The following is a 180,726-nucleotide window of genomic DNA, read 5'->3' on the forward strand; positions in this document are numbered from 1 at the left end:
GCCTCGCGGAAGATCGACTCGGCTTCTTCCTGGGAGGCTGCGCTGCGCAACACGTCCATCAATTCCTGGATGACGGCGATCGGCATGCCGGTTTCGCGGCAGACGGTGATGACCGCCATGCGCATGACATCATCCTGATCGTAAACGCGCATCAGGCCGATGCGGTTTGCGGAAATCAGGCCCTTCTCTTCGTAGAAATGCAGTGTCCTGTGCGTGACGCCGAAAGCGTTCGCCATGTCGGCGATCGGAACGGGACCTTGTGGGATATCCGGCGGCAAAGCGGCCGAAGGCAGGAACCGGTATTTTGACCGGGCCTCCGAAGCAATACCGGCGGCAGCAAACAAACGTTTGGAACCGTCTGGCATGAACCCTCCTGGGGCAGATAGTTGCACCTCATGCGGCTTTGCCATTTGCTTCCGGAGCGCGGCGAGCGGGGTTTTCCTCTAGCGTTCTTATCGTTGGAAGAAGCAGTACTCGGCGTACTTACTCGTTACGTAGCGCCCACATTATGCGCGGACGGGTTCTTTTGTAAGTGCTAAAAATAACCGTTTTTAAATGGGATAGCAATGTTGCGACATCTCAATCCACCTCTTGCTTGGTGTGTGGTGTAATTGTACCACACTGTTCGCCATCGCTGACGAATGATCTTCGAAGGGAACGGGAATTACTGTTTTCGGTACGCCCCTGATGTCGATCGTCATGGTGCGCGCGACCATCAAGGCCAGGCATGAATGCATGCGCGAATCTCATTGGCGTTCGCGGGCGGCTTGCCTTAAAAGCAGGACCAGTCGCCATCCCAGACGGATATTGCCATGCCCGCCAAACTCTCCGTGAACCTCAATGCCATCGCCATGCTGCGCAACCGGCGCGATCTGCCCTGGCCAAGCGTGGAAGGGCTCGGTCGCATCGCGCTTGCCGCCGGTGCCTCAGGGCTGACCGTGCATCCGCGGCCGGACCAGCGGCATATCCGCTTTTCCGATCTGCCCGTGATCCGCAATCTGATCGACGACGAGTTTCCGGAAGCCGAATTCAATATCGAGGGCTATCCAACCGAGGAGTTCCTGGAGCTTTGCGCCCAGGCCCAGCCGGAGCAGGTGACGCTGGTGCCTGATGATCCCTCACAGGCGACCTCCGATCACGGCTGGGATTTCAGCAAGCATCAGGCGTTCCTGACCGATGTCGTGGCGCGGCTGAAGAAGACGGGATTCCGTGTTTCGCTGTTTGCCGATGGAGATGGCGATGCGGAGGCGGTGAAGGCTGCGAAAGCGACGGGCGCCGACCGGATCGAGCTTTACACCGGCCCCTATGGCGGCTGCTATGATGCGCCTGAAAGGGTGGGGCCGATCCTCGAAGGGCTCGGCAAGACGGCGGATGCCGCACTCGCGCTCGGCCTTGCCGTCAATGGCGGCCATGATCTGACGGTGGAAAATCTTCCCGCGCTGGTGAAGCGCATTCCCGCTCTCGCGGAAGTCTCGATCGGCCACGGGCTGACGGCGGATGCGCTGGAACATGGCATGGCGGAAACGGTGCGCCGCTTCTGCCGGGCCTGCGGCCAGAAGATCTGAAAGAAGAGGCCCGCCCTCGGTGGATGCGGGGGCGAGCCTTAGAGCGCCATGCGTCGATTCGGACGCACAAAGGACGCTCTAACTCTTTGAATCTACGCATCGGGCTTTCCGAAAATCGATTCCGATTTTAGGGCCGATGCTGTAGGCCGGATCAGGCGGTGAGCGTGGCCTTGTTGGCGACGAAGTAATCCTTCAGCGACTGCGGCTGCTTGCCTGTCAGCTTGGTGAAATCGTCGGTGACGATATCGAACTTGCCGGCGCGCGTATTGGCATCGGCGGAAACCAGCATGTCGGCAACGAAGCCCGGCAGGCCGGCGCCGCGGATGCCCTGGCCGAGTTGCTCGTCGGTGACATCAACGACGTCCAGCGGCTTACCGGTGGCTTCGGTGGCGATCGCGGCAATTTCCTTCGGCGTCAGCGACTGCTTGCCGGTCACCGTGTAGGTGGCGCTGGCAGAGATGCCGGCTGCCAGCACCGAGGCGATGGCGAGCGCGCAATCGTCACGCGAGATGGTCGAGATCTTGCCGTCACCGGCCGAAGTGAACCATTTTCCGGTCTGCAGATTGTGCGGCATGCTGTGCATGTAGTTGTCGTGATACCAGGCGTCGCGCACGATCGTGTAGGGGATACCGCTGTCCTTGATGGCGTTTTCAGTGCCGAGATGGTCGGGCGCGAAGGTGACAAGCGAATCATCCGGAGCCGGCATGGAGGTGTAGGTGATATGCTTCACCTTGGCCTTGATGGCAGCGGCGACTGCGGCCTTGTGCTGAACCAGGCGCTTGCCGGGTGTGTCGAGCGCATCGGTGCTGATGATCAGCAGGCGATCGACGCCGGCAAAAGCGGCTTCGAGGCCGGCGGCGTCATCGAAATCCGCCTTGCGGGTGACAACACCCTTGGCGGCGAGGCTTGCGAGCTTTTCCGGGCTGCGGGTCGCGGCGATGATGTTTGCCGGGGCGACCTTGTAGCTTTCGATCAGGTGATAGACGACAAGCTGGCCGAGCTGGCCTGCAGCGCCGGTGACGAGAATGGTTTCGCTCATGATATCCTCTAGTGGTTGACAGGTGGTCTCAAAAAGAGAGTAACACTAGAATAGGAATTGACCGAGGGCTGTAAAGAAGGCAGTTTTTCGGGACTTCGTTACCAAAAGGGAACCACCTCATGGCAGGAACAATCGTCAATCTGAAAGCCAGAGCGCGCCAATCAAAAGGACCGGCCGATGGGCCGGGCGGCGCGCGGCGCGAGATCGACCTTGCCAGCCTGGATTTCACCAATTGCCCGGTCAGGGACATGATGCAGCAGATCGGCGGCAAATGGTCGACGCTGCTTCTGGAGGCGCTTGCCAAGCAGCCCTATCGCTTCGGCGAGCTGCGCCGCATGATCCCGGATATTTCCCAGCGCATGCTGACCCAGTCGCTGCGCGACCTGCAGCGGGACGGCTATATCGAGCGGGAGGTTTTTCCGACGAAGCCGCCAAGCGTGGAATACCGGATGACCGATCTCGGCCGCTCGCTCTACACGGTGCTGTCGCAGCTTCTAAACTGGGCTGAGGCGAACCATGACGATGTTCGCGCGGCACGACTGCGGTTCGACGCAGACGCTGTATAGAGCGCAATTCCGGACGCAAAACTGCTGCACACTTTTGCTGGAATTGCTTTAGGGAATCAGGCGGTCGAGCCGCCTGACCTAGACTTGATTACTTCCCGCGGCCTTCCGTCAGGAAGAACAGGAAGGCGACTGCGGGGAAGCAGAAGCCGATCCAGGCCGCCATCGACCAGCCGCCCGTTGCATAAGCCCAGCCGCCGAGTGCCGAGCCGATAGCGCCGCCGGTGAAGAAGGTCGCCATGAAGAGGCCGTTCAGGCGGCCGCGATGTTCCGGGCTCAGCCCGTAGATCGCACGCTGACCGCAGACGAGATTGGTCGTCACACCGAAATCCAGCAGGATAGCCGCAGCTGTCAGCAGGACGAGCGCCGTCAGCGAGCCATCGGTGGCGAAATGGCTGATGAGGAAAGAGCCCATGCCGAGCAGCATGGCGAGCGTCGAGGCGACCTTCGTCATGCCGCGGTCGGCAAGGCGGCCGGCGATCGGCGAGGCGATGGCGCCGGCGGCACCGGCAAGTGCAAACAGCGCGATGCCTTTCTGCGAGATGCCGAAGGCAGGGCTTGCGAGCAGCAGTGGCGCCGTCGTCCAGAACAGGCTGAAGGCGCCGAACATGCCGGCCTGATAAAGGGCACGGCGCTGCAGCACGCGGGAATGCACCGCAAGGTGGGCCATCGAGGCCAGCAGTTCGCCATAACGCAGCTTCGTGTGGGGGACGCGGACCGGCAGATTGGCGCGCAGCACGATGCCGAGCGCGATCATCACGGCGGCGGTGACGTAATAGACCATATGCCAGGAGGAAGCTTCGGCGACGAGGCTTGCGAAGGGGCGGGCGAGCATGATGCCGCAAAGCAGTCCGCTCATGACATTGCCGACGACCTGGCCGCGCGTCGCGTCCGGCGCCATGCTGGCGGCGAAGGGGACGAGGACCTGGGCTGCGACCGAGGCCAGACCGATACAGAGCGACGCTGTCAGGAACATGCCCGGCGTGGAAGAGAAGGCCGCACCAACAAGTGCAAGTGCCGAGGCGGCGATCAATGTCAGGATGAGGCGGCGGTTTTCAAAGAGGTCGGCAAGCGGCACGATCAGGAGCAGACCGAGGCCATAGCCGATCTGCGTGAGCGTGACGATGAGGCCGGTTGCTGCTGGCGAGAAGCCGAGATTGGCGCTGATCGGGCCTGCCAGCGGCTGGCCGTAATAGAGGTTGGCGGCGACGAAGCCGCAGGAGGCTGCAAAAAGGAAGGTTAGCCAGGGGGATAGGGCGCGGGGCGCGACCTTATCCGGCGTGGTGGCTGAAACGCTCATCAGAAACTCCAAAAGGCAATGATCGGGAGGATTGAATGCAATTTAATCGTCTGCCGCCACCCGATCCCTGATCGGATGACGATATTTCGGTCGTCAAGTCACGAGCCGCATCGCGGCCTCGACTGTAGCCATCATCTCTTTCTCGCCGCGTCCCGTCCTCCCGATGACACGCAAGCCCTTGGTCAGGCAGAGAAAGGTGAGGGCCGTGGCATCAGCATCCACGGTCGACGGAATGGTGCCATCGGCCTGGCCGATGCGGATGAGATCGGCCATCAGCTTTTCGTCAGCGGAAAAGGCGGCGGCCACATGCTCCGCAGCTTCTTCGTCCAGCAGAGAAAGATCGTTTGCGCCGCCGACGACGAGGCAGCCCTTGAGGCCCGCTTCGCCATGGGAAAGCTCGGCGTAATACGTGACCATCTGGCAGACCTTTTCGCGGCCGGTCTTAACTGATGCGATCTTTGCCTCCAGCCGACCGCGGCCGAGCTGACGATAGCGCTTGAAGGCGGCAAGGAAGATGCCGCGCTTGTCCTTGAAGGCCTTGTAGACGCTGCCGGAGGCAAGGCCCATGGCTTCGGTCAGTTCGCTGATGGAGGCGGCGTGGTAGCCGCGCTCGGAGAAGACGCGCAACGCAGCATCGAGTGCTGCGTCCATATCGAATTCGCGCGGGCGGCCGCGGCTGCGGGTTTTTACATCAGGTGTCAGGGTGTCAACGGTCATGCGCCTAATTAGGGAATGACCGTTTCCAAATCAAGTGAAATTTCTGCGACGCAGCAAGATCAGAGATCGAGCACCCAGGTCTGGCCGTTGGCTTCCGGGCCGAACATGCGATGTCTCTCCTCGGAGACAAGCCGGAAACCGGCCTTTTGATAGATGGCGCGGGCGGTGTGGAGGAAGTCGTTGGTCCAGAGCGAGATCTGCCGGTATCGCTTACGGCGCGAGAAGGCGATGCACTCATCGACAAGCCGGTTGCCGAGGCCGAGACCGCGCGCGGCCTTGTCGACATAGAGCAGCCGGAGCTTCGCAATGCCGTCGCCGCCATTGGTGATCAGCACGGAGCCGAGATTGATGCCGCCGCGCTCGGCGATCCAGCAATATTCCATCTCGGGGTCGAAATTGGCGAGGAACTTGCCGGCGACATCTGCGACCAGCCCTTCGAAGCGCAGATCCCAGCCATATTCCTCGGCATAGAAGCGCCCCTGGCTCTGGACGATCCAGCCGATATCACCGGCGCGATGCGGGCGGACGATGGCGGAAGCCGGTCTTGCCTGTGGATCGAGGATCGAACGGATCGTGCGCATGGCGGCAACGGCGGCCTGCGGCTCGCCATCGGCCAGCGTGTCGAAGCGGGCGGCGATCTGGGCATTCGAGCGGCGGCCAAGCTCCTCGAACTGGCTGCGTCCCTTGCCGGTGACAGTGAGGATCTGGCTGCGCTGGTCGGCTGGATCGGGCGTCGCCTCGATGAAGTCTTCTTCGCGGAAGCGTTTGAGAATGCGGCTGAGATAGGCCGGGTCGAGCTGCAGGTCGCGGGCGAGAGCGCCGGCATTGACGCCATCATGGGCGCCGATCTCGAAGAGCACGCGCGCATCCGTCAGCGTGAAGGGCGTGTCGAGATAGGCCTTGTTCAGCAGGCCGAGGAAGTTCGTGTAGAAGCGGTTGAATTCGCGGGCGGATTCGATGAGGGAAAGGTCGGTCATAGCAGGGTCTCCTGATAGAGACCCTGCTGACTTTGTTTGACTGAGTCAACTAAATTGATGGCTCAGGCTGCGTCTTCTTCTTCGTTTGCGATTTCTCCCTCGAGCGCGAAATCGACGGCGGCGCGGGCATGGATTGCCGTCGTGTCGAATCCAGCAAGGGGAAGGTGATCCGGGTTGAGGATCAGGCAGATCTCCGTGCAGCCGAGGATGATGCTGTCGGCACCATTGGCGCGTGCTCGTTCGATCACCGCCATCAGCTTCTGGCGAGAGCTGTCGAGCACCTTGCCGGCGCAGAGCTCGTTGAAGATGATGTCGTGCACGGTGGTGCGGTCGGCGGCCTCGGGCACCATGATGTCGAGGCCGAGGCCCTTCATGCGGTCGGTATAGAAGCCGTGCTCCATCGTGTAGCGCGTGGCAAGCAGCAGCGGTCGCTTGCAGCCGGCTTCGTGGATCGTCTTGGCGGTCTCGTCGATGATATGGATCAGCGGGACGGAGATGTGCGAGGAAACCTCGGGTGCGATCAGATGCATGGTGTTGGTGCAGATCAGCACGCAATGGGCGCCGGCAATCTGCAGGCGCAGTGCGATATCGCCGAGGCGCGAGGCAGCCATATCCCAGGCGCCGGCCTTCTGCAGGGCAACGATCTCCTCGAAATTCACCGAATGCAAAGTGAGTTCGGCAGAGGCCAGGCCGCCCAGGCGCTCGCGCACCATTTCGTTGATGAGACGGTAATAGACCGCAGAACTTTCGAAGCTCATGCCGCCGATCAGGCCGATGTTTTTCATGGATTCTCGCTCCCTATAGTGTTTTCGAATGCGGGAATGATGCAGCAGATCAGGCGCGACGTGTTTGCATTGTTTGTGCTTTTGCATCGATATGTGCTAAGGTTTTGCGGCATTTCTCAGTTTCTTGCAAAATTTCAGCGTGGACCATCATGATCGACGATCGCGACAGGCGGATTCTCGATATCCTGCAGGACGATGCAGGCATCTCCGTGACCGACCTTGCGGAGCGCGTGGCCTTATCGGTCTCGGCCTGTTCGCGGCGCATCCAGCGACTGGAGGAGAGCGGCTACATCGCGCGTCGCATCGTCGTGCTGAATCGCGAGCGGATGGGCGTGCCGACCACGCTCTTTGCGCTCATCAAGACGGCGCATCATTCCGACGAATGGACGGAGGCCTTCCGCCGCGCGATCAGCGATATCCCCGAGATCGTCGAAGCGCACCGGCTGACCGGCACCTATGATTATATCCTGAAGATCGTGCTGCCGCGCGTCGAGCATTACGACGTCATCTACAAGCGCATCGTCCGGCGGATCGAACTGTTTGATGTCTCCGCCTCGATCTCCATGGAGATCATGAAGAGCGGTACGACGATTCCTGTCTCCTATGCCTGATGGGCGCGGCAGACATGCCGAAACAGCGGTTGAATACTTCCGGCGAAAGGCGACATTTGCTGCAGCAGAATGACAAAAAGGGGTAGGTCATGAGCGAACATCACGTCGTCGTTGTCGGCGGCGGTTTCGGCGGGCTGCAGCTCGTCAATGGATTGAAAGGCCTGGGATCAAGGGGAGGGGGCGTGAAGATCACGCTTATAGACCGGCGCAACCACCATCTCTTCCAGCCCCTGCTTTATCAAGTGGCAACGACCATCCTCTCCACTTCAGAGATCGCTTGGCCGATCCGCCATCTCTATGCCGACCGGCCCGAGGTGACCACGCTGCTCGGCGAGGTCAACGGCGTCGATGCCAAGGCAAAGACCGTTTCCCTACGCAGCGGCATGGTGCTGAACTACGATACGCTGGTGCTGGCGACTGGTGCTACGCACGCTTATTTCGGCCATGACGAATGGGAGCCTGTCGCTCCGGGCCTGAAGACGCTGGAGGATGCGACGACGATCCGCCGCCGCGTGCTGCTCGCCTTCGAGCGGGCGGAAGTGGAAAGCGATCCGGCGGTGCGTGACGCGTTTTTGACTTTCTCCATCGTCGGGGCTGGCCCGACGGGCTGCGAGCTTGCCGGCATCATCGCCGAGTTGGCGCATTTCACGCTTCCCAAGGAATTCCGCAACATCGATACGCGCAAGACCCGCGTCGTGCTGATCGAAGCTGGGCCGCGTGTGCTGCCGGCCTTTGCCGAGGATCTCTCGGCCTATGCGCAAAAGGCACTGGAGAAGCTAGGCGTCGAGGTGCTGACGGGAACGCCGGTGACACAGTGCACGGCTGATGGCGTGACTGTCGGCGAAAACTTCATTCCGAGCCGCACCATTGTCTGGGCTGCCGGCGTGCAGGCTTCGCATGCGGCGCGCTGGCTGGGCGTGCCGGCCGACCGGGCGGGGCGCACCATCGTCGAAAAGGACCTGACGGCGCCGGGCCTGCCCGATGTCTTCGTGATCGGCGATACGGCCTCTGTGATGCGTGAGAATGGCAAGCCGGTGCCGGGCATTGCGCCGGCGGCCAAGCAGCAGGGCGGCTATGTGGCGAAGGTCATCCGCGCCCGCATATCCGGCAAGCCCGCGCCAGGGCCGTTCAAATATTGGCATCAGGGAAGTCTGGCGACCATCGGCAAGAGTGCGGCGATCATTGATTTCGGTCGCTTCAAGCTCAAGGGCTGGCTCGCCTGGTGGATCTGGGGCCTTGCCCATATCTACTTCCTGATCGGCACGCGCTCGCGCTTTGCCGTCGCCTGGAACTGGTTCTGGATCTATATGAGCGGCCAGCACAGTGCCCGACTGATCACCCAGCGCGAGACCATGCGCGACGACGGGTAGGACGAAACAGACTACAAAGAAAAAGGGCGGCTCCCGGAGTCGCCCTTTCTGTTTCATCAGGCTGCCAGCGAGGCGATGTCGATGACGAAGCGGTAGCGGACGTCGCTCTTCAGCACCCGCTCATAGGCTTCGTTGACCTGCTGGATGTTGATCTTCTCGATCTCGGAAACGATGTTGTGCTCGCCGCAGAAGTCGAGCATTTCCTGGGTTTCCTTGATCGAGCCGATCATCGAGCCGGAAATGCTCTTGCGGCCGGGGACCAGCGAGAAGGCGTGAACCGGGATCGGGTTTTCGGGAACGCCGACCACCACGAAGGCGCCATCCACCTTCACCAGGCCGAGATAGGCGTTCCAGTCGATCTCGGCGCTGACGGTGCAGATGACGAGGTCGAAGGCGCCGGCGAGCTTCTTGAACGTCTCCGGGTCATTGGTGGCGTAATATTCCTTGGCGCCGAGCTTCAGGCCATCTTCCTTCTTGGAGAGGCTCTGGGAGAGCACGGTGATATCGGCACCCATGGCAGCACCGAGCTTTACGCCCATATGGCCGAGGCCGCCCATGCCGACGATTGCGACCTTCTTGCCGGGGCCGGCCTTCCAGTGGCGCAGCGGCGAATAGAGCGTGATGCCGGCGCAGAGAAGCGGCGCGGAGGCATCGAGCGGAAGGTTGTCCGGGATGGACATGACATAGCCTTCCTTGACAACGATCGAGTCGGAATAACCGCCCTGGGTGCGCGTCTTGCCGTCGGCTTCGAAATCATTGTAGGTGCCGCTGAGACCCGGCATGTACTGTTCACGGTCGAGGTCGCGTTCGGCGCAGCCGATGCAGGAATCGACAAAGCAGCCGACGCCGACGCGGTCGCCGACCTTGAACTTGGTCACGGCGGAACCGACGGCCGTCACGATGCCGGCGATCTCATGGCCGGGCACGATCGGGTATACGGCGTTCTTCCACTCGTTGCGGACGGTATGGATGTCGGAATGGCAGATGCCGGCAAACTTGATGTCGATGACGACGTCATCCGGGTTCGGGTTGCGGCGCTCGAAGGTGAAAGGGGTGAGCGGCTTGGAAGCGTCGGTGGCGGCGTAGCCTCTTGCAATAGGCATGGGAGCCTTCCTTTTCGATATCAGAGGGGCGGGGTGAGAGGATGACCGGACTATTGCCCGGAACCGCGCAGCAGCGTTAGAGCGATACTCTCAGCTTTTTGCACGATCCTGCAAAAGTGAGCCGGCCACCTGTTTGCGAAATGGAAAAGGAGCTTTAGATAAGACCGGTATCGCTGGCGTGAGACAGAAAGAGTTGCCCATGACCTTGCCCTTCAATCCCTATCGGGAAATCGTCGATATCGCGATGCGCTTTGCGCCCGGCGATGGTGAGTTCCGCACGTCGATCGGCAATCTTCACATCAGTCGCCGCTCCAATCCCAGCGATCCGCTGCATAGCAGCTACAAGCCATGCTTTGCCTTCGTGCTGCAGGGCGCCAAGAGCCTTCGCCTCGGCGATGAGTTCATCAGCTACGGAACCGGGGATTATCTGCTGACCTCGCTCGATCTGCCGGTCGCCTGGCGCATCGCCGAGGCTAGCCCCGAGGTGCCGCATCTTTGTCTCGGGCTCGCGATCGACTCCGAAAAGCTGCTGGAGCTTTTGAGCCGCATCGATATTCCGCGGCCAGCCGCCCATACCGACGGGCAGCGCGGCATGGCCGTCAACGTCGCGCCGCCGGAACTTCTTGACGCTGCCGTGCGGCTGCTGCGCTTGCTCGATCGTCCAGACGACATTCCGGCCATGGCGCCGCTGATCGAGCAGGAAATCCTCTACCGGATACTGACAGGCCCCGATGGCGAGCGGCTGATCAACATCGCCACGGCCGACAGCCACAGCAACCGGATCGCGCGGGCCGTCGCCTGGCTGAAGGAGAATTTTGCCCGGCCGCTGCGCATTGAGGAGCTGGCCGATCATGTCAGCATGAGCGCGTCTTCGTTCCATCACCACTTCAAGTCGGTGACGGCGATGACGCCGATGCAGTATCAGAAGCAGCTTCGCCTGCACGAGGCGCGCCGGCTGATGCTGGTGGAGCGGCTCGATGCGGGGACTGCCGGCCATCAGGTCGGTTATCAGAGCCCGTCGCAGTTCAGCCGCGAATATAGCCGTCTCTATGGCGCGTCACCGGCGCGCGATGTCGATGGCGCGCGCGACGCGGTTGCGGCGGAATAAGGTCAGCCCGGGAATTTCAGCGCCTTGTCGTTCTGGCACTTGGCGAGCTTCAACTGGCGGAAGGAGAGGATGCGCGTGATATGTGCCTCGCCATCGGTCTCGACGCTCATGCAGGCGCAGGCATAGCCGTAATTGCCGTTGCTCTTCACATAATCATGCTCTGAAATATCGGGAATGATGTCCATGCCCTCGGGCTCGTCATCGCTTCCCTGCGTCATGATCGTCCAGGTATTTTCGGCATCGTCCAGCCACCAATTGCCCGGCGTCGGGTTTTGGAGCCAGCCGCAGCGGGTTTCGGCGGCAAGTGCTGAGGACGCCATCGCAAGAAGTGTTGCTGCGGCACAGGCGAGGGAAATTGTCTTCATAGCGTCGCCGCTCCGGTCGCTTGTTGATGGGGTCAGTTATTGATGGCGGTGATCACCCAGTGGCTGTTCTCGCAGGCATCATCTTCGCAGATCGCCGCCATCCAGACGGCGCCATCCGCCAGCATCACGCCATCGCTGTTGACGAACAGGTCGGCATATTGCTGGTGGCCGACCGCACGGCGCGTTTCCGGCATGACGAGATCGTCGAAATTGTCGATGAAATCCTGCTCGTCCAGCACGTCGTAGGTTTCGCCATTGGCCTGCACCGTCAAGGGATAGTCGGCGAGAGAAGCGATCGTTTCGGCATCGCCGCTGCGCATGGCTTCGACGAGGTTGCGCAGCGGTGCATCCAGGCCGGCGGCGTCTCCGTGCAGCTTTTCGATGCGCTGGTAGACATCGCTTGCCGGATCGGCAAGCGCAGGAGATTGCGCGGCGAGCAGCAACAATAGGGCAAGGGCGGACGGAAGGCGCATCGACGTCTCCAGCGGCAGGTTCCGCGGGAAGGTAGTTGATTCCCCTGTCGTCGTTCTGTCCAATTCTGGTGGTTTGTTTTTTCCTGCAGGCGTAAAATTTCGCTATCTCCATCTTGACGGTGGCAAAGCTTTGCCGCATAAACGCCGCGAACCGTACGGTACGGTACGTAATTGGGGAGTTGAAACCGTGTCAGTCGATGTCGCAGAGCCGAGCGAGTTTTCGCCACGCCAGAACGCTGTTCTGGAGCAGGCGCTGCAGCTTCTCGTCGACGGAGGTGAGAAGGCGCTGACGACATCGGGTGTGGCGCGCGCCGCCAATTGCTCCAAGGAAAGCCTCTATAAGTGGTTCGGCGACCGTGACGGTCTGCTCTCGGCCATGATCGCCTATCAGGCGAGCAAAGTGCGCACCTTCGAGCGCAGCGGCGAGCGGCTGACCTATACGAGCCTGCACGACCATCTCGTCATCTTCGCCCGCGATCTTCTCGAAGTTCTGGCCGGTGACGTATCGCTGGCGCTGAACCGGCTGGCGATCGGCCAGTCGCATCGCGACGGCTCGAAGCTCGGCAAGCTCTTGCTGGAGCGCGGCCGCCGGCAGATCGACCGCCGCGCCATGGCGCTGATCGATGCGGGAAAAAGGGCAGGGTTGTTGCGCTTCCATGATGCCGACGAAGCCTATCATACGCTTTACGGCCTCATCGTTTCCGACCTGCATGTGCGCATGCTGCTCGGCGAGCCGGGCCTCAAGGATACCGCGCGTCAGGCGGAGAAGGCGGTCACCGCCTTCCTGCGCCTGTACGGCACGGAGAAAGTTCTGGCGGAGATGCCGATCCTCGGCTGAACCGCTTTTTGACAGTCAACAAGACAAGCAAAAGGGAAGGAATTTCAATGCGCGTCTATTACGATCGTGATGCCGATCTCAACCTCATCAAGTCGAAGAAGGTCGCCGTCATCGGCTATGGTTCGCAGGGTCGCGCACATGCGCTGAACCTCAAGGATTCCGGCGCCCAGAACGTCGTCATCGCGCTCAAGGCCGGTTCGCCGACCGTCAAGAAGGCCGAAGCCGACGGCTTCAAGGTCATGACGGTTGCCGAGGCTGCCGCCTGGGCCGACCTGATGATGATGGCAACCCCGGACGAACTGCAGGCCGACATCTACAAGGCCGACATCGCCGGCAATATCCGCGACGGCGCTGCTATCGCCTTCGCACATGGCCTCAACGTTCACTTCGGCCTCATCGAGCCGAAGGCGACCGTCGACGTCGTCATGATCGCCCCGAAGGGCCCGGGCCACACGGTTCGCGGCGAATACCAGAAGGGCGGCGGCGTTCCCTGCCTCGTTGCCGTTCACCAGAACGCTTCCGGCAATGCACTTGAACTCGCTCTCTCCTACGCCTGCGGCGTCGGCGGCGGCCGTTCGGGCATCATCGAAACCAACTTCCGCGAAGAGTGCGAAACCGACCTCTTCGGCGAACAGGTCGTTCTCTGCGGCGGTCTCGTCGAGCTCATCCGCGCTGGCTTCGAAACGCTGACCGAAGCCGGTTACGCTCCGGAAATGGCCTATTTCGAGTGCCTGCACGAAGTGAAGCTGATCGTCGACCTGATCTATGAAGGCGGCATCGCCAACATGAACTACTCGATCTCCAACACGGCCGAGTGGGGCGAATACGTCTCCGGTCCGCGCATCATCACTGCCGAGACGAAGGCCGAGATGAAGCGCGTCCTCAAGGACATCCAGACCGGCAAGTTCACCTCCGAGTGGATGCAGGAATACCGCGCCGGCGGCTCGCGCTTCAAGGGTATCCGTCGCCTGAACGACAGCCACCAGATCGAGGAAGTCGGCACGAAGCTGCGCGCCATGATGCCCTGGATCGGCAAGAACAAGCTGGTCGACAAGTCTGTCAACTAAGCTGTTCTGAGATTGTGATTGTGAGAGGCCGGGGCGAAAGCTCCGGCCTTTTCATTTAAGGGCGGTAAGATGCAGCCAGCGGGTCGGCTTGTTGTCATAACCACCGCCGTCCGCTTCATTGATCGCGACGTCTCTCCAGCCGTCAGCCACGAGCAATTTCTGCAGCCATTCCCTTGAAGGGTAGTTGTAATAACGCCCGAAATCATCATGGCCTTCGCCGGTGCCGGCCTTGAAGCTCGCATGGAAAACGCCGTCTTCCTTCAGGGCGTTGCGGATGAGGGAAAGGACGCCGGGAAGGTCGGCGCGGGGCACATGCAGGAGGCTCGCCTCGGCCCAGACGCCGTCAAATTCTTCCCGCGCCGCAAGCTCCTCGAAACGCATGACCTTCACCGGCCTGCCGATCAGTTTCTCGGCCTGCCGGGCAAGCTCCGCCGAGCCATCGGTCGGTGTCACGTCGAAGCCTTTGGAGAGCATGTAGGCGCAATCCTGCCCGCCACCGCAACCGAGTTCGAGAATGCGCGCCTTTTCGGAGAGGGCGGCGAGGAAGGCGTCCAGTCTTGCCGCTGGTGGTTTCCGGTCGCGGGTGGCGTAGGTTTCGGCGGTGTCGTCGTAGAAGGAGGTTGTCATGGGTTCTTCTCAATATAAACGACTCGGTCGAGGCCCTTGAAATGGGCGTCGAGCGTCAGAACGTCGGCGTCGTACAGTTCGGCGGTGGCGTAGATGATGGCGTCGGATAGGGCGAGCTTGCGTTTCGCAGAGACTTCGGCGGCGCGGCGGGCCAACGCCGTGTCGAGGGGGGCCACGATGCAGGTGGCAGTATAAGCGAAGAAGGAATCGACGGCTTCTTCGCCGCGTTCGCGCTCCAGCCATTTGGCGAGTTCAAGCTGGACGATAGTCGGGACGATGCAGTTGGTTCGTTCGGGCATCTCGCCTTGCAGGCGATCAGCGGCAGGGCCCCGCGTCAGCCATTCGATCCAGGCCGAGCTGTCGACGACGCGCATCAGAACCGGTCTTTCCTGTCGCGATAATCGCTCGGGTCGGCGCCTTTGGCCATGCCCCTGAGATCTGCGAGATCGGGGACGGGGATGAGAAGGACACCTTTGCCTTTTGGGATAAAGACGAATTCCTGGCCTGCGGACCAGTGCTGCTGGTCGCGTACCTCCTTGGGAATGGAGATCTGAAATTTGGAAGAGAGGGTTGCGGTTGCCATTCTTACCTTTCCTCTATCGATTGGATGATAGTAAGAATTCGACTGACGTTGGTCAATGGCGGACCGTTTTCGGCGTCTGCCCCGGCCATAAAAAAACCGGGCGGTGCGCCCGGTTTCGAAGTTGTCACTGTCGTTCTACCCGTCAAGAACGCTGCTGCGTTTCGGGTATCTAGCTTTAGGCAGAGATGAGACGCGTCCAGCCGCGCTCATCGTTCGTTACGCCCTTCTGCAGGCTGACGAGCTGCTGGCGCAGTTCTGATGTCAGCTTGCCGGTCTGTCCGTCTCCGACCAGGAACTCGCCGCCGGCGTGCCGAACCAGGCCGATGCCGGCGAGGACCGCGGCCGTGCCGCAGGCGAAGGCTTCGACGAGCTTGCCGCTGGCGGCGTCGGCCTGCCATTCCTCGAAGGAGTAGGGTCGTTCCTCGACGCGCAAGCCCTTTTCCTTGGCGAGTACGATGACCGAGGCGCGGGTGATGCCCGGCAGGATCGTGCCGCCAAGCGGCGGGGTCACGACCGATCCGTCATTCATCACGAAGAAGACGTTCATGCCGCCGAGTTCTTCGACCCAGCGATGCTCTGCTGCATCCAGGAAGACGACCTGGTCGCAATCCTTCTTCGCTGCCTCGGCCTGCGCCACAAGGCTGGCCGCATAGTTGCCGCCGCATTTTGCGGCGCCGGTGCCGCCGGCGGCTGCGCGGGTGTACGCGGTCTCGACCCAGAGGGAGACGGCCTTCGCGCCGCCCTTGAAATAGGCGCCGACCGGGGAGGCGATGATGCAGAAGATATATTCCTGGGCCGGGCGAACGCCGAGGAACGCCTCGTTGGCGAACATGAAGGGGCGAAGGTAGAGGCTGGCGTCTCCGGAGGGGATCCAGTTCTTGTCGACACGAACCAGTTCTTCGACGGCCTTCAGGAAGAGTTCTTCCGGCACTGCGGGCATTGCCATGCGGGCTGCCGACTGCGCGAAGCGGCGGGCGTTCTCTTCCGGCCGGAAGAGCAGGATGCGGCCATCCTCCGCCTTGTAGGCTTTCATGCCTTCGAAGATCTCCTGAGCGTAGTGGAGGACGGCGCTTGCAGGGTCGAGTTCCAGCGGGCGGCGCGGGGTCACTTTTGCATCGTGCCAGCCCTTGTCGGCAGTCCATCGCGCCAGGACCATATGATCCGTGAAGACCTTGCCGAAGCCGGGCGTTTCCAGTGCCCGGATGCGGTCGGCGTCGGAGACGGGAGACTTGTGGAATTCGATTTTGATTTCAGGAGAGGTCGACGTCGCAGTCATTGCTGGCACCTTGATAGTCCATTGAATAATGGCCGGCACACTACTGCCGCCGGGCCGGTTTTGGAAAGGTCTGAATCGGCCGGTTTCTGCTTTTGATCAAAGGAATAATCGCGTGATGTGGCGAACGTTCACGCAACGAGGCAGCCCATTCGGTTCGGCTGCGTGAAATCTCGAACGGCAGCCCAATCGGCACCAAGGCTCTGGAATACAAGACCTCTAAACTTGTCACAGTGACAAGAAAATAGGTCAGCATTATTGACATAAATTCCACTGCATGGTGAGCTGCTGATATTATAAAAAATACGAGGAAACCCCATGCTGAACTGGGATAATATGTTTGCGACGCGCTCTACAAGGATGCGCGCTTCGGAAATCCGCGAGCTTCTGAAACTTCTCGACCGGCCGGACATCATCTCCTTCGCCGGTGGCATTCCGGATCCGGCGCTGTTTCCGGACAAGGAGTTCAAGCAGGCCTATGCTGACATTTTTGACAGCTCGGCCGTCAATTCAGCGCTGCAATATTCCGTTTCCGAAGGCTACAAGCCGCTGCGCGAGTGGCTCATCAAGCAGATGGCAGGCCTCGGCATTCCCTGTGCGCTCGACAATGTCTTCATCGTCTCCGGTTCGCAGCAGGGCCTCGATTATCTCGGCAAGCTGTTCCTGTCGCCCAACGACACCGCGCTCGTCACCTGGCCGACCTATCTCGGCGCTCTGCAGGCTTTCAACGCTTACGAGCCGTCCTACGACCAGCTGACGCCCGGCGGCAACCGCACGCCAGATTCTTACCGCGAGGCTGCAGCGCAGAAGGGCGGCAAGGTGAAATTCGCCTATCTCTCGGCCGATTTCTCCAACCCGACCGGCGAGACTGTCGACCGCGATGGCCGCGAGAAGGTTCTTGATCTTGCCGAAGAGCTCGACATCGCGGTTATCGAAGACGCCGCTTACCAGTCGCTGCGTTATGACGGTGATCCTATCCCGCCGATCCTGGCGCTGGAGATTGCGCAGAAGGGCCATATCAACGATACACGCACGATCTATTGCGGCAGCTTCTCCAAGACACTGGCGCCGGGCCTGCGCGTCGGCTTCATCGTCGCCAACGCGCCGGTCATCCGCAAGCTGGTGCTGATGAAGCAGGCGGCCGACCTGCATTCTTCGACGATCAACCAGATGGCGATTTCGGAAGTCGCCGAGCGCGGTTTCGATGCGCAGGTCGCCAAGGTCAGGGCGGTCTACAGCCAGCGCCGCAACGCCATGCTGGCCGCACTCGAAAAGTATATGCCTGCAGGCACGAGCTGGACGAAGCCGGAAGGCGGCATGTTCATCTGGGTGACGCTGCCAGAGGGTATGGATGGCGCCAAGCTGCTTGCCAAGTCGCTCGAAAGCGCCAAGGTCGCCTTCGTTCCCGGCCAGGCTTTCTTTGCCGATGGTTCGGGCGCCAACACCTTTCGTGTCAGCTTCTCCTGCGCCAACGACAAGATGATCGACGAAGGCATCAGCCGTCTCGGCAGGCTGATCGCCAGCGAGATTGGCTGATGTGACTTCAGGCCCATAAAAATTAGGTTTGGGCGGCGATCAGAAGATCGTCGTCCAGCCTTCGTTTGCGGTTTCGCTCTTGCCGTATCCGACACGATCGGCAACCGCGCCATCGGCATTGATGAGGATGATATCGCCGCCCTTGTTGGCGAGTTGCGGACCGCCATTCTCAGGATCGAGCGTGATGGTGCGGAATTCGCCCGAGGCGAGCGAGCCCGTCAATTTCTGCCGGCGGCCTTCGCCATCTTCCAGCGACCAGCCTTCGATCGACATCACCACATCCGAGCGGTTGATGAGTGTCACCGTCTCGTCCTCGGTGCCGTCGGGGCGGTTCACCGGATTGATCATGGCGGCGACGATGCGCAACGAGGAGGCAACGATCGGCTGCGGGCGACGGGTGCCTTCGCCGCGACCCTGGCCGCCCCTGTTGTCGCCGATGGGGTGGCCGGAGATAGCATCCGTATTCCAGTTCTGCGACTGGAAGCCGAGGAAGATCGCCGCCCAGTGATCCTCATCCGAAAAATGGATGAGCAGCGCGCCGTCCTGATTGGGCGCATTGGTGGCGCGGAAGCTGCCGCTGTCGCCCTGGTTCATGTGGATGTCGTGGATGCCGTTGCCGGGCTCGAAGCCGAAATATTCATCCGGCTTGTTGTTTTCCGGTCCCCAGGCTTCGCCGAAGGCGTAGAAGTGGATGGACTTGTCGGCGATGCCTTCCTGCACGATGGGTTCGATGAAGTCGCGCAGGTCGTTCTTCGGGCCGTCGAGTTGGAAGGGCGCGACATTCATATCCTCGCGCTCGATCATGCCGCCGCGCGCATAGTCGATCGCCAGATCCTGCCGGTCGCCGCGGATATCCGTCAGGCCCATCGGCAGGGCGGTAAGCTCTGCCGTCAGTGTCTCATGCTGGAAATCCATGACATTGGCATAGAGCAAGTCATGCGGTGATTCCTTCGAGCGCACGTTCATGGCAATGCGATAGCTGATGCCGCCGGCCTCGATGCGGATTTCGATATGTGGATCGTTGTCGTCGTCAAGGGCGAGCGCCGAAGCCGTACCCTTTAGCACCTTGTAATTCCGGAGCATGGTGAACCTCGTGGTGGGGGCGGGGGTTCACGATAGCATAGCGGAAATGCATCTTTTGTGACGCTAATTTTCCACCATGCAACGCTTTGGAGAGTTTACTTCTTCACATGCGGGGCGAAGAGTTCCATGTCGGCTTCGCTGAGACGCTCATTGGCGGTGTTGAGCTGGTGCCAGTAGGGATAGATGACCGGCGGCACGCTGACATCGTCGAGGCGCTTGCGCTCGTCGGCGGTCAGTTTCAGGTCGGCGGCGGCGAGGTTGTCCTTGAACTGGGCTTCGGTGCGCCCGCCGATGATCACAGAGGTGACTGCCTTGCGGCCGATCAGCCAGGCAAGGGCGACCTGTGCTGCGGACACGCCACGTTCCTGACCGATCGCCACCAGCGTCTCGACGATATTCCAGAGGCGGTTTTCGTCGCGGATCGGCGGTTCGGTCCAGCCGGCGAACTGGCGGGTGCCTTCAGGGGCGGCGGCATTGCGGCGATGTTTGCCCGAGAGCAGGCCGCCGGCGAGCGGGCTCCAGACGAGCACGCCGAGGCCCTGGTCGATCGAGATCGGCAGCAGCTCATACTCGGCGTCGCGGGCTTCCAGCGTGTAGTGGATCTGCTGGCTGACGAAGCGCTGGTACTTGTGTTCATTGGCAACGCCGAGCGCCTTCATGATGTGCCAGCCGGAATAATTCGAGCAGCCGACGTAACGCACCTTGCCCTGCTTGATGAGCGTATCGAGCGCTTCCATCGTCTCTTCGAGCGGCGTCTCACCGTCCCATTCATGGACCTGGTAGAGGTCGATGACGTCGGTCTTCATGCGCTTGAGGCTTGCCTCGCACTCGCGGATGAGGTGGTAGCGTGACAGGCCGCGATCGTTCGGGCCATCGCCCATGCCGAAGCGGGCCTTGGTGGCGAGCAGCACGCCGTTGGGGCGCTTGCCGCCGAGCACTTCGCCGATGATGCGCTCGGATTCACCCGCGGAATAGACGTTGGCCGTATCGATCAGGTTGACGCCGGAATCGAGGCAGATGTCGACCATGCGGCGGGCTTCCTGCACGCCGAGATCGCCGACCGTCTTTGCCCAGCCGACGCCGCCGAAGGTCATCGTGCCCATGGTCACGGTGGAAACTTTAAGACCGGAACGGCCGAGCAAACGATATTCCATTGAAATTCCTCCTCATGAAAATGGCCTGATTGACGTACCGCAGCAAAGCTCGCGGTCAAACAGCAAGGTGTTCACGCCTGCGTGAGCTTACGCCTGCGGCTATTCCCGCGCGAGGATAATCAGCCGGTCCGTTTCCGCAAAGGCATAGAGGTCGGATTTTCGCGGATTGACGATGACGCCGCCGAGATTGCGGCGATCATGTTCGCCGTCGACCTGCCGGCGGTAGCCGATGGCGACCTCGCCGCGACGCAGTGCGGCCAGGCAGACGGTGTAGAACGTCGCTGGCTTGTTGATGGCGACATAATCGGTGACGGGGCGCATGTAGATTTCCGAGCCGTCCTCATCCAGGAGCTCACTGAAGATCGCCGCCATCTGGGCGTTTTCAGATGCTTGCGCAAGCATCAGGCTCACCAGCTTGTTGCTGACGACGAAATCGTCGGCGCGGGTGACAGCGGCAAGCTCGCGGTTCCGGACATCGATCATCTCGCTGACGATGCCGATATGGCGACCGGCCTTTTCAGCAATCTTGCGCAGCTGCAGCAGGGTAACGAGGGTGCGTGTGTCGGCGGGCTGCGCCGCCATGTGGTCGGAATAGCCGAGCACCAGCACGTGGTCGAAGGAGGGGATGTCGAGCGCGTCGAGTTCCGTGCGGCTGCTCGTATCCGTGACCTTGCAGGAAACACGCATGTTGCCGGTGGCAAGGGCAAGGGCGCGAACCTCTTCTTCCAGCTCCGGTGTATCGGCGGCGACGGTCAGCGTGGAGCCGGCTGCGACATACCGCGAAAGCTCATGGGCGATCATCGGACCGCGGCGATTCCAGCCGAGCATCAGGGTATTTTCGGGTTTCGCCTGCCGGGCCACGGGGGCGAGGATGATATCGCGGTCGACGCGCATTTCTGCCGTGCCACTTTTTATCGCTGCATCGTCCTCTGCGATGATGATGGCGCGTTCGCCGGCCAAGAAGATGCGATTTGCCGGCGGGTTCAGCTGGACCTTGCCTTCGAGATCGCAGAAACCGATCAGCGTGGAGGTCTCGTACATCATGACGGCCGCGCCGAAGCTTTTGCCCGCAAGTTCCGGCTGGTCGATCGTATAGATCTCGCAGCCGTCGAAATCGAGAAGCTCAGAATAGACGCCGCTCAGGCCCGCCTGCCGGCTGGAATGGGCGACGATGCGGGAGATCAGGTCGTCGGCGAGCACGAGCTGCAATTCCCCGCCGCCGACGATTTCAGCCACTTCGGCATTCTTGGCATCGCGGATTTCAGCGGCGATCTGGTAGGGCGCTGCACGGCGCGAGGGATCGTTGACGAGGGCGAGCACCGTCTTGATGACTTCGGAATCGGCGTGATCGCCTTCGGGCGACAGCACGATGATGGAGCGCGAAGTCTGCGGATTGACGATGTTGATATCGTAGAGATCGGTCGGGTCGCCGCTGCGGCAGATGATGCGGGTATTCTTGAGATCACCGATCTTGGCGGCAAGCTCGTCCTCCATCTCCACCTTGTCCTTGGCGGCCATGATAACGATGCGCGGCCGGCGGCGGCTGGCATTGGCGATGACGAGTTCGGAGATCACGTCGAAGATCGAGGGCGACCAGTTGAAGATGATCGTATGGTCGTGTTCCAGCACATGCGAGCGGCCCTTGCGCAGATCGTCGAGCTTTTCTTCCAGACCGGAGCTCAGAACGCCGATCAGGGCAGAGAAGACGAAGATGCCGGATATGGTGACGACCAGCGAGACGCCGCGGAAGGGCCAGCCGATATCGCCGCCCATCGTGCCGGCATCCATGGTGCGCATCAGGGATTCCCAGGCGCCTTCGATGAAGCTCATATGCTCGCTGCCATCGGGCGCGATGCCGGTCAGCGTCAGCACCAGGCCGGCGATGACGATCACAACAAGTGAAATTACCGCAAGCCAGCCGATCAGCGCGATCGGGCCGGCGGCCATGCTCTTATCGAACTGGTAGCGCAGGCGCGCACGCCAGGGTGTCGATTTCATCTTTCGGGATCCCCTCGAATCGGCCGGCGAAAGGCCGGCACCCAAGGCGATTCCAGAAATTTCCGATGCGATCAACTGGCTTTGGCCAAAGGGCCGGCACGACACCAAGGAAGGTTCTGGATAGCGATGCCAGCCCTGCGGCGGCCTGTCACACCGCTGTCAAGCACCCCGAATAATGAGGGGCATCGCAATTCGAGGATTCCTTCCATGAAAACTCTAGTTTCCGCCGCAGCACTTCTCGCCGCGAGCCTTTTCGCTATCCCGGCCACCGCCGCCAACCTCGTTCTCTACACCAGCCAGCCGAACGAAGATGCGCAGGCGACCGTCGACGGCTTCATGGCCGCCAATCCCGAGATCAAGGTCGATTGGGTGCGCGACGGCACGCCGAAGATCATGGCGAAGCTGCAGGCTGAGATCCAGGCCGGCAACCCGGTTGCCGACGTTCTCCTGATCGCCGATGTCGTGACGCTCGAGCGCCTGAAGGAAGACGGCAAGCTGCTCGCCTACAAGTCGCCGGAAGCTGCCCAGTACGACGCCGCGCTCTATGACGCCGACGGCTATTACTATTCCACCAAGCTGATCACGACCGGCATCATGTACAACACGTCGGCTGCCATGAAGCCGACGAGCTGGAAGGATCTCGCCAAGCCGGAAGCCAAGGGCCTCGTTACCATGCCGAGCCCGCTTGCTTCGGGTGCAGCCCTCATTCACGCCCAGACGCTCGCTGCCGTTCCGGGCCTCGGCTGGGATTTCTACAAGTCGCTTGCCGATAATGCGGCTGTCGCTTCCGGTGGCAACGGCGTCGTCCTGAAGTCTGTCGCCTCTGGCGAGAAGGCTTACGGCGTGGTCGTCGATTACCTGCCGATCCGCGAAAAGGCCAAGGGTGCTCCGGTCGAGTTCGTCTTCCCGAGCGAAGGCGTTTCGGCCGTGACCGAGCCGGTCGGCATTCTCGCCAGCGCCAAGAACGTCGACGCCGCCAAGAAGTTCGTCGACTATGTTCTCTCTGAAAAGGGCCAGGAAGGCTTCCTGAAGCTCGGCTATATCCCGGCTCGCAACGGCATGAAGCTGCCCGCCGGCTTCCCGGCACGCGACACGATCAAGGTTCTGCCGGTCAATGCTGCCGAAGCCCTGAAGAATACCGACAAGGATCTGAAGACCTTTACGGATCTGTTCGGTTCGAAATAATAGACCCATGCAGGGCTATGTACGTCCAGGAAGCAGCCAGCCCGTCTGGCTGTTTCCTTTTATTGTCTCAGTGGTGCTTTTCCTTAGCGTGCTGCCTCTGGCGCGGCTCGCGGTTGTCGGCATTTCCGCCTTTTCCAATGGCGGCGTCATGGTGGTTCTCTCCGATCCCATGGTCTGGTCGGCGGTCTATTACACCATCGTCACGGCGGTTCTCGGCACTGTCATTTCGCTGATCATCGGCTGCGCCTTCGCCTATCTGCTGACGCTGACCGATATTCCGGCCAAGGGGCCGCTCAGCTTCTTCTTCGTGCTGCCGATGATGATCCCGCCGCAGGTGACAGCGCTTGCCTGGGTGCAGATGTCCGGGCCGTCGAGCCCGCTTCTGAAGGCGCTGCATATCGCGCCGCCGCTGGGTTCCCCGCAGCCGCTTTATTCGGTCGGCGGCATTGCGTTGCTCTATGGCGTGCAGCATGCGCCGCTCGTCTATCTGGCCCTGAGGGCAGGGCTGATGACCCTGCCGCGCGACGGGGTGGAGGCGGCGAGGCTTTCGGGCGCCTCAAGCCTGCGCGTCTTTCGCGATATCATCCTGCCGCTGTCGCTGCCGGGCGTCATTGCGGGGGCGGCGATTTCCTTCGTCTCCTGTACCGGCAATTTCGGCATTCCGGCCATTCTCGGCATTCCGGCCTCGATCTTCACGCTGCCGACGTTGATCTTCTCGAAATTCACGGCGTTTACCGGCCGCACCTTCGGCGATGTGGCGCTGCTGTCTGCTATCATCGCGCTGATCTCGGTCGCGGGTCTCGCGATCCAGGACCGGGCGCTACGCGGACGCGATTATCGCGTCATCGGCCTTTCGGGCGCGACCGCTGCCTTCGAGCTCGGCGGGTGGAAGCTCGTTTTCACGCCGCTGCTCTGGATCATCCTGTTCTTCATGCTGGCGGCTCCCTTCCTCGCGCTCGTTGCCGGCGCGCTTGTGCCGGCCTATGGCGTGCCGCTCACCTTCAAGACCATGACCTTCCATGCCTTCGAGGAAATTCTCTTCCGGCAGGCGGTGACGCGCACGGCCTTTATCAATTCGCTGTCGCTGGCCAGCGGGGCGGCGGTCGGCCTGCTCTTCGTGACGGTGCTTGCCGCTTACGCGCTGACGCGGCGCCGGGATACGCTTTCGCGCATCGTTTCCAGCCTCGTCGAAATACCCTATTCGCTGCCGGGCATCGTCATGGCGGTGTGCTTCATTCTGGTCTTTGCCGCACCCATCCCGGTGCTGAACGTGACACTCTACGGCACGGTCTGGATCATTCTTATCGCCTATTTTTCCTCCTTCTTTGCTGTCAGCCTAAAGCCTGTGGTCAGCGCCTTCCATCAGCTCGATCCGGCGCTGGAAGAGGCAGCAAGGCTGTCCGGTGCCGGTTTCTTCCGGCGGCTGAAAGATATCATCGTGCCGCTGATTGCGCCGGCGGCGGGTGCTTCCGTCATCCTTGTCTTTCTCATCGCCTGCAACGAGCTGACGATTTCGGCGCTCCTCTGGTCGGCGGGCACGCAGACGCTGGGTGTCGCCATCTACAATCTCGACGACAGCGGCAGTTCCGATCTTGCCTCGGCTCTGTCAGTGCTCGTCGTCTTCATGGTCGTCGCCATGATGCTGCTTCTGGAGCTTCTGGCGAAACATCTGCCCAAGGGAGTGGTGCCGTGGCGAAGCTGATCCTCAATCAGGTGGCCAAGGATTTCGGCACAGGCAAGGCGGCCGTCAGCGGCTTTTCGCTCGAGGTGCGCGAGGGCGGCTTCCTGGCGCTGCTCGGTCCCTCCGGCTGCGGCAAGACCACGGTGCTGCGGATGATCGCTGGTTTCGAGACGCCGACCGACGGATCCATCCATCTCGGCGAACGGCTGCTTGCGGATGCCTCGCAATCGCTGTCGCCGGAGAAGCGCAACATGGCGATGGTCTTCCAGTCCTATGCGCTCTGGCCGCATATGAGTGTGGCCGACAATGTCGGCTATCCGCTGAAAGTTCGCGGCATATCGGGCGAGGCCTATAAGGCCAAGGTGAGAGAGGCGCTGTCGACCGTGCGTCTCGTCGATTATGCCGAGCGGCGGCCGGCCGATCTCTCCGGCGGCCAGCGACAGCGCGTGGCGCTGGCCCGCTGCCTGGTGACATCGCCCGATGTCGTGCTGCTCGACGAGCCGCTTGCCAATCTCGACCGGCATCTGAAGCAGGAGATGGAGGAGACTTTCCGCGAGTTTCACCAGCGCTCCAGTGCAACGATGATCTATGTGACGCATGACCAGAGCGAGGCGATGGCGCTCGCAACCGATGTTGCCGTCATGTCCGAGGGGCGGCTGTTGCAGGTGGCGCCGCCGGCGGAAATCTATGCGCGGCCGGAAGGGCGCATGGTCGGCGGGCTGATCGGCCGCGGCGCTATCGTCACGCTGCCTGTCATGGGCGGTGAGCGCCAGCTCGAATGGGACGAACTGGAGGGGGTGCTGTATGCCGCCAATATCGATGGCGCCGATATTCTGGTGCGGCCGGAAGATGTCATCATCGGTAGCGAAGGGGCGCCCGCGACGGTCGAATCCGTGCTCTTCGAAGGTGAGCGTTATGCGGTGAAGCTCACGCTCGGCAACGGCCAGGCGTTGCGCGCCTACAGCCGCGTGGCTGTCGTGCCTGATGAGGCGGTGCATGTCGTCATCCGCGCCGGCTGGCGGCTCTGACGGATAAACGGCTTTTCGAAGCGCGTATTCGACTTTAACTGTTTTCAAGCGATTCCGGACGCAAAACCGCTGCACACTTTTGCTGGAATTGCTCTAGTAATTGGCGTCGATCCAACCGGGAATGCCTGATGTCGCTTCGCCTTGCCACTTTCAATGTCGAAAACCTGCTCACCCGTTTCGACTTCACGGGCTATCGCAACCAGCTTCGGCAGGACCGCGTCATCAAGCTCTTCGAGGTCAGCAACGAGGGCACCTACCAGCAGCTCGAGCAGGCRCGGGTAATTGCCTCGACCGATGATACAAGGCAGATGACGGCACTCGCCATCGCAGATGCGGATGCCGATATTCTCTGCCTGCAGGAAATCGACAATATGGCCGCCCTGCAGGCCTTTGAATATGGCTATCTCTACCGCATGGTCGGCAATGGCTACCGGCAGAAATACCTGGTCGAGGGCAATGACAGCCGCGGCATCGATGTGGCCGTTTTGATGCGCGAGGAAACGCGCGACGGGCAGAAGATCGAGCTTAGGGATATCAAGAGCCATGCGATGGTGACCTATCGCGATTTCGATCTCTTCGACGAGGAGATCGGCAAGACCAACCGGCTCGACGACAAGATCTTCAAGCGCGACTGCCTGGAACTGGATTTGAGGATCGGCGGTGTGCCGATGACGCTCTATGTCGTGCATTTCAAGTCGATGGGCAATCCGCGCGAAGGGCTGGACGGGCGGCAATCGACCCTGCCGATCCGCCGGGCGGAGGCGCGCGCCGTTCGCCGCATCATCGAGAACCGGTTCGGCGCAGGCCGTACCGCAAGCAAGAACTTCGTCATCTGCGGCGACATGAACGACTATCAGGAGCGGGTCGACGTCATCGGCCGGCGTGGCACGGGCTATCGGTTCGAGCATCAGGATGAGGCCGAAAGCGCGCTCGATGTCTTCAGTCAGGACGGGTTTGCCGAAAATGTCGTGCGCCGCCGCGAGCCACTCGACCGCTGGACGCTCTATCATTCGCGCGGGCCGGAGGAGCAGTGGCTCTGCCAGCTCGATTATCTCTGGCTGTCGCCGGCACTTGCCGCCACTAACGCCAAGCGCATCCCCGAAATCATCCGCCACGGACAGCCCTACCGCACCATCTTCCCGCCGGGGCAGCAGGTGGAGCGTTACCCGCGCACCGGCTGGGACAGGCCGAAGGCATCCGACCATTGCCCCGTCGTCATTACATTGGATCTCTTATGACACTTCGCTTTTCAGAGACTTTTTCAGAAGACCTTTCGGCCTTTCCGCCGGAACGCACGGTATTTCCCATTGCCGGTGCCGATCTGCGCGTGCTTGAGGGTGATCATCCGCTGGTCGTCGCCAACGGGGCTGATATCCGCGAGAACTGGGAGCGGGAAATCGCCGCCAATCCGGCGCTGTTCGATGGCCGGCTGGTGTTGCAGCATCGGCTGAAACTGTCCGAAGCCGGTATTGCGGGTGAGGCCTATATCGCGCCTTTCTCGGCCTTCATGTGGTGGCGCCGCCAGCCGGACCGGAAGGGCGCCATCCATCTCTTTTCCTATCCGGTGCTCGAATCCTCCGATGGGGCGCTGGTCGCTATCCGCATGGGGGCGCATACGGCCAATCCGGGTCAGGTCTATTTCGCCGCCGGCTCGCTGGAACCGGAAGATGTCGTGGACGGGCGTTGCGATATCGACAGCAATATGCGCCGCGAAGTGATGGAGGAGACAGGCCTGGATCTCGACAAGGCGATCGTGGGCGAGGGGCTCTATGCGGGCCATGTGCGCGGTTCTGTCTCGCTATTCAAGCTCTTCCGTTTCGACATGACAGCAGACGAGATGGTCGATTTCATCGGCGCGCATATGCTGGTCGCCGAGGATAAGGAAATTGCCGGCGCGGTTGCGATCCGCTCGGCCGATCCGAAGGCTCAGCCTTACAATGTCGCGATGCTGCCGATCATCGACTGGTATTTCGCGGGCAAGTAGACCTGAAGCTTGCACTTGCGTGTGCTGTCGGGCAGGTTGGCGGCTCGATGACCGATTCAAGGAGGCCAGTGTGGCGTTAAGCTACAGCGTCTATGACGTGTTCACCGACACCAAACTTGCCGGCAATCCGCTGGCCGTGATCTTTGACGGCGAGGGGCTTGACGACGCGGCGATGCAGGCGGTCGCCCGCGAAACCAATCTATCCGAGACGGTTTTCGTACAGCCGGCCAACAATCCCGCCTATACGGCGCGCATCCGCATCTTCACGCCCGGCCGCGAACTGCCCTTTGCCGGCCATCCGACCGTCGGTACGGCGATTGCGCTGGCGGAGAAGGCGCATGGAGCGGGAACACTCGATCTCGTGTCGGTGCTCGAAGAAAATGTCGGCCCTGTGCGTTGCGCCGTCAGGTTGCGGGACGGCGAGGCAAGCTTCGCCGAATTCGACCTGCCGCGCAAATCCCAACAGATACCATTGCCGCTCGACAAGCTCGGCATCGCCGACGCGCTGTCGCTGAAGACCACGGAGATCGGCTTCGAGAATCACGTGCCGTCGATCTGGAGTGCTGGCGTTCCCTTCCTGATGGTGCCGGTCCACGACGTCGGCGCCGCAGAGCGCCTGGAGTTCGATCCGCAGCTCTGGGAAAAGACGGTACCCTTCGTCGATGGCGCGCTCGCCTCGGCCTATATCTACTGCCGCGGCGGCGTGAACCACGTCGCCAAGTTCCATGCCCGCATGTTTGCGAGCGGCATGGGCGTTTCCGAGGACCCGGCCACCGGCTCGGCAGCCGCCGCTCTCTCGGGTGCGATCAACCATTTCGACCGGCTGACGGACGGGCATCACCCGATCCTCATCGAGCAGGGCCTGGAAATGGGCCGTCCGTCCTTCATCCATCTGCATATGGATATCGAAGGCGGCGCCATTTCGAATGCCCGGATCGGCGGTCAGGCGGTGCGGATTGCGACCGGCACGCTCGACCTTTGATTTCATTGCATTTCCAGCTCCTGACAAAAAAACTTCGCAATTAACCAAAGAATTTTCGACGGGGCGCTAGACAAGCCGGACGATCCTATTTATATGCCCCGTCACACCGCGCAGCCAAGCGCGGACGGGTGATTAGCTCAGTTGGTAGAGCAGCTGACTCTTAATCAGCGGGTCGTAGGTTCGAGCCCTACATCACCCACCAAATTCTCCTTCAAAGAGAATGGAATCCAGAAACAAGGCCTTTGATGTCAAGGGCTTGCTGGATTTTTCTGTTTTTCTGAATCCGCCGCCTCCGTTTGCGGGAATCGGCGGTTTCCGCTTTCCAAATATTCTGCCCTTGCCCGAAGACGCCCCCGGTATTTAACTCGCTGGAGCGAAGTCCTTGCTGCGGCATCTACCGTCGCAAGCCTATCCCTGGAGGAATGGCAATGAGCGATGACAGACAGAACAATCTCGGCGAATATCGGCTGGATGAGAAGGTGCTCAACGTGCTCGGTGTCTATCACCGGCGAATCGACGAGGAGCGTGGCGCACTGCGCCAGGAGGTACCGGGCGGACGCGATGGCGGGCAGGATCAGCGGATGCGGGCGGTCGGCCCGGAGACGGGGCGGTTTCTCAACATTCTCGTCCGGAGCCTGACGGCGCCGACCATTCTCGAGCTCGGCACTTCCTTCGGCTATTCCGGCATCTGGCTTGCTGAAGCTGCGCGGGCGACCGGCGGGCGGCTGATCACCATGGAAGTGCATGGCTATAAATCCGCCCATGCGCAGACGATGGCCGAGAGGGCCGGTCTTGCCGAACATATCGATTTCCGGGTGGGCGATGCGGTCGCGATGATCCGCGAATTACGGGGCAAGGTGGATTTCGTGCTCGTCGATCTCTGGAAGGATCTCTACCTGCCGTGCCTTGAGGCTTTCTATCCGAAGCTCAATGCGGGCGCGATCATCGTTGCCGACAACATGATTTACCCTGTGACTGAAGACGTGAAGATTTATGCCCGGGCCATCCGCACCAAGCCAGGGATCACCAGCGTGCTGCTGCCGGTCGGATCGGGGCTGGAGGTCAGCCGCTACGAGCCCTGAGTCTCAGACGGATTTTCACCAGAGGCCGGGAAACAGCCGGTATTTCACCTTGCGGCAGTAATCCTCATAACCGGGCAGGTCCCGGCGCAGATGGCCTTCCTCGTCCAGGAGGCGCAGGATCAGGCCGATAAAGATCAGCGGCACGATGATCAGGCCCCACAGAGAGGAGAGGGCAAGCGGAATGCCTGATGCCAGCGGCAGGACAGCGGCATACATGGGGTGCCGCACGAGGGCATAGGGGCCGGTGGAGATGACCTTCTGGTCCTCAGAGACTTGGATGGTGGCCGAGGCAAAGGTATTTTCCCTGAGGACGAACACGACGAACAGGAACCCTGCCGAGATCAGCAGGTTGCCGAGAATGATAGCCCATACCGGAGCGGTCGACCAGCCGAAGCGATAATCGAGTGCTGAAACCACGATGAGCGCGACCATCACGATGCCGGTGAAGAGTTGGATGCGCTTCTGCACCGGTTCCGTTTCGGCGGCCGGGCCGGCGCGCATGCGCTTTTCCAGAAGTGCGGGGTCTCGATAATAGAAATAGACCGATGAGCCGGCCGACCAGGCGGCGAAATTGGCGAGGAACAGCCAGCCCTGCCAATAGGCGAGCGTGCCCGCCGCCAGGAAGACAATGACGGCGAGGGCCACGAGAAACTTGGCGTTGGCTTCGGCGGCCCTGCGGCCGAGATTGGGTGCTCTTTCCTGCATCACGCTTCCCTGTGCTCATGCTCCGCAATCCACTTTGCGGCTTCGCCTTTAGAATATGCAAAGCAGACGCGTGATATCAAACCATTGCCGGAGGCGCGGGTTCCGATCATCAGGGCAGGGGTGCTCTGTCTTGTGTGCCTTCAGGTGATTGGTCATGCTGCCCTGCGGGGAGCAAGGAGATTCGGTGGAAATGGGCAAATCCGTTGATGGTGCTGACGTGAAGACGAAGCTTTCCATCGTCGCGCCCTGCTACAACGAAGCCGAAGGCTTGAGCGAATTTTGCCGGCGGGCGAAGGCGGCGGCGGAAGCCGTTGCCGGCGGTTCCTTCGAGATCATCCTCGTCGATGACGGCTCCAGCGACAATACATGGGGCGTGATATCGGGGCTTGCGGCAGACATTCCGCAGGTGCTCGGCGTCAAGCTTCTGCGCAATCACGGCCACCAGCTTGCTGCGACCTCCGGCCTTGCGGTGGCGCGCGGCGAGCGCGTTCTGCTCATCGATGCCGACCTGCAGGATCCGCCGGAACTGCTGGCCGAGATGATGGCGATCATGGATCAGGGCGCCGATGTCGTTTACGGGCAGCGCAGCGAGCGCAAGGGCGAGACGAAGTTCAAGCTCATCACCGCCTCCGTCTTCTATCGGCTTCTGACGCGGCTCACCTCCATCTCGATCCCGCAGGACACCGGCGACTTCCGGCTGATGAAGGCGCGGATCGTCCATATCCTGCTCAATATGCCGGAGCGTCACCGTTTCATCCGTGGCATGGTGAGCTGGATCGGCGGCAGGCAGGTGGCACTGCGTTATACGCGCGATGCCCGCTATGCCGGGGCGACGAAATATCCGCTGCGCAAGATGATCCGTTTCGCGATCGATGCGATCACCAGCTTCTCGATCATTCCGCTACGCGTCAGCGCCTGGATGGGCCTCATCTCTGCCGTCTTTGCGGTGGGGCTTTTGATCTATACGCTCGTGCAATGGTTCGAGGGCAATGTCATTACCGGCTGGTCGAGCATCATGGCTGCCGTATCGGCCTTGAGCGCCATCCAGCTGATTGCACTCGGCACGCTCGGCGAATATGTCGGCCGCCTCGTGCAGGAGCATAAGCGCCGGCCGATGTTCATGATCGACTGCGTGGTGCAGGGCGAGGTCACGTCCGAATTGCCCGACGATTTCTCCGAACTTGATACCGCCAGCCGCAGGTCGGAGCTCGGCAGGCTTTCGGCGGCAAGCGTGAGCGCGAAGCCGATTGAGGCGGCTGTTGGCCGCTGATCTCGGATTGTTGCCGAACATGCTGACAAAAGTCTCGGACCTGGCGGCATTTGACCTTTTCGATCTGGCATAAGGGGCGTATGCAGACTGTATCCCTCCGCGCGGCTTGCCCTGTCGGTTCTCCCGCCTTTTCCCGCGCAATCCGGAATTCGCATTTGGCAGATCGATGACTGCAGTTCAGACGAGTGAGCATACAGATGAGGCGGCAAGCGTCCGCCAGGCGAAGATCGTAGCGCTCGTCGTTGCCGTTTCCTTCTTCATGCAGATCCTCGACGGGACGATCGTGACCACCTCGCTGCCGCAGATGGCGATGAGCTTCGGTGTGCAGCCGGTCGCCATGAGCATCGGCATCACCGTCTATATGCTCACCATGTCAGCCTTCATTCCGCTTTCCGGCTGGCTCGGCGACCGGTTTGGCGCGCGGCGCGTCTTTCTCGTGTCCATTGCCGTCTTCACCGTGGCATCGCTGTTCTGCGGCCTGTCCGGAAACCTCACCGAATTCGTCATCGCCCGTGCGGTACAGGGTGTGGGCAGTGCGCTGATGACGCCGGTCGGGCGTATCATCGTGCTCAAGAACGCCCGCAAATCCGAGCTGGTGCAGGCAATCGCGCTGATCACCTGGCCGGCGCTGACCGCACCCGTGGTCGGCCCGGTGCTCGGCAGCTTCATCACCACCTATGCCAGCTGGCACTGGAACTTTCTGATCAATATCCCGATCGGCCTCGTCGGCATCGCGCTGGTGCTGCGCTTCGTGCCGGAACAGCGGGAGGAACGGGTCGGGCCGCTCGATATCAAGGGTTTTTTCCTCAGTGCGGCGGGGCTGACCCTGCTGCTTGCGGCACTTGAGCTGTCAGTCAAGGCACAGGGCGGCTTCGTGCCCCTCGTCGTGCTGCTTGCGGCCGGCATCGTGCTTTCCGTCATGGCGACGCGGCACTTCCTACGGGTCGACAATCCGCTGCTCGATCTGGCCGCCTTCAAGGTGCAGACCTTCTCGATGACGACGCTTTCGGCGGGTACGGCCTGCCGTGTGGCGATCAATGCGACGCCCTTCCTGCTGCCGCTTCTCTTCCAGCTCGGCTTCGGCCTGAGCTCGATTGCCGCCGGCACCTATCTCCTGGTCTATTTCCTCGGCAATCTCGGCATGAAGGTGGTGACGACGCCGCTGCTGCGGTATTTCGGCTTTCGCAACGTGCTCTTCTTCAACGGCGTCATCGCCGCCGGCTCGATCGTCGCCTGTGGCTTTCTGACACCTGATACCCCCGAGGTCGTCATCTCGGCGCTGCTCCTCATTGCCGGGCTTTCCCGCTCGATGGAGTTTACTGCCCTCAACACGCTGTCCTTTGCCGATATCGGCCCGGCGCAGAGAAGTTCGGCCTCGACGCTGTCGAGCATGCTGCAGCAGATTTCCATGCTGCTTGGCGTTGCCGTTGCGGCCGCCGTGCTCAACATTTCCGCAGGGCTTCGCGGCGCAACCGACCCTGTTCTTGGTGACTTCCGCTGGGCTTTCTTCGTGGTTGGCATGATCGGCTTTTTGTCCTGCCTGCGCTTCCTGCAGCTTTCAGCCGATGCGGGTGCCGAAGTTTCACACCACCGCCGCTTTCAAAAAAGCTGACTCACCCTCGGAACCATTTGCCTTCCCCTGCGTTAACGGCCTGATTTTCAGTATCTGTGTTCGCGATTTTATTAGAGGGGCTTCCGGCCGCAGCCGGCAGAGGTCGACATTCTCGATGGCATTCTCCTTCGATCCGTCTGGCATCAGGCGTCACATCATACCAAAGGACAGGTGCTGTTTACGCGCGCCGACCGATGCAATACGACAGTCTCATGCAGAAAGACTCGGCGGCCTCACAGCCGGTATTGCTGCGGGAAAATGCCCGGAGGCAGAATGAGCGAGTCCAGAGGCGGTACGGGTGAAGCGATCCGTATCCTCTATATCGATGACGACGAAGAGCTTGCGCTGCTGATGCGGAAGAATCTCGGCCGTCGTGGCTTTAAGCTCGAATGGGCGAGCGACGGAGCGACCGGCCTTGCTATGCTTGCCGAAGGCGGTATCGAAGCCGTCGTTCTCGATCATTTCCTGAAGGCCGAAACCGGGCTCGATATCCTGCCGCGCATCACGGCGATGCCCGATCATCCGCCGGTCATCTACGCCACCGGTTCCGGCGATACGAGCATTGCGGTCGCAGCGCTGAAGGCTGGCGCTGACGATTATGTTCTGAAGGGCATCTCGCCCGATTATTTCGATCTTCTGGCCGCGGCCCTCGAACAGGGGCTGGAGCGGGCGCGCTTCCGCCGCGATACGGCGCAGGCGCAGGAGGTGATCCGCCAGCAGCGTGACCATGCGGAAATGCTGCTTGCCGAAGTCAATCACCGCATCGCCAACAGCCTCGGCCTCGTCGGCGCTCTGATCCGCATGCAATCCTCCATGACCAGCGACCAGGTGGCGATCGACGCGCTGCAGGAAACGCAGATGCGCATCAATGCGATCGCCAGCGTCCACCGCCGCCTCTACACCAACCGGCAGGTCGGCACGGTGCAGGTGGATGAGTATCTGAGCAGCCTCCTGACCGAGCTCGAAGCCTCGATGCGCGACGAGAAGCGGCCGCATCGCGTGGTGCTGACCTCCCAGCCGGTCAATCTGGCGACCGACAAGGTCATCACGCTCGGCCTCATCGTCAGCGAACTCGTCACCAATGCCTTCAAATATGCCTATCCGGATGGCAGCCCGGGTGAGATCAATGTTATCGTCGAGCAGGAAAGCGATGTGCTCAGGGTCACCGTCGAAGATGCGGGCCAGGGCTTTGATCCTTCCGGCCCGGCGAAGGGAACCGGCCTTGGCTCGAAGATCTTGACCGCGATGGCCGGCAGCCTGAAATCCGAACTTGTCTACGATCCGGAACATCGCGGCACGAAGGCGATACTGGTCTTTACAGTAAGCTGAACTTTAAGCTGACGCCGGGGAGGGATCATGAACACGGATATCGTCTGCACGCCCGGCGAAGTCTATGATTTCTGGTTCGTCCGCTGCGGCCGTAAAGAATGGTTCGGCTCGAGCGCCGAACTGGACGAGGAAATCCGGGCGCGATTTCGCGCAACCCACCTGTCGCTTGCCCTTGAGGTCACCGAGGAATGGCGCTCCAGTCCTGAAAGCCGGCTTGCCGCCGTGATCGTGCTCGACCAGTTTCCGCGCAACATCTACCGGGCGACACCGCTTGCCTTTTCGACCGATGGACTGGCGCTGCGTGAGGCGAAGATGGCGCTTGCCGCCGGCGCCGATCAGGCCATCGCGGGCATCCGGCGGACCTTCTTCTACATGCCGTTCGAGCATGCGGAAGACCTCGTCGAGCAGGATCGTTCGGTGGCGCTCTTTACCGCGCTCGGCGACGAGGAGTTCCGTGACTATGCGCTTCGCCACCGCGACGTGATCGCCACATATGGGCGTTTTCCGCATCGCAATGCCATTGTCGGACGGGAGTCGAGAGAGGCCGAACTGGCGTATCTGGCGCTTCCCGGCTCCGGTTTCTGAGCCGTTATCTGGAAATTCCGCCTTTCTGTCGCCTTTCTTTCCTATAAGAAGCGGTCAATGACCTGATGAGACGAATCCACGCGGGGGCTTCTTGCGCTTGACACACTGGCTGCTTCGCACCGTTCTTCTGTTGTCGCTGGCTGTTGCCGGCCTGCATCTCGATGGAAAAGCCGCTTTCGCGCAGGCCCCGCAGCCTGCGGCCGAGGCCCAGACGCAGGCTGCCCCGGCTCAAGCAACTGGGACTCAGGCAACTGGGACCCAGGCAACTGGGACCCAAGCAACTGAGACTCAGGCAACCCCGGCCCAGGCAGTGCCGGCCGAGGCGCCCCTTGCCAGCAGCGCGCTCGATCAGGCGCTGAAGGATATCGACAAGGCGAAGAACCAGCTTGCTTCGCTGCAGGACCGCGTCAAGCAGAATGCCGATAATGACGACGCTCTGGTAGAACTTGCCGGCCAGACGGATGAACTCGGCCGCGGCGTTATCGCCACCTCCGTCAGCCTGCGCCCGCGTTTCGATCAGATCAAAAGCCGCCTGGCCGAGCTTGGCGAACCGCCGAAGGACGGGCAGCCGCCGGAAGCGCAGATCGTTGCCGACGAGCGCAATGCGCTGACATCGGAACGCTCGCAGATCAATGCCGTCACGGGTGACGCGGAAAACCTGTCGATCGCAATCACCAAGCTTTCCAACGTGATCACGGCGACGCGGCGACAGCTCTTTGCCGATACGCTGTTCCGCCGTACCGAAATCTCCGTCTCCGTTTTCGACGATGCGACCAGCGCCTTCGTCCAGGAAGTGAGCGAGTTTTCCCAGACGTTATCGAGCTGGATCACCTTCGTCTGGAAGTTCAAGAGCCTGTCGCTCTTTGCGGCGATCTTCCTGTCGCTCGCGACGGCCTTGATCCTGCTCTCCGGCGGCTACCGGCTTTTCGGCCAGTATCTGCGGCGCGACGTCCATGTCGAAGAACCGTCCTATATCAGCCGCCTTGCCTTCGCCTTCTGGTCGACGCTGATCCGCACGGCGGCGCTCGATGTGCTGCTGGTGACATCGCTGATCTTCCTCGACGGCTTCAACGTGCTGCGGAGCGACATCACGCCTGTCATCGGTGCGCTCTTCGGCTCGATCGGCCTTGTCTATTTCGTCGGCCGCTTCGTCAACGCCGTCTTTGCGCCGAATGATCCGTCGTGGCGGCTGGTGCGCCTTTCCAATCTCGGCGCACGCTCGGTCGGCTACTGCCTGATCGCCATGGCCGTCGTCAACGCGCTCGACTATCTCTTCGGTGCCATCGGCGAGGCGATGGGATCGCCGCTGGTCCTGACCGTCGTGCGCAGCCTGCTTGCGGCGCTGATCATCGGCCTCATCCTGATTGCCGTGTCCTTTGGAAAACCGATGCTGGCGAAGAGTGGCGATCCCGATGCACCGGGCCGCCACTGGCCGCGCGGCATGGCGATCCTGCTGCGCGTCTTCGGTGCGGGCCTCATCTTTGCGGCGCTCTCGGGCTACGTGGGTCTGGCGCGTTTCGTCGCCACCCAGCTTATCATCACCAGCGCCATCATCGTGACGACCTATATCGGCCTTCTGCTCGGCAAGGCGATCTCGCGGCAGGACAATTTCGGCGATACGTTCCTCGGGCGTTTCCTGGAAACCCGCTTCAAGCTCGGGCCGGTGGCGATCGATCAGGTGGGGCTGGTGGTCGGCCTGCTGATCTATGCCGTGGCGCTGTTGACGGGCATTCCGCTGATCTTGCTGCTCTGGGGCTTCCACGTGCAGGATCTGCAGCTGCTTGCCTATCGGCTTTTCACCGAGGTGCGGCTCGGCGGCATCAGCATTTCGCTCGTCGGCATCTTCACCGGCATCCTGCTCTTTGCCGGCGGTTATCTCGCAACGCGCTGGGTGCAGAAGTGGCTGGACAGCAATGTCATGGCGCGCAGCCATGTCGATCTCGGCGTGCGCAATTCGGTCAAAACGGGCATCGGTTATCTCGGCGTCGGCGTGGCGGCGATCTTCGGCGTCTCGGCGGCGGGCATCGACCTCTCCAATCTCGCGCTCGTTGCCTCGGCGCTGTCGGTCGGTATCGGTTTCGGCCTGCAGAACATCGTTTCCAACTTCGTCTCCGGCCTGATCCTGCTCGTCGAGCGCCCCTTCAAGGTGGGCGACCATGTCGTTTCGGGAACGGCCGAAGGCATCGTCAAGCGCATCTCGGTGCGCGCGACGGAAATCGAGACCTTCCGTAAGCAGTCGATCATCGTGCCGAATTCGGAGCTCATCAACGGGCTCGTTGGCAACTGGACACATCGCAACAAGCTCGGACGTTCGGAAATCCCTGTTTCCGTCAGCTATGAGGCCGATCCGCGCAAGGTGATGGATATTCTGCTTGAGCTGACGGCGGCCGTGCCGCTAATCCTGCGCAATCCGGAACCGCATGTCGAGTTCCTGCGCTTCGGGCCCTACTCGCTGGACTTCGAGCTGCGCTTCTTCCTGGCTGATATGGGGGATGGCCTGACGGTGCGCAACAATCTGAGGATCGATATCCTCAGGCGCTTCAAGGCGGAGGGCATCGAGATCCCGCTGCCGCAGAGCGATCTGACCATCCATCGGCAGGCGAATGCGGATGCGGAGAAGGTGCTTGTCCAAAAGCCTGATGAGCCCGAGGAGGCCACGGCTGAAGACGAGGTCAAGGAAATAGAGACGGTAGAAGACGAGCGGCCGGTGCGCCAGTTGCGCAGCAAGACGGCGGACGGCAAGCTCAAAGGCTGAACGGGTCATTCAGCGCTCATTCACGGGTCCTGCGCTATAACCTCATGCAATCGATCGCTGCCGGGCAGCGACGAGCGCTCCAGGGGAGGGCGTATAGCCTATGTCGCATACCGTGACACGATCCGCAGTCGCATTTCTTCTTCTCCTTTCCGCAGCACCTCTGGCGTTCGCCGCCTCCGTTACCAACAAGGATGATGCAGCCGTGGTGCTGACCGTCACCGAAGGCGGCAACCGCGTCGAAGTCGTCGTGGATGCCGGCGCATCCGAACGGGTCTGCCCCTCCGGTTGCTTCATGACGACGCCTGATGGCGACCGTATCGGGCTTTCCGGCGACGAGACGATCGAGATCGTCAAGGGTTCCGCCGTCATCAAGTGACGGCGGCTTCGGCCCTGACACAATCGATTTTTATGAATTTTTGAGCCTTGCGGCTTTTGACGCTTGTCTATTTGCGCCTCGTCGCGGCAAGCTTTTCCCATGTCGTAAACAGGCCTCTCATGACGCAGGCCTCGCTGCATAGTCCGCGAAGATGGTTCGTCCGGCTTGAGCCGCCGGATATTGGGAGTTCGTCCGGTATGGGCTGCCGGACATTCGATAAAAGAGGGTATTCTCCATGAAGTCACATGCGCGGGCAGTGGTCATCGGCGGCGGCGTGGTCGGTGTTTCGACGCTCTATCACCTTGCGAAGAAGGGATGGGGCGACAGCGTGCTCATCGAGCGCAAGGAGCTGACATCAGGCTCGACCTGGCATGCAGCCGGCCTGCTGCCGCTCTTCAACATGAGCTATTCGGTCGGCCAGATTCACAAATATTCCGTCCGCTTCTATCAGGAACTGCAGCAGGAAACCGGCATGAATGTCGGTTTCAGCCAGGTCTCCAACATTCGTCTCGCCCGCACCAAGGACCGCTGGGACGAATTCATGTACTATGCCGGTATTGCCGAGACGATCGGCGTGAAGGTCAATATCCTGACGCCGGAGCAAGTGAAGGAAATCTGGCCGCTCTGTGAGACCGATGGCCTGCTCGGCGCCATCCAGCATCCCGATGACGGCTATATCCAGCCGGCGGACCTGACACAGGCGCTTGCCAAGGGCGCGCGCGACTTCGGTGCCACGATCTACCGCAACACGACGGTCACCGCCATCGAGCAGCAGGCTGACGGCCTCTGGAAGGTGACGACCGACAAGGGCGAGATCACCGCCGAACACATCATCTCCTGCACCGGCAACTTCGCCCGCAAGACCGGCGATATGGTCGGCATCAACATTCCCGTCATCCCGGTCGAGCACCAGTATATCGTCACCGAGCCGCATCCCGATATTCTGGCCCGCAAGGCCAAGGGCCTGCCGGAAATGGGCGTGCTGCGTGAAGCCGACAGCGCCTGGTACATGCGTGAGGAAAATGGCGGTCTGCTGCTCGGTCCCTACGAGCAGGGCGCACCGGTCTGTTATGTCAACGGTCCCTCTGATGACAGCGAATACGAGCTCTTCCAGGAAGAACTCGAGCGCCTGATGCCGCATATCGAAACCGCGATCGCCCGCGTGCCGGCCTTCGGCGAAGTGGGCATCAAGAAGGTCTATAACGGCGCCATCGCCTATACGCCTGATGGCAACCCGATCGTCGGCCCCGCACCGGGTCTGAAGAATTTCTGGCTGAACGAAGGCCATTCCTTCGGCATCACCGCGGCCGGCGGCGCAGGCTGGCAGCTTGCCGAATGGATCGTCGACGGCGAGCCGACCGTCGACATGATGGGCGTCGATCCGCGCCGCTTCGGCCCCTATGCCAAGGAAGGTTACCTCATCGCCAAGAACGAGGAAGCCTATGCCAACGTCTTCACCATGCATTATCCGGACGAGGAGCGCGCTGCCGCCCGTCCGCTGAAGACGACGCCCGTTTATGACCGGCTGAAGGCGCTTGGAGCTGTATTCGGCTCCGTCTATGGCTGGGAGCGTGCCAACTGGTTTGCGCCTGAAGGTTATGATCTGCCGAAGGACCAGATCGGCGTTGGCGCCGATGTGCTGACCAACCACAATCATTCGGATCCGACCGAAGACGGCCGTATCCTGGAAAAGTGGTCGTTCCGCCGCTCGAACTATTTCGAGCATGTCGGCAACGAAGTCATGAACGTCAACAAGAATGTCGGCGTGCTCGACATGTCGGCTTTCGCCAAGGCGCTGGTGACTGGCCCCGGCGCGCGCGCATGGCTGGAATCGATCTTCGCCAATGCCATTCCGAAGAAGCGCGGCCGTATCGCGCTCTGCCACATGCTGACCAAGGAAGGCGGCGTACGCGCGGAATTCACCGTCTATGAAAGCGCGCCCGGCACCTTCTACCTCGTCTCGGCCGGTGCCTATGAGGCGCATGACCACGACTATATGCGCAAGCTTCTGCCGTCAGACGGCAGCGTGAAGTTCACGCCGATCACCCAGGCCTATGGCGTCTTGGTGCTTGCAGGTCCGAAGTCGCGCGATGTCCTGAAGAAGCTGACGCACACCAGCCTCGACAACAAGGATTTTCCCTGGCTCTCGGGCAAGGAGATCTCCGTCGGTGCGGCCAACGCCCATGCGCTGCGCGTCAATTTCGTCGGCGAGCTTGGCTGGGAGCTGCATCACCCGATCGAGATGCAGAATTACATCTTCGACAAGCTGATGGAAGCCGGTGCCGAATTCGGCATCAAGCCCTTCGGCATCCGCGCCATGCTCTCCATGTCGGTCGAGAAATCCTACCGGCTGATCCCGCGCGAAATGTCGATCGAGTACAATGCCTATGAATCCGGCCTCGACCGCTTCATCAAGCCGGAGAAGGAATTCCTCGGCCGCGACGGCCTGCTTGCCTACAAGGAAAAGGGCCTGAAGTGGAACTTCGCGACGCTCGTCGTCGAGACCGGCAATGATGTCGATGCGCGCGGCTCGGAGGCGATCTACAACGAGGCGGGCGAGCTCGTCGGCCGTGCCACCAACGGCACCTTCGGCTTCCGCATCAACCGCTCGCTGGCGCTTGCCATGCTGCGGCCCGATTATGCCAAGGAAGGCACGAAGCTGAAGATCAAGATCCTCGGCACGACCTACAACGCCACTGTCGTCGGCGAGAGCCCGTTCGATACGGAGAACGCGGCGCTTCGGACGTGATTTCTTAATCATATCGACAAGAAAAAGGCGGCCGCACCATCGGCCGCCTTTTTCATAGCTGGCTATGGCAAGCCGATTAATAATTATTCAAATGAATTCATGTAACCGTTTCGTTCGGGGACAGAATTTCCACTTTAAAGGTTTGCCATGGCGTTTCTAGGTATTTCGGGGATGCAATATTCCGGAGAAATGTTTGCCGGTGCGCGTATTATCCTCGCTGAAGATTCCAACGTCTTCACTTCGATGATCGGAAAGCGCCTGAAGGAGCTCTTCGATATCGATGTCGAGATCTGCCGCAGCTTCGAAGAGCTGCAGCTTTCGTACGACAAGTCTTCCGATCCGATTACGCTCGCGATCTCCAACATCAACCTGCCGGGCGCCGAAAACGGCGAGGCGCTGGAATATCTGGTCGATCTGTCGATCCCCACGATCGTCTTTACCGGCACCTTCCAGGAAGGCATGCGCGACAAGCTGCTCGCCAAGGATATCGTCGACTATATCCTCAAGGACAATATCTTTGCCGTCGACCTGCTGGCGGAATCGATTTGCCGGTTCCTGACCAACCATCGCCATCACGTGCTGATCGTCGATGATAGCGCCACGGCTCGCGCGCTGCTTTCCAGCCGCCTGAAGCGCTATAATTTCCGCGTGAGCACCGCCGAGAGCGGCGCAAAGGCGCTCGAAATCCTCAAGGCCAACCGCGATATCGGCCTGATGGTCACCGACTATAACATGCCCGATATTGACGGCTTCGAGCTGACGCGCCGCATCCGCGCCTCGATCGGCTCGCACCAGCTGCGCATCATCGGCGTTTCCTCCTCTTCCAACCGCCTGCTTTCAGCGCGGTTCCTGAAGGCCGGCGGCAACGACTTCATGCTGCGCCCGTTCATCGACGAAGAGTTCTACTGCCGCGTCAACCAGAACCTGGATACGCTCCTGCAGATCCAGTCCATGCGCAAGGAACGCGCGGTTGCCTGACCCTGCCGCAAAGATCGGGTGCAGGGAAGCGGCTCCGTGATCGGCTCACACCTGAAAGATATGACGGAGGCTCATATTTCTGCAATCGCAGGTATTGCTGCCGTCATTTGCCCCTTCACGGAAGGGGAGGCCTCGGCTATCGTCCGGCACACTGAGAGGGGGCGAGTCGACCCCCTCGGGCGTGCGGAGGGATAGGCAGCTGTGACATTCCAGGAGGATTTTCAGCGGGAGAATGCAAGTCCTCGTTTTGGAGGAATCCGCATACTTCTGGTTGAGGATTCCCGGATGTTTTCCGCCGTGCTCCGCCATAGGTTCCAGACCGAGCTCAACCTCAGCGTTGTCTGCTGTTCCTCGCTGAAGGCGTTGCGCGAAGCGCTCTCGCAGGACGGCCACGGCTACAGCATGGCCGTCGTCGACCTGAACCTGCCGGATTCGCCCTATGGCGAGGCGCTCGACTGCACGATCGAGCACGATATTCCGGCCATCGTCTTTACCGCGACCTTCGATCTCAATACCCGCGCCCGCATCCTCGAGCGCAATGTCATAGATTATGTGCTGAAGGATAACGAGTTCGCGCTCGACAATCTGGTCGCGACCGTGCGCCGGGCGATCATGAACCGCAAGACGCGGGTGCTCGTCGTCGACGATATTTCATCTGCGCGCCAAGTACTGGTCGATCTCCTGAAGGCCCAGCAATATATGGTCGTCGAAGCCAGTTCCGGGCTTGAGGCGATTGCGGCACTCGAGGCCTACAGCGATATCGAGCTCGTCGTCACAGACCATCACATGCCGGATATGAGCGGCTATGAGCTGACGCGGCGCATCCGCCACCGGTTCGGCTCGGACAAGCTGCGCGTTATCGGCGTTTCCTCGTCGAACGACCGCATGCTGTCGGCAAGCTTCCTGAAGGCCGGCGCCAGCGACTTCGTCTACCGGCCGTTCGTGGCCGAAGAGCTGCAATGCCGCATTGCCAACAATGTCGAGACGCTGACGCAGATGAAGCAACTGCGCGCGGCGGCGGCCTGCGATTACCTGACCGGCCTCTACAACAGGCGCTATTTCTACGATAACGGCCCGAAGCTGGTGAACGAATGCCTGCGGCTGAAAATGTCGAGCGCAGTCGCCATTCTCGATATTGATCATTTCAAGCGCCTCAACGACACCTATGGCCATGAGATCGGCGACAAGGTGCTGAAGGCTGTCGCAGACAGGCTGCAGACGATCTTCGAAGGCAGCGACAATCTCCTCTCGCGCCTCGGCGGCGAGGAATTCGCCATTCTCTTCCCGCAGATGGATTCGCTGGCCGCTACCAAGCTCTGCGATGAGATCCGCTCGGATATTTCCCGCCTCAAGGTGACGGCCGACGATGAGGAACTGTCGGTGACGGTATCGATCGGTATTGCCGAGATCGCCGGTTACGAGACATTCGAGAACTATCTGAACGCGGCAGACCAGTTCCTCTACATGGCCAAACACAAGGGGCGAAACCTTGTCTATTCCGATGCCAAGATGACGGAAGAGGCGGCGCAGTAAGTGCCGCCGGTCGTCATCCTCGGTCCTGTGCCTGATATCACCTACGTCAAAATATCCAGACGGTAGCAGATGCTCGGGACAAGCCTGAGCATGGCGGAGCAGGGGAACGCCCTCGTCAGAATCTCAAAGGCGGCTCCATGAGCCGCCTTTCTAGTTCCATTGGGGTGCCGTCGTCGTGGCTCAGGCCGCAACTGCCTGCTGGCGGGCGGTGGCCATGGTCATCTTGCGATCGGCACGCTCCTGCTGCGGCGAGCGCTGGTAGAGTTCGCGATAACACTTGGAGAAGTGCGAGGCAGAGACGAAGCCGCAGGCGACGGCGACTTCGACCACCGGCATGGAAGACTGCACCAGCAGGTGACGAGCGCGATCGAGACGGATTTCCAGATAGTAACGGGCTGGCGACCGGCCCATTTCCTGGCGGAAGAGGCGTTCGATCTGGCGGCGCGACAGGCCGGCACCCTCGGCGATTTCGAGCAGCGACAGCGGCTCGGCGAGATTGCCTTCCATCAGTTCGATGATCGACAGCACCTTGGCATTCTGGACGCCGAGGCGGGCGCGCAGCGGCAGGCGCTGGCGGTCATGCGGGTTGCGCACGCGGTCAGTCAGGTGCTGCTCGCAGATGCGGTTGACGAGGCTTTCGCCGAAATCCTCGCCGACAAGGTTCAGCATCATGTCGAGCGAGGCCGTGCCGCCGGCGCAGGTGTAGAGATTGTTGTCGATCTCGTAGAGGTCGGCATAGACCTCGGCCTGCGGGAAGGCCTCGGAGAAGCCCGGCAGGTTTTCCCAGTGGATCGCGCAGCGCTTGCCGTTCAGGAGACCTGCCTGGGCAAGCACATGCGCGCCCGTACAGAGCGAACCGACGGCGACGCCGCGATTATAGGATTCGCGCAGCCAGGCATTGACGGATTTATTGTTGAAGGTCTCGACATCGATGCCGGAACAGACGAGCACCATGCCCGGCCGGTTTTCGCCACCGAGATGGCGGCGCTCCTCGGCGAGCGACGAATTGGCCTCCACGCCGATGCCGCAGGAGGAATAGACTTTCTCGCCGTCGACCGAGCTCAGGCGCCAGGTATAGGCCGGATAGCCGAGCATGCGGTTTGCGATCCGCAGAGTATCCACCGCCGCCGCAAAGGGCAGCATGGTGAATTGCGGAACCATGAAGAAGACTACGGAACGTTTCTTGAGCTGCATCTTGTTCATTGGAAAATCCATGCTCGAGGGCGACTGCATATTGGTCGCGTGGAATGCGTCGTTCCGATGTTCCAAAAGCGACACTGGCATGGATAAATGCGGCTAGGAAGAGCAAATCTGCGACATGATCGGTGATTTGCGGCGCGAGCGAAGCAAAAGGCGTCGCTGCGGGGGCGTAGTCCTGCGAAATTCACCGGGGAAAAGGCAGGCGGCGGATATGAAAAAGGCGGTGCTGCTTGGGACAGGCACCGCCTTTAGCTTGGGAGGTATGTCGCATTCATTGCATGGTATTGCATTCATGAGCCCTATGTTTAGTGAGCTCTGTCTTTGCCGGTCTCATCGGCGCTCGGCCAGCCGATATCCTTGCGGATGTCGAGAGGCATGGATTCGATCTGGCGTTCCGTCTGCCACCGGCGCCATGCGCGCACCAGCTTGTCGGCATAGGAGCCGAGCGAGGAATGTCTGCTATAGGACGACAGGCCCTTGCCGCCATCTCTGTAGGTCATCGAGGTCATTGCCGTTTCCTTTCCTTGCGAGATACGGGACTGCCGTATCCTTGAAGTGAAATATGCGCTTGCGGCACTCATCATTCAAACGAATAGATTTCATGGGTACCATAATCGATTTTGAACTATCGCTGCTGCTCGTCCAGGGCGGGCAGGGCGCAGATATCGGCCGCAAGATGCGGCGGATAATGCTTCATTTCCTGCCTGATCCGTTCGCGTACCGCCACCCGAAACATGCGCGCGCGAAACGCGAAGAAAGCCTGGAGGATGTTGAAGCCTAATGTCTGCGACATGATCGGCCTCCTTTTCTTCAGCCTCATCGTCACAACCAAAATATAGGTGCTGAGGCTGGTTCAAACAAATGAAATGAACTGGGTCTTAGGTTCAGCGAAATTGAAAGATGAGGGCACGCGTAGAATGGCTGTGACGGGCTGCCTTCGGCAGCGCTTCGAGCCTGTCTCGCGACATATCAGTGGATGGACGGGCGTGGACGATCCACGCAGAGCGGTCAGATGACCATCTGCTCTCCAAGCTCCACAACGCGGTTGCTGGGGAGCTGGAAATAGTCCGAAGGGTCAATGGCGAAGCCGGCCATGGCGATGAAGAGGCGGTCCTGCCAAGCCGGAAGGCCGGTATTCGGATCGCCGACGAGCTTGCGTCTGCCGACGTAGAACGAGGTCGACATGATCTCGAAATCGAAGCCCGCCTTGCGGCAGAGCGGCAGGGCCTTGGAGACGTCCTGATCCTCCATGAAGCCGAACAGGAGCTGGATCTTGATGAAGCGCTCCGACAGCCTTTCGATCGTCACCCGATCCGTTTCCGGCACATAGGGGCGCGGGGCGGTCTTCACATTGAGGATGACGTTGCGGGCGTGAAGAATGCGATTGTGCTTCAGATTGTGCAGGAGCACGCCGGGCGTCATATCGGGAAGGCTGGTCAGGAAGATCGCTGTGCCAGGGACCTGGGCGGGAGCGTGATCCGACTTCCGTTCGATCGACGCCAGAAACTGCATCAGGGGTATGTCGTTGCTGGCGGACTTCTGGCGTACCAGCAGCGTTCCCTTCTTCCAGGTCCACATCATTATCATCAGCGCGCCGGCGATCAGGACCGGGACATAGCCGCCGTCGTGGATCTTCAGGAGATTCGCGCCGAGGAAGATGCTTTCGAGGACGAGGAGCGGCAGGAGTGCCGCCAGAGCCGTGAGCACGTTCCATCCCCATACGACACGGAGAAACTGGAAGGACAGGATCGTCGTGACGACCATCGCACCCGTGACCGAAATTCCGTAGGCCGTGGCAAGGGCTTCGGAGGAACCGAATGCGAAGATCAGGGCAAGCACACCAATGAGAAGCGCCATGTTGACTGCCGGGACATAGATCTGGCCGGTGTTGGAGGCGGAGGTGAAGCAGATCTCCAGCCGCGGAAGGAATCCGAGATGGATCGCCTGGCGGGCGAGAGAGAACGCCCCGGTAATAACCGCCTGGCTCGCGATGATGGTAGCTGCGGTGGCAAGAATGACTACCGGAAGGATCGCCCATTCCGGAAACATCAGAAAGAACGGATCAGACGCAGCCTGCGGGTTGGCAAGCACAAGCGCGCCCTGGCCGAGATAGTTGAGGAGGAGGGACGGGAAAACCACTGCGAACCAGGCGACCTGGATCGGCTTCCTGCCAAAATGGCCAAGGTCGGCATAGAGCGCTTCCGCGCCGGTCACGGTCAGGAAGACGGCGCCGAGGACCACGAGGCCAATGAGGCCTGCATGGGTGATGAAGTCGAAGGCGTAGAGCGGATTGAGCGCTTCGAAGATCGCCGGATCGTCGGCGATGTGGGCGAGTCCGCCAAGGCCCATCACGAGAAACCACAGCAGCGTTATCGGACCGAAAAGCTTTGACACGGATGCGGTGCCGACTGACTGGACGAAAAACAGGAGCAGCATGATCGCGATGGCGATCGGCAGGATGTAGGGGGTGAAGACCGGTGTCACGAGCTTCAGCCCTTCGAGCGCCGACAGCACCGACAAGGCAGGCGTGATCATCGCGTCGCCGATGAAGAGTGCTGCGCCGATGATGCCTGCGAAGAAGAAGATGGTCGCGTGCCGGCTGGTCTTCTTCATAAGAAGGGCCAGCAGGGAAAGGGTGCCTCCTTCGCCCTCGTTGTCTGCCCTCAGAAGAAACAGCACGTATTTGAACGTGACGATGATCGTCAGCGTCCAGATCATCAGCGAGATCAGCCCGATGACCTCGTTTGGGGTGACGCCGTCATGGGTGAAGGGCCGAAGCGCTTCGCGGAAGGCATAGAGCGGGCTCGTTCCGATATCGCCATACACCACTCCGACCGCCCCGAGCAGGAGAGCCGCAAACTTTTGCTGGCCTGCATGAGACCGGTCTGCGTCGTGGGTGGTGGCGGACATGGACATTCCCTGATTGTCGTTTGGAATGAAGGATATAGGGCGCAAGCCTGAGAATGGCACGTCTGGCAGCGAGGAGAGGGCGCAAGGGCCGTCAGACCGCTTGCATCCCGGCCCTGATCGTACCGATCAGTTCTCCGCCCGTGCCTCGTCCTTCGTCAGCGCGCTGACGAGGAGCTTGTCGACGCGCCGCCCGTCGAGGTCGATCACCTCGAATTTCCAGTCGTTCTTGACGAAGGTCTCCCCAAGCTCGGGCAGATGTTTCAGTTCTTCCAGAACGAGACCGGCGACGGTCTGATATTCGACGTCTTCATCAACGGGGAAGTTCATGAATTCCGAAAATTCGTCGATCGGCGTCCATCCGGAAACCAGGTAGGAGCCATCCTCGCGTCGCTTGATCGCCGGTTCCTCGCCGGAGGCCGCGTCGCCGAAGACACCCATGATCGATTCGAGGATGTCGCCTGACGTGATCACACCCTCGAAGTGGCCGTATTCGTCAAAAACCAGGACCATATGCTGCGACGACTTGCGGATGGATTCGATCACCGAGGAAGCGGGAGCGAGGTCCGAGATGATCGGAACATCGTGTACCAGTGTCATGATGTCGACCGTCCGGTTGGCTTCAAGGGCGTCGTAGTAATCCTTGACGGCGAGAACGCCGAGAACCTCGTCGGAGCTGCCCTTGCGGGCCGGCAGTCGCGTTCGCGAGGTCGTCTGGATGGTCTTGCGGATCTCCTCGGCGGAATCTTCAATATCGACCAGCTCGACGTCGCGCCGCGGCGTCATGAGCGCACGTGCCGTTCTGTCTGCAAGGCGCATGACGCCGGTGATCATGGCGGACTCGCCGATCTCGATCACGCCGGCGCTCTGGGCTTCGGCGAGAACCGTCTTGATCTCCTCGTCGGTGACGCCATCGGCGTTCTTTCCGGACTGGCCGAGCAGGGCGAGAACGAGTTTGCCCGAGCCGTCGAGCAGCCAGACGAGCGGCAGAGCCGCCTTCGACAGGTAGGTCATGGTCGGAGCGACCCTGGCGGCGACGGCTTCCGGCGCGCGAAGGGCCATCTGCTTGGGCACCAGCTCGCCGATGATGAGGGAGAGATAGGTGATCGCCACGACGACTGTACCGACGCCAAGCCCGTCCGCCCAGGCATCGGGAAGTCCCTGCGCCAGCAGCCAGGTGGAGAATCGTGCGCCGAGCGTCGCACCCGAGAAGGCACCTGACAGTACGCCGACAAGGGTGATGCCGATCTGAACCGTCGACAGGAAACGGCCGGGATTCTCCGCGAGCCGCAGAGCCAGTCGCGCTCCTCTGCTTCCCTGATCTGCCATAACCCTGAGGCGTGCCGGGCGGGCGGAGACGATTGCGAGCTCCGACATCGCCAGGACGCCGTTGAGAATGGTGAGGAGGACGACGATGGCTATTTCGGTATACAAACTTTGGCCTGTTTCGATGACAATGATCCGTCGAAACTATGCGATCTCGCCTCGCTTTGCGAGGGTTCCCGTCAAAGATCATGGCGCTTGGCAAGATAATTATGGCGGGACTTCTCGCAGCCACCGCAACTGGAGAGCCGCAGGACGGCATCTCCTTGAAACAGCGCCTCATATAGTCCGTGGCTCATAAACCCACTCTTAAGGATCTGTTGACCATAATGAAGGCTTAACGCCGCCCACGTGTGCGGTGCCTGTGATGTTTTCGTGTCTCGCACCAAGGACGAAGTCTGTGTCCCTTCATCAAGCCATCGCCGCCATTCCGACGACCGCGTCTGCGTGGTTTTTGTCTGTCGTCGCCCATCGCATGGCGATCGCCGCGGCCTTCGTTTTTGCTGTCCTGGCCGGATCGGGTGAGGCGGCGGCTGAGGACAGGGCGCTGAAACTCTACTTCACGCATACGGGCGAGCGGGCGACGATCGTCTTCAAGCGCAACGGCAAGTTCGACCAGCGCGGCCTCAACCAGATCAATCGTTTCCTGCGCGACTGGCGGCGCAACGAGCCGGCGAGGATGGACCCGCGGCTGCTCGACCTCGTCTGGGAGGTCTATCGCAAGAGCGGGGCGAAGGAGGCGATCCACGTCGTTTCGGCCTATCGTTCGCCGGCGACCAACAACATGCTGCGCAACCGTTCGCGCAATACCGGTGTCGCCAAGCGCAGCCAGCACATGCTCGGCAAGGCGATGGATTTCTACATTCCGGGCGTCAAGCTTGCGACGCTGCGCGCGCTTGCCATGCAGATGCAGATCGGCGGCGTCGGTTATTACCCGACATCGGGTTCGCCCTTCGTGCATCTCGATGTCGGCAATGTACGCGCCTGGCCGCGCATGTCGCGCCAGGAGCTGGCGCGGCTTTTCCCTGACGGACGCACGATCCACCTGCCGGCGGACGGACGGCCGCTTCCGGGCTATCAGGTGGCGCTTGCCGAGCGCAAGAAGGGTATCCGCTCCGCACCGATCGAGATTGCCGCAGGTGAAGATGAGGATGACGATGCGCCTGTAACGCCAAAGGCAACGGCACCGGCTCTGCTGACGGCACGCGCAGCAGCACCCGTGAAGGCACCTGATCCCGTCGTGACTGGAAGCCTTGTCACCGCCATGCTGCCGACGCCGCAGAAGCGGGCCGAGATCGGACTGGCGCCGCAGCTTGCCAAGCCCGAGGACAAGGCGGTCGCCGACCGGGCCTTTGCCGATCTTGCCTCACTGACCGTTCCGCTGCCGATGCTGCGGCCTGTTGAAATCGAGGCCGTGGAAAGCGAGACGCCCGCACCTGTGCCCGCGGTTGCGCCGGTGCTGGCATCCGTCCAGCCGGCCCCGGCCGATTTCACGCGGTTCGTCGTCGGTCGCAAGCCTGCCAATACTTCAGGTATCGCCGACCGGCTGACCCATCCCGCACCGACGGCCGAGCAGATAGCGGTGTTGCCGGTCTCCGCGTCGGAGCATGTCTCGGGTGGCGTCGGCGAGATGTCCGCACGAGCGCTGATTGCCTGGGCAGTGCGGTCGCCGGAAACATCAGTTGAACTCACGGCGCCTGCCATGATCGGCAATACCTATCCGAAGGGTGTCGGCGAGGGCAGGGCGGTTGCTTCAGGTGCGGCTGGAACCAGCTTCAAGACCAGCCGTTTCGGTACCGAAGGCTGAACTCAAATAGGCTCGATGGTGGTCGCCCTACAGAAATAGGGGCAGATTGACTTTCAATCAAATGGAATGATAATCCTTGTTCATTCAGAAAAATTGAAAGATGTGACGATGACAATCCCGTTTCGCCGTCCCATTCCTCTGCTCGACAATGACGTGCTGCGCACCTTCGTGGCCATTGCAGAGACCGGTAATTTTTCGACTGCAGCCGAGACCGTGTTCCGCACGCCGTCGGCCGTTTCCATGCAGATCAAGAAGCTTGAAGAGCAGCTTGGCGTGACGCTGTTTCGCCGCGATGCGCGCTCGGTGACGCTGACGCAGCATGGTGAAATGCTGCTGTCTTATGCACGCAACATCCTGGCGCTCTCCAACGAGGCGGTGTCGCGCTTCATCATGCCCGAGCTCAGCGGCGTGGTGCGGCTCGGCGCGCCCGAGGATATCGGCGAGCGGCTGCTGCCGCAGATCCTGAAGAGCTTTGCGCAGATCTATCCGGGCATCATGGTCGATGTGACGATCGACATGAGCATCGGCCTGAAGAAGCGGATGGAGGAACAGCGCCTCGATCTTGCGCTCATCAACTGTGCCACGCGGCCTTTCCCCACCAATGGCGAAGTCGTCTATCGCGAACGGCTCGTCTGGGCCGGCGCCAAATGCGGCTCTGCGCATCGGCGCGAACCGCTGCCGATCTCGATCTGGGAAGACGGTTGCATCTGGCGGCAGGAGGCGATCACCCAGCTTGAGCGCAACAAGCGGCCCTATCGCGTCGCCTATCTCAGCGCCCACACGATGGCGCAGCGCGCCGCCGTGGTCTCCGATCTCGCCATTGCGCCGCTGCCGCTCTCCTATGTCAGCGAGGACATGGGGATACTCGGTATCCAGGAAGGGCTGCCGGAACTGGGCTCTTTCGATATCCAGCTGCTCACGGCATCGCAGATGACGGGGCCGATAGAGACAGTGGCCGACAGCATCCGCGCATCCTTCGCCGAAAGGTCGAAAGCGGCTGCTGCCTGATTGGCTGAGAGCGATACGGAATGATCGCGTAGACGCGGAATGCAGGCTTAGATACCACCTTACAAGGACGGTCAGGCCATGGATCAGCAAATCAGGCTTTTCGGCGCTGTTGCGGTCCGCCCCGCCGTCCTTGCCGTCATCTCCCGGTTCGAAACGATCTCAGGATGCAAGGTCGTGGTCAGGTGGGAGCTCAATCCGACCGTAAGGAAACAGATTGAAGCTGGTGAACCCTTTGATCTCGTCATCACTAATCCTGATCTGATTGAGGAACTCACCGCCCTGGGAAAGGTCAAGGCGGGAAGCCAGGTCGCGTTCGGTCGGATAGCAATGGGAGTGGCGGCAAAAGAAGGCAGCCCGCCGCTCGACATTGGCTCCGTGGAAGCATTCAAACATGCCTTGAAGAACGCCAGATCAATCGCCTATGCCAGTGACGGAACCAGCGGTGGCTACTTCTCCGGTTTGCTGGATCGGTTGGGAATAGCCGAAGAGGTGAAGCCCAAGCTGGTGCCGGTAGCAGGAGGGCAGACGGCGGTAGCCGTCGGCCGCGGGGAGGCCGAGCTGGGTGTCGTTCCCGTGACGTCTATCCTCGCCGCCGCGCCCGAGGTCATACTCGTCGGCAAGTTTCCGGCAGAACTGCAAAGTTACATCGACTTTGCCATTGGCATCAGCGCCGATTCAACGGATGCAGACGCTGCCGGGCAGCTGTCGGAGTTTCTGATGTCGGCAGCCATTGACGATATTCTGGCGGCAAAGGGCGTCGAGCGCAGCTGAATATGTGCTTGATGGGCGCGATCGGCCCGGGCTGTTGCCCCTGGTTGCTGAAGTGCGTTTGACGATGTTGGCCTTCTCCGGAGAAAGGCTCTTAGCCGGTGAACTTTTCGCTCACGAATGCGTTATCCCGCCCGGACGGCATCAGCCGTTCGGGGTTGAATTCACAAAGGGATTTCGCACATGACGACCACGGGTAAAATCGCATCCGCCTTGATGATCCTTCTCGCGCTTTCTTCCTGCGCCAACACGATCCGTGGCGTGGGCAGGGATACGGCAAATGCCGTCAATGCCACGCAGGATGCCGGCCGTAGTGTCGATCGCGCAGCGAAAAGATAATTACTTTCAGATTTTTGAAGTCGGATAGGCTTTTTCGAGGCCGCCGGATCGGGTCAGCCCGGTCCGGAATGCGGCATAGGCCGGGTGCTGGCTGGAGCGTGCCGCTTCCATGAGCCTGATCTGCAGCCGGTCGGGTGCAGCTTCGCCGATCCATTTGCCGAGGGTTTCGAGCTTCAGCGAGTTGAGAAGGCGCGCGGCGGAGGCGAGGTCGAGGTGCCGATAGAGACCCGCGAGCAGGTTATCGTCCTGCGCCGGATTTTCCATGAGCAGCGACAGGTAGGATTTGTCGGTTTCCGAGAGCGCCGCGAGTTTTTCCGCGACGGTATCGCGATCGGGGAAGGGCACCGTGCCAGTCATAACGAATCGTCCAGTCCTTGTTGTCAGCAAGGTTTATAGACTGGCCTTGACCTTCTCGGCTACATCGGCCGGGACCCAGCGGCTCCACAGCTCCTCATAATTCTGCAGGAAATAGAGGGCTGCATTCTCGTTGTCCTCGCCATTTTCATCCTGCCAGGCCAGCACCTGGCTGATGGTCTCGTTATCCCAGCTGCGGGCGTTCAGATAGTTCATGACCGGGCCGGAGCGATCGGCGAAAGCCCTGGTCATCAGTGTGAATGCCTGCGATACCGGATAGGCGTTCACCTTGGGATTGGCGCAATGAGGCACCGAGGTGCAGGCGTTCCATTCGGCCTCGTCGTGCGGCACACCGAAGCCCAGCTGTTTCATGTCGTATTTGCCGATGACTGATGTCGGCGCCCAGTAATAACCGAGCCAGCCGACCTTGTTTTCGAAGGCGCGGGCAATCGAACCGTCGAAATCCTTGGGGGTCCGGCTGTCGACCAGCGCAAAGCCGAGCTTTTCGGCATCGAGCGCCCTGAAGAGATTGCTGGTCGAGATTTCGCAGGCCCAGGCTTCCGGGCAATTATAGACGGCCGCACGCGAGGGATCATAGGTATCGGGAAAAAGCTCCGGGTGCTTCAGCGCATCCTGCACGGAACGAATATCCGGGTTGGCGTCGGCAATGAATTTCGGGATGTACCAGCCTTCGACAGCACCATCCGCAAGAATTTCGGCGCCCTTGACCAGACGGCCGGCGCCGATGGCGGCATCGAGCTGCGGCTTGACCGCCTTCACCCAGAATTCCGAGGCGATATCTGGCGTGCCGCTGCCATTCATGGAGGCGAAGGTCGGCAGCGTGTCGCCATCGACGATGGTGACGGAGCAGCCGTAGCCCTTTTCCAGGATGAATTTATCGAAGCTCGCGGCAATGGCGGCGGAGCCCCATCTCATCTCGGCGATCGAGACCTTGCCGCATCCGGCAGCTTGTGCCTCCGCCAGTCCGGCATAAAAACAGACCGCAAGGATGAATGACGTGAAAAATGTCTTCATTATACGTTCCCCGAAATTTTTATGTGATCGAACGCGCATGCACCGAGGCAATTAGCCGACAAATCTCTCCGCCGCTTCAGGTGCCCACGGCCGGAATATGGCTCCACGGGGCTTTTCCTGTGTGCGGCGCCGTTCGTCTGGTTGTCCGGCGGCTCGTCGCTGGCCATTTCTATCGATGGCTTAATATGAGCAAACCTACGGATTTGCTGCAAGAAATCAACTCTCTTTTCCGTGTTGTATCTGTAACTAAATTATTGAATTCGAAGAATTTATGCCGGCAGATTCATGAAATTGCAGCCTGGGGTGCGATTGGCGGAAATGCACGCTCGTGGCGAGGGGTGAAAGCGGTTCCAAGTGAGAGAAAATCGGAAAAGTTCAAAAAAAGTCGAATTTTGCCTCCGGTCCGGCCTTCAATAACCATCCGGTAAGAATGTGCCGTTATCTGTTGTGACGCGGCGGGGGACAACCGCTGCTTTTCCGGATCAGGTACTGCGTCCCGGAAAAAGCGAGCTTCATTGCGTAATGATGAAGGCGCCTGCGTTTTTTACGGCAAACCGCGTAGGGCTTATGGCCTGATCGCGGTTTTCGCATTTCTGGCCCTCTGTTGACCGGGCGTCTGCTCGCATTGTAGGCCTGCCGGAAATACTTCACGGATAGGCGCCAATGACCAGAGCCATCATGCTGCAGGGAACCGGCTCGGATGTCGGCAAGACGGTGCTGGTGGCGGGGCTTTGCCGGCTGGCGGCCAATCGCGGCCTGAAGGTGCGGCCCTTCAAGCCGCAGAATATGTCGAACAATGCGGCGGTTTCCGACGACGGCGGCGAGATCGGCCGGGCGCAATGGCTGCAGTCGCTCGCAGCACGCACACCGTCATCGGTGCATATGAACCCGGTGCTGCTCAAGCCGCAGTCGGAAAACGGCAGCCAGATCATCGTGCAGGGCAGGGTGTTCGGGCAGGCGAAGGGGCGCGACTATCAACGGCTGAAGCCGCAGCTGCTCTCTTCCGTGCTGGAGAGTTTCGCCAAAGTGTCCGATGGCGCCGACCTCGTCATCGTCGAGGGGGCAGGGTCACCCGCCGAGATCAATCTCAGGGCCGGCGATATCGCCAATATGGGCTTTGCGACGCGGGCGAATGTACCTGTCGTTCTCGTCGGCGATATCGATCGCGGCGGGGTCATCGCCTCGCTCGTCGGCACGCATGCGATTCTCGCCGAGGAGGATCGCAAGATGATCTCGGGTTACATAATCAACAAGTTCCGCGGCGATGTAAGCCTGTTCGGCGACGGTATCCGCGCCATCGAAGGTTTCACCGGCTGGCCCTGCTTCGGCGTCGTGCCCTGGCTGAAGGCGGCGGGGCGGCTGCCCGCCGAGGATTCCGTCGTTCTGGAGCGGCTGGTGAAGGGAGAGCGAGGGGCGCTGAAGATCGCCGTGCCGGTGCTGCCGCGCATTGCCAATTTCGACGATCTCGATCCGCTGCGGGCCGAGCTTGGCGTTGAGCTCGTCTTCGTGCGCGCTGGCGAGCGGCTGCCAGCCGATGCAGCGCTCGTCATCCTGCCGGGCTCGAAATCGACCATATCGGATCTCGCCGATCTGCGAGGGCAGGGATGGGACCGCGACCTTGCCGCCCATGTGCGCCGTGGCGGCCGGGTGATCGGCATTTGCGGCGGCTACCAGATGCTCGGCCGCAAGGTGCATGATCCGCTCGGCATCGAGGGTGCGACGACAGAGATCGAAGGGCTTGGCCTGCTCGATGTCGAGACGGAGATGGCGCCGGAGAAGACGGTGCGCAACAGCTCTGCCCATTCGACGGAGTATGACGTGCCGCTGTCAGGCTATCAGATCCACCTCGGCGTCACGCAAGGGGCTGATTGCGAACGGCCGGCGGCGATCGTGGATGGATTGGCGGATGGCGCGGTTTCGACCGACGGCCGGATCATGGGCACCTATCTGCACGGCCTTTTCGGCAGCGACGCCTACCGCGCCCGGCTGCTTCAAAGCTTTGGCCTCTCAGGCGAAGGCGGTAATTATCGCGAGAGCGTCGACCGGGCGCTCGACGAGGTCGCAGGCGGCCTGGAGCAACATCTCGACCCGCGCTGGCTTGCAGGGCTGCTCGGCTAGGCCGGATGTGGTCTGCGTTCATGATCCCGGTCTGCTATTGCCAAATTAGTTGACTGAGTCCATTAATTATCGCTGCAACGCACCCAGTCGAGAGCGATAAAGATCATGAGCATACTGGATGGATTTTCACTGGCGGGCCAGGTGGCGCTCGTGACTGGTGGCGGCCGTGGCCTGGGCTTCGAGATGGCACGCGCACTTGCCGAGGCCGGTGCGCATGTCATCGTCACCGGGCGCACGGCGGCGACGCTGGAAGATGCCGTAAGGATCATCCGCGCCGCTGGTGGCACGGCGCAAGCCGCCGCGTTCGACATCGCCGACCGAGAGGCTCAGCGCGGGCTGATGGCCGACATCGAAAAGACCCACGGCCGTCTCGATATCCTGATCAACAATGTCGGCGCCCGTGACAGGCGGCCGCTAGCCGAATTCGACGACGATGCCATCATCGAACTGCTGCGCACCGATCTGGCCGCAGCGATAACGCTTTCGCGGGACGCAACCGTGCTGATGAAGCGACGCAATTACGGCCGCCTGATCGCGGTGACCTCGATCAGCGGCCATGTCGTAATGCCCGGCGACTGCGTCTATCCGGCGGCCAAGCAGGGCCTGACCGGCCTGATGCGCGCCATGGCGGTCGAATTCGGGCCGCATGGCATCACCAGCAACGCGATTGCGCCCGGCTGGTTCGCGACCGAGACGAATGCGGCGATGGCTGCAAACGAGGAATTGATGCCCTTTGTGCGCCAGCGCATCCCGGTCCAGCGCTGGGGCCGCCCGGACGAGATCGCCGGCGCGGCGCTGTTTCTTGCAAGCGGTGCCGCTTCCTTTGTCAACGGCCACGTACTGACCGTCGACGGCGGCATGACGGTCAGGATGTGAGCGGAGATGCCTGCCTTCATTCCTGCGGCGTTTTTCTTGGCTTCTCACCGGAGTGGGTGGAGGCCTGCTCGGGATGCGGTTCTTTCAGCGACGGCGGAGAGGTCCGGGCGAAGATATTGCCGAGATCGGTGAGGAAGGTCAGCAGCAGGTTGAATTCCGGCTCGCTGTAGGAGTCCAGGATCGCGGAGACCGGCTCGCTCTGCACCTCGTAGAGCCGGGTGGCGCGTGCCGAGGCCTCGGGACAGGCAACCAGGACAAGGCGGCGTTTGTCGGTCTCATCCCGTTGCCTGACGACGAAGCCGGTCGCCTCCAGCTTGTCGATCAGCCCGCTGACCGTACCGATCTTCAATCCGACCTCGCGCGACAGCGCCGTCATCGACAGCGGTCCGAGTTTTTCCAACAGCCGGAAGCACTTGAATTCGGTGCTGGTCAAGCCCACCTGCTCGGCCACCTTCTGGTGGAACAGCCCGAGCCGGGCCGAAAACAGCTGGACCGTCGGAATGTAGCGCGCGAGGCGGTCAGTTGACTTTTTCGGCAAAACGTTTAGATCTCCGAACTAATTGTTTCGATATTCTAAGGAATCGTCAGCGTCATGTCGATACTCTCGCATGGCTGTTCGGCCCTTGTTAGAGGCAGCGATCCATGAGCGCCTATTTCATTCTCGAAATCCATCCCGATATCAAAGATCAGGCGATCGATGATTATCTTGCATGCATATCGTCGGATATGACGTTCCATGGAGGCCGCGTCCGGTCTCCGGGAGGCAGGGTCCAGCCGGTCCAGGGAAACCGGCAGATGAACAGGCTTCTGATCATCGAATTCCGCACCGCCTCCATTGCCCGGGAATGGTATGAGGAGGCGAGGCAGGCGAATGAAGGTCTTGCCAGGTATCGTTCTCTCTTCGCCTGCCCCGCGGTTATCGTTGCCGGGATGGATGGTTAGAAACATTGGCCTCGCAGCCATTGCCTGAGGTCGCAGGCCGGTTCGGTATTGCCGCCCATTCGCCCTATTTCCCATCATAGAATTGCGCCGGCCCATGTGGAGGTTCCAAAATTAACGATCATATTCAGTGGCTTATAGATGAGGGAATCAGGAGCGAGCATATCGGTGAGCTCATTGCCGGTTTGTGCGACCGGCTGATCGCGGATGGCTTTCCCATCTGGCGGGGCAGTATCGCGATGCCATCCATTCATCCCATGTATGCCGGCATCTCGGCCAATTTCGTGCGCGGCGGCGCGACCACCATCGAGAGGGCCGAATATGGCAGCGCGGCGCAGCTGAGCTTCGAGAAGACGCCGATCTATTATCTGCTGGGCCGAGGCGAAACGTCGGGGCGCTGGATCCTTGCCAAGGGGGAGGGTGTCGACGACTATCCGCAGCTTGCGGAATTCGCGCTTGGCGGCGGCACGGATCATCTGGTCAGCCTGCTGGAGTTCCCGAAGGAGGCCGCGTTGCGCGGGGTCAGCCTGTCCCTGACAAGCGACAGGCCGGGCGGATTTTCCAATGATCAGCTGACCATCATCGCAAAGCTTTTCCCGGCACTGGGGCTGGCCTGCTACCGCATCGCGGCATCGCGAACCGCCTCGGATATCCTTGCTGTCTACACGGGCGCCAAGACGAGTGCGCGCATCCTTGCGGGCGAGGTCCAGAGGGGAACGGGAGGCGCCATCAATGCCGCGATCCTGCTTGCGGACCTCAGAAACTTCACGGCGTTGACCGAGGTCTATCAACCCGGTGAGATCGCCGGGTTTCTGAACGAGCATTTCGAGCTGATCGGCCGGCATGTCGAGGAAAATTCCGGTGAGATCCTCAAGTTCATGGGCGACAGTGTATTGGCGATCTTTCCGACAGGCGGTGAAGATGGCGAGGATACTGAGACGGCCTGCATGGCTGCGCTCGCCTCGGCCCGAAATGTTCTGGAGGCGAACGAGGCGCTTAATCGTCAGCGGGCGCGCGAGGGCGGACCTGATATCGGCGTCGACGTTGTCCTGCATCTCGGCGAGGTGTTCTACGGAAATGTCGGCGCCCGCGGCAGGCTTGATTTCACCGTGATCGGCAGGGCCGTCAACGAGGCCTCGCGGCTCGAGAAACTCTGCGGCGAACTCGGCCAGCCCCTTCTGATGTCGGAAAGCTTCGCGGCCGCCTGCGGTGTCGCCTGCGAACATCTGGGATCGTTCGAATTGCGTGGTGTTTCGAGGAGGGCGGACGTGTTCAAGCTCGCGGTACCGACTACGGCCGTGGCCTGAAATCGGAATCGATTTTCAGAAAGTTTGATGCGTAGCTCTAATGGCGGCGTGTTTCTGACTTCAGCGGCAAATGCCTCAGATCTCGCCTGAGACCTCACGACGGCGGCGGTCGAGTTCTTCGCTGTAGCGGCGCAGCGTGTGGCTTTCGCTGAGCTGGCCGATTACCTTGCGCTCGATGAGGTTGTTGACGACGGCGAGCGCTTCGCTTTCAGTCTTGTCGAAGATCGCGGCCGCCTGTTTGGCGTTCATCTGCGGCTGCAGGAAATCGTTTTTGTAGCGGATGAAATCGGTCAGCTGCTGGGCTTCGTCCTGCGCGCTGGTGGGGTTGGCATAGATTTCCGGCACGAGCACGAGACCGGCATATTTGTCGCCGTCATCGACGAGGATGACGCGCTGTGTCGAGCCGATGGGGAAGGCCTCCTTGAACTCGTCCATCGTCATTCCAAGTTTTGCGGTCTTCACGTCTGATCGCATCAGCTTGTCGACGGTCAGGTTGCGGATCCAGCCGACATCATGGGCGCTGCGGATGCTTTCGCCGCGCAGGTGAAAGCGCCATGTGGCGAAGGAGTAGCCGAAGGTGGTGCGCACCACGAGAGACGAGGTAATGACGGCGGCGAGCACCAGAACGGTAATCGGAAAGTCGCCGGTGATCTCCAGCGCCAGGAAGGTCATGGTCAGCGGCCCGCCGATGACGGCGACGGCGAGCGAACTCATGCCGACCACGGCATAGATCACGGGTGTCAGCGTCGCATCGGCGAAATAGGGGGCGGAATAGGCGAATAGCTTGCCGAGCAGGGCACCCATGAAGAGTGAGGCGAAGAACAGGCCGCCTCTGAAGCCGGACCCGATCGAAATGGCCGATGCCACCGACTTCAGAAGGAAGAGGCCGATCAGCGCGGGAATGGTGATTTCATGGGCGAGGTTGAGATGCAGCGCGCCGTGACCGGCGGCGAGGACCTGTGGCGAGACCAGCGCCAGCAGGCCGACGACGAGGCCGCCGAGCGCCGGGCGGAAGGGCAATGCGATGGAGCTTTTGCGCGCCAGTTCCTCGACGAAGGAGACGCCCTGCATGATGAGGATGCCGATGCCGGCGCAGAAGGCGCCGAGGGCGATCGCCGGCACGTAATCGGCGGGCTGGACAGCGCCGAAGCTGCCGACATCGATGATGAAATCGCTGCCGGAGAGCAGCCGGGCGACCAGTGTGGCGACGAGGGCGGCAACGACGACAGGCGTCAGCGAGACGATGGTGTAGGTGCCGATGATCAGCTCGAAGGCATAGAAGGCGCCCGTCAGCGGTGCATTGAAGGCGGCGGCGATGGCGCCGGCCGCGCCGCAGCCGACGAGGACGCGCATGTCGGAGCGGCGCAGCTGCAGCTTCAGGCCGAATTTCGAGGCGATGCCGGCCGCAAGCTGCGTATAGCCGGCCTCCAGACCGACGGATGCGCCGAAACCGTTGGACACGAGATTCTGGATGGCGACGAGGATGCTGTCCGTCAGCGACAGGCGGCCGCCATGCAGGGCATTGGCCTCGATCGGGTCGACCATCGGCTTCTTGCGCCATCTGGCGAGAATGAAGATCAACAGGCCGAGCAGCATGCCGCCGGCAACCGGGGCGGTCATCAGCAAGAACTTGCTGTCGATTTGCGAGGCACTGAGCCTCGTCGTGCCGTCTATACCGAAGATCAGCCTGTGCATCTCTTCCGAGACATAGCTCATGGCGGTGACCGCAAGCCCCGAGGCGATACCGACGAGCGCGCCGGCAAAGACCATGCCCATTTCGCTGTGGCGGATGAGCGTGCGCAGGCGTCCCGGATCAAAGACGGTGCCGAGAGGGCCGAGGCGGCGAATATCCATTCGGGAGAGCATCATGGGGAAACTAGGCGGCAGGAGTGGGGGTCAAGGGCGGAGCCGGCATCCGCATGAGCGGCAATTGCGGCAAAATACCGACTGGGCCGTAAAGTTTTTGTGACGTAAACCTTTGATTAAAGACGATAATATCGGTAGTGTAAGTCGAGATGAGCTCTGTGTGCGCCCAGTGCGCCGATTGACATGCCCGGGGCGGAAGCCTAACCATGAATTGACATAATGGATGGTTCCGGATCGGCCTTACGCCTTCCGGATGAAAAGGGAATGTGACGGGGCGGACCCAAGCCGGGCGCCTTCATCACAGCCGACCCCGCGACTGTAGAGCAGTCAGGGTCTTCCGTCCGGTATTTCGACTGCTGCGCCGACGGTCTTGCATTATGCAAGCGGGCAAGGCGGAAGAAGTGCCGGAAAAGCCACTGGAATGCATCGTGATCAGCCGGGGCAGGACGCCTCTATTTCTACGAATCGTCCGCCTTTTCACGAGACGCAGCCGGGAAGGCGAGGCAGATCCGCTGGCACGACCAGGGGCGACCGGAAACGGTCTGCCCCTGTCGCGTCCGACAACTGCGAGCCAGGAGACCTGCCATCCGTGCCGGGCATAATGCCCATACTGGGCCGTTTGCCCGCTGCCAGCACGGAGGTTGTCTTGGCTGAAGGATTTGATTCAGCGCTGCCTCTGGTGGTGCGTGTGAAAGGTGTCGGTTCGGTACCTCCTGGTGGGATGCGTCTGGCGCCTGCTGGTGATGTAGTTCCGGCGCGCACTTTCCTCTCCTCCCTCATTCCTGTGCTTGTCACAGGAATCCAGCCACGGCGCGTCCGCGCAGTGAATGAATCTACGCCGTCGTTGAGTGAGCGTTCCGCGCCCCAGGACTGGGGCGCACTGGATTTCTGTGACAAGCACAGGAATGAGGGAGGTAAGGGGCTTCGCGTCCTTCCTCCGAGGGCGGCGTTGTCATGACCGGAGCCACCTTCGTCCTCGGCGGCGCCCGCTCGGGCAAATCCCGCTTCGCCGAAAACCTCGTCACCACAAGCGGCCTTGACCGCCACTACATCGCCACAGGCCGCGCCTGGGACGATGAAATGCAGGCGCGCATCGACCAGCACAAGGCCGACCGCGGCCCCTCCTGGACCACGCATGAAGAGCCGCTCGATCTCACCGAGCGCCTTGCGGCCATCGATGGCGCGGATAGGGCGATCCTCGTCGATTGCCTGACGCTGTGGCTCACCAACCTGATGATGGAGGGCCGCGATATCGCCGCCCAGTCCGCCGCCCTTGCCGCCTTTCTACCGCAGGCAAAGGCGCGGCTCGTCATCGTTTCCAATGAAGTCGGCCTCGGCATCGTGCCTGAGAACCGCATGGCGCGGGAGTTTCGCGACCATGCCGGCCGGCTGCACCAGATGATCGCGGCTTCGGCCGACGACGTGTATTTTATCGCGGCAGGTCTGCCGCTGAAAATGAAGGGTTAAATCCATGCAGCAGAAAATCCCCGCAACCGTCATCACCGGCTTCCTCGGTGCGGGCAAGACGACAATGATCCGCAACCTGCTCACCAATGCCGGCGGCAAGAAGATTGCGCTCATCATCAACGAGTTCGGCGATCTCGGCGTTGATGGCGATGTGCTGAAGGGCTGCGGGGCGGAGAACTGCACCGAGGACGATATTATCGAGCTCACCAACGGCTGCATCTGCTGCACGGTGGCCGACGATTTCATTCCGACCATGACCAAGCTCCTGGAGCGCGAGCAGCGCCCTGATCATATCGTCATCGAAACCTCGGGCCTTGCCTTGCCGCAGCCGTTGGTCGCCGCTTTCAACTGGCAGGACATCAGAAGCGAAGTCACCGTTGACGGCGTGATCACCGTGGTCGATAGCGCCGCTGTTGCCGCAGGTCGTTTTGCCGATGACCATGATGCTGTCCATGCACGCCGCGTCGAGGATGAATCGCTCGATCATGAAAGCCCGATCGAGGAGCTCTTCGAGGACCAGCTGACCTGCGCCGATCTCATCGTGCTCAACAAGACCGATCTCATTGATGCCGACGGCCTCGGTCGCGTGAAGAGCGAAGTCGCCTCGCGCATCGCCCGCAAGCCTGTGATGATCGAGGCCAGGAATGGCGAGGTGCCCGCAAGCGTGCTGCTCGGCCTCGGCATCGGCACGGAAGACGATATCGTCAACCGCAAGTCCCATCACGAGCTGGAGCATGAGGATGGTACTTCGCACGATCACGACGAATTCGACAGTTTCGTCGTCGAGCTCGGCGCTATCGCCGATACATCAGGTTTCGTCGAGAAGCTGAAGGGCATTATCGCCGAGCATGATGTGCTGCGCCTCAAGGGCTTCATCGATGTCTCCGGCAAGCCGATGCGCCTGCAGCTGCAGGCCGTGGGCAGCCGCATCGACCAGTATTTCGACCGCGCCTGGGCATCGGGCGAAGCCCGCAGCACGCGCCTTGTCGTCATCGGCCTGCACGAGATGGATCAGGACGCGGTGCGCAAGGCGATCGTGGCACTGGTCTAAGGGGTTTCGATGCATCTACTTCTGGCCCAACAGGGAACAATCAGCGACGGGGACGAGGCCATCGACCTCGGCCAGTCGCCGGGCGATATCCTGTTCCTCTCGGCCGCCGACACCGAGCTTGCGGCGATCGCTGCGGCTCATTCCGGCGGGGCGGGCGGGCATACGCTCAGGCTTGCGAGCCTGATGAGCCTGAAGCATCCGATGTCGGTCGATACCTACGTCCAGCGCACGGCACGACATGCGAAGCTGATCATCGTGCGGGCGCTGGGTGGGGCGAGCTATTTCAACTATGCGCTGGAGGCGCTGCATGCGGTTGCCGCTCGTAACGGGGCGCTGATTGCGGTCCTGCCGGGGGATGCGCGGCCGGATGCGGGGCTGACGCCGTTTTCCAATGTGTCGCTTGAGGATCTGAATGCGCTGTGGGCCTATCTGATCGAGGGCGGCGACGCCAATGCGCGGGGCTTTCTTGCCTATGCCTCGGCCATGCTCTCGGGGGTGGAGAAGCCGGCGCCAGCCGCGCCGCTGATGAAGGCGGGGATCTGGTGGCCGGGGCGGGGGCTTGTCGGGGTTGAGGAGTGGCGGCGGCTTGCCAAAGCCGAAGTTCGCGTCCGGCAGGGGACGCCACCTACTGTCGCCATCGCCTTCTACCGCGCCCTCGTGCAGAGCGGCGAAACCAAGCCCGTCGAAGCCTTGATCGAAGCCCTCCAGCAGCAAGGCCTGCGCCCGTTGCCGGTGTTCGCCTACAGCCTTAAGGATCCTGTCTCCAAGGGCATTCTCGAATCCATCTTCGCCGAATTGAAGCCCGAGGTCGTCATCAACACGACAGGCTTTGCCGTCTCCGCACCCGGCGCCGATCGCGAGCCGACGGTGCTGGAGGCTAACGACGCGATCGTGCTGCAGGCAATCTTCTCCGCTTCGTCGCGAGAGGCCTGGGCCGCTTCGCCGCAGGGATTGTCGGCGCGTGATCTCGGCATGAATGTCGCGCTGCCGGAGGTGGATGGCCGGGTGCTGTCGCGCGCCGTCTCCTTCAAATCAGCGGCGCGCTACGACGCTGCGGTCGAGGCCAACATCGTTTCCAGCGAGCCGGATGCCGGGCGCATGAACTATGTGGCATCGCTTGCCGCCAACTGGGCGCGGCTGCGGCAGGTGCCGGCGGAGGGCAGGCGGGTTGCGCTCGTCATGGCGAATTATCCGAACCGTGACGGACGGCTCGGCAATGGCGTCGGCCTCGATACGCCAGCAGGCACCATCGAGGTGATGCGGGCGATGGAGAAGGCCGGTTATCCGGTCGCCGATATCCCTGCCGATGGTGATGCGCTGATACGGCACCTGATGGCGGGGCCGACCAATTCCGGCTTTGATGGCAAGGTCGTGCGCGAGCAGCTTTCACTGAGTCGATACAAGGATTTCCTGGAATCTCTTCCTGCTCAGATTCAGGATGAAGTCAGCGCGCGCTGGGGTGCGCCGGAAGCCGATCCCTATGTCCGCGATGGCGCTTTCGCGCTGCCTTTCGCCCGGTTCGGCGACTTGCTGATCGGTATCCAGCCGGCGCGCGGTTATAATATCGATCCGAAGGGAAGTTATCACTCGCCCGATCTCGTGCCGCCGCATGGCTATCTCGCCTTCTATGCTTTCCTGCGCGGGGAATTCGGCGCGCAGGCAGTGATCCACATGGGCAAGCACGGCAATCTGGAATGGCTGCCGGGCAAGGCGTTGGCACTGTCGGAGACCTGCTACCCCGAGGCGATCCTCGGGCCGCTGCCGCATCTTTATCCCTTTATCGTCAACGATCCCGGCGAGGGCACGCAGGCCAAGCGCCGCACTGCCGCTGTTATCATCGACCATCTGACGCCACCGCTGACACGGGCCGAAAGCTATGGGCCGCTGAAGGATCTGGAGGCGCTGGTCGATGAATATTACGAGGCATCGGGCGGCGATCCGCGCCGTATCCGCCTGCTCAGCCGGCAGATCCTCGATCTCGTTGCCGATATCGGGCTGGATCGGGATGCGGGGATTGCCAAGGGTGAGGCCGAAGGCGAGGCGCTGAAGAAGCTCGATGCCTATCTCTGCGACCTCAAGGAAATGCAGATCCGCGATGGGCTGCATGTGTTTGGCGTGTCGCCTGAGGGACGGTTGCTGACGGATCTCACCGTGGCGCTGGCTCGGGTGCCGCGCGGGCTGGGTGAGGGTGGAGATGCGAGTTTGCAGCGGGCGATTGCTGGGGATGCGCTGAAAAACCCCTCCCCAACCCCTCCCCACAAGGGGGAGGGACTTTCCTCGGAACTTGCTTCACTCTCGGCGGCCACAGATGCGGCGGATACGGTGAGCCCAGCTAGCCCCTCCCACCTGTGGGGAGGGGTTGGGGAGGGGTCTTCTTTCGACCCTCTCGACTGCGACATGGCTGCCCCCTGGAGCGGCCCAACACCCAAAATCCTCGCAGACATCCTCGACGCCCCGTGGCGCACGAACGGCGATACGGTCGAACGCATCGAGCTGCTTGCAGCCAAGCTTGTCTCCGGCGAAATCACCTGCCCATCTCTCTGGTCCCAAACCAGAAGCGTGCTCGATGAAATCGACGCTCGTCTCAAACCCTCGATCCTCGCCTGYGGCCCGGCAGAGATCGCCAGTCTGCTGCGCGGCCTCGACGGCCGTTTCGTGCCGCCCGGCCCATCCGGCGCGCCGACGCGCGGGCGGCCGGATGTGCTGCCGACGGGGCGGAATTTCTACTCGGTGGACAGCCGCGCGGTGCCCACACCTGCGGCATACGAACTCGGCAAGAAATCGGCCGAACTGTTGGTCCGCCGCTATGTGCAGGATCATGGCGAGTGGCCCGTCTCCTTCGGGCTAACGGCTTGGGGCACGTCCAACATGCGCACCGGCGGCGACGATATCGCCCAGGCCTTGGCGCTGATCGGCGTCAAGCCGGTCTGGGACATGGCCTCGCGGCGGGTCACCGGCTACGAGATCATTCCGCAGGCCATGCTGCGCCGGCCGCGTGTCGACGTGACGCTGCGCATTTCCGGCTTCTTCCGTGATGCCTTTCCTGAGCAGATCGCGCTCTTCGACAAGGCGATCCGGGCTGTCGGCGCGCTGGAGGAAGATGCGGCTGACAATCCGATTGCTGGGCGCATGTGCGGTGAGGCGGCGCGGCTTGCCGCTGCCGGGCTTGACGAGAAGGCCGCGGCAAAGCGGGCCGGCTATCGCATCTTCGGGTCAAAGCCCGGTGCCTATGGTGCGGGTTTGCAGGCGCTGATCGATGAGAAGGGCTGGGAGCGGCGTGCGGATCTGGCTGAGGCCTATCTCGTCTGGGGCAGTTATGCCTATGGCGCGGGCGAAGAGGGGCAGGCCGAGCGCGGGGTCTTCGAGGAACGGCTGCGCTCCATTCAGGCGGTCGTCCAGAACCAGGACAATCGCGAGCACGACCTGCTCGACAGCGACGATTATTACCAGTTCGAAGGCGGCATGGCGGCGGCGGCCGAAGTGCTCGGCGGTGCGCGGCCGGCGATCTATCACAACGACCATTCGCGGCCGGAAAAGCCTGTTATCCGTTCGCTTGAGGAAGAGATCGGGCGCGTGGTGCGCGGGCGTGTCGTCAATCCGAAATGGATCGATGGCGTCATGCGCCATGGCTATAAGGGCGCCTTCGAGATTGCCGCGACGGTCGATTATCTCTTTGCCTTTGCGGCGACGACGGGGGCTGTCGGCAATCACCATTTCGAGGCGGTCTATCAGGCCTTCGTCGCCGACCCCAAGGTCCGCGACTTCATGGCCGAGAAGAACCCGGCGGCACTTTCCGAGATGAAGGAGCGGCTCATGGAGGCGATCGAGCGCGGGCTCTGGACGCCACGCAGCAACTCGGCGCAATTCAACCTCACTGAATCCAACGAAACCAAGAAAAGAGCAGGCAGCCAGCCATGACCGAAGAGCCAGTCGTACCAGCCGAAAAGGACGATGCCCGTCACGCCGAGAAGATGGCGAAGAAGAAGGCCGCCCGTGACAAGATCATGGCCAGCAAGACGGATGAGAAGGGCCTGATCATCGTCCATACCGGCAAGGGCAAGGGCAAATCATCAGCCGCCTTCGGCATGATTTTCCGCCATATCGCCCATGGCAAGCCGTCTGCCGTCGTGCAGTTCATCAAGGGCGCCATGTGGACGGGCGAGCGGGATCTGATCGAAAAGCATTTCTCCGATGTCTGCCAATTCCACACGATGGGCGAGGGCTTTACCTGGGAGACGCAGGATCGGGCGCGGGATGTGGCGGCGGCCGGTACGGCCTGGGAAAAGGCCAAGGAACTGATCCGCGACGAGCGCAATTCCATGGTGCTGCTCGACGAGATCAATATCGCGCTGCGCTACGACTATCTCGATATCAACGAGGTGGTGGAGTTCCTGAAAAACGAGAAGCCACACATGACGCATGTCGTGCTGACCGGCCGCAACGCCAAGGACGAACTGATCGAGATCGCCGATCTCGTCACCGAGATGGAGCTCGTCAAGCATCCCTTCCGCTCGGGCATCAAGGGGCAGCCGGGCGTGGAGTTCTAAAGCAATTCCAGCAAAAGTGCGTAGCGGTTTTGCGTCCGGAATTGCGTGAAAAGTAGAGCAATTCCAGCAAAAGTGCATAGAGGTTTTGCGTCCGGAATTGTGCGGAACAAACGCGTCAATTGGCGAGATGGCCGCGCAATATCGCGGCCGTTTCTTCATCGGACGGGAAGAGCGTTTCGATCGCCAGTTCCGACAGGGTGATATCGACGGGCGTGCCGAAGACGGTCGTTGTCGAGATGAAGGAAAGCAGGCCGGCTTTGGTCGAAAGTTGCAAGGACACGGCGATGCCGGCAAGGTCGGTGTGGGTTTCGCCAGCATCTTTGGGAGCCGGATAGGTCAGCAGTTCCTTCAGCAGCTTTTCCAGTACCGGATCGCCCGAGACCGAAATCTGCTGACGCAGCCGATCAAGGAGATGGGCGCGCCATTCCGAGAGATTGATGATGTGCGGTGCCAGCCCCTGTGGATGCAGGCTGAGGCGCAGCACGTTGACCGGCGGTTCCAGCAGGGATGGATCAGCAACGGCTTCGAGCAGTGGTGCGATGGCGGCATTGGCGGCAACTAGCGTCCAGTGGCGGTCGATGGCGACCGCCGGGAAGGGCTCGTGGCCTTTCAGCACCCTATCGATGGCGCGGCGCGCGGGCTCAAGGGCGGGATCATCCAGCTTGCGTTCGGCAAAGACGGGGGCAAAACCCGCAGCCAGCAGCAGCGGGTTCCGGTCGCGCAGAGGCACGCCGAGGCGTTCGGCGAGATGCAGCAGCATTTCGCGGCTCGGGGTCGAGCGCCCGCTCTCGATGAAGCTCAGATGCCGTTGCGAGATTTCGGCCTCCAGCGCCAGGTCGAGCTGGCTCATGCGCCGGCGCTGGCGCCATTCGCGCAGGTGATCTCCGAGAGAGCGGGCGGTCGGGGTCATCAGGCGGCTTCCGGCAGGAGATCGATGAAGCCACGTACGGATTTCAGCCTGCCGTCTTCGAGCTCGGCGAAATCCGTGCCCTTGATCAATGCTTCGCCATTTTCCGGGCCGAGGCCCCAGGAGAAGCGCAGGTTGTTTCCATAGCCATCGGCCGTGCCGATCAGCTCGAAGCGGAAGCCGGGGAAGCGGCTCTGCACTGCCTCGACCAGCGAATTGATCTGCTCATGGCCTTCGCCGCGCATCAGCGGATCGATATAGGTGGCGGCTTCCGCCCAGCTCTCGGCGATGAGAGCGCGGCGGCGTGCGGCATCCGTCTCGTTCCAGATGGTGAGGTAGCGCTCGGCGTTGGTGTTTGCGTCGTTTGTCGGGGCATCTGTCATCGGGTCATCTCCTTTTGATCGCCTTTCATATTCAGGCAGGTGGCATGTTCAGGCAGGGCGATCATCGGCGAAAGCGGTGCAGCCTATCAATTACGCGGGAGGTAATGGAAGGCTGATCAACAATCGGTTTTCACACAATTGCGGACGTAAAACCGCGGCATATTTTTGCTGGAATTGTTCATCTCGCGGCTTGGTGATTTGACAGGCGTGGAGGCAGCCCGGAGATTTGCGGCGACCCTTTTGCCCCGGAGGAGACATCGGTGAAAACCCGTTCATACAAAGCCTTAGCCGCATTCGCCATTGCTCTTCTCGGTGCATCCGCGACACAGGCGACTGTTATCGATGATTGGAATACGATCAAGGTGCCGGCAGCACCGGCGCTGAAGCCGGTCAGCGTGAATAGGTCGGATACGGCGCTGCTGCTGCTCGATTTTAACGGCGCGCAGGATCCGTCCAAGGGGCCGTGCAACTCGAAGAACAAGCCGCGCTGCATCGCCTCGCTTCCGAAGGTGGAAAAGCTGATGAACGAGGCGCGCAAGAGCGGCGTTCCCGTCATCTACAGCATCACCGGTGGTGCCACGAAGGGCGATATCGCCAGCGTGCTGGCGCCGAAGGAGGGCGATGCGATCGTACAAGCAGGCGCCAACAAGTTCATCAACACCGATCTCGAAAAGATCCTGACCGAGAAGCACATCAAGACCATTATCGTGACCGGCACGGCATCCGAAGGCGCGGTGCTGAATACGGCAGCCTATGCGGCGCTGAAGGGCATGAACGTCATCCTGCCCGTCGATGGCATGTCATCGACCAATCCTTATGCCGAACAATATGTCGCCTGGCATTTCGCCAATGCGCCGGGTGTTTCTGCCAAGACGACGCTGACCACGATTGATCAGATCACGTTCTAAAGCCCGAGCCAGACACGCAGCGGGTTTACGGGGTCGGAGAGCAGCTTCACCGCGAAAGCGATGCAGACGATGACGAGCAGCGGCTTTATGAGCTTTGCGCCGATGCGCATGGCGAGCCGCGAACCGAGCTGTGCTCCGAGGAACTGGCAGACACCCATCAGAAGGCCGATCTTCCAGAGCGTTGCACCGAAGCTTGCGAAGACGACGAGCGCGCCAAAATTCGAGCCGAGATTGAGAAGCTTGGTATGGGCGGTCGCCTTCAGCATGCCGAAGCCGGCAAGTGTGACGAAGGCCAGCATGAAGAAGGAGCCGGTGCCGGGGCCGAAGACGCCGTCGTAGAAGCCGATGAGTGGCACCAGCGTCAGGCCGAAGAGGAAGGGCGTCATGCGGCGGTGGGTATCGACGTCGTTGAGGTTCGGCTTGACGGCGAAGAAGATGGCGATTGCCACGAGCAGCACCGGCATGACGGCCTGCAGCACCTGGCCGGGGACGAGTGTGGCGAGGGCTGCACCGAGCGCGCCGCCCATGACGGCCATCAGCGCCATCGGCAATTGTTCCGAAAGCTTCACATGGCCCTTGCGGGCATAGGCGATGGTTGCCGAGGCCGCGCCGAAGAGGGATTGCACCTTGTTGGTGCCGAGTGTCTGCAACGGCGGGATGCCTGCGATCAGCATGGCGGGAACGGTGATCAATCCGCCGCCACCGGCAATGGAATCGACGAAACCGGCAAAGAAGGCGGCCGCGCAGAGCAGCAGAAGCAGATGGATGGCAATGTCAGGCAAGATGCTATTCCGGGAGAGGTATGCGGGGGGCGGGGCTTTCGGGCGGCCTTGTTGCATTTCCCGCCTTGAGCTGCAATGGCTCCGGGGACACAGCGGGGCGCAATCGGCTGACGGGAATGAGCGAAATCACCATTGATGAGGCAAGGCGGCATGTGCTCGGGCTCGGCTGCGAGCGCGGGGCGCCTGATGGCGAGGTGATGGCGCTTGCCGTCGAGGCGTTGAGGGCGGCCCGTATCAGCGGGGCTGAGCTTGTTGCTGTTGCCTCGATTGATAGCCGCAGCGAAGAGCCGGCGATCCTCGCCGTTGCGGCGCATTTTTCCGTGCCTGTCGTGTTCTTCGATGCGGTGCGGCTGGAGGAGGAGACGCCGCGGCTCAGGAATCCCTCTGCCATCGTCTTTGCCCGTGTCGGCTGCCATGGGGTGGCGGAAGCGGCGGCCCTTGCGGCTCTTGGCATGGGTGCGGAGCTGGCGCTCGGCAAGATCAAATCTCAGCATGCGACAGCGGCCGTCGCCCGCATCGGGTTGCAGAAAGCCTGACGGGCGTTATGGTGGCGGCACTTCGCGGCGCCGTACGGCTGCCAGCGATTCGAATCCGGAGCATCTTCGTTTTTTGAATCACGAATGTGCTCTATCCCTTTGTTTTCACGCAATTCCGGGCGCAAAACCGCTGCAGATTTTTGCTGGAATTGCTCTGGAGGATACATATGCATAAGGTCATTTATGACACGGATCCGGGCGTCGATGACGCAATGGCGCTGCTTTTCCTGCACCGCCATCCCGAGATCGATCTGATCGGCATCACCACGATTTTCGGCAATGCCTCGATCGAGACGACGACGCGCAATGCGCTGTTCCTGAAGAGGGAATGGAATATCGCAGCACCCGTTGCCAAGGGCGCCAATGTCACCATCGATCCTGCGCGTCATGAGCGTCCGTGGCCGACCATGGTGCATGGCGAGAATGGCCTCGGTGATATGCCGGTGCCAGATACCATCGACCTGCCGGTCGATCCGCGCCCGGCGCATCGCTTCATCATCGAAACCGTGCGCGCCAATCCGGGCGAGGTGAGGCTGGTTGCCGTCGGCCGCATGACCAACCTGGCCCTGGCGCTCAAGGAAGACCCCGAGATTGCAGGCCTCGTGAAGGACGTCGTCATCATGGGCGGCAATTTCTATGTGCCGGGCAATGTCTCGCCGGTTGCTGAAGCCAATATCCATGGCGATCCGGAAGCGGCCGATATCGTCATGACTGCGCCGTGGAAGGTCGTCGTCATCGGCCTCGATGTGACCGCGATCACGACGATGAGCCGCAGCTATCTCGGGGAGATGGCCGCCAGGGGCGACAAGGCGGTCAAGCAGCTCGATACGCTTTCGCAGTCCTATATCGACTTCTACAAGCATGCGGTCGAAGACGGCATGATGGTGCATGACAGCTGCGCCAGCGTCTATGTCGTGGCGCCCGAGCTGTTCACGACGATCACGGGCGCCGTGCGTGTTGTCTGCAGCGGCATTGCCGATGGCCAGACGGTGATCAAGCAGGATGGCCGCCGGTTCCCGCCGGGCGACTGGGATGGCCTGCCGAGCCAGATCGTTGCCACCGGCATCGAGTCGGAAAAAGTGCTCGAGCTGATCCGCGAGACGCTGCTGCGCCTCTGATGGCTTCAACGGGCCGGTCCCGCATGCCTGCGGCCGGCCCGTTTCCATATTCTGGAATCCAATCAAATTGTTATATGCGTTTCTTCTGAAGCTGATTCCGCTTCTTCGAAAATTGAGTCTCGGCCATTTTGTCAACTTCCGGTGCGCCGCCACTGATGGCGTTGACCTCGTCTGCTGCCGGGCCTAGATCAGCGGGATGATAGATCGCGCATTCTCACATCTGCCGGCGCTGGAGCCGGGCAGCGTCTGGCTCGTTGGGGCCGGTCCCGGCGATCCGGGCCTGCTGACGCTGCTTGCCGCCAAGGGGCTTTCCGAGGCCGATGTGATCGTCCATGACGCGCTGGTCAACGAGGAATGTCTGAAGCTCGCGCGGTCAGGGGCGGAGCTGGAGTATGCGGGGAAACGCGGCGGCAAACCCTCGGCCAAGCAGCGGGATATTTCGCTTCGGCTGGTGGAGTTGGCGCGGACCGGCAAACGCGTGCTGCGGCTGAAGGGCGGCGATCCTTTCGTCTTCGGACGCGGCGGGGAAGAGGCGTTGACGCTGGTCGAGCACAATATCCCGTTTCGTATCGTGCCCGGCATTACCGCTGGCATCGGCGGGCTTGCCTATGCCGGGATTCCGGTGACGCATCGGGACATCAACCATGCCGTGACCTTCCTCACCGGCCATGATTCCTCCGGCATCGTGCCTGACGCGATCAACTGGGAGGCGATCGGCAAGGGCTCGCCCGTCATCGTCATGTATATGGCGATGAAACATATCGCCCAGATCAGCGCCAATCTGATTGCTTCGGGCCGTTCGGCTTTCGAGCCCGTGGCCTTCGTCTGCAATGCGGCGACCGGCGACCAGCAGGTGCTGGAGACGACGCTTGGCGAAGCGCCTGAAGCCGTTGCCGCCTCCGGTCTGGAACCGCCGGCGATCGTCGTCGTCGGCGAGGTGGTGCGGCTGCGTGCCTCACTCGACTGGCTTGGCGCGCTTGGCGGTCGGCGGCTGCAGCCCGATCCCTTCAGGCACGCCGGCGGCCAAGGGAAGGAGACAGCATGAGCGGGTTGCTGATCGCTGCACCATCCTCCGGTTCCGGCAAGACCACGGTGACACTTGGGTTGCTTCGTGCGCTGCGCAATCGCGGCGTCGCCGTCGCACCCGGCAAGGCCGGCCCTGATTATATCGATCCGGCCTTTCACGCGGCAGCAAGCGGCACGCTCTGCCTGAATTTCGATCCCTGGGGAATGCGGCCAGAGCTGATTTCCGCCAATGCGACGCTGCACCGCTCCGGCGACCGGGTGCTGCTGATCGAGGGCATGATGGGCCTCTTCGATGGTGCTGCGGACGGGCGCGGCACGGCGGCGGATCTCGCGGCCCAGCTCGGACTTTCGGTCGTGCTCGTCGTCGATGCTTCGCGGCTGTCGCAATCGGTGGCGCCGCTCGTCAGCGGCTTTGCCGGTTTCCGCGCCGATGTGCGCATCGCAGGTGTCATCCTCAACAAGGTCGGCAGCGACCGGCACGAAGCGATGCTGCGCCAGGCGCTGGAAGCGATCCGCATGCCCATCGTTGCCGTCATCCGCAAGGATGCGATGCTGGCCCTGCCGGAGCGGCATCTTGGGCTGGTGCAGGCCGGCGAGCATGGTGCGCTCGAGGAGTTCATCGACTATGCGGCCAATGCCGTTTCCGAAGAGTGCAATTTCGAATTCCTGATGCGCATCGCGCGCCAGGGCATGAACCGGCCGTCGGCTGCCAATATTGCCCGGCTGATGCCTTTCGGCAGGCACATCGCCGTTGCCCGCGATATCGCCTTTGCCTTCTGCTACGAGCATATGCTGCTTGGCTGGCGGCGGCGCGGGGCGGAGATTTCCTTCTTCTCGCCGCTCGCCGACGAAGGCCCGTCCGAGGCTGCCGATGCGATCTATCTTCCGGGTGGTTATCCCGAACTGCATGCGGGCAGGCTCGCGGCTTCGCAGAATTTTGCAGCCGGCATGAAAGCTGCGGCAGATCGCGGCGTGCGCATCTATGGCGAATGCGGCGGCTACATGGTGCTCGGCGACGGGCTGATCGACGGGCAAGGCGCGCGCCATGAAATGCTCGGCCTGCTGCCTGTCGTCACCAGTTATGAGACGCGCAGGCGGCATCTCGGCTATCGCCGCGTCACGCCGCTCGACGGCGCGTTCTTCGACAGGCCGATGACGGCGCATGAATTCCACTATTCGACGATCGTCTCCGAAGGGGAGGCCGACCGGATGTTTGCCACGCAGGATGCGCTCGGCAACGATCTCGGCCTAGCCGGCTTGCGGCGCGGGCAGGTGGCCGGCTCCTACATGCATCTGATCGATCTTGCGGGAGCAGCCGCATGAATGCGCCGATCGTGCATGGCGGCGGCATTACCGCGGCGGCAGCAAGCTTCGGCGGCCGGCTGGAGGATTGGCTGGATCTTTCGACCGGCATCAATCCCAATCCGGTGGCGCTGCCGGAGATACCAGCGCGGGTGTGGCACCGCCTGCCGGACCGGCATCTGGTCGAGACGGCGCGCTTTGCTGCGCGGGATCATTATCGCAGCGGCGCGATCCTGCCGCTTCCGGTTCCCGGCACGCAATCGGTCATTCAGCTTCTGCCGCGATTGATAGAGGTCGGCAGGCTTTCAGCCGCCGGGGGCAAGCGGGTGGCGATCCTGTCGCCGACCTATGGCGAATATGCCCGCGCTTTCAGCTCTGCTGGTTTTGTGGTCGATGCGGTCAGCGATATCGATGACGTCGGCGCGCAGCACGAGCTGGCAGTCGTCGTCAATCCGAACAATCCGGATGGCCGCATACACTCATCCGACAGGCTGGAAGCACTGCATGATCGGCTGAAGGCGGCAGGCGGTTTTCTTGTTATCGATGAGGCTTTCGGGGATACGAGCCCGGAAGCGAGCCTCGTGCCGCGTGCAGCAGGGCTTTCGAACCTGATCATCTTCCGTTCCTTCGGCAAGTTCTTCGGCCTTGCAGGGCTCAGGCTCGGCTTTGCCATTGCACGGGGCGATATCCTCCAGCATTTCGAGGACTGGCTCGGTCCTTGGGCGGTGTCGGGGCCGGCCCTGTTTCTGGCGGGTTCGCTCTTGAATTCGGATGTCTCCGCCATTACCCGCTCGATTGCCGAGCGCCAGGCAGGCCTGCATGCCGTGCTTGCCGGAGCAGGGCTTGCCGTTGCCGGCGGCACGCTGCTTTTCACCCTCGTTGCCGACGCGAAAGCCGGTGACATTTACACGACTCTCTGCCGCCATCATATTCTCGTCCGCCGGTTCGATTATGCACCGGACTGGCTGCGCTTCGGCCTTGCGCCGGATGCTGCGGCGGATGGACGACTTGCCGCGGCCCTTCGGAGCTTTAACCGATGAATCTGGATGAACATTTTCTCGTGCTGGTTCTGGCCCTGCTGCTTGACCGCATCATCGGCGATCCGCAATGGCTGTGGATGCGCGTGCCGCATCCGGTCGCCATTTTCGGCCGGGCGATCGGCTATTTCGACCAGCATTTCAACCGCGAGAGCCTGAGCAAGGCGCAGCGCCGGCAGAATGGCGTGGTGGCGATCCTGGCTCTGTCGGGGCTCGCCGTCGTCACCGGCCTGGTGCTGCATTGGTTCTTGATGCTCTTTGGCCCCGTCGGTATCCTGCTCGAAGTCTTCTGTGTGGCGATTTTCCTGGCGCAGAAGAGCCTGTCGGATCATGTCGCGGCGGTCGCAGCGGCGCTGAAGAGCGACGGCCTCGTGGGCGGGCGCAAGGCGGTGTCGCGTATCGTCGGGCGCGATCCGGAAACGCTGGATGAGCCGGGTGTCTGCCGTGCAGCAATCGAGAGCCTCGCCGAGAATTTTTCCGATGGCGTGGTCGCGCCGGCCCTCTGGTTTGCGATCTTCGGCCTGCCGGGCCTGTTCTTCTACAAGATGCTCAATACAGCGGATTCGATGATCGGCCACCGCTCGGAAAAATACGTCGATTTCGGCTGGGCCTCGGCGCGGCTGGACGATATCGCCAACTGGCCGGCGGCGCGCCTCTCCATCCTGCTGATCGCCGTCGGCGCCGGCATCCGCCGCGGCACAGCGGCCTTCCGCGATTCCTTCCGCGTCGGCATCCGCGACGGCAAGCTGCACCGCTCGCCGAATTCCGGCCGCCCGGAAGCGGCAATGGCCGGCGCGCTCGATCTCCAGCTTGCCGGCCCGCGCGTCTATTCCGGTGTCGTCGTGCGTGAGCCGATGATCAACGGCACGGGCCGGGATGTGGCGACGGCAGGCGATGTGGAGGACGGGATTTCGGTCTTCCAGGCCAGCTGCATGGCGCTGACGCTGCTCACCTTCGTGGCCTTCGTCTGCCTGCTGTGAGCCAGGAATGTCCTATCCGGAAGAACAGCTGTGGGAGAAGATCAATGACGGCTGGACCTGCATGTCCTTCCAGCAGCGGCGTTTCTGGGATGCGATCCGGCGCCCGCCCGAGGAATGGGAATTGCCTGGCTACGACCGTTGCTGGGTCGTGGCGCTGATCGGTTCGACTGCGATCTATTACAATCACTTCGAACATGGCTTCAATCGATCGACATGGACGCAATATGGTGTGATCGATCATTTCCAATCCCTGCAGGATGGGTTGGACGAGGCTGTCCAGCGGCAGCTCGACGTGCTGGATGCCGGTTACGACATCGGCCCCTGGGCGAGTCCGCCAATTCCCGGCGAATATCCTAAGTCCTAGCCTGGCTGGCGGACCATCCTGTAGGGAGATGAGAAACGGTGATCGTCGGAAGCAGCAACGTTTTCGCAATTGAAAGCGAGATCACGGAAGCGGTGCCAAACATAGCGCAACTCGCCTTGGGCTTTTTCGTCATTCACATCAACGGCTGGGTCTTTGGTGTCAAAGAACCTGACGCAACGATGTTGGGATGTTCCTTTGGCGAAGTGAGTAACCGTCTGCGGCGCCGCGGAACACATTCATTTGCCGTTTTGGATGATGTCGATCCTGTGACGATTGCTCAAGCTTACCTTGATGCCATTTACAGGGGCGGGCCGCGAACCGGTTATTTTGGACTTTCGCAACAGGGATTTGCCGATGCTGTCCATTCCAGCGCCGTGAGATGGGCGCCGGATGGAGACGAGGCCTTTGACGATGGAAGTTATGTGCTTCAGTTTGATGTAGGTAACAGAATTCGCCTTGTTGGCTTCGTCAACACCGACTTTGCCAATGATGTTCCCGCCACGGTCAAGGAGATATGGCTGGACGCTGATTTCTTCTATGATGTTCTGTCGCGCTGGAGAAACCTCTTTGCCTCGGAACGGGAAAATCGATTGGCTCGCAGGCATAATACTTAGCCGTGCCTTAGTTGGCTTGCCATCTCCTAGCCAGCAGCCACACCGCCAGCACAGTACTCAGCAGGCCGAGGGACAATGGCAGGCCCTGGTGGCCGATCAGTTGCATCGCCACGCCCGTTGCGGGCGAGCCTGCGATGCCGCCGAGGCCCCAGACGAGGGCGAAGGCGGCGTTGCCGGCGATGAGGGACTGGCCGGTGAAGCGCTCGCCGAGCTGGATCAGCGACAGGGTGTAGATGCCGAAGGAGACGCCGCCCCAGGCGAAGAACAGTGGCCAGATGAGCCAGGTGTCAAAGACAACAGGTAGGAGCAGGCAGCCGGCGAGCGAGGCGAGCACGCAGAAGAGCAGGGTAGGGCGGGAGCCAAATTGTTCGGCGAGCCGGCCGAGGACGATCTGCAGCACGGCATTGCCTGCGATGAAGCAGGTGATCAGCGCGGTGATGCGCGATTCGGGGCTGCCGAGGGCTGCGCCATAGACGGCGAAGAGGGCAAGCAGGATCTGCTCGAAACCGGCGGCAACGAAGACGGCGACGAGCAGGAGCGGCGCCAGCATGAAGAAGCCGCCGACAGATATGGCTTCGCCCTCCTGCGGCATGTCGGGCAGTCGTCTTGTGACGGCAAGCACGATCAGGCCGCAGACGAGGAAGGCGAAAATACCGATCAGGAAGGGCGGCCAGCCCTCCGTACCGGCAAGGCCGAGGGATAGCGGACCGATGGCGAAGCCGCCTGATACGACGGACGAATAGAGGCCCATGATGCGGCCGCGGCGCGCGGCGGGCGTGATGGCGAGCAGCCAGGTTTCGCTGATCACGTAGAGCGGATTGGCGAAGACGCCGAGCAGGAAGCGCAGCGGCATCCAGGCCCAAATCTCCTGCGTCCAGGCGATGGCAATCAGGCTGAGCGCTGCGAGGATCGAGCAGAGGATGGCAAGCCGTCCGGCGCCCACGCGGCGTGACAGGGCAGGAATAAAGGGTGCGGAGACGATGAAGCCTGTTGGCGTCATGGCGGCCGACAGGCCGATCAGGCCTGATGGTGTTTTCTGCCGCTCCAGGATGAAGCTCAGCAGCGGATAGGTCAGGCCCTGCGCCATGGCGAACACCGTGACGGTGGCGATGATGCCTGCCATCGCGGCCCATGGAATGCGATCTTCGCGTGGCGATATCGGGCTGCGCCGGTCGATCGTTACGGCTGGAGGAAACTGGCTATCGTCTGTCATCGGACATTCGCCTCACACGTGCCAGAAAAAGCCGGTGGTCTCAGAGCCTGCCTGTTGTTCCGTCAGGCCGATATCGTCGATCAGAACGGGGCTGATTTTGGACCGTTGCTTCCGTTCGCGGCGGATGCGGATGCGCCAGAACCAGCGCGTGATCGCGCTTCGCAGGATGATCAGGCTATTGTGCCGGCGCGACAACTTTTGACATGGGGCTGATGCAAGGATGCAGCAATCGCTCATGATAAACTCCATGGGTTTGAAGGTCCGGGAACTTGGATTTCACCTCGGACCTTCGATTTCAAAGGATGCTGGAGTCTGGAGGATGCGGCGCGGAGCGTAATTAAGCGCTTCCAAAAAGTTCGCAAAAACTTCCAAAGTGACTAAACAGGTCAAAACAGGATTTCACCCCATCAGGACAATAAGGACATGACCGCCTCATCTTCCTTTCTCGGCCTTCCCGATCACCTGGCCGATGGCCGTTTGCCCCGTGCGGTGATCTTCGCAGCCGCGCACGGCAGCACCTATCCCGGCAAGGACAGCAGCGGTTATGCGCTGGCCGCCGGCGCCATCCGCGCTGCGAGCCAGGAGGATGCCGGGCTCATCGAGCATTGGGATTTCGATCTCGGCGGCCCGCTATTTGCCGGCAAGCCGATCTCCTGTATCGACGCCGGCGACATCGAGACCATCATGCATGACAATGCCGGCAACCGCGCCCGGATCGAGGCGACGACGCGCGAAATCCTGGCGCTATCGGCCGTACCGATCCTGCTCGGGGGCGATTGTTCTGTGACCTTTCCTTTCCTCGCCGGCTTTGCGGATCAGGGGCCGGTCTGGGTCCTGCAGATCGACGCCCATATCGACTGGCGCGACGAGGTGCATGGCGAGCGCTACGGCTATTCAAGTCCGATGCGTCGGGCGAGCGAGATTCCGCATGTCGCCGGTATGGTGCAAGTCGGTCTGCGCAGCGTCGGCAGCGCGAGAATCGCCGAGGTGGAAGCGGCGCAGCACTATGGTAGCCGCTTTGTCACTGCTCGCGAGATCCACACGGCGGGTGTCGAAGCTGCTCTCCGGCATATTCCCGAGGGCGCGCGGGTCGTCGTCACGCTCGATTGCGACAGCATCGATCCCGGCATCATGCCGGGCGTGGCGGCGCGTACCCCTGGCGGCCTTACCTACACGCAGGTGATCGACCTGATCGCCGGCCTTGGCAGGCGGGCGAGAATCGCCGGGTTTGACCTGGTCGAGTTTTATCCTCCGGCTGATATCGACGGCCTGTCGGCGCTGATCGCGTCGCGCGTGCTCGTCAATGCGGTCGGCGCTATCGTCAGGCAGGATTGAAACGCTTCCAGCTCGCGGCAATTGGTATCGGTGCATTTCGATTCTAGGCGACTTTGCCCAGACGTGGCTCGGTCCCAGCCAGCAGCCGCCTGATATTGGCGCGATGGCGCACAATCACGTAGATCCCGCCTGATATTACCAGCAGCCGATAGGGCAACGGTTGCTCCAGACCGCAGACGAGAGCGATGGCCGTCAACGCTGCCAGCATCGAACTCAGGGAAACAATGCGGAAGGCGGCCAGCGCAAGGCAGAAGACCGCCGCAGCACCCAAACCGACGGGCCAGGACATTGCCAGCAACACGCCGAGCCCCGTCGCAGCCGACTTGCCTCCCGTAAAGTTCAGCCAGATCGAACGGCCATGCCCCAACAGCACGCCAAGGCCGGCCAGGCAAACAGCCCAAGGCTGCGCGCTTTGCAGATCAGACGCTGTCGGCGGGATGCCTGATGAGACTGTCGAGAGCCAGAGATAAAACCAGCGGGCAAAGACGACTGCTGCGACACCTTTCAGCACGTCGATCAGGAGAACTGCCAAGGCAGGCCATTTACCGAGCGTTCTGAGTACGTTCGTTGCTCCGGTGGATCTCGAGCCATGCTCGCGGATATCCATGCCCTTGAGCAGTTTGCCCGCCAGATAGCCCGTGGGCAGGGAGCCGAAGAGATAGGCGACCGCCAGTCCCACCAGACTTGCTATCCAGAAAACCATGGGTGTACCTCGACGCTCTATTTCAGCCGGTAATTATCTGATCGAACACGATTAAACCAGTCGCGCTTCGGATGCCACGCGCATGAGCGGACGAAATTGTCCGCGGGAATGCCGAGATCGAATGGCATCAGGCAGGATGGTTCCAACCCGGCATGAAAGCCTCTAGGATGCGCGCCATGCAGGGAGCGCGTTTTGCCTTTGGTCCGTTCGTGCTTGATCCGGAGGCGGGGACGCTTCTTCGGAACGACGATCCCGTTGCCGTCGGGCACCGCGGCGTAATGCTGCTTGCCGCGCTCGTCGGGCGGCCCGGCGAAATTCTGGCCAAGACCGAGCTGATGGATGCGGCCTGGCCGGGCACGGCCGTCGAGGAGGGCAATCTCACCGTCCAGATCGCGCAGCTGCGCAAGCTGCTGGGTCCTGCCGCTGACGGTGGTGAATGGATCTCGACGGTTCCGCGCATCGGCTATCGCTTCACCGGCGCCATAAAGCAGCTCGGCAGCCGGAAGCGAATAGCTTTGGCGCTGCCCGACAAACCATCGATTGCCGTACTGCCCTTCGTCACCGTCAGCGGCGATCCGGAGCAGGAGGGTTTTGCGGATGGCCTGACCGAAGATCTGATCACCGATCTTTCCCGGACCTCGGGCCTCTTCGTCATCGCCCKCAATTCGAGCTTTGCCTATAAGGGAAAGGCGATGGATGTGCGTGATATCGCCGAGGAGCTTGGGGTGCGCTATCTGCTCGATGGCAGCGCAAGACGGGCGGCCGGGCGCGTGCGCATTAATGCGCGGCTCGTCGATGCCGAGAGCGGCGATCATCTCTGGGCGGAGCGTTTCGATCGCGGCCTGGACGATATTTTTGCCGTTCAGGATGAGGTCACCGGCAAGATCGTCGAGGCGCTGCTCGGCCGGCTGCGTCCACCGCCGCCGCGCAACCGCCCCAAGAGCCTCGAAGCGTATGATCTTTGCGTGCGGGCGCGCGCGCTGATGGATGATGCGCCGCAAAGCGCGCGGGAAACGCAGCTGATGCTGAGACGGGCGATTGCGCTCGATCCTGACTATGCCGAGGCCCATCGCTGGCTTGCGCTGAACCATTGGATGGGATGGGTGCATAGCGGCGGTCCAACGGAGGCCGATCGCAGCGTTGCCCTGGAACTGGCGCGCAAGGCCGTCGCGATCGATCCCAACGATGCCGGCTGCCGCTGGGTGCTTGCTTACCTGCTTGCCTATGAGCGCAGCTTCGCTGAAGCCGATGCGGAATTCGAAAAGGCCATCGTGCTCGACCCGAACGAGGCCGATACGTGGGCGGCGCTGTCAGATATTTCGGTTCTCGCCGGAAGGATCGACGAGGGCCTGGAGCATATCGGCAAGGCGTTTCGGCTGAACCCTTTTCCGGCCAGCTGGTATTATCTGACACTCGGCCAGGCGCAATATGCTGATGGGAATTACGAAGCCGTCGTCGAGACGCTGCGCCGGGAGGAAACCTATCGCACGAGCTCACGCCGTTTCCTGGCGGCAGGTCTTGCCCAGCTCGGCCGGCTCGATGAGGCCCGTGCAGAGGCGGAGCTGTTCCTCGTCGCAAACCCGCATTTCACGATCAGCCACTGGGTCGCGATGGAACCGTTCCGCGACGCAGCGACGCTCGCGCATTTTGTCGACGGCTATCGCAAGGCCGGCTTTCCCGAGTGACGCCGCTGCCGCAACCGGCCCTGGCTTGTTAAAAATGTGATTACCATTCGAGTTAAAGCAAAATAACAAGTATTGCCGTAGTCTCTTCTCTCGTTGGGCGAAAATAAGCCTTTAAAGGTTCGATAGAGGGACGACCATGAAGACGTTTTTTGCGGCTGCTACCGCAGTGTTGTTATTGCAATTTTCTCCAGTTGCGGCTCAGGCTGCTACGCTGGTTGCCAATATCAGCCTCAGCAAGCAGACGATGACTGTCACCGAGAACGGTTGGGTGAAGTATCGCTGGAAGGTTTCGACGGCGCGCAAGGGTTATACCACGCCGACCGGTTCCTGGGGCGCCAAGTGGCTGTCTCGCGATCACCGCTCCAAGAAATACGACAATGCGCCGATGCCATTCGCCGTATTCTTCAATGGCGGTTATGCCGTTCATGCCACTTTCGAACGCAAGCGCCTCGGCACGCCGGCTTCGCATGGCTGCGTGCGTCTCGACCCCAACAATGCGGCCCAGTTCTTCTCGATGACGCAGGAAAACGGCCTTGCCAATACTCGCGTGGTGATCACGCGGTAAGCAAATCAGGCGCTAACCAGGCGTTCCAGCTCATCCATATCGGGAACGACGATATGACGGTTGTTCTCGATGCGGATGACGCCCTGCTTGCGCAGCTTCGTCATCTGGCGGCTGACGGTTTCAATCGTCAGCCCCAGGAAATCGGCAATCTCGCCGCGTGAGAGCGGCAGGTCGAAGGCCGCGCTGCTGGTCGTTTCCGGCTCTGCATGCGTGGCGACGAGATAGAGGAGGCTCGCGACCTTTTCCTGGGCCGTGCGACGGCCGAGTGTCAGCATCCATTCCCGTGCAGCATCCAGCTCCTTCAGCGCCTGGGCATGCAGGTTATGCTGCAGTTCCGGCGTATCCGTGATCATGCGGTCGAGCAGGCCGCGGGGGAAGACGCAGATTTCCGTCGGCGTGGCTGCTTCGGCCGACAGCGTGCTTTCCGGCACGAAGGGGCGGCCGATGAAATCGGGGGCGAATTGCAGGCCGACGATCTGCTGGCGCCCATCGGGCATGACCTTGCAGAGCTTCACCACGCCATTCATGATGTTGGAGTAGGAGGAGACTTCTTCGCCCTGGGCGACGATCTCACAGCCGGCATCGAGTTTGCGGCGAGTCGAGTGCTTGCAGAGCTCGCGCAGTTGCGCAGCTGCCAGCGCCCCGCAGACGACGCCGTGGCGCGCCTCGCAGACGCGGCAGGTTGCCGGAATACCTATGTCAGGATCTTCACTGCGCGCGATGTCCATGTTCCGATGCCCCGATCCGACCATGTGCCTGCGTTGTGTTACGCTTCGGCCCCAAAGTCATCTATCCCGATTTCTTGCGTCTGCGTCTTGATCTTTATCAATTCCGACCGGATTCCGATTTGATCCAGATCAAAGTTTCCTTTTTCGGCAGGTTTATTTCCCGCCTTGAAAACCACCCTGCTGCAGAAATATCCGGCTCTGTTTCGCGTTATAAGAGCTATCCGGGAGCGCCGCAATTGAACGCAAGTTTAGGGACACGGAGGTGTCGCTCTGTGTCCACATTCCGCATTGCGGCCATGGATCAGAACGGTCTCTGTGCCGTCGAGATGGACGGTTTTGCCGTCACGGGGGCCGGAATAGTCTTTAGCCGGGTGGTCGCTTTACGCTTCGATATCTATCTCGGACAGGTCAAAAGGCGCCATTCCATTGCTGTTTAGGCAACACCTGCCCGCCAAATTGGCTTGCAACCGGGACGAAAGCATTGGCTTTTGAAATGGATTTGCCTATGAGGAGGGGAATCTTCATTTCCAAGAGGTAGAGCGAGTGACCGCTACATTCGATAAAGTTGCCGACATCATTGCTGAAACCAGCGAGATCGACCGCGCAACGATCACGCCGGAAAGCCACACGATCGACGACCTCGGTATCGACAGCCTCGACTTCCTCGATATCGTTTTCGCCATCGACAAGGAATTCGGCATCAAGATTCCGCTCGAAAAGTGGACGCAGGAAGTCAACGAAGGCAAGGTTTCCACCGAAGAATACTTCGTGCTGAAGAACCTCTGTGCCAAGATCGACGAGCTGCGCGCCGCCAAGGCTTGAAGCAACATCATCATCTTTTTTTCACGCCCTGCCGCCATTGATATGGCGGCCGGGCGGTTTTGTTCCTAAGTAGGCCTTCCGACGGGCTTATTGCGCGTCGCGCCGGAGAAGTCTGATGCTGCTGGAATATTTCCAGATGATTGACCGCGTCGAGGCGGTGGACCTTGAGAAGCGCACGCTCGTTGCGCGCTCGGTCGTGCCGGCCAAGAGCCCCGTTTTCGAGGGGCATTTTCCAGGAATGCCGCTCGTCCCTGGCGTGCTTCTCATCGAAACCATGGCGCAGGCATCAGGCATGCTGGTGCTGGTCGCCACCGATTTTACGTCGATGCCCTTCCTGATGTCGGTCGATGGCGCCAAGATGCGCACCTTCGTCGAGCCGGAAGCGGTGCTCGACATCGAGGCTTTCCTCGAACATGACGGCTCCGGTTTTGCCGTCACCAAGGCAAAGATCACCAGCGGCGGCAAGAAGGTCTGCGATGCGCAGCTGAAACTGCGCACCATGCCGTTCAGCGAAATTCCGCTCGGCGATATCGTGAAGAAACGTGCGGAAGAGGTGGGCCTGATGGACGCCATCGCTGCGCAGCGGGCGAAGGCCCAGGGGGTGAGTGAATGAGCAAGGCCGCCAATGACGTCGTGATATCAGGCGTCGGCATCGTGACCTGTCAGGGTGTCGGCAAGGATGCGCATCTGGCGATCCTGACTGCCGATGCCGCACCTGCGACCGTTATCGAGACCGAGAAGTTCAAGCCCTATCCAGTCCATCCGCTTCCTGAGATCGACTGGTCGCAGCAGATCGCCAAGCGCGGTGACCAGCGCCAGATGGAAAACTGGCAGCGCATCGGCGTCTTCACCGCCGGTCTGGCGCTCGACGATGCCGGTTTCAAGGATGATCTGGAAGCCTGCGGTACGATGGACATGATCGTGGCGGCCGGCGGCGGCGAGCGCGACATCAATGTCGATACGCTGATCGTCGACGAGGGCCTGAAGCGCAACGACCGCGAGCTGCTGCTCAATGAGAAGCTGACGACAGAGCTGCGTCCGACGCTGTTTCTGGCACAGCTTTCCAACCTGCTCGCCGGCAATATTTCCATCGTTCACAAGGTCACCGGCTCCTCGCGCACTTTCATGGGTGAGGAAGCCTCCGGCGTTTCCGCCGTCGAGACGGCCTTCTGGCGCATCAAGTCAGGTGAATCCACCCATGCGCTTGTTGGCGGCGCCTTTGCGGCCGAACGCCCGGATATGATCCTGCTGACGGAAGCAATCGGCGCGCATACGCGCGGTGAGTGGGCGCCGCTTTGGTCGCGCTCCGGCCTCGAGGGCGGCGGCATGATCACGGGGTCTGCCGGTGCCTTCCTGGTGCTGGAATCGCGCAAGCATGCTGAAGAGCGTGGCGCGCATATCTACGCGACAATTGGTGCCGTCGAAGGCGACCGCGGCAATCGCGCTGCAGGCAATTTCGAAGTGCGCATGGAGCGGCTGCTGAAACCCGCTGCCGATCTGGCCCCCGAAACCACGGCGATCTTCTCCGGCTCGACCGGCATGCATGAGCTTGCCGCCCGTGAAAAGGCAGTGCTGGAACATCAGCTTCCGGGTGCCGCGATCCGCGGCTTCAGCGGCGTTTCCGGCCACACGATCGAGGCGCAGTTCACGCTCGGCCTTGCGCTTGCAGCGCTTGCGATCGACGCCAAGGCCAAGGTTCCGCCTTTCGATGCCGCGAACGAAGCGCCGATGAAATCAGGCACCAAGGCTGCCGTCGTAACCACCGTCGGACATCAGCGCGGCGAAGGCGTTGCCGTTCTTTCCGCAGAAGCGTGAGGAGTGACTGAAATGACAGCGTCCGCTTACAGGGATCATCTCGGCCGTCCGATCGTTGCGGTCACCGGCATGGGTATCATCACCTCGCTCGGCCAGGGCCTCAAGGATAACTGGGCAGCCCTTTCCTCAGGCACATCGGGCATTCACGACATCACCCGCTTCCCGACGGACGGCCTTTCGACGCGCATTGCCGGCACGGTCGATTTCATCGACATCCCGGTGCCGAACGCCGTCGAGCGCTCCTATGCCTTTGCGCGCGAGACGACCATCGAAGCGCTTGCCGATGCCGGTATTTCCGGCGATTTCAATGGTCCGCTGTTCCTGGCCGCACCGCCGATCGAGCCGGAATGGAGCGCCCGTTTCGAGCTTGCCGACCGTTCGCCGGCCGCCGACCATCCGGGCGATGCCTATGAGCGGTTCCTCGCTGCCATGCGCCAGCGTCCCGATCCGGCCTTCCATGAGGCGGCCCTCTTCGGCGCGATTTCGGAGCGATTGTCCGACCGGTTCGGCACGCGCGGCCTGCCGGTCACGCTGTCGACGGCCTGTGCATCGGGTGTGACGGCAATCCAGCTCGGCATCGAGGCGATCCGCCAGGGCCGCACCGACCGGGCGCTGACGGTTGCGACCGACGGTTCGCTGAGTGCGGAAGCGCTGATCCGCTTCTCGCTGCTGTCTGCTCTCTCTACCCAGAACGATCCGCCGACCAAGGCTTCCAAGCCGTTCAGCAAGGATCGCGACGGTTTCGTCATCGCCGAAGGCGCGGCGACGCTGGTGCTGGAATCCCTGGAATCGGCAATTGCCCGCGGCGCCAAGGTGCACGGCATCATGAAGGGTGCGGGCGACAAGGCCGACAGCTTCCACCGCACGCGCTCTTCGCCCGATGGCGGCCCGGCGATCGCGACGATCCGCGCAGCCCTTGCCGATGCCGGCATGAGCGAGGACGATATCGGCTATATCAATGCGCACGGCACCTCGACGCCTGAAAACGACAAGATGGAATATGGCTCCATGTCCGCCGTCTTCGGCGAGAAGCTGGTCGGCATTCCGGTGTCGTCCAACAAGTCGATGATCGGCCATACGCTGACGGCAGCCGGTGCGGTCGAGGCGGTCTTCTCGCTGCAGACGATGCTGACTGGCACGCTGCCGCCGACGATCAACTACAACAACCCGGATCCGTCGATCGTTCTTGACGTCGTGCCGAACAGGAAGCGGGAAGCCCAGGTTTCGGCCGTGCTTTCCAACTCTTTCGGCTTCGGCGGACAGAATGCCAGCCTTGTCATGGCGCTCGAACCGGCTTAAGCGGTTCCCGACAAATCTAAAGCGTGTCGCGATCCCCAGGATTCGCTTGACACGCTTTTGGTCTTTGTTTTTACGCATGTCGTCGCCGCAAAACCGCTGCACACTTTTGCGCGACATGCTTTGAGATAATAAAAACGCCTTGAAGGCGAGAGGTTTTGCCATGCGCGCTTTGCAACTGATCGATGACCGCAAGCTTGAGATCACCGACCTGCCGGAACCGGACGCTCCCGGTGCGGGCGAAGTGACACTGCGCGTCAAGGCGGTCGCGCTGAACCATATCGATGTCTGGGGCTGGCGCGGCATGGCATTCGCCAAGCGCAAGATGCCGCTCGTCATCGGTGCGGAAGCCTCCGGCGTCGTCGAAGCGATCGGCCCCGGTGTCGCCAACGTTCTGCCCGGCCAGCTCGTGTCGATCTATGGCGCGCGCACCTGCGGCCTCTGCCGTCCGTGCCGCGAAGGCCGCGACAATCTCTGCGAACATGTCTCGGGCGTACACGGCTTCCATCTCGATGGCTTCGCGCAGGAGAAGGTGAACCTGCCGGCGCGTCTCCTGGTTCCGGCCCCTCCCGGTGTCGATGCCATCGGTGCGGCCCTTGCGCCCGTCACCTTCGGCACGGTCGAGCACATGCTCTTCGACAATGCCAAGCTCGAGCCCGGTGAGACGATCCTTGTCCATGCCGGCGGTTCCGGCATCGGCACGGCGGCGATCCAGCTTGCCAAGAAGATCGGCTGCACCGTGATCACGACTGTCGGCTCCGACGACAAGATCGAGAAGGCCAGGGCGCTCGGCGCCGATCACGTCATCAACTACCGCACCGACCGCTTCGAAGGCGTGGTGCGCAAGCTCACCAAGAAGAAGGGCGTCGACGTCGTCTTCGAACATGTGGGCAAGGATACCTGGGCAGGCTCGATGCTCTGTATGAAGCGTGGCGGTCGTCTCGTCACCTGCGGCTCGACCTCGGGTGTTTCGACCGAGATGAACCTGATGATGCTCTTCCAGCAGCAGCTGAAGCTCTTCGGCTCCTTCGGCTGCCGCATGGAGAACATGGCCGATGCCATGCAGAAGATGGGCCGCGGCCTCGTTCATCCCGTCATCGATACGGAAGTCAGCTTCGACGATATCGACCGCGCACTGGAACGCATGGAAACCCGTCAGATCTTCGGCAAGATCATCCTGAAGATGGACTGACTGAGTGAAGCTTTTCATCACCAGGATCGTTCTGGCGCTCAGGCGTTTCCAGCAATGGCTGGTGGCGCAGCTGATGTTCGGCTTCCTGAACTTCCTGAAGCTTTTTCCGGCCGACGGCGCCATGCGCTTTGCCGACTGGATGACGCGCCAGATCGGCCGGCGGCTGAAGCGCCACAAGCTGATGCTCTACAATCTGCGCCGGGCCTTTCCGGAAAGGAGCGATGCGGAGCTTGAGGAAATCGCGCTCGAAAGCTGGGGCAATATGGGCCGGCTTGCGGCCGAATATGTCTTCCTCGACCAGCTCTTCGATTTCGATCCTGAACGGGCCGAGCCGGGCAGGGTGGAAGTCTCAGGCATTCCGATCTTCCTGGAGCTGCGCGACAATCCGCGCCCCTTCATCGTCTTTACCGGCCATACCGGCAATTTCGAGCTGCTGCCGGTTGCGGGCAATGCCTTCGGTCTCAGCGTGACAGTGCTCTTCCGCCCGCCGAACAATCCTTATGTGGCGCAGAAGGTCTTCGATTTCCGCAGCGGCCGCATGGGCAAGCTCGTGCCTTCGCATGCCGGCTCCTCCTTTGCGCTCGCCCGTCAGCTGGAAGCGGGGCAGGGCGTTGGCGTACTCGTCGACCAGAAGTTCAGCCGCGGGTTGAAGACGACGTTCTTCGACCTGGAAACCAAGACCAATCCGCTGCTGCCGAAGCTGGTGCGCCAGTTCAATTGCGAGGTCTATCCGGCCCGCTGCATCCGTCTGCCCGGCAATCGCTACCGCCTGGAGATCGAGCCGAAGATGGAGATGCCGCGCGACGAGAAGGGCAATCTGGATCTTCCCGCCACGGCACAGATGATGAACGACAAGGTGGAGAGCTGGGTGCGCGAATATCCGGCCCAATGGCTCTGGTATCACGACCGCTGGGATATCAAGCGTTCCGTCAGTCTGTAAGATTCTGCCTGTAAGATTTTGCTCCTGATTTATAATCGGTGAAAAGCGACAGGTCCGGTTCGGTTGAAAATGAGCACGGTTCATGTTACGCGTCTCTACTAGGGCGCGAAAAGCACCTACCGCAGGGCGTAGTCTTTCATTAAGCATAGGCCTCGACCGGTTTCGGAACGTTTCTCAGGAAATGGATATTGGGGGTATCTTGCTTGAGCTGTTCAGGGCCTTTTCCTTGCGCTGCGCGCAGATAGAGGAAGCGATAAGGCTAGGGGATGATGGGCGTGTGGAGGCGCTCGACCGCGATATCCAGCCGCTGGTCGAGGCGATCCTCTCATGCAGGGCGTCCAGCCTCATCGAAGTCTATATGCAACTTCAGTTTGTAAGCTACCTCATCGCGCAGGATGCCGATGACGCGGCTTTCGTGACGCAATATTCCGCAGTGCTCTCCTATCTGCTCGACCGCTATTTCGGCGCCCATGCGCCGGACTGGCGCGTGCCGCTGCCGGTGGACGTGAAGCTCAGGCAACCGCCCGCCTATATTCCCGATACCGATAACGGCCAGTTCCTCAATGCGGCGATCCTGCAGACGCTGCCGGACCGCGTGGCGGTGCTGACGAAGGATTACCGCTACCTCTATTCCAATCCCGTCAATTGCGCCCACCTCGGCAAGAATGCCATGCAGCTCATCGGCCGCCATATCGTCGAGTTCATCGGCGAGGAGCGCTTTGCCAGCGAGGTGAAGGAAAAGCTCGACGCCTGCTTCGACGGCCTGTCGGCGGATTACACCTACGCGCGGGATGAGCGGCACAATCGCTGCCGCATGGTGCCGTTGCATGACGCAGCGAAGAAGGTGATCGGGGCGCTCATCACCATCCAGAATCTCGGCACCACGGCAACGGCGGACGCCTGAACTTCAGTTCTTGCTCCAGACGGCGAGTTCGTAGCCGTCCTTGTCGACGAAATGGAAGCGCCGGCCGCCGGGGAAGGGCGTGATCGGTTTAGCTATGGTGCCGCCGGCCTTTTCGACGCTTGCGAGCACGTCTTCCAGCTTTTCGGCATAGAGGATGACGAGCGGGCCGCCTGCGGCACGCACCGGGCCGAGATTGGTGAAGCCGCCTTTCAGCCTTCCGTCGTCGAACTCGCAGTAGTTCTCCCCGTAATCGGTGAAGCGCCAGCCGAAGGCCGCGCCGTAGAAGGATTTTGCCGCACCAATATCGGCGACGTTAAACTCGACATAGTCGATGCGGCGGTCATTTTCAGCGTCGTTGCTGGCCATCTTATTTCTCCATCATCGATTTCAGAGCCGCCAGATCCTTCTGCACATGGGCAGCATCGGCGGCGAATTGTTCGTCGGTCATGCCGGGCAGGCGCAGCAGCGTGAACATCACCTCGCAGCCATCGCCATTCGGCACGATGCGCAGCGCGTTATAGACGCGCAGGCCGGATTCGATGGTGACGGTATGGTCGATGACGCCGAATTCGTTCGGCGGCACGAAGCTCACGCGGACACTGCCGAGCGGGCCGTGGGCGATCCAGTCCTCGCCATCGGGTTCCAGGCCGCTCGCAAGGCCGGAGGCCCAGAGCGGCATGTTCTCCGGCCGGCCGGCGAAATCATAGACATCGCGCCAGTCTCTTTTGATCGTGATATGGACGATGCGGGCGGGCATTGTGTTCATCGGTCTGTCCTTTTGCGTTGCGTCAGATTAGCAGGCCGGCACGGACCGTCTTGAACAAAACGGTCAGCGGGTCGTCAATTGAGCGAGCATGGCTGAAGGCGTCAGTGTCGTCAGGTCGCCGATTTCGCGCGTCATATGGGCCTGATCGGAAAAACCGGCTTCAAGGGCGAGGGCGGCAAGGGAGAGGGGCTCACTTGCGCGGCACAAGGCCATGAAACGCTGCAGCCGGCGGATGCGTTCCAGCGTCTTGATGCCATAGCCGAAATGGTGGTGGGCGCGGCGGCGCAATTGCCGTTCGCCGATATCGAGCCTCTGCTGCAGGTCGCCGATACGGCCCGATCCATGGTCAGCAGCGGCAAAGATCAGGCGAGCCTCGGGGTCCGGCTCCGCTTCTTTCCTTGCCAGTTCACTCAACAGGGTGGCGAAGAGCGAGAGGGCGGCAGCCTCATCCGGACAGTCGGACAGGCACGGTTCGAGGAGGGCAGACTTCTCAGGCGCGAGATCGCTCAGGGGAATGGAGAGGCCGGTGATCTCTGACAGAGGCAGCTTCAGCCAGGCGGCGCCGGCGCCCGGTGCAAAACGCGCGCCGATAATGCGCATCCCAGGCGTCATCGGCGGGAAGGCGGCCGTGCGGTCCGGCCCGACAACGAAGAGGCGGCCGTCCGCGAAAAGCAGGTCGCAATAGCCATCAGGGACGATGGCGACCGGGCTTGCGGTTCGAATCTCATGCGACCAGAGGCAGCGGAAATGCGGGGCGAGTACAGGCGAGGGCGCGTATTCGCGGTAGCGCCCGGCTCTCTTTGCGAGCAGCGGCCCGATATCGCTTTGCCTCGCTGCGGTGGCAGTCATTCCGGCCTCCCAAACCTATGCATATGGTGCTCCCCCGGCCATTCGAAAAGCCTGTTCCGACAGCCTTTTTTCGACCCGAATCGCGGTCTTCGACCTTGCCGTTTGGCCGAGAGAGTGCCACAACATCGCACCATTTCACTCATCGGAGGTTTGTCGTGGAAAAGGCAGAAATCGGACTGATCGGCCTCGCCGTCATGGGTTCCAACCTGGCTCTCAACATTGCGGAAAAGGGCAACAAGATTGCGGTTTTCAACCGCACGCCTGAAAAAACGGATGAATTCTACGAGAGCGCCGGCGATCTCAAGAAGCAGATCATTCCCTGCAAGACGATCGAGGAGTTCGTCGAGGCGATCCGCCCGCCGCGTCCGATCATCATCATGATCAAGGCTGGTGAGCCGGTCGACCAGCAGATGGAGGCGCTGCGCCCGCATCTGGAAAAGAACGACATCATGATCGATGCCGGCAACGCCAATTTCCGCGACACGGTCGCCCGCTTCGACCGCCTCAAGGATACCGGCCTGACCTTCATCGGCATGGGCGTTTCGGGCGGTGAGGAAGGTGCGCGCCATGGCCCGTCGATCATGGTCGGCGGTAAGGAAGAGTCCTGGAAGCGTGTCGAAAAGGTTCTGACCTCGATCGCCGCCAAGTATGATGGCGATCCGTGCGTTGCCTGGCTCGGCAATGACGGCGCAGGCCACTTCGTCAAGACCATCCATAACGGCATCGAATATGCCGACATGCAGATGATCGCCGAAATCTACGGCATCCTGCGCGACGGTCTCGGCAAGAGCGCTTCGGAAATCTCCGGCATTTTCGGCGAGTGGAACAAGGGCCGGCTGAACTCCTACCTGATCGAAATCTCCGAGAAGGTACTTTCGGCCACCGACCCGATCTCCAAGACGCCGATGGTCGACATGATCCTCGACAAGGCCGGCCAGAAGGGCACCGGCAAGTGGTCGGCGATCGAAGCGCAGAACATGGGCATTCCGGCAACCGGCATCGAAGCCGCCGTTGCTGCCCGCAGCCTGTCGTCGATGAAGGACCAGCGCGTCGCCGCCGAAAAGATCTTCGGCGATCTCGGTGCGGCCTTCCCGATCGCCTACGGCCCCGACTTCAACAAGGATCTGGAACTGGCGCTGTTTGCCGGCAAGATCGGCGCCTATGCGCAGGGCTTTGCCGTCATGGCGGAAGCCTCGAAGGAGTTCAACTGGTCGCTGCCGATGCCGACGATCGCCCGTATCTGGCGCGCCGGCTGCATCATCCGCTCGCAGTTCCTCGACGAGATCACCAAGGCGTTTACCGACGCGCCTGATGCGGCTAACCTCATCGTTACGCCCGCCTTCTCGGGCATGGTCAAGGAATCGATCCCGGCGCTGCGCCGCGTCGTGACCGCAGCCCTTGCCGCCGGCCTGCCGGTTCCGGCGCTGACCTCGGCGCTCAGCTATTTCGACGCTTACCGCCAGGGCCGCGGCACTGCCAACCTCATCCAGGCGCAGCGCGACTTCTTCGGCGCCCACGGCTTCGACCGCCTCGACGGCAAGGACTTCCACCACGGCCCCTGGGGCAGCGGTGCATCGACCTTCTGAGATCGGCGAGAATAGAGTTGAAAAGCCCGGCCATTACGCCGGGCTCTTTGTTATCCTGCCGCAAAGCGGCTGATTGCAATCGGGAGGTCCGATAAATGCTCCACCATGCATCCTTCGGGGTGACCGACATCGAACATTCGGCCCGGTTCTACGATGCCATCTTCCGCCCGCTCGGCTATGTCCGCGTCTGGGAAGATATCCGCCCCGGCGAGGCCGAACAGGCCGTCGGCTATGGTGTGCCCGGCGGTGGCGACAAGCTGGCGATCAAATCGGTCGAGGCGGGGCAGGGTGCGCCGGGTGCAGGCTTCCACCTCGCCTTTGCCGCGCCGGATCGGCAGTCGGTCATTGATTTTCACGCCGCAGCGCTTGCCCACGGTGGCGTCGATAATGGTGCGCCGGGGCTCAGGCCGCATTATGGGCCGAATTACTTTGCTGCCTTTGTGATCGATCCCGATGGGTATCGTATCGAGGCGGTTTTCAATCAGGTGGGGTGAGGGCTGGCGGGTCGTTCGGAGTAGAGCCACGCTGGCGGATATCCGGTGTGTTTCTGCTGACGTCATGCCGTGGAATACAAGATCAACATTAGAGCGATGCCACACAACGAGAAGCCATCATGCGATTCATTTCCAGCTTCCTCATCGCCTTCTGCCTCGGCATCCTCCTTTCCACAGTCGCACAGGCCGCCGGCTTCGACTGCACCCGGGCCTTGAGCACTGACGAGAAGATCGTCTGCGGTGATACCCAGCTCTCATACCTCGACGACGTCTTCAACGCGCGCTATGGCGCGGTACGGAAGACGCATCCGGATGACGATATCATTCACTCGGCCCGCAATTTCCTGGCCGACCGGCATGATTGCGGCAGTGACCGGGCCTGCATCCTCAGCGCCTATCTCGCGGTCCTCTGGGAAATCTCGCCTGATAAGAGCGGCTTCATGCAGGGCATTTCAGCGATGTCCCTGACCGGCGGCCACGCGCCGAAGGCTTCGGAAATCCCCACGAAGGTCGGGGGATGCGCAGCCACCACAATCCTTGAAGTCCATCCGCGTCTCGATACCGGCGACGCGCCTGCCACCGACGAGGATTTCAACGCCGGCACGGGCATCGATTATGCCAATGACGGCTATCAGGTCTCGTATAGCCGCGAGGAGGCGCTGATCCGCTCCAAGCCCGGCGATCCCGTGACCCTATGCCTCGTCGAGATCGATCGCGACTGCAAGTCCGATGAGAATGGCCGGCTCTTCCTCGCCACCAATGGCAGAACGAAGGAAAGCTGGATCCTGCCCGACGCTCAGCACAAATGCGGCGGTTGAGGCGGCCGGCACGCGCGAGCGACACGGATTCTTAAAAGCGCAGGCATGAGGTTCATTGCCGGCGAACTCGGCTGCCACTTTGCGCTGGTGGCATTGTCGCGCTCATTGCCATCGATCTGAACAAGCAGTACCATTGGGCATTAGCCTTCTTTTGAAGTGCATGCAGGCATCGGCAGCAATGTCATCGAGCGTTGATCTGAGTATCAAGCGCTTGCAAATAGTCCTCATCAGGAAATTCCTCTTGCGTCGGCGGGCAACTGTTCAAGAGGCGGTAGCTATTCCCGACGTTTTGACTAGTTCCATCAAGGACTATTTGCGTGGCGTTGTGTCGTTCCGTTGAACCTAGGGGGAGAAATGGGATGTCGGACAGGAAAGGCTTTGACCCTAACGAGATGCCGCCAAGCGCGCAGGATCTGCGCGACCTTCAGGACGCCCTGAAGCAAAAGGCAACGCGAGCGGTGGAGGCGAAGGAGAAAAGTCACTTCGACAAGGTCAATGATTTTCTCTTCAAGCATGTCACCGAGAACGAAATTCAGATCGTTCGACGATTGGTCGATAACGCTCTCAGGGACGGCAAGAACGAAGCGCTGGTCTACCAGTTTTCGTCCGATTTCTGCACCGACAGCGGTCGTGCAATCAACAACGGTGCTGATAACTGGCCGGAAACGCTGCAAGGAAAAGCCAAGGAATTCTACGAGCGCTACGAGAAATACGGGCGCCCGCAGGGCTATAAGCTGAAGGCTGTCGTCGTCAATTTTCCAAGCGGCATGCCGGGCGATGTCGGCTTTTTCCTCAATTGGGAATCCGAGAAGCCCAAGCAGTAAACAGACGGACAATCTACAGCCTCGTCGTGCCGAGAGCACAATTCACCAGCCGTTTCCTGGGCGCTCTGTGCTCCAGGCATATGACCTTGCCTCTCCGGTGCTTTGACACGCTCCGGTCGCCGTTTGCGAGCCTCGACGCAGGGAGCAGCGTCCGGTGATCGCAAACGGCGAGCAGCACAGGCTGACGGTTGTTCGTGAGCAGAATTTGTAAGGGGACGGCAGGATGGCAAACATTCACGTGCCGATACTGAGGGGGCTGAGTGGGTTTCACGCGAACTGGCTGCGGAGCGATATTCCGGCAGGCCTGTCAATCGCCGCTGTCGGCCTGCCGAGCGCAATAGCTTATCCCGCCATCGCAGGCCTGCCGCCGGAAACCGGACTCTATGCCAGTATCGTCGCGCCCATCGCCTATGCCCTGTTTGGACCATCACGGCTGCTAGTGGTCGGGCCGGATGCTGCGACCATGGCGGTTCTCGCAGCTGCCATGGCAGCCGTCATTGCCGCCCAGCCGGCCGCTGCGCCCGTCGATCCCGTGGTAATCGCGTCCGCTCTGGCGCTCGGCGTCGGCGTCTTCTATTTCGCGGCGCGGCTGCTGCGGCTCGGCGTGCTCGCAAGCTTTCTGTCCCGTCCGATTCTCGTCGGCTTCTTTGCCGGCGTGTCGATTTCCATCCTTGTCGGACAGATCGGCCGCTTTACCGGGGTGCGTATCGAGTCCGAAGGTCTGCTGCAGCCCGTTGCCGAGATCCTTCGCAAGAGCGCCTCGATCCATTGGCCATCGCTGCTGCTCGGCCTTGCCATGTTCGCGCTGTTGTGGATCGTCAAAGCCACGCGCCTGCCGATCCCGGGACCTGTCATCGTCGTCGTCGTTTCGGTACTGCTGTCGGCCATTTTCAATTTCGAGGGCGCCGGCATCAACGTCGTCGGTGATATCCCGACCGGCCTGCCGTCATTTTCCCTCCATGCCTTCTCGCAAATGCCGATGGACAGGATCGTGCTCGGCTCGGCGGCCGTCTTCCTGGTCAGTTTCGGGGCGGGCATCGTTGCCGCCCGCAGCTTCGGAGGCCGCACCGGGGAGGAGGTCGACGCGAACCAGGAGCTGATCGGCCTGGGTGCGGCAAATATCGCGCCCGGCCTGTTCGGCTCGTTTCCCGTCAGCGTTTCGGACTCGCGGACCGCGATCAATCTTTCCGCCGGCGGCAAATCGCAGGCAGCAGGGCTCGTTTCTGCCGCCACGCTGATGGCCGCGCTGGTATTCCTGCATAGCGCGCTGCGCATCCTGCCGATCCCGGCGCTGGCGGCGATCCTAGCAGCCGCCGCCATCAGCCTGATCGACATTGCCGAACTCAAGAGGATATGGCGCATCAGCCACATGGAGTTCGTCTTCGCGCTGATAGCCATGTTCGGGGCCATCAGCTTCGGCGTGCTGAACGGCGTCATCGTCGCGATATCGGCAACGCTCGTCTATCTCCTGCACAAGACGATGTTTCCGCGCGACACGCTTCTCGGCCGCATTGCCGGACGCGACGGCTTTTACGATATGCAGCGCTTTGCGCAGGCTCGGGGCGTGCCAGGTGTCGCCATCTGTCTCGTCCAGGGCAATCTGCTCTTTTACAATGCCGATTATGTCCGCACGCGGCTTCGCGCCGTCATCGCGGGCCTGCCTGCTGATACGCGCTGGTTCATCCTGGATGCCAGCGCAATTGCCCATATCGACAGCACCGGTGCCGCCGCGCTCGATGTGCTGCCGGCGGATCTTGCCGCGCGGGGCATGAGCTTCGGCGTCGCTCACCTGAATGCCGAATGTACGGCGCTGCTGGGGCGCGCCGAAGTCGTCGGCCATATCGGTGTGGAGAAACTCTTCGATGATACGGAAGACGCGCTGCGTGCGGCTGGCCGCCAGGGCGGCGAGCAGCCTTTGGCCGAGGTTTCAGATGCAGGATCACTGCGTGGAGCACCCTGACAGGGCAAGGAGGACGTGATGGACAAAATGCACACTGAACCCGCGCAAGCGGGAGGAAAGAAAAACAAGAAACCCTGGAACTACGAGAAGGAGCTCGGCAAGCTTCAGGTCGAACTCGCGCATCTGCAGGCCTGGGTGAAGAAATCGGGCGCGCGCGTTGTCATCATCTTCGAGGGCCGGGATGCAGCCGGCAAGGGCGGGATGATCAAGCGCATTACCGAGCGCGTCAGCCCACGGGTCTTTCGCGTGATCGCGCTGCCGGCGCCGACCGATCGCGAAAAGTCGCAGATCTACATCCAGCGCTATATTGCCCATCTGCCCGCCGCCGGCGAAATCGTCATCTTCGACCGCAGCTGGTACAACCGCCCCGGCGTCGACCGGGTGATGGGATTCTGCTCGGAGAAACAGGCCAGACGCTTTCTCGAATTGGCTCCCGGTTTTGAAGCCTCCATCGTCGAAAGCGGCGTCATCATGCTGAAATACTTCCTGACCGTCAGCGAGGAAGAGCAGGACAAACGCTTCAAGCGGCGGATCGAGGACCCGTTGCGGCAGTGGAAACTCAGCCCCATGGATATAGAGTCGTATCGGCGTTGGTGGGATTACTCGCGCGCCTATGACGAGATGATCCGTGCAACGGATAGCCGTCATGCGCCGTGGTGGATCGTGCCGTCAGACGACAAGAAACGCGCGCGCATCAACTGCATCTCGCACATCCTGGAGTCGATCCCCTACGAGAAGGTGAAGTTCGACGAGCCGGACCTTGGAAAGCGACAGAAGCGGCCAAGCGATTACGTCGAGGACCACGCGGTGCGTCATGTGGTGCCGGATGTGGCTGCCAAGGAGGCGTGATGATCGCAACGCGCAGGGATATCTCGCCACCGCGGTCGTGAACCGCGATCCGAACTGAGATCCTCTTACCGTGAACGGCGACCGCTATCGAACATGTAGCCATGTTGGCCTGTCCGGGATGATGCCGTCAATCAAAAGGAGTGCTGTGATGAGCGATCTGTCGATCGTCCGTGTAATGTGCATCAAATCAGCGGTGATGCGCCCCGGGGCTTGTCTCGCAATCGCCCTCATTCTCCCGTTCGTCGGTCTATGCTTGCCGGGATGGGCCTTGCCGGGCGCTCATGCGGCCGAGCCATTGGAACAATTCCCTGTTGTCATAACCTGCGAATACAAAGGTTTGCATCAGGCCTTCTATTTCGCGAGATCGGATTCCAAGGGCGTGGCCACCTATGTCAACCCAAGCAGGCTTGCCGGAACCATAACCGTGGGCGGTACCGCCAAGGCTCTCGGCGAACCAGTCGGGGGAACTTGCCTCGGCAAAACACTTGAAGAGCTGCGAGCGTCGGGACAGGCGCGCGATCTGGGGCACTAGCAGCCGCCTTTTTTCGTTGAAGTCGATAGCGATGCAGGGGGAGCAGGATGACCACGGAAATCGAGCGAAAATTCCTCGTGTCAAACGATAGCTGGCGCGATCACGCATCGGTGGGCGCCGCATTCCGCCAGGGCTACCTGCTGGCACGAAAAGATTCGTTTGTCCGTGTCAGGATCATCGACGAGGCCCGCGCCCTTCTGACGGTCAAGCTCCGGACAGGGCGCCTGAGGCGCGAAGAGTTCGAATTCGAGATCCCCTATGCCAACGGTCTGGAAATGATCGCTCATGCAAAGAGCGTGCTGCATAAAACCCGCTTTGAGGTAAGCCATCGCGGCTACCTCTGGGAGGTGGACGTCTACACCGGCGCCAATGACGGGCTCGTCGTCGCAGAAATCGAACTTGATGACGAAAGCGATCAACCGCCCTGTCCGCCGTGGCTGGGTGTGGAGGTGACAGGAGATGCCGCATATTCCAATCGAACGCTTGCAACGTCCGTGCGAGGCGGCCAGCAAGACCGATGCGGCCGCGTGCGAAGTTCCTTAGTGAGTGCCCTGCCGTTAACATGATATTCGCGATCGCTGCCATAACCAGCGTCGGATATCTGTAACCTGCCGCCCGGCAAATGTTCGGTGGTCAGGCAGGCTCGGCAATTGCAAGTGACACTGTTGCGGGAATGCGTGGGCATAGGGCATTCCTCTGTGCGAAGCAGCGTCGTGAGCAAGCACTTTCTGAAGGGATAAAAATGATCAAGGCATCCGTCGACCATGCGGCATTGGCCCGGCAAATCTCCGAAATCGCAACGCTGGAAGGCGAATTCGTTCTCCGCTCGGGCCAGGTGTCGCACCGCTATTTCGACAAATACCGCTTCGAAGGCACACCGGCTCTCCTGAAGCCGCTGGCGCAGGCAATGGCCGCCCTTCTGCCCGCCGATATCGAAATCATCGCCGGGCTGGAGCTCGGTGGCGTACCGCTCGTGACCGCGATCTCGCTGGAAACAGGCCTGCCAGCCGCCTTCATCCGCAAGGAAGCCAAGACCTACGGCACCTGCCGCGCGATCGAAGGGCAGGACGTGGCCGGCCGGCGCGTGACCTTCATCGAGGACGTAATCAGCACGGGCGGGGCGGTGGCCGATGCCTATCGGATGGCGGTCGGGGAAGGGGCCGAGGTGCTTGGCGTCGTCTGCGCGATCTGGCGCGGCGAGGGGGCTGCGCGCATCGAGGGCATGCCCGGGCTTCAGGTGTATCCGGTGTTTACGCGGGCGGATCTGGAGAATGCTCGGTAGGCGGATGCCTTTCGGGCTTCCGGCAGGCGCCCGTTGCGGCCGGCGTGATAGCGACTAGACTGCCGACGGCAAAGAAAACCGGATGTTGGCGGCGAGCATGGTGCGTTTGAAGGGTGAGACTATCGCGCTGCGGCCGGCGTCTTTTGACGATGTGGATGCTCGGCTGTCTCTTGGCAACCCGGTCGAGATCGTCGAGATGTTTGGCATTGACCATGATGATGTGACGCCGCTGACGAGAGAGGGTGCCGTTCAGTGGATCCAGGGCCTCGTCGTTCATCCGCATGCCTGGATCATCGAATTTCAGGGGCGGCTGATCGGCGAAATCCGGCTGGACAGGCTCGACGCCATCGATCGCCACGCCTCCATGGCGATCGGCATCTACGATCCGCAATTGCTGGGAAAAGGGCTCGGGAGCGAGGCTATTCGTCTCCTCCTGCACCATGCTTTCAACGAGTTGCGGCTGCACCGGATCGGGATAAGGGTGCTTGCGTACAATACGCGGGCGATCCGGGCCTACGAGAAATGCGGCTTCGTGATCGAAGGCAGAGAGCGGGAGGCCGCTTTCGTTGATGGTGTGTGCCATGACGACGTAATGATGGGGCTGCTGGAGACGGATTTTTCGGCACAGGCACAGACCGATTGATGAGCCTCACCGTGAAAGGCGTGCGACGAGTTCTTCCTTTTTCTTGAAGGCGTCGGGGATGCTGCCGTTTGCAAGCGAGGCGTTGCAGTCGTCCAGCGCCTTCTGCAGCTCGCCGAGTTCCATATAGGCATAGCAGCGATTGTTATAGCTCACTGCGACATTGTTCTTGGCGGTGACGTCGGTATCGTAGAGGTAGGGATATCTGTTGAGAAGGTCGAGTGCGCCTTTGTTGTCCTTTCGGTTGAAATAGATCATCGAAAGCTCGATCGCTGCCTGCGCGCGCCTGTCGTCCTGCGAGTTCGCAACTTCTGTCAGGTCATCTATGGCCTTCTCGTCGTTCTTCATGGCCTGATACACGAGCCCGCGCCAGTAACGTGCTTCGACACCACTTTCGGGATCAGCGGTAATCTGCGAGCACTTGTCGAGCGCTGCATCATATTGCTTGAGCTGATAGTTGCCGAAGCACAGATAGATCCGGTTATAGGCCTTGCCGTTGAGTGCCAGTGCCGCCTTTGCCGCATCGACCATCTCAGACGGCCGGTGGTATTTCGAATACATCCCGGCGAGCGTTTCATAGATATCTGCGACGGCCATGTCCTTCTCTTCCGGTGTCGGAAACGAAGCGGCCCCTATATGCGACAGGGCTTCCTTGTATTTGGTGACGGCATTGTCGTAGAAGCCTTTGTAGTACCAGGATCTCGCGACAAGCTTGTCGATAAGAAAATTCTGATTTCCCCCGCCCGACTGCACGAGGCGCGGATCGGTGCCATAGCTATCGGCCGCAATCTGCAGCAAACGACCGGAGTAGGGCTCTCCGCCTGATTGTGAGATCATATCCGACAGGATGTCGTCGACAGCTGCGTTGGTTTCATACTGATTCATCTGGCCGAACTGCTGCAGAGCCTTTGCCGCGTCGGCCTCCAAGCCCGGCCGAAGGGTCTGCTTCATGAAATCCTGAAAGCAGGAAACATAGGCGTCTCCCCGTTTGCCGTAACAAGTCGTTCCTGCCGTTTCGAACAGATATCGGTACAGCTGCAGGGGCAGCAGTTTCAGCGGCGAACCTTCCGGTGCGTTCGCACCATAGCGGTCGACGAAGGCGTACATCATGTCGATGTCGCCACCCCATTTGGGCTGCAGGGTCGACAAGACGATCTGGTAGAGAGGCATGTAATGCGGGTAGACTGCTATCGCCTGGTCGAGCGCGTCGTTCAGCCGTGATGTCGCGCCATAGCCGCGCAGCATGTTCACCTGCAGATACAGGCCGTAGGCCGAGGTCGGGTCGAGCTTCAGAACCTTGCTGACATCGGCGGCGCCCTTTTGCAGGATGCTGGCAAAAGCGACCTGCGACTGCTTGTCGGTTTTCGCGCTGAACCTGTGGCCGCGCTTATACCATGCGAGGTCGTAGTAATATTGCGCGCGCACGAGGCGCGGAAACGGAGCCAGTGGAGCGTGGTCCACCCAGGCCGAAAGCTTGCGTTCGAAAGATGGGTCGCTGAGATCGGAAACGGCTTTGACGAAGTCGTCGAAAGGATAGAACGTCCATACCTTGGCGCGGCTCGCCGCAAGCGTATCGCTCGAAATTCTGGTCGCGGTGGCAAAATCACCCCGCTTGATGGCATCCTGCACAAGTTTGGCGCGGATGAAGGGCAGCTTGTCCTGTCGACCAGCCGGGCGTGCGGCGCTGACCTGCGCATCCTGACTGCTGTCGGCAATGCCGCGCAGGGACCAGTCCGATACTTCCAACTTCGACAAGGCAGCGGAAGGCATGAACCGCTCTCCCACCCATACGCCGGTCATCAGGATGCTCACGCCGGCGACGGCCAGCAGGAAAAGCATCAACGGATTTCGTCCTGCGCTGATCGTAGCCATATCATCCAGCTCAAAGGAATATGTGCCCGGCAAACTATTGGGGCGCCGAAATCGGGATATTCCGCAAGCGTACGTTGTATCAAGCCGGATATTGCTGCAAGGGACCGGCAGGGGGTTCTGCGGCTATTGTTGCCGGTTAAGCAAACAGTTCGTTTACGTCGGCTTGTCGCGAGTCGAAGATCACGAGCGCCGGTCAGCGAGCAGCGCGCTTGGCCGGGAGGGTGGAAGCAGAATGGTCACACGGTGAGGAGTGCGCACGACAGATCCTCTGACCGCATTGTGGCTTTCTCTACCGCCCGTCCGGCCATTCCGGCTTGCTGATACTCTGCAGCAGCTCCGCATCCACGCCATCGATCCGCGCAATCACCTGCTTGGCCATCTCGCGGCCGGCGTGGCGGACGTCTTCGTAGGCGGTGATGATCTCCGGGCGGATCCAGTTGAGGATCGGGGCGGATTGTTTGGAGACGAGGTCGACGTCGTGGCCGAGGCGTTTGCCGGCGGCTTCGATGCCGGCGTTGACGGCGATAGTGGCGCTGCCGGCGGACGAGACGATGCCATCAGGGGCACCAGGGGAGCGCATCAGCTGCTCCACGGCGTCACGGATTTCGGCGAGCGGGGCGTCGATATTGGCGCGTAGCGGCACTTCCTCGGCGCCATAATCGTGCAGGCCGGTCTGAAAGCCGATGCGGGTATGGGTGTAATAGGTGAGCTTGCTCGGCGGCTGCAGCAGGGCAATGCGCTTGCGGCCGCGGTTGACGAGCTTCTGCACGGCCTGATGGGCGTAAGCCTCGTTGTCAAAATCGTGGTAGGGGTGCACGAGGCCGGCATCGGTGCGGCCGTGGGCGGTAAAGGGCATGCCGCTTTCGGCGAGCAGGCGCACGCGCGGATCGTCAGGCTCGACGCGCGAGATGATGACACCGTCTGCGGAGCCTGTGTCGAGGATATAGCGCACCGGCAGCATGGGGTCCTTGCTGTGCGAATGCGGGGTGACGACGATGTGGTAGGGCGTGCCGGTCAGCACTTCGGAAATGCCGAAGACCATCTGGCTGGAAAAGCCCATGATCTCCTCATCTATACTGAGGACGAGGGCAATTACGTTGGTCTTGCCTGTTCTCAGGCGTACGCCGGCCCGGTTCGGCTGGTAGCCGAGCTGGCGGGCGACCATGCGCACCCGTTCCTTGGTTTCAGCGCCAATATCCGGTGCATCTTTCAGTGCCCGCGATACGGTCGTCACGCCAAGGCCCGTCATGAAGGCGATCGTCTTCAATGTCGGGCGCTCGCGTGGAACGGAACCGGATGCCGCTCCGCCGAAATTTCCGTTGTTTTCCATCCCTTTAGGCCCGCCTCACGCGATTTGCTTAGCCTTATAGAGGCTTTTTGCTGCGCTGTAAGTACGCCGGCGCTGAAAAAGCTCTCCTCCCTGAGCGAGACAATCTGTAACGATACAGTAGAAATGTCGAGCCTTTTTTCTGATCAACGTTGCATAGTGGTCCTCTCTGGTTGAATCGCGTGTCCGGCGCGCGATTTTTTGCACCTGCGAAATAGTGAAAGATCGAAATTGTCAGATTAATCAAAAATTAAATAGTTGAATCAGTAGTATAGATGAGTGCCGCAATTGCGAAATCGCTTGCCTACGCTTTTCTTATAGAGCAAAGACGGAACTGGTGATTGCCCTCATAGGCTGTAATGGCGCCTTTCACAGAAAATTTTACGAGCGGGCGGTTGCGCGGATAAATCGATTGCTCTAAGTTTTTCCGGCAACGTTTCAGTGAGGGAGGAGAACTCATGAAAATCCGTATGATGGCGGCTGTGCTTGCCGCTTCCGTAGCCATTCCGTTTGGTGCCGCCAAGGCAACCGATCTCGAAGTCACCCATTGGTGGACCTCGGGCGGTGAAGCTGCCGCTGTAGCTGAGCTGGCAAAGGCATTCGATGCCACCGGCAACCATTGGGTGGACGGCGCAATCGCCGGTTCCGGCAGCACGGCGCGCCCGATCATGATCAGCCGCATCACCGGCGGTGACCCGATGGGTGCCACCCAGTTCAACCACGGCCGTCAGGCCGAGGAACTCGTTCAGGCCGGCCTCATGAAGGATCTGACCGATGTGGCGACCGCAGGCAAATGGAAGGATATCATCCGTCCGTCGACCCTGCTCGATTCCTGCACGATCGACGGCAAGATCTATTGCGCACCCGTCAACATCCACTCCTGGCAGTGGCTGTGGCTGTCGAATGCCGCCTTCCAGAAGGCCGGCGTTTCGGTTCCGAAGAACTGGGATGAATTCGTCGCTGCCGCTCCGGCTCTGGAAAAGGCCGGGATCGTTCCTCTTGCAGTCGGCGGCCAGGGCTGGCAGGCAAGCGGCGCCTTCAACGTTCTGATGATCGCCATCGGCGGCAAGGACAACTACCTGAAGGTCTTCAAGGACAAGGATGCCAAAGTGGCAGCCGGCCCCGAGATCGCCAAGGTCTTCAAGGCTGCCGATGATGCACGGCGCATGTCCAAGGGCAGCAACGTGCAGGACTGGAACCAGGCCACCAACCTCGTCATCACCGGCAAGGCCGGCGGCCAGATCATGGGTGACTGGGCGCAGGGCGAATTCCAGGTTGCCAAGCAGGTTGCCGGCAAGGACTATACCTGCCTTCCGGGCCTCGGCGTGAACGAGATCATCTCGACCAGCGGCGACGCCTTCTACTTCCCGCTCCAGAAGGATGCCGAGAAGGCCAAGGCTCAGGACGTGCTTGCCGCCACACTTCTCGACCCCAAGACCCAGGTTGCCTTCAATCTGAAGAAGGGCTCGCTTCCGGTTCGCGGCGACGTCGACATCTCGGCCGCAAACGACTGCATGAAGAAGGGTCTCGATATCCTCTCCAAGGGTAATATCGTCACCAGCTCCGATCAGCTCGTTTCGCCCGATACGACAAAACAGATCGAAGACCTCTTCGCCGAGTTCTTCGCCAATAACACGATGACGCCCGACGCAGCGCAGAAGCGCTTCGCCGACATCATCGCCGCCGCCGACTGATCCTCGGTCCTCAAGCCCATCAGGTCCGGTCCTGCATGTCGCAGGGCCGGATCGCGCCGCCGGATCTCTGATCCTTGCGGCGACGGCAGGTCACACCCGGCTGCGGTCGCGCCAAGACCGCATAGCGGTTGCGACAGGGACGGGAAGGGCGGCCGTCTTCGGATGGAGCCCCGATCACCGAAGCGACTGTGCTTCAGGAGGAAACTCAATGACAGGTCAAGCGAAAGCCGGCCGACCGTTTAAATTGTTTCGCAATCTGAATTCGAAGATTGCCTCTATTCCCATGATCCTCACCGCCATGGTCATCTTTCTCGGTGGTACGATCTGGACGGTGGTTTATTCCTTCACCAATTCCAAGCTTCTGCCGCGATTGAACTTCGTAGGCATCGAGCAATATCAGCGTCTCTGGGCCGCTCCGCGTTGGGTCGTGTCCATCGAGAACCTGGCGATCTACGGCATTCTGTCGCTGATCTTCAGTCTGGTCATCGGTTTCATGCTGGCGGCTCTCATGGATCAGAAGATCCGTTTCGAGAACACGTTCCGCACGATCTTCCTCTATCCCTTCGCGCTGTCCTTCATCGTCACCGGTCTCGTGTGGCAGTGGATCCTCAATCCGGAATTCGGCGTCCAGGCGGTCGTGCGGTCGCTGGGGTGGACGAGCTTCAGTTTCGATCCGCTCTATACGTCTGAAATCGTCATTTACGGGGTGCTGATCGCCGCCCTCTGGCAGGGTACCGGCCTCGTGATGTGCCTGATGCTCGCCGGGCTTCGCGGCATTGACGAGGATATCTGGAAGGCTTCCCGCGTCGATGGCATTCCGATGTGGCGGACCTATCTCTTCGTCATCATTCCGATGATGCGGCCGGTCTTCATCACCACGCTCGTCATCATCGCCAGCGGCATCGTCAAGGTCTACGACCTCGTCGTCGCCCAGACCAGCGGCGGTCCGGGCATCTCGTCGGAAGTGCCGGCGAAATACGTCTACGACTACATGTTCCAGGCGCAGAATCTCGGTCAGGGCTTTGCAGCTTCGACCATGATGCTGCTGACAGTGGCGATCATCGTCATTCCCTGGGCATATCTGGAATTTGGCGGAGGGCGCAAACGTGGCTGACAATATCGCTCTCAAGGCCGTCAATGGCGGCGACACTCCTTTCGAGAAGAAGTCGGTTTCCGGTCCGACCGGGCCAAAGCCGCGGCCGGTGGTTTCGGGCCGCAACATCATCGTCTACGGCACGCTTTTCGTGGCCGCCGTCTATTACTTGATTCCGCTCTACGTGATGGTCGTCACCTCGCTCAAGGGGATGCCGGAGATCCGGCTCGGCAACATCTTCGCGCCGCCGATGGAAATCACCTTCGAACCCTGGGTCAAGGCCTGGGCGACGGCCTGCACCGGCCTCAACTGCGACGGTCTTTCGCGCGGTTTCTGGAACTCGGTACGCATCACCGTTCCTTCGGTCATCGTCTCGATCGCGATCGCCTCGGTCAATGGTTATGCGCTGGCGAACTGGCGCTTCAAGGGATCGGAATTCTTCTTCTCGGTCCTCATCATCGGCGCCTTCATTCCCTATCAGGTGATGATCTATCCGATCGTCATCATCCTGCGCGAAATCGGCATCTACGGCTCGCTCACCGGGCTCGTCATCGTGCATTCGATCTTCGGCATGCCGATCCTGACGCTGCTCTTCCGCAACTACTTCGTGTCTCTGCCGGAGGAACTCTTCAAGGCGGCGCGTGTCGACGGGGCGGGCTTCTGGCAGATCTTCCTGAAGATCATGCTGCCGATGTCGCTGCCGATYTTCGTCGTCGCGATGATCCTGCAGGTGACCGGCATCTGGAACGACTTCCTGTTCGGCGTGGTCTTCACCCGGCCGGATACCTATCCGATGACCGTGCAGCTCAACAACATCGTCAATTCCGTCCAAGGCGTGAAGGAATACAACGTCAACATGGCGGCAACAATCCTTACAGGACTTGTTCCGCTCGTCGTCTATTTCGTGTCGGGGCGGCTTTTCGTCCGTGGCATCGCCGCTGGCGCAGTGAAGGGTTGATCCCATGAACATGAATGCAAGTGTTTCCATCAAGGACCTGTCGCTGAACTTCGGTGCGGTCAGCGTGCTCAAGGATCTGAACCTCGACATCAATGACGGCGAATTCCTGGTGCTGCTCGGCTCTTCGGGCTGCGGCAAGTCGACGTTGCTGAACTGCATTGCCGGGCTGCTCGACGCCTCGGAAGGGCAGATCTTCATCAAGGGCAAAAACGTCACCTGGGAAGAGCCGAAGGACCGCGGCATCGGCATGGTCTTCCAGTCCTATGCGCTTTATCCGCAGATGACTGTTGAAAAGAACCTCTCCTTCGGCCTTCGCGTCGCCAAGGTGCCGCAGGTCGAGATCGACAAGCGCGTAGCGCGTGCCTCCGAGATCCTGCAGATCCAGCCGTTGTTGAAGAGGAAGCCCGCCGAGCTTTCCGGCGGCCAGCGCCAGCGTGTGGCGATCGGCCGTGCCCTGGTGCGCGATGTCGATGTCTTCCTCTTCGACGAGCCACTGTCGAACCTCGATGCGAAGTTGCGCTCGGAACTGCGCGTCGAAATCAAGCGTCTGCACCAGTCGCTGAAGAACACGATGATCTACGTCACGCATGACCAGATCGAGGCACTGACGCTGGCTGACCGTATCGCCATCATGAAGAGCGGCATCATCCAGCAGCTCGACGATCCGACGACGATCTACAACAAGCCGCGCAATCTCTTCGTCGCCGGCTTCATCGGCTCGCCGTCTATGAACTTCCTGCATGGCGAACTGATCAAATCGGGTGACGGCATCGCCTTTACCGCCAATGGCGTCAATTTCTCGCTCGCCGCCTATGACGGCTACGATAAGCTGCAGCCCGGCCGCAAGGTGGTGCTTGGCGTTCGCCCCGAACACATCAAGGTCAACGAGAATACCGGTGGCGAAGAGCATGACGCCACCGTCGACATCGAGGAACCGATGGGCGCGGACAATCTTCTGTGGCTGAAACATGCCGGTCACACGATGTCGGTACGCATCAACGGTGCGCGCCGCTTCAATGTCGGAGCCAAGGTGAAGCTCAGCTTCGACATGTCGCTCGCCTCGGTCTTCGACGGCGAAAGCGAACTGCGCCTCTAGAAAGTTCTGCGGGCGGCGCTGGAAACAGTGCCGCCCGATCCTCCAATCGGCCGTCAGGCCAGCCAAATTCGGCCGCAGTCCGGCTTGCCCGGCATTCCCAGGAGCGGCCCGATCAGGATAAGACTATGACATCCTTGCCGAAGAACGGTTTCAACATCGAACTTTCGGGCTCGTGGCAGCTTGCCTCCGCCGATGGCGAGATCCGCAGCGTCATCACGCTGCCGGGCGACGTGCACACCGCGCTTCACCGCGCGGGACTGATCCCGGATCCCTATTTCGGTCGAAACGAGGAAAAGGTGCAGTGGGTCGCCCAGCGCGAATGGGTGGTCGAGCGCAGCTTCACGCTTCCCGATGCCGAGGGCGACTGGTATCTCGACATCGACTATCTCGACACGGTCGCCAGCGTTCACGTCAACGGCTTCCTGGCGCTCGAAGCCGATAACAGCTTCCGCCGCTACAGGCCGGATGTGTCGAGCATGCTGAAGAAGGGCGAGAACACGATCCGCATCGTCTTTGCCTCAAGCATTGCCACCGGCGCCGAACGGCAGAAGAAGCAGCCCTTCTACATTCCCTATAGCACCGGCAATTCGCCGATCCCTGACGGCAACATGCTGCGCAAGCCGCAGTGCCATTTCGGCTGGGACTGGAATATCGCCATTGCCCCTCTCGGCCTCTACGGCACGATCGCGCTGAAGAAGCTGGAGACGGCGCGCATCGAGCATGTGCTGACACGCCAGACGCATAATGCCGATGGTTCGGTGGAGTTGCAGGTCACGGCGACGCTCTATGCCAAGAATGCCGGCATCGCCCAGCTCTATTTCGATCTCGATGGCGAGCGCGTGCGCCTCGATGTCGGCGTCAACCCCGGCGAGGCTGACATCAACCACGTCTTCCAGATCGATAATCCGCGCCTCTGGTGGCCCTCCGGCAGCGGCGAGCAGGTGCTTTATACGCTCACCGTCGAGCTTGGCTCCGACAGCGTGACGAAGCAGATCGGCCTGCGTACGATCGAACTGATCACGACGCCCGATGCCGCCGGCAGCCGTTTCGCCTTCAAGGTCAACGGCCGCGAGATCTTCTGCCGCGGCGCCAACTGGATCCCGGCCGATGCGCTGTTCTCGCTGTCGTCGCAAGAGAATACCGAGGACCTGCTGCAGTCGGCCAAGGCCGCCAACATGAACATGATCCGTGTGTGGGGCGGCGGCTTCTACGAGCACGACTGGTTCTACGATATCTGCGATCGCCTCGGCCTGATGGTCTGGCAGGATTTCATGTTCGCCTGCAACCTCTATCCCTCGACCGAGGACTTCCTGGAAAATGTCGCCGTCGAGGTGGATTATCAGGTCCGCCGGCTTTCCTCGCATGCCTCGATCGCGCTCTGGTGCGGCGATAACGAGCTCGTCGGCGCGCTCACCTGGTTTGAGGAGTCCCGTAGGGATCGTGACCGCTATCTCGTTTCCTACGACCGCCTGAACCGCACCATCGAGCAGTCTGTGAAGAAGGCGATGCCAGGCGCTCTCTGGTGGCCGTCGAGCCCGGCTTCCGGTTATCTCGATTTCGGCGATGCCTGGCATGCCGATGGTTCCGGCGACATGCATTACTGGTCGGTCTGGCACGAGAACAAGTCGTTCGACAATTACCGCTCGGTCAGGCCGCGCTTCTGCTCGGAATTCGGCTTCCAGTCCTATACGTCGCTGCCTGTCATCAAGACCTATGCCGACGCCAAGGACATGAACGTCGCTTCGCCCGTCATGGAGCTGCACCAGAAGAACGCCGGCGGCAACGAGCGCATTGCCGGCACGATGTTCCGCTACTTCCGCTTCCCGAAGGATTTCCCGAATTTCGTCTATCTCAGCCAAATCCAGCAGGGTCTGGCGATCAAGACTGCGGTGGAATATTGGCGCTCGCTGAAACCCCATTGCATGGGCACGATCTACTGGCAGCTCAACGACACCTGGCCGGTCGCTTCCTGGTCGAGCCTCGATTACGGCGGCCGCTGGAAGGCGATGCACTATCTCGTCAAGCGCTTCTTCCAGCCGGTGGCTGTGGCGGCGATCCCTTCGGACGATGGCAAGTCGATCCGTTTCTCGCTGGTCAATGACACGCTTGCCGATGTCAGCGTCGATCTGTCGATATCGATCCTGACGATGAAGGGCGAGCGCAAGCACCTGAAGAATGTGCAGGCCATGTGCGAGCCGGATGCGGCGGTCACGGCCGCGACGCTCGATATCTCTGATATCCCCGAGGGCACGCTGCTGGCCTGGCACTTCACCGCCTCGAACGGCATGGGCGGCGAGGGGCATTTCGTCAACGGCACCTACAAGGCGCTGGAACTGGAGCCGGCGGGCCTTTCCGTCACGCATGAATTCATCGAAGAGAATGGCTCGATCGATATCGCCATCACGGCGAAGGGGCTGGCGCTCTTCGTGATGATCGAAACGGATACGGACGGCAAATATTCCGACAACGCCTTCGACCTTGCAGCCGGCGAAAGCCGCCGCATCACCTTTGCCCCGGCAAAACCGCTCGAAAATGGCAAGCTGCCGGAATTCCGCTTCTACGACCTGCATTCCTGCCAGTCGGCAGATTGATCTTACGTGAGAACGGGCACGAGGCCCGAGGAGGATGACATGACCAAGCTCAGCTATCAGCTCTATAGCGCCCGCAATTTCCCGCCTTTGTCGGCGATCTTTGAAAAGCTCGGCAAGGCCGGCTACGGCGAAGTCGAAGGTTTCGGCGGCATTTATGCCGAACTCGACGAAGCCGGCCTGAAGAACCTGCGTGCCGATCTCGACAAGAACGGTCTCGTGATGGCGACCGGCCATTTCAGCCCCGATTTCCTCGACGGCAATGTCGAGAAGTCCCTGCAGATTGCCAAGATCCTCGGCATGGATTCGATCTATGCGCCGCACCTGATGCCCGACCAGCGCCCGACGGATGCTGCCGGCTGGCTCGCCTTCGGCAAGCGCCTGCAGGAAATGAGCAAGCCCTACAAGGATGCGGGCTATGAATTCGGCTGGCACAATCACGACTTCGAATTCGTGAAGCTTTCCGACGGCTCGCTGCCGATCGAGCGCATCTTCGAAGGCGCGCCCGGCATCACCTGGGAAGCGGATATTGCCTGGGTCGTTCGCGGCGGTGCGGATCCCTATGCCTGGGTCGAGAAGCTTGGGGACCGCATCAGCGCCGTCCACGTCAAGGACATCGCACCGGCTGGCGAAGCCACTGACGAAGGCGGCTGGGCCGATGTCGGCCATGGCACGATCGGCTGGGCGAAGCTGCTTCCGGTCGTCAAGGCAAAGACCAAGGCCAAGCATTTCGTCGTCGAGCATGACAATCCCAATGATATCGACCGCAACATCACGCGCTCGATCGCTTCCTTCAAGACCTACTGAGGCAGACCATGACCAAGGAACTTGGCGTCGGCATCATCGGATGCGGCAATATCTCCACCACTTACTTTTCGCTGGCACCGCTCTTCAAGGGGCTGAAGGTGCTCGCCTGCGCCGATATCAATGTGCAGGCTGCAAAGCATCGCGCCGAGGAATATGGCGTGATCGCGCAGACGATCGAAGAGCTTCTCGCCAATGACGAGATCGACGTCGTCGTCAACCTGACGATCCCGGATGCGCATTATCCGGTGTCGAAGGCAGCACTCGAAGCCGGCAAGCACGTCTATTCGGAAAAGCCGCTCGTGCTCTCGCTGGAGCAGGGCGAAGAGCTTCGCCGCATCGCCAAGGAGAAGGGGCTTTCCGTTGGCTGCGCCCCCGATACTTTCCTCGGCGGCGCGCATCAGCTCGCCCGCAAGTTCGTCGATGACGGCGGTATCGGCCGTATCACGTCGGGCGCCTGCTACGTCATGGGCCCGGGCATGGAAATGTGGCATCCGAACCCGGACTTCTTCTTCCTGCCGGGCGGCGGCCCGATCCTCGACATGGGTCCGTATTACATCGCCAACCTGATCAACCTGATCGGACCGGTGAAGCGTGTTGCCGGCTTGACCTCGATGGCGTCGGAAACCCGCACCATCACCAGCCAGCCGCGCAACGGCGAGTCCATTCCGGTCAAGACGCCGACGACGATCCAGGCGCTGCTCGAATTCGTCTCGGGTGCCACCGTGACGCTGACGGCGAGCTGGGATGTGTGGTCGCACCGCCATGCCAATATGGAGCTCTACGGCACGGACGGATCTCTCTACGTGCCGGATCCGAACTTCTTCGGCGGTGTCGTCGAGGCAAGCGGCCGCGACAAGGACATCAAGCAGCTGAACGGCTGGGATCATCCCTTCGGCAAGTTCAACCAGGAAAGCCCGAACGGCCCGCGCGCCAATTACCGCACGGCCGGCCTTGCCGACATGGCCATGGCGCTGATCGAGGGCCGCGATGCACGCTGCTCGCTCGACCGCACGCTGCATGGCGTCGATATCATGACCTCGATCCTGAAGTCGGGTGCGGAAGGCCGGTTCGTGGACCTCACGACGACCTGCACGCAGCCGGCGGCTCTTGGCATTGAAGAGGCGCAGGCGCTCTTGAAGTAAGGTGAGGGGTGCGCCGTGCGCTTGTCGTGCGGTGCGCTCGGGCAATAATCTCGTCATGTCAGGGACAAGCCCTGACATGACGGTGTCGGCTGACAGGGCTTGCCATCAGGCAGCGTCAGTGAGTGAAGTTGTCGAGAACACGCGCCACGCGCTTGCCGTATCGGCGTGCTTAATCCAATAGTGCCGTCGCGCTTTGCCTGACATGAGGGCGGCGACGTTTTTAGCTTTCGACTGCCGCTTGGTGCGGGATACGAAAGAGAAGCACTTTTACAGGTTGAGGAGACCTCAGATGAGCTGGCAACCGGCCGAAAACCGCTATTCGAAGATGAAGTATAACCGCACGGGCCGTTCCGGCCTGAAGCTGCCGGCCGTTTCCCTCGGCCTCTGGCACAATTTCGGCGGTGACACCCCGCATGACCGCAAGGTCGATATGTGCCGCACGGCCTTCGATCTCGGCATCACCCATTTCGACCTCGCCAACAATTACGGCCCGCCTCCCGGCAGCGCCGAGACCGCGTTCGGCGAAATCCTGCGCACCGATTTTGCCGGCCTGCGCGACGAGCTGATCATCTCTTCCAAGGCCGGTTACGACATGTGGCCGGGTCCCTACGGCGAGTGGGGCAGCCGCAAGTATCTGATCGCCTCCTGCGACCAGAGCCTTGAGCGTATGGGTCTCGACTATGTCGATATCTTCTATTCGCACCGTTTCGATCCGGACACCCCGCTGGAAGAGACCTGCGGCGCGCTTGACTATATCGTGCGTTCCGGCCGCGCACTCTATGTCGGCATTTCCTCCTATAATTCGCAGCGCACCCGCGAGGCGGCCGCGATCTTGAAGGATCTGGGAACGCCTTGCCTCATCCACCAGCCGAGCTATTCCATGCTCAACCGCTGGGTCGAAGATGACAAGCTGCTCGATACGCTCGACGACGTCGGCATGGGCTCGATCGTGTTCTCGCCGCTCGCCCAGGGCATGCTGACGACGAAGTATCTCGGCGGCATTCCTTCCGACAGCCGTGCGGCGCAGAACCACTTCCTCAAGAAGGATTTCATCCGTCCTTCGATCATCGACAATATCAAGAAGCTCAACGAGATCGCCGAAAAGCGCGGCCAGACGTTGGCGCAGATGGCGATCGCCTGGGTGCTGCGCGGCGGGCGCGTGACCTCGGCGCTGATCGGCGCCAGCCGTTCGTCGCAGATCGTCGATTGCGTTGCCGCCCTCGACAATCTCGAGTTCACGGCCGAGGAGCTGAAGCAGATCGATGTCTATGCCAAGGAGGCCGACATCAACCTCTGGGCCAAGTCCGCAGAGCTGGAATAGTTTTGATCGCCCGGGGCAAAACCCCGGGCGTTTTTCTGTTATAATTTGATGTACGTGCAGCAAAAATTGTTGCTCAACGGAGGAGCCGCCATGATCCGCAATCCCATCTTGCCTGGATTCAATCCCGATCCGTCCGTTTGCCGCGTCGGCGACGACTATTACATCGCGACCTCCACCTTCGAATGGTATCCGGGTGTGCAGATCCACCATTCGCGCGATCTGGTGAACTGGAAGCTGGTGCGGCGGCCGCTGGAGCGGGCCTCGCAGCTCGACATGCGCGGCAATCCTGACAGCTGTGGCATCTGGGCGCCATGCCTTTCCTATGCCGATGGACAGTTCTGGCTCGTCTATACCGACGTCAAGCGCTTCGACGGCAACTTCAAGGATGCGCATAACTACATCGTGACTTCGCCCACCATCGAGGGCGAATGGTCCGAGCCCGTCTATGTCAATTCCTCGGGCTTCGATCCGTCGCTCTTCCATGACGAGGACGGCCGCAAGTGGTTCATCAACATGCAGTGGAACCACCGGACTGAAAGCTATGGCGGCTCGCCGAAGTCGCCGGCCTTCGACGGCATCCTGCTGCAGGAATGGGACCCGCAGACGAAGGCGCTGAAAGGCCCGATCAAGAACATCTTTGCCGGCAGCCCGCTCGGCCTCGTCGAAGGGCCGCATCTCTTCCGCAAGAACGGCTGGTACTATCTGACGACGGCTGAGGGCGGCACGGGCTATGACCATGCGGTAACGATGGCGCGCTCGCGCAATATCGACGGCCCGTATGAGCTGCATCCGAACCGGCACCTGATCACCTCCAAGGACAATCCGGAAGCGGTGCTGCAAAGGGCAGGGCACGGGCAATATGTCGAGACGCCCGATGGCCAGGTCTATCACACACATCTCTGCGGCCGGCCGCTGCCGCCGAAGCGCCGCTGCACGCTGGGGCGCGAAACGGCGCTGCAGAAATGCGTCTGGCGTGAGGATGGCTGGCTCTACCTCGAAAACGGCACGGCGGTTCCTGATGTCGAGGTGCCGGGCCTTGGCGGTGCTGTGCGGGCGGAGAAGCCGATGCGCAGCGAATATTCCTTCGATGGCGGCAAACTGCCTGATGATTTCCAGTGGCTGCGCACGCCGCAGCCGGAGCGCATCTTCAACCTGACGGACCGTCCCGGCCATCTGCGCCTCATCGGGCGCGAAAGCGTCGGTTCCTGGTTCGAGCAGGCGCTTGTCGCCCGCCGGCAGGAGCATCACAGTTTCCGCGCCGAGACGGTGGTGGAGTTTGCGCCGGATACCTATCAGCAGGTGGCAGGCCTAACGCACTACTATAACCGACACAAGTTCCATGCCGTCGTCGTGACGTTACATGAGAAGCTTGGTCGTTGCGTGACGATCTTCTCCTGCGATGGCGACTATCCGAACGGCCGCATGACGTTCCCGGCCGATGCGGGAGTGGCGATCCCGGCCGATGGCCGCGTGCAGCTTTCCATGGAGATCCGCGACAACGACCTGCAGTTTTTCTGGCAGACGGAAGGCAAGGGCGCCTGGCAGCCGATCGGCCCGGTTCTCGACGCGGGCGTCGTCTCGGATGAAGGCGGGCGCGGCGAGCATGGCTCGTTTACCGGCGCCTTCGCGGGCATCCTCGCTTTCGATACGTCGGGCCGGGCAAAGACGGCCGATTTCGACTGGTTCAACTACGAGGAACTGTGAGGGCCGCGATGGCAGGCGATATCCGCATCGAGCCGATGAGCGAGGAGCATATCGAGGGCTTTCACCGGGTTCTCGATACGGTGGCGCGCGAGCGGAAATATCTGAGCCTCCTGCAGGCGCTCCCGCTGGAAGAGACGCGCAAATTCGCGTTGGCCTCGATTGCCTCGGGTAATGTGAACCTCGTCGCTGTCGATGGCGGCGAGGTTGTCGGCTGGTGCGATATCCGCCGGCATTTCTTTCCCTCGCATGCCCATCGCGGCTCGCTCGGCATGGGCCTGCTTCCCGCCTATCGCGGGCAGGGGCTCGGCCACCGCCTCATCGAGGCGGCTATAGCGGGCGGGCGTGAGGCGGGCATGATCCGCATCGAATTTGGCGTGCACGCCGATAATGCGCGGGCGATCCGGCTTTACGAGAGGGTTGGCTTCGTGCGGGAAGGGGTGAGCCGCGATGCCTTCTGCGTCGATGACGAGTACACGGATGTCATCAACATGGCGCTGATCTTAAGATAAGCGCGTCCGGCAGGGGCTTGCTCCCTCTTCTCCCCGGCGGGGAGAAGACACGTGTCGCAATGTCTCGCTCCGCCCTCTTGAGCGCAGGCTCACAACGAGCTGGCAGCAGGCCCATGAAAGGCCGGTGCCATCGACGAAAACACCACCTCCAATGCCATTCTCATCACGCCCGATTACATAGTCGTGATCCCCGGCGGCATGATCTCGCCATCACATATTAGTCTGAAATTAGGATATTAGGAATCCGGCATAAACTACCGATTTCATTACAGATCTTTAATTTTATTTTCAGATTTCGTTCATTTTCGAAGACGTAGTTTCGGGGTGTGTTCAACACGAGGAAGCCCYATGAAAAAGTTTTTTGCAGCTCTTCTTTCCGCCTCTTTCCTGCTCTCGCCGATCGTCGCATCGGAAGCGAGTGCGGCCGATCACCGCCGTCCGCCGGTCGTCGGCCACAAGAGGGTCGTCGTCGAGAAAAAGGTCGTCCGTCGGCATCACTGGTCCAAGGGTTACCGCATGTCGGCTGCCGAGCGCGGCCGCTACGGCGAAGTCCGCGACTACCGCCGTTACCGCCTGGCACCGCCGCCGCGCGGCTATCACTGGGTGAGGGCCGATAACGACTACCTTCTCGTCGGCGTCGCCACCGGTGTGATCTCCAGCATCATCGCCGCCAATCGCTGAGCTCACGCAGGACCTGGAAAAAGGGGCGGCTTCGGCCGCCCTTTTTTGTTTTATGAGGCTGGGCGTCCCGCGACGCAGCGCTCAATGCCTAATCCTGCTTTCGCGACGAAATCACACGCTCGGCGATCATGCCAAGCAATCCCTTCGGCTTCTGTGCCTCACTCTCCGCTGCATCGCCATAGGTTAGCGGATGTAGCCCCTCGATCGGCGGCAAGGGTTCGCACTCGATGCACAGGCACCGGTAGGGTTTGATTGCCGTTGCCCTCATGCTGCCTGCCGGCTCCAGCTCGCGAACGGATCCGGCAGATTTCGCCAGCGCTCTGGAGTGAAGCCATCGCTTCCCACCAGACAAGCATCGAGCTCCCGCCTGATCCAGGCCTCATCCATCGGGTCGGCGCCGATGAAGACGATTTCCTGCCGGCGGTCGCCCCAGACGGGGTCGAGGTAGGGGCCGATGGCGCGCAGGAAGGCGGTTTCCTGCGGCCATTGCTCGCGCGGGACTGCCGCCCACCAGAGGCCCATCTTGCCGGTGCGGACGATGGCGCCCGCCTGGCTGACCTCGCCGACATGATGCGGGCGGGTGGCGAGCCAGAAGAAGCCCTTGGCGCGCACCACGCCCGGCCAGGTGCGGTCGAGAAAGGCCTGGAGTTTTGCGGGGTGGAAGGGGCGCCTCTCGCGGTAGACGAAGGAGCGGATGCCGTATTCCTCGGTTTCCGGCACATGGTCCTTGAAGCCGTGCAGCTCCTTGTACCAGAGCGGATGGGTCTCGGCTTTGTCGATATCGAAGCGGCCGGTGCCGAGCACATCCTTCAGCGGTACCTTGCCGAAATCCGTCTCGATGAGGCGGGCATCCGGGTTGAGGCCGGTGATGATCTTCCGGGCAGCATCGCGTTGCTCTTCGCTCGCCGTGCCGATCTTGTTCAGCACGACAATATCGGCGAATTCGATCTGCTCGACGAGCAGGTCGACGATCGTCCTGGTGTCACCGTCGCCGGCGGTTTCGCCGCGGTCGGCGAGGAAATCGGCCGAGGCGTAATCGGCGAGCAGGTTGGCGGCATCGACGACGGTCACCATCGTATCGAGGCGGGCGACATTCGAGAGGCTGAGCCCATTCTCGTCGCGGAATTCGAAGGTGGTGGCGACGGGCAGGGGCTCGGCAATGCCTGTCGATTCGATCAGCAGGTAATCGAAGCGGCCCTGCTCGGCGAGCTGGCGCACTTCCTTCAGGAGATCGTCGCGCAGCGTGCAGCAGATGCAGCCATTGGTCATTTCAACCAGCTGCTCCTCGGTGCGGGAGAGATTGGCGCCGCCATCCCGCACAAGGGCGGCATCGATATTCACCTCGCTCATATCGTTGACGATGACGGCGACGCGCATGCCCTCGCGATTCCCGAGAACATGATTGAGCAGCGTCGTCTTGCCGGCGCCGAGGAAGCCAGAGAGCACGGTGACGGGAAGTCTCTTGTCCATTGTAGTCTCACTTTATGTTATAACGTAACATTCATATTTGACAAAAAAAGGCGGAACGGGGGTGTCGCCGCCTTCTTTCGCCGCAGCGCTCGCGGGGAGAGCTGCAAGTCCGGCAGGGCGCGGAGGCGCACTGTCACTGTTCCCTAGCGTATCCCGGGGGCAAGATCGGCGCCGATCTTCCGCCAGGCCCATGCATTCCGAGTGGCGCATGATCCTTATCGAAAATCGTTTCCGACTTTCGGTTCATGCGCTGGCAAGGCAGTTCCTCATGCTGTCGGCGATGCCGCGCATGAGGGTGAAGTAAAGATCGGGGCCTGCGGGCAGGGTGGCGGCTTCTGGGTCCAGCACGCCTGATTTCGCCTTGGTACCCTCGATGACGACATCGACGAGGCGCGGTTCGAATTGCGGCTCGGCGAAGACGCAGGTAGCGCCGAGATCGCCGACCTTCTTGTGGATCTCCGAGACGCGCTCCGCCCCCGGAATGGTCTCCGGGCTGACGGTGATCGAGCCGGCGACGCGGATATGGTAGCGGTGCTCGAAATACTGATAGGCATCGTGGAAGACGATGAAGGGCTTGTCCTTCACCGTTGACACCGTCGCGGCGATTTCCTTGTCGAGCGCGTCGAGCTTGTCATCCAGCGCCTTGGCATTGGCCTCATAGGTCAGAGCATTGGCGGGGTCGGCGGCAACCAGCGTGGTGGTAATCTCGGTGGCCATCGCCTTGGCATTCATGGGGTCGAGCCAGAGATGGGTGTCGAAGGTGCCGTGGTCGTGGTCATGGTCTGCCTCGGCATGATCGTGATCTGCTTCCGCATGCTGATGCTCGTCGCCATCGTCGTGGGCCTCAAAGGCACCGCCTTCGCGGAAGGGCAGCTTCACGAGACCGGGCGCGTTGTCGAGCCTGGCGACGATGGCGTCGGAACCCAGAGATTCCAGCGGCTTTTCGAGGAAGGCTTCGAGGCCGGGACCGACCCAGAAGATCACCTTGGCTTCCTGCAGGGCGCGGGCATTGGAGGGTTTCAGATTATAGGTGTGCGGGGAGGCGGCGCCATCGACGATCAGCTCCGGCTTGCCGACGCCCTGCATGATGGCCGAAACCAGCGAATGGACCGGCTTGATCGAGGTAACGACGACGGGTGCATCGGCCGCCTGGAGGGACCCGGCGAAGAGGAAGGCCGGGATTGCGAGGGTAAGGCCCACCGCCAGTTTCATCAGCATGCTCCGCTTGAATTGCAATTGTTATGTTATTACATCAATTGCGTTATGCTATAACGTGTGCAATAGCAGGACGCAACAGCACTTTCGGAAAATTTGATGCTCTCTCCCGCAGATAACCCCGCTGGTATCAGGGCCGAACCGCTGGTTTCGCTCGACAATGTCGGCATTCGCCGCAGCGGCCGGTGGCTGGTGCGTGGTGTGGATTTCTCCGTTTCGCGCGGCGAGATCGTCACGCTGATCGGCCCGAACGGTTCCGGCAAATCGACGAGCGCCAAGGCTGCGATCGGCGTGCTGAAGCCGGATGAGGGCAGGGTGACGCGCATTGCCGGCCTCAAGGTCGGCTATGTGCCGCAGAAGCTCGCGGTGGACTGGACGTTGCCGCTTTCCGTGCGCCGGCTGATGACGCTGACCGGACCACTGCCCGAGGCCGATATCATGGCCGCGCTCGAAGCCGCTGGCATGGCACATATGCTGGATGCGCAGGTGCAGCATCTCTCCGGCGGCGAATTCCAGCGGGCGCTGATGGCGCGCGCCATTGCCCGCAAGCCCGATCTTCTGGTGCTCGACGAGCCGGTGCAGGGGGTGGATTTTGCCGGCGAGATCGCCCTTTACGAGCTCATCAAGTCGATCCGCAATACGACCGGCTGCGGAATCCTGCTGATCTCGCATGATCTCCATGTCGTCATGGCGGAGACGGATACGGTCATCTGCCTCAACGGCCATGTCTGCTGCCGCGGCACGCCGCAGGCCGTCAGCCAGAGCCCGGAATATGTGCGTCTCTTCGGCAGCCGGGCAGCGCCGACGCTTGCCGTCTACAGCCATCATCACGACCATACGCACCTGCCTGACGGACGCGTGCTGCATGAGGACGGCTCGGTGACGGATCATTGCCATCCCGAGGATGGGCATCACCATGACCACGGGCACGATCATGCGCATTCGCACGATCACGCGGAAGCTCATGCCCATGCGCACGCTGACGGTGATCATGCCCACGGGCATGCCCATGCGGAGGCTCATGCCCATTCGCAGAGCGGGGCCAAGAACGGGGAGAACCGTCATGCTTGACGATTTCTTCGTGCGCGCCATTCTCGCCGGTGTCGGTCTGGCGCTGACGACGGGGCCGCTCGGCTGCTTCATCATCTGGCGGCGCATGGCCTATTTCGGGGATACGATCGCCCATTCGGCACTGCTCGGCGTCGCACTCTCGCTGCTCTTCGATTTCAACCTGACGCTTGCCGTCTTCGTCGTTGCCGCTGTCGTCTCGATCCTGCTGCTCTTCCTGCAGAAGCGCCAGGCGCTGTCGGCCGATGCGCTGCTCGGCATCCTCTCGCATGCCACCCTTGCCATCGGCCTCGTCATGGTCGCCTTCATGAGCTGGGTGCGCATTGATCTCATTGCCTTCCTGTTCGGCGATATTCTGGCGGTTTCGACTGTTGATATCGCGCTCATCTGGGGCGGCGGCATCTTCGTGCTGGCGGCGATCGCCTGGCTGTGGCGGCCGCTGCTTGCAGCCACCGTCAATCCGGAACTGGCGGAGGCCGAGGGCCTGCAGCCCGAGCGGGCGCGGCTGTTCTTCATGCTCCTGATGGCCGTCGTCATCGCCATTGCCATGAAGATCGTCGGCATCATGCTGATCACTTCGCTGCTGATCATTCCGGCGGCAACGGCGCGGCGCTTCTCCTCGACGCCGGAACTGATGGCCATTCTCGCTTCGCTGATTGGTGCTGTCGCCGTCGTCGGCGGGCTCTTCGGCTCGCTGACCTATGACACGCCATCAGGCCCGTCGATCGTGGTGGCGGCCCTCATTCTCTTCATTCTGAGCCTGCTTCCCGCCTGGCGCGGGCGCAGGGACCTGCAAGGACAAGGCTCATGAACGCACCTCAGCTCACCCGCAACCAGTCACTCGTCTTCGACGTGCTCGAAAAGGCCGAGGGGCCGCTCAGCGCCTATACGATCCTCGACAAGCTGCGCGACCAGGGTTTTCGTGCGCCGCTGCAGGTCTACCGGGCGCTGGAAAAGCTGCTCGAATATGGCGTCGTGCATCGGCTTGAAAGCATCAACTCCTTCGTCGCCTGCGCCCATCCCGGCGAGGATTGCCACAGCCACGGCATCGTCGCCTTCGCAATCTGCGAAAGCTGCGGCCAGGTGATGGAATTTCACGATCATGAGGTGGATCACCGGCTGATGGGCTGGGTGCGCAGCCAAAAATTCAAGCCGGCGAAGACGACGATCGAAATTCGCGGTACTTGCGAGGCCTGTGCTGCGTGATCCGTCCTACGGCTTTGCGGGAGCAAGTGCTGCCAGGTGCAGCAGGTCCTCTTTCTCCTCGGGCACATCCTCAGCCAGACGGGCTGCGGCGATAACCGGCAGCCAGGCGAAGACCTGTTCGGAGCTTATCCTGCCCGCCTTCGCATAGGTGACGACATAGGCTTCGGCGATCGAGGGAAGCGCGCGGCGCAGCAGTAGATAGGTGCGGCAGACATCGGCGGCCGGGCTGCCGCTGCAGGCGTCCAGCCAGTCGATGATCATGACGTCGGGGCCGGAACCAAGAATATTCCAGGGATGGAAATCGCCATGGCAGACCTTGTCCCCATCGGGGAGAGCGGCGAGCGCGAAAAGCAGACGCTCGCGCAAACTGTGCGGCAGATCCTCCGCATGCTCGATATTGGCCGACAGCCTTGCTTTCAGTGAAGGGAGGCCGGTGCCGGGCTCGTGGTGCAGGCGCAGTTGAAGCTCTGCCATCTCCTTGATGGCAGAGAGCGGCGGCTCCGGCGTCATCTCGTCGGCAAGGCTTAAGCCCGGCGCGCGATCCATCAGCAGGCCCCAGCGGCCGTGATAATCGCCGACGACGTGGACCCTGGGTGCGGGCAGCGAGAGCCGCTCGACGACCGCCAGATTGGCGGCCTCACGGAAGGCCGGGGCTTTCGGGCGGCCGGGCCTGTAGAGCTTCAGCGCCAGCGTGCCATGTTCATAGACTTCCGCTTCCTTGCCGGCGCCGAGCAGACGGCCGAATTCGCTCATGTCGGGCTCCCATTTCCCGGGGTGTCTTCCATTGCGATGTGGTGCTGATCTTTGTGACGGGAAGAGGGAGGGCAAAGATGGCTCCGATTGTTCCGGTTGTGGAGACACTGTGTCTGCGCCGGCGGGCTTTATCCCGCGCCCAAGGCGTGGATGATGGCGGCAAAGCGGGGGCCATTGCTGATGTCCATGGCCGGGAATTGGAGTGTCATGACCATCAACAAGAAAAGCTCGGATGCGATCGCCTGCTGCGGCGAGGAAATCCTGTCGCGCGAACTGCTGCTGAGCGGCACTTTCGCTGACCTGATTGCCGGGGAGGCGCCGACGCTCCGGCTTTTGAGCGACGAGGAGCGGCGGGCATCGCTCGCATCAATGCTTGCCGAGCGGCCGGAAGGCGATGTCTGGATTTTCGCCTATGGCTCGCTGATCTGGAATCCGATCATTCTGAGCGTCGAAAGCCGGAAAGCCCGCATCGAGGGCTGGCGCCGGTCCTTCTGCCTTGCCACCGTCTCCGGGCGCGGCTCGCCCGACAATCCGGGCCTCGTGCTCGGGCTGGACGCGGGCGGCGCCTGCGACGGCGTGGCTTTGCGTCTGGAAGAAGACGATGTCGGGCACGAACTGGAGATTTTGTGGCGACGGGAGATGGTGGCCGAGGCCTATATTCCGCGCTGGGTCGATTTGCTTGATGAAGAGGGCGCCCGTTTTGGAAGCGGCATCGCTTTCACCATGGATCCGCTGGCAAACACCTATGCCGGCGGCCTTTCCAGGGAAGCGACCGTTCAGCGGCTTGCGACGGCCGCAGGCAGCATCGGCAGCTCGGCCGACTATCTGTTCCGCACGCGTGACGGGCTGCGGGCGCTCGATATGTGGGACGAGCTTCTGGAAGAGCTCGCCGTCGAGGTGGAAGAGGCGCAACGCAGTCTGCAGCAATTGCCTGCCGCGGACCTTTAATCAGCCGCGACCTAATCCCGGCCTCGTTCTCGACCATATTGCCGATGTGCTGAAGGCCCCGCTGGAATAGCGGAGCCTTCGCAGGTTTGTCAGGCGGCCGAGCGCTCGGAAAGCGGGCGGCGGCGCAGGCTGGCGGTCTTGATGGCCGGGGTCTGGTAATTGGCTTCGAGCGGGCCAGTTTCAGTGCCGGGCGGGACAATGGCGTCGATCGCGTCGAGGATTTCGTCGGTCAGGCGCACTTCGCTGCCGGCCAGGAGATCATCTAGCTGTTCCATGGTGCGCGGGCCGAGGATCGCCGAGGTCACGCCCGGATGGGTGGTGACGAAGGCGAGCGCCATGTGGGTGAGCTTGATGCCTGCCGACTCTGCCAAGGGAATGAGCTGCTCGACGGCATCGAGGCTGTTTTCGTTCGACATCTGCTTGGGGAAATAGGCAGCGCGGGTGCTGTCAGGCTGGGCCGCACCTCGGCGGTAGCGGCCGGTCAGCATGCCCATGGCGAGCGGGCTCCAGACCAGTGCACCCATGCCATAACGTTCCAGGGTCGGCAGGACTTCGCGCTCGATGCCGCGATGGAGGATGGAGTAGGGCGGCTGCTCGGTGCGGAAGCGGGCGAGGCTACGCTTTTCGGCGACCCATTGCGCCTCGATGATATCGGAGGCGGGGAAGGTGGAGGAGCCGATGGCGCGGATCTTGCCTGCGCGCATCAGGTCCGTGAGGGCCGAGAGTGTTTCCTCGATATCGGTATCGGGCGCCGGGCGGTGCATCTGGAAGAGATCGATATAATCGGTCTGCAGGCGGCGGAGCGAATCTTCCACCGCGCGGTAGATCCAGCGGCGCGAACTGCCCTGCTGGTTCGGATCCTGGCCCATCGGGATGAAGCATTTGGTGGCGAGCACGACGTTGTCGCGCCGGCCCTTCAGCGCCTTGCCGACGATCTCTTCGGATTCACCGTGGCTATACATGTCGGCGGTGTCGATGAAGTTGATGCCGGTATCGAGCGCTTTGTGGATGATGCGGGTGGAGTCGTCATGATCGGCATTGCCGATGGCGCCGAACATCATGGCGCCAAGGCAATAGGGGCTGACCTTGATGCCGGTGCGGCCAAGGGGACGGTATTTCATCTTCGTTTCCTTTAATCTGGCCATGCCCTCGCGGGCATGATTGGAATCTGGCAAAGTCCTGTTGAACAGGTTATAACAGCGCATCCGGAACGCGGTTCCGTTTATACGGAACAATGTTCCGTTTTGCAAGAGGTGTTGATGTGACTGACGGGATGGACAGCCCGGGCGAGGCGCGTGAGGCTGATAGCGGCCATGAAAGGCCGGTACGGGCGGATGCGCGGCGCAACCTCGATCTGCTGCTGAAAGCGGCACTGGATGTGTTTGCCACCTCTGGCGTGGATGCGCCGGTGCGCGAAATTGCGGAAAAGGCGGGTGTCGGCGTCGGCACGGTCTATCGCCATTTTCCGCAGCGCTCGGATCTCATCAAGGCGGTCATGCGCAACGAGGTGGATGCCTGTGCCGATGCGGCAGCAAGGCTCGCCGCAGAGCATGAACCTGGCGAGGCGCTGTCGCTCTGGATGCAGCGGTTTGCGGATTTCATCATGGCCAAGCGCGGCCTTGCCGGTGCGCTGCATTCCGGCGACCCCGCCTATCAGGCGCTGCCGGCCTATTTCGACCAGCGCATGATCCCGGCCCTGCAGGGGCTGCTGGACAGGGCTGTTGCAGTGGGGGCGGCACGCGGCGACGTGGAGGCAAGCGAACTCATCCGCGCCGGCGCGCAGCTTTCCAATCTCGGGCAGGGAGATGATCCGGCGGCGACGCGGCGGATGATTGCGCTCTTGGTGGATGGGCTGCGTTATGGGGCAGGTGTGAAGGGCTGAGTGCCTTGATCCTCGCCGCGCGCCTTCAGGCTCCCGCGGTCTTCGCCTTCGACTTCAGCAGGATGATGAGCAGCAACCCGGCGATGATGAGGGCCGCACCTTCGAGGTGGTAGCGCTGCAATTTCTCGCCGAGGATGAAATAGGCGAGCACGGCGATGAAGATCGTCTGGATGTAGAGGAGGACGCCGGCGCGGGCGGCACCGAGCGCCTCGATGCTGCGATTGAAGAGGTAATACATGACCGCGCCGCCAGGGATCGCGATATAGGCGAGCGCGATGAGGCCGCTCATGTTCAGCGTCGAGCGTTCGTCGGAGGCGAGCTCGTAGAGATAGAAGGGCAGCGCCGTCAGCGCGGCGAAGCCCAGCAGCAGGACGAGCAGCGCGAGGCGGTTCAGATCGAATTTCGCCCGGCGCAGCAGCACCGTATAGAGGCTGAAACAGAAGGCGCCGGCGACGATCCAGAGTTCGCCGGGATTGAGATCGAGGCGCAGCAGCGCTTCCGGGCTGCCCTTGACGATGATGACGACGATGCCGAGGAAGGCGAGGACCGAGCCGGCCACCTGCCAGCTTCCCATTGGCTCTGACAGCATCAGACGGGCGAGGATCATGGTGATGATCGGGATCAGCGCGATGATGATGCCGGCGGTGGTGGCGTCGGCATGTTCGAGGCCGACGAAGATGAGGCCCTGGCAGATGGCCAGGCCCACGCCGCCGATGAAAAGCAGTTCCAGGCCGCGCGCCCGCATCAGCGCAAGCATGTCGCCGTAATGGTGGCGCACGATCGGCAGCAGGATCGCAAAGGCGATGAGCACGCGCCAGAAGCAGAGCGCCCAGGGCGGCATTTCGGTGGAGACCCATTTGGCTGCGATGTAGACGCCGGCTGACAAGAGCCAGCAGAGGACCCCTACGGAATAGGCTCCTGCAAGCGAACCGCCTGCGGCCTGTTCCGTCCCGACAGTATCACGATGGACTGCCAAGACATGTATCGCCATCGGCTAGTTATGCCACAGTTTCCAGGCGCCGCACAGGTGAGGGTGTTGTCGGCAATAAGCGGTAAGAGGCAGGCTATCCCTCGACGCCGAAGATGATCGCGAGCGCGGCGGCCGATGATTGTCGGCCGCGACGAGGGGAGTATCGATGGAGGGGAGGCAAGTTGCCGATGGAGGGCGGGGCTGTGATGGCCCCGCCTGACTTACGATTGAGCGCGGCTCGCAGTTGTTGCCGAAATCGCCGTCAAGGTCTCGGCATCACGGCCGTAGATGTCGTCGAAATAGTGGACCACGCCATCATCCGTCGGCCATGCGGTGAAATAGGAGACGTAGACCGGAACCTGTTCGGGAACCGGCATGTCCTTCTTTGCGCCGTCCGCGATCTGCTGATCGACGAACTCGACCGAGGTCTTCAGGACAGCGGCGGCCATCGCCTTCGGGTTTTCCAGACGCACGCAGCCATGGCTGAACATGCGGTCCTGCGAGGCGAATTTACCGCGTGCCGGGGTGTCGTGCATGTAGATGTCGTGCGAATTCGGGAAGAGGATCTTCAGCTGGCCGAGCGCGTTGTCAGCACCCGGCGGCTGGACGACGCCGATATTTTCGAGCGGCTGCGACCAGTCGACCTTGGCGGACGGCATGGTCTTGCCCTTGACCGAAACCACGTAGCCTTCCTTGTCCAGGTAGGCAGGATCGCGCTTCAGGTGCGGCAGCATCTCGTTGCGGATGATCGATTGCGGCACGCCCCAGTCAGGGTTGAATTCCACCGTCTTGATCGAGGCGTCGAAGAAATTCGTCTGGTGGTCCTGCTGGCCGATCACGGCCTTCATCGACAGCGTCAGCGTGCTGTTTTCATAATAGTAGGCCATGTAGGCCGGCTGGTTGATGAAGACGTAGCGCTCGGGGAATTCCTGCGGCAGCCAGCGCATTTCCTCCATGGCCACGATCACCTTGTTGATGTTGGCGGCGCTATCGCCGCCCTGGCCTGACGTGCGCAGGTAGTGCAGTTCGGCCGCGAGCTGGGCGAATTTCGGATTGCTCGGCAGCAGGCGGTCGAAGACCACCATCAGATCAGGCGTGGCCGCGAGCTGGGCGAGCGTGCCCTTCAGATCGACCGGCTTGCGCTTGAAGTCATAGTAGTTCGACAGCTTGTTGGGATCGATGCGACCCCGGAAATTATCCTGCAGGAACATCAGCATCTTGGCTGAGAGGGAGGCTTCGAACTCGGCCAATGCTCTCGCGCGGTCCGATCCTTGGGGAGGAGCAACGGCATAGTCGCCGGCATTCAATCCCCAGTCGTCAGCCTGCTTCAGAAGGCTGAGCGCCTGTGCGGCCTTGGGGGTCGGTCCCTTGCCATCGACCCAGATGAGCTTTGCCTTCGGCTGGGCGTAATAGGCCTCGACCGCATCGGCGATGTCGTTATTCATCGAAACAGTCAGGCCGCCCATTTCATTCAGCACCTTGGCCTGATTTCCGCTGACTGAATCAAAGAGCGCCGACAGCGACGCGCCCGTATCCTGCCGGACGATATGGGCAGGGCGGCGGGCCGGAACCGTATAGTTGGGCTTCGGGCTGGCCTGCGTGACGGGCGGCGCCGGCAGCGGCTCGGCACGCACGGCAATTGCACTTCCCGAGAGCGCCAGCAGACCGGCGAGCGGTGCAATCCAGCGGGAAGATGTTTTCAGCGGCATTCTGGCGTCCTTGAAACCTGATTGAAACACTGTCTCGCCGCGCAGTCTTGGGGCCAGCGCGTGCGGGCAGTCTGTGTGGGGGCATTGGCTGACTAAAGCGCCAACAATCGGGCAGAAGATGGGCATTCCCTGCGTCTGGCAAGCCCACATAAGGCAGAAGTGGTTGGAACGAAATCACTTTTTCGACAGATCAGCCGTGATCCGTCGACACTTCTGCCGGCGATGCCTTGCGCAGCCGCTGCGACAGGAAATCGATGCAGAGGCGGACTTTGGCTGCGGCCAACCGGCTGTGAGGGAAGACGACGTGGATCGGGGCGGCGGGCAGTTTCGCCTCCGGCAAAACGAGTTCCAACGCGCCGCTGTCGATATCGTCCTTCACATCCCAGATCGACTTCAGCACGAGCCCGGCGCCGAGCAGCGCCCAGCGATGCGCGAGCTCGCCATTGTTGGTGGTGAGCCTGGCTGTGACATTGGCACTGCGCCCATCCGCAAAGATCCAGTGCGTGTTGGGCGGGTCTCCGAAGGCGATGACGTCGTGGGTGAGCAGATCGTCGATCGTCTCGGGACGGCCGCGGCGATCGAGATAGGTGGGGGAGGCGCAGATGACACGACGGTTGGGGGCGATCTGTCGGGCGATCAGGCTGGAATCGGACAGCGCGCCGAAACGAACCGCGAGATCGTAGCCGGCCTCGACGATGTTCACCAGGCCATCCTCGGTATCGAGATGGACGGTGAGATCGGGATGGGCCTGCTGGAATTCATGCAGGATCGGCGCCAGCCAGCGGCGGCCGAAGGCATAGGTGGCGGTTACTTTCAAAAGGCCGCTTGCCGTATCCCTGCCGCTCGTCGCCTCGGTTTCGGCATCGTCGATCTCGGTGAGGATTTTTGTGCAGCGTTCGTAGAAGCGCACGCCTTCTTCGGTGAGAGACAGGGAGCGTGTCGTTCTGTTGACGAGACGGACGCCCAGCCTCTCTTCCAGTCGTGACAGCTTGCGGCTGACGACGGTCAGCGAGAAGTTCAGCTCGCGGGCCGCGCCTGAGAGACTGCCGGCCTGAACCACGCGCACGAAGACGAGCATGTCGAGGAAATTGTCGCTCATATTCTTGCTGATATCGCAAGAGATACTCGACAACAATACCCATTCCGGCAAGAGCATTGTCGCGCTAGCTTCTCCTCATCGAAACCACGGCGGGATCGCCGCAAACTGGAGAGAGCAGATGATATCACTGGCCAAACAACGCGTTCTCGTCGTCGGCGGAAGCTCCGGCATCGGCCTTGCCGTCGCGCAACAGGCTGCTACTGCGGGTGCAGAGGTGACGATTGCCTCGCGCTCTGCCGACAAGCTTGCTGAAGCAGCCCGGTCGATCAGTGAGAAGGTCGAGACGGCGGTTCTGGATACGGGCGACAATGCCAGCGTCGAGGCATTCTTTGCCGCTCACGCCGCCTGGGATCATATCGTCGTCTCCGCTGCCCAGACGGCGAGCGGGCCGGTACGCAAGCTTCCGCTCGATGATGCGGCCCGTGCCATGGACAGCAAGTTCTGGGGTGCCTATCGCGTTGCACGCGCTGCCCGCCTTGCCGAGCGCGGCACGCTGACCTTCATTTCCGGCTTCCTCAGCGAGCGCCCGTCTGCTTCGTCGGTGCTGCAGGGGGCGATCAATGCGGCGCTGGAATCGCTGGCGCGGGGGCTGGCGCTGGAATTGTCACCGGTCAGGGTCAATGCGGTTTCGCCTGGAATGATCGACACGCCGCTCTGGTCGAAGATGGATGAGAGCAACCGCAATGCGATGTTCGAGCGCGTCGCGGGCAGCCTGCCGGCAAAGACGGTCGGCCAGCCCTCCGATATTGCCAATGCCGTGCTCTTCCTGATGGTGACGCCCTTTGCCACCGGCTCGACGGTGCGTGTCGATGGCGGTGGGGCGATCGGGTGATGCCATGCAGCTCGACCATGTGACGTTACGCACGGCGGATCTGGAAGGGACAAGGAAGTTCCTGCAGGATCTGCTGGGGCTGACGGTCGGCTACCGTCCGGATTTCGGCTTTGCCGGCTACTGGCTCTACAGTGGTGATGGGCCGGTCGTGCATCTCATCCCGGGCGGCGGCAGAGCCGTCGGCCGGGACGCAGAGACAATCGACCATATCGGCTTCCGCCTCGAAGGCTATGAGGCCTTCCGGCAGAAGCTCGACAGGAACGAAATTCCCTATTCCACCATGGATCTCGTCGAACTCGGCGAACGGCGCCTCTTCGTGCGCACACCTGGCGGCATTCTGCTGGAACTCGTTTTTCGCGAAGGTGGGACGTCTGATTGAACAATTCAGGGCCCATCGAGGACAATGCGTCGCGCGCGAATGACTGTCATCGGCAGAGCGCCTGCTGACGGTCACGACGCTGGTGTGGACCTGACCCCGTCACCTCCAGCGTTTTGTCCTGCCGCTGGCAGCACGGCTACTGCCAGGTCCGGCGGCGTTCGAGCTCGGCCTCAGACGGTTGATCTGACACGAACGAGCCCGTCTGGACTGCGCCGTTTCGCTCATAGGTCGCGACGACGATGCCGGTGCTCGACACCACCGATCTCGTGAGCCTGAGAGCGCCCGGCGCAGCGCCGCCCTCGAACAGCCGCTTTCCCTTGCCGAGGAGCAACGGGAAGGTCAGCACGGTCATTTCGTCGATCAGCTCGTTGGCAAGCAGGGTCTGGATGAGATTGCCCGATCCCTGGATGAGCAGGTCCGGCCCGTCCTCCTGTTTGATCTTGCGTAGTGCCGCGACGATGTCCGGTCCAAGCGATTGCGAATTCTGCCAGGTGAGGGTTTCAGGCCGATGCGTCGCGACATATTTCACAGCGGGATTGAAGGCCTTGGCGATGTCGTCGTCCTGATAGGGCCAGTAGGCGGCGAAGATGTCGTAGGTCCTGCGGCCGAGCAGCAGCGCGAAGGGCTTTGCGAAGAGCTCGCCGATCACGGATCCCATCGTGTCGTCAGCATAGGGGAATACCCAGCCACCAAACCTGAAACCGTTGACGGGGTCCTCGTCAGGGCCGCCGGGTGCCTGCATGACTCCGTCGAGGCTGACGAATGTGGAAGCGATGATCTTTCTCATGGGTGTCTCTCCTCTTGGTGGTCCGCGCCATCAGGGCTGGATCTCGGCCTGAGGACGAAGCAAGCGACAGCATGCCGACAAATCCCGAGGAAATTTATGGGAGACTTGCTGGTCTGCATATGCGAGTTTCGCCGGGCGGAGCGGCCGGCGGCCTCAGTGGTGAGGTCCGCCTCCGGTCTTGTCTCACCATTGGACGTGAATGCGAGGGTGAAAATGCCTGATGTGACACGCCATCTCATCGACAGGGGTGACGGGGCAAGTGTAGAGCTTTTTCAAGCTCAGCCCGAGAGCCAAGCGCCTGCAGGCGCCATCCTGTTTGTCCACGGAAATCAGGGCGGCCGCCTCATCGGCGCGAAAGAGGCCGTCGATACCGGCACGCTGCTTCGCTTCTGTTCCCGTCTGAATATCACCGCGGCGGCGGTCTCGCAGCCGGGCTTCGGGACTTCGGATGGACCGGCCGATTTCTGCGGCCCCAATACCCAGCGGGCGATCATGGCCGCTCTCTCCTTCCTGCGGGAACAGCCTTGCGTCGACCCTGATCGTATCGTTCTCTATGGCAACAGCCGGGGAGCGGTCGCCTCGGCCATGGTCGCAGCCCAGGTTCCTGATCTCAGAGCCGTCATCCTGCGCAGCGGGGTCTATGACCTCAAGGCTGCCTACGAGGCCAGTTCGAAAGGCTTGCGGTGGGCGATCGAGCAGGAATCCGGCCTGTCGAACGAAGCCTTCCTGGCCCGCTCTGCCCTGCATCATGCACCGAAAATCCGGGCAGAAACCTTGTTGCTGCACGGAAGGCTCGATGAGCGTGCTCCCGTTGCCCAAGCCGAACTGTTCTCCGATGCGCTGTCCGACGCAGGCGTGTCGGTCATGCTCCATGTCTTCGAATGCGGGCACGACATTCCCCGGGAATATGCGCAGGAGGCGCAGCGCTCGTTCCTGCAAAGGATGTTCGATCCGGTTGTGACGTATCACTAAGCCGTTGAGCGGCCTCAACAGTTAGCTAAGGCTGCGGAGGTAGGCGCAGAACATGTCGGCCATCGCGTCTGCGAAGGCTGAGATTTCGCTTTCGTCATGCGCTGCCTCGGAAAATTCCTTTCCGACCGTGCTCATTGTCGTCATGATCAGGTCTCCGACCATGGTCCGGATTGCGTCCGAGACATCGGGCAGCGCTTCCCGCATGAACTGCTCGATAATGGCGTCGGCGGCGCCCCGTGCCTGCTGCGCTTCCGGGGCGTCGCGATAAAGGGGTGCGGCATCGTTCAGCGCGACGCGGACGGCGGCTTCCTCGCATTCGGAGCGAATGAAGGCGTGGACGAGCGACCGTAGCCGCTCGAGCGGTGGATGGGCCTCGTCACCAAGGACTTCGCCCAGCAGATGCGAGGTCTGCCGCCATTCGTCGCTCTGCAGCCGGAACAGGATGGCGGCCTTGTTGGGGAAATATTGATAGAGCGAGCCGACGCTGACGCCCGCCCTTTCAGCCACCCGGGCGGTGGTGAAACGCTGCGCACCTTCCTGCGCCAAAACCTGAACGGCGGCTTGCAGAATGGCGTTTACGAGCTCGTTCGAGCGCGCCTGTCTCGGCGATTTTCTTGCATAAATTCCGTGGGTTGGACGATCGGCCATACCGGCCCTCCGCAAATGCGATTAGCGAATGCGACGGATTATTCGTATTTTTCAGTTCGAAAGCAAGCCATCCGAATTGAAGGATTTCTCTGATGAACACCCTCGCAAGCGCACCGCTCGCGCCACTTCTCGATCAGCTGTTTGCCGAGGCCGACAAGGCCACCAGCCCGGCCATGGCCGCGCTCTCCCCCGATGAGCGGGAGCGGCTCATGCATAGCAAGACCGAATATCTCGATTTCTACGAACGCACGAAAGACTTGTGGCTGCCCGTTTCGCGCCAGACCGGAGAGCTGCTCTACATGCTGGCGCGCAGCACCAATGCCAGGACCATCGTCGAATTCGGCACGTCCTTCGGCATTTCGACGCTCTATCTTGCCGCTGCCCTTCGCGACAATGGCGGCGGGCGGCTGATCAGCAGCGAATTCGAGGTTTCGAAGGTCGCGCGGGCTCGCCAGAACCTTACCGAAGGCGGCCTTGCCGATCTCGTCGAGATCCGCGAAGGCGACGCGCTCCAGACATTGAGCACCGATCTTCCAGATAGTATCGACCTGCTTCTGCTTGACGGAGCGAAGTCGCTCTATCCGGAGGTACTGGCGCTGGTCGAAGGCCGGCTTCGGCCCGGCGCGCTCGTCATTGCCGACGATGCCGATTACTGCCCCCAATATCTCGACCATGTCCGTTCGCCCGCAGGCGAATACATGTCCACGTCGTTTGCCGACGACATCGAGCTGTCGATTCGCGTGGCCTGACTTCGACTAGTTCCCGCACAACCACCCCAACTTAAAACAGGGCTGCCCGATGGGCGCCCGGCAATGGAGATCGCAGCAATGCACATATTCGTAACGGGTGCGACCGGCTGGGTCGGCACCGCCATCGTCGAGGAGCTGATCCGCGCCGGTCACAAGGTCAGCGGGCTTGTCCGCTCGATCGCAAAAGCAAAGGCCATTGCGATCATCGGCGCAAAGCTCGTTCCGGGATCGCTCGATGACCTCGACCTTCTTAGCGATACCGCCTCCAAGGCCGATGCCGTGATCCATACCGCCTTCAACCATGACTTCTCGAAATTTCTCGACAATGCGGCGCAGGACGAGCGCGCCATCCATGCGCTCGGAAACGCTCTTGCCGGATCGGATCGTCCGCTCATCGTCACATCCGGCCTGTTGGGCTTTCCGCTGGGTGCAAAGGAAGCGGACCTGCCGAACCCGGCATCGCCTCGCAAATCGGAAGCTGCCGCCCGCGCGCTTGCCGGGCAGGGGATACGCGCGGCCACGATGCGGCTTGCCCCGAGCGTACACGGCATCGGCGACCATGGCTTCATCCCGATACTGGTGCGCATTGCTCGTGAGACCGGCGTGTCCGCCTATCCGGATGATGGAAGGAATTGCTGGTCGGGTGTGCACCGGCTGGATGCGGCCCGCCTCTACCGTCTGGCGTTGGAAAGCGGCGTGACCGAAGCGGCCTATCATGCAGTCGCCGATGAGGCAGTGCCGTTCCGGCAGATCGCCGAGGTGATCGGACGCCAGCTCGGCCTGCCGGTGGAGTCTCGCCCTCACGAACACTTCGGCTGGTTTGCCAATATGGCGGCGACGAACATGGCGGCTTCCAGCGCCCATACACGCTGGTTGCTCGGCTGGCAGCCGACTTATCGCAGCCTCATCGACGATCTCGATCAGCCTGGCTATTATGCGCGGTAGGCACTCGTGAGAAGCGTTCAATGCCCGCCCATCGGCTGTCCCTCGGGCTGGCCGGGTGGGCGGCGCACGTAGAAGGACGCCACCACGGCCGCCAGCGAAATCAGCGCACCGACGAAGAAGGCGGACTGCATGCCGCCGACGGCTGCCGTTGCGGCGTCTGCCTCCCCTTGAGTCAGGATACCTGCGCGCCAGGTCATGATGGCGACGTAGAGCGTGGTGCCGGCGGCGCCGGCGACCTGCTGGGTGGTGCCGATGATGGCGCTGCCATGGGAATAGAGTTTCGGCGGCAGCGAGCCGAGGCTGACGGTGAAGAGCGGCGTGAACATCAGGGCAAGGCCGACGCTGAGCACGATGTGGATAGCAAGCACCACCCAGACCGGAGTCGTCGTGGAGATGAAGGTCAGGCTCCACATCACGCCGCTGAACAGGATGGCGCCGGGGATGACAAGGCGGGCAGGGCCGTAGCGGTCGAAAAGCCTGCCGACGAAGGGGGCGCAGAGGCCCATGATCAGGCCGCCGGGCAGAAGCAGCAGACCGGTCGTGAGCGTCGTCTGGCCGAGCACGGACAGAAGATAGATCGGCAACAGGATGAAGACGCCGAACATCGACATCATCAGGATCGCCATCATGCCCGCTGCGATCGTGAAGGTCTTCGTCTGCAGGGTGCGCAGGTCCAGCAGCGCCCGCTCGTGCTTCTGGAGATGAAGCTGCCGCCAGATGAAGATGGCGATGACGGCGGCACCGGCGACGAGCATGAGGCGGGGATCGAGCGGCGTCGCACCCGCTTCGGGCGCACCGAGCTCGCTGATGCCGAAGACGAAACTGCCGAAGCCGATGGCCGAGAGTACGACCGAGATAACATCGAGCGGCGCCTTCGACGGCACGGTGACGTTTTCGATTTTCGAGGCGCCGAGCGCGAGAGCCGCAAGCGCGATCGGCAGCACCAGCAGGAAGAGCCAGCGCCAGTCGAGCGAGGAGAGGATGAGGCCTGAGATCGTCGGGCCGATAGCGGGCGCCACGGATATGACGATCGAGATATTGCCCATCGTCTTGCCGCGCGAATGCGGCGGCACGAGGTTCATGATCGTCGTCATCAGCAGCGGCATCATGATCGCCGTGCCAGAGGCCTGGACGATGCGGCCGACGACCAGCATGGGGAAGCCGGGGGCAAGGGCAGAGACCAGCGTGCCGGCGGAAAAGAGCGACATGGCGAGGATGAAGACCGGACGCGTGTTCAGCCGCTGCAGGAGATAGCCTGTCACGGGGATGACGGTGGCCATGGTCAGCATGAAGGCCGAGGTCAGCCATTGGGCGGAGCTTGCCGGAATTTTCAGATCGGCCATCAGGTGCGGGATCGCCACGCCCATGATGGTTTCGTTGAGGATGACCACGAAGGCGGAGACGAGCAGCAGGCCGATCACCAGCCTGTTGCGGGCACTATGGTCTTCGACCGGCAGTTCGGCCTGTTCTTCGATCTCTGAAAGCAAGGGTTCACTGGTCATGGTGTTCCTATATCCATGTCTGAAAGAAGGAGTTCTACCTTAAGACGAAAGTGCCGGGCTGATTGCGACACCGGGTATGCATATTTCCTATGTCTTTATGCTGTCGCTCGGATGCAAGGCGATTTTTACGGGGCTTCGCTGTGATGTTAGGGCAGGGCGTATCTTTTTCTCGCTCATTCCTGTGTCCTGGTGTTGGCGCGAGGGATGTCACAGGAGTCCAGCCACCGCGCGTCTGTGCGGTGAATGACTCGTTTTGTTGAAAGAGAAAAGTCTTTCTTGCCCAAGGGCTTGGGCAGAAGCATTTAACATGCGGGAGCGCTATAGGCGCTACCGCACCGCAGGCAATCCCCATTCGTCCAGCGAAAAGGCTTCGGCTGGCAAGCGCATCTCCGAGAGAGCGACAGGGCGACGGCGGAATGATGTGGCGGTGTAGGGGAAGGCCAAATTCATTGCGCTGATGTCCAGCTTGAGCGGCAGCCCGTCGCCTGTGAGGCACTCCCTGTGTCCGACGTCCTGAATTCCAGGCATCAGATCAAACCACTCGCAGCTCTCGCCCTGGATTGTTTCGGCCTTACCGAGCGAAACCCTCCCGGTTGTGTCATTGAATTTGAAAGGGGCAGAGCCATCGTCTGCCGGACGCCCGGCCGTGAGCCTGCGATAGCCGCCTGCCTGCTGGTAGGAGATGCCTTGCGCTTCGAGCTTGTTCCAGATCGTGATGCGAAGGGAGCCGCCACGGTCCCGTTGCTCCCGATAATGCCAGGGATAATGGCGCAACAGGCGGATCGTCGAGCCGCCGACGGTCTCCAGCGTGATGTCGAAATCGGGTTGGGAAGGATCGGCATTCTGGCTGCGGAGCGGCCGCAGCCAGAATTCCGATGTCAGTATTTCCGATGGCGGGTAGATCTCCGCGGGGGCGATGGCGCGGCGGTCGAGGCTGGCGAGGCGGGTGTGATAGATCGGCACGTCATTCGGAGCGAGCAGCCTTGTTTCGATGACGATGCCGTCCTCGGTGACGCAGTTCTGCTCCCGCGCTATGAATGTCCCGGGCGAGGGCGATTTACTCGCCGTTTCGCGCCATGTGCAGTGCTCGCCGGCAATGGTCGAGACCTTCTGGAGCGGTTGAGGCGTTTCTATCTTCGTGGCATCTGGTTTCCGGTCGCGAAGGAGAAGCTCGAGATAGGTGATCTCACCGTCCGCCTGCCTGCTCCAGCGCAGGACCGGCTTCGTCTCATCCGGTCCGAAGCCGATGCTGGCCCGTCCACCTCGCAGCGTCTCGCTCAGAAATATGCCGTCGTGATGAACAATCGTGACGGTCGGATCGACTTTCTTGCCGTCCTTGTCGAGCGCCTGCATGACGGCGACGTAATCCGGTCGTGGCAGGGAGGTAGTAACACTCGACTGCGCAACAGCTGCCCCCGCGAAGGCCATGCAGGCGATTGGGCCGATGATTGCTGCTGTCTTCATTGCTTCTCGGATCGTCGAACCTGCGCGCGTCATTGCCGCGCCGGCAGCAGATGACGGTTTTGCCGAGAAAATCAATGCGGTCTATGTCTTTTGCCTCAATGGACGCCCATCAATGGACGCCGATCAATGAACAATGGTCAGCGCGGCGATGCCCGCTTCGTCTGCGGCGCGCAAAAACGCTTCCCGGAATTGCTCCGGGGCAACGTCTCCACAGATGGCGTCGATGCAGGCTTTGACGGCGATCATATATTCCTCGCCATCATCGAAAGGCCAGTCCCGGATCAGCAGGTATGCGGCGTCGCCGAGCGTACGCACGACGGTGTGCGTTTCCCGACCGCGCAAAACCAGCCCGACCGGCGCGAATGCCGATGACGTGTTCCAGTTCATTGTCCTCGACCCCTCAAGGCACGGAGATTGAGACCCTCCAACACACTATACGCGTGAATTATGAAATTCGGAATTGCGGAATGCGTGAATGTTGAGCACGTGACTTATTTGCCGCGGGCAAAAGAAAGGGCGCTCTACGACCTGATGTCGGAGCGCCCTGTGGCTGCATCGGCGTCAGTTGCGGCGGAGGCCGATGGCAGGCAGGTTCAGAAGACCGCATTTGGAACGAAATGGCAACGCCCGGTGCCGGACTGTGCCCGCATGCGGCCTGCAATCCACAGGGTTTCCACAGCTTATCCACAGGGGCGGCCCGATCTCCTCCAACGCTTTCAACGACATATGCCCGAAAGCAATCGGCCTGCTCCAGTTGGGTGATGTGACTGCCAGACGACACCGGGAATATCTTCGGGGCAAACTGCCCGAAAGGCCACAATGCCGGGCTATGGTGGCCCTCCCTCCTGGAGCGCTGGGCGGCGGACGCTCGGAGGTGGGAGGCGGCAGGCGTGCATGAGGGCCTGCCGCCTTCATCATCAGGCGTTCGAGACAAATCGGCGGATTTCAAGGAGCCTTTCGGGGCTTGCGCCTTCGCAAATAAAAAGGACCCGCTCACTTGGGAGCGGGCCTCAGGGGTGCCCGGAGTCGGACGGGCATCGGCAAAAAACGGTCGATCAGATATAGGCCGCGGCATCGACGCTCCAGGTATCCGGCATCTTCGACGTCGCAAAGCTGCTGTCGTTTGCAGGATGGGCGTGCTGACGGGCGGCAGCGTCGAGCAGGGCCGCAAAGGATGCCAGGCTGATCTTGTCGGCGCGAAGCATCTGGCGGATCAGCGGATCTCTCAGCATTTCCGATGGGGTCATCTCGTGCATGGTATCCTCCAGGAATTGGTTTCCCAACGCTCAAAGCATCTTAAGTCCGTATTGCTATCAATGCATGTCGCGGCGATGGCGAAAAGACGGTAAATGAGGTTCATTCGGGTTAGCTCCAATGTGGGATTGGCCCGCCATTTTGTCGGATGCTACCGTAGCGCCTGCGAAGTGAACCGTAGGGGAGGACGGGCGCATGGAACCAAGACGCATGGAAGCAAGACATGGGGAAGCAAGAATGTTCGACGAGATCATCGTGGGTCTGAACACGCTCGAGGCCGAGATCGCCACGATCAACGCCAAGCCGCTGCCTCTCATGGATTTGAACTATGCTGAGGCCGAATTGAAGGCCAGGCCCGCAAAGGTGCGCAAGCGCCTCGGCAAGACGAGAACGGCGGAACCGAACGCATGACCCACCGGCTTTGGCAACGCAATTTTGACCATGAGCGTATTTTCTGACGTTCACTCACATTTTGCCGATTGCATGTCGCTGGGAAAACCGCTTTCTTGTCATCCACACCCCTAATTTAGAGATATCCTGACCGCAATGAACCGTTACGACATCGAGCGCCGGAACGGCGACGACTGGACTGTGATCGACCGGCTGACGGGCGCACCCGTGCCGCATCTGCCGGAAAAACTCGGAAGCAGGCTTGAAGCCCAGGCGCTTGCCGATTTTCGCAACCGGCTGGCCATCCCGCAACAGGAGCGCATTCGCTCCCGCCTCGATACGCTGCGGCTCGCCTGGCAGGCGCTGACGGGCAAGCGGACGCGTTAGAGCCGTGCGTCGCTACCAGCGGAGGATTTTTCTGCCCAGCAGGAATCCGGCTGCCGTCGCGACCAGGATGCCGATCGAATACCATGTCGCCAGAAACAGCGGGCTGTCGTCGGGGCAGTGCCAGGCATAGATGGCGGCCGCAATGCCGCCGGCGGCAAGACCTGCCACCGCACCCGCCGTGCCCGGATTTTCAGGGGCGCCCTGGCGGACCGAATAGAGGATGGCGGCAAGCGGCGCGATCGAAAGGGTCGGCACGTAGAACAGGCAGAAGGCGGAGAAATGCCCCTCCATGCTGCTTGCCCAGTTCGCTTGCGGCACAACGAGGAGTTCGGTCACGATGCCGGCAATCAGAACCGCCAGCGGCAGGATGAGCGTCAGGGCCGCCGAGCGCAGCGAGACGCCCGGTTTGCCGATCCGGAAGGCGAGGCGGGTGGCTGTCACGGCGATCAGCAGGGTGGTGCCGAGCTTGAAGAGGACCCGCGGCGTCTCGATCATCTCGCCCATGTTTCTGCGGATGCCGATGGTGGAGATGAGAAGTGCGGCTGAAATCACCACGCCGATGACCAGTGCGATCATGAAGACGCGGCCAAAGCGGATGCGGACGCGCGCATCCTTTGCCAGCATGTTGATCAGGTCATCCGTTTTCACGCGTGTTGCTCCGATAGAGGGCGGCCAATCCTTTGAGCGCCCTGTGCAGCGCCACTCGCACGGCGCCTTCCGTCATCTGTAGTCGCTCGGCCGTTTCGCGGATACCGGCGCCGCCAAGCGAGATCGACCGCACGATTTCGCGCTGCGGGTCGCGCAGGCCTTCCAGCATGCGGTCGACGTCGATGCGGTCGGCGCCATCCTCATGGTAGTCGGCTTCCAGCGTCTCCATCACATCCTCGATCGGCACGCTGACATGGCGGCCACGCCGGCGCAGGCTGTCGATCAGCTTGTTGCGTACGATGGTGGACAGCCACGGGCCGATCGGCCGCGAAATATCCCAGGTCCCGCGCTTCAGGTGTACTGCCAGCAGAACTTCCTGCACCACGTCTTCCACCTCGCTCGGCGGGGCACCGAACTGGTCGCAGCGCCTGCGCGCAATCGAACGCAGATAGGGTGTTACGGCCTTCAGGAAACGGTCATAGGCCAGCGCGTCGCCGGCGATTGCCGCGCGCATCCAGGCCGCCCATTCCTCTTCGCGGGCCGAATATTTCATCCGCTACTCACCTCTACGCACGGGGCCACGTGTTTGTTACCGTCATCCTGAAAATTTTGATGACGCGGCACGTGAGGCAGAGCCGGCGTCGGCGCCTATTGAGCGCATCGGCGGGCAAACGGCAAGAGTAGTGCGGCAACAAAGCGCAAAAGCCGCCCGGCGCGATGAGGAGCCGGGCGGGAGTTGGTGTCGATGGCAGATGCGGTGCGTTCTAGCTCTATCCTTTCCAATATCTTTTCCCTCGCATCGAGAGGAGCTGTGTTGAAGAAGAAGCATGGTGCCTCTTCGACCGAGGCGGGGGAAGTGGTAAGACCGTCAAGTGCTACAACTCTCCGTTTGGAGCTCGCGCTCTTCTTCATGGCGCGCGGAGATCGAATGCCTGAGTGCGGGTTTTGTCGGAGGACGATGTGACAAGACGCCTAAACACTATCTGTCTAGTTGCGTTCTTTATGTGCTTTGCAGGGGCATATGTCGTGCAGCTATTAAGCGGCGGGGTAGCAAACCTGCATGGGGTTCTCAGATATCTATATAGCATACTGTGGATCTTTATTATTGCGTTACTTCTTCTCGGCCCAGTTAGCTACATGCAAACCCAGTCATGGCGAGAGATACGCAAGGATAAAGTAAAGAGAGATTTTATACGCAAAAATCCGCTCCTGACGTTACTCATTTGGCGTGAAGTCTGGGACGAGGAGACAGACGATGAGCGACGAACCCCCTAGCTACGATAGAAAATACTACTGTAGTCGATTTGTTCGAGGGCGAGGCCTGCTGATCCAACCATCAGCGGTCTCGGAGTTTGCGTCGGATACAACGCCGGTAGCGGTGTCAGTCTCGGATGTTGTACCCAGGGTGAAAACGCCCTTGGGTTGCCGGATATTATCCGCTCTCGATAAATCACGCTAACTGGACACCGATTCCTGTTTTTGGGCAGCGCCTGAGATCCGCGCGATCAGATAGTCGAGCGACAGGCGGCCCGGGCCGTAGCGCATGACGGCAAGCGCCATCGCCGCCCAGGTGATGTGGATGGGCCAGCCATCGGGAACGGTCAGCTCCACGATGCAAGTCATGAACAGTAGGCCGAGGCCCGCAAAGCGGGTGGCGAGACCGAAGACGAGAAGCGTCGGGAAGATGATCTCGCCGCAGCCGGACAGGAAGGCCATGACTGATGGCATGGGGAAGGGGTAAGGCCCGCCCGGCAGATGCAGCATGAATTCCTGGGTGAAGAGGTCGATTGCCGTATCGTTCAGCTGCAGGAAGCCATCCCATTTCAGGATGCCGGAGCGCCAGAAGGGAACGGCGAGCGCCACGCGGATGACAGCCTGGACGATGTCGGGCTGGGCGACGGCCCGGACAAGTCCGCCAGCCGTCACTACCAACCTCGCCAGCGGGGAGAGAGCGCCGTGGCGAGGCCCATTGCGAGGCATGGAATCAAGCATATCAGACATTGAAAATCTCCATTTCGACATGGGAGAGGGCCCGGATAGTGGAAAAGGCATGGGCTGCGATCATCTCGCCGATCATGCCGGAGAGATCGAAGGCCGGCTCCGCCTCGAGCCCCGCCGCGACGGTTGCCGCAAGGCATTCGCCTGAGAGCAGCGCGCCGAGGAAGGCGGCTCCGCCCGGCGGCAGGTGGCGAACCGTCACCTCGTCGTCGATGCGCGTGATCAAACCTTCCTCGGGCCGGCTCTCGACTCGGCCGATCGGCCCGGCGCCGCGGTTCATGGCGAAGATGGTCACGGCGGGATAGGCCGATGCGATCAGCCGCGTCGACGGATGCGGCTGGAAGGTTACGGCACCCAGTTCTTCCGGCGGTACGGCCGCAAGGGCTTCCGGTTTGAGCGCTGGCGCATCGGCGGCGTGATAGGCATCCAGCCAGGCGCGCTCGATGCGTGCTACATCCGACAGCCAGGGCATGTCCTGCGCGTGTTCGTAGCGGTCGATGAAATCGGGGAAATCCCGGCCGTATTCTGACAGTAGCGGCGAGCTGGGCGGTGTTGCGCGCACATGAAAGCGGGCCATTGCGCGGAAGAAATCCGCCCCGGTGATGCGTTCGACTGCCGGGAAGATCGACGACAATGCGGCAATCAGACTGACGGTCACGTTGTTGCGGTAGACATTGTAGCGCTTCTCCGCCCGCTTGCCGCGCGGACCTGTCACCAGGTCAGGGGCCGGCGCATCGGGGGCAAGCAGGGCTGCGGAAAACTCTCCTGCGAAGTCAGGCGCGGATCGGCGCATGGGCAGGATATCAGCCAAGGGCATGGAAGGTCTCCCGGTCTCTGGCGTGCCGATCAAGGATCGCCTGTGCAGCCAGCGCCTCGGCGCGCAGCACCGGCCAGTCGGGGATCTTGCTATCCCATTCGATCAGGGTCGGGATCGGTCCACAGCTGTTTATGACGATTTCATAGAGCTGCCAGACGGCATCGGCCACCGGCCCGTCATGGCTGTCGATCAGAAGCAGTTCGCCTTCGTCATCCTCCTGTTCGGCATGGCCGGCGAGGTGGATCTCGCCGACACCGGACAGCGGAAAATCGCGCAGGTATTCCAGTGCTGAAAAGCCGTGATTGGTGGCGGAGACAAAGACATTGTTGATGTCGAGCAGCAGGCCGCAGCCGGTGCGCCTGGATATCTCGCGGATGAAATCCGTCTCGCTCATGGAGGATTCCGCAAAGAGCACGTAGGTGGACGGGTTTTCGAGCAGAATCGGCCGGCCGATGGCGTTCTGCATCTGATCGACGTGATCGCAGACATGGGCAAGCGTCGCGGCCGTATAGGGCAGCGGCAGCAGGTCGTTCAGATAGGTATCGGCATGCGTTGACCAGGCGAGATGCTCGGACACCAGCGCCGGCTCGTAACGGTCGACGAGAGTCTTGAAGCGCTGCAGATGGTCCTTGTCGAGCGGCTGCGGGCCGCCGAGCGACATGCAGACGCCATGCAGTGAAATCGGGTGGTCGCGGCGCACCTTTTCGAGTGCGCGATGCGGCGGGCCGCCGGCGCCCATGTAATTTTCGGCATGGACTTCGAAGAAACCCTGCGGGCCTGATACGGCCGAGATTGCTGCAAGATGCTCCGGCTTGAAGCTGGTACCGGCCTGGCCGGTAAGTGAAAGTGTCGGAAAGCGGAGGGTGCTTTCCGTCTCCATGGGAAGGTTGTTCGTCATGCTGACGTTTGCCATGTTCGCCTCCGCTTTCCTGAGCTTTTGGGCTTAGATGTCGCGCGTCAGCGGCTTCAGCGAGCCATGACGGTCGCCCGGAATATCGAGCGAGGCACAGGTACCGCCCTGGACGAATTTCCACGAATTGCCCTGGAAATCCTTGACCGAGGTGCCCTGGCATGTGGTGCCCGGACCGGCAGCGCAATCGTTCTGGCCCTTCAGCGCAACGCCGTAGCACTTCTCCTTGTGAGCTGCGGTTGCAGCAGCGGCCTCAGCCTTTGTCAGCGGGGCTGCACCGGCCATCGTGGCAAGAGCGGACGTGATCGCGCCGGCAAGAAGGGCGGTGCTGATGGAAGTCTTCAACATTGGTAGTCTCCGTTGCTTGAAACGCCCCTGTTTCAGCGGGGCACGTCGGGGTATTCGCAACGGGAGGGTGGGTTGTTACAGGCGAGGTGGTAACGAAGGCGTGATGGGATTCGGGGGCGGAGGCGGCCTTTCTCGCGGTGTCCCGGCAGCGGAATCTGCTTTGCCGGGGGCGAGGATGGTGCTTATGCTGATTGCAATCATCCGTTCGACTCCGCTGCGTGGTAAGGCCCCGAATGTCGATCAAACCTCGAAACGTGCTGTTCGTGTGCAGCCAGAACAAGCTGCGAAGCCCGACCGCGGAGCAGGTGTTTTCCGCGCGCGAGGACATCGAGGTTTCATCGGCAGGGACAAACAACGATGCCTGCAATCCGCTCGATGCCGAACAGGTGGAATGGGCCGACATCATCTTCGTGATGGAGAAGGCGCATCGCAGCAAGCTCACCCGCAAATTCCGCAAATCGCTGAACGGCAAGCGCATTATCTGCCTCGACATTCCCGACGATTACGAGTTCATGGATCCGATGCTGGTCAGCCTGCTGGAACGCAAGATTCCGCGGTATCTATAAGGCGATGCTCAACCTGAATCTTTGAAATATGTTTTGCTGAGACGCCGGGTGGAACTTCTCGTCTGACCCGTGCTGGATATCGATCGATACTATCGGCTGAAGTTCCGAAGGTTTAAGATTTTGCCGGGGGAAGGCTTCGGGATGAGGGCGGCGTATCGCGCGGCCCGTGGATGCCGGTGATCGGCTGCTTCTCCCTGCGACAGGATGGGCAGGGATGGATCGGCTGGATGCCATGCGCGTGTTGCTTGCCGTTGTTGATGCCGGCAGCCTGTCGGCGGGCAGCAAGCGGCTGAATGCGCCGCTGCCGAGCGTCAGCCGCAAGGTGGCCGAACTGGAGCGGTTGCTCGGCGCCAATCTCATCATCCGCACAAGCCGGAACCTGCAGCTCACCGATGCCGGGCGCGACTATGTGGAGGCGGCGCGCAAGATCATTGCAGAACTGGAGGAGGCGGAGCGCCGGGCATCCGGTGAATATCAGCGGCCGCGGGGAACGCTGACAATCACCATGCCGGTGGAATTCGGCAACCGTTATGTGCTGCCGATCGCGCTCGGTTTTCTGGCTGAGCATCCTGAGGTTTCGTTGAACCTCCTGTCGCTCGATCGCACTGTTCATCTCGTCAGCGAGCAGGTGGATATCGCCATCCGGCTGGGGGCGCTGGCGGATAGTTCGCTCTATGCCGTCAAAGTAGCCGAATTTCGGCTGCTGACCTGCGCGAGCCCCGATTATCTCAGGCGTTGCGGATGTCCGCAGCATCCGGGCGAGTTGCCCGATCATGACGGCATTGTCTTCAACAACAGGACCTTCTTCTGGACCTTTGATATCGATGGCCGGCCGTTGGAGGTGGTGCCGCGCCATCGCATCGAGGTCAATACGGCGGCGAACTGCGTTGCCGCCGCTGTCGGCGGAGCCGGTATTGCCAGGCTTTTCGACTACCAGGTCCCCGGCGAACTTGCCTCCGGGGCTCTGGTGCCGATCCTTGATGATTACGCTGGGGCGCCGCAGCCGATCCATATCGTCTATTCGCGCCAGGGCTTTCTTGCGCTCAAGGTGCGCTCCTTCATCGACTGGACGCTGCCGCGGCTGCGGGAGGCCTGCCGGACCTATGGCTCAATCCAGTAGGGCGCGGATTTCGGCGACAACCCGTTCCGGCGCTTGCAGATGCGGATAGTGGCCGACGCCGGGCAGGATATCGAGTGTTGCGCCGGTTCTCTCGGCAAATTCCACGCCCATCCGGCTGTCGATATAGATGTCCTTTTCGCCCCAGATCACACTTACCAGTGTCTTGAGCTTTCCAAGGTTTGTTTCAAGCAGATCCTGATCGCGGGTGAAGGCCGCATAATAATGGTAGAAGGCATCCGCGGAGGTGAGGGCACCATGGCTCCAGCCTTGGACCATGTCTTCCTTGACGCCGGCGGCGAGATCGAACTGCCTGTCGTCAGGCAGACCGCGCCGGTAAGCGTTCTCAAGGATTTCGTCGCTCGTCTGGTTCATCGCGGCGCGGGTCCTGGAAGCCGCCGGCTCGGCCTTCAGGTTCTGCAGGCGCTCATGCATATAGGCCGGCCGGTTGAAGGGGGCGAAGTCGCCGACGATGATGCGCCTTGCGATATCGGGCTCGTCGAGGGCCAGGAGCAGGGCGGGCAGGGCGCCTATATCGGCGGCGTAGATCGTCAGTTTGGATCGGTCGATGCCGGCTTTGTCGATATAGGCCTTCAGCACGCCGGCATAATCACGCGGTGAATAGGAGAAGTTTTCGGCTGCGGGCCGAGATGACAGGCCATATCCCGGCCAGTCGAAGGCATGCACCTCGAATTCGTCGCCGAGCGCGGCTGCAATGTCGCGCCAGACGAGCGAGGTTTCGGGAAAGCCGTGCAGGAAAAGTACGGTGCCTTTCGGCGCCGGATTGCGCACGACGAGCCGCCGCAGGGTGATATCCCCGCCGATGGCAATGGTGCCTATTTCGGGCTTTGCGGCTTCGGTCGTGCCGGCACTTACGGGGGTGAGTGTAGCGCCTGTGATTGCAGCGGCTACGAGCAATGGTCCAAGTGATGATGTTAGCATATCCGTTGTCCTTCCTCTCCGGCGGCCATGCTCGCGCAGAAGCCTCATGGCCGCGATCGGGGTGAATTCTCGATGACAAGGATCGTGCATCATGCCTGCCGTCGGTAGACCGCGGCCATGAGAGTCTGCCTCTCATTTTCCCTCAGTACCGGGCGATCGGCCCGCGCCGTACATCATCGCCATCAGCGACGCCGGGGAACGACCCCGCGTCCCCAAGAAAGGATGATGAGACATGAATGACATGACCGTAAATCTGACAATCGCTCAGCCCGAACGGGTGCGCGGTCTGCCGGGTCACTCGACCGTTGGCACCGACAATCTCGAGGCTGCGGGGGAATTCTACGACAAGCTCATGGCCGTCTTCGGCATCGGCCGTTTTCTGGTCCAGCCGGGCCGGGCCGTCTATTACGGTGAGCGCACGCTGGAATTCGGCGTCGTGAAGCCATTCGACGGCGGGCCGGCACGTGCCGGCAATGGCAGCATGGTGGCCTTCGAGGCGCGTTCCCGCGCAAAGGTGCGCGAGGCTCATGCAACGGCGCTGCAGGCAGGCGGAACGGATGAGGGCGCTCCGGGGCCACGAGGGGAGAATGGCGAGGGGCCTTACTGCGCCTATTTCCGCGACCCCGAAGGCAACAAGTTCCTGGTCTACCGCGCCGGGCCGGACGAAGCCTGAGATCGCTTCCGACGCATTTCGGGCGCATGATGTCAGGCGTCCGAAATGCGGCTGCGAACCTTCCGATGGAATGGAGGCAAGTCATGAAATCAGGGCAATCAATCGCAAGACTCAGGATGTCACGGCGTTCGCTGTTGTTTGCGGGCGCAGCGGCCGGGTTGACGGCGGTGCTGTCGTCGCCTGCGGGCGCGGCCGATCCCGTCGATGCAGAAGCGCTCGCCGGCGAAATCCGGCCGTTCCGGGCCGATATTCCCGAGGCCGCGCTTGCCGATCTCCAGCGTCGGCTTGCCGCCACCCGCTGGCCAGACGGCGAGACCGTGCGCGACCGTTCGCAGGGCGTGCAGCCGGAGAGGCTGAGGGCGCTGGTGGATGAGTGGCAGTCTTCCTACGACTGGCGCAAAGCCGAGGCGAAGCTGAACGGTTTTCCGCAATTCGTGACCGAGATCGACGGCATCGATATCCATTTCATCCATGTCCGCTCCCGCCACGAGAATGCCCTGCCGCTGATCATGACGCATGGCTGGCCGGGATCGGTGTTCGAGCTGCTTAACGTGATCGGCCCGCTGACCGACCCGACCGCCTATGGCGGAAAGGCGGAAGACGCTTTCCATCTGGTGATCCCCTCGATCCCCGGCTTCGGCTTTTCCGGCAAGCCCAAGGAAACGGGCTGGAACCCGCAACGCATCGCGGCCGCCTGGGACACGCTGATGAAACGGCTCGGTTATACCAGCTATGTTTCGCAGGGCGGCGACTGGGGCGCGATCATTAGCGATGCGCTGGGGCGGCAGGCGCCGGAGGGGTTGCTTGGCATCCACGTCAACAGGGTCGAGCGCGCGACCACCTTTCCGCCGGATGCGGCGCAGGCGCTGATGAGCGGGGCGGCCGCGCCCGACAGCTTGTCACCAGAGGAGAAGCTGATCTTCATGGAAGCCCGGGATTTCCTCGCCAATGGCTTCGGCTACGCGGCGATCATGGGAACCCGGCCGGAAACGATCGGCTACGGGCTTGCCGATTCTCCCGTGGGGCTTGCGGCCTGGCTCTATGACAAGATCGCCGACTGGGTGTTTAGCCGCGGAGATCCTGAACAGGCGCTCGGCAGCCAGGCTATTCTCGACAATATCACGCTCTACTGGCTCACCAATACCGGGCCTTCGAGCGGGCGCATCTACTGGGAGAATGTCGCGGCCGGTGCAAAGCTGGAACCGGTCAAGGTTCCGGTCGCGGTCACGGTCTTCCCCGGCGAAGTTTACCGGCCGCCGCGGCACTGGCTCGGCAGAGCCTATCCACAGCTGATCTACTACAATGTGGCTGCAAAAGGCGGGCATTTCGCAGCTTGGGAGGAGCCGGAACTCTTCGCCCAGGAGGTGCGGGCCGGATTCAGGACATTGCGCTCATAGGCAGATCGCATTTCCGCGAGCGCGTGGGAACATCGAGCTTTTTCGCCCGTTTGCGAAGAGGAAAGACCTGGAGGAGGAATCCCAATGAGTAATCTCCATAATGACAGCGCCCCCGAAGTCTCAGGCGTCGGGGGCCGCAGTACGCTGACCGCTTTCTTCGACAGCCGCGATGACGCCGACAGGGCGATCGACCGGCTGAAGAACCTGGGTATCACTGGTGTCAGAATGATGCGGGGATATGAAGCGGATGGCGACAAGGCCGGCGTTGCCGGCGACGACCGCGGCGGTTTCTGGTCGAAGCTGGAGGACTGGCTGTTTCCGGATGAAGACCGGTCGGTCTATGCCGAAGGCCTGCGCCGGGGCGGCTTTCTGATCTCCGTCGAGGTCGATGATGCCACCTACGGTATCGCATACGACATTCTCGATGACGAAGGCTCCATCGACATGGACGAACGTGCGGACCTCTGGCGCGCAGAGGGCTGGAATATCAGCAAGTCGAACGAAGCTTTCGCAGCATCGAAATTTGATGCAAGCCAGGCTCGTGAAGTTGATGATGCCGAGCGTGCCCGGCAAGCAAGTGCTGTGCAGGATGACGTCTTTGCAGCCGGTGCGGCCGGTATGGCCGGCCCGGCCACACCGATGGGACATCATACCCGCCGGCTCGATCCCAATTCCCCGCGCGTCCGCGCCTATGATCTCAATGACGAGGCACCGCTCGATCAGGAGCTGCGTGACGACATCATGCCGACCGGACATCACCGCACGGTGGAGGAATCCACGGAGCGCGCAGAGCGCGAGCTTCGCCAGGCTCAGGACGTGGACGGCATGCGGCAGGAGCAGACGCTGCCGCGCGGTCGATAATGGTCTGAAACATGGGTGCGCCGGATTTCCGGCGCCCCCTTAGAGCGGCGGAAGGAAAACGGAATCATCTCTGCCGCTTTAAGGTTTTTGTTCAAGCATCGGATTATCCCAAGGCCGCTTCCCGCTTTTGCGCGACATGCTTTAATGCGCGGTGCCGTCGACGATGACGTGATCATGATCCCTGGAGCATTTCTCGATGCGGGCATGGATCTTGTAGACTTCGCGCAGCATGTCGACGGTGACGACCTCGCGCGGCTTGCCGCAGGCGCGCATGCGGCCGTTCTGGATGATCAGTACCTTATCTGCGAAGCGCAGCGCCTGGTTCAGGTCGTGGATGGCGATCAGTACGATCATGCCGCGCTTGCGGGCCTGGCGCTGCATGAAATCGAGCACTTCCACCTGACGATGAAGATCGAGCGCGCTGGTCGGCTCGTCCATCAGCATGATCTCCGGCTCGCGCACCAGCGCCTGGGCGATGGAGACGAGCTGGCGCTGGCCGCCTGACAAGGCGCCGAGATCGCGGAAGGCAATCGCCTCGATGTTCAGCGCCTTCATGACGTCGTCGATGAGCCTGAGATCCTGATCGCTGACGCCCCAGGACTGGCCCTGCTTGCGGGCAAGCAGGATCGATTCATAGACCGTCAGTACCGCATTGGCCGAAGTATCCTGCGGCATGTAGCTGATGGCGTTCTTGGTCTTTGCGCCCTCGACCAGCACGTTTCCCGGCCCTTTCAGGAGGCCAGTGATGCGCTTGAAGAGCGTCGACTTGCCGGCGGCATTCGGGCCGATGACGGCAACGAGCTCACCGGCAGTCATTTTGGGCGTCGTCACGTTTTCGACGAAGAGCTTGCGGCCGTGGTAGGCGCCGACCGATTGCAGCTGAAGCGCTACCATGAGCGGCTCCTGTTCGAGAGGATGAGCGAGAAGAAGAAGGGCACGCCGACCAGCGCCGTGATGATGCCGATCGGGAAGACGACGCCCGGAATGATCGACTTCGAGACGACGGAGGTCAGCGAGAGCAGCAGTGCGCCTGAAAGGATCGAGCCTGGCAGGAAGAAGCGCTGGTCTTCGCCGAGGATCATGCGGGCGATATGCGGGCCGACGAGGCCGACGAAGCCGATCGTGCCGACGAAGCTGACGGGCACGGCCGCCAGCAGCGAGACGATGAGCATCGTCTCCAGCCGGATGCGGCGCACATTGACGCCGAAGCTCGCCGCCTTGTCCTCCCCGAGGCGGATTGCCGTCAGCGCCCAGGCATGGCGGGCAAAGAGCGGCAGGGCAAGCAGGAGCACGGCAAGCGTGATCCAGATCTTCGGCCAGGTGGCCTTGGTGAGGCTGCCCATGGTCCAGAAGACGACGGCCGAGAGCGCCTGTTCGGAGGCGAGATATTGCAGGAAGGCGAGAGCCGCATTGAAGGTGAAGACGAGCGCGATGCCGAGCAGCACGACTGTTTGCACGGACACGCCGCGCGCCTGTGAGATGAAATGGATGAAGAGCGTGGCGACCAGCGCCATGATGAAGGCATTGACCGGCACCAGCAGGCCTGCCGCAACCGGCAGGATCGGTACGCTGGTGACGATGGCGAGTGCGGCGCCGAAGCTTGCGGCGGCGGAAATGCCTAGGGTGAACGGGCTTGCCAGCGGATTGGCGAGGATCGTCTGCATCTGCGCGCCGGCAACCGAGAGCGATGCGCCGACGACGATCGCCATGACGGCGACCGGCATGCGGATATCCCAGACGACGGCGCGGATCTGCGCTGAGACGGAGTCGGGATAGAGGAGGGCGGTCACGACCTCATCGAGGCCGTAACGGGCAGGCCCCCAGGCGAGATCGACGGCGAAGGACAGGCAGAGCGCTGCCGTCATGGCAAAGAGGATCACAAGCTTGCGGCGGGCGAGGGCGCGGTAACGCGCCCTGCCTGCTTCGACTTCAATCGGGGCGACGGCGATCTCTGCCATCTCGCCTTACTTTCCGGCCTTGGCGTCGACCCAGTAACCCGGCTGATAGGCGACCGGCAGGAACTTCTCATGGAATTCCTTGAAGGTCGCATCGGGGTCGAGATCGGCGAAGAGGTCCGGATGGAACCACTTGGCCATCTGCTGTACGGCGACGAACTGGTAGGGGCTTGTGTAGAACTGGTGCCAGATCGCATGGACATTGCCATCGGCAACCGCCTTGGAACCGGTGAAGGCCGGGTTCTGCACGAGGGCATCCAGCGCCTTGCGGCTATCGTCGATGGTGGCGGCAGCGGCCGGGCCGACATTGACGTAGTCCTTGGCATCCTTGGTCTGGCTCCAGTTCGAGCCGGTGACGACGACGACGTCAGGATTGGAAGCGACGACCTGTTCGGCATTGATTGAGCCAGTGTAGCCCGGCAGGAAATCCGAACCCAGGTTATGGCCGCCGGCCCAATCCACCATCAGGCCGAAATTGTCGGGGCCGAAGGTGCCGCAGCACTCGACGAGGCCGGCGGCGCGATACATGAAGACATTGGGCTTCTTGGGGTTGGCTTCCTTCAGCTTGTCGGTGACGCGTGCCATCTGCTGCTTCCAGTAGGCGGCGACGGCTTGGGCGCGGTCTTCATGGCCGAAGAGCTTGCCGAGGATCTCCAGGCTCGGCTCGGTATTGGCGAGAATGTGCTCGCGGAAATCGATATAGACGATCTTCACGCCGATCTTGTTCAGCGTGTCCTCGAGCTTCACCTCGTCGGCGGCCTTCTTGTTACCGATCGGCAGCAGCATGACATCGGGGTGAAGCGCCACAACCGTCTCGGTCTGCAGCGTGCCATCCGTCAGGTTGCCAAGGAAGGGCAGGTCCTTACCCCTGGGGAATTTCTCGACATAGGCGTTGAAGCCATCCTTGTCGGTCGTCCAGAGGTCGTTGCGCCAGCCGACGATCTTGGCGAAGGGATCATCCTTCTCGATCGGGGCGACGGCATAGAGCATGCGGCCTTCGCCAAGGATCACGCGCTCGACCGGCTTGTCGAAAGTGACATCGCGGCCCGCCACATCCTTGATGGTGAAGGGATCGGCAAAAGCCGAAAGCGGCAGCAGGCCCGCAACTGCAACTGCGGATACCGCAAGCAATTTCATAAATTTCATCTGGAAACTCTCCCCGTCCTTGGTAATGTCCCGAGGCATAGAAAAATTGACTTTTGGAATCAAGTTTTATGTTTTAGAGCTTTTCCAAAGTAGTGCAGTGCCGGGGTGAAGATGATGAACACGATGAACACAAATTATTCTATTCGCGATGAAATCCGGGACTTCTGGTCGGAAAGGGCGGYGACGTTCGACGAGAGTGTCGGCCACGAAATCTTTTCCGAAGCTGAGCGAAAGGGCTGGCAGCGGCTGATCCGCAAGCATCTCGGCGAGGGGCAGGGGCGTGCGGCGCTCGACCTTGCCTGCGGCACGGCGGTCATTTCCCACCTCATGCATGGGGCGGGCTTCAAGGTGACGGGGCTCGACTGGTCGGATGCGATGCTGGCGCAGGCGCGGGCCAAGGCGAAGAAGCGCGGCACCGATATCCGCTTCGTCTCGGGCGATGCGGAAAACACCATGGAGGCCAAGGAAAGCTACGACGTGATAACCAACCGCCATCTCGTCTGGACGCTGGTCGATCCGCCCTCGGCCTTCCGCGAATGGTTCTCGGTGTTGAAGCCGGGCGGTAAGGTCCTGATCGTCGACGGCAATATGGGCAAGGAGACCTGGGTCAAGGGCCTGCAGAAGGCCTGGACGAAGTTGACCGGCAAGGCGCCGGCGAGCCACATGAAGCCCGAGATGATGGCTCGCCATCAAGCCATCCGCTCGCGCGTCTATTTCTCCAAACAGATGCCGGCCGAAGCGATCGTCGAGTTGCTGCGCCAGGCGGGCTTCGACAATATCGTCGTCGACCGCAAGCTCTCCGACATCCACTGGGCACAGGCGCGCAAGATGCCTTTCCTGCGCGGGCTGGAGCGCATGGTGCAGGACCGCTTCGCGATTTGCGCGACGAAGCCGGACTGAGCTCAGCCGCCCCAGAGGAGTCAATTATTCCGACGTTGTCTCTTCGATTTCCTCCGGAATAAACCCACCGGTCTGGCGTTTCCAGAGGCGCGCGAACAGCCCGTCGCCTTCGATCAGCTGCTCCGGCCGGCCTTCCTCGATGATGCGGCCGTGGTCGAGTACGACGATGCGGTCCATGCTCGATATGGTCGACAGCCGGTGGGCGATGACGATGACGGTTTTGCCTTCCATCACGAGGTTCAGACGCTCCTGAATGGCGGCTTCGGATTCGCTGTCGAGGGCCGAGGTTGCCTCATCGAGCACCAGGATCGGGGCGTTCTTCAAGAGCACGCGGGCGATCGCCACGCGCTGGCGCTGGCCGCCCGAGAGCTTGATGCCGCGGTCGCCGACATAGGCCTCGTAGCCTTTGCGGCCTTCGCTGTCGGCGAGATCGGCGATGAAGATATCGGCGCTCGCCATCTTCGCGACATTCTCGATCTCCTCCTGTGTGGCCTCCGGCCGGCCGTAGCGGATGTTGTCGCCGACCGAGCGGTGCAGCAGCGCCACGTCCTGGGCAATGACTCCGATGGCGCGGCGAAGGCTCGACTGGGTGACTGAACGGATATCCTGGCCGTCGATGCGGATCGCGCCGTCCTTGATGTCGTAGAAGCGCAAGAGCAGGTTGGCGAGCGTCGTCTTGCCGGCGCCTGAGAGGCCGACGAGGCCGACTTTTTCGCCGGGACGGACGGTCAATGACAGGTTGTCGATGACGGGTTTGCCGGATTTGTAGGCGAAACGAACGTCGTCGAAGCGGATTTCGCCGTTCGGGACGACAAGGTCCTGCGCATCCGGCTGGTCGGTGATGGTGGGCGGTGTCGTCATGACCGGCATGGCGTCCTTGATCGTACCGATCGCCTGGAAAATCTGCTGGCCCATCTGCAGGAATGTAAATGTGTGACCGGATAGCCGGTTGAGAACATAAACGGCGGCAGTGAATTCGCCGATCGTGACGAAGCCATCAACGAGCCCGGTAAAGCCGATCGACAGGATGGCCAGCCAATGCATCACGTTGAGGACGACGACGATGACCTCTGCGGTCCGATAGATGCGCTGTTCGCTTTGCTGAGCCTTGATCGCCTTGCCGATGATGCCTCGGATAGCGCCCGCCTCACTGTCTTCGGCGGCGAATTGTTTCACCATCTGCATATTGGCGTAGAGATCGGTAATAGCGCCCGAAATCAGGCTGCGGCGCTTGGCGGAGCGGCGTGCTCGTTCGGTGAAGACAGGCGCCAGCCTGACGGCGAGCAGCACGTTGAGCGTGATCCATACGATGGTCGGCAGCGCAAGCTGCCAGGAGAGTGCGCTCAGAAGGATGACGGAGCCGACCATCTGCATGATGAAGCGCGGGATGGACTGGAAGGCCGATATAACCTGCTGCTGGACGGCGGAGGCTACCTGCTGCAGGCGCGAGGCGACTTGGCCTGCATAGAGATCGTGGAAGAAGGCGAGATCCTGCCGCTCCACCGCTCTGTGGCCCTGCCACTGAATAGCGGCCGGCATGCCGATGCCGAGCGTATGCGAATTCAGCGTATTGACGAGGAAGGAGGCAATAGGGATGCAGGGGAAGAGCATCAGGCCGAGCAAGATCAGCAACGGCCGGTCATTGTGCAGGAAAGCGGCGGCACCCTGCTGCGTGACGCCATCGACGATGATTGACAGGCCCCAGACGATCGTCAGATTCATGGCCTCGATCGCCATGGTGCAAAGGGCGAGCGTGATCAGGATGCCACGAAACATCGAGATGAAGTGCAGGAGCACCGTCACCGGCCCCTTCGACGGCAGCGGCCGGTAGGGGATATCGAGCGGCCGGATCAGGTTTTCGAAGGGGCGGTAGATCGCATCTGAAATCGACATAATCGACTTAGGCCTCTCGGGTGCAACATCGGGAAGAGGGCGGCGTGTCAGGCGACGCGCGGGCCGCATGGAATCATCTTCCGGCTGCAATCTCAATTAGAAATTTTGGAAATCTTTGAGATCACGGGGCGAAGTATCAGCTCGACCGCCGCGCAACGCTGCCTTGCTGGAAGTGCTCGTCGGCAGCGGCGATCTGCACCCAATGGTGTTTCGACTGCTCGAAGATCGATTTGGCAGGCGCCGGGAATTGGCTCAAGTCGGCCATAGCCCCCAGGGCGACACCGATCATGGAGGGCAGGTTGTCGGCCTTCCAGTAGACCGATGAGCCGCAGTTCGGGCAGAAGTAGGTATGCACCTTTCCGCCGCTTGCCGCATCGCGGGTGTATTGCTTACCGAAGCCAGACACGGTGACGGCTTCGGCCGGATAGAAGGCGCCGGCGCCGAAAGGGGCGCCTGTTCGTCTCTGGCATTCGATGCAGTGACAGGCGATCACCACATTTGGTTTATCCGGCAGCGCCAATCTGAGCGCGCCGCAGCTGCATTGGGCATTGGCCATCGAGAGACTCCTGTTTTGCGAGGTTTTGGGGAAGGTGTCGGAGTTTTATGGGGAGATGCCGGGGCACTGAGCTGAATTCGCTCACCTTGAAATGATGGCAGCGCCATCAGCGGCGGCACCTTTCCGGAAGGGCCATAAGCGAGAGATCAAGCCGAACAAGCCGATAGGAAGCCATGCCCGAAGCGATTTCTGCTCGGAAAGCCGATGCCTGTGGAACAGACCCGGCTGTTGTTCGAGAGATCAGACAGTCGGCCGCCCTGGCATCGTGATCGTACTGTTGCAGGGCCTGTTGTCTCAGCCGCGGCGAGCTGCCTCTATTGCCGCGACGTCGATCTTGCGCATGGTCATCATAGCGTCGAAAGCGCGCTTTGCCTCGGCTCCGCCTGCCTGCATCGCTTCCATCAGGGCGCGCGGGGTGATCTGCCAGGAGACGCCCCATTTATCCTTGCACCAGCCGCATTCGCTTTCCTGGCCGCCATTGTTGACGATTGCGTTCCAGTAGCGGTCGGTCTCTTCCTGATTTTCCGTCGAGATCTGAAAGGAAAAGGCTTCGCTATGCTTGATCGAGGGGCCGCCATTCAGGCCGATGCAGGGAATGCCGGCAACCGTGAATTCCACGACCAGCACGTCTCCCTGCTGACCGGCGGGATAATCGCCGGGGGCGCGGTGGATGGCGCCGACTTTGCTGTCCGGAAAGATCCCGGCGTAAAAGCCGGCGGCCTCCTCGGCGTGCTTGTCATACCAGACACAGATTGTGTTCTTGTGCATCGCGCGGTCCTTTGGTGTTTTCCCCTGATGGCAGTGACATAAGGGACAAAGCGGTTTTCTCCAGTCCAAGCGCGCCATTTTAAGAAATTGTGGCTGCTATCCCCAGAACCATGATTTGTTGACCTCCGTCGTCGCCTCTGATGGGGTGAGGCCGATATCGCGGAGCGCATCGTCGGACAGGCCGGAGAGCGTCAGCCTTTCGCGGCGCTTGTTCAGGTAAAGGCGGATGCCCATCAGGCAGCGGCGCATGACGCCACCGGTCGGCGCGCGATCTAGAGTTCTCGATATTTCCACGTCAGTCGTCATCAGGCATCTCCAGCACTCGTCTTGGACGCTCAAGATGGACTGGCGCATGCCTGCAAGGAAGCTTATGGTTCTTATGCAATCCATAAGGAATTCTTCTGATGCTGAATCTCGACCAGCTTTCCGCCTTCGTCAGCGTCATCGATCTCGGCAGCTTTACGGCTGCTGCCGAAAGAGCGGGGCTGACGCAGCCGGCCGTCAGCCTGCAGGTGAAGCTTCTGGAACAGAGGATGGGCGTTCGGCTGATCGAGCGGGTCGGCCGCCGGGCGCAGCCATCTGCAGCGGGTGTCGAACTGCTGGCCCATGCGCGCCGGATCCTCGGCGAATGCGCGGCGGCCGAGGAGGCGATGACGCCTTACAGGCAGGGTGCGGTGGGGCGCGTGCGGATCGGCAGCGGCGGCACCGCCTCGATCCATCTGCTTCCCCACGCAATCGCCGCCGTCAAGAAACGCATGCCCGGTCTGGAAATCGTGGTTCGTGTCGGCAACACCGACGAGATGATCCGCGATCTCGAAACCAATGCGCTCGATATCGCCGTCGTGACGCTGCCGACGTCCGGCCGCTCCATAGAGATCGAACCCTTTTACGAGGATGAGCTTGTCGCCGTGGCGCCGAAGGGGAGCGCCATGCCGGAGGACGGCCCCACGCCTGATTTCTTCACGGACAAGATCATGATGCTCTACGAGGGCGGCAATACGCGCCGCGCCACCGACGAATGGTTCGAGGCCGCCGGCATCAGGAGCCAGCCCACCATGGAGTTCGGCAGCGTCGAGGCGATCAAGGAACTGATCGCGGCGGGACTCGGATGGTCGATACTTCCGGGGCTTGCCCTGAAGCGTGACCGGGGCCGGTTCGTGACGTCACCCGTTCAGCCGCCGCTCGTGCGCCAGCTCGGCATGGTCATCCGGCGCGACAAACATCTGACGCGGGGACTGCGCGAGGTGATGAAGTGCCTTCGCGCATTCGAGGCATAACGGCTTTTGACTAAGCTGTCATGCGGCAGCTCCGAGAGCGCTCTGTTCGGCGCAGATGCGGTCGATCAGGGCATCGAAATCGCCCTTCGGCGGACGGCCCTTCGCGAAACGCTGCTTGAGGTGCATGATCGGCTCGGCAAGGATTTCATCGAGGCTTTCGGCGCAGGTGAAGTCGCCGGCAACACTCTTGACCTTGGAATTATCGAAAATAGCCGTCCAGGCCTTATCGCCGGTCAGCGGTCCGATCCATTCCGGATTATACTTGACGAGCGTGTCTGTCGGCACATGGACGATCTTCGCCTCGACGCCCAGCAACCTTGCGATCGCCTTCTGGATGTGATCCCAGATATGGGCGTGGTCGTTGGTGATGTGGAAGATATCGTGCAGCGCCTTCTGCTTGCCGAACAGGCCGACGAAGGGCACGGCGAAATCGACCGAGCGGGTGAGCGTCCAGGGCGTATGACCGTCGCCAGCCACAATGGTCGGCTCGCCATCCAGCATGCGCCTTGCCATGACATCGCTGTCGCCCATCATGATCGGCAGGCCGGTGCGAACGGTGTGGCTGGGGCGCACGATCGTCCAGGCGAGCTTGTCGGCCTTCTTTAGCAGTTCTTCGCAAGCAATCTTGGCCTGGCTATAGGGCCAGTAGGGGTTGATTGCCGGTGTCCTCTCTTCTGATATCACATAATGGCGGGCCGGCTTTTCATAGACCGAGGCCGACGAGATGAAGATGTACTGGCCGCAATGGCCGGAGAAGATCTCGATATCGCGGGCGATCTGATCCGGCGTGAAGGCGATGAATTGGGCGACGACGTCGTAATTCGCTTTGGCGAGATCGGCATAGGCTGATGATCCAAGTTCGCCGACGATGGAAGTGACGCCCGCGGGCAGGGGGTCGCCCCTCAGGCCGCGGTTGAACACGCTGACCTGGTGGCCCTGGGCTACGGCGCGTTCGACGCAGGGATAGGAAATCTGGCCGGTGCCGCCGATGAAAAGGATATTCAAAGCCATGTGGGAATCTCCGCGTCGGATGGGGCAGGATTATCGATAATCTTCATAGCGCGAAAGCGATGGGCCGTCTTCTGCAAAATGGCCGGCATGGTGACGCAGCGGGCGTTTGCGTGTCAGATTCGTGCTGCAGCGAGGGAAGATATAGGTTTTCGGGCACAGGACGTGGTGACCACGCATAGATGTGCTGCGGCTCGCGGCGTGCCAGAGCGGCTAATGCAGATCCGTGACGGCCTGCCTTTCCCGGGTATCGAAAGCCGCCGGCACGCGAGACGGCATTGTCGCGGGATTTGAGCCGGAGTGGGAAGCAACTAACCTTTTCACACCGTCTTCGCCGCTTTATGAACCTCCTATTCGAATGAAACGCGTCGGAGAAACTATGAGCAATGATGCCCGCAAAACCATAACCACCTGGTATGTCGATCCCGACGCCGAAGACCGGATGGCGGATGGGCATGCGCCGATCTGGCGACACCTCATCGACATCATCACCGAGCGTGACCTTTCGGAAAAAAGCGTTCTCGATTTCGGCTGCAATCAGGGCGGTCTCCTGCGGCACCTCTATGCCATCCGGCCGTTTCGCAAGGCGCTGGGCATCGATATCGCCGAGCAGTCGGTCGCCAAGGCCGAAGCGCTCAAGGGCAACCTTCCTGTGCAGCATGCGGTCGGCGGGACACTTGACGGATGGGCGGAGGAGTTCGATCTGGCAATCAGCCACGAGGTCATCTACCTCGTCGAAGATATCGATGCGCACGCTGCCGATATCTGGAAGTCGCTCAAGCCGGGCGGCGTCTATTATGCGGTGACCGGGTGCCATACCGACAATCCACTTTGGCCGAAATGGCGTGAGCTTGTCGCCAAGCGGACGAACACGGTGGTGCAGGATCGCTCGATCACCGACTACGGACGCGCGTTTGCGAAGGCAGGCTTCCAGGTCTCCGGCAGGAAGCTGGAATATGACGGTTTCATCCCCTTCGTCGAGGATGGCTGGACACCCGATTTTGCCGATGCGCTGGATTATTACACCCAGACCAAGATCGTCTTCCGGCTCGTCAAGCGCCCGGACGGGCGAGCCGCGTAAGTTCGACGTCGAAATGAGGCGGCTTGTCGGGATCAACTTCGACGAACCGCCCTTTGACCCGGAACGTTTTTTCGATCAGGCCGCTTTCTGCGAGCGCTCTCGGCTCACCATCGAAACGCAATTCTCCCCGCTCGAGAAGTGAAATGCGGTCGCTGACGGCGATGGCCTGATTGATGTCGTGGATCGCCATGACGATCGTGACGCCCTTTTCCCGGCTGAGGCGGTGGATGAGATCGAGGATCTCCACCTGATAGCCGATGTCGAGGAAGGAGGTTGGCTCATCGAGGAGCAGGATGCCGGCTTCCTGCGCAAGGGCCGCCGATATCCATGCCCGCTGGCGCTCTCCGCCGGACAGCTCCCGCAGTGCCCTGTCTGCCATGCTCGTAAGACCGGTGCTGTCGAGCGCCCATTCGATGGCTTTTTCGTCCCTGCCGTCATAGGAGCGAAACAGGCCGACATGGGAAAACCGGCCCTGGCGCACGAGCTGTGCAATGGTCATCTCATCAGGGGCCGAAGGCTGCTGCGGCAGGAAGGCAAGCTTCCTGGCGATGGCGCGCCTCGACATCGACGCGACGGACACATCCTCGATCGCGGCAGATCCTTCTGCCGGTTTGATCAGTCCGGCGAGCGATTGCAGCGCGGTGCTCTTGCCTGAGCCATTGGGGCCGATCAGCGCGCGGATTTCGCCTTTTTCCATGGATAGCCGAAACCCGCTGAGCGCCTTTCGGCGGCCATAGAGAACAGATAGTTGCGAACAGCTCAGCGGCATGGGCGATCTCAAGGAACTTTGCGGAGAAGGGCAAGAAGAACAGGCACCCCGAGGATTGCGGTGACCACGCCGATCGGGATTTCTTCGGCGCGCCCGACGAGGCGGCCAACGAGATCACCAAGCGTGACGAGAACTGCGCCGAGAACGATCGTCAGGGGAATGACCCGCTGGAGGTGGCGTCCGGCCAGGAAGCGGGCGAGGTGGGGAACGACAAGCCCGATGAAGATGATGGGGCCGACCGCGCCGACCGCGCTTGCCGCAAGGGCGCAGGACACCAGAAGCACCAGGGAGAATTGCCTGCGGTAAGAAAGACCGAAGGAGGCGGCGACAGAGGCATCCAACTGCAGCAGGACCAGTGGGCGATAGATGAACGGCAGGACGGCAAAGCCCGATATCGTGAACGGCAGGAGAAAGAGCGCGTGATCCCAGGTGCGGGCATAGAGGCTGCCCGAGAGCCATTCGAGAATGATTTCTATCCGCGCCGAACCCCAGCCAGCGATCAATCCAATGGCGAGCGCATGCAGAACCGCTCCGATCGCAATGCCACAGAGGGTGATCCTGAGAGGGCTGAGATCGAGCCGAAAGGCCAGCAGATAAATGATCCCGCCTGCCGCCAGACCGCCTGCCAGGCCGGCCGTCGGCAGCCATGCGATCGGCAGTTCGGCGAGCGTGTTCGAGCCCGGGTTGAAGATATAGACGGTGAACAGCAGGAATAGCGTCACCGTCAGCGTCGCGCCCTGCGAGACACCCATCAGGGAAGGGTCGGCAAGAGGGTTCCGGGTGATGGTTTGCAGCAGAAGGCCTGCGACGGCGAACTGAATGCCCGCCAATATGCCGGTGATGATCCGCGGCAGGCGGATATCGATGATGATCGAACGTGCTTCCGGGGACCCGTGTCCGGTGAGGGCCGCGATGATATCTGCGGCAGGAATATCCACCACGCCCAGAAAGACCGCGGCGACGAGAGACAGGACGACGAGTGCAAGGCTGGCCGGCAGCAGCCAGGCCGTCGATCGCGTCTGTGTCGGGGATGCCATCGTCATGCGGCGTCCCGCTGGAAGTCGAGGCGGCCGCGCTGGATCAGGTAGACGAAGATCGGCCCGCCAAGGAGCGCGGTGATGATGCCGACCGGCAATTCCTTGGGAATGGCGATCGTCCGGGCAACCAGATCCGCGCAGGTCACGATGAATGCTCCTGTTGCCGCCGTGAGCGCGATCTCCCAGACCGTGCCCTGCGGCTTGAGAAGACGAGCGATATGCGGGGCCGCAAGGCCGACGAAGGCGATCGGGCCGGCCACCGGAGCGACGCCGGCCACGGGACAAATTGCGAGAATAAGCAGAACCGGCTTCCAGACGTGGAGCTGCAGACCCATGGCCGCGGCCGCGTGCTCGCTCAGCGCAAACATGGCGATGACCCGGTGCAGCAACAGTGCTCCGACGATGCCGACGCCAGTCCACGGCAGCATATGGACCAGGTGCGACCATGTGCGGCCCTGGAAGCCTCCTGATAACCAGAAGAGAAGAGCGGTCGACTGCGGCCCTGCGAGCAGCAGCACATAGATCGTAATGGCGCCAAGGAAGAGCGAAACGCTGACGCCGCCAAGTGCCAGGTGCAGGGGGCGTCCGTTGCCGCCTCTGGCCACCCAGAAGGTGACCGAAGCAGCAGCGAGCCCGCCTGCAAGGCCAATGAAGGGGTAATAAGCGGACGAGATCCAGGGCAGGAGAACGAAGCATCCGACGATCGGCGCGACAGCGCCGGCGGTGACGCCGGTGATGCCGGGATCGGCGAGCGGATTGCGCGTCAACGACTGCAGAAGGTAGCCCGACACGGCAAGACCTGCGCCCGCGACGGCGGCCGCAAGGCTGCGCGGCAATCTCAAGGTCCAGACGAGGATCGAGTCGATCTTTGCATCCGGGGCAAAGAGCGCGCGCAGCACGGTTTCGAAGGAGAGCATCTTTGCGCCCGGCAGCAAGCCCACCAGGACAATCAGCAGTGTCGCGGCGACGACGAACCCAATGGCAACAGAGGATTTGCGAGCGTTCATCGTCGTCGCGATCAATTCGTTATCTCTGTGCTTCGGCCGGAATGATATTGGCGGCTTCCGCCCGCACGTCGACTGCCGGGAATACCTCCGGATAGAGGTAGTGAGCCGCTTCGCGCAGCACGACCTCGCGGGCGATGGGGCCGTTCGTTTCGACCCACTGGTCGCCGACATAGAGCACCCGCTTGTTCTTCACGGCAGTCAGTTCCTGCCAGATCGGGTTGTTTTCATGCGGCCGGTCGGGGCCTGAATCGTAGATGAAGAGGACTTCCGGGTCCTTCTCCAGCATGGTTTCCAGGCTGAGATCGATGCCGAACTCACCACCTGGCGTCATGTTGCCGGCGATATTGTCGCCTCCGATGGCTGCAAGGATCGAAGCGGAGGTGTTTTCGGTGTGGAATGCGAACGGCGTTTCACCGCCCCACATGATCGCGAAACGAGGATGGACATCCTTGGGGGCTTTGGCGGCATAGTCCGCGAGATGCTCCCGGAATTCCTTGTTCAATTGAACGCCGCGCTCCGGGTTGCCGAGGATTTTCGAAAGTTCGGCGATCTCGCGGTCGCTACCATCAAGCAGTTCCATATTGTAGGCGACATAGGGGGCGATCTTCTCAAGCTGCGGCGCGTTGCCCACTGTGTAGCGGCGGATAGCCACGATCAGGTCGGGCTTTGCTTCGGACAGAAGTTCGAGATTGGGTTTTGCCCGCTGGCCGATCTGCTTCATGCCGGCAGTCAGGCCGAAAAGAAAGTCCGGTTCGCGCCCTTTTGTCATGTAGGTGCTGGCCACGGGCTTGATGCCGAGAGCAAGGGCGACGTCATCCGCGAAATAGGAAATTGCTGCGATCCGTTTGGGCTGGACGGGAACCTCGACCGTGACGCCGCGGTCATCGGTTACGGAGAAGGTCTTGCCATCCTCAGCGAACACGGGGGCGCTCACCATTGCGGACAAGAGGCTGATGAGAGTTGCGAATTTCTGGACGTTGGTCGCCATTGCGTATCCTCCAAAGACTAGGCGAGGTCGCTTTAGGCGTTAAAGAAGAGTTCTGCAATCCACTTTTAGATCCGACGCCGACAATTATTTCCGGTCAGCATGTGAAAGGCGTCGGCGGACGATGCTCGCGTGCAACCTTGCTCCGTGGAGCAGCCCATCATCGTTGAAATCGAAGGTCGGATTGTGAAGGGGCGCGGAGGTCTCGCCATTGCCGAGGAAGACGAAGCAACCGGGGACAACATCGAGGAAGCGGGCGAAATCCTCCGATGCCGTCATCGGTTCCTTTCGGAGCTCGATGTTGCCGGGCTCGAAGATGTCGTGGGCGGCAGCGAAGGCCTCTTCGGTAAGGGCAGGGTCGTTCAGCAGGGGGATGAATTCTCTGGTGTAGGTGACTTCGGCGACGAGGTTATAGGTCGCAGCGGTACCTTCGGCGATGATGCGCATCTGCCTTTCGATTTCGGCGCTGACGTCAGGGTGGAAACTTCTGGCATCACCGAGAATGCGGGCGAGGCCAGGAAGGGCGTTGCGGGTGCCGTCGGTCAGGAGTTCGGTGACGGAGACGACGCTGATATCGGTTGGGTCGAGGCGGCGGGAAACGATGGTCTGCAGGTTCAGGACCAGGGCGCAGGCGGCGACCAGCACCTCGTTCGTCGCATGCGGGCGGGCGGCGTGGCCGCCGGTGCCCTTGAGCACGATCTCGAAATTATCCTCCGCCGACATGAAGGCGCCGGGACGGGTCTGGAAATGACCGACGGGCAGGCCCGGCAGGTTGTGGATGCCGTAAATCTCGTCGAAGGGGAAGCGCTCGAAAATGCCGTCCTCGATCATCGTGAGCGCGCCCTTGCCCCATTCCTCGGCGGGCTGAAAGATGAAGCGCACAGTGCCGTCGAAACCGCCTTCTTCGGCGAGCATTCTGGCCGCACCGAGCAGCATGGCGGTGTGGCCGTCATGGCCGCAGGCATGCATGACGCCCGGGTTGCGCGAGGCATAGGGCCGGTCGGCCTGCTCGGGAATGCGCAGGGCGTCCATATCGGCTCTCAGCGCAATCGAGCGGTTGCCGCTGCCGCGTTTCAGCGTGCCGACGACACCCGTGCCGCCGATGCCTTCTGCGATATCATCGATGCCGAATTTACGGAGCTTTTCGGCGACGAAGGCCGAGGTCTGCTTTTCCTCGAAGCCGAATTCCGGGTGGGCGTGGAGGTGGCGTCTCCAGGCGCGCATGTCAGAGGCCAGTCGGTCGAGATCCATCTTTCTATTCCTCTTGCGCCAGTGTGCTGACGACGTCGAGCAGGATGTTGGCGCCTGCGACGAGATCGTCATGAGAGGTGAATTCCCTCGGATTATGGCTGACGCCGCCCTTGCTCGGCACGAAGATCATGGCTGATGGAGCGATGCAGGCGATCATCTGGGCATCGTGGCCGGCGCCGGAGGTCATGCGCTTGCAGGGCAGGGCGCGTGCCCTGGCGGCCGCCTCAATCGTGGTGACGATCCGCTCGTCGAACTTGACCGGCTCGAAGCGGGCGAGCCGCGCCACCGAGATCGCGACCTGCTCTTCGGAAGCGAGGTTTTCGAGGAAGCGGGCAAGGGCTGCCTCTTCCTCTTTCAGCCGATCCTCATCCGGGTCGCGCAGGTCGACCGTGAAGATCGCCCGCGAGGGGATGACGTTGATGGCGTTCGGCTGGAGTTCCATGCAGCCGACAGTCGCGACCGTCGGCGTGTTCGATGCCATGGCGCGCTCGCGCAGGAAGGTGATGACGCGGGCGCTCGCATGGCCGGCATCGCGGCGCATCGTCATCGGCGTGGTGCCGGCGTGGTTGGCGTCACCCTCGATCGTCACGCGCTGCCAGGAAATGCCCTGCAGGTTTTCGACTGCGCCAAGGGACAAGCCCTCGCGCTCCAGCACCGGACCTTGCTCGATATGGAGTTCGAGATAGGCATGTGGTTTCAGGAAGCCCGGCTCTTTCTCACCGGCATAACCGATGCGTTTCAGCTCGTCACCGAGCAGTGACCCATCGGTTCCTGTTGTCGCAAGCGCCGTCTGCACATCAAGCCCGCCGGCATAGACGAGCGAGCCCATCATATCGGGCGCATAACGCACGCCTTCCTCATTGGTGAAGGCCGCGACGGCGATAGGGCGGGAGGGGATGAAGCCCGACGTCTTCAGCGTCTCGATGACTTCGAGGGCTGAGAGCACGCCGTAGCAGCCGTCATAGATACCGGCGTCGATGACGGTATCGATATGCGAGCCTAGCAGCAGCGGCGGGCGATCCTCCGTGCCAGCGGGCGCCCAGATACCGAAGATATTGCCGATCCGGTCGATGGCGAGTTCCAGTCCGGCAGCTTCGATCCAGGCGACGAGGCGATCGCGGCCGAGCTTGTCCGTGTCGGAGGCGGCAAGGCGCACCAGCCTGCCATCCGCATCGCGGCCGATCGCGCCGAGTTCGGCAAGCCGGCCGAGGAGCCTTGCTGCATCGATGGATGTGTTGCTCATGCTGCACCTCGCGACAGGACCGCGTCAGGCGAGCGCCCGACGATCTCGTGATACCGGCCGGGGTCGGTGGCGCCTTCCGTGTTCACCACGAAGATGCGCGAATCCGCGCCGAGGGAAAGGGCGGCTTTCGCCAGGGGATCGGCGAGCGCCTTCAGGAGGCCGGCAAGGCCGACACCGCCGCTTTCGCCGGAGACGATGGCGGGATCGTTACCCAAGGGATTGGCAAGCTGCCGCATGATGGAGATCGCATCCTCCTCATCGACGGTCATGAAGGCATCGGCGGTGCGCGACAGGATGCGCCAGGCGACGAGGGAGGGCTCATAGCATTCCAGCATCGCCATGACGGTCGGTTCGCCATGGGCAACGGTGACCGGATGGCCGGCGCGCGCGGTTTCGAACAGACAGGCGGCACGGGCGGGATCGACGACGGTGAAGACCGGACGCTGCGCGCCCAGCACAATCGCCAGATAGCCTGCGACGGCAGCGGCGATGCCGCCAACGCCGCACTGGATGAAGACATGGGTGGGCGGCTGCGGCATCTGCTTCAGCGCCTCGCGCACCAGTGCCGTATAACCCTGCATGACGAGGCCGGGGATGCGCTCGTAGCCAGGCCAGGACGTGTCGGACACGATGGTCCAGCCGCGTTCGCCGGCGGTGCGGGCGGCCTCTCTGACGGAGTCGTCATAACTTCCCTCGACGCGGATCATCTCGGCACCAAAGCGGGCAATCGCGGCGACACGTTCGTCGCTGACACCGGCATGGACAAAAATCGCCGCCCGCGCACCAACGAGCGATGCGCCCTGAGCGACCGAGCGGCCATGATTGCCATCGGTGGCGCAGGCGAAGGTCATGGCTTCCGCGAGTTTTCGCACATCCGGAGAGTGCAGTTCGGCCATGTCGACCTTGCGTCCGAGCCTTGCCTCGGCGGCCTCCAGAACGAGGCGGATGACGGCATAGGCGCCGCCGAGCGCCTTGAAGCTGCCGAGCCCCAGGCGTTTTCCCTCATCCTTCACATGGATCGCGGCAACGCCTGACGCGGCTGCCAGCGCCGGCAGGGAGACGAGCGGTGTTTCGGCATTGTCGTCGCGGTAGCGCAGGTGGTCTTCCACGGTTGCGGCGGCGGCAATGCCGAGCGTATCGGCATCTGCCGTTTCGAGCTGATGTCGATAATCGCTTGTCGTGTTGAGGATGAACATGAAGGCCTCGCTGCTCTTTCATGGAAACATATTGCAGAGCGGGCGAAAATTGCGCTGATATTGAGAGCCGTTTTTGCAAGTTTGTTTCATGAGGGCCGCCCATGCCTGTCTCTTCGACATCCGCGCTCGATGCCTTCGACCGCAAGATCCTCGAGATCCTGCAGCGCGACAATACCACGCCGCAAAGGACGATCGGCGAGGCGGTCAACCTGTCGGCGCCATCCGTGCAGCGGCRCATCAGGCGGATGACGGAGGAGGGCGTCATCAAGGCCAATATCGCGGTGATCGATCCGGCCGCCGTCGGCCAGGCGATCACCATCTTTGTCGAGGTCGAGGTCATCAGCGAAACGGCGGAGCAGATCGAGGCGGCCAAACGCGAATTCGCCGCCGCCCCGGAAATACAGCAGTGTTATTACGTGACGGGGGAGGCCGACTTCGTGCTCGTCATCACCGTGCCCGCGATGGCCGATTACGAGGCGCTGACGCGGCGGTTATTCTTCGGCAACAACAATGTGAAGCGGTTTCGGACGTTCGTCGCCATGGACAGGATCAAGGTAGGACTGAGTGTTCCTATCTGAGGAGGCTCCGGGCCAGCGGGTCGCGCCTTAGGCCCGGAGATATTTGTCACACGGCAATTGCCGCCGCGCCTCGCGTGCGCCTCAGCAATTGGCGCAGTGACAGGGCGTGCAGGACGAGAGACGTCGGGACGGTGAAGGCCGGAATGATGGCGGTGGGGTAGGTGCCGGCCGTCAGATTGGGATGATCGAGGGCGAGCTGCTGCAGGGGGCCGGGCGTGGTAAGGGCACCCATCGTGACCGCGACGACCAGATCGGCTATGCCGAAGAGGTTCCAGAACAGAGCCGCCCGGGTGCTGCCTGGCCGGCCACTTGCGAGCACTGCTGCTGTCGGCAAGGCCATCAGCCCGGTGATCACGTCACCCGTGCCGGCAGGAAGGGCGAAAACGCCCGGCGTCGTCCCGGCCAGCCAGTTGGCGAGGAATACACCGCCGATCACCCTGTAGGCCTGGAGGCCGATCAGCCAGTTGGCAGGCATTGCATCGAGCAGCACGCCGATCCGGTCCGAGCGCGACAAAAGCGTGATCACGATTGCCGTCGGCACGACGATCATCAGTGGCAGCAAAGGGATTGAGACTGCTCCCGGCAGAAGAAGGCCATCGGCGACAATAATCCAGGCCGCGCCGTGCCAGAGAGTGAGCGGAACGGCGATCGCCAGCCAGGTCCATGTCCGCTCCGACGTGGTGAGGGAGGTGCGCGACAATCCTGCCCAGGTTCCGCCAAGTACGATGAGATGCACGGCGATACGCGCGACGATGATGGACAGGTCCGAGCGTTGAAGCTCCGGTATTGTGACGAGTGCAGCGAACCAGAGGCCCGTTGCGACTGCGCTGCCGGCGAATGCAAGTGTGGGGCTGGTGAAGTTAGCGGTGATGTTCGGTGCCAATGTGAGATCCTCCCGTTTGGCAAAACCGGTGATGCGTTGCAGCAATCGGTGCCCGATCTGCATCGAGCTTCAGGCCAGCGCTGCATTCATTCGGAGGCGTGTTACGCTCCAAGATATATAACTCTTATTATAAGAGTTACTCATCAGGCAAGCGATTTATCTGCCCAGTTTGTCGCAGGGCGGTTGTTTGCCGAGCTTTCTTGAAACGGCGTCCCCAGCAAACTAATGTGGCTCTCATGATGAGAGGAGCCGGCAATTCTCTGGGCTTCCAGAAAGGGTTCGATGCGTTCGAAGGGTTTCGATGGAATGGTATGCTCGATTGCCGGCGTCATGGCGGCGATCGGCGATCGGTGGGGTTTGCTGATCTTGCGCGATCTTGTCTGCGGCCTCAGCCGCTATGAGGATTTTCGCCAGTCCTCCGGCGTGACCAATGCGACGCTCAGTGACCGGCTGAAGCATCTGGAAGCCAATGGTCTCATCGAGCGGCGGCGCTATCAGGTGAACCCGGAAAGGTTCGAATATCTCCTGACCCGGAAGGGCTGGCAGATCGCGCCCATCATGCCGGTGCTCGCCCAGATCGGCGACAGCCTCGGCATGTCGGGTGCATCGGGACCGCCCATGACCTTCGTCAATCGCAAAACAGGGGCGGAGATACGCTGGGGGTTCATCGATCAGAAGACCGGCGAACCGGTGAGCCCGGTGGATCTCGACATCAAGGAAGGGGATGGCGCGGATGACGCAGTTCGCTGGCGATTGTCTCACGCCGGGGCTCGCCGGAAGGCGCTCGACGATATTCTTGCTGGCTCCGGTGAGGCAACGGATGCGCAACAGGAGAAGCCTGTGGGTTAAGGCTGGCCTCACCCTTCAGAGGTGAGAGGTGCGGCAGGCGGTGAGCGGTCCCCGCCTGGGTTTGCAAATCGATACCCGACGATATGGCCGATGATCATAGCTATCGCGACGATTGTGATGGCCGCGAACATGTTTGTCCATGCGGCGAGCAGGGAAAGAAAACACCAGCACGTAATTGCGAACGGCGTTGCGAGGCTTGAGACCAGCATAACGATCAGCAGCAGCGCTCCATACATGTTGGAATCGGCTTGCAGGGACGGCACTTGTGTAATGGCAAGAGCAGATAGGCCGCCGAGTGACAGAGCGAATGGTATCGCCAATCTGGCTTGAAATGCGCGAGGCCCTATCCGCTGCCGCTTTCGTCCAAGACGGGTCGGAATTGCGGTCATGAGAAACGTCGTCATCCCGAGAAGACAGAGGATGAATGTAGAGAATGAGAGCATCGCATACAGCCCTTTGGAAATGCTGGCGGACTGATATCATCTTTCGCGTGTATAAAATGCTTGTCATCGCGGTCTGGTAAATGCTTTGTCTCTGCGAAAACTCGCATCCGATATTTGCCTGCATAGACGGCCGTCATCATGGCGGAGGGAAGGATGGTTATGGCAAAAAATCAGTCGCATATTCCAGGATCGGGAATCTCCGCTAGGATTCACCGGGTTCATCGGCAAGCGGGAGGTGCCCATTCATGTTGATCATTTTCGGCGGTTTGCCGGGCTCGGGGAAGACGACGATTGCGCGTGCCCTGGCGAGAGAGCTTGGGGCCGTCCATCTGCGTATCGATACGATCGAGCAGAGCATACGAGCTTCGGGCATGTTGAGGTCGGAGGTCGGCCCGGCAGGCTATATGGTCGGATACGGAATTGCCGAAGACAATCTCACGCTCGGTAACATCGTCGTTGCGGACTCCGTGAATTCCCTGAAGGTGACGCGGGATGCCTGGTTGTCGGTTGCAGCGCGATCGGGCGTGCCGGCCGTCGAGATCGAAATCATCTGCTCGGACCGGGATGAGCATCGCCGCCGGGCGGAGACGCGGGTAAGTGATGTTCCGGGGCTGAGAAAGCCGAGCTGGGAAGAGATCGTCGCACGCGATTATGACGACTGGGGGCAGAGGCCTATCGTTGTCGACACTGCCAAGCAAAGCGTGGATCAAGCCGTTGCCGAATTGATGTCAAAGATTGGAGCTGGCCGGCGTCAGTAACAACGGCGGGACGTGAACCTGCCAAGGGTCTGCTGATTGACCTTGGACCGCATCGGGGCGCTAATGGAGCGGTATCGTCGCTGCTTGCAGGCGAGGAGGACGCGATGCTGCTCAAGGGGGAACGAACCTTCGTCGTGCGCGACATGGGAGGGTTTGTCGTGCATATCAACATGCCGGGATGGGTGAAGCCGAAGCCTGGGGATCATGGGCACGGGCCGCTGGCGATGGTGGTCGAATCCATCCTGCATCCGGGCCGGTTCATTGCCATGCACGAGCACCGCAATGACGAGATCATCTCCTGGGTGCCTGAAGGCGTGATGCGCCATGAAGACAGAGCCCGTGGCCGGCTGGTTTGCGACAGCGGGCATCTGATGGTGATGAATGCCGGGCGCAGCTTCTGGCATTCCGAGGAAACGCTGGCCTCCGATCCGCCGCTGCGCATGCTGCAGATCCTCGTGCGGCCCGATGCTGTCGATCTCGAACCTGGCATCCAGTATGGGGCAATGCCCGAAATCATGCCCAATCGCTGGCGGCACCTTGTCGGGCCGGAAGGCGGCGATGCGCCCTTTTTCGTGCGCAACCGGATCGATTTCTTCGATATCCGGCTGGAGGCAGGCGTGCGGGTGGACTTCCCGCATAAGCAGGGGTGTGACCTCTATTTCTATGTGTTTAGCGGCGCGGTTCTGGCCGGCGGGCAGGCGTTTGGCGAAGGCGAGCAAGGTCTGCTGCTGTCGGATGAGATGTTGACCGTGGAGGCAACGAGCGCCTGCGTGATGGTGGCCTTCCTGCTCGATCCCCGGTCTCCCGTCACGAGGCAGGGGACGATGGCCGACACCAGGAAGATTCCGCCGCCTGTCGTGATCCGTCTCGTGAAACGGTGGCAGGGGTTGAAGCGGTTGTGGTGGCGGAAGTGAAGGATAGGGGCGGGCCTCAGCTCCAGTATTTCACCGCATAGACAACCGTCATGACTGAGCCGGTGAGGATGACGAACCAGCGGACGATGGTGGCGGGCAGCACGCGCACGAGGTAACCGCCGAGATAGCCGCCGACCAGGGCGCCTGACAGCATCGTCAACGTTTCGGGCCAGTGGACGGCGCGCTGGACGATGAAGATGAGGACGGCTGCCATGCTGACCGAGGTGGCGAGCAGGTTTTTCAGCGCCTTGACGCGGCGGATGTCATTGGGATCGGCAATCGAGAGAACCGCCGTCAGGATGACGCCGAGGCCGGCGCCGAAGAAGCCGCCATAGATCGACGAGAGGCCGAGGACGGAAAGGCCGAGACCGCGCGAGGGCTCGGCATCGCCGCACCTTGCCTCCGCCCAGGCGGCGATGCGCGGCGAGAAGAGGAAGAGCAGGGTGGCAATGCCGATCAGGGCTGGAACCGGGAGAACGAAGAGCCGCTCGGGCAAGGCGAGCAGCAGCAGCGCGCCGATGGCGCCGCCGATGAGACAGACGAGGACGGAGGACCAGAGTTTTGCATCCAGCGGCAGTACCTTGCGGCGATCGGCGAGGACGGCGAGCAGATGGCCCGGCACGATCGCTACCGCATTCGAGGCATTGGCCGTGACGGGCGGCAGGCCGGCTGCGAGCATGGCGGGGAAGGTAAGCAGCGTGGCGCCGCCGGCGAGCGCATTGATCACGCCACCGGCTATGCCTGATACAAACAGCAATAAAACGATCGCTAGTGTCATTGGCTTGCTCCCCATCTCTCCGATGTGTCTTTCGATGCATCAGGGGGTATCGCGAGGACAAGCCGCCGATAGCTTCGAGCCGTTCGCGTTGCGAAATATTCCCGGAGATGACGCCAAGAGTGACGCGCGGGGCAAAGACCGGTCGCGTCTCACCCGTTTGGGCGACTTGCACACGGCGGATGCTCGCGTTGCCATGCGGAAGCGGTGGCTTGGGTTCGGCATTGTCAATCTTGGGAGGGGAAGATGCATGGTTTTACGGGAAACCCCGGCGTGGCTTGTGGCTGCGGCGGCTGTGATGATCAGGGGCGCCGGCGCTTCCTGTGCAGCGCGTTGGGAGGTGTGGCGGTAGTAGCGGCCGGGGCTGCGATCTTATCCGCGGGGCCGGCATCGGCACAGAGCACCTTGGCGCCCGATGACGCGCTGAAGGCGATGATGGATGGAAACAGGCGCTTCATCGACGGGCGTCTCCAGTCTCTCAATGAAGACCTTTCGATCCTCAAGGCGAAGACGGCAGAAAAGCAGGAGCCTTTCGCGGCGGTGCTCTCCTGCGCCGATTCACGCGTGCCGGTGGAGTTTGTCTTCGACCAGAGCATCGGTCAGCTTTTCGTCGTGCGTGTTGCGGGAAATATCGCTACGCCCGAGATCATCGCCAGCCTCGAATATGGCGTTGCCGTTCTGGGCGCCCGGCTTCTGATGGTTCTCGGCCATACCAACTGCGGTGCGGTGAAGGCGACCATCGACGGCAAGGCCGTGCCCGGCCAGATCGGCGCCCTCTATGCGCCGATCTGGCCGGCGGTGAATGCCGCAGGCAGCGACCTTGGGGCGGCCATCGATGCCAATGCCAGGATGCAGGCGACGCTCATCAGCCGAAGCTCGACCGTCATCGCAGGGGCTGCCAAGGAGGGCAAACTCAAGGTCGTGGCGGCGCGCTACGATATCGCCAGCGGCGTGGTTTCGCTGCTTGGTTAGTGGGTGCGCTTTCTTGCGGAATGGGATAGGTCTACGCCGATCAGCGCGGAGATCGCGATGTCCGACGACACACTTGCCCGTTCATTCGGCCGGCAAGCCTTTGGACTGAGCCCTGAAAACTATCATTTGGCCCGGCCACCTTGTCCGCCGGCAGTGTGGGATGTGTTGCGGCAGCGGGCCGGATTGCGATCCGGTATCTCGATACTGGAGATCGGGGCGGGGACTGGGCTCGCCACGGAACATCTTCTGGACCATGAGCCGCGGCGGCTTCTGGCCGTCGAGCCGGACAGACGGCTTGCGGAATTCCTGCGTGCGCGGCTGCATCGCCCCGAACTCGAGGTAGTCGAGCAAGCCTTCGAAGAACTGGATGAGGCGCCGCAATCCTACGATCTGGTGGTCAGTGCGACGGCATTTCATTGGCTCGATGCCGTTCCGGCGCTGCGGCGTATCCATGCGCTGCTTCGCGATGGCGGCGCGGTTGCTTTGATCTGGAATGTCTTTGGCGACAGTATCAGGCCCGACCCGTTTCATGAGGCGAGTGCGCATCTCTTTGCCGGGCATCGCCCAAGCCCGTCTGGCGGAGGGACGACGCAGACGCCTTACGGGCTCGACAGCGGGGCCCGGCTCAGGGATTTCGAGGAGGCCTCATTCCACTGCGATCCGCCTGTCATGTTCGAGTGGACGCTGACGCTCGATCCGCCCGCGGTGCGGCGGCTCTACGCGACCTATTCGAATGTCGTGGCATTGGAGGCGGGGAAGCGCGAAGGGCTGCTAGACGCGCTGGAAGATCTGGCACGGACCGATTTTGGCGGCGTTGTTACCAGGAATATGACGACGTCGGTTTTCATCGCCAGGCGGAAGTAGGGCTGGAGCGATTTTAGGGTCGCTCAGATCGCCGGGCCTGGCCGCATGCGGCTGCCGTCGCTGAAGCGCGAGAGCCGGAAGCGGTTGAGATTGTGGCCGGGCGCGTTGCCCTGGATCAGGTCTGAGACCACGCGGCCGATGCCGGGGCCGATGCCGAAGCCGTGGCCGCTCATGCCTGACGCGACGAAGAGGCCGGTGATGGCCTCAACGCGGTCGACGATGGGAACGATGTCGGGCATGGCGTCGATCATGCCGGCCCAGGTCGTCTTCAGGCGCACAGTTTCGAATTGCGGGAAGAGGCGCTGGAAATTGCGGCTGATGGCATCGAGGCTGGATTGTTCCGGGGCGGGGTTGAGGACGCGCATCCGTTCGAACGGGCTCTCGGCATCCGCCGTCCAGTTGCGCGGGGTTGACCAGCTGTCCGGGTAACCTTCGGGGGCTGCAGGCGAATAGCGGGTGCCGAAGGGGTGGGCCATGAGCGCCGGCATATATTTCGTGGCGTGGCGGAAGGCGTCGGGGCCGAGATAGAGGCGGTGGCTTCCCAGCGCCAGCGTGTAGCCGCCATCCTGCCTGCGGCGGAAGGCGACATCCGCTCCGCCTGCAGCACCTGCGTGGATTTCTGGCAGGGGCTCGGTTGCGGCGACGGTGGCGCGGACAGCAAGCTGCGGGATGGAGACGCCGTGTTTTCTGAGGAAGAGCGACGACCAGGCGCCGCCTGCAACGAGCACTGTCGAGGTCTCGATGCGGCCGGCCTCGGTCCACACACCGCTCACCTTGCCGGAGGAGATATCAAGGGTTCGTGCCGCGCAGTTTTCGATAATGGTCACACCCAGACGGGCCGCGAGCCGGGCAAGGGCAGGGACGGCGAGCCATGGCTCGGCGCGCAGGTCCGACGGCGTTGTCATCGAGCCGGCAAATTTGCGGGAGATGCCCGTGAAGAGGGAGGCCGTCTGCCCGCTGTCGAGCAGGCGGGTGTCGAGATTGTAGGCGCTCGCGAGCTTCATGAAGGTTTCGAAGCCGGCCATCTGCTTGTCGGAGTTGGCGAGATAGGTGACGCCGGTCTCGGTGAGGCCGATATCCTCGCCGCATTCCGCTGCGAGCTCCTTCCACAGGCGGCAGGCTTCGATGACGATGGGCAGTTCGTCGCCATCGCGGCCCTGCTTGCGGATCCAGCCCCAGTTGCGCGAGGACTGCTCGGCGGCGATGCGCCCCTTCTCGATGAGCGTCACGGAGATCTTGCGCTTGGCCAGAAACAGCGCCGTCGTCACACCGATGACGCCGCCGCCGATGATGACGACGTCGGATGTCTTTGGGAGCGGGCCATGATGCTGGATGGGGTCGTTTAGGGAGAAGGGGAAGGCTGGCAAGCTATGCGTCCTGAAGGGCTGATCGATAGGTACCAGTGCTAGAGGCTACGGGGCGGCAATTCAAGCTGATGTCATCGCGGTTCTGGGCTTGCCCTTAGCCGATCAAGGAGAAATTCGTCACCGACATTGCTGCCATGCCGCGACGGCAGGTTGCACAGCCGGCGGGGGAAGTGCTAGGCGAGTTTTCCGGGAAGCCTGGCCTCAGGGGGAGGCCTGGCTGCTTTGAGCTGCAAACCACGGTTGGACGATGACGACCCGCATTTATGTGATCAATCTCGACCGGTCCACGGATCGGTGGAATGCATTGTCCGATCGGGCCAAGGCCCTGCAGTTCGACCTTATTCGCATTGCCGGCGTCGATGGGCGGGAGGTTGCCGCAGATCAGCGGACGGCCTGTGATGAGCGCGCCTTTCAGCGCAACAATGGCCGGACCATCCTGCCGGGCGAATATGGCTGCTACCGGAGCCACTTGAAGGTGCTCGCAGCTTTTCTGGAAACGGGCGAGGCCGCCTGCATCATCGTCGAGGACGATGTTATTTTGTCTGCCGACCTCATTGCGCGCGCCGAAGCGGCACTTGCGGCGGTGCCCGGTGCTGATGTGATCAAGCTCTTCAATCACCGTATCGTCGGCTTCAGGCCTGTCGCCACCTCGGCTATCGGCGATGAGATCGGGCGGGTAACGCATGGTCCGCAGGGGTCGGCAGCCTGCTATGCGGTGACGCGGATGGGCGCCCTGAAGCTCCTCAAGACGGTCGGCGTCATGCGTTTTCCCTGGGATATCGAACTGGAGCGCGGCTGGGCATCCCGAGCGCGGGTCTACACGACCCGCCAAAACGTGACTGTCGTACAAGAGGGCGGCTCGAATATCGGGACGCGATCCGTCTACAGGGCCACCAAATTTCCCTGGTGGAGGCGATTGCCGACCTATGCGATCCGCATCGCTGAGACGGTTCGCAGAATCAACTATGCATTGAAAAAATAAGACGCCGGGACGGAAAACTCGGTTGTCAGGGCGGCTTTACCGTTGCCCTTAAAGTCCGTCTCAAGACTTTTTTTGGCACTTTAGCAGGCTGTTTTATCGGTGTTACAGTCGTGCATAATACTGCCGCAATTTTTCAAGAGCTACATCAGCAAGTTACCCCAAAAATGGTCGTTCTGTGGCGTAAAACTTTACGATTCTGTATACTTACACAGTCTTGTTTGCGCTGGATCTCCGATGTAGATCATCGCCGAAACCTATCGAGAAGTGTTCCGCCAACATATCAACTCGGTCGGACATCGATCTGAGGTGTATCTTGAGTGCTCGAAATGATTTCGTGGGTGAGTTGCACCCGCGTGCCTATGAGGCTGCCGATCCCGTAGCGTCTCATAAGTTGAAAATCCTGCATGTCTTGTTCTCCTCCAGAGTGGCTGGATCGGAACGATACTGCGCTGACCTCGCCAACGGGCAGGCTGCTCTTGGACATGAGGTTCACGTTGCCGGACGATACGGTTCGCCGATTGCTGGTCTGCTCTCGAAAGAGGTTGTTTTCCACGGCTTCGCGATCCCGTTTCTGCGGGGCCTGAGGCTGCGGCGGCTGATGGACAGGACAGGCATCGAGATCGCGCATGGGCATCTCAGCCATGGCTGCAAGGCGCTTGCCGCAGCGCCTGACAGCGTCGCCAGGATCGCGACCCTGCATGTCGGCTACAAGGCCAAGCAGCACGCCTGCCTCGAGGGTGTGATCTGCGTCAACACCGCCCAGTCGACGCGGCTCGGCACATTTGACGGCCAGTCGACGCTGATTTCCAACTGGCTGCCCGATGTCAGATCCGCCGAGAGCTTCGACCTGCGTGCGCAGCTGAAGTTGCCGCGCGAAACACGGCTCGTCGGCAGCGTCGGGCGTCTGCATATCAGCAAGGGATATGATGTGCTAG

The 180,726-nt window shown here is 61.4% G+C and carries 185 protein-coding genes, 1 tRNA gene and 1 riboswitch (1 of these 187 only partly in view); of the genes, 108 read left to right on the forward strand and 78 right to left on the reverse strand.

Annotation, left to right across the window (positions count from 1 at the left end):
- A protein-coding gene (locus AC1DM5_RS16820; protein WP_007817771.1) for a MerR family transcriptional regulator crosses the window boundary here: on the reverse strand, positions 1-365 show its 5' portion. Its footprint begins 328 nt before the window's first position; 365 of the gene's 693 nt are visible here — the first part of the coding sequence; it begins with the start codon at positions 363-365; the stop codon falls past the left edge of the window.
- A gap of 447 nt (positions 366-812) precedes the next feature.
- On the opposite strand from AC1DM5_RS16820, the gene AC1DM5_RS16825 reads away from it, so the two are divergent.
- On the forward strand, positions 813-1,565 hold the full coding sequence (locus AC1DM5_RS16825; RefSeq protein WP_477822007.1) for a pyridoxine 5'-phosphate synthase: 753 nt from the start codon (positions 813-815) through the stop codon (positions 1,563-1,565).
- 151 nt (positions 1,566-1,716) lie between these two features.
- Here the strand turns inward: AC1DM5_RS16825 and AC1DM5_RS16830 are convergent, their stop codons facing one another.
- A complete protein-coding gene (locus AC1DM5_RS16830; RefSeq protein ID WP_477822006.1) occupies positions 1,717-2,604 on the reverse strand; it encodes an SDR family oxidoreductase in 888 nt (295 codons plus the stop codon).
- 119 nt (positions 2,605-2,723) lie between these two features.
- On the opposite strand from AC1DM5_RS16830, the gene AC1DM5_RS16835 reads away from it, so the two are divergent.
- Complete coding sequence (locus AC1DM5_RS16835; RefSeq protein WP_477822005.1) at positions 2,724-3,170, forward strand: winged helix-turn-helix transcriptional regulator; 447 nt, start codon at positions 2,724-2,726, stop codon at positions 3,168-3,170.
- A gap of 88 nt (positions 3,171-3,258) precedes the next feature.
- Here the strand turns inward: AC1DM5_RS16835 and AC1DM5_RS16840 are convergent, their stop codons facing one another.
- From AC1DM5_RS16840 to AC1DM5_RS16855, 4 genes are all read right to left on the reverse strand, one after another.
- Positions 3,259-4,467, reverse strand: coding sequence for an MFS transporter (locus AC1DM5_RS16840; protein WP_477822004.1), 1,209 nt, complete (start codon positions 4,465-4,467; stop codon positions 3,259-3,261).
- Positions 4,468-4,560: 93 nt separating this feature from the next.
- Positions 4,561-5,184 (reverse strand): TetR/AcrR family transcriptional regulator, encoded by a 624-nt coding sequence (locus tag AC1DM5_RS16845; protein WP_477822003.1) that lies wholly within the window; start codon positions 5,182-5,184, stop codon positions 4,561-4,563.
- Positions 5,185-5,243: 59 nt separating this feature from the next.
- Entirely contained in the window at positions 5,244-6,161 is a 918-nt protein-coding gene (locus AC1DM5_RS16850) for a bifunctional helix-turn-helix transcriptional regulator/GNAT family N-acetyltransferase (RefSeq protein ID WP_477822002.1), read from the reverse strand.
- 62 nt (positions 6,162-6,223) lie between these two features.
- A complete protein-coding gene (locus tag AC1DM5_RS16855; RefSeq protein ID WP_007817758.1) occupies positions 6,224-6,946 on the reverse strand; it encodes an aspartate/glutamate racemase family protein in 723 nt (240 codons plus the stop codon).
- Between the two features lie 149 nt (positions 6,947-7,095).
- On the opposite strand from AC1DM5_RS16855, the gene AC1DM5_RS16860 reads away from it, so the two are divergent.
- Together AC1DM5_RS16860 and AC1DM5_RS16865 are read left to right on the forward strand one after the other, a co-directional pair.
- Positions 7,096-7,557, forward strand: a complete 462-nt coding sequence (locus AC1DM5_RS16860; RefSeq protein ID WP_477822001.1) for an Lrp/AsnC family transcriptional regulator — start codon at positions 7,096-7,098, stop codon at positions 7,555-7,557.
- Between the two features lie 89 nt (positions 7,558-7,646).
- Positions 7,647-8,927: an NAD(P)/FAD-dependent oxidoreductase gene (locus tag AC1DM5_RS16865; RefSeq protein WP_477822000.1), complete on the forward strand. Its 1,281-nt coding sequence runs from the start codon at positions 7,647-7,649 to the stop codon at positions 8,925-8,927.
- A gap of 56 nt (positions 8,928-8,983) precedes the next feature.
- On the opposite strand, the gene AC1DM5_RS16870 is transcribed toward AC1DM5_RS16865, so the two are convergent.
- Complete coding sequence (locus AC1DM5_RS16870) at positions 8,984-10,030, reverse strand: NAD(P)-dependent alcohol dehydrogenase (RefSeq protein WP_113323340.1); 1,047 nt, start codon at positions 10,028-10,030, stop codon at positions 8,984-8,986.
- A gap of 199 nt (positions 10,031-10,229) precedes the next feature.
- Here AC1DM5_RS16870 and AC1DM5_RS16875 point away from each other — a divergent pair, with 199 nt between their 5' ends.
- Positions 10,230-11,138: an AraC family transcriptional regulator gene (locus tag AC1DM5_RS16875; protein ID WP_477821999.1), complete on the forward strand. Its 909-nt coding sequence runs from the start codon at positions 10,230-10,232 to the stop codon at positions 11,136-11,138.
- A gap of 2 nt (positions 11,139-11,140) precedes the next feature.
- Here AC1DM5_RS16875 and AC1DM5_RS16880 read toward each other — a convergent pair whose 3' ends face one another.
- Positions 11,141-11,503, reverse strand: coding sequence for a DUF4087 domain-containing protein (locus AC1DM5_RS16880; RefSeq protein WP_477821998.1), 363 nt, complete (start codon positions 11,501-11,503; stop codon positions 11,141-11,143).
- 32 nt (positions 11,504-11,535) lie between these two features.
- Positions 11,536-11,976, reverse strand: coding sequence for a hypothetical protein (locus AC1DM5_RS16885; protein WP_477821997.1), 441 nt, complete (start codon positions 11,974-11,976; stop codon positions 11,536-11,538).
- A gap of 187 nt (positions 11,977-12,163) precedes the next feature.
- Between AC1DM5_RS16885 and AC1DM5_RS16890 the strand changes: the two genes are divergently transcribed.
- On the forward strand, positions 12,164-12,814 hold the full coding sequence (locus AC1DM5_RS16890) for a TetR/AcrR family transcriptional regulator C-terminal domain-containing protein (protein WP_007817743.1): 651 nt from the start codon (positions 12,164-12,166) through the stop codon (positions 12,812-12,814).
- A gap of 47 nt (positions 12,815-12,861) precedes the next feature.
- The gene (gene ilvC / locus AC1DM5_RS16895) at positions 12,862-13,881 is read left to right on the forward strand and encodes a ketol-acid reductoisomerase (protein ID WP_037099419.1); all 1,020 of its coding nucleotides are present in this window, start codon (positions 12,862-12,864) and stop codon (positions 13,879-13,881) included.
- Between the two features lie 51 nt (positions 13,882-13,932).
- On the opposite strand, the gene AC1DM5_RS16900 is transcribed toward ilvC, so the two are convergent.
- From AC1DM5_RS16900 to AC1DM5_RS16915, 4 genes are all read right to left on the reverse strand, one after another.
- Positions 13,933-14,508, reverse strand: a complete 576-nt coding sequence (locus AC1DM5_RS16900; protein ID WP_477821996.1) for a class I SAM-dependent methyltransferase — start codon at positions 14,506-14,508, stop codon at positions 13,933-13,935.
- A complete protein-coding gene (locus tag AC1DM5_RS16905) occupies positions 14,505-14,882 on the reverse strand; it encodes a PIN domain-containing protein (RefSeq protein WP_477821995.1) in 378 nt (125 codons plus the stop codon). Before AC1DM5_RS16905 ends, AC1DM5_RS16900 begins: the two co-directional genes overlap by 4 nt.
- Complete coding sequence (locus AC1DM5_RS16910; RefSeq protein ID WP_477821994.1) at positions 14,882-15,091, reverse strand: AbrB/MazE/SpoVT family DNA-binding domain-containing protein; 210 nt, start codon at positions 15,089-15,091, stop codon at positions 14,882-14,884. Before AC1DM5_RS16910 ends, AC1DM5_RS16905 begins: the two co-directional genes overlap by 1 nt.
- A 175-nt stretch (positions 15,092-15,266) precedes the next feature.
- Entirely contained in the window at positions 15,267-16,367 is a 1,101-nt protein-coding gene (locus AC1DM5_RS16915) for a branched-chain amino acid aminotransferase (RefSeq protein WP_477821993.1), read from the reverse strand.
- 315 nt (positions 16,368-16,682) lie between these two features.
- Here AC1DM5_RS16915 and AC1DM5_RS16920 point away from each other — a divergent pair, with 315 nt between their 5' ends.
- On the forward strand, positions 16,683-17,900 hold the full coding sequence (locus AC1DM5_RS16920; protein WP_477821992.1) for an aminotransferase-like domain-containing protein: 1,218 nt from the start codon (positions 16,683-16,685) through the stop codon (positions 17,898-17,900).
- A gap of 39 nt (positions 17,901-17,939) precedes the next feature.
- Here the strand turns inward: AC1DM5_RS16920 and AC1DM5_RS16925 are convergent, their stop codons facing one another.
- The 3 genes from AC1DM5_RS16925 to AC1DM5_RS16935 all read right to left on the reverse strand — a co-directional run bounded on the left by AC1DM5_RS16925 (position 17,940) and on the right by AC1DM5_RS16935 (position 22,135).
- Positions 17,940-18,983, reverse strand: coding sequence for a DUF2278 family protein (locus AC1DM5_RS16925; RefSeq protein WP_477821991.1), 1,044 nt, complete (start codon positions 18,981-18,983; stop codon positions 17,940-17,942).
- 95 nt (positions 18,984-19,078) lie between these two features.
- Entirely contained in the window at positions 19,079-20,137 is a 1,059-nt protein-coding gene (locus tag AC1DM5_RS16930) for an aldo/keto reductase (RefSeq protein WP_477821990.1), read from the reverse strand.
- A 99-nt stretch (positions 20,138-20,236) separates the two neighbouring features.
- Positions 20,237-22,135, reverse strand: coding sequence for a CASTOR/POLLUX-related putative ion channel (locus AC1DM5_RS16935; RefSeq protein ID WP_477975303.1), 1,899 nt, complete (start codon positions 22,133-22,135; stop codon positions 20,237-20,239).
- Between the two features lie 207 nt (positions 22,136-22,342).
- Between AC1DM5_RS16935 and AC1DM5_RS16940 the strand changes: the two genes are divergently transcribed.
- The 9 genes from AC1DM5_RS16940 (at position 22,343) to AC1DM5_RS16980 (ending at position 30,077) form a co-directional block, all read left to right on the forward strand.
- Complete coding sequence (locus AC1DM5_RS16940; protein ID WP_477823267.1) at positions 22,343-23,320, forward strand: ABC transporter substrate-binding protein; 978 nt, start codon at positions 22,343-22,345, stop codon at positions 23,318-23,320.
- 7 nt (positions 23,321-23,327) lie between these two features.
- A complete protein-coding gene (locus tag AC1DM5_RS16945) occupies positions 23,328-25,022 on the forward strand; it encodes an ABC transporter permease (RefSeq protein ID WP_477823268.1) in 1,695 nt (564 codons plus the stop codon).
- On the forward strand, positions 25,010-26,029 hold the full coding sequence (locus AC1DM5_RS16950) for an ABC transporter ATP-binding protein (protein ID WP_477823269.1): 1,020 nt from the start codon (positions 25,010-25,012) through the stop codon (positions 26,027-26,029). Before AC1DM5_RS16945 ends, AC1DM5_RS16950 begins: the two co-directional genes overlap by 13 nt.
- A 128-nt stretch (positions 26,030-26,157) precedes the next feature.
- The gene (locus tag AC1DM5_RS16955) at positions 26,158-27,267 is read left to right on the forward strand and encodes an endonuclease/exonuclease/phosphatase family protein (RefSeq protein ID WP_477823270.1); all 1,110 of its coding nucleotides are present in this window, start codon (positions 26,158-26,160) and stop codon (positions 27,265-27,267) included.
- On the forward strand, positions 27,264-28,013 hold the full coding sequence (locus AC1DM5_RS16960) for an NUDIX hydrolase (RefSeq protein WP_477823271.1): 750 nt from the start codon (positions 27,264-27,266) through the stop codon (positions 28,011-28,013). The genes AC1DM5_RS16955 and AC1DM5_RS16960 overlap by 4 nt, the downstream gene beginning before the upstream one ends.
- A 70-nt stretch (positions 28,014-28,083) precedes the next feature.
- Positions 28,084-28,995 (forward strand): PhzF family phenazine biosynthesis protein, encoded by a 912-nt coding sequence (locus AC1DM5_RS16965; RefSeq protein ID WP_477823272.1) that lies wholly within the window; start codon positions 28,084-28,086, stop codon positions 28,993-28,995.
- Positions 28,996-29,121: 126 nt separating this feature from the next.
- Positions 29,122-29,197: transfer RNA gene (locus tag AC1DM5_RS16970), tRNA-Lys, on the forward strand.
- Positions 29,198-29,215: 18 nt separating this feature from the next.
- Entirely contained in the window at positions 29,216-29,359 is a 144-nt protein-coding gene (locus AC1DM5_RS16975; RefSeq protein ID WP_477823273.1) for a hypothetical protein, read from the forward strand.
- 64 nt (positions 29,360-29,423) lie between these two features.
- Positions 29,424-30,077, forward strand: coding sequence for an O-methyltransferase (locus AC1DM5_RS16980; protein WP_477823274.1), 654 nt, complete (start codon positions 29,424-29,426; stop codon positions 30,075-30,077).
- A gap of 15 nt (positions 30,078-30,092) precedes the next feature.
- Here the strand turns inward: AC1DM5_RS16980 and AC1DM5_RS16985 are convergent, their stop codons facing one another.
- Positions 30,093-30,782, reverse strand: a complete 690-nt coding sequence (locus AC1DM5_RS16985; protein ID WP_477975305.1) for a methyltransferase family protein — start codon at positions 30,780-30,782, stop codon at positions 30,093-30,095.
- Between the two features lie 190 nt (positions 30,783-30,972).
- Here AC1DM5_RS16985 and AC1DM5_RS16990 point away from each other — a divergent pair, with 190 nt between their 5' ends.
- The 9 genes from AC1DM5_RS16990 to AC1DM5_RS17030 all read left to right on the forward strand — a co-directional run bounded on the left by AC1DM5_RS16990 (position 30,973) and on the right by AC1DM5_RS17030 (position 43,969).
- Positions 30,973-32,052, forward strand: a complete 1,080-nt coding sequence (locus AC1DM5_RS16990; protein WP_477823276.1) for a glycosyltransferase family 2 protein — start codon at positions 30,973-30,975, stop codon at positions 32,050-32,052.
- Between the two features lie 166 nt (positions 32,053-32,218).
- The gene (locus tag AC1DM5_RS16995; RefSeq protein WP_477823277.1) at positions 32,219-33,664 is read left to right on the forward strand and encodes an MFS transporter; all 1,446 of its coding nucleotides are present in this window, start codon (positions 32,219-32,221) and stop codon (positions 33,662-33,664) included.
- Between the two features lie 273 nt (positions 33,665-33,937).
- Positions 33,938-34,993: a sensor histidine kinase gene (locus AC1DM5_RS17000; RefSeq protein WP_477823278.1), complete on the forward strand. Its 1,056-nt coding sequence runs from the start codon at positions 33,938-33,940 to the stop codon at positions 34,991-34,993.
- A gap of 27 nt (positions 34,994-35,020) precedes the next feature.
- Positions 35,021-35,578, forward strand: a complete 558-nt coding sequence (locus tag AC1DM5_RS17005) for a DUF924 family protein (RefSeq protein WP_477823279.1) — start codon at positions 35,021-35,023, stop codon at positions 35,576-35,578.
- 91 nt (positions 35,579-35,669) lie between these two features.
- Complete coding sequence (locus tag AC1DM5_RS17010) at positions 35,670-38,333, forward strand: mechanosensitive ion channel domain-containing protein (RefSeq protein ID WP_477823280.1); 2,664 nt, start codon at positions 35,670-35,672, stop codon at positions 38,331-38,333.
- A 100-nt stretch (positions 38,334-38,433) separates the two neighbouring features.
- Positions 38,434-38,709 carry a hypothetical protein gene (locus AC1DM5_RS17015; protein WP_113323317.1) on the forward strand — a complete coding sequence of 92 codons (276 nt, stop codon included), beginning with the start codon at positions 38,434-38,436 and terminating at the stop codon, positions 38,707-38,709.
- Between the two features lie 235 nt (positions 38,710-38,944).
- Positions 38,945-41,458 (forward strand): GcvT family protein, encoded by a 2,514-nt coding sequence (locus tag AC1DM5_RS17020; protein ID WP_477823281.1) that lies wholly within the window; start codon positions 38,945-38,947, stop codon positions 41,456-41,458.
- Positions 41,459-41,605: 147 nt separating this feature from the next.
- Positions 41,606-42,436, forward strand: coding sequence for a response regulator (locus AC1DM5_RS17025; RefSeq protein WP_113323315.1), 831 nt, complete (start codon positions 41,606-41,608; stop codon positions 42,434-42,436).
- Positions 42,437-42,637: 201 nt separating this feature from the next.
- Positions 42,638-43,969 (forward strand): diguanylate cyclase, encoded by a 1,332-nt coding sequence (locus AC1DM5_RS17030; protein WP_477823282.1) that lies wholly within the window; start codon positions 42,638-42,640, stop codon positions 43,967-43,969.
- A gap of 180 nt (positions 43,970-44,149) precedes the next feature.
- Here the strand turns inward: AC1DM5_RS17030 and AC1DM5_RS17035 are convergent, their stop codons facing one another.
- The 5 genes from AC1DM5_RS17035 to AC1DM5_RS17055 form a co-directional block, all read right to left on the reverse strand.
- On the reverse strand, positions 44,150-45,172 hold the full coding sequence (locus AC1DM5_RS17035; protein ID WP_007817853.1) for a GlxA family transcriptional regulator: 1,023 nt from the start codon (positions 45,170-45,172) through the stop codon (positions 44,150-44,152).
- A 302-nt stretch (positions 45,173-45,474) separates the two neighbouring features.
- A complete protein-coding gene (locus tag AC1DM5_RS17040) occupies positions 45,475-45,678 on the reverse strand; it encodes a hypothetical protein (RefSeq protein WP_113323313.1) in 204 nt (67 codons plus the stop codon).
- A 116-nt stretch (positions 45,679-45,794) separates the two neighbouring features.
- On the reverse strand, positions 45,795-45,962 hold the full coding sequence (locus AC1DM5_RS17045) for a hypothetical protein (RefSeq protein ID WP_007817848.1): 168 nt from the start codon (positions 45,960-45,962) through the stop codon (positions 45,795-45,797).
- Between the two features lie 215 nt (positions 45,963-46,177).
- Complete coding sequence (locus AC1DM5_RS17050) at positions 46,178-48,079, reverse strand: potassium transporter Kup (RefSeq protein WP_477823283.1); 1,902 nt, start codon at positions 48,077-48,079, stop codon at positions 46,178-46,180.
- A 126-nt stretch (positions 48,080-48,205) separates the two neighbouring features.
- A complete protein-coding gene (locus tag AC1DM5_RS17055) occupies positions 48,206-49,510 on the reverse strand; it encodes a hemolysin family protein (RefSeq protein ID WP_477823284.1) in 1,305 nt (434 codons plus the stop codon).
- Between the two features lie 289 nt (positions 49,511-49,799).
- Here AC1DM5_RS17055 and AC1DM5_RS17060 point away from each other — a divergent pair, with 289 nt between their 5' ends.
- From AC1DM5_RS17060 to AC1DM5_RS17075, 4 genes are all read left to right on the forward strand, one after another.
- Positions 49,800-51,206 (forward strand): peptidoglycan L,D-endopeptidase MepK, encoded by a 1,407-nt coding sequence (locus AC1DM5_RS17060; protein ID WP_477975307.1) that lies wholly within the window; start codon positions 49,800-49,802, stop codon positions 51,204-51,206.
- A gap of 66 nt (positions 51,207-51,272) precedes the next feature.
- Positions 51,273-52,214: a LysR family transcriptional regulator gene (locus AC1DM5_RS17065; protein WP_477823286.1), complete on the forward strand. Its 942-nt coding sequence runs from the start codon at positions 51,273-51,275 to the stop codon at positions 52,212-52,214.
- 78 nt (positions 52,215-52,292) lie between these two features.
- Entirely contained in the window at positions 52,293-52,985 is a 693-nt protein-coding gene (locus AC1DM5_RS17070) for a molybdate ABC transporter substrate-binding protein (protein WP_477823287.1), read from the forward strand.
- 180 nt (positions 52,986-53,165) lie between these two features.
- Positions 53,166-53,321: an entericidin domain-containing protein gene (locus tag AC1DM5_RS17075; protein ID WP_007813980.1), complete on the forward strand. Its 156-nt coding sequence runs from the start codon at positions 53,166-53,168 to the stop codon at positions 53,319-53,321.
- Positions 53,322-53,327: 6 nt separating this feature from the next.
- Here AC1DM5_RS17075 and AC1DM5_RS17080 read toward each other — a convergent pair whose 3' ends face one another.
- A complete protein-coding gene (locus tag AC1DM5_RS17080; protein ID WP_477823288.1) occupies positions 53,328-53,678 on the reverse strand; it encodes a hypothetical protein in 351 nt (116 codons plus the stop codon).
- Positions 53,679-53,711: 33 nt separating this feature from the next.
- Positions 53,712-54,710 (reverse strand): glycine betaine ABC transporter substrate-binding protein, encoded by a 999-nt coding sequence (locus AC1DM5_RS17085; protein ID WP_477975309.1) that lies wholly within the window; start codon positions 54,708-54,710, stop codon positions 53,712-53,714.
- A gap of 663 nt (positions 54,711-55,373) precedes the next feature.
- On the opposite strand from AC1DM5_RS17085, the gene AC1DM5_RS17090 reads away from it, so the two are divergent.
- The gene (locus AC1DM5_RS17090) at positions 55,374-56,828 is read left to right on the forward strand and encodes a cobyric acid synthase (protein ID WP_477823290.1); all 1,455 of its coding nucleotides are present in this window, start codon (positions 55,374-55,376) and stop codon (positions 56,826-56,828) included.
- 105 nt (positions 56,829-56,933) lie between these two features.
- Positions 56,934-57,704: an SDR family oxidoreductase gene (locus AC1DM5_RS17095; RefSeq protein WP_113296733.1), complete on the forward strand. Its 771-nt coding sequence runs from the start codon at positions 56,934-56,936 to the stop codon at positions 57,702-57,704.
- 16 nt (positions 57,705-57,720) lie between these two features.
- Here the strand turns inward: AC1DM5_RS17095 and AC1DM5_RS17100 are convergent, their stop codons facing one another.
- Positions 57,721-58,242 carry a MarR family winged helix-turn-helix transcriptional regulator gene (locus AC1DM5_RS17100; RefSeq protein WP_477823291.1) on the reverse strand — a complete coding sequence of 174 codons (522 nt, stop codon included), beginning with the start codon at positions 58,240-58,242 and terminating at the stop codon, positions 57,721-57,723.
- A gap of 104 nt (positions 58,243-58,346) precedes the next feature.
- On the opposite strand from AC1DM5_RS17100, the gene AC1DM5_RS17105 reads away from it, so the two are divergent.
- Together AC1DM5_RS17105 and AC1DM5_RS17110 are read left to right on the forward strand one after the other, a co-directional pair.
- Positions 58,347-58,646, forward strand: coding sequence for a DUF1330 domain-containing protein (locus AC1DM5_RS17105; RefSeq protein ID WP_477823292.1), 300 nt, complete (start codon positions 58,347-58,349; stop codon positions 58,644-58,646).
- Between the two features lie 236 nt (positions 58,647-58,882).
- Complete coding sequence (locus AC1DM5_RS17110) at positions 58,883-59,950, forward strand: adenylate/guanylate cyclase domain-containing protein (protein WP_477823293.1); 1,068 nt, start codon at positions 58,883-58,885, stop codon at positions 59,948-59,950.
- Between the two features lie 75 nt (positions 59,951-60,025).
- Here the strand turns inward: AC1DM5_RS17110 and AC1DM5_RS17115 are convergent, their stop codons facing one another.
- Positions 60,026-61,816 (reverse strand): chloride channel protein, encoded by a 1,791-nt coding sequence (locus AC1DM5_RS17115; RefSeq protein WP_477823297.1) that lies wholly within the window; start codon positions 61,814-61,816, stop codon positions 60,026-60,028.
- Between the two features lie 207 nt (positions 61,817-62,023).
- Positions 62,024-62,418, forward strand: a riboswitch (cobalamin riboswitch).
- 352 nt (positions 62,419-62,770) lie between these two features.
- Between AC1DM5_RS17115 and cobU the strand changes: the two genes are divergently transcribed.
- From cobU to cobO, 4 genes are read left to right on the forward strand one after another with little or no spacing between them, the layout of a single operon-like run.
- Positions 62,771-63,283 (forward strand): bifunctional adenosylcobinamide kinase/adenosylcobinamide-phosphate guanylyltransferase, encoded by a 513-nt coding sequence (cobU, locus tag AC1DM5_RS17120; protein ID WP_477823294.1) that lies wholly within the window; start codon positions 62,771-62,773, stop codon positions 63,281-63,283.
- 4 nt (positions 63,284-63,287) lie between these two features.
- On the forward strand, positions 63,288-64,334 hold the full coding sequence (gene cobW / locus AC1DM5_RS17125) for a cobalamin biosynthesis protein CobW (RefSeq protein WP_477823295.1): 1,047 nt from the start codon (positions 63,288-63,290) through the stop codon (positions 64,332-64,334).
- Between the two features lie 9 nt (positions 64,335-64,343).
- Positions 64,344-68,252: a cobaltochelatase subunit CobN gene (gene cobN / locus AC1DM5_RS17130; RefSeq protein ID WP_477975311.1), complete on the forward strand. Its 3,909-nt coding sequence runs from the start codon at positions 64,344-64,346 to the stop codon at positions 68,250-68,252.
- The gene (gene cobO, locus AC1DM5_RS17135) at positions 68,249-68,881 is read left to right on the forward strand and encodes a cob(I)yrinic acid a,c-diamide adenosyltransferase (protein WP_477819382.1); all 633 of its coding nucleotides are present in this window, start codon (positions 68,249-68,251) and stop codon (positions 68,879-68,881) included. Before cobN ends, cobO begins: the two co-directional genes overlap by 4 nt.
- A gap of 115 nt (positions 68,882-68,996) precedes the next feature.
- Here cobO and AC1DM5_RS17140 read toward each other — a convergent pair whose 3' ends face one another.
- Together AC1DM5_RS17140 and AC1DM5_RS17145 are read right to left on the reverse strand one after the other, a co-directional pair.
- Positions 68,997-69,791, reverse strand: a complete 795-nt coding sequence (locus tag AC1DM5_RS17140) for a helix-turn-helix domain-containing protein (protein WP_477819381.1) — start codon at positions 69,789-69,791, stop codon at positions 68,997-68,999.
- Positions 69,791-70,171 (reverse strand): nuclear transport factor 2 family protein, encoded by a 381-nt coding sequence (locus AC1DM5_RS17145; RefSeq protein WP_477819380.1) that lies wholly within the window; start codon positions 70,169-70,171, stop codon positions 69,791-69,793. The genes AC1DM5_RS17140 and AC1DM5_RS17145 overlap by 1 nt, the downstream gene beginning before the upstream one ends.
- A 260-nt stretch (positions 70,172-70,431) precedes the next feature.
- Here AC1DM5_RS17145 and AC1DM5_RS17150 point away from each other — a divergent pair, with 260 nt between their 5' ends.
- Positions 70,432-71,079, forward strand: coding sequence for an isochorismatase family protein (locus tag AC1DM5_RS17150; RefSeq protein ID WP_477819379.1), 648 nt, complete (start codon positions 70,432-70,434; stop codon positions 71,077-71,079).
- Here AC1DM5_RS17150 and AC1DM5_RS17155 read toward each other — a convergent pair.
- A complete protein-coding gene (locus tag AC1DM5_RS17155) occupies positions 71,076-71,861 on the reverse strand; it encodes a TSUP family transporter (protein ID WP_477819378.1) in 786 nt (261 codons plus the stop codon). The two genes, AC1DM5_RS17150 and AC1DM5_RS17155, sit on opposite strands and share 4 nt — an antisense overlap.
- Positions 71,862-71,977: 116 nt before the next feature.
- Between AC1DM5_RS17155 and AC1DM5_RS17160 the strand changes: the two genes are divergently transcribed.
- From AC1DM5_RS17160 to AC1DM5_RS17195, 8 genes are all read left to right on the forward strand, one after another.
- Positions 71,978-72,397 carry a cobalamin biosynthesis protein gene (locus tag AC1DM5_RS17160; protein WP_477819377.1) on the forward strand — a complete coding sequence of 140 codons (420 nt, stop codon included), beginning with the start codon at positions 71,978-71,980 and terminating at the stop codon, positions 72,395-72,397.
- Positions 72,398-72,564: 167 nt separating this feature from the next.
- Positions 72,565-73,515 carry a nucleoside hydrolase gene (locus AC1DM5_RS17165; protein ID WP_477819376.1) on the forward strand — a complete coding sequence of 317 codons (951 nt, stop codon included), beginning with the start codon at positions 72,565-72,567 and terminating at the stop codon, positions 73,513-73,515.
- A gap of 196 nt (positions 73,516-73,711) precedes the next feature.
- Positions 73,712-74,560, forward strand: a complete 849-nt coding sequence (gene cobA / locus AC1DM5_RS17170) for a uroporphyrinogen-III C-methyltransferase (RefSeq protein WP_477975313.1) — start codon at positions 73,712-73,714, stop codon at positions 74,558-74,560.
- Positions 74,557-75,864: a cobyrinate a,c-diamide synthase gene (locus tag AC1DM5_RS17175; RefSeq protein WP_477819374.1), complete on the forward strand. Its 1,308-nt coding sequence runs from the start codon at positions 74,557-74,559 to the stop codon at positions 75,862-75,864. Before cobA ends, AC1DM5_RS17175 begins: the two co-directional genes overlap by 4 nt.
- The gene (cobD, locus tag AC1DM5_RS17180; protein ID WP_477819373.1) at positions 75,861-76,883 is read left to right on the forward strand and encodes a threonine-phosphate decarboxylase CobD; all 1,023 of its coding nucleotides are present in this window, start codon (positions 75,861-75,863) and stop codon (positions 76,881-76,883) included. The genes AC1DM5_RS17175 and cobD overlap by 4 nt, the downstream gene beginning before the upstream one ends.
- Positions 76,880-77,860, forward strand: a complete 981-nt coding sequence (gene cbiB / locus AC1DM5_RS17185) for an adenosylcobinamide-phosphate synthase CbiB (protein ID WP_477975315.1) — start codon at positions 76,880-76,882, stop codon at positions 77,858-77,860. The genes cobD and cbiB overlap by 4 nt, the downstream gene beginning before the upstream one ends.
- A 7-nt stretch (positions 77,861-77,867) precedes the next feature.
- Positions 77,868-78,224 (forward strand): hypothetical protein, encoded by a 357-nt coding sequence (locus AC1DM5_RS17190; RefSeq protein ID WP_477819371.1) that lies wholly within the window; start codon positions 77,868-77,870, stop codon positions 78,222-78,224.
- A 38-nt stretch (positions 78,225-78,262) separates the two neighbouring features.
- A complete protein-coding gene (locus AC1DM5_RS17195; RefSeq protein WP_477819370.1) occupies positions 78,263-78,838 on the forward strand; it encodes an Imm42 family immunity protein in 576 nt (191 codons plus the stop codon).
- 7 nt (positions 78,839-78,845) lie between these two features.
- On the opposite strand, the gene AC1DM5_RS17200 is transcribed toward AC1DM5_RS17195, so the two are convergent.
- Positions 78,846-80,051, reverse strand: coding sequence for an MFS transporter (locus AC1DM5_RS17200; RefSeq protein WP_477819369.1), 1,206 nt, complete (start codon positions 80,049-80,051; stop codon positions 78,846-78,848).
- 12 nt (positions 80,052-80,063) lie between these two features.
- A complete protein-coding gene (locus AC1DM5_RS17205) occupies positions 80,064-80,288 on the reverse strand; it encodes a DUF1127 domain-containing protein (protein ID WP_477975317.1) in 225 nt (74 codons plus the stop codon).
- Between the two features lie 186 nt (positions 80,289-80,474).
- Here AC1DM5_RS17205 and AC1DM5_RS17210 point away from each other — a divergent pair, with 186 nt between their 5' ends.
- On the forward strand, positions 80,475-81,386 hold the full coding sequence (locus tag AC1DM5_RS17210) for an agmatinase (protein ID WP_477819367.1): 912 nt from the start codon (positions 80,475-80,477) through the stop codon (positions 81,384-81,386).
- 43 nt (positions 81,387-81,429) lie between these two features.
- Here the strand turns inward: AC1DM5_RS17210 and plsY are convergent, their stop codons facing one another.
- Positions 81,430-82,089 carry a glycerol-3-phosphate 1-O-acyltransferase PlsY gene (gene plsY / locus AC1DM5_RS17215; protein WP_477819366.1) on the reverse strand — a complete coding sequence of 220 codons (660 nt, stop codon included), beginning with the start codon at positions 82,087-82,089 and terminating at the stop codon, positions 81,430-81,432.
- A gap of 176 nt (positions 82,090-82,265) precedes the next feature.
- Between plsY and AC1DM5_RS17220 the strand changes: the two genes are divergently transcribed.
- Complete coding sequence (locus AC1DM5_RS17220; RefSeq protein WP_477975359.1) at positions 82,266-83,774, forward strand: winged helix-turn-helix domain-containing tetratricopeptide repeat protein; 1,509 nt, start codon at positions 82,266-82,268, stop codon at positions 83,772-83,774.
- A 136-nt stretch (positions 83,775-83,910) separates the two neighbouring features.
- A complete protein-coding gene (locus tag AC1DM5_RS17225; protein WP_477819365.1) occupies positions 83,911-84,339 on the forward strand; it encodes a L,D-transpeptidase in 429 nt (142 codons plus the stop codon).
- A gap of 5 nt (positions 84,340-84,344) precedes the next feature.
- Here AC1DM5_RS17225 and AC1DM5_RS17230 read toward each other — a convergent pair whose 3' ends face one another.
- Complete coding sequence (locus AC1DM5_RS17230; RefSeq protein ID WP_477819364.1) at positions 84,345-85,067, reverse strand: Crp/Fnr family transcriptional regulator; 723 nt, start codon at positions 85,065-85,067, stop codon at positions 84,345-84,347.
- A 119-nt stretch (positions 85,068-85,186) separates the two neighbouring features.
- Between AC1DM5_RS17230 and AC1DM5_RS17235 the strand changes: the two genes are divergently transcribed.
- From AC1DM5_RS17235 to AC1DM5_RS17270, 8 genes are all read left to right on the forward strand, one after another.
- The gene (locus tag AC1DM5_RS17235; RefSeq protein ID WP_477819363.1) at positions 85,187-85,504 is read left to right on the forward strand and encodes a hypothetical protein; all 318 of its coding nucleotides are present in this window, start codon (positions 85,187-85,189) and stop codon (positions 85,502-85,504) included.
- 106 nt (positions 85,505-85,610) lie between these two features.
- On the forward strand, positions 85,611-85,889 hold the full coding sequence (locus AC1DM5_RS17240) for an acyl carrier protein (protein ID WP_007814022.1): 279 nt from the start codon (positions 85,611-85,613) through the stop codon (positions 85,887-85,889).
- A gap of 115 nt (positions 85,890-86,004) precedes the next feature.
- Positions 86,005-86,502, forward strand: coding sequence for a 3-hydroxyacyl-ACP dehydratase FabZ family protein (locus AC1DM5_RS17245; protein ID WP_477819362.1), 498 nt, complete (start codon positions 86,005-86,007; stop codon positions 86,500-86,502).
- Complete coding sequence (locus tag AC1DM5_RS17250; RefSeq protein ID WP_477819361.1) at positions 86,499-87,704, forward strand: beta-ketoacyl-ACP synthase; 1,206 nt, start codon at positions 86,499-86,501, stop codon at positions 87,702-87,704. The genes AC1DM5_RS17245 and AC1DM5_RS17250 overlap by 4 nt, the downstream gene beginning before the upstream one ends.
- A gap of 12 nt (positions 87,705-87,716) precedes the next feature.
- Positions 87,717-89,003, forward strand: coding sequence for a beta-ketoacyl-ACP synthase (locus AC1DM5_RS17255; protein ID WP_477975319.1), 1,287 nt, complete (start codon positions 87,717-87,719; stop codon positions 89,001-89,003).
- A gap of 160 nt (positions 89,004-89,163) precedes the next feature.
- Positions 89,164-90,192 (forward strand): zinc-binding dehydrogenase, encoded by a 1,029-nt coding sequence (locus tag AC1DM5_RS17260; RefSeq protein ID WP_477819359.1) that lies wholly within the window; start codon positions 89,164-89,166, stop codon positions 90,190-90,192.
- 4 nt (positions 90,193-90,196) lie between these two features.
- Positions 90,197-91,132 carry a lipid A biosynthesis lauroyl acyltransferase gene (locus tag AC1DM5_RS17265; protein ID WP_477819358.1) on the forward strand — a complete coding sequence of 312 codons (936 nt, stop codon included), beginning with the start codon at positions 90,197-90,199 and terminating at the stop codon, positions 91,130-91,132.
- Between the two features lie 199 nt (positions 91,133-91,331).
- Positions 91,332-92,036: a PAS domain-containing protein gene (locus AC1DM5_RS17270; protein WP_477819357.1), complete on the forward strand. Its 705-nt coding sequence runs from the start codon at positions 91,332-91,334 to the stop codon at positions 92,034-92,036.
- 3 nt (positions 92,037-92,039) lie between these two features.
- Here AC1DM5_RS17270 and AC1DM5_RS17275 read toward each other — a convergent pair whose 3' ends face one another.
- The 3 genes from AC1DM5_RS17275 to AC1DM5_RS17285 all read right to left on the reverse strand — a co-directional run bounded on the left by AC1DM5_RS17275 (position 92,040) and on the right by AC1DM5_RS17285 (position 93,651).
- Positions 92,040-92,402, reverse strand: a complete 363-nt coding sequence (locus tag AC1DM5_RS17275) for a VOC family protein (RefSeq protein WP_477819356.1) — start codon at positions 92,400-92,402, stop codon at positions 92,040-92,042.
- A gap of 1 nt (position 92,403) precedes the next feature.
- Positions 92,404-92,802 (reverse strand): SRPBCC family protein, encoded by a 399-nt coding sequence (locus AC1DM5_RS17280; RefSeq protein ID WP_477975321.1) that lies wholly within the window; start codon positions 92,800-92,802, stop codon positions 92,404-92,406.
- Positions 92,803-92,865: 63 nt separating this feature from the next.
- Positions 92,866-93,651 (reverse strand): DUF6597 domain-containing transcriptional factor, encoded by a 786-nt coding sequence (locus AC1DM5_RS17285; RefSeq protein WP_477819354.1) that lies wholly within the window; start codon positions 93,649-93,651, stop codon positions 92,866-92,868.
- Positions 93,652-93,806: 155 nt separating this feature from the next.
- Here AC1DM5_RS17285 and gndA point away from each other — a divergent pair, with 155 nt between their 5' ends.
- The 10 genes from gndA (at position 93,807) to AC1DM5_RS17335 (ending at position 102,639) form a co-directional block, all read left to right on the forward strand.
- Positions 93,807-95,237, forward strand: a complete 1,431-nt coding sequence (gndA, locus tag AC1DM5_RS17290; protein ID WP_477819353.1) for an NADP-dependent phosphogluconate dehydrogenase — start codon at positions 93,807-93,809, stop codon at positions 95,235-95,237.
- Between the two features lie 95 nt (positions 95,238-95,332).
- Positions 95,333-95,731 carry a VOC family protein gene (locus AC1DM5_RS17295; protein ID WP_477819352.1) on the forward strand — a complete coding sequence of 133 codons (399 nt, stop codon included), beginning with the start codon at positions 95,333-95,335 and terminating at the stop codon, positions 95,729-95,731.
- Positions 95,732-95,850: 119 nt separating this feature from the next.
- Positions 95,851-96,549: a lysozyme inhibitor LprI family protein gene (locus AC1DM5_RS17300; RefSeq protein WP_477819351.1), complete on the forward strand. Its 699-nt coding sequence runs from the start codon at positions 95,851-95,853 to the stop codon at positions 96,547-96,549.
- Positions 96,550-96,908: 359 nt separating this feature from the next.
- Positions 96,909-97,373, forward strand: a complete 465-nt coding sequence (locus tag AC1DM5_RS17305) for a histidine kinase (RefSeq protein ID WP_477819350.1) — start codon at positions 96,909-96,911, stop codon at positions 97,371-97,373.
- A gap of 223 nt (positions 97,374-97,596) precedes the next feature.
- The gene (locus tag AC1DM5_RS17310) at positions 97,597-99,333 is read left to right on the forward strand and encodes a SulP family inorganic anion transporter (protein ID WP_477975323.1); all 1,737 of its coding nucleotides are present in this window, start codon (positions 97,597-97,599) and stop codon (positions 99,331-99,333) included.
- Positions 99,334-99,351: 18 nt separating this feature from the next.
- Complete coding sequence (ppk2, locus tag AC1DM5_RS17315; RefSeq protein WP_477819348.1) at positions 99,352-100,182, forward strand: polyphosphate kinase 2; 831 nt, start codon at positions 99,352-99,354, stop codon at positions 100,180-100,182.
- Between the two features lie 148 nt (positions 100,183-100,330).
- Positions 100,331-100,714, forward strand: coding sequence for a hypothetical protein (locus tag AC1DM5_RS17320; RefSeq protein WP_477819347.1), 384 nt, complete (start codon positions 100,331-100,333; stop codon positions 100,712-100,714).
- Between the two features lie 47 nt (positions 100,715-100,761).
- Positions 100,762-101,280 (forward strand): CYTH domain-containing protein, encoded by a 519-nt coding sequence (locus tag AC1DM5_RS17325; protein ID WP_477819346.1) that lies wholly within the window; start codon positions 100,762-100,764, stop codon positions 101,278-101,280.
- A 176-nt stretch (positions 101,281-101,456) separates the two neighbouring features.
- On the forward strand, positions 101,457-101,996 hold the full coding sequence (gene pyrE / locus AC1DM5_RS17330; RefSeq protein WP_477819345.1) for an orotate phosphoribosyltransferase: 540 nt from the start codon (positions 101,457-101,459) through the stop codon (positions 101,994-101,996).
- A gap of 97 nt (positions 101,997-102,093) precedes the next feature.
- Entirely contained in the window at positions 102,094-102,639 is a 546-nt protein-coding gene (locus AC1DM5_RS17335; protein WP_477975325.1) for a GNAT family N-acetyltransferase, read from the forward strand.
- A gap of 6 nt (positions 102,640-102,645) precedes the next feature.
- Here the strand turns inward: AC1DM5_RS17335 and AC1DM5_RS17340 are convergent, their stop codons facing one another.
- Complete coding sequence (locus AC1DM5_RS17340) at positions 102,646-104,475, reverse strand: tetratricopeptide repeat protein (RefSeq protein WP_477975327.1); 1,830 nt, start codon at positions 104,473-104,475, stop codon at positions 102,646-102,648.
- 322 nt (positions 104,476-104,797) lie between these two features.
- Positions 104,798-105,838, reverse strand: coding sequence for a LacI family transcriptional regulator (locus AC1DM5_RS17345; protein ID WP_439015799.1), 1,041 nt, complete (start codon positions 105,836-105,838; stop codon positions 104,798-104,800).
- 455 nt (positions 105,839-106,293) lie between these two features.
- On the opposite strand from AC1DM5_RS17345, the gene AC1DM5_RS17350 reads away from it, so the two are divergent.
- From AC1DM5_RS17350 to AC1DM5_RS17400, 11 genes are all read left to right on the forward strand, one after another.
- Positions 106,294-107,529, forward strand: coding sequence for an ABC transporter substrate-binding protein (locus tag AC1DM5_RS17350; protein ID WP_113183473.1), 1,236 nt, complete (start codon positions 106,294-106,296; stop codon positions 107,527-107,529).
- Between the two features lie 208 nt (positions 107,530-107,737).
- Positions 107,738-108,643 (forward strand): carbohydrate ABC transporter permease, encoded by a 906-nt coding sequence (locus AC1DM5_RS17355; protein ID WP_037099251.1) that lies wholly within the window; start codon positions 107,738-107,740, stop codon positions 108,641-108,643.
- 4 nt (positions 108,644-108,647) lie between these two features.
- On the forward strand, positions 108,648-109,580 hold the full coding sequence (locus AC1DM5_RS17360; protein WP_051942162.1) for a carbohydrate ABC transporter permease: 933 nt from the start codon (positions 108,648-108,650) through the stop codon (positions 109,578-109,580).
- Between the two features lie 4 nt (positions 109,581-109,584).
- On the forward strand, positions 109,585-110,676 hold the full coding sequence (locus tag AC1DM5_RS17365) for an ABC transporter ATP-binding protein (protein ID WP_477819341.1): 1,092 nt from the start codon (positions 109,585-109,587) through the stop codon (positions 110,674-110,676).
- A 125-nt stretch (positions 110,677-110,801) separates the two neighbouring features.
- A complete protein-coding gene (locus tag AC1DM5_RS17370) occupies positions 110,802-113,267 on the forward strand; it encodes a beta-mannosidase (RefSeq protein WP_477975329.1) in 2,466 nt (821 codons plus the stop codon).
- Positions 113,268-113,306: 39 nt separating this feature from the next.
- On the forward strand, positions 113,307-114,071 hold the full coding sequence (locus tag AC1DM5_RS17375; protein ID WP_477819339.1) for a sugar phosphate isomerase/epimerase family protein: 765 nt from the start codon (positions 113,307-113,309) through the stop codon (positions 114,069-114,071).
- Positions 114,072-114,079: 8 nt separating this feature from the next.
- Complete coding sequence (locus tag AC1DM5_RS17380; RefSeq protein ID WP_477819338.1) at positions 114,080-115,213, forward strand: Gfo/Idh/MocA family protein; 1,134 nt, start codon at positions 114,080-114,082, stop codon at positions 115,211-115,213.
- A 289-nt stretch (positions 115,214-115,502) separates the two neighbouring features.
- Complete coding sequence (mgrA, locus tag AC1DM5_RS17385) at positions 115,503-116,534, forward strand: L-glyceraldehyde 3-phosphate reductase (protein ID WP_477975331.1); 1,032 nt, start codon at positions 115,503-115,505, stop codon at positions 116,532-116,534.
- Between the two features lie 90 nt (positions 116,535-116,624).
- Complete coding sequence (locus AC1DM5_RS17390; RefSeq protein WP_477819336.1) at positions 116,625-118,238, forward strand: glycoside hydrolase family 43 protein; 1,614 nt, start codon at positions 116,625-116,627, stop codon at positions 118,236-118,238.
- Positions 118,239-118,246: 8 nt separating this feature from the next.
- Entirely contained in the window at positions 118,247-118,747 is a 501-nt protein-coding gene (locus AC1DM5_RS17395; protein WP_477819335.1) for an N-acetyltransferase family protein, read from the forward strand.
- 348 nt (positions 118,748-119,095) lie between these two features.
- Positions 119,096-119,428, forward strand: coding sequence for an RcnB family protein (locus AC1DM5_RS17400; protein ID WP_477819334.1), 333 nt, complete (start codon positions 119,096-119,098; stop codon positions 119,426-119,428).
- Between the two features lie 88 nt (positions 119,429-119,516).
- Here AC1DM5_RS17400 and AC1DM5_RS17405 read toward each other — a convergent pair whose 3' ends face one another.
- From AC1DM5_RS17405 to AC1DM5_RS17415, 3 genes are all read right to left on the reverse strand, one after another.
- Positions 119,517-119,696 carry a hypothetical protein gene (locus AC1DM5_RS17405; protein WP_477819333.1) on the reverse strand — a complete coding sequence of 60 codons (180 nt, stop codon included), beginning with the start codon at positions 119,694-119,696 and terminating at the stop codon, positions 119,517-119,519.
- Positions 119,693-120,898 (reverse strand): zinc metallochaperone GTPase ZigA, encoded by a 1,206-nt coding sequence (gene zigA / locus AC1DM5_RS17410; protein ID WP_477819332.1) that lies wholly within the window; start codon positions 120,896-120,898, stop codon positions 119,693-119,695. The genes AC1DM5_RS17405 and zigA overlap by 4 nt, the downstream gene beginning before the upstream one ends.
- Positions 120,899-121,141: 243 nt before the next feature.
- Positions 121,142-122,110 carry a zinc ABC transporter substrate-binding protein gene (locus tag AC1DM5_RS17415; protein WP_477819331.1) on the reverse strand — a complete coding sequence of 323 codons (969 nt, stop codon included), beginning with the start codon at positions 122,108-122,110 and terminating at the stop codon, positions 121,142-121,144.
- Between the two features lie 102 nt (positions 122,111-122,212).
- Here AC1DM5_RS17415 and znuC point away from each other — a divergent pair, with 102 nt between their 5' ends.
- From znuC to AC1DM5_RS17430, 3 genes are read left to right on the forward strand one after another with little or no spacing between them, the layout of a single operon-like run.
- Positions 122,213-123,184, forward strand: a complete 972-nt coding sequence (gene znuC, locus AC1DM5_RS17420) for a zinc ABC transporter ATP-binding protein ZnuC (protein WP_477819330.1) — start codon at positions 122,213-122,215, stop codon at positions 123,182-123,184.
- On the forward strand, positions 123,177-123,992 hold the full coding sequence (znuB, locus tag AC1DM5_RS17425; protein WP_113320639.1) for a zinc ABC transporter permease subunit ZnuB: 816 nt from the start codon (positions 123,177-123,179) through the stop codon (positions 123,990-123,992). The genes znuC and znuB overlap by 8 nt, the downstream gene beginning before the upstream one ends.
- The gene (locus AC1DM5_RS17430; RefSeq protein WP_477819329.1) at positions 123,989-124,387 is read left to right on the forward strand and encodes a Fur family transcriptional regulator; all 399 of its coding nucleotides are present in this window, start codon (positions 123,989-123,991) and stop codon (positions 124,385-124,387) included. The genes znuB and AC1DM5_RS17430 overlap by 4 nt, the downstream gene beginning before the upstream one ends.
- 6 nt (positions 124,388-124,393) lie before the next feature.
- Here AC1DM5_RS17430 and AC1DM5_RS17435 read toward each other — a convergent pair whose 3' ends face one another.
- Positions 124,394-125,140, reverse strand: coding sequence for an aminoglycoside phosphotransferase family protein (locus AC1DM5_RS17435; protein ID WP_477819328.1), 747 nt, complete (start codon positions 125,138-125,140; stop codon positions 124,394-124,396).
- Positions 125,141-125,347: 207 nt separating this feature from the next.
- Between AC1DM5_RS17435 and AC1DM5_RS17440 the strand changes: the two genes are divergently transcribed.
- Positions 125,348-126,088 (forward strand): gamma-glutamylcyclotransferase, encoded by a 741-nt coding sequence (locus tag AC1DM5_RS17440; protein WP_477819327.1) that lies wholly within the window; start codon positions 125,348-125,350, stop codon positions 126,086-126,088.
- A gap of 89 nt (positions 126,089-126,177) precedes the next feature.
- Here the strand turns inward: AC1DM5_RS17440 and AC1DM5_RS17445 are convergent, their stop codons facing one another.
- On the reverse strand, positions 126,178-127,209 hold the full coding sequence (locus AC1DM5_RS17445; RefSeq protein WP_477819326.1) for an aldo/keto reductase: 1,032 nt from the start codon (positions 127,207-127,209) through the stop codon (positions 126,178-126,180).
- 152 nt (positions 127,210-127,361) lie between these two features.
- Here AC1DM5_RS17445 and AC1DM5_RS17450 point away from each other — a divergent pair, with 152 nt between their 5' ends.
- Complete coding sequence (locus tag AC1DM5_RS17450) at positions 127,362-127,970, forward strand: TetR/AcrR family transcriptional regulator (protein WP_477819387.1); 609 nt, start codon at positions 127,362-127,364, stop codon at positions 127,968-127,970.
- A 25-nt stretch (positions 127,971-127,995) separates the two neighbouring features.
- On the opposite strand, the gene AC1DM5_RS17455 is transcribed toward AC1DM5_RS17450, so the two are convergent.
- From AC1DM5_RS17455 to AC1DM5_RS17465, 3 genes are all read right to left on the reverse strand, one after another.
- A complete protein-coding gene (locus tag AC1DM5_RS17455) occupies positions 127,996-128,961 on the reverse strand; it encodes a DMT family transporter (protein ID WP_477975333.1) in 966 nt (321 codons plus the stop codon).
- A 200-nt stretch (positions 128,962-129,161) separates the two neighbouring features.
- Positions 129,162-130,649 (reverse strand): L,D-transpeptidase family protein, encoded by a 1,488-nt coding sequence (locus AC1DM5_RS17460; protein WP_477819324.1) that lies wholly within the window; start codon positions 130,647-130,649, stop codon positions 129,162-129,164.
- 190 nt (positions 130,650-130,839) lie between these two features.
- Positions 130,840-131,781 carry a LysR family transcriptional regulator gene (locus AC1DM5_RS17465; RefSeq protein WP_477975335.1) on the reverse strand — a complete coding sequence of 314 codons (942 nt, stop codon included), beginning with the start codon at positions 131,779-131,781 and terminating at the stop codon, positions 130,840-130,842.
- A gap of 85 nt (positions 131,782-131,866) precedes the next feature.
- Between AC1DM5_RS17465 and AC1DM5_RS17470 the strand changes: the two genes are divergently transcribed.
- Together AC1DM5_RS17470 and AC1DM5_RS17475 are read left to right on the forward strand one after the other, a co-directional pair.
- Positions 131,867-132,580 carry an SDR family oxidoreductase gene (locus tag AC1DM5_RS17470; protein WP_477819322.1) on the forward strand — a complete coding sequence of 238 codons (714 nt, stop codon included), beginning with the start codon at positions 131,867-131,869 and terminating at the stop codon, positions 132,578-132,580.
- Between the two features lie 4 nt (positions 132,581-132,584).
- Complete coding sequence (locus AC1DM5_RS17475; protein WP_477819321.1) at positions 132,585-132,959, forward strand: VOC family protein; 375 nt, start codon at positions 132,585-132,587, stop codon at positions 132,957-132,959.
- Between the two features lie 136 nt (positions 132,960-133,095).
- Here the strand turns inward: AC1DM5_RS17475 and AC1DM5_RS17480 are convergent, their stop codons facing one another.
- Positions 133,096-133,746, reverse strand: coding sequence for a dihydrofolate reductase family protein (locus AC1DM5_RS17480; RefSeq protein ID WP_477819320.1), 651 nt, complete (start codon positions 133,744-133,746; stop codon positions 133,096-133,098).
- A 213-nt stretch (positions 133,747-133,959) separates the two neighbouring features.
- Here AC1DM5_RS17480 and AC1DM5_RS17485 point away from each other — a divergent pair, with 213 nt between their 5' ends.
- Positions 133,960-134,718 carry an alpha/beta hydrolase family protein gene (locus AC1DM5_RS17485; RefSeq protein WP_477975337.1) on the forward strand — a complete coding sequence of 253 codons (759 nt, stop codon included), beginning with the start codon at positions 133,960-133,962 and terminating at the stop codon, positions 134,716-134,718.
- Positions 134,719-134,739: 21 nt separating this feature from the next.
- On the opposite strand, the gene AC1DM5_RS17490 is transcribed toward AC1DM5_RS17485, so the two are convergent.
- Positions 134,740-135,366 (reverse strand): TetR/AcrR family transcriptional regulator, encoded by a 627-nt coding sequence (locus AC1DM5_RS17490; RefSeq protein WP_477975339.1) that lies wholly within the window; start codon positions 135,364-135,366, stop codon positions 134,740-134,742.
- A gap of 92 nt (positions 135,367-135,458) precedes the next feature.
- Here AC1DM5_RS17490 and AC1DM5_RS17495 point away from each other — a divergent pair, with 92 nt between their 5' ends.
- On the forward strand, positions 135,459-136,115 hold the full coding sequence (locus tag AC1DM5_RS17495) for an O-methyltransferase (protein WP_477819317.1): 657 nt from the start codon (positions 135,459-135,461) through the stop codon (positions 136,113-136,115).
- A 78-nt stretch (positions 136,116-136,193) separates the two neighbouring features.
- The gene (locus AC1DM5_RS17500) at positions 136,194-137,060 is read left to right on the forward strand and encodes an SDR family oxidoreductase (RefSeq protein WP_477819316.1); all 867 of its coding nucleotides are present in this window, start codon (positions 136,194-136,196) and stop codon (positions 137,058-137,060) included.
- A 17-nt stretch (positions 137,061-137,077) separates the two neighbouring features.
- Here AC1DM5_RS17500 and AC1DM5_RS17505 read toward each other — a convergent pair whose 3' ends face one another.
- Together AC1DM5_RS17505 and AC1DM5_RS17510 are read right to left on the reverse strand one after the other, a co-directional pair.
- Positions 137,078-138,562, reverse strand: a complete 1,485-nt coding sequence (locus AC1DM5_RS17505) for a DHA2 family efflux MFS transporter permease subunit (RefSeq protein WP_477819315.1) — start codon at positions 138,560-138,562, stop codon at positions 137,078-137,080.
- 327 nt (positions 138,563-138,889) lie between these two features.
- Complete coding sequence (locus AC1DM5_RS17510; protein WP_477819314.1) at positions 138,890-140,026, reverse strand: hypothetical protein; 1,137 nt, start codon at positions 140,024-140,026, stop codon at positions 138,890-138,892.
- Here AC1DM5_RS17510 and AC1DM5_RS17515 point away from each other — a divergent pair.
- Positions 140,007-140,156 carry a hypothetical protein gene (locus AC1DM5_RS17515; protein ID WP_477819313.1) on the forward strand — a complete coding sequence of 50 codons (150 nt, stop codon included), beginning with the start codon at positions 140,007-140,009 and terminating at the stop codon, positions 140,154-140,156. The genes AC1DM5_RS17510 and AC1DM5_RS17515 overlap by 20 nt on opposite strands.
- Here the strand turns inward: AC1DM5_RS17515 and AC1DM5_RS17520 are convergent.
- Complete coding sequence (locus AC1DM5_RS17520) at positions 140,150-140,413, reverse strand: DUF982 domain-containing protein (protein ID WP_007817636.1); 264 nt, start codon at positions 140,411-140,413, stop codon at positions 140,150-140,152. The genes AC1DM5_RS17515 and AC1DM5_RS17520 overlap by 7 nt on opposite strands.
- A 668-nt stretch (positions 140,414-141,081) precedes the next feature.
- Positions 141,082-141,282, reverse strand: a complete 201-nt coding sequence (locus AC1DM5_RS17525) for a hypothetical protein (protein ID WP_477975341.1) — start codon at positions 141,280-141,282, stop codon at positions 141,082-141,084.
- A gap of 193 nt (positions 141,283-141,475) precedes the next feature.
- Between AC1DM5_RS17525 and AC1DM5_RS17530 the strand changes: the two genes are divergently transcribed.
- Both AC1DM5_RS17530 and AC1DM5_RS17535 read left to right on the forward strand, forming a co-directional pair.
- Entirely contained in the window at positions 141,476-141,691 is a 216-nt protein-coding gene (locus tag AC1DM5_RS17530; protein ID WP_477975343.1) for a hypothetical protein, read from the forward strand.
- Between the two features lie 135 nt (positions 141,692-141,826).
- Entirely contained in the window at positions 141,827-142,057 is a 231-nt protein-coding gene (locus tag AC1DM5_RS17535; RefSeq protein WP_113323897.1) for a hypothetical protein, read from the forward strand.
- A gap of 12 nt (positions 142,058-142,069) precedes the next feature.
- On the opposite strand, the gene AC1DM5_RS17540 is transcribed toward AC1DM5_RS17535, so the two are convergent.
- The 6 genes from AC1DM5_RS17540 to AC1DM5_RS17565 all read right to left on the reverse strand — a co-directional run bounded on the left by AC1DM5_RS17540 (position 142,070) and on the right by AC1DM5_RS17565 (position 146,778).
- A complete protein-coding gene (locus AC1DM5_RS17540; protein WP_477819310.1) occupies positions 142,070-142,705 on the reverse strand; it encodes an NrsF family protein in 636 nt (211 codons plus the stop codon).
- The gene (locus AC1DM5_RS17545) at positions 142,692-143,258 is read right to left on the reverse strand and encodes a sigma-70 family RNA polymerase sigma factor (RefSeq protein ID WP_477819309.1); all 567 of its coding nucleotides are present in this window, start codon (positions 143,256-143,258) and stop codon (positions 142,692-142,694) included. The genes AC1DM5_RS17540 and AC1DM5_RS17545 overlap by 14 nt, the downstream gene beginning before the upstream one ends.
- A gap of 902 nt (positions 143,259-144,160) precedes the next feature.
- Positions 144,161-144,706: a DoxX family protein gene (locus AC1DM5_RS17550; protein WP_477819308.1), complete on the reverse strand. Its 546-nt coding sequence runs from the start codon at positions 144,704-144,706 to the stop codon at positions 144,161-144,163.
- Positions 144,699-145,520 carry an HvfC/BufC family peptide modification chaperone gene (locus AC1DM5_RS17555; protein ID WP_477819307.1) on the reverse strand — a complete coding sequence of 274 codons (822 nt, stop codon included), beginning with the start codon at positions 145,518-145,520 and terminating at the stop codon, positions 144,699-144,701. The genes AC1DM5_RS17550 and AC1DM5_RS17555 overlap by 8 nt, the downstream gene beginning before the upstream one ends.
- A complete protein-coding gene (gene bufB / locus AC1DM5_RS17560) occupies positions 145,507-146,433 on the reverse strand; it encodes an MNIO family bufferin maturase (protein WP_477975345.1) in 927 nt (308 codons plus the stop codon). The genes AC1DM5_RS17555 and bufB overlap by 14 nt, the downstream gene beginning before the upstream one ends.
- A gap of 30 nt (positions 146,434-146,463) precedes the next feature.
- Positions 146,464-146,778, reverse strand: coding sequence for a BufA1 family periplasmic bufferin-type metallophore (locus tag AC1DM5_RS17565; protein WP_477819305.1), 315 nt, complete (start codon positions 146,776-146,778; stop codon positions 146,464-146,466).
- Between the two features lie 233 nt (positions 146,779-147,011).
- On the opposite strand from AC1DM5_RS17565, the gene AC1DM5_RS17570 reads away from it, so the two are divergent.
- Together AC1DM5_RS17570 and AC1DM5_RS17575 are read left to right on the forward strand one after the other, a co-directional pair.
- A complete protein-coding gene (locus AC1DM5_RS17570) occupies positions 147,012-147,344 on the forward strand; it encodes a low molecular weight protein tyrosine phosphatase family protein (RefSeq protein ID WP_477819304.1) in 333 nt (110 codons plus the stop codon).
- 214 nt (positions 147,345-147,558) lie between these two features.
- Positions 147,559-148,464 (forward strand): LysR family transcriptional regulator, encoded by a 906-nt coding sequence (locus AC1DM5_RS17575; RefSeq protein ID WP_477975347.1) that lies wholly within the window; start codon positions 147,559-147,561, stop codon positions 148,462-148,464.
- On the opposite strand, the gene AC1DM5_RS17580 is transcribed toward AC1DM5_RS17575, so the two are convergent.
- Positions 148,453-149,403: an alpha/beta fold hydrolase gene (locus AC1DM5_RS17580; RefSeq protein ID WP_477819302.1), complete on the reverse strand. Its 951-nt coding sequence runs from the start codon at positions 149,401-149,403 to the stop codon at positions 148,453-148,455. The two genes, AC1DM5_RS17575 and AC1DM5_RS17580, sit on opposite strands and share 12 nt — an antisense overlap.
- 232 nt (positions 149,404-149,635) lie before the next feature.
- Here AC1DM5_RS17580 and AC1DM5_RS17585 point away from each other — a divergent pair, with 232 nt between their 5' ends.
- From AC1DM5_RS17585 to AC1DM5_RS17595, 3 genes are all read left to right on the forward strand, one after another.
- Complete coding sequence (locus tag AC1DM5_RS17585) at positions 149,636-150,076, forward strand: VOC family protein (RefSeq protein WP_477819301.1); 441 nt, start codon at positions 149,636-149,638, stop codon at positions 150,074-150,076.
- Positions 150,077-150,159: 83 nt separating this feature from the next.
- Positions 150,160-151,473, forward strand: coding sequence for an epoxide hydrolase family protein (locus tag AC1DM5_RS17590; protein WP_477819300.1), 1,314 nt, complete (start codon positions 150,160-150,162; stop codon positions 151,471-151,473).
- An 84-nt stretch (positions 151,474-151,557) separates the two neighbouring features.
- Positions 151,558-152,334, forward strand: a complete 777-nt coding sequence (locus tag AC1DM5_RS17595; protein WP_477819299.1) for a hypothetical protein — start codon at positions 151,558-151,560, stop codon at positions 152,332-152,334.
- Positions 152,335-152,475: 141 nt separating this feature from the next.
- Here AC1DM5_RS17595 and AC1DM5_RS17600 read toward each other — a convergent pair whose 3' ends face one another.
- The 3 genes from AC1DM5_RS17600 to AC1DM5_RS17610 are packed head-to-tail and all read right to left on the reverse strand — an operon-like array spanning position 152,476 to position 155,435.
- Entirely contained in the window at positions 152,476-153,228 is a 753-nt protein-coding gene (locus tag AC1DM5_RS17600) for an ABC transporter ATP-binding protein (protein ID WP_310387292.1), read from the reverse strand.
- Complete coding sequence (locus AC1DM5_RS17605; RefSeq protein ID WP_477819298.1) at positions 153,222-154,292, reverse strand: FecCD family ABC transporter permease; 1,071 nt, start codon at positions 154,290-154,292, stop codon at positions 153,222-153,224. The genes AC1DM5_RS17600 and AC1DM5_RS17605 overlap by 7 nt, the downstream gene beginning before the upstream one ends.
- Positions 154,293-154,298: 6 nt before the next feature.
- Positions 154,299-155,435, reverse strand: coding sequence for an ABC transporter substrate-binding protein (locus AC1DM5_RS17610; protein WP_477819297.1), 1,137 nt, complete (start codon positions 155,433-155,435; stop codon positions 154,299-154,301).
- 114 nt (positions 155,436-155,549) lie between these two features.
- Between AC1DM5_RS17610 and AC1DM5_RS17615 the strand changes: the two genes are divergently transcribed.
- The gene (locus tag AC1DM5_RS17615) at positions 155,550-156,335 is read left to right on the forward strand and encodes a class I SAM-dependent methyltransferase (RefSeq protein WP_477975349.1); all 786 of its coding nucleotides are present in this window, start codon (positions 155,550-155,552) and stop codon (positions 156,333-156,335) included.
- Positions 156,336-156,359: 24 nt separating this feature from the next.
- On the opposite strand, the gene AC1DM5_RS17620 is transcribed toward AC1DM5_RS17615, so the two are convergent.
- The 4 genes from AC1DM5_RS17620 to AC1DM5_RS17635 all read right to left on the reverse strand — a co-directional run bounded on the left by AC1DM5_RS17620 (position 156,360) and on the right by AC1DM5_RS17635 (position 159,858).
- Entirely contained in the window at positions 156,360-158,228 is a 1,869-nt protein-coding gene (locus tag AC1DM5_RS17620; protein WP_477819295.1) for an ABC transporter ATP-binding protein, read from the reverse strand.
- Positions 158,229-158,364: 136 nt separating this feature from the next.
- Complete coding sequence (locus AC1DM5_RS17625) at positions 158,365-158,784, reverse strand: GFA family protein (protein ID WP_477819294.1); 420 nt, start codon at positions 158,782-158,784, stop codon at positions 158,365-158,367.
- 294 nt (positions 158,785-159,078) lie between these two features.
- On the reverse strand, positions 159,079-159,552 hold the full coding sequence (locus tag AC1DM5_RS17630; protein ID WP_477819293.1) for a VOC family protein: 474 nt from the start codon (positions 159,550-159,552) through the stop codon (positions 159,079-159,081).
- Between the two features lie 96 nt (positions 159,553-159,648).
- Positions 159,649-159,858, reverse strand: a complete 210-nt coding sequence (locus tag AC1DM5_RS17635) for a DUF1127 domain-containing protein (protein ID WP_477819292.1) — start codon at positions 159,856-159,858, stop codon at positions 159,649-159,651.
- 98 nt (positions 159,859-159,956) lie between these two features.
- Between AC1DM5_RS17635 and AC1DM5_RS17640 the strand changes: the two genes are divergently transcribed.
- Positions 159,957-160,829 (forward strand): LysR family transcriptional regulator, encoded by an 873-nt coding sequence (locus tag AC1DM5_RS17640; RefSeq protein WP_477975351.1) that lies wholly within the window; start codon positions 159,957-159,959, stop codon positions 160,827-160,829.
- A gap of 18 nt (positions 160,830-160,847) precedes the next feature.
- Here AC1DM5_RS17640 and AC1DM5_RS17645 read toward each other — a convergent pair whose 3' ends face one another.
- The gene (locus AC1DM5_RS17645; RefSeq protein WP_477819290.1) at positions 160,848-161,840 is read right to left on the reverse strand and encodes an SDR family oxidoreductase; all 993 of its coding nucleotides are present in this window, start codon (positions 161,838-161,840) and stop codon (positions 160,848-160,850) included.
- Between the two features lie 376 nt (positions 161,841-162,216).
- On the opposite strand from AC1DM5_RS17645, the gene AC1DM5_RS17650 reads away from it, so the two are divergent.
- A complete protein-coding gene (locus AC1DM5_RS17650) occupies positions 162,217-162,918 on the forward strand; it encodes a class I SAM-dependent methyltransferase (RefSeq protein ID WP_113183421.1) in 702 nt (233 codons plus the stop codon).
- Here the strand turns inward: AC1DM5_RS17650 and AC1DM5_RS17655 are convergent.
- From AC1DM5_RS17655 to AC1DM5_RS17685, 7 genes are all read right to left on the reverse strand, one after another.
- Positions 162,890-163,687: an ABC transporter ATP-binding protein gene (locus AC1DM5_RS17655; RefSeq protein WP_477819289.1), complete on the reverse strand. Its 798-nt coding sequence runs from the start codon at positions 163,685-163,687 to the stop codon at positions 162,890-162,892. The two genes, AC1DM5_RS17650 and AC1DM5_RS17655, sit on opposite strands and share 29 nt — an antisense overlap.
- Before the next feature lie 8 nt (positions 163,688-163,695).
- The gene (locus tag AC1DM5_RS17660) at positions 163,696-164,730 is read right to left on the reverse strand and encodes a FecCD family ABC transporter permease (protein ID WP_477819288.1); all 1,035 of its coding nucleotides are present in this window, start codon (positions 164,728-164,730) and stop codon (positions 163,696-163,698) included.
- The gene (locus tag AC1DM5_RS17665) at positions 164,727-165,731 is read right to left on the reverse strand and encodes a FecCD family ABC transporter permease (RefSeq protein WP_477975353.1); all 1,005 of its coding nucleotides are present in this window, start codon (positions 165,729-165,731) and stop codon (positions 164,727-164,729) included. Before AC1DM5_RS17665 ends, AC1DM5_RS17660 begins: the two co-directional genes overlap by 4 nt.
- Before the next feature lie 19 nt (positions 165,732-165,750).
- The gene (locus AC1DM5_RS17670) at positions 165,751-166,668 is read right to left on the reverse strand and encodes an ABC transporter substrate-binding protein (protein WP_477819386.1); all 918 of its coding nucleotides are present in this window, start codon (positions 166,666-166,668) and stop codon (positions 165,751-165,753) included.
- A 135-nt stretch (positions 166,669-166,803) separates the two neighbouring features.
- Positions 166,804-167,967: a M20 aminoacylase family protein gene (locus AC1DM5_RS17675; RefSeq protein ID WP_477819286.1), complete on the reverse strand. Its 1,164-nt coding sequence runs from the start codon at positions 167,965-167,967 to the stop codon at positions 166,804-166,806.
- A gap of 4 nt (positions 167,968-167,971) precedes the next feature.
- The gene (locus AC1DM5_RS17680; RefSeq protein ID WP_477819285.1) at positions 167,972-169,210 is read right to left on the reverse strand and encodes an allantoate amidohydrolase; all 1,239 of its coding nucleotides are present in this window, start codon (positions 169,208-169,210) and stop codon (positions 167,972-167,974) included.
- On the reverse strand, positions 169,207-170,406 hold the full coding sequence (locus AC1DM5_RS17685; RefSeq protein ID WP_477819284.1) for a diaminopropionate ammonia-lyase: 1,200 nt from the start codon (positions 170,404-170,406) through the stop codon (positions 169,207-169,209). Before AC1DM5_RS17685 ends, AC1DM5_RS17680 begins: the two co-directional genes overlap by 4 nt.
- A gap of 101 nt (positions 170,407-170,507) precedes the next feature.
- On the opposite strand from AC1DM5_RS17685, the gene AC1DM5_RS17690 reads away from it, so the two are divergent.
- The gene (locus AC1DM5_RS17690; protein ID WP_477975355.1) at positions 170,508-170,984 is read left to right on the forward strand and encodes an Lrp/AsnC family transcriptional regulator; all 477 of its coding nucleotides are present in this window, start codon (positions 170,508-170,510) and stop codon (positions 170,982-170,984) included.
- Between the two features lie 46 nt (positions 170,985-171,030).
- Here the strand turns inward: AC1DM5_RS17690 and AC1DM5_RS17695 are convergent, their stop codons facing one another.
- The gene (locus AC1DM5_RS17695) at positions 171,031-171,930 is read right to left on the reverse strand and encodes a hypothetical protein (RefSeq protein ID WP_477819283.1); all 900 of its coding nucleotides are present in this window, start codon (positions 171,928-171,930) and stop codon (positions 171,031-171,033) included.
- Between the two features lie 219 nt (positions 171,931-172,149).
- On the opposite strand from AC1DM5_RS17695, the gene AC1DM5_RS17700 reads away from it, so the two are divergent.
- Positions 172,150-172,716: a winged helix-turn-helix transcriptional regulator gene (locus tag AC1DM5_RS17700; protein ID WP_477819282.1), complete on the forward strand. Its 567-nt coding sequence runs from the start codon at positions 172,150-172,152 to the stop codon at positions 172,714-172,716.
- An 8-nt stretch (positions 172,717-172,724) separates the two neighbouring features.
- Here AC1DM5_RS17700 and AC1DM5_RS17705 read toward each other — a convergent pair whose 3' ends face one another.
- A complete protein-coding gene (locus tag AC1DM5_RS17705) occupies positions 172,725-173,105 on the reverse strand; it encodes a hypothetical protein (protein WP_477819281.1) in 381 nt (126 codons plus the stop codon).
- Positions 173,106-173,404: 299 nt separating this feature from the next.
- On the opposite strand from AC1DM5_RS17705, the gene AC1DM5_RS17710 reads away from it, so the two are divergent.
- Together AC1DM5_RS17710 and AC1DM5_RS17715 are read left to right on the forward strand one after the other, a co-directional pair.
- Positions 173,405-173,917, forward strand: a complete 513-nt coding sequence (locus tag AC1DM5_RS17710) for a P-loop nucleotide/nucleoside kinase family protein (protein WP_477819280.1) — start codon at positions 173,405-173,407, stop codon at positions 173,915-173,917.
- A 104-nt stretch (positions 173,918-174,021) separates the two neighbouring features.
- The gene (locus tag AC1DM5_RS17715; RefSeq protein WP_477819279.1) at positions 174,022-174,831 is read left to right on the forward strand and encodes a pirin family protein; all 810 of its coding nucleotides are present in this window, start codon (positions 174,022-174,024) and stop codon (positions 174,829-174,831) included.
- A gap of 16 nt (positions 174,832-174,847) precedes the next feature.
- On the opposite strand, the gene AC1DM5_RS17720 is transcribed toward AC1DM5_RS17715, so the two are convergent.
- Complete coding sequence (locus AC1DM5_RS17720) at positions 174,848-175,609, reverse strand: sulfite exporter TauE/SafE family protein (protein WP_477819278.1); 762 nt, start codon at positions 175,607-175,609, stop codon at positions 174,848-174,850.
- Positions 175,610-175,852: 243 nt separating this feature from the next.
- Here AC1DM5_RS17720 and AC1DM5_RS17725 point away from each other — a divergent pair, with 243 nt between their 5' ends.
- Together AC1DM5_RS17725 and AC1DM5_RS17730 are read left to right on the forward strand one after the other, a co-directional pair.
- On the forward strand, positions 175,853-176,578 hold the full coding sequence (locus tag AC1DM5_RS17725; protein WP_477819277.1) for a carbonic anhydrase: 726 nt from the start codon (positions 175,853-175,855) through the stop codon (positions 176,576-176,578).
- 57 nt (positions 176,579-176,635) lie between these two features.
- Entirely contained in the window at positions 176,636-177,442 is an 807-nt protein-coding gene (locus AC1DM5_RS17730; protein WP_477819276.1) for a class I SAM-dependent methyltransferase, read from the forward strand.
- Between the two features lie 23 nt (positions 177,443-177,465).
- On the opposite strand, the gene AC1DM5_RS17735 is transcribed toward AC1DM5_RS17730, so the two are convergent.
- Positions 177,466-178,809 (reverse strand): NAD(P)/FAD-dependent oxidoreductase, encoded by a 1,344-nt coding sequence (locus AC1DM5_RS17735; RefSeq protein WP_477819275.1) that lies wholly within the window; start codon positions 178,807-178,809, stop codon positions 177,466-177,468.
- A gap of 247 nt (positions 178,810-179,056) precedes the next feature.
- On the opposite strand from AC1DM5_RS17735, the gene AC1DM5_RS17740 reads away from it, so the two are divergent.
- Positions 179,057-179,791: a glycosyltransferase family 25 protein gene (locus AC1DM5_RS17740; protein WP_477819274.1), complete on the forward strand. Its 735-nt coding sequence runs from the start codon at positions 179,057-179,059 to the stop codon at positions 179,789-179,791.
- A 313-nt stretch (positions 179,792-180,104) separates the two neighbouring features.
- Positions 180,105-180,726: glycosyltransferase (locus AC1DM5_RS17745; RefSeq protein WP_477975357.1), on the forward strand; the 622-nt coding region annotated here is incomplete at its 3' end.

The organism is Rhizobium sp. 01T437, from assembly GCF_056398505.1.

Coding starts and splice junctions, on each gene's coding strand:
- AC1DM5_RS16825 (WP_477822007.1), top strand. CDS start 813: ATGCCCGCCAAACTCTCCGTGAACCTCAATGCCATCGCCATGCTGCGC.
- AC1DM5_RS16830 (WP_477822006.1), bottom strand. CDS start 2,604: ATGAGCGAAACCATTCTCGTCACCGGCGCTGCAGGCCAGCTCGGCCAG.
- AC1DM5_RS16835 (WP_477822005.1), top strand. CDS start 2,724: ATGGCAGGAACAATCGTCAATCTGAAAGCCAGAGCGCGCCAATCAAAA.
- AC1DM5_RS16840 (WP_477822004.1), bottom strand. CDS start 4,467: ATGAGCGTTTCAGCCACCACGCCGGATAAGGTCGCGCCCCGCGCCCTA.
- AC1DM5_RS16845 (WP_477822003.1), bottom strand. CDS start 5,184: ATGACCGTTGACACCCTGACACCTGATGTAAAAACCCGCAGCCGCGGC.
- AC1DM5_RS16850 (WP_477822002.1), bottom strand. CDS start 6,161: ATGACCGACCTTTCCCTCATCGAATCCGCCCGCGAATTCAACCGCTTC.
- AC1DM5_RS16855 (WP_007817758.1), bottom strand. CDS start 6,946: ATGAAAAACATCGGCCTGATCGGCGGCATGAGCTTCGAAAGTTCTGCG.
- AC1DM5_RS16860 (WP_477822001.1), top strand. CDS start 7,096: ATGATCGACGATCGCGACAGGCGGATTCTCGATATCCTGCAGGACGAT.
- AC1DM5_RS16865 (WP_477822000.1), top strand. CDS start 7,647: ATGAGCGAACATCACGTCGTCGTTGTCGGCGGCGGTTTCGGCGGGCTG.
- AC1DM5_RS16870 (WP_113323340.1), bottom strand. CDS start 10,030: ATGCCTATTGCAAGAGGCTACGCCGCCACCGACGCTTCCAAGCCGCTC.
- AC1DM5_RS16875 (WP_477821999.1), top strand. CDS start 10,230: ATGACCTTGCCCTTCAATCCCTATCGGGAAATCGTCGATATCGCGATG.
- AC1DM5_RS16880 (WP_477821998.1), bottom strand. CDS start 11,503: ATGAAGACAATTTCCCTCGCCTGTGCCGCAGCAACACTTCTTGCGATG.
- AC1DM5_RS16885 (WP_477821997.1), bottom strand. CDS start 11,976: ATGCGCCTTCCGTCCGCCCTTGCCCTATTGTTGCTGCTCGCCGCGCAA.
- ilvC (WP_037099419.1), top strand. CDS start 12,862: ATGCGCGTCTATTACGATCGTGATGCCGATCTCAACCTCATCAAGTCG.
- AC1DM5_RS16900 (WP_477821996.1), bottom strand. CDS start 14,508: ATGACAACCTCCTTCTACGACGACACCGCCGAAACCTACGCCACCCGC.
- AC1DM5_RS16905 (WP_477821995.1), bottom strand. CDS start 14,882: ATGCGCGTCGTCGACAGCTCGGCCTGGATCGAATGGCTGACGCGGGGC.
- AC1DM5_RS16910 (WP_477821994.1), bottom strand. CDS start 15,091: ATGGCAACCGCAACCCTCTCTTCCAAATTTCAGATCTCCATTCCCAAG.
- AC1DM5_RS16915 (WP_477821993.1), bottom strand. CDS start 16,367: ATGACTGCGACGTCGACCTCTCCTGAAATCAAAATCGAATTCCACAAG.
- AC1DM5_RS16920 (WP_477821992.1), top strand. CDS start 16,683: ATGCTGAACTGGGATAATATGTTTGCGACGCGCTCTACAAGGATGCGC.
- AC1DM5_RS16925 (WP_477821991.1), bottom strand. CDS start 18,983: ATGCTCCGGAATTACAAGGTGCTAAAGGGTACGGCTTCGGCGCTCGCC.
- AC1DM5_RS16930 (WP_477821990.1), bottom strand. CDS start 20,137: ATGGAATATCGTTTGCTCGGCCGTTCCGGTCTTAAAGTTTCCACCGTG.
- AC1DM5_RS16935 (WP_477975303.1), bottom strand. CDS start 22,135: ATGAAATCGACACCCTGGCGTGCGCGCCTGCGCTACCAGTTCGATAAG.
- AC1DM5_RS16940 (WP_477823267.1), top strand. CDS start 22,343: ATGAAAACTCTAGTTTCCGCCGCAGCACTTCTCGCCGCGAGCCTTTTC.
- AC1DM5_RS16945 (WP_477823268.1), top strand. CDS start 23,328: ATGCAGGGCTATGTACGTCCAGGAAGCAGCCAGCCCGTCTGGCTGTTT.
- AC1DM5_RS16960 (WP_477823271.1), top strand. CDS start 27,264: ATGACACTTCGCTTTTCAGAGACTTTTTCAGAAGACCTTTCGGCCTTT.
- AC1DM5_RS16975 (WP_477823273.1), top strand. CDS start 29,216: ATGGAATCCAGAAACAAGGCCTTTGATGTCAAGGGCTTGCTGGATTTT.
- AC1DM5_RS16980 (WP_477823274.1), top strand. CDS start 29,424: ATGAGCGATGACAGACAGAACAATCTCGGCGAATATCGGCTGGATGAG.
- AC1DM5_RS16985 (WP_477975305.1), bottom strand. CDS start 30,782: ATGCAGGAAAGAGCACCCAATCTCGGCCGCAGGGCCGCCGAAGCCAAC.
- AC1DM5_RS16990 (WP_477823276.1), top strand. CDS start 30,973: ATGGGCAAATCCGTTGATGGTGCTGACGTGAAGACGAAGCTTTCCATC.
- AC1DM5_RS16995 (WP_477823277.1), top strand. CDS start 32,219: ATGACTGCAGTTCAGACGAGTGAGCATACAGATGAGGCGGCAAGCGTC.
- AC1DM5_RS17000 (WP_477823278.1), top strand. CDS start 33,938: ATGAGCGAGTCCAGAGGCGGTACGGGTGAAGCGATCCGTATCCTCTAT.
- AC1DM5_RS17005 (WP_477823279.1), top strand. CDS start 35,021: ATGAACACGGATATCGTCTGCACGCCCGGCGAAGTCTATGATTTCTGG.
- AC1DM5_RS17015 (WP_113323317.1), top strand. CDS start 38,434: ATGTCGCATACCGTGACACGATCCGCAGTCGCATTTCTTCTTCTCCTT.
- AC1DM5_RS17020 (WP_477823281.1), top strand. CDS start 38,945: ATGAAGTCACATGCGCGGGCAGTGGTCATCGGCGGCGGCGTGGTCGGT.
- AC1DM5_RS17025 (WP_113323315.1), top strand. CDS start 41,606: ATGGCGTTTCTAGGTATTTCGGGGATGCAATATTCCGGAGAAATGTTT.
- AC1DM5_RS17035 (WP_007817853.1), bottom strand. CDS start 45,172: ATGAACAAGATGCAGCTCAAGAAACGTTCCGTAGTCTTCTTCATGGTT.
- AC1DM5_RS17040 (WP_113323313.1), bottom strand. CDS start 45,678: ATGACCTCGATGACCTACAGAGATGGCGGCAAGGGCCTGTCGTCCTAT.
- AC1DM5_RS17045 (WP_007817848.1), bottom strand. CDS start 45,962: ATGTCGCAGACATTAGGCTTCAACATCCTCCAGGCTTTCTTCGCGTTT.
- AC1DM5_RS17050 (WP_477823283.1), bottom strand. CDS start 48,079: ATGTCCGCCACCACCCACGACGCAGACCGGTCTCATGCAGGCCAGCAA.
- AC1DM5_RS17065 (WP_477823286.1), top strand. CDS start 51,273: ATGATAATCCTTGTTCATTCAGAAAAATTGAAAGATGTGACGATGACA.
- AC1DM5_RS17070 (WP_477823287.1), top strand. CDS start 52,293: ATGGATCAGCAAATCAGGCTTTTCGGCGCTGTTGCGGTCCGCCCCGCC.
- AC1DM5_RS17075 (WP_007813980.1), top strand. CDS start 53,166: ATGACGACCACGGGTAAAATCGCATCCGCCTTGATGATCCTTCTCGCG.
- AC1DM5_RS17080 (WP_477823288.1), bottom strand. CDS start 53,678: ATGACTGGCACGGTGCCCTTCCCCGATCGCGATACCGTCGCGGAAAAA.
- AC1DM5_RS17085 (WP_477975309.1), bottom strand. CDS start 54,710: ATGAAGACATTTTTCACGTCATTCATCCTTGCGGTCTGTTTTTATGCC.
- AC1DM5_RS17090 (WP_477823290.1), top strand. CDS start 55,374: ATGACCAGAGCCATCATGCTGCAGGGAACCGGCTCGGATGTCGGCAAG.
- AC1DM5_RS17095 (WP_113296733.1), top strand. CDS start 56,934: ATGAGCATACTGGATGGATTTTCACTGGCGGGCCAGGTGGCGCTCGTG.
- AC1DM5_RS17105 (WP_477823292.1), top strand. CDS start 58,347: ATGAGCGCCTATTTCATTCTCGAAATCCATCCCGATATCAAAGATCAG.
- AC1DM5_RS17110 (WP_477823293.1), top strand. CDS start 58,883: ATGCCATCCATTCATCCCATGTATGCCGGCATCTCGGCCAATTTCGTG.
- AC1DM5_RS17115 (WP_477823297.1), bottom strand. CDS start 61,816: ATGCTCTCCCGAATGGATATTCGCCGCCTCGGCCCTCTCGGCACCGTC.
- cobU (WP_477823294.1), top strand. CDS start 62,771: ATGACCGGAGCCACCTTCGTCCTCGGCGGCGCCCGCTCGGGCAAATCC.
- cobW (WP_477823295.1), top strand. CDS start 63,288: ATGCAGCAGAAAATCCCCGCAACCGTCATCACCGGCTTCCTCGGTGCG.
- cobO (WP_477819382.1), top strand. CDS start 68,249: ATGACCGAAGAGCCAGTCGTACCAGCCGAAAAGGACGATGCCCGTCAC.
- AC1DM5_RS17140 (WP_477819381.1), bottom strand. CDS start 69,791: ATGACCCCGACCGCCCGCTCTCTCGGAGATCACCTGCGCGAATGGCGC.
- AC1DM5_RS17145 (WP_477819380.1), bottom strand. CDS start 70,171: ATGACAGATGCCCCGACAAACGACGCAAACACCAACGCCGAGCGCTAC.
- AC1DM5_RS17160 (WP_477819377.1), top strand. CDS start 71,978: ATGAGCGAAATCACCATTGATGAGGCAAGGCGGCATGTGCTCGGGCTC.
- AC1DM5_RS17165 (WP_477819376.1), top strand. CDS start 72,565: ATGCATAAGGTCATTTATGACACGGATCCGGGCGTCGATGACGCAATG.
- cobA (WP_477975313.1), top strand. CDS start 73,712: ATGATAGATCGCGCATTCTCACATCTGCCGGCGCTGGAGCCGGGCAGC.
- AC1DM5_RS17175 (WP_477819374.1), top strand. CDS start 74,557: ATGAGCGGGTTGCTGATCGCTGCACCATCCTCCGGTTCCGGCAAGACC.
- cobD (WP_477819373.1), top strand. CDS start 75,861: ATGAATGCGCCGATCGTGCATGGCGGCGGCATTACCGCGGCGGCAGCA.
- cbiB (WP_477975315.1), top strand. CDS start 76,880: ATGAATCTGGATGAACATTTTCTCGTGCTGGTTCTGGCCCTGCTGCTT.
- AC1DM5_RS17190 (WP_477819371.1), top strand. CDS start 77,868: ATGTCCTATCCGGAAGAACAGCTGTGGGAGAAGATCAATGACGGCTGG.
- AC1DM5_RS17200 (WP_477819369.1), bottom strand. CDS start 80,051: ATGACAGACGATAGCCAGTTTCCTCCAGCCGTAACGATCGACCGGCGC.
- AC1DM5_RS17205 (WP_477975317.1), bottom strand. CDS start 80,288: ATGAGCGATTGCTGCATCCTTGCATCAGCCCCATGTCAAAAGTTGTCG.
- AC1DM5_RS17210 (WP_477819367.1), top strand. CDS start 80,475: ATGACCGCCTCATCTTCCTTTCTCGGCCTTCCCGATCACCTGGCCGAT.
- plsY (WP_477819366.1), bottom strand. CDS start 82,089: ATGGTTTTCTGGATAGCAAGTCTGGTGGGACTGGCGGTCGCCTATCTC.
- AC1DM5_RS17225 (WP_477819365.1), top strand. CDS start 83,911: ATGAAGACGTTTTTTGCGGCTGCTACCGCAGTGTTGTTATTGCAATTT.
- AC1DM5_RS17230 (WP_477819364.1), bottom strand. CDS start 85,067: ATGGACATCGCGCGCAGTGAAGATCCTGACATAGGTATTCCGGCAACC.
- AC1DM5_RS17245 (WP_477819362.1), top strand. CDS start 86,005: ATGCTGCTGGAATATTTCCAGATGATTGACCGCGTCGAGGCGGTGGAC.
- AC1DM5_RS17250 (WP_477819361.1), top strand. CDS start 86,499: ATGAGCAAGGCCGCCAATGACGTCGTGATATCAGGCGTCGGCATCGTG.
- AC1DM5_RS17255 (WP_477975319.1), top strand. CDS start 87,717: ATGACAGCGTCCGCTTACAGGGATCATCTCGGCCGTCCGATCGTTGCG.
- AC1DM5_RS17260 (WP_477819359.1), top strand. CDS start 89,164: ATGCGCGCTTTGCAACTGATCGATGACCGCAAGCTTGAGATCACCGAC.
- AC1DM5_RS17275 (WP_477819356.1), bottom strand. CDS start 92,402: ATGGCCAGCAACGACGCTGAAAATGACCGCCGCATCGACTATGTCGAG.
- AC1DM5_RS17280 (WP_477975321.1), bottom strand. CDS start 92,802: ATGAACACAATGCCCGCCCGCATCGTCCATATCACGATCAAAAGAGAC.
- AC1DM5_RS17285 (WP_477819354.1), bottom strand. CDS start 93,651: ATGACTGCCACCGCAGCGAGGCAAAGCGATATCGGGCCGCTGCTCGCA.
- AC1DM5_RS17295 (WP_477819352.1), top strand. CDS start 95,333: ATGCTCCACCATGCATCCTTCGGGGTGACCGACATCGAACATTCGGCC.
- AC1DM5_RS17300 (WP_477819351.1), top strand. CDS start 95,851: ATGCGATTCATTTCCAGCTTCCTCATCGCCTTCTGCCTCGGCATCCTC.
- AC1DM5_RS17305 (WP_477819350.1), top strand. CDS start 96,909: ATGTCGGACAGGAAAGGCTTTGACCCTAACGAGATGCCGCCAAGCGCG.
- AC1DM5_RS17310 (WP_477975323.1), top strand. CDS start 97,597: ATGGCAAACATTCACGTGCCGATACTGAGGGGGCTGAGTGGGTTTCAC.
- ppk2 (WP_477819348.1), top strand. CDS start 99,352: ATGGACAAAATGCACACTGAACCCGCGCAAGCGGGAGGAAAGAAAAAC.
- AC1DM5_RS17320 (WP_477819347.1), top strand. CDS start 100,331: ATGAGCGATCTGTCGATCGTCCGTGTAATGTGCATCAAATCAGCGGTG.
- AC1DM5_RS17325 (WP_477819346.1), top strand. CDS start 100,762: ATGACCACGGAAATCGAGCGAAAATTCCTCGTGTCAAACGATAGCTGG.
- pyrE (WP_477819345.1), top strand. CDS start 101,457: ATGATCAAGGCATCCGTCGACCATGCGGCATTGGCCCGGCAAATCTCC.
- AC1DM5_RS17335 (WP_477975325.1), top strand. CDS start 102,094: ATGGTGCGTTTGAAGGGTGAGACTATCGCGCTGCGGCCGGCGTCTTTT.
- AC1DM5_RS17340 (WP_477975327.1), bottom strand. CDS start 104,475: ATGCTTTTCCTGCTGGCCGTCGCCGGCGTGAGCATCCTGATGACCGGC.
- AC1DM5_RS17345 (WP_439015799.1), bottom strand. CDS start 105,838: ATGGAAAACAACGGAAATTTCGGCGGAGCGGCATCCGGTTCCGTTCCA.
- AC1DM5_RS17350 (WP_113183473.1), top strand. CDS start 106,294: ATGAAAATCCGTATGATGGCGGCTGTGCTTGCCGCTTCCGTAGCCATT.
- AC1DM5_RS17355 (WP_037099251.1), top strand. CDS start 107,738: ATGACAGGTCAAGCGAAAGCCGGCCGACCGTTTAAATTGTTTCGCAAT.
- AC1DM5_RS17365 (WP_477819341.1), top strand. CDS start 109,585: ATGAACATGAATGCAAGTGTTTCCATCAAGGACCTGTCGCTGAACTTC.
- AC1DM5_RS17370 (WP_477975329.1), top strand. CDS start 110,802: ATGACATCCTTGCCGAAGAACGGTTTCAACATCGAACTTTCGGGCTCG.
- AC1DM5_RS17375 (WP_477819339.1), top strand. CDS start 113,307: ATGACCAAGCTCAGCTATCAGCTCTATAGCGCCCGCAATTTCCCGCCT.
- AC1DM5_RS17380 (WP_477819338.1), top strand. CDS start 114,080: ATGACCAAGGAACTTGGCGTCGGCATCATCGGATGCGGCAATATCTCC.
- mgrA (WP_477975331.1), top strand. CDS start 115,503: ATGAGCTGGCAACCGGCCGAAAACCGCTATTCGAAGATGAAGTATAAC.
- AC1DM5_RS17390 (WP_477819336.1), top strand. CDS start 116,625: ATGATCCGCAATCCCATCTTGCCTGGATTCAATCCCGATCCGTCCGTT.
- AC1DM5_RS17395 (WP_477819335.1), top strand. CDS start 118,247: ATGGCAGGCGATATCCGCATCGAGCCGATGAGCGAGGAGCATATCGAG.
- AC1DM5_RS17400 (WP_477819334.1), top strand. CDS start 119,096: ATGAAAAAGTTTTTTGCAGCTCTTCTTTCCGCCTCTTTCCTGCTCTCG.
- AC1DM5_RS17405 (WP_477819333.1), bottom strand. CDS start 119,696: ATGAGGGCAACGGCAATCAAACCCTACCGGTGCCTGTGCATCGAGTGC.
- zigA (WP_477819332.1), bottom strand. CDS start 120,898: ATGGACAAGAGACTTCCCGTCACCGTGCTCTCTGGCTTCCTCGGCGCC.
- AC1DM5_RS17415 (WP_477819331.1), bottom strand. CDS start 122,110: ATGAAACTGGCGGTGGGCCTTACCCTCGCAATCCCGGCCTTCCTCTTC.
- znuC (WP_477819330.1), top strand. CDS start 122,213: ATGCTCTCTCCCGCAGATAACCCCGCTGGTATCAGGGCCGAACCGCTG.
- znuB (WP_113320639.1), top strand. CDS start 123,177: ATGCTTGACGATTTCTTCGTGCGCGCCATTCTCGCCGGTGTCGGTCTG.
- AC1DM5_RS17430 (WP_477819329.1), top strand. CDS start 123,989: ATGAACGCACCTCAGCTCACCCGCAACCAGTCACTCGTCTTCGACGTG.
- AC1DM5_RS17435 (WP_477819328.1), bottom strand. CDS start 125,140: ATGAGCGAATTCGGCCGTCTGCTCGGCGCCGGCAAGGAAGCGGAAGTC.
- AC1DM5_RS17440 (WP_477819327.1), top strand. CDS start 125,348: ATGACCATCAACAAGAAAAGCTCGGATGCGATCGCCTGCTGCGGCGAG.
- AC1DM5_RS17445 (WP_477819326.1), bottom strand. CDS start 127,209: ATGAAATACCGTCCCCTTGGCCGCACCGGCATCAAGGTCAGCCCCTAT.
- AC1DM5_RS17450 (WP_477819387.1), top strand. CDS start 127,362: ATGGACAGCCCGGGCGAGGCGCGTGAGGCTGATAGCGGCCATGAAAGG.
- AC1DM5_RS17455 (WP_477975333.1), bottom strand. CDS start 128,961: ATGGCGATACATGTCTTGGCAGTCCATCGTGATACTGTCGGGACGGAA.
- AC1DM5_RS17460 (WP_477819324.1), bottom strand. CDS start 130,649: ATGCCGCTGAAAACATCTTCCCGCTGGATTGCACCGCTCGCCGGTCTG.
- AC1DM5_RS17470 (WP_477819322.1), top strand. CDS start 131,867: ATGATATCACTGGCCAAACAACGCGTTCTCGTCGTCGGCGGAAGCTCC.
- AC1DM5_RS17475 (WP_477819321.1), top strand. CDS start 132,585: ATGCAGCTCGACCATGTGACGTTACGCACGGCGGATCTGGAAGGGACA.
- AC1DM5_RS17480 (WP_477819320.1), bottom strand. CDS start 133,746: ATGAGAAAGATCATCGCTTCCACATTCGTCAGCCTCGACGGAGTCATG.
- AC1DM5_RS17485 (WP_477975337.1), top strand. CDS start 133,960: ATGCCTGATGTGACACGCCATCTCATCGACAGGGGTGACGGGGCAAGT.
- AC1DM5_RS17490 (WP_477975339.1), bottom strand. CDS start 135,366: ATGGCCGATCGTCCAACCCACGGAATTTATGCAAGAAAATCGCCGAGA.
- AC1DM5_RS17495 (WP_477819317.1), top strand. CDS start 135,459: ATGAACACCCTCGCAAGCGCACCGCTCGCGCCACTTCTCGATCAGCTG.
- AC1DM5_RS17500 (WP_477819316.1), top strand. CDS start 136,194: ATGCACATATTCGTAACGGGTGCGACCGGCTGGGTCGGCACCGCCATC.
- AC1DM5_RS17505 (WP_477819315.1), bottom strand. CDS start 138,562: ATGACCAGTGAACCCTTGCTTTCAGAGATCGAAGAACAGGCCGAACTG.
- AC1DM5_RS17515 (WP_477819313.1), top strand. CDS start 140,007: ATGATTGCTGCTGTCTTCATTGCTTCTCGGATCGTCGAACCTGCGCGC.
- AC1DM5_RS17510 (WP_477819314.1), bottom strand. CDS start 140,026: ATGAAGACAGCAGCAATCATCGGCCCAATCGCCTGCATGGCCTTCGCG.
- AC1DM5_RS17520 (WP_007817636.1), bottom strand. CDS start 140,413: ATGAACTGGAACACGTCATCGGCATTCGCGCCGGTCGGGCTGGTTTTG.
- AC1DM5_RS17525 (WP_477975341.1), bottom strand. CDS start 141,282: ATGCACGAGATGACCCCATCGGAAATGCTGAGAGATCCGCTGATCCGC.
- AC1DM5_RS17530 (WP_477975343.1), top strand. CDS start 141,476: ATGGAACCAAGACGCATGGAAGCAAGACATGGGGAAGCAAGAATGTTC.
- AC1DM5_RS17535 (WP_113323897.1), top strand. CDS start 141,827: ATGAACCGTTACGACATCGAGCGCCGGAACGGCGACGACTGGACTGTG.
- AC1DM5_RS17545 (WP_477819309.1), bottom strand. CDS start 143,258: ATGAAATATTCGGCCCGCGAAGAGGAATGGGCGGCCTGGATGCGCGCG.
- AC1DM5_RS17550 (WP_477819308.1), bottom strand. CDS start 144,706: ATGTCTGATATGCTTGATTCCATGCCTCGCAATGGGCCTCGCCACGGC.
- AC1DM5_RS17555 (WP_477819307.1), bottom strand. CDS start 145,520: ATGCCCTTGGCTGATATCCTGCCCATGCGCCGATCCGCGCCTGACTTC.
- bufB (WP_477975345.1), bottom strand. CDS start 146,433: ATGGCAAACGTCAGCATGACGAACAACCTTCCCATGGAGACGGAAAGC.
- AC1DM5_RS17565 (WP_477819305.1), bottom strand. CDS start 146,778: ATGTTGAAGACTTCCATCAGCACCGCCCTTCTTGCCGGCGCGATCACG.
- AC1DM5_RS17570 (WP_477819304.1), top strand. CDS start 147,012: ATGTCGATCAAACCTCGAAACGTGCTGTTCGTGTGCAGCCAGAACAAG.
- AC1DM5_RS17575 (WP_477975347.1), top strand. CDS start 147,559: ATGGATCGGCTGGATGCCATGCGCGTGTTGCTTGCCGTTGTTGATGCC.
- AC1DM5_RS17580 (WP_477819302.1), bottom strand. CDS start 149,403: ATGCTAACATCATCACTTGGACCATTGCTCGTAGCCGCTGCAATCACA.
- AC1DM5_RS17585 (WP_477819301.1), top strand. CDS start 149,636: ATGAATGACATGACCGTAAATCTGACAATCGCTCAGCCCGAACGGGTG.
- AC1DM5_RS17590 (WP_477819300.1), top strand. CDS start 150,160: ATGAAATCAGGGCAATCAATCGCAAGACTCAGGATGTCACGGCGTTCG.
- AC1DM5_RS17595 (WP_477819299.1), top strand. CDS start 151,558: ATGAGTAATCTCCATAATGACAGCGCCCCCGAAGTCTCAGGCGTCGGG.
- AC1DM5_RS17600 (WP_310387292.1), bottom strand. CDS start 153,228: ATGGTAGCGCTTCAGCTGCAATCGGTCGGCGCCTACCACGGCCGCAAG.
- AC1DM5_RS17605 (WP_477819298.1), bottom strand. CDS start 154,292: ATGGCAGAGATCGCCGTCGCCCCGATTGAAGTCGAAGCAGGCAGGGCG.
- AC1DM5_RS17610 (WP_477819297.1), bottom strand. CDS start 155,435: ATGAAATTTATGAAATTGCTTGCGGTATCCGCAGTTGCAGTTGCGGGC.
- AC1DM5_RS17620 (WP_477819295.1), bottom strand. CDS start 158,228: ATGTCGATTTCAGATGCGATCTACCGCCCCTTCGAAAACCTGATCCGG.
- AC1DM5_RS17625 (WP_477819294.1), bottom strand. CDS start 158,784: ATGGCCAATGCCCAATGCAGCTGCGGCGCGCTCAGATTGGCGCTGCCG.
- AC1DM5_RS17630 (WP_477819293.1), bottom strand. CDS start 159,552: ATGCACAAGAACACAATCTGTGTCTGGTATGACAAGCACGCCGAGGAG.
- AC1DM5_RS17635 (WP_477819292.1), bottom strand. CDS start 159,858: ATGACGACTGACGTGGAAATATCGAGAACTCTAGATCGCGCGCCGACC.
- AC1DM5_RS17640 (WP_477975351.1), top strand. CDS start 159,957: ATGCTGAATCTCGACCAGCTTTCCGCCTTCGTCAGCGTCATCGATCTC.
- AC1DM5_RS17645 (WP_477819290.1), bottom strand. CDS start 161,840: ATGGCTTTGAATATCCTTTTCATCGGCGGCACCGGCCAGATTTCCTAT.
- AC1DM5_RS17650 (WP_113183421.1), top strand. CDS start 162,217: ATGAGCAATGATGCCCGCAAAACCATAACCACCTGGTATGTCGATCCC.
- AC1DM5_RS17655 (WP_477819289.1), bottom strand. CDS start 163,687: ATGCCGCTGAGCTGTTCGCAACTATCTGTTCTCTATGGCCGCCGAAAG.
- AC1DM5_RS17660 (WP_477819288.1), bottom strand. CDS start 164,730: ATGACGATGGCATCCCCGACACAGACGCGATCGACGGCCTGGCTGCTG.
- AC1DM5_RS17665 (WP_477975353.1), bottom strand. CDS start 165,731: ATGAACGCTCGCAAATCCTCTGTTGCCATTGGGTTCGTCGTCGCCGCG.
- AC1DM5_RS17670 (WP_477819386.1), bottom strand. CDS start 166,668: ATGGTGAGCGCCCCCGTGTTCGCTGAGGATGGCAAGACCTTCTCCGTA.
- AC1DM5_RS17675 (WP_477819286.1), bottom strand. CDS start 167,967: ATGGATCTCGACCGACTGGCCTCTGACATGCGCGCCTGGAGACGCCAC.
- AC1DM5_RS17680 (WP_477819285.1), bottom strand. CDS start 169,210: ATGAGCAACACATCCATCGATGCAGCAAGGCTCCTCGGCCGGCTTGCC.
- AC1DM5_RS17685 (WP_477819284.1), bottom strand. CDS start 170,406: ATGTTCATCCTCAACACGACAAGCGATTATCGACATCAGCTCGAAACG.
- AC1DM5_RS17695 (WP_477819283.1), bottom strand. CDS start 171,930: ATGCAGATCGGGCACCGATTGCTGCAACGCATCACCGGTTTTGCCAAA.
- AC1DM5_RS17700 (WP_477819282.1), top strand. CDS start 172,150: ATGCGTTCGAAGGGTTTCGATGGAATGGTATGCTCGATTGCCGGCGTC.
- AC1DM5_RS17705 (WP_477819281.1), bottom strand. CDS start 173,105: ATGACCGCAATTCCGACCCGTCTTGGACGAAAGCGGCAGCGGATAGGG.
- AC1DM5_RS17710 (WP_477819280.1), top strand. CDS start 173,405: ATGTTGATCATTTTCGGCGGTTTGCCGGGCTCGGGGAAGACGACGATT.
- AC1DM5_RS17715 (WP_477819279.1), top strand. CDS start 174,022: ATGCTGCTCAAGGGGGAACGAACCTTCGTCGTGCGCGACATGGGAGGG.
- AC1DM5_RS17720 (WP_477819278.1), bottom strand. CDS start 175,609: ATGACACTAGCGATCGTTTTATTGCTGTTTGTATCAGGCATAGCCGGT.
- AC1DM5_RS17725 (WP_477819277.1), top strand. CDS start 175,853: ATGCATGGTTTTACGGGAAACCCCGGCGTGGCTTGTGGCTGCGGCGGC.
- AC1DM5_RS17730 (WP_477819276.1), top strand. CDS start 176,636: ATGTCCGACGACACACTTGCCCGTTCATTCGGCCGGCAAGCCTTTGGA.
- AC1DM5_RS17740 (WP_477819274.1), top strand. CDS start 179,057: ATGACGACCCGCATTTATGTGATCAATCTCGACCGGTCCACGGATCGG.